Raw genomic sequence first — 186,857 nt, 5'->3', positions numbered from 1 at the left:
TCGCGGATCTGGCTGTCTGCTTTCTTCGAATTATGACCGAAAACGATCCTGTGCCGGGATCAGAAAAGATCGATTGGTCGCTCGGGCTCGGGGCTTCCGGCCGAGTCATTCGCGCGGTGCAGGGGCGCGTCGCCTTTAACCCCAAGATGCACGTCCCATCGACTGCGAAAAGGCGGGCTTTGCAGACAGGCGGTGACGGCTGCCGCCCCTCCAGTCAATAATGTGCTTCTTTTCACATGGAGATACTCACCGAAAGATACATTGATCAAATCATATTGTTCGATTTTGGGGTCGAAAGGGGAATCGCCAACATATGCACGTCGCAATAAGGAGAATTGGACGAGATGCAATTCATTGGGATAAATTGCACATAACGCAATGACTCGATGAATTGTAGGTTGAGGGGCAACAAAGGCATTGCGAACATCTGTCGTCTTGTCTGTGATTTAACCATAGCTGGTACACGAAAAGGCAATTGGTGATCGTCGGGCCGGGCTAGCGTTATTCCTCCGCGGTTTGGAGATGGTGCGTCCGCTCCCGAATGTGCCCAGCGTCGCGATACAAGCGGCGTGAGTTGGATGTCCAAGAGAGGGCTTGCAGTGCACCAACGTGCATATCTCGACGAGTGTTGGTGTTGCCGGAACCGTGGTCGACCAGGCAGGGAGAACTCAGATGTACACTCATATCCTCGTGAGCACGGATGGCTCCGACGTCGCCAGGAAGGGCGTTGAGCAGGGGATAGCCCTGGCGAAAGCCTTGGCTGCCAAGGCGACAGTTGTCACGGTCACGGAGCCAATGCTGATTGACTATGGAACCGGATTTACCTCCGGGTCTATTCCTTCGCAGGAGGAGGTTGATAGTTTTGAGGCCGCGAGCAAGGAATTCGCAGGGCAAGTCCTCGATCAAGTCAGGGAGGCAGCCGACCGGATGGGGGTTTCCGCAGAATTTCTACATGTCCCGGATACCTACCCGGCCAAGGCGATTATCGACACCGCCAAGTCACGAGGCTGCGACCTGATTGTGATGGCTTCCCATGGCCGTCGTGGCATCAGAAAGCTTTTGCTGGGAAGCCAGACGTCGGAGGTTCTCGCGGATGGAAGTGTGCCTGTATTGGTCGTGCGGTAGCCAAACGAAACCGGAGAAGCGCCGGCTTCCTCTGCGCTCAAGCTTCCGGAGAGACGGTGTCCTGTGACGAGGATGTCTCCACGCGTCGGCCTCGGCATTTAGAGGTGCCGCGCAATGGCATTCATGATTGCCGCAGGCTAGACAACGATAACGCGCGCGCCGTTGCGCACCGTTCCGAAGAGTTCAAAAATATGCTCGTTCAACATCCTGATGCAGCCGGATGATGCAGCTTTTCCAATGGTCCACGGCTCATTGGTCCCATGAATGCGATACAGCGTGTCCTGGCCATTGCGATACAGATACAGCGCCCGGGCGCCGAGAGGATTGTTTGGGCCTCCCGGAACGCGCTGCGGCAAGCTCGGATTACGGCGTCGCATGTTGGCGGTGGGGGTCCAGGTCGGCCATTGGGCTCTTCGTTCAACGATGGCTTCTCCACCCCATCGCTGTCCATCCCGACCGACAGCGATGCCGAAGCGGATCGCCCTGCCTGCGTCTTCGACATAGTACAGGAAGCGCTCCTGCTTGTTGATTAGGATTGTTCCGGCGGTTTCCCTACCCAAGTAAGGCACTGTTTGCCGACGGAATTGCCGGGGGATGCGCGTCTTGTCTACGAGAGGGATGTCAAAAGGCTTATCTGGAATTCTCCCGATATACCAACTCTTTTGGGAAGCTTCCGCATGCCCGGACAGCGCCAGAAATGATATTCCCCCAACGATCACGGATCGTCTGCTCAAAGAATTCACCAAATGAACCTCCGAAATTTTAATGGCTTCTTGGCTGGTATTTTATGAGCTTCGATGAGCCTGCGCTATCGGGACCAACACTTCTGACATCGGCCTCTCCGCTGAGGGTGCAATCTCTTATGTCATACGAGCGCCTCGTCAGACTGCGTGGTGTTCCCGGCGGGCAGTTCGAACCGGCGCCCAATCTCCAGCTTCGCCAAGGAATGGGTTCACTCTTGTCTTCGACAAGATTACCTCAGCCGAAGACTCCAATCACGTAGTCGAAAGCTGATGGCTGAGAAGGCAATTGTTGGCCAGGAGGCTGTTCAGAGAAGGTTTGCCGTTGTTCGACCGCTCCGCCAACGGAGGGTGCTTGAGGCCCAGCCAGCCCGCCTCCCGCGCCTCTTTGGGCGAGATTCCGAACTCGCGCCTGAATGTCCGGCTATATGTCGAGGGATCCATGAAGCCCCACTCCTCCGCAATGCTCGAAATCGGGCGTCCATCCGCGATGTTTCCGAGCGCGTCCCTCGTTTTCAGCAGCCGCTGTCGCCGGATATAGTGCGAGATTCCTCCGGCTGGTTCGAAAATCCGATAAAGTCGAGAGCGTGAAATGCCGAGGTCTTGCGAGAGCTTTCCCGGTGTCAGATTCCGGTCGGCCAGATTGGCTATTATGATTTTGTTCGCGCGGGCCATGATGACCGCGTCGATCGGCTCCTGTGCTTCGAAAAAGTGATCCCGGGACGGGGAAATGCACGCGGCAAGCAGGCTGGTGGTCGCCGATGCGACATACGGGACGTCGCTTTCCGTGCGATGGGGGAAGGAATGATAGAGCAGCAGAACATAGTCGGCGACGAATGCGGCCATCTCGGGCCGGATATCGAGCGTGAAGGGTTGCGAGAAGGCGAAATCCCGCGGAAGGAATAGCGCAAGGACACCGTCATCCTCACCCTGGTCTTCATGGGGTGCACCCAGGCATTGCCAGCGCAGCTGTCCCATTCTTGGCGTGCCGCCGCCCGCGGGGATTGTCTGGGGCACCGAAAGAGCCCAGTGGTCGAACACCGGACTCTTTCTGCTGCGCCACCGCCGACGGTACCCCATCCCGGGATATTCGATGAAAGCCAGCACGAGGCTCTCCAACCGCCACGCCCGCTCGCGCGCAGAGAACGAGCCGAACTCGTCTCGCAGCAATTCGACGTCGGCTATATTTGAGTGCCAACTCCGGAAAAGGTCGAATTGCTCGGGCGGTGGCGCCTGCGAGGTATCAACGTCTACGACGCATCTTAGAGGTTCTGGGGTCCCGATCGTTTCGCTTTCGCTGACAATTGATGGCTTGTCTTGCATTGAGGCAAACTCATTGCTTGAAAGAGGGTGACGGCAACCCCACGGAATTCTCGATCAAGAGACCAGACGTATCGGGCTCATCCCCGGCGGATGTAGCCGCGGCGAGATCGAGGTTATGGGACTTGAAATCCTGACACCCGCACCTGCTTGGGTGGTATAGAACCAGTCGACAAGAACATCTCGCCCAGCCAGCAGAATCGATGATGTGCGGATGTCGGCAGCGTGTATGGCAACTGCTCCAGCGATCGGCTCGCCAAGAGTATCGCTTCGTACTGTTACCTCCATCACAAGCTCCTATCGAGCTAGCAGATCAACAATGAACGATGTGCTTTTCGCAAGGAGACGGTCCTGACAATTAAAAATCCAGAGTGGAGTTATCGAAAATCGTGATGCTAATGACGAGGACACGGCCGAGCTTAAACGGTCATCGATTTTTGAAAAATATGCGAGGAATCCATAATATGGGTTTGACGTATATTTCTTGTAGCTTGTGGGATGATCTCCAGGCGCCCCGACCTCTGCCAGGAATCCGTCACTGTCTTGAAGAAAGGGACAATCCCAATGAATTGTTGATCAGAAGGTTGCTCAGGATGCCAGCATCCGCGAGGGGCTCATCCACAGTCAGCCAGGTCGAATGCTTGACGCCCTGCCACCCGAGTTCGCGCGCTTCCCTTGGAGAGATGCCGAACTCTGTTTTGAACATCCGGCTGTAGGTAGACGGATCTTGGAAGCCCCATACTTCGGCAATGCTGGAGATCGTTCGCCTGTCCGAACTGTCCGCTAGAGCGTCGCGCGTTTTCAGCAGCCGCTTGCGCCGCACATAGTTGGACACACCGCCCACCGGCTCGAAAATCCGGTAGAGACGGGAGCGTGAGACACCGACCGCACGGCAGAGTTTGTTGGGCGTCAAGTCGGGATCGCTCAACCTCTCTGCGATACGCTTGGCAATCCGAGCGGCAGACACCGCGTTCACAGGCCCTTGCGCCTCTGCCAGATGATCTTTTGTCGGCATAAGAGCAGCCGCGGAAATGTTGGCAGTCGCGGTGACGATATGGGGCAGATCCGCTTCTCTCAAATGAGGAAGTGAGCGGTGCAGCAGAACGGCGTAGTGCGCAAGAAAATCCAGTGCCTCGTCGCTGGCTTCGATTTTCGATGATCTGGTTGCCGGCCATGTGCGGGGCAGAAACAGTGTGATGAACAGATCATCGTTGCTCACTCCAACATCGGGCAAGGCCAGACACCTCATGCGGGGCCGACGAGATATCATCTCGCCGGCAGCAGACTGCGAGAACGGCACGGACAGCATCCAGTGATCCAACAGGGACCGTCTGCGATGTTCCCATTGTATCTCGTAGCCGGAGCCTGGGATTTCGATGGAACTCAACGCCAGATCGCCCAACTGCCATACCTGATGACGAGCCGGGAACACGGCGTGCTCGGCCCGAAGAAGCTGTATTTCGGCAACCCCAGCAAACCATGATCGATAGAAATCAAACTGTTCGGCTGGGGGTGCCGACAAGCTATTTACGTCGATGGCGCATCTTAGAGGCTCATCCGCAAAAGGGTCGGTGGGAATGCCGGCAGCGGTTACTCTCGCGTCCATAACAAACTCCTGTCGTACATGAGACGCCGAAGTATAGGCAGCTCAAGAGGTCGGCAGGCCGTTTCCCGCAAGGAAACCGACAATAAAACACACCCTCAACCTGCCGCCGCGGATGAGATTGATTTTGAGGCAATCTTAAGCCGGAGATGCTCCCCTAGAGTGGGCTAGGAATCCCAAACGTAGACAATGCGTTTATTTCTCGTGGAAGCTGGGACAGCGTTTTCGCATCGTATTTACCCTTGCGACTATGGCCATTCTCATCGGCGCCGAGCGCGCCATGTGGAGTGACCTTGCGTTTCTCTTGCTTGCGACCAACCGGTCGGAAGGTTTGTTGCGGCCCCACTGAGGTCGCGCCATCAGAATCTCCTGACGGCCAACCAATTTCTATCCACTTTCCGACGGAGTGCCCGAAAGCTCTCGGATTGGGGTGGTTCAGCAGGCAACTAGGCCGAATGCGGGCTGCACATAGCTGTGATGAGGCCCTACGCGTAGGTGTGTGGTTGGCTTTAGGATTCGCCGACCGCGGGGGATCCGGCATTTCTGCCGACTGCCTCCGTCCACAGGAGCCGACGGCTTCATCGTCTTCCATCCTGATCAAAATGCCTGGGGCACCGCGTTAACCAGCCTCGGATCGGCAGGTTTGAGCATCCCATCAGTCTGGTGCTGCGTGTCTCCAGAAGCGCCGACGCGCCTCACTGGGGGAGCATCCGAAGATTGACGTATAGGCTCCAGCGAAACGGCCCAGGTGCCAGAAACCAAAGCTCATGGCGATGTCGGTGATCGAGAGGCGATCGCCCTGCGTCAGGATAAGGCCGTGCGCGGCCCGAAGCCGCCGCTCCCGCTCGTAAGCTCGAGGGCTGACTCCCAGACGTTCCTGAAAGGCGCGCTCCAACATTCGCTCGCCAATGCCCAGTACCTCGCAGACTGCACTGACGGAAACAGGGCTATGAGGCCTTGCCTCCAGAATGGCCAGGGTGGCATCAACGATATCGCGCCGATCGCTGGAGCCGAAGGTGCGGGGGGATGGTTGCTCCGTGAGGGAAAGCACCCGCGCGAGCGCGGCGCCCGCTTCGCTCGCCGCAACGGCCAGGCCGGCACTTAGGTCATAGCCACGCTGTGCTGCAGCTTCCGCGAACCCGACGGTTCGCAGCAGCCTCTGCTGAAGCTCCAGCTCGGCTCCTGCCGTGAGGCGTTGCTCATGTATCCCTGGCATCAGCGCGGTCCTCTGGCCCAGGTGGGAGGCTGATGCCGTGCGCAGAGACTCGAGCGCGGACCCACGCAGACCGATCCGCATGAGGCGATAGCTTCCTGGCATCTCCAGCTTGAATTCTGTTCCCGGGCCGATGATCCGCAACTGCGGTACTTCACTCCGTTGTCCGTTGAAGGTCGTGCCTTCGCCCCAGAGGAACACCGCCGTCAACGCATCGTCATTGATCGCCCCGGACATGGCGATGCCACCCTTGTCCCGTAAATCGAGGACGAACGCGTCGCCATAGTCTATCGTTGCAAGGCTCGATGCATGGCGCTGCTCGCCAATCTGCTGGATATGGAATTCCGCGTCGGGATCGGACTCGCGGGTGCGCGCGACCACGGAATTATACTGGCGGGCGTACCAGTTAGGAGCCTCCAACAACGAGGGCCTCTCCAAGTCTTTTGTCCGGACTGGAGTTGGACGCGATCGCTTTCGTCCAACTCGATAAGTCAAGCAACCGAGTCCGGCTTGTTTCTGCGGGCGATCTTTATAATCAGAAGAATGATTCCGATAGCAAAGAGAAGACAGCCAACCATGATGCTCGATGGAGAGCCATAGCGATAGCCCGATGCAAAAATGAGAAAGCCTATGAGCAAGAGGCCGATAGCTATCAATTTGTTTGCCAACAAGGCCTTGGTGTTTCCTTCCATTGTAGCAGCTCCTTAAAATTTGACGTTTCGAGGTGGTGTCGAGGGTCTTTCTGGCTTTCGCTCTATTCGGTCTTTTCTTCCGGCTCCCAGGAAGCCGACTGAACATTCGAGTCGAGCGCGAGGTGAGCGACGACGCGTTCGACTGATTGCGCATCATCACGGTTGCTGAACAACGTTGCTTCTATTCTCATGGCGTCGCCCTCATTGATGGGATGGCTGTTAAGGGAGCGTAGGCGGAGGAGGTTTGTATTGATGGTCTGAAGCAGAATCGATCTGAGCAAATAAACATTATCTCGTGAGCATACGATCTCTATAGTGTACGTGTATTCGATGGCAGGTTGTTCCTGAGAGTGCCTTCGAAAGAATCTTGAGAAATTAGGAAGAAGCGAATTGAGTATAATAATGAGCATTGCGGTTTCCGCGGCCAGCAGCAGAAAGCCAAAGCCTACGAAGACCCCGACAGAGCCAGTGCTCCAGATCGTCGCGGACGTACTCAACCCTCTTATGTTGGAACCGTCCCTGATGATCAGGCCGGCGCCAAGGAAGCCAATGCCGGTTACGACCTGAGCCCCCATTCTAAGATCGAGACCTGAGCCAAGAGCGCCCGGCAGCGAGGAGTATGCCGCCGCGCCCAGTGCGACCAGCGCGTGCGTCACAAGTCCTGTATATTGTTGCCGGTACTGGCGTTCCGCACCGATCAGCGCGCCGAGCAGCAACGCAAGCACAAGCTTCAGCAGGATTGATTGAGTTATCGCGACTTCAGCTTCCAAATGTTCATTCCGTCTGATTCAAAATGCAGGGGCTTTCATCACATGGCGCCGAGCTCGGACGCCGGCTGCTGGGACACGGATTGCCGGGATGCCGACCGCTTCAGGATTGTGAGCGGCAGATGGAGAACGAGGGAGGCGTTATCGAAGATGATCTGCCGGGTCTCTTCGGCTTTGTCTTCGACCGGCATATCTTCGTTCACGATGAGACGGCGCAGCAGGGGCCCGGACCTCAACAGCTTCATCAGTGTTTCCGACGTTGCAAAGCCGCTGTGGCCGCCGCCGTCCACGTCGGAAATGTCGATAACCTGAATGTCCTTTTTCTGGAGGAGCGGGATATCGAAGCCACTGCCGACTCGTGGCTGGCCACCTGCAATGCGCCGCGACAGGCTCAAGGCGCGATCTCGCCGAGAGACAACGATCGTGAAGGGGTGCGGCAGTTGGGGTATGTCCCTGACTTGGCTGCTGAAGACATCTGGATCGATATCGGGCGCGGCAAGCAAGACGCCGCGGATTCTTGAGGTAACCGCCGCCTTACCTTGCAATACAAGGGTGCGAAGCGCCTCCATTACGACATACGCGCCCATGGAATGGCCGACGATGAAAACACCGCTAGCGTTCGATCGAGCTGCGATTTCGATCGTTTCGGCCAAGCCGTCCCGCGCCTGGAGAGCGCTATCGCGATCGAAAAGATAGGCGCCGATAGATCCCGCCGACGCCCAGGAGAAATGAACCGGAACCGAGGAGATGCGGTAGTCGTGGACGACTTGGGCATTACGAAACAGGCCTTCGGCAAAATTGTTGTTGTAGCCGTGCACGAAGATAAACACCTCGCGCTCCGAAGGCGGACGCTTCGCCAGCATCCCGTTCAACCGACCTGCGAAGGATGCTCTGTTCTCGAAGCGGACAAGATCACGAGCGGAAAAATGGCGCTTCGGATCGGGTGATGTCGATGACGTCTCGACGACGCCCGGCCAGTGTGTGGCCGGCACGACGACAGTCAACTGCGAAAAACTCAACGTCGGGGAACGATCCCGCGAATAGGGCGGTTCGGAGGTGGGGAACCTTGTGCGCGTGGTGGCGATCAGGAAGGAAATAGCCGACATTTCGTTGCTAATTTGTACAGGCGAGGCAAGGCCCGTCACGGCTCTTGGACCGGCGCAGCTTTGCACCAGCAATGCCAGCGAGATAACCAACACAAATCGTCCTGCGGGGTTCTGCATGCTGCTGGCCGCGCCGGCTTATCTTCGTAAACTCACCAGCCTTTGGCCATCCTTGTCCAACAGTTGCACTCGTCCTGTCTGTGGGGCTTCAAAGCGACGGACGGACCCGAGTGCCTCCAGAAGATTGCGCTCTTGATCCATGAGGGGCTGATCGCAGATCATCCTGGACGAGCCGGTTTCCGAGATCGTCAGCGCTTCTCCGGTCAAGGCGAAGCCGCCAAAGAACCGATTGCACGAACCATTCCCATGGATGCGTCCATCCGGCTCGAAGGCAAGGGTGGGTTTCGAACCCGCGACCGTGGTTTCTTCTCGAATCTCGTCCACGAGCCAATCTCCGTGAAGGAGGTCGCCCGGCTCTCCGGCGCAGCCTTCAAATTTCCGGTCGCCAAGGATGACGGTCGCGGTTTGGGGGTATGGCATTCCGCTCATGGTATCGACGCATATTTTGGCAGCGATGGTCAGCGCGAGTTGCCGGCCGTCTACCGTCGCCAGATAGGTGTCGGCGTCGCCTTGCCTTGTGGGACGCGGAGCCGGCTGAGCTGTGAAGGTCTCGCCCCCTAAGGCGTTAAAGCTGAGCGCGGTGTCCGAGATGCTGATTTGCCAGCCGGGTTCGTTGCCGCGTGCAGCCAACGAGGCAGCCTCCGCATTGCTCGTTGCGGTGGCGTACAGCGACAACACCGCGAGCAAAGCGGCCAACGCCAAGGATGAGCAGGACTTTGGACTCACGGTTGCAGCCTCCAGACGATGCGTCACTGAATTCGAAGGCCGCCCGGAAACCGGCCTCTGGGGGCAACTTCGCCAAATATTGCGCCGAATGTACCTACATCCGGTCTTCAGTCCATCGTCGCGTTTCGGAGAAGGAGTCCGTTCGGCGAAAAAATGGACGCAAAGCCAAGAATTGAGATTCCAAGAATATAAATGGTTGCCGCGGGCCATTTCGACCGCCCTTTGGCGAGGACGAACCTCAATGTGATGGTTCGATCGTATCGAGGCGTTCCGTACGATCTCCCCGACGCCGGGACGACAGATACTCGGTTGCTTTCTGGACGACAAAATAGACGGAGGGGATGATCAACAGGCCAATAGTCGTAGCCGCGGCCATGCCCCCGAAAATTGTGACGCCAACAGCCCGCCGCGCGCCCGCACCGGCACCAGTCGACACGACAAGAGGAATGATCCCGAGGATGAAGGAAACCGCGGTCATCATGACGGCCCGGAAGCGCTGCTCGGCCCCGATCCGCGCCGCCTTCATTATGCTTAGTCCCTCATCGCGCCGCTCCTTGGCGAATTCCACGATCAGGATGGCATTCTTCGCCGCCAGCCCGATCAGCAGCACGATGGCGATCTGCACGTAGAGGCTGTTCTGCAACCCGAAGACCTTCAATGCCGCTATGGCGCCGAAGAGAGCCGCTCCGAGCGAAAGGATGACGATCAACGGAAGCGACCAGCTCTCGTATTGGGCGACAAGGAAGAGATAGGCAAAGAGGAACGCCAGCGCAAAGACCAGCCCCTCCTGGCCACTGCCGCGGCGCTCTTGAAACGACAGGCCTGACCACTCGAAGCCATAGCCATTCGGCAACAGCTGGGCCACTGTCTTCTCCATCGCGTCCATGGCGCCGCCGCTGCTGCTTCCAGGTGCGGTAATGGCGTTTATGGGAGCGGCGACCGAGAGATTGTAACGCTGGATGGCGAATGGCGACAGGATCGTCGTCAACGACGCCAGATTGTTCAAGGGCACCATGGTGCCGTTCCGGCTACGCACATGCAGGTTCAAGATGTCTTCCGCATGGGCACGGAAATCGGCATCGGCCTGCAGATTGACCTGGAACACGCGGCCATTGAGCGTAAAATCATTTACGTAGCGCGATCCGAAGGCCGCGCCGATGGTGGAATAGACGTCCGACACGCTTACCCCAAGCGCTTCGGCGCGCGTTCTGTCGACGTCGACATAGACCTGCGGGACATTGGCGCTGAAGGTGGTGGCGGCCCCGCCGAGCTCCGGCAGATGATTGAAGGCGCCAAGCAGGGCGCCGACGACCTGCGCGATCTCTTGTGGCGGCTGTCCTTCAAGCGCTTGCAGGCGGAAGTCCAGGCCACCGACCGAGCCGATGCCGGCAATCGCCGGCGGCGCGAACACGGCGACGTTCGCGCCCGGAATTTGGGAGAACTTCATCCGCAGCGCCTGCAGGATGCCGGCGAGCTGCAGTTCGCTGGACCTGCGCTCGTCCCAGGGCTTCAGCGCCGCGACCGCCATTGCGCCGCTCGGCGAACTCGTCGACTGAAGGATGCTGAACCCCGCAACCGTGATGACGTCTTGCACGCCTCCGGTGTCGGTCAGAATCTTGCGCACGTCCTCCACGATGGCTTTCGTGCGGTCGAGCGAAGCGGCATTGGGCAACTGGATGTCGACGAACAGCGCGCCTTGGTCCTCGTCGGGCAGGAAAGTCGACGGTAGCCCGGTGAAGATCAGATAGGCGGCGGCAAAACAGGCAAGCAATCCCGCCACCGGCACGTACCAATGCCGCACCAGAAACCCGACGAGGCGTCCATAGCCGTCGCGCGTCTTGTTCATGAATGCCGTGAACCAGGCCAGCGGGCCACGCTTGAAATGGCCCACATCGCGCCGCAAAAGCAGTGCGGCCAGCGCCGGGCTTAGAGTCAATCCGACAAAGGAGGAAATCACCAGCGCCGAAGACAGCGTCACGGCGAACTGCCGGTAGAGCTGGCCGCCTATGCCGCCGAGAAACGCAGTCGGCGTCACCACGGCAAGCAGCACCAAGGTCGTGGAAATGATCGGCCCAGTGATCTGGTGCATCGCCTTGCGCGTGGCGTCGGCGACCGCGATGTCAGGGGTATCCTCCAGCACATGCTTGACGTTCTCCACGACAAGGATGGCATCGTCCACCACCAGGCCGATCGCCAGCACCAGCGCCAAAAGAGAAATCATGTTCAGCGAATAGCCGGCGGCAAACAGCACCGCCAAGGCGCCGAGCATGGAAACCGGGATGGCAAGCGCCGAGATGAACATGGCGCGCCAATCCTGCAGGAAGACGTAGGTGACTGCGAGAACGATCAGGAACGCCTCAAGCAGGGTTCTGGCCGTCAGCGAGATGCTGGCATTCACGAAGCGGGTCGCGTCGTAGACGATGTGATACTGCATGCCTTTGGGAAAGCGTGACGAGAGGCGCTCCAGTTCGGCGCGGACCGACGCCGCGGTCTGGATGGCGTTGGCGCCGGGCGACTGGTTGATCTGCATCATCGCCGAGGCGTGTCCGGCGAAGCTGGCGCTCGAAGCATAGCTTAGCGCGCCAAGCTCGAGCCGCGCGATATCGCGCAGGTAGACCTTGGCCCCCGCCGAGCCCGTGCGCACGACGATGTCCCCGAATTCCTCGACGCTTCTCAGCCGCCCCTGCGCGACCAGAGTGTATTGCAGCTCCGAGCCCTGCGCCTGCGGGGGGGCGCCGGCCTGTCCGAGCGTCGCCTGGATGTTTTGCCGCTGGATGGCGGCCGAGACATCGTCGGGCGTCAGGCTAAGCGCGTCCATGCGCTGCGGGTTGAGCCACACCCTCATCGAGTATTCCGAAGCCCCGGCGACCGAAGCCTCGCCGACGCCCCGCACGCGCGATATCGTGTCGGCGACGGTCGTGGTGATGAAATTAGTGATCGCCAGCGCATCGAGGCTGTCGTCCGGCGAATAGAAAGCGATGCCGAGGATAAAATCCGGCGAGCGGGCACGCACGGAGACACCTTGCTGCGCGACCGCTGCCGGCAGGCGCGAGATCGCCAGCTGAGCGCGGTTCTGCACGTTGATCTGTGCTGTCTCGGGATCGGTTCCGACCTCGAAGGTCACCGATAGCGTGTATTGGCCGGCATTGGAGCTGGTGGACGACATGTACATCATGTGGTCCACGCCATTGATGGCCGTCTCCAGCGGGCCGCCCACCACGTCGGCGATGACTTCCGCGCTTGCTCCCGGATAGGAGGCCGACACCGTCACCGTTGGAGGGGTGATCTGCGGATACTGCTGTATGGGAAGGGAAAACACCGCGATCCCGCCGGCGATCGAAATGATGATCGAGACGACGATCGCGAGCCGGGTGCGGCTGATGAAGAGGTCCGAGATCATTGCGTACCCTCCGCTTCGCGGGGGGTGACCTGCTGACCATCGGAAACGCGTTGCAGGCCCTCGACGACGATCGTTTCGCCGCCTTCCAATCCGCTCGTCGCCGCCCAGCGATTGTCGATGCGCGCACCGGTCGTGATCGCCTGCCTGGTCACGGTATTGTTGTCGTTGAGCACGAAGACGAACTTGCCCTGGCGGTCCTGAAGAACGGACGCCATCGGCACCATCGGCAATTTCCGGGCTTCTTCGTCGACGATTGTTAGCCGGACGAACTGGCCAGGCGCCAAAATGTGGTCGGGGTTGGGGAACAGCGCGCGGACAGCGACGGTACCGGTCTGCTGATTGACCTCGTTGTCGATGAACTGCACCCGCCCCGGCAAAGCAAATTGTGTGCCGTTGGCGAGAGACAGACTCAGGTGGAATTTGTTCGCATCGATCTTCTGGCCACCGGCAAGTTTCTGCCTGATGTCGACCAAAGTGCTGTCAGCGATCGAGAATGCGACGCGGATAGGATCGAGTTGTACGATGCGCGCCAATGATCCGGAGCCGGGCCCCACGAGATTACCGCGCGTCGCCAGGGAGCGGCCGATGGTGCCATTGATGGGAGACCTGATCTGAGCATAGGAAAGATTGAGTTCGGCCGTATTGAGGGCTGCATTGGCGCTTTGAACATCCGCCGCGGCGACATCGAATGCAGCCTGCGCGTCATCCAACGTGGCCTGAGAAATAGTCCTGCGGCTGAGCAGGTCCCTGGCGCGTGAGAGGCTTTGTCGCGCGGCGTTGCGGGTGGCTTCGGTCCTGGCCACCTGCGCCTGTGCGGACATTACCGCCGCCGACAGTTGATCCGGCTCGATTTCGAAAAGCAGATCGCCCTCCTTCACGTGCTGGCCTTCGGAGAACCTGATCTCCTTGAGCAGGCCGGACGCGCGCGCCTGAATGTCGACCGCATCGATCGCCTCGACCTGCGCGTTGTATGTCAGCGGCGCGTTTGCCGGACCGGACTGGACCTTCTGCACGACCACTGGCACCGTCGCCGCGGTCTGCGCACGTGCCGCTCCCGCGAAGCCGCCCACGCTGACTAGCAATGCGGCCGCCACGACCCTGGCTCGAAAGTCAAAATTGCTTTTCATCATCGTCGGATCCTGCTCTCAAGACAAAATCTTCGTCCTGCGCACGCTCAGGGCAATGACGAGATACGCCAGTCCAGCAATCATCATGGAAAATCCGGCCACCAAGCCAGTCGGCATCTCTCTGACGATCGGCCACTTCAGCAGTATGGAGAAAGCAGCGAATATGGCCACGATTCCGGAAACGGCGAACCAATACCAGCCGCCGATTTTCCTGACTTCAGCGGCGATGATTAATTGAAGAACACCGTGGACAAATAGTACAAACGCTATGAACAGTGATATTGCGGCCGATGCTTTGATAGGATTGAAGTAAATCATGATGCCGCCGATGAGCTCGAAGAAGCCGGTCAGTTCCTGCCACACGAAGCCCACCCAACTTTTGATCCAGAGCGATTGGATGACCTTGATGACGCCGACTGCCATCAGGGCCACGGCGAACACGACGTTGGATGCGAAATTGGAAACGCTGGGAACTGCGACTGAAAACACGCCGCCCGCAAGCAGGAGGAGCCCAAAGAGCAGAAACCTGCGCCACTTGCCCTGCTCGATTTCGGCCCGTTCATATGGCGTTGCAGGTGGGTGATCCGATTTTTCTGGCATGTCCCCGTTCCATGCAGGTTCTAAATATCGATCTCGCACCCTGCGGGCAGAGAAGAGAGCCGAGAGCGCTCAATGGAAAGTATCAGGAAGAAGTCTGCCGGACGGAGCGTCAGGAGCCTGTCTGGTTGCCTCGCGGCGAGATTTCCCGATGACGACGACTGCCTAGTCGAGATTTTCTCGCGGCCTTGCTTCGTCAGGACCATGAGGCCGTGTCGGATTAACTGATTGCTGGGAAGTGAAGGCGGCATACGGTTTTCCGCTGACTCTCAAAGGGTGCTCTTGTGAAGCCGGCCGTCCTTCATGATGACGACGAAGTTCTTATTTGGATCCTCGATCAGCCGGATGTCGTCGAGCGGGTTGCCGTCCACGACTAAGAGGTCCGCGAAAGCTCCTTCTTCGATGACGCCGAGCTTGCCCGGATAAGGGTTGCGCAGATTGGAGAGTGCGAGCAGTTCGGCATTGCCGGAGGTGGCCATCTGCAGGACTTCGGCGTTCTTGTACCAGTTGGCCAAATGCGTGAGCATCATGCTCTGGCGCGGACCCAACGCAGGCGAGAACAGCACGTCGGAACCCCAGGCCGTCTTGATGCCATGTTTGCGAGCAAAGGCATATATCCTCGGCGTCCCTGAGAAAAGCTCCTGGGCGCGGTCGGCGCTAGGTCCCGTCAGCGGGCCGGTGTCCTCCGCCGTCAGGAAGGGCTGGGTGCTTAGCCATGTGCCCTTCTCGGCGATCATCGCCGCCGTGTCCTCGTCCATCAGATGCGCGTGCTCGATCGACTGCACCCCAGCTGCCAGCGCGCGTCGTATCGCGCGAGACGTATAGGCGTGCACGGTAACGTAGGTGCTCCAATCCTGTGCCACCTCGACGCCTGCCCGCAGCTCTTCTTCGCTGAAGGTGACGATGTCCAGCGGACTGCGGGGCGATGATACGCCACCGCCGCCCACCAACTTTATCTGTGACGCGCCTTGGAGAAGCTGCTCCCGGATCCGCATCTTCAGGTCGCCGATATCGTCGACGATGGCCGCTCCCCCCAGGAGTTCACCTTTGCTGAGCTTGCCGCCGTCGCGCGGAATCTCGCTTGGCAGGCGAAGATCGGCGTGGCCCCCGGAGGTCGTGATCATCGCGCCGGAGGGATAGATGCGCGGGCCAGGGATCAGCCCGGTGTCGATAGCCTGCTTGAAGGAGAAGGAGGGACCTCCCAGATCGCGTATGGTGGTGAAGCCGCGACTGAGCGTGCGATCCGCCTCGGCGGTGGACGCTGCGAAGATAATCCCCGGGTCGCCGTTAAGCAGGATGTTGACCGGGACCGCCGCGAAGATCGCATGCCAATGCGCGTCGATGAGCCCTGGCATGAGGACGCCATTGCGGCATTTGATGACGGTGGCGTCCTCCGGGGGAGGGGCGTTCGTCATATCGATTCCGGAAATCCTGCCGCCCTCCACCAGGATTTGCGCTCCGTCCTTCACCGTACCCGACTTGCCGTCGAATAGCCGGACTTCGCGAAACAGGATCTTGGAAGGGGGCGCGGCCGTCTGCGCGAAGGACGGCTTTGTCAGCACCCCGGCGATGGCGGCAGCCCCGAAACCGGAGAGAAAACTACGCCTGGAAAAGGCCTCCAGACGACGAGAGACTCGTTGAAGATCGGGATTGAGACAACCGCAACCAGAACTGTGAACGAGGTGACCGTACTTCGAGCCTAGCCGCAGCATGTCTTTTGCTTTCGGTTGAGCGACACTGACACCTGCCGGACGGCGCTTCGTGTCGCGGTTCTTGTCATTTCAGGTCCCGTTACTCGACCAACACATCGCCGCCGACAGGATTGGCGCTGTCAAAGATGAGGAATACGATCGGAGTCCCCGATTCCGCTGTTGCATCGGTCCGCCTGGCGCCGACTTCGCCGCCGAGAGGCACGGAGTATTCCGCGACGATTTCCCCGAAGGTGTTCCTTTGGACTGCAACTTTCTGTCCGGGCCGAACGGTCTCATTGAGTTCGACCAACAATTCGATGAAACCGCCATGCGTCGCGGTGACGGGAAACATGCCGTCCGCGACGAAAACGCTCGAATCCTTGCTGGTTCTGCCGATAGGGCCTGAAATTATTCCGTGGTGCTTGATGACGTTCATCGTTCCTTCGACGAACAGGGCGATCATGTCGTGATCGAAGATCCGCGGCTTGCCGATCTCGGGCGTGAAGGCGGGAATGCCGGCATCGATGAGGGCATTGGCGAGAAGACCTCGCTCGCCAAAGTTGTCGAAAATCTGATCGACCGGATAGAGTTCCGCCATCGCCCGCACTTCGGGGAGATCCATGCGTGCAAGGTGGAACGCCGTCGCGTCCATGCCCGTGGCGGCTGTATGAAAATCGATCCCGTAGTCGAGGTTTGACCGCAGAAGCCGGTTGAATATCAGGCCGGCGTGGCGCGTCGGCGCGTCGGGAGCGTCCTCGTTGCCAGGGAACAACCGATTGATGTCGATCAGGTCGATCCCGCGCCCCGAATTCGGCCATCTCCGTTCCATGCCTTCCATTGCGGGGCGCGAAATGTCGAGTACCGCCATCACCGATCCCGACATCGCGGCCGGATCGAGCTCACGCATTACGGATTGCACGGTTTGAATGGGGCTCATTTCATCGCCATGCACGCCGCTCATCAGCCCCAGTCGTTTGCCTGGGGCTGCCCCCTTGGCGACCATCACCGAGACGTACCAGTGCTGGCCCGTCGGCATCTGTACGCCCTGGAAATAAAAGCTGTGCTTGCCTGGTTCCAGATCCGAGATGTCAAGCGAACTGATGACCTTCTTTCCGTCGATGACATCGCCGGTATAGACGGTCCCCGACGTCCCTGCGGGAGACGCGTTTGCAGGTGCCGAGCCCGTTTGCGCCTGCGCCGGCCCGGCCATGAGCGCAGCGGCAGCGCCGATGGTAGCGACCGATGCGATCATGAAGTCGCGACGTCCGAGGCCCTCGCTGGTTTCATGCGCCATGGCTGTGTGGTCCCTGCCGATGAGGATCATGCTGCAGATCTCGCGGTGACGCCTGCGAGGGCGGCTAGATCGTCCTTACCGATTCCCGTTGTGCGCGTGGTATCCGGGCATTAGTCCCACAAGACATTTCAGGGAGTACAGCCTCCAACAAGAAAAATGGACTGGTGGTCTATGATTGGGATGCCTTGCATACTGAGTTGAGAGCCACCACAACCGGTGTGATAAGCCTCGGATATCACGCAGCCACCTCCACAACTTCCGTCGGGTACAATTAAGCCCAGTTCGCGAATTCCTGGTGGATACCTCAAATGGGCCGGATGGCATGTTAACGATTGATTAACATGCTTCTATGCTGGTAGTAGACAGGGTATTACATCCACCTTCAACATTGCTTGCCGGAGTTGTATATATTAGAATGAACTAATGTTCTTGCAATAACCCGTGTTGCACCAACAAAGACGGATAGTTGCTATGGATGCTATGGTTCATGCCGCCGGGCTATCTGGAGGAGCAGGTGCCGAGAAGTCCCTGCAATGCGCCGTCGACATCGATACCTCCACGGCACCACCTGCTAAGCAATTCGACCTGTTTCGAACCTGGTATCAAGGCGTTGCCGACACTGAACTTATGCAAGAACGGAGCCATTCATTTCCAGCACATGAAACAGTGTGGGATCTGGGAACGTTGGCTGTCATGTTCCTCGAATTGCCTGGCAGTGGCTACCGCTGTCGCTGGCGGCATTTGAAAAACCCTTCGGTGGACAATTGGTATTTGAGCCTGCCCTTGTCCAAGGGCAGGCTTCCTGGAAGTTGGCAGGTCGTGAGAACGACCCTGCAATCTTTTGCAGAGCCCTACGAATGCGTGATGGAGAACGACGCCCTCCTTGCCGTTTTCCTGCCACGCGACCTGCCTTTCATCCAATCGTCCAGGATTGAAATACGTGAGGAGTCGAAAAGACTCCTGGCAGACTACATGCTTCTGCTGCACCGTTCCTTTTCCGATCTGAGGGCCGTGGATGTGTCGCACATTGCCACTGCCACCACCAATCTGCTGGCTGCGTGCGTGTCGCCATCACATGACCGCATCACCGAGGCGAAGCGTGTGATCGACGCCGTGATCGCCGAGCGCGCTGCCAAAATCATTGCACAAAGTTTGAATGATCAGTCCTTGGCATCCGACAGGCTTTGCCGCGAACTCGGTGTGTCCCGCTCTCGCCTCTACCGGATATTCGAACCGGCCGGAGGTGTTTCGAATTATATTCGCCACAAACGCCTGCTCAAGACACGCGATATACTTTCCGACAGCTTGGATGGGCGCCCGATCTCCGCCATTGCCGGGGATTGGGGCTTCACGGATCCATCGGCGTATAGCCGGATGTTCAGGAAGGAATTCGGCATTACGCCAAAGGAGGCACGCGTGGAAGGCTGGCAAGGCGCCCAGGCCACGAGCTCGCAGCAGATCAGCCAGCCTGACAGCAGGGCGCACACGCTGAGTGGTCTTCTGCTGCGAAACAGCTTTGGGCCCTAGACTGCGATGGCGCCGGCAAGGATGCCGTAGATTGCCGCGACCGCGCCAAGTGCGGCGACGACGAACATCCCCATCTCGGCGGGAGTAAACACCCTCTGCCCCCGCTCCTTCCGAGCCATGACGAAGAGGATCGTGCCCGGTCCGTAGATGACGGCCGAGAGCAGCAGGTGCTTGGCGCTGGCGGCGTAGATGAGACCGGCCGTATAGATCAATGCTATCGCCGCCCTTGCGAAGTCGACACGCCGCGCTACGGGGTCGTTCTCGTAGCTCTCGCCGCCCCATGCGAGCTTGACCCCGTAAGCGGCGACAAGAAGATATGGGATGAGGATCATGGAACTGGTCAGCTCGAGAGCGAGCCTGAAGGCCTGTTGAGCAAAGAGCGTCAGGACCAGAAAAACCTGCACAACCGTATTGGTCAGCCAGAGCGCCCGCGACGGCACGCCATGCTTGTTTCTATACGCAAGAAAACGCGGCATGGTCTGGTGATGTGATGCGGTGAACAGGATTTCAGCGGCCAGCAGCACCCAGGACAGATAGGCACCGGCAACGGAGATCAGCAGGCCGAAGCTGACGAACTTGGCGCCCCATGGCCCGACCACCGCTTCCAATACGCCGGCCATGGAGGGATTGCGCAGCGCTGTCAGTTCAGGACGAAGCATGATCCCGTAGGAGGGAATGGTGACCAGCACAAGCAGACAGAGCACGCCGAGAAAACCAAGGAGCGTCGCGACCCCGACATCCCCGCGGTTGCGTGCGTAACGCGAATAGACGCTCGCGCCTTCGATTCCGACAAAGACGAATACGGTCACCAACATGGTCCCGCGAACCTGGCTCGCGATGCTGCCAACGCTGACTTCTTCCCCGCCCCAGAAATTGGCCGTGAAGACATCGGCGCTGAAGCCGTAGATAACGAAGATGATAAAGAGAAAGATCGGAATGATCTTGGCGTAAGTGACAATGGTGTTGATCGCCGCCGCTTCCTTGACGCCCCGCAGGATCAGCGAATGTACGATCCACAGAAGCATCGAGGAAATGACGATCGCCGTGATGGTATTGCCATCGCCGAACACAGGAAAGAAAAGCCCCAGCGTCGACTTTATCAGCACGAAATAGGAAACGTTGCCGAGAACGGCGGCAGACCAGTAACCGAGGGCCGAGAGGAAGCCGAGATAGTTGCCAAAGCCGGCCTTGGCATAGGCATACACGCCCGCATCGAGGTCCGGCTTGCGAACCGACAAGGTCTGGAAGACGAAGGCCAACATCAGCATTCCGACGCCAGCGATGGCCCAAGCGATCATGGCCCCGAACGGACCGGTCTCGCGACCAAAAGCCTGCGGCAAAGAGAAGATGCCCGCGCCGACCATCGAACCGACGACCATAGCCGTCAGGGTCCATATCGAGAATTTTTGCTGAACGGTCGAGTTCATTGAATTTGGATCAACAATTCCTTGGCGGACGGCGGTCCAGCGGCCTCATTGTTACGCCTGCAACCTATCTCGAATCTGGCGCCCACGTGATTGGCATAAAATCCCACTAGTATACCTGACGTCCAAAACCTTTGCCTTGGCTCGTTTAACCGGTTGCCGATATTCGCATTTACTGCTTCTGATCAGACATAACCTTGCTGGACCGAGACGTGTCGGCGAGGCGTCTGATCGCGAACTCTGGTTCGCGCAGCCAGGAGAGCGGTTTATGACTTCAAACGAAAATCAGAAGCTTTCGCTGTTTGCGCTGACCAGCATGGTTGTGGGATCGATGGTCGGCGCGGGCATCTTCAATCTGCCTGGCCGGTTCGCGACTGCGACAGGTCCGTTCGGCGCAATCATTGCCTGGGCAATTGCGGGAACCGGCATGTACATGCTGGCGCGGGTGTTCCAGGCGTTGGCCGAGAAGAGGCCAGACATCGACTCAGGCGTCTTCGCCTATGCCAAGGCCGGCTTCGGCAACTACATGGGCTTCCTGTCCGCCTTCGGCTACTGGCTCGGTAGTTGCCTGGGCAACGTCTTCTATTGGGTGCTCATCGGCTCGACGCTGGGGCGGTTCTTTCCCGGGATCTTTGGGGACGGCAGCAGCGCCATCGCCATCATCGTCTCGTTGATCGGCATCTGGGCTTTCCACTTCATGATCCTGCGCGGCGTCGAGCAGGCGACCTTCATCAATACTGTCGTGACGATTGCCAAGATCGTGCCGATCCTGGTCTTCATCCTGCTCCTGATCTTCTTCTTTCATTTCGGGCAGTTCCGCGAGAATTTCTTCGGCGGCTTGGACATGCCGCCGAAGTCCCTGATCGCCCAGGTGCGCGACACAATGCTGATCACGGTCTTCGTCTTCCTCGGCATCGAGGGCGCCAGCGTCTATTCCCGCTTTGCCAAGGTGCGTTCCGACGTCGGTACGGCGACGATTCTCGGTTTCGTCGGCGTCACAGGCCTGATGGTAGCGGTCACGCTGCTGCCCTACGCGGCTCTGCCGCAATCGGCTGTCGCCGGTGTCCAGCAGCCGTCGATGGCCGGCGTTCTCGAAGCGGTCGTCGGTCACTGGGGTGCGGTCTTCATCTCGATCGGCGTTCTGATCTCGGTGCTCGGCGCCTATCTCGCCTGGTCCCTAATCTGCGCCGAGGTGCTGTTCGCGGCGGCGAAGTCGGAGGACATGCCAAGGCTCTTCGCAGCGCAGAATGGCAACAAGGTTCCCGCTAACGCACTCTGGCTCACCAACATCGTCGTGTCGCTCTTCGTGATCTCCACCTACTGGTCGCGGGACGCGTTCAACTTCATGCTCGACATGACGAGCGTCACCGCGTTGCTGCCCTACCTGCTCGTGGCTGGCTACGGCATCCTGCTCGCTCGTAGCGGCGTTGGCTATGAAAAGACGCCGGATCAGCGCGGCCGCGACCAGATCTTCGCCTGGATCGCGGTGATTTACACGGTCTTCATGTTCGCCGCCGCCGGGCTCAAATACGTGCTGCTTGTTGCCGTCCTCTTCGCGCCCGGAACTATCCTCTACGTCTGGGCGCGGCGCGAGCAGAAATTGCAGCTGTTCACGCTCGCCGAACTCGTCGTGTTCGCCGCCACGCTCATCGCTGGCCTGATCGGAGCCTACGGGCTGCTGACGGGCTCCATCGCACCTTGAACAGAAAGAAGGAAGGTCATGACAAACAATACTTCATTCGGCGTTCATTCAGAGGTTGGTCAGTTGCGCAAGGTCATGGTGTGCGCTCCCGGCCGCGCCCACCAGCGGCTGACACCCAGCAATTGTGACGCACTCCTCTTCGACGACGTGCTCTGGGTAGACAATGCCAAGCGCGATCATTTCGACTTCATGACCAAGATGCGCGACAGGGGCGTCGAGGTGGTCGAGATGCACAATCTGCTCGCCGAGACGGTCGCCATTCCGGAAGCCAAGAAGTGGATCCTCGACCAGCAGATCGTACCGAACCAGGTCGGCCTCGGCCTCATCGACGAGGTCCGCTCCTATCTCGACGGCCTCTCTAATCGCGACCTCGCTGAAACACTGATCGGCGGGCTGTCGACCTTCGAATTCCCGGAAAGCATCGGCGGCGAACAACTGGCGCTGATCCGTGACGCGGCCGGCGTCAACGAATATCTGCTGCCGCCTTTGCCCAACACGCTCTACACCCGGGACACCACCTGCTGGATCTATGGCGGCGTGACGCTGAACGCCCTTTATTGGCCTGCGCGCCACGAGGAGACCATCCTCACCACGTCGATATACAAGTTCCACCCGGACTTCGCCGGCAAGGTCAATGTCTGGTGGGGTGACCCGACCAGGGATTGGGGGCTTGCCACATTCGAGGGTGGGGACGTGATGCCTATCGGCAAGGGCAATGTGCTTATCGGCATGAGCGAGCGCACTTCGCGCCAGGCTATCAGCCAAGTGGCGGCGGCCCTGTTTGAGAAAGGAGTTGCCGAACGTGTGATCGTCGCCGCAATGCCTAAGCTGCGCGCGGCGATGCATCTCGACACGGTATTCACGTTTGCCGATCGCGACTGCGTGCTGATGTATCCGGACATCGTCAACGGCATTGACGCATTCTCCTATCGCCCTGACGGCAAGGGGGGCGTCGAACTCCACAAGGACAAAGGCAGTTTCATTGAGACGGTGCGTGACTCGCTTGGTCTCAAGAAGATGCGCGTCGTTGAAACCGGCGGCAACGACTACATGCGCGAGCGCACCCAGTGGGACAGCGGCGCCAACTTGGTTTGCGCCTCGCCTGGTGTCGTCTTTGCCTACGATCGCAACACGTACACAAATACGCTGCTGCGCAAGGAAGGCATAGAAGTCATCACTATCTCAGGCGCGGAGCTCGGCCGTGGCCGAGGCGGGGGTCATTGCATGACATGTCCCATCATTCGTGATGCGGTCGACTATTGATAGCAATCCGGCCAGGCTCGGTACAGGCGGCCGGTCGGCCCCCAAATAGTCTGAAGGCCATGCCTGTCGGACGGCCTCCAGCACATAAAGACCGTCTACCCCAGAATTGCTCATAGAGCGTTGGAGTCGCTCCCAATCCTTTAGGAACAATCGGCACATTGTTTGGACGGAATGCTCGTTGTTGGCGAGCGGATGTAAATGTACCCAGGAGATGAAATCATGAGAAGTATTATATTTGTTTCTGCTTTGGCTCTGATGGCTGCGGGTTGTACTGCCACGGAACAGCGAACAGCAGGCACGGCGCTGGCAGGAGCCGGAACGGGTGCGGTCATCGGCGGCCTTGCAAACGGCAGTCGAGGTGCCCTTGTAGGCGCGGCGGTCGGTGGCGGCACAGGGGCTGTGGTCGGCGCTGCCACGGCACCGCGCGCGCATCATCGCGAATGCTGGGTTCGTGATCGCTGGGGTCACACGGTTCGCGATCGTCAGGGTCGACCCATCACAAAACGGTGCTAGGCGCGATGCGTAAGATCAGCTTTATTCAGCACGAATCGAGCTGGTTAAGCGATATCGATGAACATTGGTCTGGGCGCTGAGCAAGCTTCCGGACCAATTTCGGAGTTGTCTGTAACGTCATCCAGCCGGCCGGGAACAGACTATACCATGGCGAAGCGAACGCTCTTTGCGCCTACGTATATTCTGGCGGTTATCGCCGTCATATGGGCGCTGCAGGCCGCTGCCTCAATTTTCGCGCCAGTCGTGTGCGCTCTTTTCCTCATCGCGCTGGTGTGGCCATTGCAGCGCAACCTGCAGCGGCTTCTTCCAAAGCTGATCGCACTGGCGATAGTCGTCTGTGTCGTCGTCCTGGCATTCTTCGCCTTTGCATCGATCGCCAGTTGGGGTTTTGGCCGCATTGGCCGATCGGTCCTCGCCGACAGCGCCCGCTTTCAAGGACTCTACAGTCAACTCGCCGAGTGGTTGGAAGGGCACGGTGTCGTGATGGCCGGCGCCTGGGCCGAGCATTTCAATGTCGGCTGGTTCGTGCGGATAGCTCAAGGCGTGACCGCAAGGCTGAATACCGTGATCTCGTTCTGGATCGTTGTCGTCGTTTACGTGCTTCTGGGTCTTCTCGACGCTGAAGCGGCGGCTCGCAATGCTCGTGTAGCGCTGAGCGCCCAGGCGGCGGCCGCACTGATCAATGGCAGCAGTCAGACAGCATCGAAATGGCGACGTTACATGCTGGTTCGGACATTGATGAGCCTTGCGACCGGTTCGATGGTGTGCGCGCTTTCGGCGGCTTTCGGACTGCGGTTTGCCGCCGAGTGGGGCGTTATCGCCTTCACCTTGAACTATATTCCGTTTATCGGGCCGTTCGTCGCGACATTCTTGCCGACGCTTTACGCGCTCGCGCAGTTCGGATCGCCACAGGCCGCCGTCTCGATTTTTGCCGGCCTCAACATCATTCAGTTCGTCATCGGCAGCTACATAGAACCGCGGGTTGCCGGTTACGTGTTGGCGATGTCGCCTTTTGTGGTGCTGTTTTCGGTCTTCTTCTGGTCGTTTCTTTGGGGTGTGTTCGGCGCGTTCATAGGTGTGCCCATCACCATCGCGCTGGTTACTTTTTGCTCGCAATCGCCGGCGACCCTTTGGATCGCTCAGTTGCTTGGGTCCGCCGATCGGCGGAACGCGTGATTGCCGCCAGGAAATTCGATTGGCCGGGCCCCTAGCGACGTCCGGATCCCGCGCCCCGGACGAGGCCGATGATACAAACCGACAGGATGCCGCCAAGAAGGCCGGCAATGCCGACGCCAATCAGCACGCCGGGCGTGAGGGTGCCGACACCACGAGCGGTGGCATCGACAGCATTTTCGACGTTGCCGAGGAAGTTTGCCAAGGCGGGAATCCGACCGGCCAGCCCTGTCAGGGTCAGTCCTCCCACGACGCCAGCCGCCGCGACAGATTTCCAACCCAGCGCAGCCATGCGCCAAAACCAAGTCGTAGCGAAAGCTCCGCCCGCGCCGCAGATGGCTTCAATCAAAAGCAGGGCCGCTGTCTCAAGGCCGGACATGCTTGCATCGCCCACTTACTATCGGGCCATCCATCGCCCTTGCCGACCAGCAGAGTTCCGATTCCGGGATGTTCCGTGACCGCGGTCAGGCGGTCGCGGCCGCGCCTTGGCCGGCCATCGCCGAAGCGCGTTGAAGCGCATCGCGCAGAACCTGCTCCTTCGTCTCATCCAGCGACGTCTTAAGCACCACGCCGCCAAAGGCCTGGATCTCCTTGAGCACCTTGTCCGCTGTCATCTCGTGCGCGAGCACGAACAGGGCAGCGTCCCCAGGCTGGATGCTGGCTGACAGATCGCGCATGAACGCATCGTTGATACCCACGTCCGTCAAAGCGCCGCCAAGGGCTCCGGAGGTGGCGCCGACCGCAAGTCCGATCAACGGATTCAGGAAGAGAACACCGATAAGCAAGCCCCAGAAGCTACCGGATACAGCGCCTGCCGCCGTCGTATTCACAAGTTGATTGAGCTTTATCGCACCCGCCTCGGTCTTGGTGGCAATAACCGCGTCGCCAAGTTTAATAACGTATTCCTTTTGAAGTCCTATGAGCCGTTGACGTACCTCTTCAGCCTTGGCCTCGTTTGGATAGACGATGACGATCAGATCGGACATGGGACCCTCCTAGGCTAAGACTTTCCAAGGGCACGTAATACACATCCTAGAAGGTGAAAGATTGAGCCGGAAATCCGAATAGTGTGCAGCACGTCTCATTTTGCTTGCCTGTCCGACTGGCAAGCCTGCGGTCTCGACATTGGTTGTCGGCCGCTTCGTCCGTTGCGCTCGGCTTTGTCGCGACGAATTCTCGTCCGGAGCCGCCCGAACTTCTCCTATGTGATCAGAGGCGCGCTGCTGGTCTCGAGGGGTGGCTGATCCCGATCATGCGGCATCGTGCGCATCGACGGGCCGTTCGCGACGTCCAGGACAAAATGAAACCCTACGCAAAAAGCTTGCCGCGCTTGGGAACCGTCGCGGCAGGACAGGAGCCAATGCCGCAAAGCGGGTAACGGTCACGGTGAAAATGGTTGGATCATCGGGTCGTATCCGTTGGCCGAAAGCCTGTAACGAGCCAGCCCAGGCCGTGAAGAACTAGGTCGATACCCATGAACGCCCCAATCACCCAAACCCCGGTCGATGGCCATCCGATGAGTATCAAGAAGCCAGCCGCGAGACCGAACAGGCCGGAAACAAGCATCATCCATCGGTCGGTGGACAGGTAGCGCAGGCTCAAAGACATTCTTCCGAGCCCAGATATCACGAGCACGACACCGAGCACCCATGTGAGGATGATAGATCCCAGCACCGGCAAGCTGATGAGCAGGCAGCCAAAAACGACGTACAGGATGCCGAGCATCGTCTGCCAGAGAAAACCACGCCACCCGCCGGCCCAGATGGCGAGGGCGATCTCGACAAAGCCGGCGCATACGATCGCAATTCCCAGGACAAGCGCGCTGATGGTCGTGGCCAGCGCCAGATCGCCCAACACGAAGATCCCTGCCAGGATAAAGACGATTCCGATCGCCGAGTTCGTCCACGCAGATCGTCTGGGTTGCTGGGTCTCGGACAACTGCGTCATTCCCTTGCCTCTCTGAGTCATCTACGAATGCGGTGGAAATCCACCACGCGGCCAGTACGGGCATTCAGCACTATTTCGAAAGTGCTGCCGCCAATGCGACGCGCGTGATAAACAAAATTGCGTCCCCGGCAGTCCACGCGACGCACGTCCCTGAAGCCTCTGCTCTGAATCAATCGCTGGCCTTGAGCGCAAGTAATCGCGCGGCCGTTGTTAAGGTTTGATCCGATATTTATATTTACGGTCACAGCTCCCGCTGGGGACACAGCGGCAAGAGGAATACCAAAGCCGAGTGCGGCACTTAACAGGGCAGCTAGTGCATATCTCCGCATATCTTTCGTCCTCTTTGGTGAATTAAGCCGACATCACGCGCATGCGAACACGTTGTCAATAATTCTGCATGGTGGCTCGGATATTTGGAGACACAATGCCTAGTTTCTGGATTCTTTGCATTTTATGCACTGCCGTCAGAGCGCGTGCGTTTTCGGTATTATTGTCGAAGCGCATCTCTTGGGATTAAAGCGTGTCGCGTCGAAACAGATTCAGGCGACTCGCTTTAAGTCTTTGTTTTGATGCATATCGTTGTCCCAGAACCGCTGCGCACTTCTGGGCGACATGCATTAACCGCTGGTTTGACGGATGGAGATTGTCATGGGTGCCATTGTTCCTGCCGCCGGCCGCGCCGAGGCACCAGGCGTCCAGAAACACTGCAATGCACGAGGAGCCGACGCGTATCTGGATCTCGAAAGCTGCGATGAAGTGCGCGACCGAACTGGACAGTCTTCATCAGTTTTCCTGAGGTGGGAGGCTCAACCGCCGGCGCATAGAGATGGCACAGCTCGGCCAACACCCCAGGACAGGCGTCCCTGTATGATGGTCAGCGTCCACTGACCGTTCGAATACGTCGTTCCTTCCGGTCCCTTGGAGGGCAGATCGACCTCGGCCGCGTCGTTGACGGATACAGAAGCGCGACCCCCGAGGAGACGCACTGCCAGACGCGTGCCGTCCTGGCACTCGTAGTGACTGACCGGGTAGGGATTGCCCACGCCGATCGACGTGCCAAACGCGGAATGCTTGAAGCTTACAATCATGATGGCGCTGATTGCCGCGATCGATAGATTTTTTAGCACAATAGTCCTCCCAACTGGCGCATCGACGTGGATGAAAACAGAGAACCATGTCTTCCCTGCGGACCTGCGACTTTCGGACCGAGATTCGTCGCATCGACCAGAACGCCGGACATGTATCAATTGATCGGCAAACGCCTTCGCGGAGATGCTCTTTGAACAGGCGGGATACTTCCGCTGGCTCACGCCAATGGCCCCGCCGGCCTTTGCCAGGCTCGCTTTTGCTCCCGTCCAAGCTTGTATTCAGCCGTTTCAACAAATCCCAGTAGGCTTCCTAGCACCAGCGAGCCCAGAGCGCACTCAGAAGGGCGAGATGCACTGCCGGCGTGGGCCATTGTAGGGCTGCCAGCTATTGTCCGAGACCCGGTAGGAGCGGTACCGCTGCGAGCACCAGTTCACATGGTTGTTCCAAGCGCTGTGATTGTGCTGGCGGGCAGCCGAGATCGCCATCCCGCCGAGCAGCATTCCGCCAATGAGGCCCGCGGCGACGGCGCCGCTATTGTTCCTCGAATGCCGGTGATGGCGTGGCGGACGCGAGGGCCGATAATGGGGCGGCCTGTGGTGCGGTGGCCGTACTCCATGTCCCGGTCGATGGCGGGAAGGCCTCCTTAGGTCGATGTTCGTGACCGTATCGGAAACCGACGGCCTTAGCGCTCCGACGGGCATTGCCCAGGTGGGGGCTGCCATGCTTGCGATGATCGCAGCGACGATGATGCGCCTCATATGCTTCTCCGTGGACTTCATCCCGCCGTGCGACCTGCTGCTGCGGATGGCATCAAAGCCAAGTAATTTAAGGCAGTACCTGGTTTTCTTGGAATATGCGGTGAATCCCAAACGTGGATCGAGCGTTTATTTCTTGCTTGCGGTATGAATGAGGCTAGTCGAACAGCATGTCTTTCCGCCAATGACGCCCGTCGCGACAGGCGCCACCAGTGTTGCTCGAATGCCGGTGGCGATGCGGGACGGAGGGCCAGTGGTATGGTAGCGGTGCGCCGGTCTTTAGCGAGCTAGCGACAGACCCTCTCGACGCCTCGCTTGGACGATAATCACCTCCTGGGGAGGCTCTCACCCTGCGGAAAATCACCGCCCGGAGCGGCCTCTTGGCGTCCCGGCGACAAAGGCGCGCCCAATGCCATGCGCGCTACCTTCAAATGGCCTGCCATGCAATCAACACATAGAGAACTCGCGATGAAATTCGATCTGAAATCGCCGCCCGGCAAGCCCCGGCCCAATGTCGCGTAAACTCCGAATAAATCGGAAGGCACATTCACTTTTTCTAGTGTCGATTTAGATTGTCGTGACATCGTAAATCCACCGAATTCGATGTCACAGAATTGAATAATAATCGAACGTGCAAGTTACAAATTTGCAATATTAGTGAAAATAACTATACATATCGTCTTTATAAATACTATGGAATGAAAATGACAAAACTTTCATGATATGGCAATGATGCCGTAATGTAGGTTCTTCTAACCATCATGGCCAAGGATGCTCAGTGCATCTCACTCAAAAGGATGGAACCCCATGAATATTGTCCCCAATTCGCATTCCGGAACTCGTCGGCGCCTGGCGGCGGCTGTAGTGTCGCTGAGCGCTGTAGGCGCTGTAGGCGTCGGAGCTGTTGTTTCCGGCACTGCCCCCGTGCTGGCCGACGCGGTGCATGTCCAGGCGCCGCAGATGCCGAGCTTCGCCGATGTCGTCGAGCAGGTTTCGCCGGCGGTCGTCAGCGTCAAGGTCAAGTCCACGGTCCAGCCGGTCGCCGACGACGGTTCCGACGATCAGGATGGTTTCGAGAACCTGCCCGACAACCGGCAGCAGGGCGGCTTCAAACATGGTGACGGCAAGCCGCGCCCGGTGGCACAGGGTTCAGGCTTCTTCATCTCGGAGGACGGATATCTCGTCACCAACAATCACGTCGTCTCGGAAGGCTCGTCCTTCACCATCGTCACCAGTGACGGTAAGGAACTCGACGCCAAGCTGGTCGGCACCGATCCGCGGACGGACCTGGCTGTGCTGAAGGTCGATGGCGGCGGCAAGTTCACCTATGTCGACTTCGCCGACGACTCCAAGATCCGCATCGGTGATTGGGTGGTGGCAGTCGGCAACCCGTTCGGCCTCGGCGGCACCGTCACTTCCGGCATTGTATCCGCTCGGGGCCGCGATATCGGCGCCGGCCCCTATGACGACTTCATCCAGATCGATGCTCCGGTCAATCATGGCAATTCGGGGGGCCCGACTTTCAATCTCAATGGCCAGGTGATCGGTATCAACACAGCCATCTTCTCGCCGTCGGGCGGCAGTGTCGGCATTGGTTTCGACATCCCGGCCTCGACCGCCAAGCAGGTCGTGGAAGACCTGATGAAGGAAGGCTCCATCAAGCGAGGTTGGCTCGGCGTCCAGATCCAGCCGGTCACCGCTGAAATTGCTGAATCCCTTGGTCTGAAATCCGACAAGGGCACACTGGTCTCGAACGCCCAGGACGCTGGTCCCGGCAACAAGGCAGGCATTGCCGCCGGTGACGTCATCACCCAGGTCGACGGCAAGGATGTCGCCTCGCCGAAGGAACTCGCCCGCACGATCGGCGCCTATGCGCCGGGAAAATCGGTCGATCTTACCGTATTTCGTGACGGCAAAAGCCGGACGATCAAGGTCGATCTCGGCACACTGCCGTCCAGCGACAAGCGGGCCTCCGGCGATGACGGCAAGCAGGTCGCGCCTGCCAAGGCCGACGCATTGGCCGATCTTGGCCTGACCATCACCAAGTCAGACGATGGCAAAGGACTGGTCGTCACCGATGTGGATCCCAACAGCGATGCGGCCGATCGTGGCATCCAGCCGGGCGATGTCATCACCGCCGTCAGTTCGGCCAAGGTGAACACCACTGATGACGTCTCCAAGGCCATGGCCGAGGCAGCCAAGGCTGGCCGCAAGGCCGTACTGATGCAGATCACCCGCGACGACTCGAGCCGGTTCGTCGCGCTGCCCGTGGGCAAGGCCTGACAGAAGGCGGCCTGGAGCCTGTTGGTTTCGGGGCGCCCGCCCCAAATGCCGCCGCGATAGCCGCGGAACATCCAGCAATTTCCCGCGGCGATGTCTGCCGCCAAGCCGCTGCGGGAACAAGGAGCCGAGCACGTCAGTCCGTCGTCGTGCCTCGCTCCTGGCGGCAGCGGGCTCCCTTACGCCCGCTGCCGTTTTCCGCCATTTACATCAGTGGCAAATCGACTGCGGCGTGAACCTAAACAGATGTCGGGGCTCGCGGTGTTTCTTCTGCTCACCATGTTCGTCAGCACGCCCACGCTCGGCACGGGCCGCACGACGAGACTCCAGGGAGTGGTCCATCTCGGCATACTCGCCATGTTCCTGCTGATTTCGGCCGTGCCCTGAAGCCCCAGCTAGCCGCCTCTGTCGGCCTGTGCTGCAACCTTGCTGGCAAGATGGGTTTTGAGGGCGGCGAGGTCCTGTCGCGACCAGTCCTTCACGCCCAACACCGCACTCCAGGCTTCCACATAGTCCTGCGGCGCGTAGACATGGCCGTAGCCGATCGGCGTGGTTGTCGCCACGGCCATATCGAGACCGAGCTGCAGCATGGTCACCACCGGGTACCAGCTCAGTTGCGGCGAGACGTCCGGCCCGCGCGGCGCCTTCATCCAATCCGGCTGCCGGTAGGCGTCGCGATAATCGAAGAATACGATCGGGTCGCTGGCATATTGCAGGTAGACGATCCTCAGCGGGCCCCAGGGCGTGTCGGGCGCCACCGCCGGGCCGCTTTGGTTCATGAACCGGACCAGGCTGCTATTGCGGAAGATCGGCAGCCACTGCGGCGAGCCGTTGTTGCGCGTATCGCTCACCGAGCGCCAGATGCGGCTTTCGAAGGGCGGGCCGCTCCAGAGTGCGCCGCTGATCGGGTCGCTGAATATCTCGAACAGCCCGGCCGATCTTTCGGAGTTCATGGCGCCAAGGCTGAGCCCGTGCAGGTAAAGCCTCGGCCGCCACTGCTTCGGCAGGGTGGTCCAGTAGCCGTAGATTTCGAGGAACAGCGCCCGGGCCGTCTCGGCGCCGTATTCCGGCTGCGCCAGCAGCGACAGCGGACTGCTCAGATAGGAATATTGCGCGGCGACGCTGGCGACATCGCCGCGGCACAGATATTCGAGCGCATCCATCGAGGCCGGATCGATCCATCCGGTCCCGGTCGGCGTGATGACCACAAGCGTGGATTTGCTGAAGCCGCCCGCCCGCTTCAGCTCCTCCAGCGCGAGTTTCGCGCGGGCTTGCGCACTGTTCGCCGCTCCCAGCCCGACATAGACCCGGACCGGCTGTTGCGCCGGCCGGCCGGTGAAGGTCCCTATCTCGGCGGCGGCGGGACCGTCCGCGATGAACTCGCGGCCGGCGCGGCCGAGCTCGTCCCACCTGACCAGCGAGGCGGGGCTTCCGGTCCTGGAGGGTTCGCTCGGCTGCTGGCGCTCCGGTTCCATGAGTGCGTCGAACTTGGCGAACGAGGAATCGAGCGCGCCGAAGATCGCGCGGATCGCAACGTCGCTCACCAGCAACCAGATGAGCAGCACGGCGACAGCGGCGCCGGCGACATTCGCCAGGCGCCGGGGTATGTAGCGTCTCAGTGCCCCGGCGATGGCGCGCACCAGCCAAGCGACAAGGCGCGCCAGCGCGAGCACGACGATGAAGGTGCAAATGGCCAGGGCGCAGACATTGAGGGGATGAGCGCCATCGACAGCCGGCATGCCCATCACCGCGCGGATGGAGTTCTGCCACGCGCCGGATCGCCACAGTGCCACAACGGCAAGGCCGAGGCACGGGACCAGGATGATCGCCTTGGACAGCAAACGCGGCCGTGGCGGCAGTTCCGGAATCTCGAGATATTTCCACAGCCACCGCAAGGCGACGCCAAGGCTGTAGCCGATGGCGAAGCACGCGCCCGCCAGTACGCCTTGCGTCAGGTCGGTGCGGGGAACGAGCGTCGGCGTCAGGGCGGCCGCGAAGAATAGCATGCCGAGGGCCATGCCGACACCGGAGAGCGATCGCCAGATACTAAGGAAACGAGTAGTTGTCACTTGGGTGTTACGCCTCGAGTTGGACCGCAGGATAACGTTGGCCTATGGTTTTTATATCTTCGGAGACGCGCGTCCGCTATTGGCCTCCTAACCAGTCGGGCTCATGCCCTGGGTCAACATGCATCGACCCCTTTGCGGGACAAGACAGAGATACCACGCGTAGTAAAAAACTAGTGCTCCCCCGGTTCCTTAGGTTCGCCAGATCATACCAGAGAATATGAAGGAAACGGGTTGCCGAACCGTCCGCTAACGTCTTGACTTCCAGTAGAAGACGTCGACCCTCCGGGCCGACCATTGTCGTTATCCGCCATTAGGCTACGAAGCGGTTCGCCAAGGCGATTCGAGGCGATGGTCTAGACACTCGCCGATCGCATCGTCTGCGGATGGCAGCTTTGCGCCTCCAACCCGCCGTTTAGCTCCAAACCGCGTGAGCTAGGAAGCAGACGTTGGACTAGCCCGGCCAAAGGCCCTGAAGCCATGTGGCACCGCAGCGCCGGCAATATTCGTGAACCGAGTGCTACGTTTACCCAGCGCGCTGCTTGAGTTCAGGAAAATCTGGTCTCTGCGCCAACCTTGGCCTCAGGAACATCCCCATCTACCGCTGCCTTCTCCGCCACCAGTCAAGTATCCGCAGGCTGTGTGCGCCAGTCATACTCTTGCCGGAACCCAAGGATGTCGCGCAGCTTCCGATTTGAGATCGGTCCCTCGAATACATCCATGGCGCGTGTGACTGGTATGTTGGGTGCGTGCTTGCTGAGAAATTCCGCCGTCGGCATCTCGGCTACGATGTTGTCGTTGACTGCGTTGAATATCTGGAACCCCAAGCCGTCCTTCTCGATGCACAGATCGATGATCTGGCCAAGATCGCGCACGTCCATGTAGGTCCAGCCGTCGCGCCGCCGTTTCGAGGCGTCGGCCAGGAATTCCGGGAAGAGGCCATAGTCCCGCGGTTCGACGACTCCGCCGATCCGCAGGGCATAGACGTCGGCTCCAGTACGGGAGGCGAAAGAGCGCGCAATCTTCTCCCCCAGCACTTTGGAGAGACCATAGCTGTCGGTCGGATCGACGTCATAGTCCTCGTCCACCGGAAACGATGTGAAATCGCGGTCGCCTTCGGCAAAGCACACACCGTACACCGTTTCGCTGGAAGCAGTGACGATCTTGCGGATGCCAAGCTTGGTGGCGGCTTCGATCACATTGTAGGTCGACTGCACATTGGCGGCGAACATGGCGTTATCCGGTCGCAGGAATATCCGCGGGATCGCCGCGAAATGGACCACTGCGTCGACCGGGCCGCGGCTCCTTCCGCCGAAGTATTCGTTGAACCCGAAATGCAGCGTCAGTGCATTGTAGGTCTCGCCAGCGTCCGCAAGATTGGTGATGACGGTGTCGACGCCCTGCACATCGAGCGGCGTCAGGTCGAGATTCAGAACCTGATGCCCGCGCTCGAGCAGGTAGGGTATGACGTGACGGCCGATCTTGCCACTGCCGCCGGTGAAGATGATCCGCTTGCCCATGGCTTCCTCACAACGGATTTGTTTGATCGGGCAGTTCAATCCGCCCGGCCCGGTCGTCAGCTATTCAAAGATGCCGAAGCCTGGCACGGCGTGCTTGCGGACGCCTTCCATGTCGAGCTCGACGCCGATGCCGGGCACGTCAGGCACCACGATGTGGCCGTCCTCGACGATCGACTTCGCGCCGTCCGGAAGGCGCACGTAACTGTCCCACGCCTCCCGCTCTTCAAGCGCGTGCCACTCTAGAACGAGGAAGTTCGGAACGCTGGCGCAGACATGGCATGTCGCCATCGTGCCCAGCGGCGTCGACACCAGATGCGGCGCGAACGGCACATAGTACATCTCGGCGAGATTCGCGATCTTGCGGCTTTCCGCAAGGCCGCCGCATTTCGGCACGTCAGGCATGATGACGTCGGCGCCATAGTTCTGGAACAGTTCGCGGAAGCCCCAGCGCAGGTAGAGATTTTCGCCGACGCAGATCGGCGTCTTGGTCCGCATGCGGATCTGCTTCAGGGCCTCGACATTTTCCGCCGGGATCGGCTCTTCCAGCCAGAGAAGGTTGAACCGTTCCATCTCGGCCGCTATGCGGCTGGCGCTGAGCACGTCGTAGCGCGCGTGCAGGTCGATGCAGAGATCGACGTCGGGGCCGATCGCATCGCGGACCGCTGCAACACGTTCGACCATGAAGCGCAACTCGGCGCCGTTGATGGTATGGTTCACCGCGTCGAACTTCGCCGGGTGGCGCAGATTGTCGATGTCGAATTTCAGCGCCGTGAAGCCTTCCGCCACCATGCGGCGCGCGCGTGCCGCGCATCCCTGCGGCGATCCCGATTCCTCATCGCCATCGCCGCAATCTGCATAGAGTCTTATCCGGTCGCGGAACTTGCCGCCGAACAAGCGATAAAGCGGCTGCCCGGCGGCTTTCGCCGCCACGTCCCAGAGCGCCATCTCCAGCCCGGTCAGCGCGATGAGAAAGACGCCGGCTTGCGCACCGGAAAACACATGGTCACGGCGAATCTTGTCCCAGCAATATTCGACATTGCGCGGATCCTGGCCGATCAGTTCCGACTTCAGTTCCGAAATCAGCCCGACGATTGCGGCGGCGCCTGCATCGGGATTTGCCTCGCCATAACCGGAGATGCCGGCGTCCGTATCGATGCGGATCAGGGTCGCCTTGCCGTGATAGGCGACGACCGCTGTCCTGATGTCCGTGATCTTCATCGAAACCTCCTCCCCGTGATGGCGCGCGGCGCCTACAAATGCATATGGTCAGTTAGGTCAACTTGTCCAATAAGCATACAAGATGAGAAGATGGAACGTAAACCCCCTTTGAACGATTTTGCGCAAGTACACCTTGCAACGGAAGGTATCATTGAATCATTTGGGAAATTCGTGGCTCCGCGCCAAGCGCCATAAATCCGCCGGGACCTACTTGTTAGACGAGTATATAAGCGTATAAATTGGACATCAGCAGGGTGATAGCCCTGCCTGCCAATCAGGAGGAACAGGATGCAACAGCGACAGTTGGGATCGTCGCCGGTCAGGGTATCGGAGATCGGTCTAGGCACTTGGGGTATGTCCGGCGCCTTTTGGGGCGCGGCCGACGACGAGGAATCGATCCGGGTGATCCGACGCGCCGCGGAGCTTGGCATAACGCTGATCGACACGGCCGAAGCCTATGGACATGGCCATGCCGAGGAGATCGTCGGCAAGGCACTGGCCGGCCGTCGCGACAAGGCTGTTATCGCGACCAAGGTTGCGCCCAATCACCTCGAACCCGCCGCGATTGAGGCGGCGCTCGACGGATCGCTGAAGCGGATGCAGACGGACTATGTCGATGTCTATTTTGTCCACTGGCCGAACTCGGATTTTCCGATCGGCCCGACCATGGAGATGATGGAGCGGCTGCGGTCGTCCGGGCGTATCAAGGCAGTCGGCGTCTCGAATTTCAGCACCGCCGACATGGACAGCGCCCGTCAGCATGGCGTCATCGACGTGCTCCAGCCGCCCTACAACATGCTGTGGCGCGAGGTTGAGGCTGAGACGCTGCCCTATTGCCGCAAGCACAATATCGGCGTGATGCCCTATAGCGGTCTCGCCCAGGGATTGCTTACAGGGCTGTTGTCGCCGGACACCAAATTCGTCGAAGGCGATGAGCGCCGCACCACCGTTCTGTTCCAGCCGGGCACCTACGAGCGCGCGGTTGACGCCGTCGACGCCCTGAAGCCGATTGCGGCGCCCTACGGCAAGACGGTTCCGCAGCTTGCGATCCAGTGGCTTACCAGCAGGCCGGGCGTGAGTTCGCCGCTGGTCGGCGCGCGCACGGTCAAGGAACTCGAGGAAAATGCTGAGAGCACAGGCTGGGCGATTTCCGACGCGGACATCGCTGCCATCGACAAGATTACCGGACCGGTATGGGCGGAAATCAAAGACAAGGGCGACATGTTCGGTTTTCGCGCGCGCCAGCGCCAGGAACAGCAAGCAAAAAGCGCCTGATATCGGCCGCGTCCTCCCGGCGCGCAGCGGCGCGGCTAGCCCGATTGCTGGCTGCGCCGCTCGGGAGCATCGGCTGGCGATTTCTTATGGGGGCAGGCCAACGGCCGTGGTGATCTTCAGGTGCCGGCGCATCGCCTCTTCCGCCCGTTTTGCATCACGCGCCACGAGCGCCTCGTAGATCGCTCTGTGCATCTCAGTCGCCGAGGGCAGGGCATGAGGCACCTGGTTGCTGATGCGCCTGCTTGCCATCTGCCACCATCGGGAGGAGTACATGAAGCGGTCGAGGATTCTATTCTTGGCTGCCCGGCAAATCTCCATGTGGAAATCCAGATCGAGTTTCAGATAGGCGTCCGCATTGTCTTCGCTGGCCGACATCGCTGCCAGCAGAGTGCCAAGACGCTCGAGGTTCTCTTTGGTCATATGCTTGGCCGCGATGGCGGTGATGGCCGGTTCGATGATTATCCGCGTTGCGTGTGCTTCCGCCAAGATCTCGCGGGTCTGCTCGGGCGGCAGCCAGTCGATAAGCAATGGACTGAGATAGTCCCATTCGTCTGCGGGACGCAGCACCACGCGTCGTCCCTGCGCGATCTCGATCATGTCGAGAGACGCCAGGATCTTGAGCGCTTCCCGTGCCACCGCGCGCGAAACCCCGAACTCCTGAAGGATCTGCTGCTCCGACGGTCCCTGGCCGCCGGCGACGCCGCTGCTGGCGATGCGGCGCGCGAGCACGCCGGCCACCTGCTTGGGCAAAGTTTGAAGCTTGACCTCCATGGCATCCATCATTAACATCCACTTGTCTGATAAGCTTATAGGCTGATAGCTAGATATGCAGTCAACTTATCTCATGGTGCTCAGTAGCCTATAACTCGGCCTGCGGGAAGGGAGGATCGAACGGTGGAGCTCGTCCAATCCCGACTCCCGCTGTCCGAAATCAGGACCGATACGCCTTCGCGAACGCCCAGGCGCCTTGGAACAAACGTGCCTAATCGCCCGGCCGGCTCGCAAGCGTCGTTCGGGACGTAATCCAGGCAGTCTCGCTGCGGGAGGAGCAAGCCGCCGCGGATTTGCCGGAAAGGTTGAAGTTATCGGCCGACCCTTGGATGGGCCGACCAATCAAACCAAGGAGGAGATTATGATGTCCGCAAACCTATCGAGACGCAAATTCCTGGCCGCGAGCGCGGCAGTGACGGCCGGCTCGCTAGCCGCGCCATGGATCGCCAGGGCAGACGCGAACGAGATCACCGCACTGCTGATCACCGGCGGCCCGCTCTATCCCAAATACTGGGAAAAGATCATTCAGGATTTCACCGCCAAGACCGGTATCAAGGTTCGCTACGACTTGCTGGAATTCACCCCGCTGACCGCGAAGGTGGTCACGTTGAGCGCAGCGCGATCGAGCCAATACGATGTCTATAGCACCCATACGGCGCAGATCGATTCCTACTTCAACCATTTTGCGCCGCTGAACAGCTATTTCAGCGACAGCGAACTCGCGGAATTCTACCCGGTCGCTGTCAAGTATCTGCGCGATCCCAAGACCGGAAATCTGGCGGCCATTCCGCGCAACATGGATTCGCGCGTCCAGTACTACCGCAGCGATATCTATCAGGAAAAAGGCCTGAAGCCGGCTGAGACCTGGGAGGAGCTCGTCGACGTCGGGCTGAAACTGACCGGCAATGGCCATTATGGGCTGGTCGTGCCGGGGCAGGGCGATCCAGCACAACGCACCTTCAGCGATCTGCTCTGGCAAGCCGGCGGCGATTGGGTGGACCAGGCCAACAAGCCGGCCTTCAATTCCGAAGCCGGCATCAAGGCCCTGACCTTCTATCGCGATCTCATCCAGAAGCACAAAATCGTGCCACCCGATGCGGTCGGCTATCAGTGGAACGAGAATTCGACCGAATTCTCGTCCGGCACGGTCTATGCGAATTTCGATTGGCCGGGCGCCTTCGCGACCCTATCGAATCCGGAGACCTCACGTGTCGTCGGCAAGTGGTCGACTGCGCCCTACGTCAAGGACAAGGCCGCGATTTCATGCGCCATTTCGCATGCCATGGCGCTCAACGGACAATCCGGACGCAAGGACGCCGCCGTCGAATTCATCAAGTATACGGTCGGTCCGGAGGCGCAGCGGTTGCAGTTCGACCAATTCACCAACTTTCCCAGCAGCCAGGCGATCGCCAAGGAAGTGATATCAGCGGCAAAGGGGCCTCAGGCCGTGTGGCTGCAGCAGCTCGAGACGACGATAGCCAACGGCAAGGAATGGCCGAAGCTAGCCGGCTTCTCGAAAGTCTGCACGCTGATGTTTTCGGCCATCGAACAGGCCTTGACCGACCAGGTCTCTCCCGCGGACTCGCTCAACCAGGCGGCGACGGAGGCTGAGGAGATCATGCGTCGGGCCGGAGCTTACGATTGACGATGCCGTCCGTCGCGCAGCATACAGTGTCGAGGCGTCGGCGACGTTCGCCGCTGCCCTACACCTGGCAGAGAGGATACCTTCTGGCCAGCCCGGCGCTCCTCGTCATGCTGGCCATCCTGCTCTATCCGCTCGGATACTCTTTCACCATGAGTTTCTTCCGCTGGGATCTGAGCGGTTCGGCGCCCTTCATCGGGATGGCAAATTACACCGACGAACTCTTCGGCCGCCAGTTCAACCAGGCACTGCGAAATCAGACCATATTCAGCATCATTTCGATCACGATTGAAGTGGTGGCTGGAATGGCGATCGCCGTGCTCGTCAATGGCAAATTGCGCGGCATGCGGCTCGCGCGCACCTTGCTCCTGGTGCCTCCGATGATCGCGCCCGCAGTGGTGGGCCTGAATTTCCGGTGGCTGTTCAACACCCAGTACGGCCTGGTCGACGCGCTGTTGCGCATGTTCAACCTGCCCGACATTCCATGGCTCAACCATCCGACCTGGGCGCTCGTCTCGGTGATCGTCGCCGATGTCTGGCAGAACACGCCGTTGATGGTGCTACTGTTCCTTGCCGGCCTGCAGTCCTTGCCGCAGGAACCGCTCGAGGCGGCCACCGTGGACGGCGCCACGCCATGGCAGCGCTTCTGGCATATCGTGCTGCCGCTGATGCGTCCGATCATCATGATCGCCCTGATGCTTCGCATCATCGACACGTTCCGGACCTTCGACGTCGTCTGGCTGATGACGCAGGGCGGGCCGGGCGGCGCCACCAACCTGCTCACCGTCTATTCCTACCTGCTGGCGTTTCAGGCGGTGGATTTCGGACATGCGGCGGCCGTCTCCTACATTGCTTTGGGGATGTCGCTGTTCGTGCTCGGGCTCCTCTACGGAATACCGTGGCTGATTGCGAAACGGAGAGCGATATGAGCGAAGCCGCAATCGTTAGCGCACGTCCCAGGCCAAAGCGCCGGCGCCGTCGATTTACGGTGGGAACCGCCGGCCAGTATATGGCGCTGGCCCTGACCGTCGCGTTCACCGTCTTTCCGCTGGTATGGCTGTTCCTAACGTCGATCCGCAGTTCGGCCGACATCTTCTCGGTGCCGGTGCACATCATTCCCGAGACCGCGACGCTAACACAATACGTCTCCGTTTTCGCGGAGTACGACACGATGGACTATGTCTGGAACACCGTCATCGTCTCGACGGCGACGGTCATCCTCGTCCATCTGCTGGCCATTCCTTGCGCCTATGCCTTGTCGCGTTTCAGGATGCCGGGCGCCATGCTGATTTTCGGGCTGCTTTTGATCATGCGCATGATCCCGGTCATAGCGCTTGCCATTCCGCTCTTTGCCGTGTTTGCCGCCATGGGCATTCTCGACACCATCTGGGCGCTGATCCTGAGCCATACGGCGGCCAAACTGCCTGTCGCCATCTGGCTGCTTCTGGGCTTCATCCAGGACGTGCCGAAAGAGATCGAGGAGGCTGCCCAGTCGGACGGCGCCGGCACGGTGCGCACGCTGGTCCAGATCGTGACGCCGCTGATTGCTCCTGGTATTGGCGCCAGCGCGGTCATCACCTTCCTCTTCACCTGGAACGACCTGCTGCTTGCCCTGACCCTGACCTCAAGCAAGGCCGCGCAGACTCTGCCGGTCGGGCTCACCAACTTCGTCTCGCAATTCGGCATCGACTGGGGCGCGATGTCGGCAGCCGGCGTCCTGATGGTCATCCCGACCCTGGTGTTTGTCTGGTTTGCCCAGGGGCTGCTGGTCAAGGGTCTCACCACCGGTGCCGTCCGCGGCTGAATGGCGGACATGCACCCAGAACGCTCGACGGCTTCGACGACGGGATACGCAACTGAGTGACGATCGGTGGGGTCAGGGACCTCGCCGCGCAATCGGAGGATACGGAATGGCAGCTGATCAGATACCGGCGATATCGGACATTTCGCGGCCGCCGAGACAATTGGTCGATGCGCTTGCGGCGATCGGCTCGGCGACGCTGGCCAGCGAACTCTACCACAAGATGGGCATTCGCGACCCGCAGATACGGGGCCCGCGTCCATTGAGGCTGGGCCGCACAGCGGCGGGGCCTGCTCTCACGCTCCAGTGCATGCCGAAGCGCGAGGATCTCTACAACGAGACCGAATATGAGGAGCCGGAGCGGCAGTTACACCGTCACGTGCTCTATCCCACGCAGCCGGGCGACATGGTGGTGGTCGATGCGCGCGGCGATCTGGGAAGCGGCATCTTCGGCGAGATGATGCTGACCTATTTCGCCGGGCGCGGCGGGGCCGGCGTGGTTGTCGACGGCTGCATCCGCGATTCCGCCCAGGCGGCGGCTTTGGACATCGGCATCTGGGTGAGGGACGTCACGCCGAATTTCCACGCCCAAACCAACATCGTGCCGTTCGCCGTCAACGTTCCCATCGCCTGCTCGAACGTGCTGGTCATCCCTGGCGATATCATCGTCGCCGACGATGACGGCGTGGTCGTCGTGCCGGTCGCCCTTGCTCCAAAATTGGTCGAGCTCGCCGGCGCGCATATTGAGTGGGAAGAGTTTTCGCGCTCGCGCCTGGCGCAAGGGGGAGACCTGCGGAAATACTATCCGTTGAGCCCCGAGGGCGAGGCCGAATACCGAGCATGGCGGCATGCTCAACAAAAATGAGTGGTGCCGGACGGGAGGACAATAGGTGTCTGCAATTGAGATAGAACAGCTCGGCAAGAGCTTCGGCGCCGTGGAAGTTTTGCGCGATGTCAATATCGAGATCGCCAGCGGCGAGTTCGTGGTGCTGGTCGGTCCGTCAGGCTGCGGCAAGTCAACGCTGCTACGCATGATCGCCGGGCTGGAAGAGCAGACGACCGGCGAGATCCGCATCGGCGGGCGTGTCGTCGACGAGATGCCGGCCAAGTCGCGCGACATAGCCATGGTCTTCCAGAGCTACGCGCTCTATCCGCATATGAGCGTGGCCGACAATATGAGCTTCGCGCTTCGACTGGCGAAGGTCCCTAGGGAAGAGATTGTCTCGAGGGTCAAGGCGGCGGCCGAAATCCTTGGCCTGCAGGATCTGCTTGGCCGCATGCCGCGGCAGTTGTCCGGCGGCCAGCGCCAACGTGTCGCCATGGGCCGCGCCATCGTGCGCGATCCAGCCGCTTTCCTGTTTGATGAGCCGCTCAGCAACCTCGATGCCAAGTTGCGTGTCAAGATGCGCGCCGAAATCAAGAAGCTTCACCAACGGCTCGGCCGAACAAGCATCTATGTCACGCATGACCAGACCGAGGCGATGACGCTCGCCGACCGCATCGTGGTGTTGAACAAAGGCCGGATCGAACAGATCGGCAGCCCCTCCGAGCTCTACGAGAACCCAGCCAATCTGTTCGTCGCAAGCTTTATCGGCTCGCCGGAAATGAACCTGATCGAGGGCCGCATCGACAACGGCGCATTTGTCGCCGATCAGGGCTTGCGCTTACCCTTGCCGGCGGATGCTCGGATGGGCGACAGAGATGGGGTAGTCTACGGGATTCGTCCGCAGCACATTTCGGTTGGTGGCAACCACTCTCAGGCGAGGGTGCAAGTGGTCGAACCGACCGGTGAGGCCCAGGAGCTTACATTAAGTGCAGGTGGAGTGGACCTCGTGGCCGAGGTGCGGGATCAGCCGCCCTTCAAACTTGATCAAGAGGTTGGGTTGGAGATCATCGTATCCAAGGTGCATCTGTTCGATGCTCGTAGTGGCACCAGGATTGCTTAGGGCGCGCTGACGGGCGAAAAAGCAGCCCATTCCATCGCGAAACCACCGGTGATCGCCGTTTACCCATCGGCCGTCACGGCAATCGCCCGCGGCGCTCCGGCATGACCAGGGATCTCGGCACCACGCGTTGTTAGGCCACAGAGGAACGGACCGCATCAGACATAGTGCGGGCGTCGTCCTCGTTGCACCCCGGGCCATTCCGTGCTCCGTTAGCGCAGCGCCGCCGTTGCGGGCACCAAGCTTGCCGGACCGGCCATATCGTCCACACCGTTCGAGGCAATCATATGACCCAGAATATGGAAACCGATCCCTTCAACGTCTCCATGCGCAAGTTCCTGAAGCAGGTCGGCGTGACTTCGCAGCAGGCAATCGAGAAAGCCGTCGCGGAGAAGGGCCTGAAAGGACAGGGCCGACTGACCGTGAGGGCCGTCATCACCTCGGGGCCGGCAGGCTTGCGCCATGTCGTCGAGGGCGAGATCGATCTTGGATGAGAGCTGCGGCTTGATCGGGGTCGGCGGCTATTTGAAGAACCGTATCTGCCCGGCCGGCGATGGATCGTATCCGCAAAGCTCGGCGGCGCGGCTGGCGAAGATTTCCTGCCGCAGGAAACGCAGGAGCGCCTGGATCGGTTGCTGGAAGTAGGTCCGCTGCCGCATCAGGAGATCGAAACTTTCCCAGGCCAATGGAACGAAATCGAGGCCAGCGGCGCGGGCGGCCGCGCGCGTGGCAATTCCGCAATCGGCCCTGCCAATGCGCACGGCAGCCGCGAGATCGGGTCCGGTCAGGCAGGGCGGCTCCAACCGGTTGACGTCGTCTTGTTTCGCGCCGGAGTCCGCCAGCAATTGCGTGAGCAGCATGTCCGCGCCTGCGCCGCGTTGACGAACCGCGATGCGTGCGCCGGTCGCAAGGACGTCGGTCAGGTTGTTGAGCGATTTTGGATTGCCTGGCGCGAGCAGCAGGCCTTGCTCGCGGCGGGCGAATCCGACCAGCACCGCATCGTAAAGCCGCGGTCTGGTCGCAATCGCGGCGACATTCGGGTCCGGGTCGGGGCTGTGGAAATGGATCGCGGCGACAGACACCTCGCCGCGCAGCAGGCGTGTCACGCCGGCTTCCGTGCCTTCCGTCAGAAAGGCCAGGCCGGAGCCTGATTGGCGGAGAGCCCATTCGAGCAGGTCGTCCTGGCTGCCACCGACGATCGGCGGCGGCTCGGATTGCGTCATTCCTGCGGGCCGGACCAACCCCGACATGACCCAACGGTCGAGTTCATGCCGTGGAAACAGCCACTTGCCCGCCACCTTGCTGCACGGGACACGCTCCTCCGCAATCAGCTCATAAAGCTTGCGCTCACCAATGCGCAGATAGTCGGCGGCTTCGGACGTCGTCAGCAAATCCATCCTGCATTGATATGCATATTCCTGTTCAGGTTCAAGGATTTGACAGTGACGGAGGAGTTGCAGGACATTGACACGGGACAGGACTGCGAGGAGCAATGTCGGAAGGGCTGGGCACATGGCAACTGATCGCGAGCGGCGACGCCACGCTGTTTGCCATCGTGCGCCTGTCGCTCGCCGTGAGCCTTTCGGCTGTCGCGATCGCCATGGTCGCAGGCCTGCCGCTGGGCGCAATTATCGCGCTGGCACGTTTTCCCGGTCGTTCGGCGATCGTCGTGCTGCTGAACGGTTTCATGGGCCTGCCGCCGGTGGTGGTCGGGCTGACGGTCTATCTGCTGCTATCGCGATCCGGGCCGCTGGGTGAATTCGGCCTCTTGTTCACACCCGCCGCGATGGTCATCGCGCAGGCGCTATTGGTGCTGCCCATCATTGCCGCTCTGACTCGCCAAACGGTCGAGGATCTGTGGCGCGAGTACCGTGAGGAACTGACTGCGATGCAGGTCGGGCCGGCGGGCTTGGTCGCCACGCTTTTGTGGGACGGCCGCTTCAGCCTCGTCACGGCTCTGCTCGCGGGTTTCGGCAGGGCGGCGGCCGAGGTCGGCACCGTGATGATCGTCGGCGGCAACATTGATGGCTTCACCCGCACCATGACGACGGCAATCGCACTTGAAACCTCGAAGGGAAACCTGCCGCTCGCCATGGGGCTCGGCCTGATGCTGATTTTCCTCATCTTGCTGATCAACGCCGCCGCCTGGGGCGTGCGAGTTTGGTCCGAGCAACGGGCTGGCTAGGGATGCGGGCTGCTCAGAGCGATCTTCCACTTGTCCTCGATGACGTGTCGCTGGTCGCCGGTGCGACGACCATCCTGGACCGGGTGAACCTGACGATCGGGCCGCGCGCGCCGACTCTGGTCGTCGGCCCGAACGGGTCGGGCAAAACCTCCCTGCTGCGGCTCTGCATGGGGCTTGTTGCACCTTCTGCTGGAACCCTGACTTGGGGGGGACGAACGTTTTCCCCGCCGACACGGCGTGCAATCCTGTTCCAGAAGCCGGTGATGCTGCGTCGCTCGGCGGCCGCGAATGTCGCCTATGCACTGGCTCAAGCGGGCTGTCCGCGCCGGCTCCGGGCCCCGCGCGTGGAGGAACTGCTCGAGCGCGTCGGTCTTCTCGATCTCGCGACACGTCCGGCACGGCATCTCTCCGGTGGCGAGCAGCAGCGGCTGGCCCTCGCCCGCGCCCTGGCGCGCCAGCCGGAAATCCTGCTGCTCGACGAGCCGACAGCCAGCCTCGATCCGGCGGCGACGCGTTTTGTCGAGCAGATCATCATCACGGCTGCCCAATCGGGCACGAAGATCATCATGGCGTCGCACCATCTCGGTCAAGTGCGCAGAATCGCGGGAGACGTCGTTTTTCTGCTCCGAGGGCGCGTTTGCGAGCATGCCGACGCCGACGACTTCCTTGACCGCCCCGCGACCCCGCAAGCCGCTGCCTTCGTGCGCGGCGAGCTCGTGCTTTGATCAACTGGACCGAGATTGAGATGCTGACCCGCCGAATATTCTCTGCGCTTGTGGTGCTTCTGATGCTAGCAGGCGGCGCGCCTGCCCAGGACCAGTCGATCGTCCTGGCGTCGACGACCTCGACCCAGGATTCCGGCCTGTTCGATCACATCCTGCCGCTGTTCGAGAAGAAAACCGGCATCGGCGTGAAGATTGTCGCTCAGGGCACCGGTCAGGCGCTCGACACCGGTCGGCGCGGCGATGCCGACGTGGTCTTCGTCCATGCCAAGGCGCAGGAGGAGAAGTTCATCGAGGAAGGCTTCGGGGTGAAGCGCTTCGACGTGATGTACAACGACTTCGTCCTCGTTGGCCCCAAGAGCGACCCGGCGGGCGTCAGCGGGACCAAGGACATCGCAGCCGCGCTGATTGCCATCAAAGCCAAGAAGGCGGCCTTCGTGTCGCGTGGTGACAGGTCCGGCACCCATTCGGCCGAATTGGGTCTGTGGAAGACGGCCGGCATCGACATCGAGGCGGCCAGGGGCCCATGGTACAAGGAGATCGGGCAGGGCATGGGGGCGGCGCTCAACGCCGCGGCAGCCATGAACGCCTATACGCTTTCCGATCGTGGCACCTGGCTGTCGTTCAAGAATCGTGGCGAGTTGGACATCGCCGTCGAGGGCGACAAGCGGCTGTTCAATCAGTATGGCGTGATGCTGGTGAATCCTCATAAGCATCCAAGCGTCAAAGTGGAGGCCGGCCAGCGCTTCATCGATTGGCTGATTTCTCCGGAAGGCCAGAAGGCGATCGGAGAGTACAAGATCGACGGCCAGCAGCTCTTCTTCCCGAACGCGCAGCGCGGGCGTTCCTGAAGCTGGTTGCAAACAGGCTCGCGTCTGCTTCAATATCGCGCCATGACGAGAACGTTTTCTTCGACGGGCCCGCTGACTCTCCTGGAAGCGGCGCTCGACGCGCTGCTCCATGGTGTAATGCCCGTCACCCCCCGCTTGGTGCCGCTTGAACAAGCCTTGGGCTATGTCGCTGCCGGGATGCCGCCTGTCGTGCCGGCTCAGCCTGTGCGAGATATCGCTGCCATTGACGGCTGGGCGTGTCGCGCCCTCGACCTCGTGGGGGCATCAGCCTATTCGCCCTTAGTTTTGCCGGTCGCGCCGATCTGGGTCGAGACGGGTGAGGCCATGCCTGAAGATCGCGACTGTGTGCTGCAGGCCGGCCTCGTCGATTGCAGTGGACCGATGATCCAAGCAGCAGCTGAAGCCGTGCCCGGTCATGGTGTGCGCCGGGCGGGCGAGGATATGGCGGCGGCCCGCCCGCCAATGCTTGAGGGAAAGGCGATCGGCGTCGCCGACCTGCTGGTCGCCCGCAAAGTGGGGCTGAGCCAGCTTGCCATACGGAGCCCGCGCGTGCGCGTGATCGATGTCGCTGCCGACAGCCACGAGACATTCTCCATGCGGCTCGTGGTCGAGAGCCTGAGTGCCTCGGGCGTTTCGATCGTCGGTATAGAGACCGTAGAGCGCGACGCGGCATCGATCATTGTCGCTCTTGATGGCGAGGCCTGCGATTTTCTGCTCCTGATCGGCGGTACTGGTGACGGCCACGCCGACGTGACCGCCGAGGCTCTGGCGCGGCGCGGGGTGTTGATTGGGCACGGCATTGCCTTACGGCCCGGAGGGACAACGGCAATAGGCCGGCTCGGCAAGACACCGGTGGTCGCATTGGCCGGATCGCCGCACCAAGCCTTCGCCGGGTTCCTTGCGCTTGTCCAGCCAGTCCTGGACCGCCTGTCGGGCAGATCTGAACGGTCCGGCATCATCTTGCCGCTCTCGCGGAAAATCTCATCCGCGGTCGGACTTTACGAGCTCGTTCTGCTCGGGAAGGAACGGGAGATGTGGACGCCGCTCGCCGTCGGCGACTTTTCGCTGGACGCCATGCGGCTTGCCGACGCCTGGCTTGCGGTCCCGGGCGATAGCGAAGGGTATGCCGCCGGCACGCCCGTCTCCGCCTTTCCGCTCCGCAACTTTTGATCGAGTGAGCCGCTATGACGAATTCTCCATCATCGGCCGGGCAGAACAGCGGGCAGGAGCAGTTCCTGACGATATTGTCGCGCGAAGCTGCGCTGGCGCGCTTCGAGGCAGCGCTGTTTCCCCGCTCGTTGCCGACCGAGACGCGGACGCTGGCCGACGCGCTCGGGCTGGTTCTTGCCGAAGACGTGGCGGCGCCGGTCGACGTGCCGCCCTTCGACCGCTCCAATGTCGATGGCTTCGCGGTACGTGCCGCCGATCTGGCTGCCGCCTCTGAAACCCGTCCCGTTCGGCTTGAGCTGAATGCGGAAGCGATTGCCTGCGGCACGGTTCCGCAACTCCCCGTTCTGACCGGAACCGCCACGCCCATCGCAACCGGCGGGCCGCTGCCGCGTGGCGCGGACGCCATCGTCATGGTGGAGCATACGCATCCGGTGGGGTTGAGTGCCATCGAGGTGGGGCGCGGCATCTCGCCCGGCCAGTTTGTCTCCAATGCAGGATCCGACATGGCGCGAGGAGAGGTCGTGCTGCGCACCGGAACGCAAATCGGCTCGCGCGAAATCGGCATGCTCGCCGCGTGCGGAATCGCACAAGTGGCCGTGGCGCGCAGGCCACGCGTGGCCGTGCTCTCCACTGGCGATGAACTCGTTCAGCCGGGCGAGCTGCTGCGGGCGGCCGGCATCTATGATGCCAACGGACCGATTATCGCTGCGGCGGTCACTGAAAATGGCGGCGAAGCGCATTTTATCGGCGCCTTCCCGGACGACGAGGCAACACTTGAGACGGCTATGCGCGAGGCGCTCGCCGCCCACGACGTAATGATCCTGTCGGGCGGCACGTCCAAAGGAGCAGGGGATATCACGCATCGCATTATCGGCCGACTGGGCAAACCCGGCATCATCGCCCACGGCGTGGCGCTGAAGCCCGGAAAGCCGCTTTGCCTGGCGGTGTGCGGGGGCAAGCCGGTCATCGTCCTGCCGGGATTTCCGACCTCGGCCATGTTCACCTTCCATGACATGGTGGTACCCGCCCTGCGGCGCATGGCGGGGCTGCCGCCGCGCGTCGATGCTCAGGTCACCGCAAGCCTTCCGTTGCGGGTTCCTTCAGAACTCGGACGGACCGAATTCGCGATGGTCTCCCTTGTGCAAGGGCAGGGAGGATTGACGGCCTATCCGACTGGTAAGGGCTCGGGAGCGATAACATCCTTTACGCAGGCGGATGGCTTCATGCGCATCGAGGCCCTGGCCGATCACGTGCCTGCCGGTGCCGACGTAGCGGTGACGCTGTTCACGCCGCGGGTCCGCGTTCCCGACCTCGTCGTCATCGGCAGTCATTGCGTCGGCCTCGATCTGGTCGTTGGCGAACTTTCGCGTCGCGGGATTTCGGTGCGCTCGCTTTCTGTGGGAAGCCTGGGCGGTCTTGCGGCGGCCAAGCGCGGCGAGTGCGATCTCGCTCCCATCCATCTCTTCGACCCGAAGACGCGGAACTACAACGCGCCCTTCCTCGGTGACGGTCTCGAACTCGTGCCAGGCTGGCGCCGCATGCAAGGTTTGGTGTTCCGCCGAGGGGACGAGCGCTTCGAGGGCCTCGGCGCGGAGGACGCGGTCCGTGCCGCGCTCGCCGATCCCGATTGCATGATGGTCAACCGCAACCAAGGCTCGGGAACGCGTATCCTGATCGACCAACTCCTCGGCGCGGAACGCCCGGACGGCTACTGGAACCAGCCGCGCACACACAATGCCGTGGCCGCGGCGGTAGCGCAGAAGCGCGCTGACTGGGGCGTCACCATCGCGCCGGTCGCGCGTGCGGCCGGGCTCGGTCTTATCCCGTTGACCGAAGAGCACTACGACTTCGCGCTGGTTTGCGCGCGAAAGGATCGGCCCGCGGTGCACGCGTTCCTCGAAGTCCTCCAGGCCGACGAGGTGCATTCGGCGCTGGAGCGCGCGGGGTTCAGCCGGCCGGGTTAGCGGCAAGCAACGCGGCCAGCCGCTCGGCTTCGGCGAGGTCATCGACTGTGTTGGCGTTGAAGAACGGGTCCACCGGCTCTACCGGCCAGGATACGGTGGCAAGGCCGTAGCGACTGGTCCACCGGTCGATCTTGCGCAGGCCCTCGTTGGTCAACGCATGCCGCAATTCGTCCCGCAGGGCGACTTTCCAGAGCCCGATGACCGGATGCGTCTGACCGCCGGACGCCGCCACCGCCAAATCCGCCCCCTCGGTCATGCGCGCCCGCTGGAGGCGTGCAACGAGGTCGCGCGGCAGGAAAGGACAATCACCGGCGGCGCTGACCACCCACTCGACGTCGGGCCTGTTGTCCGCCGTCCAATCGAGCGCGGCGAGCATGCCGGCGAGCGGCCCAGGATAATCCTCGATCGTGTCGGCAACGACTGGCAGGCCAAAACGGGCAAAGCGAACGGGGTCGCCATTGGCATTAAGCACGAGCCCGTCGCATTGAGGTCCTAGCCGTTCGATGACATGCTCGAGCATCGTGCGTCCGCCGATCACGCGCGTCGGCTTGTCCCCGCCGCCCATGCGCCGACCCAGACCGCCGGCGAGCACGACGCCCAGCGTCATGGGCCGCTCAGTCGTCATGCTCGGCACCCTTGCGGCGGTGGCGCGGCGCTTCCTCATCGACCGAAGCGATATCCTGGTCGAAGACGATCCGCTCCTGGCCCGAAAGTGCGGTGAAGCGCTTGCCGCGCGCCCGGCCGACCAGCGTCAGCCCCACTTGGCGGGCCAGCGCCACACCCCAGGCGGTGAAGCCGGAACGCGAAACCAGGATGGGAATGCCCATCCGAACCGTCTTGATCGTCATCTCGGAGGTCAGCCGCCCGGTCGTGTACATGATCTTATCCCCCGGATCGATGGCGTGGCGGTACATCCAGCCGGCGATCTTGTCGACAGCGTTATGGCGGCCGACGTCTTCCATATAGCAGATTGGCGTGCCCTCTCTGCAAAGGACGCAGCCATGGATCGCGCCTGCCTCCAGATAGAGCGACGGCATGGTGTTGATTTTGTGCGTCAGCTCGTAGAGCCAGGAGGTGCGAAGCTCAGCGGGCGGGAGCGTGATGTCTTCGATCGCCTCCAGCACGTCGCCGAAGGCAGTGCCTTGGGCGCAACCCGAAGTCTGCGTTCGCTTTCTGAGCTTCTGCTCGTAGTCGGTGTTGCGCTCGGTGCGAACGACCACGACCTGGAGGTCCTCGTCATACTCGACGTCCGTCACCACATCGGTGGGCAGAAGCATGTTCTGGTTCAGCAGATAGCCGAGCGCAAGATATTCAGGATAGTCGTTGACCGTCATCATCGTGACGATCTCCTGAGCGTTGAGATAGAGCGTCAGGGCACGTTCGATCGGTACGCGGACCTCTACCGCCGCGCCTGTATGGTCGATGCCCGCAACCAGCTCCGTCAGCCGTTGGTCTTGCGGATCGGGTGTGATGATGGCGTGTTCCGGTTGGCGTAGCATCAAAGGCATGGCAGTCTCCTGACGTCGTATTCTGGCTCGCGCCTGCGCTAGCTTGCCGTATCTTACAGGCTGTTCAACCGAAGCTGATTAAAAAAAGCCGGATTGATGCGATTACGAAGAAGCCGACACGCTCGTAGAGTGGGAATATAAATGGCGCAAATCTCGGATGACTGCTTCGCTTTCGGCGGACAGATGCGGCCCATCGACGAGACTGCCGCGCTGATCGCCTCGAAACTCAGCGCCGTACAGGAGGTCGAGACGGTCCCGCTCTTGCTGGCGGATGGGCGCGTCCTGGCAAAAAAGATGGTGGCATCGCTGCCGCTGCCGCCCTTCACGAATTCCGCGGTCGACGGCTACGCCGTGCGAGGGGCAGATCTGCCGCAGACCGTCGAGACGGCATTCGCCGTTGCCGGGAGGGTTCAGGCCGGCATGGCGGCGAATGAACCTGTGCGGCCGGGCCAGACGGTACGCATCTTCACTGGCGCTCCAATGCCCGACGGGGTCGACACGGTGTTCATGCAGGAAGACGTGAGCATCGACGGCTCCGGCAGGATCCTTCTCCCGCCCGGCCTGAAAAAGGGTGCCAATGTGCGCCCTGCGGGTGAAGATGTCGCATTGGGCGAGACCGTCCTCCCGGCGGGCCATCGGATGCGGCCGCAAGATATCGCGCTCGCCGCCGCATTGGGGTTCACGGAACTCCAGGTTAGGCGCAGGATACGCGTCGCAGTGTTCTCGACCGGAGACGAAATCGTCGCGCCGGGAGACATGCGCGGACAGGCGCAGCTTTTCGACTCCAACCGTTTCATGCTGACGGCGATGCTCGCTCGACTCTGCTGCGACATCACCGATCTCGGTATCCTCGTGGACGATAGTAGCCTGATCGCTGAAAAGCTGAGCGAAGCGGCATTGAGCCATGACCTGATCCTGACTTCGGGCGGTGTGTCGACGGGCGAGGCAGATTGCGTGAAGGCCGCCGTCGAGAGTGCCGGAACCCTGGTGTTCTGGCGCGTCGCGATCAAGCCGGGCCGGCCGGTCGCCATGGGGGTGATCGATGGAACCCCGCTGATCGGACTTCCTGGCAATCCGGTGGCGAGCTTCGTCACCTTCGCGCATATTGCCCGCCCGGCAATCCTCGCCCTTGCGGGAGCCCTCCAGCAACCGCCGCCCCCGATCGCTATGCGGGCCGCCTTTTCCTATAGCAAAAAGCAGGGACGGCGGGAGTATGTGCGAGCAAGCGTACGCGCGGCCGCGGATGGATGCTACGAAGCGACGAAGTTTCCCAGGGAAGGCGCAGGACTGTTATCATCCCTGGTCGCGACCGACGGTCTCGTCGAGTTGGGAGAGGAGATAGTCCGTGTCGAGCCAGGTCACACGGTCCAGTTCCTCCCCTATTCCAGTCTTATGTGAGCGCCGTCGGATCGCGTCCTCGAAACGAGAGCCGCAACCCAGGCTCGATTGACGCGGCCAGGTCCCGTCGGGCATCATGCCGACCATGATAACCACGACGAAGTTGGATCTGACCGGGCTTAAGTGCCCTTTGCCAGCACTGAAGACTCGTAAGGCGCTGAAAGCCTTGAAGCCAGGCGAGCGGCTCGAGGTTCACTGCACGGACCCGCTGGCGGTCATCGATATCCCCAATCTGCTCAACGAGATGGGCGAGCAACTTGAAGCGACGGAACGCGACGGCGATCGCGTCGTGTTCATGATCGAAAAGACGCAGCCCGCGACGATGTGACGAGTTGCACCCCGTCGGCGGCGGCCCCAAGATTTGCGAGGCAATGCTTGCGCTGGTCGTGCAGGGGACATGTCGTGCCTCATAGTCGACATCCTGGTCCGCGGGGTATCGTTAAGAGGTAAGGGCGTTTCACTCGGGGAGGTGAGCACATGACGATCCAGGAACGACGGCCGCGTGATCGCGGACCAAAGGGCAGGCCGCTGGATGACGCCGCGCTCGCCGAGGTGCAGGCGCTCCTGGGCGCGCGCCAGCGACGGCGCGACTTGCTGATCGAATTCCTTCATCTGATCCAGGACCGATATGGCTGCCTGTCGGCGCGGCATTTGCGGGCGCTGGCGCAAGATATGCGCTTGTCGCAGGCCGAGGTCTACGAGGTGGCGACCTTCTACGACCATTTCGACGTTGTGAAGGAAGGCGAGATGCCGCCTGCGCCGTTGACAATCCGCGTGTGCGATTCAGTGAGTTGCATGCTGGCGGGCGCCGACACGCTCCTGGCTGAATTGCAAGCGGGCGCCGATCCAGCGGCGATCAGGGTCATGCGCGCGCCCTGCATGGGCCGTTGCGCTGGCGCGCCTGCCGCGCGTATCGGTGATCGCGAGGTCGACCAGGCAACCGCCGAGGGCCTGAGGCGCATGGCCGCGGCAGCGGAGACCGGTGTGAACGTGCCCGATTATGTCGGGCTGGAGGCGTATCGGCAGGCGGGCGGCTACCAGCTTTTGCAGCGGGTACGGATTGGGGCGCTGACCACGGACGAGCTCATCGCCACCGTGGGCGATGCGGGCTTGAGGGGTCTGGGCGGTGCGGGTTTTCCCGCTGGCAAGAAGTGGCAGTTCGTGCGCTCCTATCCGGGCCCGCGTCTGATGTCGATCAATGGCGACGAGGGTGAGCCCGGCACCTTCAAGGACCGCATCTATCTCGAGCGAGATCCGCACCGTGCCTTTGAGGGTGCATTGATCGCGGCGCACGCCGTCGAGGCGGAACGGATCTATCTTTACATGCGTGACGAATACCCTGCGGTGCTCGCCATTCTTCGTCAGGAGATCGCCGCGCTCGAGGCCACCGGCATCGTCAAGCCGGGCTTCATCGAGCTCCGCCGCGGCGCTGGCGCGTATATCTGCGGCGAGGAGAGTGCGATGCTGGAAAGCATCGAGGGCAAGCGCGGCATGCCGCGCCACCGCCCCCCCTACATCGCCGAGGTCGGCCTGTTCGGACGACCGACCCTCAACCATAATGTCGAGACGCTCTGGTGGATCCGCGACATCGTCGAAAAGGGCGCGCAATGGTTCGCTGCGCAGGGCAGGCCCGGCCACCCCGGCATCCGCTCATGGTCCGTATCCGGCCGGGTGAAAAATCCCGGCGTCAAGCTGGCGCCGGCCGGCGTCACGGTGCGCGAATTGATCGACGACTATTGCGGCGGCATGGCGGACGGTCATGAGTTCAAGGCCTATTTGCCGGGCGGCGCCTCAGGCGGCATCCTGCCAGCAGCACTGGGGGACATTCCGCTCGATTTCGGCGGCGATCTGGCCAAGCAGGGCGCCTTCGTCGGCTCCCATGCTATAGTCGTGTTCTCGCAGGCCGACAATATAAAGCAGGTCACGCTCAACCTCATGAAATTCTTCAAACATGAGAGCTGCGGGAAGTGCACGCCTTGTCGCGAGGGAACCGAAAAGTTGGTGGCCATCTTGCAGGAACAGGGCCCGATGCCGGAAGACAAGATTCGCGACCTCGAAGCGGTGATGCGCGATTCGTCGATCTGCGGCCTGGGCCAGGCGGCGCCCAACCCGATCAATCATCTGCTGACGCATTTCCGGAGTGACCTCTGATGGCCGAGAGCGTGGTATTCACCCTCGATGGGCAAACCGTGAGCGCCGCCCCCGGCGAGACTATCTGGGATATCGCCAAGCGCCAGGAAACAAAGATTCCGCACCTGTGCCATGTCGACATGCCGGGCTATCGTCCCGACGGCAATTGCCGCGCCTGCATGGTCGACATCGAAGGCGAGCGCGTGCTGGCTGCCTCCTGCGTTCGCCAGCCTTCCGCCGGCATGGTCGTGAAAACCGATACCGAACGCGCCCGCAAATCGCGCGAGATGGTATTCGAGCTCCTCGCAAGCAACATGCGACCGGCGAGCGACGGTCCAGACAACCAGTCGGCATTCTGGCAATGGGCCGGTTCGATGGGGATTTCGGGCAGCCGATACCGTTCCAAGTTCACCGAGGAGGGGCTAGCGCCAGAATTCGACATCACCAATCCGGCGATTGCCGTCAATCTCGACGCGTGCATCACCTGCGGCGCTTGCGTGCGCGCCTGCCGCGAGGTGCAGGTCAACGACGTGATCGGCATGGCCGAGCGCGGCAATCACTCGATTCCTGTCTTCGACATGCACGATCCGATGGGCCTGTCGACCTGCGTCACCTGTGGCGAATGCGTCCAGGCTTGCCCGACTGGTGCGCTCTACGAGAAATCGCTGATGGACGAGACCGGCAAGACGCGTGTCGTCCAGGCGTTCGACAAGGTCGTCGATACGGTTTGCCCGTTTTGCGGCGTTGGCTGCCAGACGCAGGTCGCTGTCAAGGACAATAAAATCGTCCAGGTTGACGGCCGTAACGGTCCGGCGAACGAGAACCGGCTCTGCGTCAAGGGGCGCTTTGGCTTCGACTATGTGATGTCGCCCGAACGGCTGACGAAGCCGCTGATCCGTCGCGACGACGCGCCGAAGGCCGGCGACATTGATCTGCGCAGTGTCGACCCGCTGACAGTGTTCCGCGAGGCCAGCTGGGAAGAGGCGCTGGAGCGCGCTGCCAGCGGGCTGAAACGCATCCGCGACCAGCATGGTGGCAAGGCGCTGGCTGGCTTCGGCTCGGCAAAGGGGTCGAATGAGGAGGCCTATCTCTTCCAGAAATTCGTCCGGCAGGGTTTCGGCACCAACAATATCGACCACTGCACCCGGCTCTGCCACGCCTCTTCCGTGGCCGCTCTGATGGAGGGCGTCGGCTCTGGCGCGGTCTCGGCGCCTTTCATGGACGCCATGAAGGCCGAATGCGTGATCATCATCGGGGCGCGGCCGGCGACAAACCATCCAGTGGCCGCCACCTATTTCAAGCAAGCGGCAAAGCGCGGCACCAAGCTGATCGTGATGGATCCGCGCGGCCAGGAACTGATGCGCCACGCCAGCTATGCGCTGCGCTTCAAGCCGGGCAGCGACGTGGCGATGCTCAACGCGCTGCTGCACGTCATCATAGAAGAGAGGCTCTATGACGAGCAGTACATCCAGGCCAATGTCTCCGGCTTCGAGGCATTGAAGGCCAAGGTGAAGGATTTTTCGCCCGAGGCGATGGCTCCCGTCTGCGGCATCGAGGCCGGTGTACTGCGCGAGGTGGCGCGCACCTATGCCAAGGCGGAGCGCTCGATGATTTTTTGGGGCATGGGCATTTCGCAGCACACCCACGGCACGGACAATTCGCGCTGCCTGATCGCGCTGGCGCTGATCACGGGGCATGTCGGGCGCGCCGGCACAGGCCTGCATCCGCTGCGCGGCCAGAACAATGTCCAGGGCGCCTCGGACGCGGGCCTCATCCCGATGTATTTCCCCGACTACAAATCGGTGGAGAATGCCGATATCCGCGGCCAGTACGAGAATTTCTGGGGCCAGACGCTCGACCCCAAACGCGGCTTGACCGTCGTCGAGATCGTCGACGCGATCCATGACGGCGAGATCCGGGGCATGTACATCATGGGCGAGAACCCGGCCATGTCCGATCCGGACCAGAGCCATGCGCGCGCCGCACTCGCCAAGCTAGAGCATCTGGTTGTTCAGGACATCTTCCTGACCGAAACAGCGTGGCATGCCGACGTGGTGCTCCCTGCCTCCGCGCATGCTGAGAAGCTCGGCACTTACACCAATACCAATCGGCAGGTGCAGATCGGCCGGCCGGCCGTCAACCTGCCGGGCGAGGCGCGGCAGGATCTCGATCTCATCATCGAGCTTGCCAGACGCATGGGGCTGGACTGGAACTACGGGCACGTTTCGGACGTCTTCGGCGAAATGGCGCAAGTAATGCCGTCGCTGAAGCACATTTCCTGGGAGCGCATCGAACGCGAGGAGTCCGTCGTCTATCCTGCCGATGGTCCTGATGTTCCTGGCAACGAGATCGTCTTCACCACCGGGTTTCCGACCGCGGATGGCCGCGGGCGCATCGTGCCCGCCGACCTCCTGCCTCCCGACGAGGTGCCCGACGACGAATATCCTCTGGTGCTAACCACCGGGCGCCTGCTGGAGCACTGGCACACGGGCGCCATGACACGCCGCGCCGGGGTGCTCAACGCGATCGAGCCCTACGGCATTGCTGCAATGAATCCCTACGAGATCAAGCGCCGCGGCCTGGCGCAGGGAGACGTGATCAACGTGGAGACGCGGCGCGGCATTGTCGAAGCCATTCTGCGGGCCGATCGAGAGGTCGCCGATGGCATGGTGTTCATGCCGTTCTGCTTTAATGAGAGCCCGGCCAACATGCTTACCAATCCTATGCTCGATCCTTACGGCAAGATCCCCGAGTTCAAATATTGTGCCGCGCGGATCGTGGCGGCATCGAGATCGGTCGAAGCTGCCGAATGACGTTTGGAACCTGCCCGCGGAGGTAGTGTTGGGAGACGGCTGACTTGAGGAAGTCCATTGCTCGACGGCCGCCGGAATAGTCGGGCAGGCCGTCGCGAAGGCTCGCGACAGGTGGGAGGGGCGCTATCGCCGGCCAGATGTCAGCCATAGTTGTGCGGAACGCCCTCAACTCGGCGTTCTTCTCGCGAGGTTTGATTTGGCTGAAGGCGACGCGAAATGCCATCACCGGCCGACCAGCAGCAGCCTTCTGACGAGTGCTGCTGTTAGAGTGTTTCGTTAGGATAGACGCCCCAAAGGCGGGTTTGCCTGACGAAACCTGCCAGCGACTTGACCGCGACCCTGCACCATTGCCCGTCGCAGCGCACCAGTTCGACAATTACTTCCGGCGCCAGCCAGGCGGTGACGAGGCTGGAAACCGAAGGCTTCCGGCGCAGCGCGATCTTGTCCTTGCTCCATGGGGCGGTTACAGCGGTCCTTCGCCCCGAAAGAAGCGGACCGAAGACCCAGCCGGATGTTCCCTGCCAATCTCGCACGCGCCGCCAGTTTCCATATTCCTGGTAGATTTCAAGCGGAATCCTGGGCCGGACATAAACCCATTCGACGTCATATTGGGTGCCCGGTCCGACCCGCATATTCACAGGAGAACTCTTCAACGACGCGAAGCGGGGCAAGGCAATCCCGTTGACAGCAGCTTGAGGGCCGGCCTTTGTGACAGTTGCAACACATAGTGCAGCGATGAGGCAACAACGAAGGACGCTACCCGTGACGAAAAAGCCGCAACCGGTGTCTTGATAAGTCGACGAGACGACGTTGCTCCGAGGCGCACAACCGCGGCGTCTCACAGCGAAGCCCCATGCGAAGGATTGAAGAGGGCTCGAGGACATCTTTCGATATTGCCGCGTGGTCCTGGTGAGACAACGTCGGGAGAGGCGAGTTGCAGCGTTCGCATGGGCGTTCGATCCCACCTACCGAGTGAGCGCGTAGCAATCGATTTTTTTGAGCGCCAGTCGCCCGCAAGCGCGCCACGCTTCCGACTTGTTATCGAAGCCGGCATATCGGGCGCGGTAGTACACATCGCCATCTTTTTCGAAGGCCTCGGTAAAAGCAGAAGTGTTCGAAAGCAGTTTTGGCGCTTTGCGAGCCGCCAGTGAAAGGATTTCACGAGCTGCGGCCTTGCTTGGCATCGATCCAATCTGGATGATCCATTGACCTCTTGGGTGGAAGCGGTGCTGATCGGATCGATGGCATCGGCAGACAAGGCCTGCTCCCTGGACACATCGCCCATCGCCTCAGCGGCGAAAGCGGCTCGGGAATCGGCCACCCGGGCTGGCTTCCACGTCGGAGTGGGCACCGATGCGTTCGAAGCCGCGGAGGCGACCAATGCGCTTTCTCCGCCACGATCGATCCTGAACCGGTCCGGACCGTTGGAAGCCTTAGCCAGACAGCGGCTGATGAGACGCTTCATGCGTGCATCTCGGCTCCTGACCGTATGTCCGCCCATCACCACCGCGACGATGCTGCGGCCCTGCGCCTCGACGGAAGAAACCAGGTTGAAGCCCGAGGCATTCGTGTATCCCGTTTTGATCCCATCCACGCCCTTCACCCGGCCGAGCAGATGGTTGTGATTGCCGAAGCGCCGACCTTTGTATTTGAAGGATCGGGTGTTGAAGTAGGAATAATAGCCAGGGTGATGATCCCTGAGCGCCAGGCCAAGGCGTGCCATGTCGCGCGCCGTGGTCTTCTGGGCTGTGTCGGGCAGTCCGTTAGCGTTCCTGAACGTGGTGGAGGTCATTCCCAACTGTCGTGCTTTTTGCGTCATGAGACGTGCAAAGCCGACCTCCGACCCGCCGAGGAACTCGCCAATGGCCGTCGCGGCATCGTTGGCGGACTTCGTTACCAGGGCCAATATGACCTGTTCGACGGTGATCGTTTGACCCTGCTTCAGTCCGAGTTTGGAGGGAGCCTCGTTGGCGGCATTGGCCGACACCGGTATCGCCGTGCCTTTCGAGATCCTGCCGCTCTCGAGCGCGTCGAAGATGAGGTAGAGCGTCATCATCTTGGTGAGAGACGCTGGATAGCGCGGAGCGTCCGCATGATCTCTGTAGAGGGGTCTTGCCTGTCTTGGCATCGATGACAATGCCTGAAAATCTGGAATTGGCCTGCACGGCGGAAGCAGAGGCGGCGCAAAACACGATGACGACCGAGATCCTCAAGGCGAATTTCAACAATGACGCCGGCAAGGCGACAAGCTTCTCCAATATCAGATACATCCGCCCGCCCGTCGCCGCTCCGTGTAAAATGTGGCCGGGCGAGCCGGCCATCGGATCACGAAGCTAGGCAGGCACCGTTACCAATTGGTTATCGCATTCTTAACGAGAGGCCTCAAATTGTCTCGGCTCTATCCCTCGATTCCGCACCAGATAAGGTCGGCCGCCGTGACGGTTCGCGGAACGCCGCACGGCTCGAGGCGCGCATCGATTGCGGCGCCGACTACCAGGATGCTTCCGCGGAAGACAAGCCGATCTTGCTAGAAGATTCTATTCTACATCCTCAGGTCCGTACCCTAAGCGCTTGCTCCAGCCTGTCGGCGATTTGTGTGACGATATAGGCAATCACCATGTAGATCACGACGGCAATTACGAAGGCTTCGAGATAGTAGAAATTCAACGCGGCGGTCAGCTGTGACTGCGCGAAGATATCGACAACCTCGATGGCGAATCCGAGTGAAAGCGCCTTCATGATAACCATCATCGAGGTTGTCAGATCGGGAATTGCTGTCAGGGCGACCTGGGGAAATAGCACCCGTCGAAACAATTGGCCCCTTGTATAGCCAAGCGAATAGGCTGCGTCTGCCTGACCGGTGTCAAAGGCGTTGAGGGCTCCCTTGATAATCTCGGCCTGGAACGCCGCGACACAGCCGGTCACCGCAATGACAAGGATAACCCAATTGGGCGTTTGGTGGGCGTTGAAGTCTATGCCAACCAATGAAAACAGAAACTGAAGCGCGGGGGGAAGACCGAAATAGGCGAGGAAGATCACGATCACCATCGGAACGCCCTTGAAGACGACCTTGTAGGCCATGACGAGCTCTCGCAGTGCGGGAATCCGTCTATATTCCACGAGCGCAAACAGGCTGCCGACCATCGTCGAGAGCACGAAGATCGTGAGGGCCATTGCAAGCGTTACGGGTACGGCGCCCAGAATTTCCCGCGAGTCTTGGAGCAGGATATCGGTCTCAAACATGGTCAAATACCCTTGTTAGGTCACACGCTCGCGATCAGTGTGTTCTTGATCTGAGCAGGTGACGTAGCCTCTGGTGCCTGCATCGGGGAACGAAGCTCGAAGAAGCGGACGATGAGCCATGCGATCAGGCACATCACCGAATAGATGACCGCCAGCACGAGATAGGTTTCGAACTGGTACTGATTATAGTCGCGCTCCATGATCAAATGCGCGGTCGCCATGACATCCGCCGCCCCGATGTACATCACCAGCGCAACGTTATGGATCAGGTAGATGACGGAGTTCCCGTAGCCCGGCAATGCGAAGTGCACTGCTTGTGGCCCGATGACCCGCGTGATTTTCTGGCGAAAGGTATATCCAAGACTGTCTGCCGCATCATGCTGGCCACGATCGACGGCCAGATATGCAGGTCGCAGGACTTCTGACAGGTAGCCGCCGTGATAAAAGCTCAATGCCACCATCGCAGCGATCGTCGGCGAGAAAAAATCTTCGGAGCCGAACAGGATTACCAGCAAGGGAAGCCCGTAAAACGCAACGAACAATTGGAGGACGACGGGAACACTCCGGGCATAGGATACGTAGAGATCCGCCAGGTGACTGATCACTGGCACCCTGCGGACCCGGAGTGTTGTCGCAAGGAGAGCTAGGCAGAACCCAGCAATGAGGGCCGTAAAAGTGATGGCCAGCGTCAGCGGCAACGCCGAGAGCAACTCGGGAATCATAGCAGAAACGTCCACTTGGAACACTCCTTCTTGCAGTTCTGCCTCAACGCCGGCTGTCCAGATGCAGCTGAGGACGCCTTGTTACTTCATGTATTTCACGATGTCCTCGCCGAACCACTTCTGCGAGAGCTTGTCGATCGTGCCGTCGTCCTTCAGTTCCTTGAGCACCTTGTTGACCTCCTCGGCCAGGATCTTGTTTTCCGCTGACCGGTGAATCAGCATGTACGTGTTGTTGCTGTAGACCGGATCGGATGCGACGATATCGAGCTTCTTGTTGTCGATGACCGCCTGCTCACCGAGGTTAGACGGTAGAACCAATGCGTCGAACTTGCCGTTCTGAACTTCATCCAGGCGGTTCGGGTAGGGGATCCCGGCGCTCGATGCCGTGACGTCGAGCTTATATTGCGGATTCTCTTTCTGCCAGTTCATGATGAACTTGTAGGTTCCGCCACCTGCCGTGGTCGGAACGATCCTCTTGCCGACCAGGTCCTTCATTTCCTTTATGCCGCTGTCTTTCTTGCTGTAGATTTTCATCAGACTGGCGCCCATCGGGTTCTCTGGAATGATGAATTGCTTCTCTCGCTCGGGCGACTTGTAGTAGCCACCTACGGCGATGTCGTACTTCCCGGTGGCAAGGCCGGTTTCCTGGGCGATGTCAGAGACACCTTCCATTTCGAACTTGTACTGCGGCAGCTTCGCATTGATCGCCCTCAGAAGATCGGGCTCATAGCCTTGCGGTTCGACGCCGATCGCGCCCCAGGCCAGCGGCTTGGACTCGGCAGACGTCGCGATCTTGACCGTCCGGACGGCCTGACCATAGCTGATCCCAGCGGTTGCGAGGGCAATTGCGATGCCACCAGCGACGGCCAGGACATAGCGGCGGGAAAAACCGGATGTGATTGCAGACATTTCTTGGGTTCCCTACTTGTTGAGCTATTGAAAAGCGAGTTCTGACTGCAGGAATTGAGCCAGTCGTGGACTGGAAGGCGCGTCGAAGATTTCAGCCGGACTGCCGTCGGCGGCAACCACGCCACGGTCCATAAAGACGATCCGGTTCGAGATGTTCTTTGCGAATTGCATCTCGTGGGTCACAAGCAGCGACGTGATCCCTGACGACGTGACATCCTTGATCACCTTCAAAACTTCACCGACAAGTTCAGGGTCCAGCGATGACGTAGGCTCATCGAAGAGGATGACGTCAGGACGCACCGCCAGCGCGCGTGCGATGCCGGTGCGCTGGAGCTGGCCGCCCGAGAGCTGGGATGGATAGCTGTCTCGCTTCGACGAGAGACCGACCCGATCGAGCTCTCTGAGCGCGATTTCCTGCGCCTCTTCCCTGGATTTGCGCTGCACCACAACGAGCGGATCCATCACGTTCTGGAGGACCGTCATGTTCTTGAAGACGTTGAACTGCTGAAAGACCATCGCGGTCCTCAACCGGATCGCCTGGACAGCGGCCTTGTCGGCACGCTGGTAATCCATCCGAATCTGATCGAACGCGATGGTTCCTGACGACGGCTTGGCCAGATAGTTGATGCATTTCAGCAGCGTGGTCTTGCCGGTGCCGCTGGGGCCGATGATCGACACCACGTCACCCCGCTTTACCGAGAGATTGACGCCGTTCAGGACCTGCGTGCTTCCGTAAGACAGCTTTATATCTTTGAGTTCAAGCATTGCTGGTTGCCCTTCGGAAAGTGTGGGACGGACTGGCTTGACCGTATGCGACGTCATCACTCGCTCTCCGCATGGCCCAGGACATGCATCAGCCGGTTTGCCCAGCCGAAGATCGCTATGGCGTGGACGAGGTCGATGATCTCGGCATCATTCATGCCGACTGATCGCAGCGAGGCGACGTCGTCTGCCGTCGCTTCCGACGGCGCCGCCGACAGGCGGCGGGCAAAGTTGTAGATTGCCGCATCGCGCGACCCGAGCTTTTCAGGTTTGTCGAGATACAGCGCCGTGACCACTTCATCGCTCTTGGTCAGCTCTGCATGCCGGCGGGCGTGAACAACGGCACAGAATTTGCAGCCATTGACGATCGAGGCACCCAATGCGCCAAGCTCGCGGTCGGGACGGGCAAGCCCGCCCTCGACGTACATGATCGCGTTGAACAACACCGTGCGGGCAAGATAGCTCTCGGGATCATGCACAAGGGTGCGCACATATTCCGAAACTTTCTTGGCCGACGGCGTAACCTTCATCGCTTCGAGCTGTTCCGGCGTTGCCTCCGATAGCTCGACCGGTGCGATATAGGGATGCCAATTCAGCGGCTTCAGGCGCACCGAGGAAATCATGCCCGCCTCATCAATCGCAAGCCGGTTGCGACCCGGGTCTGGAAGTTGATGAAGGCAATCAATTCGGAGAGCGCAACGATCTGGGGATTGTTCAATCCGGCTTGGGCGAGCAGAGCAATGTGGCTCGCCTCCGCCTTTTTCGGCGTCAGGGTGATCAGGTCAACATGTCGGGCGATGGTCGCCAGAGGTTCATTCAAATCCGTTTCCCCCCGGGCCAAGGACAGAAGCTGCTCCGTGGGACCAAGCTGAGCCAGTTGCACCTCATATTCGGCCATCAGGACGGGATCGGCGTTCAGAGCTGCCATGCGACGGGCCAGAGCGACCCGCAAATTCGGCGCCAGCCCCTGGTCGTTTGCCGGCTGCAGGACGGAGAGGCGACATTCCTCGGCCCCTCGCACGAATTCGGGCCGAAACCGCCGTGCAGCAAAAAGGGCATCGTCCGGTGAAAGACCTGCAGCCTTGTCCATTGCGTCGATCACAGTGCGGCCTCCTTATGCAACAAGGGTGTTGAATCGACCCATTCGTCGCCCAGAAGTTCCGGGGTGTCATAGGCGATCAGATTGGCGAAGTGGGTTTCGACGTCTTCGGCGAACAGCGACGCGGCAATGCCGCGGACCAGACGGTCGGCACCGGCGCTGACGGCCGGGATATCGCCGGAGACCTTACCATGGGTCAGCATGGCGGCGTCGTTGAAGCAGTGGACATGCGCCAGCATCGGGCAGGAACCGGGGACGCGCTCGCGGAATTCGAAGGCGGGGCCGAGATCCGGTGCCTCCAACATGCCTGCGCGCGGCGGCCCCATGTCCGGCGTATATCGACCATCCGACCAGGTGCGAATGTGTGGGGCGAGGGCAGCGAATTCCGGGCGACCACTGAAGTCATTTGAAAAGCCGGTCGCAGCGATCATGAAATCGTAGCGCATCGGCCCTTGCGTAGTTCCGACCAGAAGGCCTCCGGCATCTTCCTTCACCGCGACCACACCACAGTCGAGAAAGAAGCGGGCATTCGCATGACGAGACACGCGAAGCGTCGATGAACGCGGCGGCGGCGTCTGGGTCGAGGCGGTGTAGTCGAAGAATCTCCACTTCCAGGAATCGGGCAAATGATACATGCCGAGGATGACACCCTGGCTGCCGATCCCGGTCAGCTTGTTGATCCGCGGCATTTCCTTGCGCCGGATCAACATGTCGACTGAACCGGCGCCCGCCTCGAGCGCCGTCGCGGCATTGTCCATCGAAGAGGCGCCGGCGCCGATAACCGCAACACGCTTGCCCTTCAGTGCATCAAAATCGATGTCGTCGGCAGAATGGGCCCAATAGGAGCGATCGATGCCCCTGAGGAAATCGGGCACGGCAAAACCGCCGAGACCGGACCGACCGGTGGCTAGAACGAGACGACGGGTGAGAACCCGGCCGGTTTCCGCGCCCTCGACATCGATCGCAATCAGATCGCCAACGGCTGCAACGCCTGTCATGCGCACGCTGTTGCGTACTGGCAGACCAAGCACGTTCCGGTACCAGACCAGGTAGTCCATCCACTGGCCCTTGGGGATTTTGTCCAGCGACCGCCATGCCTCGACGCCCCATTGTGCCGTGAACCAGGCGCGGAATGTCAGTTGCGGCAGACCGAGCGACGGACCGTGCAGCGTTTTCGGCGACCGGAGCGTTTGCATGCGGGCAAACGTTATCCATGGCCCTTCGAAGCCGGCCGGAGCCGCGTCATAGGCGACGACATTGGTTATCCCCGTCAGCACCAGCTTTGCGGTGGCAGCAAGTCCGCACATGCCGGCGCCGATCACAACGACGTCACGGACCGGCACGCCATCGCGCGAACGTGCGGGAACCCATGGCTTGGCAGGCAGTTCGAGAAAATCGAGGTCCTGAGCAAGTTGTGCTTCAAGCGCGGCTAGACCTCTCGGGGGGAGCGAACTGGGCGTGTGCTTCATATTCCCGTTCCGTGATTTGTGCCGGAGGCAGGATCGGTCACCAATTGGCCGGCCAGGGTCGGATCGAGTTTCTTGAAGCCAACGATCGACCGTTCAGCCACCGCCTCGACCGCATCCACCAACGCCTGCGCGACTGGACGAAGGGGGCGTTTTTCGCCAGCCACAACACCCCAATAAAAGAGGACGGTTACATCGATCGGGCGAATGACGACCCCAGGCAGGCCCACGCCATAGGCGGTGAGGGGGTCGATGACAGCCACAACACCAGTCCGGCGTACGATCTGCAACGCGCCATAGGCGGTATTCGTGCGGATTACTGGCCCGGTGTCGATGCCCCTGGCCGCCAACGCCTTGGAGACATGCAGCTGGAAACGCAGCGGGTTGAGCAACGTGGCGACGCGGCGGCCGGCAAAAGCGGAAAGCGGTATGACATCTAGTTCGGCCAGCGGATCATCCTCCCGCACGGCAGCAACATCAGGCGCCGAATAGAGCCGCAGGACATCCAGACCGGGCGTATCGAGCGGCAGGCTTGAAAACCCGACCTCGGCACGTCCGCTACGCACTTCCTGAGCGACGGTCGAGGGAAGAAACTGCCCGAGATGCGTCTCGTGCGGAAGCTCGGCACCTTGGAGTTCAGCCAAGGCCGTAGGGATCAAGCCGGTGCCGATCGCGGAGGTGGTGACGATCTGCAGGATTCGCCCTCTGCCGGCGGCGATCATCTTGGCCCGCGCTGCGAGTTCGGTGAAAGACATCAGCAGGCGTCGTGCTTCCTCCTCGAACGCGACTCCTTCTTCAGACAACTGCACCCGTCGACCGATCCGATGCAGCAATTCGAAGCCAAGTTCGGCCTCAAGCTCCTGAATGGTGCGCGTCACCGCAGGCTGGGAACGTCCGAGCATGTCAGCCGCCCTGGTGATGCTGCCGCTGGCAGCAACCGCAAGGAAGGTCTGAAGGTCCCGGGTTTCCATGTTTCTCCTACATGCGTAATCCGTATGATTGACATCGTCTCATTCGTTTTTGATATATGTCAAGCGGAAACGAATGTTCGTTACGGGCTTTGTGCATATGCCGGCTTCAGCGCCAGAATCCGGATCGGAGGCGGACAGGGACGTCAGACGCGGCTCCAGCTTGCGAAACCTGCTGAAGAAAAAATTCAGGTGACGGCGGCAAGGATTCTCGAACCACAAAGCCTGCGGAGGAATGTTATGCGCGTGAGTATTCTGGGCGCCGGAGCAATTGCTTATGGCCTTGCCGCCTATTTGGCAGGATCGGGGCATTCGCCAACGCTTTGGTCACCGTCGGGACAGCGCACAAGGGCGTTGGCTACCGGCGAATTGTTGAAAGCGACGGGGGATATCGCGGCGACGGTACCCGTGCGCATCGCCAAGGATTGCAAGGATGCCATCGCCAACGCGGACGTGGTGGTGATTGCACTTCCGGCTTACGGCCACAGGATGGTGATGGATGCTGCCGCCCCCCATCTGATCGATGGAATTCCGGTCATCATCAGTTCGCATTGTTCGTTCGGGGCACTGTATCTCTCCAGGCGGTTGGCGGAGCGCAAGGTCAGCTTGCCGATCGTCCTTTGGGGCACAACACTGTTGACCGGGCGGCAACTCGGGCCAACCGAGGTCCATGTCACCACCATTCGCCAGAAGCTTGACGTCGCGACGCTGCCTTTCAAAGCTCAGGATGAAGGATACGGATTTTGCACGAGCCTATTTGGTGATCGTTTCGTCAAGCGCGACGGCATGCTTGCGATCGCGCTCAGCAACCTCAATCCGCAAAACCACTTGGGAATTGCCCTCCTCAACCTGACACGCATGGAAAAAGCCGAGCAATGGAGCCAGGGGGGAAACGTCACCCCTGCCGCTGGCCGCCTTATCGAGGCTCTGGATGCCGAACGGCTAGCCATCGCGGCCCATTTCGGTATCGCGGTTCGCACCGTCCAGGAGCATTTTTCATTGTCGTTCCATGTTCCGAAGGGAACCGTTTCGGAGATGAACCAGGAGATGGATCGTCAAGGCCGTGGCGGCTTTGGTCCGACAACAATCGAAAGCCGCTACATTCTCGAGGATGTTCCGTTCGGACTGCTGCCGACCGTATTGTTGGGTAAGATCACCGAGAAACCGGCGACGCTCCACGAGTCTGGAGTTTCGATATTATCGGCGGCTTACGGTCGCGATCTCAGGGGAGATAACGATATTCTTCCTGCGCTCGGCCTCGAGGGAATAGCAAAGGCGGATCTTGAAAACCTTTGCCGCACGGGGTTTTGAGTGCGCCCGCAGTCGATGCGGCATGATCACATTTAGGGGCACCGCGCTACGTCATCGCGTCGGTGCATTTTAACAGTGGTGCGCAGCGTCAGGGCGATGTCGCTGGCGCCGCGATCGCCAGAACCAGCCATGCAACCGTCGAAAGTAGCGTTCGGGACGCTGCGGGGAATCGAGCATCCCGAATTGACAATATCCCCTCCGGGGGGATAGCACTTCAGAATGAAAGAGCGTCCCCACATTCACGAGACCCATCCCGACATCGTCAAACGGCTGAAGCGGGCCGACGGTCATCTGAGGGGCGTTATTGAGATGATCGAAGCAGGCCGGCCTTGCCTTGACATTGCCCAGCAGCTTCATGCGGTCGAAAGGGCTGTTTCCCAGGCCAAGAAGACGCTCATCCAGGATCACCTAAACCACTGCCTGGAAGATGTCGTGGGGCCGCTGCCGCGTGAGCAGCGCCGCTCGATCGATGAATTCAAGGACATCACCAAATACTTGTGAGACACGCTCCATGATGGACGGCATTCGCGGCTGGTTCGGCTTCGGCCCGGCAGCTCAAGGCTTCGGCGGGCATGGCCATGACCATGGCGAGGGCGGACACGGCCACACGCATGGCGTGGTCGATCCCACAATCGCGACGACCACACGCGGCATCTGGGCGATCAAATGGTCGTTCGTGCTGCTAGCCCTCACAGCGGTGCTGCAACTGGTCATCGTATTCCTCTCGGGCAGCGTGGCGCTGCTTGCCGACACCATCCACAATGTCGGCGACACGGTCACCGCCATCCCGCTGTGGATCGCCTTCATGCTGGCGCGGCGCAAGCCCAGCAAGACCTTCACCTACGGCCTTGGCCGGGTCGAGGACCTGGCCGGCATCATCATCGTCCTGATTATCCTCTTCAGTGCCATCGTCGCCGGCTATGAGGCGATCGACAGGTTGATCCATCCCCAAGCCATCAGCTTCCTCGGCTGGGTTGCCGCCGCCGGCCTCGTCGGTTTCCTGGGCAATGAGGCTGTCGCGGTATTCCGCATCCGCGTCGGCCGCGAGATAAACAGCGCGGCCCTGATCGCCGACGGCTATCACGCCCGCACCGATGGCTTCACCAGCCTTGCGGTGGTGCTTGGCGCGGCCGGCGTCTGGCTAGGCTTCCCGCTCGCGGACCCGATCATCGGCCTTTTGATCACTGTGGCTATCCTCGCCATCGTCTGGCAGTCCTCAAAGGCGGTGCTGACACGCATGCTGGATGGCGTCGAGCCGGGCATCGTCGAGGAAATCCATCATGCGGCTGAACATGTGAGGGGCATCCAACGGGTCGCCCAGGTGCGGGCGCGCTGGATCGGCCACAGGCTGCATGCGGATATCGCCATCAAGGTGGCCGAGACAGCGAGCGCAAAGGATGTGGTCGGCATCGCGGAGGCTTTGAGAGGGGAGCTGTTCGACCACCTGCCGGCGCTCTCGGAGGCGAACATCCGTCTGGAAGGCGAAGGCGGATCCGTGGCGGGCGGTTCGGCCCACGCCGATCATGCGCCGGAGCCTTTCAAGGTCGTCAGCGACCTGGCAACGGGAACGCTCGAAATCGTCGATACGCCCGCTGGCGAGCGCTTGCGTCTCACCATCGACAGCCATGCCGACGATCTGGGGGCGACCGTGATCATCGACCGGTCCGAAGGTCCCGAGACGCTTTCGCTCGGGCCTGTCGCCGGCAATCACCACCGCCGTGAAAGCAGCGTCGCCCCCGCCGAGCCGCACGAGTTCGAGGCGAGGCTGATCCTGACCTCTAAGGGCAAGCAACAGGTCCTGCCGTTCAAGATGGTTGAGCCGGAAGGCCACCAACACTAGGACGGGGCAGACTTGCGCGACTTGACGCGTTCGCTCAATCGGTGTCGCGTGACGCGGGTCGATGACAGATCTCGCCGCTCACGCAGCTCTGTTCTTCTCAGCAAGGTCCGCCCCCGCTGGAGGTTGCCACAGGTTGGCCAAGTCCGAGCTCATTTAGGGTTGCGCCGCACAACGGTGCAGGAGCAGCACTGCCGGTTTGGCCAGCTAGGCTATTCGCAGACAGCGATCAAAGCCGCGCCTTGGTGCTCCGGGGTGTCGCCAACAACAGGCTGGTCTCGCTGCCGGTGATGCCGGGGATCAGGCGGATGCGCCGCAGCACGGCGTCGAATTCGGTCAGTGTCTGTGTCCCCAGTTCTATCACCAGGTCCCAGCGGCCGTTGGTGGTATGGATCGTCGAAACCTCCGAGAAGCCGCCAAGAGCGCGGATCACACGATCGGCGGCATGCCCTTCGATTTCCACCATCATGATGCCGCGTACACGCTGGTCGACGGCATCGGCTCGCAGGATGACGGTATAACCGATGATCGCACCGGCTTTTTCAAGGCGCTCTATGCGAGACCTGACCGTTGCCCGCGAGACGCTGACATCCATGGCAAGGTCCGAGATGCTGCGCCGCGCGTCATGCCGCAAAAGCGTGATGAGCTGTTCGTCAAGCTGATCCATGGCTCAGAATGCAATCAAATCATTCCATTTTGATAGCCCATTTCGACAAATTTGCCAATTTGATATGTTCATCCTGCCAGTTATCCGCGCTCCAATGAGGCCTAGAAAACGCGCGGGGAAATACGGATGCATTGTACGATCGTCGGGGCACCGATCCAGGTCGGCTCGGGCCGGATGGGTTGCGAGATGGGGCCTAGTGCGCTGCGTACCGCAGGCCTGGCGGCAGCGCTCACTGAACTCGGGCATACGCTGGCCGACCTTGGCACCGTCGCCTCTGCCGATCTGCGCCCGATCAGCCACGGCAATGCCGCCTTGAAGGCGCTGCCGGAAATCGTCGCATGGACGGCGGCGATTACCGAGGCGGCCTATGCAGCCAGCGCCGGCGCCATGCCGATCTTCCTTGGTGGCGACCACAGCATTTCCGCCGGCACGCTGGCCGGTATCGCCCGCCGGGCGGCGGAAGCCGGCCGCCCGCTGTTCGTGCTGTGGCTCGACGCACATCCTGATTTTCACACGCTCGACACCACGACCAGCGGGAATTTGCATGGCGTGCCGCTGGCTTATGCCAGCGGGCAACCCGGCTTCGAAGGCTACTTCCCCAGCCTGGCGGCTTGCGTGGATCCGGCCCGTATCTGCACACTGGGCATCCGCAGCGTCGATCCGGCGGAGCGCGAAGCGCTACGTAAGGCGGGCGTCACCGTGCACGACATGCGCATGATTGACGAATACGGCATGGCCCCGCTGCTTCGCGCCTTTCTCGAGCGGGTCAGTGCCGAAAACGGCATGCTGCATGTCAGCCTCGATGTCGATTTTCTCGACCCTTCGATCGCGCCTGCCGTGGGCACCACCGTGCCGGGCGGCGCCACCTTCCGCGAGGCTCATCTGGTGATGGAGATGTTGCACGACAGCCGTCTCGTCACCAGCCTCGACCTGGTCGAGCTCAATCCCGCACTCGACGAACGCAACCGCACCGCAACCCTTCTCGTGGACCTGACCGCGAGCCTGATGGGCCGGCGGATCATGGACCGTCCCACACGGAGTTATTGAACTGTGACCCCCCATCTCAACATCGTGCCCTTCGTCAGCGTCGATCACATGATGAAGCTGGTTCTTGCCGTCGGCATCGATCGCTTTCTCATCGATCTCGCTGCCTATATCGAAGAGGATTTCCGACGCTGGGAATTGTTCGACAAGACCCCGCGCATCGCTTCGCACAGCATCGACGGCGTCATCGAACTGATGCCTACGAGCGACGGACAGCTCTACGGCTTCAAGTATGTCAACGGTCATCCAAAAAACACGCGCGACGGGCGCCAGACCGTGACGGCGTTCGGCGTGATGGCCGATGTCGGCAATGGCTATCCGATGCTGCTTTCGGAAATGACCATCCTGACCGCGTTGCGCACGGCGGCGACGTCGGCCGTCGCGGCCAAATACCTTGCTCCCAATGCGGCGGACTGCATGGCAATCATCGGCAATGGCGCCCAGTCGGAATTCCAGGCCATCGCCTTCAAGGCCCTGCTCGGCATCGACAGGCTTCGCCTCTATGACATCGATCGGTCGGCATCCTTGAAGTGCGCGAAAAACCTTGCGGGGTTCGGTTTCGACATCGCGATCTGCGCTTCGGCGCAGGAGGCGGTGGAAGGGGCTCACATCATCACGACGGTCACCGCCGACAAACGCTCCGCGACCATCCTGACGGACAACATGGTCGGATCGGGCGTGCACATAAATGCCGTCGGCGGCGATTGCCCCGGCAAGACGGAATTGCATCGCGATATTCTGCTGCGCTCCGACATATTCGTCGAATACCCGCCGCAGTCGCGCATCGAGGGTGAAGTCCAGCAACTCGAGCCGGACCATCCCGTGACGGAGTTGTGGCAAGTGATGACCGGCAAGGCCGCCGGCCGCCGGGATGCCAGCCAGATCACCTTGTTCGATTCCGTCGGCTTTGCGATCGAGGACTTTTCCGCGCTGCGCTACGTCCGCGACCAGCTTCAGCGCACCGGCCTCTACGAGGAGCTCGATCTGCTGGCGGACCCGGATGAGCCACGCGACCTCTTCGGCATGCTGCTGCGCGCCGACAAGGCCGCCCAGATCACGGCCGTATCCGGCTGAGTTTTCGCAGAAAGCCTGCTGCAAAATGCCCGCCCGAGGGCGGAATGTAATCTGCATGGGATCGGAGGGCGGGAGCTGCGCAACGCGCGGCGGCTGAATATCCCTGGCTAAAGTCGCCGACGCCAATGGCCTCAGACGGAAACCAGGTTTGTCAGCAGGGTTGCCGCCTCGGTGCCGGCCAAGCCCAGGTCGCGAACGCTGCTCATGTGATTGGTTGCAGGAAGGGTGGTCTGCGAGACCTGTAGTCCCTGCTCCTTCAGATGCCGCGCAAACACCTCGGCCTGCCTGTGGAATGGCGGCGTTTCGTCGACGCCGACAGCGATCTCGACCGACACTGACGGATCGAAACGGCGGGTGAGCGGCGAGAACCTGGCTGCATCCTCGTCCGTGATCGCGATCTCGGCGGCAAGGAAGGAGGTCTGAAGCGGCTTCAGGTCGTAGAGCCCGCCAAGTAGCAACGCGCCTTTGATTGTCGATGTCCGGCCGTCGTCATTGAAAAGCATCGTCGCAAGTTGGGCGCCGGCTGAATGTCCGCTCACGGTCAGGCGCTCGGTATCGCCGCCGTGATCGCCGATATGGTCGAGCACCCAGCTTTTGGCGCGCCGCACCTGGTCGACGATCGTGGCCATCCTCACAGCCGGCATCAGCGCATAATCGACGATGACCGCGATTGCGCCGGCGCGCGTCACCGTCTCGGCGACATAGGAATAGTCGCGCTTGGAGAACATGCGCCAGTAGCCGCCATGGATGAACATATGGACCGGCAGGCGGTCGCGCTTGCCCTCCGGAAAGAACAGGTCGATGGTCTCGGTGGCATCCGCTCCATAGGCGATATCGGCAACCATCGGCATGGTTGCCCGCACCTCCGTGCTGCGACGAACGATCTCGGCGACGATGTCGTCGAACTCGGCGACGTGATCGCGGATGCGGAAAGGATCATTCTGCATGGGGTGCCCGTTCACATGGTCACGGCGATGTACTTCGCCTCCATGAACTCGGCAATGCCGTGCTTCTGTCCGCCTTCGCGGCCAAGGCCGCTCTGCTTGACGCCGCCGAAAGGTGCCGCCGGATCCGACATCAGGCCGCGATTGAGCGCGACCATGCCCGTTTCGATCTTCGATGCCACGTGCATGCCCCTGGCCAGATCACGCGTGTAGATGTAGGCGGCAAGGCCGTATTCCGTGTCGTTGGCGCGCGCGATGACTTCGTCCTCGTTCTCGAAGCGGCTGATCGGGGCCACCGGACCGAATATCTCCTCCTGCGCCATCTCGGCATTCGCGGGCACGTCCCGAAGGACGGTCGGCGGATAGAAATAGCCCTTGTCGTCGGCGACCGCGCCGCCGCACAGGATCCTGGCCCCACGGGCGACCGCGTCCTTGACCAGCCGATCGATCTTCTCGACGGCCTTCCTGGTAATCATCGGACCGCATTCGGTGTCCGGGTCGGTGCCTGAACCGAGCTTGAGCGCGGCCATGCGTTGGCGCAGACCTTCGGCAAACGCGTCATGGATGCCGGCCTGCGCGTAGATGCGGTTGGCTGCCGTGCAGGCCTCGCCGGCGTTTCGCATCTTGGCGACCATCGCGCCGTCGAGGGCCGCGTCCAGGTCGGCGTCATCGAAGACGATGAACGGGGCGTTGCCGCCGAGTTCCATCGAGCATGAGATGACGTGCTTGGCGGCTTCGGCCAGCAGAACACGACCCACGCCGGTCGAACCGGTGAAGGATAGCTTCCGGACACGCGGGTCGGCGAGCATGGCGGAGGTCACTGGTCCGGGGTTCGAAGTGGTGAGCACATTGACGACGCCGGGAGGCACACCCGCCTCCTCGTACAGCGCGGCGAGCGCGTAGGCGGTCAGGGGCGTCTCGCTGGCGGGCTTCAGAATGACGGTGCAGCCGGCGGCCAGCGCCGGCGCGATCTTGCGTGTCGCCATGGCGGCGGGGAAATTCCAGGGCGTTATGAGCACGCAGATGCCGATCGGATGATAATCGACGACGATCCGGTTGGCGCCTGACGGCGCCAGGCCGAACTCGCCGCTGATGCGCACCGCTTCCTCGGCATTCCAGCGGAAGAATTCAGCCGCATAGGCGACCTCGCCGCGCGCGTCGCGCAGCGCCTTGCCGTTCTCCAGCGAGATCAGCGCCGCCAGCGTATCGGACCGTTCGACCATCAATTCGAAACAACGCCGCAGGATTTCCGAACGCTTGCGCGGCGCGGTTGCGCGCCAGCTTGCAGCCGCCTTCGCAGCCGCCTCGACGGCAGCGGCGGCATCGGCAATCGTGGCGTCCGGGACAGCCGCAATCACGGCCTCCGTGGAAGGATCGATCACCTCAATGAGGCGACCGTCGGAAGACGGTCGCCAGTGTCCGTCGATATAGAGGCCGTGCGAGAATGTGGTGTAGTCGAACATGTCCGGATCTTCGTTGAGTTGCCCTTGGGGTACGTTCATCTCATCACCTCTGGTCAGACTGAGCTTGCGGCCATGTCGCCGTCATAGGCAGCCCTCACCAGCCGCCGCATCGCGGCGATGTCGAAAGGACGAGGGTTGTTCTTGATCAGCCGATCGATGCCGAGCGCCTGCTCGGCGGTCCAGTCGATCTTGTCGTGTGGAAGACCCAGATCGGCCAGCGTGCGGGTGATGCCGATCGCCGCGAACAGCCGGGCCACCTCATCGATGGTGGCGCGCGCGGTCGCCTCGGCGCTCTTTGTCTCCGTCACCCCCAGAGCGGCGCCGACCGCCGCGATTTCGTCGGTCGCGGCGGGCAGGTTGTAGCTCATCACGTAGGGAAGCATCGTCGCCACGCCCAATCCGTGCGGCGTATGGGTAAGCGCGCCGACGGGATATTGCACGGCGTGGGCAGCCGCCGTTCCGGCCGTGCCGAAAGCGCAGCCGGCCGCCAGCGCTCCCATCATGACATCGGCGCGTGCGTCTTCGTCCGAGCCGTCCCGGTAAGCCTTTTCGAGACTGCGGCCCAGGAGTTGGATGGCCAGCAGCGCGAAATGATCGGTCAGCGCGCTCTTGCCGACAAAGACATGCCGCTGCGGCAAGTGCGGATCGGAGCCGCGTTTGGCGGACGTGAAGGCTTCGATCGCGTGGGTGAGCGCGTCGGCTCCGGCGATTGCCGTGAGGGAGGGCGGGCATGTCGCGGTGAGTTCCGGATCGCAGAGCGCGACCGCGGCAATGAGATGGGGACTGGAAATGCCGACCTTCAGTGTTCGCTCCGGATCGGAGATCACCGCTACCGGCGTCACTTCCGAACCGGTGCCGGCGGTGGTCGGGACCGCGATTACCGGAAGCGTGGGGCCGGGCACCTTGAACTCCCCGTAGTAGTCCTGAAGCGACCCGCCGTGACTGATCAGCAGCGCGGCGCTTTTGGCCATGTCCAGGCAACTGCCGCCACCGATCCCGATCACCATGTCCGGCTTGAAGTCCTTCGCATGGGCGGCACAGACGGCAACGCTGTCACGAGGGACATCCGGGAGGATGCGATCGTACACGAGCGTTTCGATCGAGCCAGCTCTCAGTGCCGCGCTGATCTGCGCGAACATTGGCGTCCCGGCGAAACGCTCATCCGTGCAGATGAATGCGCGCCGGCCATATCTGGCGGCAATATCAGGCAGCGCGTGGCGCTGGCCTTTGCCGAAAAGAATCTCATGCGGCAACCGGGCTGCTGCAAATAGCGTCATGAAGTGTGTCCTTCGAATATGGATTGGGGAGCGGGGGATCGGAGATCACCGCTTGCCCAGCGTGCGTGGCGTGGTTCGGGCAAGGCACGGGCCAGAGCCGTCGTCGAGTTTTCCTGCCTCACGAAATATCCTCTATAAAATCGTATAGGATATAGGATTGAATTGCGCGGAGCATCGTGTTAGAGGTCGCCCCTGTCAAGAGGCAAAACATGCAGAATCCAGACCTTACCGTCGACAATGACGCTCGGTTGACAGGCCGCATTCAGCGCGCCAACAGCCTGTCGGGCGACGTCTACGAGGCGATCTTCCAGCAGCTGATGTCGCTGAAAATAGCTCCGGGATCGCGGATCACCGTCGACAACCTTGTCAAGGAGTTCAACGTCTCGCATACGCCGATCCGCGAAGCTCTTGGGCGGCTGGAAGGCGAGGGCCTGGTGGTGAAAACCCATCTGATCGGGTACCGGGCCGCGCCCCAGATCACACGGCGCCGTTTCGACGAACTCTATGAACTGCGCCTGCTGCTCGAACCCGCAGCCGCCGCCAAGGCAGCCGCTGCGCTCGATGAAGCCCGGCTGATGATTTTGCAGGAGGCGGCTGGCGTGATGGCCAGGCGGGTGGGCAAGGACGAACGCCTGCGTTATTCGAACTTCGCCCGCCAGGATGCCATCTTCCACGACAAGGTCATGGAGTTCGCGCAGAACGAGCTCATCCGCGAAACGCTGAACCACCAGCACACCCACTTCCACATTTTCCGCCTGATGTATCACTCGCGGGTCACCGAGGAGGCGCTCGACGAGCACGAAGCCATCCTCGCCGCTTTCGCGGCCAGCGATCCGGTTGCCGCCGAAAAGGCCATGCGCGTGCACATAGAGAATTCGCGGGACAGGCTCCTGCCTGCATTCGAGTAGGCCGCGATGCCAGTTGCCACTCGCATCGACGGAAGCGTCACCGCTTTGCCGCCGGAGCCCACACCGGCTGTGGCTCCGGTGCTACGCGCGGAAGGGCTTTGCAAACAATACGGCCCGGTGACCGTGTTGTCGGACATCACGCTGGATATTTTCCCTGGCGAGATCCATGCCGTCATCGGCGAGAATGGCGCCGGCAAGTCGACGTTCATGCGCTTGCTTTCCGGTTACATCGAGCCAACCGCCGGCAGCCTGTCCATGGCCGGTGACCGCGTGAGTTTCAGGACACCTCACCAGGCGCAGGCGGCCGGCATCGCGCTGGTACATCAGGAAATCCTCCTGGCCGAAGCGCTCACGGTGACTGACAATCTCTTTCTCGGCCGCGAGCTCTCCAGGCGCGGAATCGTCGATGATGGCGCCATGCGCCGCATAGCGGCCGCGAAACTGGCCGAGATCGGTTGCGAGGTGTCGCCGACCGCGCTGGTCCGAGACATTTCGCTGGCGGATCGCCAGCTCGTGCAAATCGCCCGCGCGTTGCTCGACGACCACAGGGTCGTCATCTTCGACGAGCCAACAGCGGTGCTGACCGGTGGGGAGGTCGAGCGTTTGCTCGCCATCATCTTCGGGCTCAGGGCGCGGGGCATCGCGGTTCTCTACATCAGCCATCGCCTCGACGAGGTGCAGCGGCTGGCGGACAAGGTCACGGTCCTGCGCGACGGCAAGATGATCGGCACCTATCCCGGCCATGCGTTGAGCCAGGCTGACATGGCGCAGCTTATGGTCGGGCGCGAACTCGCCGCGCTTTATCCTCACAAGCGCGAGGTCCAGACGAGCCGGCCCATGCTGACCGTCAGAAACGCGACTGTTCCAGGTTATGCACGGGACGTGTCCTTTACCGTTCACAAAGGCGAGATTCTTGGCTTCGCCGGCATGATCGGGGCGGGGCGAACCGAGTTGTTCGAAGGCATTGTGGGGCTTAGGCCGGCGACGGCTACGATCGAGCTCAACGGTTCGCCGATACAGATACGTTCACAGCGCGAGGCCATAGAGGCGGGCATCGGCTATCTGACGGAAGATCGCAAGGGCAAGGGCCTGCTTTTGCAGGAGCGGCTGGCGCCGAACCTGACCCTCTCGTCGCTTGGCCTTCTGCATCCGGGACTTCTGGTTCTGCGCGGCCGCGAATCCGAGGCGCTCGCGCGGGCCGTCTCCAGCTACGACATCCGGGTGAAGAGCCACAACGCCAGGGCAGGGCAGCTTTCGGGCGGAAACCAGCAGAAACTTCTGCTGGCCAAGGTGCTCCTGACCAATCCTTCGGTCGTGATCATCGATGAGCCGACGCGCGGGATCGACATCGCCAACAAGGCGCAGATCTACGCCTTCATCCAGGAACTCGTGGGCCAAGGCAAAGCCTGCATCGTCATCTCGTCGGAGATGCAGGAACTGGTCGGCATCTGCGACCGCGTCCTGGTCATGCGCGAAGGCAAGATCAGCGGCGAGGTCTCGGGCGAAACGATGATCGAAAGCAACATCGCGCTGCTGGCGACCAGTGACAAAGGCCATGGCACGGCCCAAGGAGGAAGACAGTGACGGCGCTTACCCATTCCATGTCTGCCCGAAGCGACAGGCAGCACCATTTCTCGTGGACGGATGCCGGCCCTTTCCTCGCATTGTTCGCACTGCTGGTGGCGGGATTCCTCATCAATCCGGATTTTCTTTCCGCGACAAACCTAGGCAACGTGATCACGCGCAGCGCTTATGTCGCCATCATAGCCGTCGGCGCCACATTCGTGATCTCATCAGGCGGGCTCGACCTTTCGGTCGGCTCGATGGTCGCCTTCATCGCCGGCGTCACGATCATGTTCATGAACATGATGGCCCCCAGCCTCGGCCTTTGGGCCATCCCGGCAGGCATGGTGATAGCAGTCGTCGCGGGGCTTCTATGCGGCCTCGCGAACGGTCTCATCGTCACGGTCGGAAGGATCGAGCCGTTCATCGCCACGCTCGGCACAATGGGTATCTTCCGCGCACTGATCACCTATATGACCGACGGCGGCACGATCCCGATCGATCGCTCGCTGCGGGACGCGTACCGGCCGGTCTATTTCGGCGCCGTCGCGGGCATTCCGGTGCCGATCCTTTTGTCGGCGCTCGTTGCGGTGGTCGGCGCATTTGTCCTCTACAAGACCAAATATGGCCGCAAATGCGCGGCGGTGGGCGCGAACGAGGACGTCGCCCGCTATTCGGGCATCTCGGTCGTCAAGACGCGCACCATTGCCTATGTCATCCAGGGTGCATGCGTGGCGGTCGCCGCCATCTGTTACGTGCCTCGTCTGGGAGCCGCCACCCCGACCACCGGACAGCTTTGGGAGCTGCAGGTGATAACGGCCGTTGTCATTGGCGGAACGGCGCTGCGGGGCGGCAAGGGCCGCATCTGGGGCACCATCGCCGGTGCGGTGATCCTGGAGCTGATCGCCAACCTGATGGTGTTGTCGGATTTCGTTTCCGAATACCTCGTCGCCGCGGTGCAGGGCGTCATCATCATCATCGCCATGCTCGTGCAAAGATTTTCGAAATAGCTCGTCTTCGGACCGGACGGGCGCCTGTTGTGTGGTCCATATCTCTGGGAGGTATTTATGTTTAGCAGGAAATGGGTTGCCGTTGCGGCAGTCGGCGCACTGATGGTGGCCGGCCAGGCGCTTGCAGCCGACAAGAAGGTGGTCGCGGTGTCGATCCCGGCGGCGGATCATGGCTGGACGGCCGGCATCGTCTATCACGCGCAGGCCGCCGCAAAGGAAATCAACGCGGCCTTCCCGGATGTCGAAGTCGTCGTGAAGACGTCGCCCTCGGCGGCCGACCAGGTAAGCGCGCTGGAGGATCTGTCGGCCAGCCGCAAGCTGGATGCGCTGGTGATCCTGCCCTACACCTCCGAGGAACTGACCCAGCCGGTGAAAGCCATCAAGGAGATGGGTACGTTCATCACCGTCGTCGACAGGGGATTGACCGACCCTTCCATTCAGGACCTGTATCTTGCCGGCGACAACATCGCGGTTGGCACCAATACGGCGAAGTTCATGATCGACAAACTGGGCGGCAAAGGTGACGTCGTCGTGCTGCGCGGCATTCCCACCGTCATCGACGACGAGCGCATCAAGGGCTTCGAGGATACCATCAAGGGCACCGGCCTGAAGGTGCTCGACATGCAGTATGCCCACTGGAACAGCGACGAGGCCTTCAAGCTCATGCAGGATTACCTGGCCAAGCACCCGCACATCGATGCGGTCTGGGCCAATGACGACGACATGCTTCTCGGTGTGCTCGAGGCCGTCAAGCAGTCCGGCCGAACCGATATCAAGCTAGCGCTCGGCGGCAACGGCATGAAGGACATCGTGAAGAAGGTGATAGACGGGGATGCGATGACACCGGTCGAGACGCCGTATCCGCCGGCGATGATCAAGACCGCTATCTACATGACCGTGGCCAACTTGATCGGTCAGGCTCCGGTTCGCGGTGCCGTCAAACTCGACGCCCCGCTCATAACCCAGGCCAACGCCAAGGAATATTACTTCCCCGACTCCCCGTTCTGAGGCCCGCATCCGAATGAGGCAAGGCGCGTGATGCGCCTTGCATGCCAACAACAGAGAGGAAGAGCTATGCCAGGCAAGAAGATATTGATGCTGACCGGTGAGTTCACCGAGGAATACGAGATTTTCGTTTACCAGCAAGCGATGGAAGCCGTTGGTCACACGGTCCATGTCGTCTGCCCCGACAAGAATGCGGGCGACCTGATCAAGACCTCGCTGCACGATTTCGAAGGGGACCAGACCTACACCGAAAAGCTCGGGCACTACGCGCTGATCAACAAGACGTTCTCGGATGCGGAAAAGCAGCTCGACCAGTACCACGCGGTCTACTGCGCGGGCGGACGCGGACCGGAATACATCCGCACCGACAAGCGGGTGCAGACGATCGTTCGACACTTTCACGAGACCAAGAAGCCGATCTTCACGATCTGCCATGGCGTGCAGATCCTGATTGCGGTCGACGGCGTCGTGCGCGGCAAGAAGGTCGGGGCGCTGGGCGCCTGCGAGCCGGAAGTCACTCTCGCGGGCGGTACCTATATCGACCTCTCGCCGACGGAAGCCTATGTCGATGGTACGATGGTGTCGGCCAAGGGATGGACGGCGCTGGCCGCCTTCATCCGTGAGTGCCTGAAAGTGCTCGGCACGGAAATCCGCCACAACTGAGCCGCTAACCAAGGCGGAGGCCGGCGCGCTGCCGTGGCGTGTCGGCCTCCACCAGTGATGCCGAGACCTTCGCCGATGCGGACGACTGTATCGAGCGTCGTGCAAAAGGTATGCGCGCGGTGAGTCCTGCCGGTTTAGCGGCCGACAGGATCGCCGGACAGGTCCAGCTTTTTCCTTACGCAATCGCGAGCGGAAAAACGTTACGCACTTTTCCTGGGGTTGCTTTAACGCGCGGCGGCAATCCAGTCGGCAAGGCTGCGGGCGAAGCTTCGCGGCACGATCAGGTCGCAGCTGCTCTCGCCCGTTCGCAGATAGAGCGCCGGCACGTGATGGACGGACGTCTGTACGGCACGGCCGGGAGCCGAAGCGGCGGACGACCAGTCGACCGGCATGCAGGCAGAGAGAATGTCCTGAAGACGCGCACCCTCCATCCTGAATCGCACCCGGCCTTCGCCGAGCAGAACCGAGCAGCCCAATTCAGGATCGATCGCAATGGCCGGCGGTTCCGCACCTGTCTCGACGATCAGCCAAAGACGGCGGGGCGCGATCCTGACGATGAGGGCGCCAGCATGCCGAACCGTCTCGCCGACGTCGGCAGGAAGCGTCGCGCCCAAGGCCTGCGAGACGCTCGTTTCGAATCTTGTCAGCGTTTCTTCCCAGCCCTCGATCTGAACGATCGGGCAATCGGAGGCCCACAGGTTGAAGTCCTTCGACAGCACAGGTTCAACCATGCATGCGCTCTCCCTTGGGATCGAGGAAGACGGAGGGCACGACGCGGGCGCGAACCGTCTCTGTCCGCATCGGGTAGACCGCGGTGATCTCGTCTCCTTCGGCCGGGGCATTGCCGGCGAACAGCGCCAGTCCGACATAGTGGCCGAGTTCCGGGCTGAAGGTGACCGACGTGATCCGGCCGCGCCCGTGGCCGGTGACGGCATCGCCAGGCAGGAACAATATGGCGCCTCCGCGCAGCCGCTTGCCGTCCTCGATGCATTCCAGCCCGATGAGGCGCTGGCGGTCGGGCGCCTGAAACGCCGGGCGGCGTCGGAGGACGTCGCCGACGAATCCGCTGCGTTTGCCAACCATGCGGCCGAGGCCGAGATCGTCGAGCGTGGTGCGGCCATCGATCTCGGGCCCGGCGACATGGCCCTTTTCGACGCGCAGCGCACCAAGCGCCTCGACGCCATAGGGCTTGAGGCCGAACGGCGCGCCTGCTTCGATGAGACGGCTCCAGGCCTGTTTGCCGGCGCTGGCGCCGACATAGATCTCGTAGGCGCGCTCGCCGGAATAGCTGAGGCGGATAACGCGCAGGGCCCGTCCGTCGAACCCGGCTTCGATGACGCCCATATGCGGCAGCGTCTCGTTGGAGACATCGAGCGCGGGAAAGGCGGCGGCAAGGACATCGCGGCTTGCCGGCCCGGCGACCGACATCGCCGCCCACTCGTCGCTTACCGAAGAGACCGCGACACGCAAATCCGGCCAGGCGGTGTCGAGCAGGAATTCCAGCCGCGACAGGACATCGGCGGCCCTAGCGGTAGAGGTGGTCATGAAGAAGCGATTTTGCGACAAGCGCGTGGTGGTGCCGTCGTCGAAGACGACGCCGTCGTCGCGCAGCATGACGCCGTAGCGCGCGCGGCCAACCGGAAGCTTGGCGAAACCGTTGGCGTAGACACGGTCGAGGAATATGGCCGCGTCCGGCCCCTGCACGTCGATCTTGCCGAGGGTGGAAATGTCCATCAGCCCGGCGCCGCCGCGCACGATCCGCATCTCCGCGACATAGGCTTCATTCACGTCGCGTCCGGCATCGCGATAGAAATACGGACGCATCCAGAGACCGACCTCGAGCATCTCGGCACCGTTTGCCAGGTGCCAGTCGTGCATCGGCGTGCGACGGACCGGCTTGAAGTGATGACCGACGGCGCGACCGGCCAGCGCGCCGATCGCGACCGCCGCGTAGGGTGGGCGAAAGGTCGTGGTTCCGGTTTGCGCAATCGTTGCCCGGCGCAGCGCCGCCATGGCCGAAAGTGCTGCGAAATTGCTGGTTTTGCCCTGGTCGGTCCCCATGCCGAGCGTGGTGTAGCGCTTCAGGTGTTCGACGGATTCATAGCCCTCGCGATGGGCGAGCTCGATGTCCTTGGTGGTCACATCCATCTGGAGATCGACGAAGGCCTTGCCGCGCCCAGCGGAAGAGATCGCACGAAAAGGAGCGGCCGGGGCCTCTTCGAGATCGAGTTCATGCGGCGCCGGCATGGCCGCCGGTTTTCCACAGAAGCATGCCGCTTCGATGCCGGCGCGGTGGCCGTCCTCGATCGCGTCGGCGGTCGAGAAGCGCCCCATTACCGCGCCGGCGCCGAACTGGCCTGCCGGAAAGCCGCCCGGAACGAAGCCGTCGATGTCGTCGCGATAGACGGGCCTGACGCCAAGATGCGAGGTGAGATGCACCGTCGGCGACCAGCCGTCGGAGACGCAGACGAAATCGCAGGCGATTTCCGATTTGGCGCTCGGGCCGGCAAGCCGTACGGCCTTCACCGCATGGCTGCCGCGCAGATCGGCGATCCGGGTTCCGGAGCGGATCTCTACGTTCAGGCGTCCGGCTTCCGCCGCCAGACCGGCGGGCGGAGCGCCGCGCTGATCCGCGACCGTCACCTGCGCGCCGGCGGCGGCGAGGTCGAAAGCAGCGCGATAGGCACCGTCGTTCATCGTGGCCACGAGGATATTCTTCCCCGGCAGCACGGCGAAGCGGTTGAGATAGGTCCGGGCGGCGGACGCCAGCATGATGCCTGGCCGGTCGTTGTTGGAGAACACCAGCGGCCGTTCGATAGCACCGGCCGCAAAGATGATCGAGCCGGCGCGAAGCACGGTGAAAACCTGCCGCGCAGCGCCTTGCGCGACCTGGCCGTCATGCCGCTCGATCAGCCCCAGCGTGTTGCCGTCATAGGTGCCGAAGGCCATCGTCTTGCGCATCAGGGTGACGTTGGGCTGGCCTGCAAGCTCCGCCTCGATCTTTGTCAGCCAGGCTGCCGCCTTGCCATCGGTGCGCTCGGCAAGAAGTTGGCCACCGAGCAGAAAGTCCTGTTCGACGAGGACGACCCTGGCGCCGCTGGCTGCCGCGGCGCGCGCCGCCGACAGGCCGGCAGGGCCGCCGCCGACGACTGCAACATCGGCAAATGCATGCCGGGTCTCGTAACGGTCGGGATCGGGTTCGGTGCCGGCCCGGCCCAATCCCGCGGCTTTACGGATGAAATGCTCGTAGAACATCCAGGCGCGGCGGGTCGGACCCATGAAGGTCTTGTAGTAGAAGCCGGCAGAAAGAAGGGGCGCAAACAGGCCGTTGACGCTCTGCACGTCGAAGGCAAGGGACGGCCAGCGATTCTGGCTTTCGGCAGTCATACCTTCAGCCAGTTCCAGTGTCGTGGCCGGAAGGTTCGGTTCGCGCCGTCCACCGCTTCCGAGCGTAACCAGCGCGTTGGGTTCTTCCGGGCCGGCCGAGAAGATGCCGCGCGGCCGATGGTATTTGAAGCTGCGGCCTGTCAGCATGAGCCGATTGGCAAGCAGCGCGGAAGCAAGCGTATCGCCTCGATAGCCGCCCAACTCGCGGCCGTCGAATGTGAAGCGGAGCGGCTGCGTGCGGTCGATGCGGCCGCCGGCGGCCAGACGATTTCCAATCATTTTCATGCTGGCATTTTCCTGGCGAAGCCGACCGATGCGATAGCGTGGTTCCTCGTGTCGCGCTCGATGACCAGCCATTGCCGGCAGCCGGTCACGTGCTGCCAGAATTCACGGTGCGGTCCCGCCGGGTTCTTGCGCACGTAGACATAGCGATACCACGCCTCCGGATCGGGATCGTCATGCGCCGGACGCACCGCGGAAGCGTCGCCGCCATAGCGGAACTCGTCATGGTCGCGCAGGCCGCAGCATGGGCAGTCGATGCGAAGCATTTCTCTCGTTCTCTATTGCAGCCAGGCCGAGGGGCCGGCGCCGGCTTCGTCGAGCGTGTGGCCGGTCCGGAAACGGTCGAGCGCGTAGGCGGCGGTCAGCGGATGCGGCTTGCCGGTGGCCAGCATATGGGCAAAGCACCAGCCGGAGGCCGGCGTCGCCTTGAAGCCGCCATAGCACCAGCCGCCATTGAGATAGAGCCCTTCTATCGGGGTCGGGCAGATGATCGGACTGGCGTCCGGCGTCATGTCCATGACGCCGCCCCAATGGCGCAGCAGCCTGACACGCGAGATGCAGGGCATCAGGGCTATCGCCGCCTCCGCCACTTCGCCCACGACGCCGAGATTGCCGCGCTGGGCGTAGGAATTGTAGCCGTCGAGATTGCCACCGAACACCAGCCCGCCCTTGTCCGACTGGCTGACATAGAAATGGTCTGCGCCATAAGCGACGACGTGATCTACCAGCGGCTTGAGCGGCTCGGTGACGAAAGCCTGGAGCACGTGGCTTTCGATCGGCAGTTCCAGGCCGGCCCTGGCGGCGAGGAGCGAAGTATGGCCTGCGACGGCGAGGCCGACCTTGCCGGCGCCGATGCGGCCCTTGCTGGTCTCGACACCGACGATCCTTTCGCCGTCGCGGACAAAGCCGGTCACCTCGCAATTCTGGATGATGTCGACCCCGTGGCCGTCGGCAGCGCGCGCATAGCCCCAGGCGACGGCATCATGGCGGGCGGTGCCTGCGCGGCCTTGCAAGATCGCACCATGGATCGGAAATCGCGCGGTTTCGGAGAAATCGAGATAGGGTACCAGCCGGCGCACAGCGTCGCGGTCGAGTATGTCGGCGTCGATGCCGTTCAGACGCATGATGTTGGCGCGATGGCTGAATGTGTCGAGTTGATCGGCCGAATGGGCAGTGACGATCTGGCCGCGCTGCGAAAACATCACGTTGAAGTTCAGCGCCCGCGACAAGCCTTCCCACAGCTTGACCGAGAATTCGTAGAACTGGGTGTTGCCGTCAAGCAGGTAGTTGGAGCGGATGACGGTGGTGTTGCGGCCGACATTGCCGCCGCCGACATAGCCCTTTTCCAGAACGGCGACATTGCGGATGCCGTGGTTCTCGGCGAGGTAGAAAGCCGTCGCAAGGCCATGCCCGCCGCCACCGACGACGATCACGTCATAGGCGGGCTTCGGCTCGGCCGCGCGCCAGGCGCGCCGCCAGTTCTTCTGGCCGGAAAGGGCATTGCGGAAAATCGAAAACGCCGAATAGCGCGCCATGTTCATGGTCTAGCGGACGATCGGGCCGGCCGGGGTGCGGGTCAGCACTTCGGCCCCCGCATCGGTCAGCAGCACGGTGTTGGAGATGAAATGGTCGCCGCGGCCGGTGCCCATCAGCCAGGACAGGATGTGGAAGCTCATCCCGGTCTCGATTTCGAGATCGGAATCGTGCCTGAGGCCCGTCACCGAATTGCCGCCGGTCCATGAGGGCGGCTGGCCGATGCCGACGAGATAGCCGCAATGATGGCGGCGATAATGCGACAGGCCGGCCTCGTCGGCGACGCCTTGCCAGGCGGCGTAGACATCGCGCGCCCTGGCACCTGGCTCGAGCGCCCTGACGACGGCCTCGAATGCCTTGGCCGTGACCTCGGCCATGGCGGCATCTTCGTCCTTGATGTTGCCGATGCGGATCAGCCGGCCAAGCGGCGCGTGATAGCGCGAGACACAGCCCGACAGTTCGACGAAGACCGGCTCGCCGCTGCGATAGATGCCGTCGCCCCAGGTCGTGTGCTCCTCGCCGAGCCGGGCGGCGGGCCGGATGAACGGGCCGAAGCCCGGCGCGTGGCCGCCGGCGCGCACCATCGCCGCCACGCATTGGGCGGCAACCTCCTGCTCGGCGGCGCCGTCGGAGATGGCAGCGATGGCGGCACCTGCCGCAGCATCCGTGACCTTGGCGGCGCGGCGCATCAGCACCTGTTCCTCGGCGCTCTTCACCAACCGCATCTTGTCGACCAGTCCCGAGACGTCGCTCCACTTGGCGTCGGCCTGCGCCTCAAGCTTCAGGGCGAGGCCGTGGCTGAGGCCGGACGTCCAGTTTTCGATGCCGATCCGTTTGCCGGCCAGGCCGAGTTCGGAAATGACGCGCGCGGCGAGGTCGGCCGCGGTCTCGCTGTCGGAGTGACCGCGGAATTCTGCTGCCTTCACCTGATTCTCGATCGTCACCTTCTCCATCGACCGGGTGACCAGGATAGGACGCCGGTCGAGCGTGACGATCAGGAGGTGCGGCGCGAAATAACCCCAATGGTCGAGGCCGGTGAGGTAGAAAACAGTCTCCGGCGAGGCGAAGACGGCGGCGTCGAGCTTGCGCTCTGCCAATGCCGTGCGAACTTTCGACAAGCGGCCGGCGATCTCGGCTTCGGAAAAGGGATTGCGGTCCATTGAGGTGTCCTTGAGTTGCCGGTCCTGGGCTGATGGTCAGTCGATGAAGATGGGATCGCGGGTCACGTCGCAGAGCCGCTCGCCGCCGCCTTCGCTGGCGCTGGGATCCTGGCAGATGATTGAGATCGAAGCCGGCCTTTGCCATGCGTTGCTTCACGTCGGCCAGGCGCCGCGCGTATTCCGCCTTGGTGGGCCCGCCCGACGCGTCCAAAGCCGTTTTCCTTCCTGCCCTCATCCAAAGGCGGTTCGTATCGCATCGAGAAAGCACACCTTAATTGTGCACAACTTGCGCATCACAAAGCCGCACAATCAAGCCCAATGGCGATTTTTCCAGATTCGTACAGTGCGTCTTGCGATATGTCCAGATGAGTTGTATACGTCTTAGTGCGCTTGACGCGATGGTGGAGAAACATCGTTCGAGCCCGATAATTATCGAAGAAGAAAAGGGGAAAGCATGTTCACGTCACAGATATCCCGCCGCGCGCTCGTGAAGGCCGCCGCCTGTCTTGCGCTCGCCGCGACCGCATTCACGTCACTGCCGGCCCATGCCGAAACGACGCTCGAACGCGCCAAGAAGGACGGCTATATCCGCGTCGGCTTCGCCAATGAGGCGCCGTTCGGTTTCGCCACGCCTGACGGCAAATTGACCGGCGAAGCGCCGGAAGTCGCCAAGGCGGTGCTCGCCAAGATGGGCATTGCGCAGGTCGACGGCGTGCTGACCGAATTCGGCTCGCTCATTCCGGGTCTCAAGGCCGGCCGCTTCGACATCATCGCCGCCGGCATGTTCATCAATCCCAAGCGCTGCGCCGAGATCAATTTTTCCGAACCGTCCTATGGCATCGGCCAGGCCATGCTGGTCGCGAAGGGCAATCCGAAAGGCGTGAAGGACTATTCGAGCATCAAGGACAATCCCGATCTCAAGCTCGCCGTGATGGCGGGCGCCGTCGAGGGGGGATATGCGAAGGACGCCGGCGTTGCCCAAGGACAAGTCGTTTCCTTGCCCGACCAATCCAGCCTGGTCGCGGCGGTCCAGTCTGGCCGTGCCGATGCTGCCGCGCTAACCGCGCTCTCGATCGCCGACATGGCCAAGAAGGCCGATGGCGTCGAATCGACCAAGCCCTTCGGTGAAGTTGCCGGCAAGTCGGTGAAGGGCCATGGCGGCTTCGGCTTCCGCAAGGAGGACACCGATCTGCAGGAAGCGTTCAACGCCGAACTGAAGAAGTTCCTCGGTACGCCGGAGCATATCGCGCTGGTCGAGCCGCTCGGCTTCGGCAAGGACTATCTGCCGAACAAGACGACTGCAGAGCTCTGCAAGGGCGAATAAATTCCCAACTGCTGGGCGGCGTGAAAACGCCGCCCTCTTTTTTCCTCGGAGAAGCAGATGGGTATCCGCACGCTCGTTGCCATGCTGGTCGTTTCGCTGGCCGTGATCGCGGTGCTGGCGACGCAGGAAACATACAGGCTGTTCCTACCGGGACTATTGCAGGGTGCCGTCCTGACGATCGAGATCGCCGTCCTCGGCAGCCTGCTGGCGGTCGTGATGGGGGTGCTCGCCGCGCTGGCGCGCATGTATGGTCCAGCGCCCCTCAGATGGCTGGCGACGGTCTATGTCGAAATCTTTCGCGGCACCTCGGCGCTGGTGCAATTGTTCTGGCTGTTTTTCGTGCTGCCGCAATTCGGGGTCACGCTCGACGCGTTTCCCGTCGCGGTGCTGGCGCTTGGCTTGAATGTCGGCGCCTATGGATCCGAATGCGTGCGCGGCGCAATCCAGTCGGTCGCGCGCGGCCAATGGGAGGCGGGAACGGCGCTCAACATGAGCCGCGCGCAAATGCTGCGCCGGATCATCCTGCCCCAAGCCTTCGTAGCCATGATCCCGCCCTGGGGCAATCTGTTCATCGAGCTTTTGAAATCGACGGCGCTGGTTTCGCTGATCACGCTCACGGACCTCGCCTTCAAGGCGCAGCAGATGAACCAGAACACCTTCAAGACCATTCCTATCTTCACGCTGGTGCTTTTGATGTATCTCGCCATGTCGCTCACCGTTTCTATCGGCATGCGGCTTCTCGAAAGGCGGGCCTCGCTCGGTCTGGCGCGGGGGAGGGCGGCGTGATCTGGGATTGGAGTTTTGCCGCCGAGATCCTGCCGGTGCTCGCACGCGCCGCCGTCGTCTCGATCGAGGCGACGCTGCTCGGCTTCGTCATCGCGGCTTTGCTCGGGCTGGTCCTCGCGGTAATCCGTATCGCGGTGCCCTGGACCGGCTGGACGATCTCGGTGCTGGTCGAACTGATCCGCTCGACGCCGCTGCTCATCCAGATCTTCTTCCTCTATTTCGTCTTTCCGAAATTCGGCGTCGTGCTCGACGCATTCACGGCCGGCGTTCTGGCCATCGGCATTCACTACGCCGCCTATTGCTCGGAAGTCTACCGCGCGGGCTTCGACAACATCCATCGCGGCCAGTGGGAAGCCTCGATCGCACTCAACCTCTCCTCCTGGACGACCTTTCGCGACATCATCATCCCGCAGGCGATACCGCCGATCGTGCCGGCGCTCGGCAACTATCTCGTCGCGCTGTTCAAGGAGACGCCGCTGCTGTCGGCCATCGCCGTGCTGGAACTCATGCAGACGGCCAAGATCATCGGCTCCGAAACTTTCCGCTACACCGAACCGATCACGCTGGTCGGCCTGTTCTTCCTGGCCATGAGCCTGGTTTCGGCCGCGCTCATCCGTGCCCTCGAACGCCTGCTCAACCGAAGGACCGCGCGATGACCGAACAACCGATGGTTCGTTTCGACAATGTCTCGAAGCGTTACGGCGCGCTCACCGTGCTCGACGGGCTGAACCTCGAAATCGCGCGCGGCGAGAAGGTTTCCGTCATCGGACCGTCCGGTTCCGGCAAGACCACGGTCTTGCGCATGCTGATGACGCTGGAGACGATCAACGACGGCGTCATCTGGGTCGAAGGCGAGCCACTGACCCATATGAAGCAAGGCGGAAAGCTGGTGCCCGCCAATCTCGCCCACATCCGCCGCATCCGGGCGAAGATCGGCATGGTGTTCCAGTCTTTCAACCTGTTTCCACACATGACGGCGATGGCCAATTGCATCGAGGCGCCGATGACAGTGCTTGGCATGAAGCGGGCCGATGCCGAAGCACGGGCGGCCGAGCTTCTCGACATGGTCGGGCTGTCGCAGAAGAAGGATCATTACCCTTCACAGCTTTCCGGCGGCCAGCAACAGCGCGTCGCCATTGCCAGGGCGCTGGCGATGCGGCCCAAGATAATGCTGTTCGACGAGGTGACGTCCGCGCTCGATCCGGAACTTGTCGGCGAAGTGCTGCAAGTGATAAGGCAAATCGGCCGCGAGCATGATCTGACGATGCTCATGGTCACCCACCAGATGGGCTTCGCCAAGGAATTTTCCGATCGCGTCTGCTTCTTCTACCAGGGTAAAATTTGCGAGCAGGGGCCGCCAGCAGAGCTTTTCGGCGCACCCAAGAATGAGCGGACGCGGCAGTTCCTGCACGCGGTCCTGGAGGCTGGATGACGCTTGATACGGATGCCTCGGCCAAGACAGTGCCGCCTTCGCGTCCGCTTTCGGCGCGCGAACGGTTCGAACGCATCTACCTGATCCTGCGCGACCGTATCTGCCTTCTCGATTATCCGCCGGGGAGCCGGCTCTCCGAGGAAGAACTCGCCCAGGAATTCGAGATCAGCCGCACACCGGTCCGACGCGTGCTGGCGCGGCTCGAGGCCGAAGGGCTTGTGCAATCGATCCACGGCGTCGGTACGATCGTTACCGACGTCGACATCGAGGAGTTGCAGCAGGTCTATCATCTGCGACTGGAACTCGCGCTGCTTGTCGGCAAGCTTTCGCCAATTCCCCGAACGGCGGTCGACCTCGATCGCATCCGAGCGCTCATCGCGCGCTGCGATTCCGATATGCTCAACCCGGATCAGCGTGCCTTTCTGCAGCTGAACATGGACTTCTTCACTGAACTATCCGGCATGACCGGGAACCAGCCCCTGCGCGAAATAAGCGAAAGACTGTATTTTCAGGTTGCGCGCGTAGTCCTCAAGATGATGCCGCAACTCGGCCTTGTGGAGGAGTTCACGGCCTTCCGGCGCGAAATGGAGGAAGTGCTGGCCGCGGCGGAAATCGGGGATTGGGAATCGATCGGGCACATCAGGCGAGCCCATATCTCGATGAGCTTTCGGCGCATGGTGCGCCATGCCGGCCGACATGATGAATTTGACGGCAAGACCTGACGGTCGTCCTTTGGCACGGTGACGCAGCTTGTCATCCCGGCGCCGAGAAGCGCTGCTGCTCCGTCCTCTTTATTTAGGGTGCCGCTGTTCAGCCACGGCGTCAGGCACCACCACCAGCTTGCCGACGAAATCCTTGGCGATGAAATCGGCTTGGGCGCGGTGGAAATCGGAAAGCCTGTAGACGCCGCCGACCAGCGGCCGGATCTTGCCTTCCTCGATATAGCGCACGATACGGCGGAAATCCGCACGTGTGCCCTGGCTCGAGCCGTGGAGCTGGAGTTGCTTGAGATACATGGTCCTGAGATCGAGCTGGACGACCGGGCCGGCGATCGCGCCTGCGGTGGTGTAGCGGCCCTCGGGCCTCAGGATGCGCAACAGATCGTTGAAGATCGCGCCGCCGACAAGGTCGGCCACGACGTCGATGGGCTGGCCGCCGGTCGCCTTGGCCACGGCTTGTGGCAGGTCGGCCACGCCACGGGTGATCACGGCTTCGGCGCCGATGTCGAGCACTGCCTGCTCCTTGCCCTTGCCGACGACGGCATAGGGAATGGCTCCGCGCGCCCGCGCCAATTGCACGATGCCGGAGCCGACGCCGCCCGAGGCGCCGGTGACCAGCACGCGTTCGCCGGCCTTGAGCCCTGCACGTTCCAGCATCTGCTCGCCGGTGAGATAGGCGCAGCAGAAGGTGGCGAGTTCGACATCGCTCAAGTCAGTGTCGACGACATGGGCGTTCTCGGCCGGGACAGCCTGGTATTCGGCGTAACCGCCGTCGCGGCCGTGGCCCATATAGTCGATGTCGGCGAGCGAATCGTCGTCGCGATTGTAGATCGAGAAATCGACCATCACCCGCTCGCCGATGCGATCCGGCGAGACGCCTGCGCCAACGGCGGCGATGGTGCCGACCGTGTCGGTGCCCTGGATGCGGGGGAAGGTCAGCGTGTTGCCCTGACGCCGCCATGTCGACACGGCCCCTGCGTCCTCCTCCGTGCCATAGGCGCCCTGGCGAACCCAGACGTCGGTGTTGTTCATGCCGCAGGCGCTGACCTTGACCAGCACTTCGCCGGCGGCGGGCACAGGCACTTTCACGTCGGTGCGGTAGACGAGCTTTTCCGGGCCGCCGTGGCCGGTAAGCTGCACGGCCGCCATGGTGGCGGGGAGGGTGGGATGAGAGGTCATCGCGTTCACTTCCGAATACTTGTAGGTGGCGCTGCCCCTCACCTTTACCCTCTCTCCGTGAACGACGAGAAGGTGCCGGCAGGCGGATGAGGGGCAGCGCCGATCTCGGCAATTAGAGATTGGCGAACACGCTCTTCACGGCATCGGCGGTCTTGGCCACCACGGTGTCAGCCTCCTCGCGCGTCAGGCAAAGCGGCGGGGCGAAGCCCAAAATGTCGCCCTGCGGCATGGCGCGGCCGATGACCCCGCTTGCGGCGAGGGTCGTGGCGATCTGCGGTCCGATCTTCTGCGCCGGATCGAAGAACACACGGTCGTCCTTGTCGGCGACGAACTCGACCGCCGCCAGCATGCCGTCGCCGCGCACCTCGCCGACGTTTTTGTGGCCGCCGACGGCCTTGGTCAATTCGGCGCGGAAATAGGCGCCGGTCTCGCCGGCATTCCTCACCAGATCCATCTCATCGATCAGTTCGAGGTTGGCCACACCCGCGGCGACGCAGATCGGATGCGCCGAATAGGTCCAGCCGTGCCCCAGCGAGCCGAGCTTGTCGGAGCCCTGCACCAGAACCTGCCACATCTTGTCGGCGACGATGACGCCCGACAGCGGCGCGTAGGCGGAGGTCAGGCCCTTGGCAATGGTGATCAGGTCCGGCTTGATGCCGTAATGGTCGGAGCCGAACATGGTGCCCAGCCGGCCGAAGCCCGTCACCACTTCGTCGGCGACCAGGAGCACGTCGTACTTCTTCAGCACCGCCTGGATTTTCTCCCAGTAGCCGGCGGGCGGCGGCACGATGCCGCCAGTGCCGAGGATCGGCTCGCCGATGAAGGCGGCGACGGTCTCGGGGCCTTCGGCCAGGATCATCTCTTCCAGCTTGTCGGCGCAATGCTGCGAGAACTGCTCCTCGCTCATCGAGCGGTCGGCGCGGCGGAAATAGTAGGGCGCCTCTGTGTGCAGGATCGGCGCGCGCGGCAAGTCGAAGGCATTGTGGAAAAGATCGAGCCCGGTCAGCGATCCCGTCATGATGCCGGAGCCGTGATAGCCGCGCCAGCGCGAGATGATCTTCTTCTTCTCCGGGCGGCCAAGCACGTTGTTGTAGTACCAGATCAGCTTGATGTTGGTTTCGTTGGCATCCGAACCGGAGAGGCCGAAATAGACCCTCGACATGCCCTTCGGCGCACGGTCGATGATCATCTTCGACAGCGTGATCGAGGCCTCGGTGCCGTGGCCGACATAGGCGTGGTAATAGGCGAGGTTCGTGGCCTGGGCGGCGATGGCGTCAGCGATCTTCTGGCGGCCATAGCCGACATTGACGCAGTAGAGGCCGGCGAAGGCATCGATACTTTTTCTGCCGTTGCTGTCCCAGACGGTGACGCCTTCACCGCCGGCCATGATGCGCGTCGGCGATTCACCGCGCGCGTGGGTGCCCATATGCGTCGAGGGATGGAAGAAGTGATCACGATCCCAGGCGGCGAGTTCGTTGGACTGGTCGAGCATTCTTTTGACTCCTTGAGGAACGTGGACGCGGCTTAAGCGACGTCCAGGCAAAGATATTTGAGATCGGTGAAAGCTTCGAGCCCCTGACGCGAACCCTCGCGGCCAATGCCGGACTGCTTGACGCCGCCGAACGGGATCGGCGCACCGGTGATCTTGACGCGGTTGATGGCGACCATGCCGTAGTCCAGCGCCCTGCCCAGGCGCTGCTGGCGGGCGCCGTTCTCGGTCACGACATAGGCGACCAGACCATATTCGGAGGCGTTGGCGCGCGCGGTCACCTCGTCCTCGCTGTCGAACGGCGTCACGGCTGCGACCGGACCAAACGTTTCTTCGCGCATGATCAGTGCCTCGTCAGATACGTCAGCCAGCAGCGTCGGCTGGTAAAACAACGGGCCGGCCTGGTGCCTTCTGCCGCCGGCGAGGCAGCGGGCGCCATGGGCGAGCGCGTCGGTGACCTGCTCCTCGACCTTCTTGACGGCGCGCTCATGCATCAGCGGGCCGATGTCGCTTTCGTCGGCAAGGCCATTGCCGGTCCGCAGCGCCTCGATGCGCTTGGCGAAGGCGGCGCAGAAACGATCGTAGATCGGCCGCTGGACATAGATGCGGTTGGCCGCGAGGCAGTCCTGGCCGGACGTGGCGAATTTGGCGTCGACGGCGATGCGCACGGCCTTGTCGAGATCGGCGTCGGCAAAGACGATCAGCGGCGCGTGGCCGCCAAGCTCCATAACCAGCCGCTTCATCGTCGGCGCGCTCTGGGCCGCGATCAGCCTGCCGATCTCGGTCGAACCGGTGAAGCTCATGGCGCGCACGCGCGGGTCCTCGCACATTCGCCCGACTATGATCGACGCCTTGCCAGTGACGACGTTGAAGACGCCGGCGGGCAGGCCGGCGCGCTCGCCGAGTTCGGCCAGCGCCAGCGCCGAGAGCGGCGTTTCCGAAGAGGGGTGCGCGACGATGGTGCAACCGGCGGCAAGGGCCGCAGCCGCCTTGCGGGTCAGCATGGCGGACGGGAAGTTCCACGGCGTCACGACGCCGACGACGCCGAGCGGCTCGCGCCGCACCGTCATTTCCGCCTTCGCCAGATGGCTGGTTACGCTTTCGGCGTTGAGGCGCTTTGCTTCCTCGGCATACCATTCGACGAAAGAGGCGGCATAATCGATCTCACCGAGCGATTCCTTCAAGGGCTTGCCCTGTTCCAGCGTCATCAGCAGAGCGAGATCGTCTTTCGCGGCTATGATGAGGTCGAACCATTTGCGCAGGATTTTCGAGCGCTCCTGCGGCAACAGCGCCCGCCAGGCAGGGAAAGCGCGCGCCGCCGCGTCGATCGCACTTGCCGTCTGGCGGCCATCGAGCGCGGCGACAAAGGCCACCGTGGCGCCGGTCGCCGGGTCGGTGACCTCGAAGCTCTCCGCCGCCTCGCTTGCCGTCCAGTGCCCGTCGACATAGGCAAGCTCGCGCAGCAGCCGGCGGTCGGCGAGGCGGTCGAGCGCCTCATGGCGGTGCGAACGGGCAAAGTGCGCGGACATCATCGATTGCTCCCGATTGGGGTGATGCCGCAAGACTAGGGGCGTCGGCGCGAAGGATGAGGCTGTTTAGGTGCAGCTATATAGAGAGATTCTCTCTATTCGGCTGGGGAGCAGGACGATCTGTCTAGCCGCAGGGGTGGGGCGGGTGCTTTCGCGCATTCTCCGAGCGTACGGTGCCAGATGAACGCTGGTTTCGATCTCAGGACTGCACCGGCAACAGATCGGCAAGCGGTAGCACGGTCTCGTCCTTCACCGTCTTGATGACGATGTAGGTGAAGTAACGATCGATGCCGATTTCGCGTTCGAGCAAGGCATCGACCAGCCGCTGATAGGTATCGATATCGCGCGCCATCACCTTCAGAACGTAGTCGACGCCGCCGCCCACCGACCAGCAGGCTACAATCTCAGGTATGTCGCGGATGACACGCTCGAAGCGGTCGAAATCGGCCTGGCGATGGCTGGCCAGCGTCACCTCCATCAGCACGGTGGCGACGGGTGCGACGACGCGCATAGCAATCGAGGCATGATAGCCGGAGACGATGCCGGCCTTTTCCAGCTTGCGCAGCCGCATCCAGCACGGCGTCGGTGACAGGCCGACCTTGTCGGCCAGCGCCAGCTTGGTGATGCGCCCGTCACGCTGGATCGCGTCGAGGATTCTGAGGTCGATCGGGTCGAGTTTCGCGGCGGCCATCTGTATCCACTTTTTGGTCCCGCCGTACCATGACGGCGCATTATTTCGATTGTCAATTGCACTGATTTCGATCTCTAATAAGTCATGACATTATGGCAACCTGATCCCGCGCTCATCCGGCGGCCCGCCTACCAGTCGCTGGCCGACCAGTTCGCACGCGCCATTCATGATGGGCGGCTCGCCAACGGCGCGCGGCTGCCGACGCATCGCCGGCTGGCCGACGAGTTGAAACTATCGGTGCAGACGGTCAGTCGCGCCTATGAGGAACTGATTCGCCGCGGCCTGATCTCGGGCGAGATCGGCCGCGGCAGCTTCGTCCAGACGCAGCGGCGCGAGCCTGAGCCGCCCTATCTGCCGGAGCGGCTGGGCGAAGTGATCGATCTCTCGATCCTGAAGCCGGTCTGCGAGCCGATGCATCTGGAGCGGCTGAAGCAGGCGCTGGGCTGGCTGGCCGACAACCTGCCGTCGAGTTCGGCGCTGTCGTTCCGGCCCAACATGGTGTTTCCCCGTCACCGCGCCGTGGCGGTCGAGTGGCTGAAGCTGTGCGGTCTCGATGCCTCGCCGCAGAATATCAGCCTGACCAATGGCGCTACCGCCGGCATGACGGTGGCGCTGATGAGCGTGGCGCCGCCCGGCTCGACCGTCGCCACCGAGGCGATCGGCCACCATACGCTGGTGCCGCTCGCCCGCTATCTCGGCTTCAACCTCGAAGGCCTGCCGATAGACGGCAATGGCCTTATCCCGGAAGCGCTGGACGAGGCCTGCCGGATCTCCGACATCCGCGCCGTGTTCGTGCAGCCTTCGGTGATCAACCCGACGGCGACGCTGATGGATGCGGCGCGGCGCGAGCAGATTGCGGCGGTTGCGCGCAGGCACGACATAGCCATCATCGAGAACGATGTGTTGGGGCCGCTGGTCGAGGACCGGCCGCCGCCGGTCGCCGCCTTCGCGCCTGAACGCACGCTCTACGTCACGTCCTTCACCAAGATCGTGGTGCCGGGCCTGCGCATCGGCTATCTCGCCGCCCCCGACCGCTATGTCGCCGCGGTCGCCAACCGGCATCTGGTTTCCAACTGGATGGCGACGCCGCTGGTGGCGGAGATCGCCACCAAATGGGTGACCGACGGCACCGCGATGGAACTGGTGCGCTGGCAGCGCACAGCATTGCGGCGACGCCAGGACATCGTCGCCGAGGTGCTGGCCGGCGTCGACTATCGCACCCGGCGCGACGGACTGCATGTCTGGTTGCAGCTGCCCGCCGACCGTGCCGAGGAGAGCTTCGTCGCCCAGGCGCGCCTGCAAGGCGTGGCGATCGCGCCCGGCGCCTCCTTCCGCATCTCGCAAGCGCCCTGGCAACCGGCGGTGCGCATCTCGCTGGGCTCGACCACCGAGGGGGAACTGCGCGCCGGCCTCGGCGTTGTCACCAAGCTGCTGCTTGGCGACCCCGAGCATCTGCTGCTCGCAATCTAGCGAGATGTGCCGCTATCCAGACGATGCCGACCGCCAAAGGCGTCCCCGGTGCTGTCATTTTCGGTTCGACTTGATTTCGATCTCGGCACATTGCTAGGCACTGAATGTCCAAGAATTGTGCGGGATCAGAATAATTGTCATGATATTATTTTCCCAATTGACATGATTTGGCGGGTTCCGCATCGTTAAGGGCATAGGCTTCTCCAGCACGGGAAATTCGTTTGTCCGCATCCGCGCCTATCATCAAGGTCGATGGCATTTCGAAAAGCTTCGGCACTTTCAAGGTGCTGGACGGCCTGTCCATGCAGGTCATGCCCGGCGAGAAGCTGGCGCTGATTGGCCCGTCCGGCTCGGGCAAGACGACGATCCTGCGCATCCTGATGACGCTGGAGCGCATCGATGGCGGCCACATCCAGATCGACGGCGAGCATCTTTATCACATGGAGCGAAACGGCCAGCTGCTGGCTGCCGACGAGCGGCATCTGGCCAGGATGCGCCAGAAGATCGGCATGGTCTTCCAGCTGTTCAATCTGTTCCCGCACAAATGCGTCATCGACAATGTCACGCTGGCGCCGATGCTGACCAAGGGCGCGCCGCGCGCTGCCGCCGAGAAGCGGGCGATGGAATTGCTCGACATGGTCGGCATGGCCGACAAGGCCAAGGCCATGCCGGCACAGCTTTCGGGCGGCCAGAAGCAGCGCGTCGCGATTGCCCGCGCGCTGGCACTGTCGCCCCGGATCATGCTGTTCGACGAGGTCACCTCGGCGCTCGATCCCGAACTGGTCGAGGAGGTGCTCAACGTGATGCGCAAGCTCGCGGCCGAAACCGACATGACGATGCTGCTCGTCACCCATGAAATGGGCTTTGCCCACGACTTCGCCGACCGGGTGCTGTTCTTCGACCGCGGCCGCATCGTCGAGGAGGGCAAACCCGATGAGATTTTCCGCCATCCCAAACAGGAGCGCACGCAAGGTTTCCTGAAGAAGATCATCGCGGCCGGACATCGCGTCTGACCGCCATGCCAGAGGCGGCGACACCGTCCGCAAGGGCGGCATTGCCGTCCTGAAATGACTGCAACCAAGAACACAAACATGGAGTTGGGAACAATGAAAAAACTTGGCATTCTGGCCGGCGTCGCCGGTCTTGCGCTGACCGCGGTGCTCGCGGCCTCGAACATCGGATCGGCCGACGACAGCAAGCTCGAGCAGCTGAAGGCGCAAGGCTTCGCCCGCCTCGCCATCGCCAACGAGCCGCCCTACACGGCGGTCGCCGCCGACGGCAAGGTTTCGGGCGCCGCGCCCGACGTGGCGCGGGAAATCTTCAAGCGGCTGGGCGTCGCCGACGTCGCCGCCTCGATCTCGGAATATGGTGCCATGATCCCCGGCCTGCAGGCCGGCCGCTTCGACGTCGTCACCGCCGGCCTGTTCATGAAGCCGGAGCGTTGTGCGGCGGTTGCCTATTCCGAGCCGGTGCTGTGCGACGCCGAGGCGATGCTGGTGAAGAAGGGCAATCCGAAGGGCTTCAAGAGCTATGAGGATGTCGCCAAGGACACCTCCGCTACCATCGGCGCGCCCGGCGGCGGCACTGAGGAGAAGCTCGCGCTCAACGCCGGCGTGCCGCGTGACCGCGTCATCGTCGTGCCCGACGGCCAGAGCGGGCTGAAGATGGTGCAGGACGGCCGCATCGACGCCTATTCGCTCCCCGTCCTGTCGATCAACGATCTGATGAAGAAGGCCAATGACCCGAGCCTCGAAGTCATAGCACCCGTGCAGGGCGCGCCCGTCTATTGCGACGGCGCCGCTTTCAAGAAGGGTGACGAGGCGCTGCGCGACGCCTTCGACGTCGAGCTCGCCAAGATGAAGAAGTCGGGCGAGTTCGCCAAGATCATCGAGCCCTACGGCTTCTCGGCGGCGGCGGCGATGTCGACGACGCGCGACAAGCTCTGCGCGGCGAAATAAGCGCTTTTCCCTTCTCCCCGTCCACGGAGAGAAGGTGGCTGAAGGGCCGGATGAGGGGCAGCGCGCGTTTTTGCGAGCTTGGAGCCGCGCCTCATCCGCCTGCCCGTCCTTCGCGGCAGCTGCGCTGCAGCTAAGGAGGGTGAACCGGCAACTTCTCCCCGTGAGAGAGGAGAAGTTGCTAAAACCAAACGTTGGAAGCCTCTGATACATGACCCAATGGTCCGGCTATCTCGGCCTGATATTGCAGGGAGCGCTTGTCACCATCGAGCTGACGCTGATGGGGTCGGTGCTGGCCCTCGTGATGGCCTTCCTGGCCGGCATGGGGCGGCTGTCGCGCTTCTTCGCGTTGCGGGCGCTCGCCACCGCCTATATCGAATTCTTCCGCGGCACATCGATTTTCGTACAGCTGTTCTGGGCCTATTTCGTGTTGCCCCTGGCGGGCGTCGAGCTCACTCCGCTGCAAGCCGGCGTGCTGGCGCTGGGCCTCAATGTCGGCGCCTATGCGGCGGAAGTGGTACGCGGTGCCATCCAGTCGGTCGGCGCCGAGCAATACGAGGCCTGCACGGCTCTCAATCTCGGCCGCTGGCAAGGCATGCGCCATGTCATCCTGCCGCAGGCGCTTCTTGTGATGCTGCCGACCTTCGGCAACAACGCCATCGAACTGCTCAAGGCGACATCCGTCGTCTCCCTGATTTCGCTCGCCGATCTCACCTTCCAGGCGCAGGTGGTGCGCTCGCAGACCGGCAGCACGCTGATGCCGTTCACCACCATCCTGGTGATCTATTTCGCGCTCGCGCTCGTCATCTCCTGGGGCGTGCGGTCGCTGGAGCGGCGCATGGCGCGCGGCCTCGACGGAGTGCGCGTCTGATGGATTGGGCCCTGTAATGGATTGGGACTGGGATTTCGTCCGGCAGATCCTGCCGACGCTGATCGAGGGGGTGAAGATCACCATCCTGGCGACGGTGCTCGGCTCGGTGCTGGCGGCAATCGTCGGGCTGGGCATCGCACTGGCCCGCCGCTCGCCGAACAAGATGATGTCGCGCACGGTCGGCTGGGCGGCCGAATTCATCCGCGGCACGCCGCTGCTGGTGCAGCTCTACTTCATTTTCTACGTGCTGCCCGATTTCGGCATCCTGCTGCCGCCGCTGGTGGCCGGCGTCATCGGTCTTGGGCTGCACTACGGCACCTATACGGCGGAGGTCTATCGCGCCGGCATCGAGAACGTGCCGCGCGGCCAGTGGGAGGCGGCCAAAGCCTGCAATCTCAGCGCTCGCCAGACCTGGACCCACATCGTCATACCGCAGGCAATCCCGCCGATGATCCCGGCGCTGGCCAATTATTTCATCGCCATGTTCAAGGAGACGCCGCTGCTGTCGGCGATCACCGTGCTGGAGCTGATGAACCAGGCCAAGAGCGTCGCCAACACCTATTACCGCTATGTCGAGCCGATGACGCTGGTCGGCGCCTTCTTCCTGATCATCAGCCTTTTCTCGGTTATGCTGCTGCGCTGGCTGGAACATCGCTACGGCAAGATCGAAAGGTAGTTCCCATGAAGCCGCTTCCCGAAATCAGGCTGATGCCGACAAGGCCCGCACTCGAGGTGCGCCCGTTGGAAAAGCGCGTCGGCCTGATCATCCTGGCCACCGACCACACCAGCGAGCCGGACTTCCGTCGCATGGTGGCGAGTGAGAGGATCGGCATCTATGTCGCCCGCATCCCCTATGAGAATCCGACCACACCTCAGAATCTGCGCAAGATGCAGCCCGAACTGACGGCTGGCGCGGCGCTGATCCTGCCGGACGAACCGCTCGATGCCATCTGCTACTCCTGCACGTCGGCCTCCGTGGTGATCGGCGATGCCGAGATCGAGGCGGCGATCCAGGCGGCCAAGCCTGGCGTGCCCGTGGTCACGCCGCCGATGGCGGGCGTGCGCGGACTGAGGGCTCTGGGCGCGAAGAGGATCAGTATTCTCACCCCCTACACCGTCGAGACGAGCCGGCCGATGGCGGCCTATTTCGCCGAACGCGGCTTCGAGATCGCCAGCTTCACCTGTCTCGGCTTCGAGGATGACCGCGAGATGGCGCGCATTGCGCCGGCAGCCCTCGTCGATCTGGCGCGCGAGGCGACTGACCCGCAGGCCGAGGCGTTGTTCGTGTCCTGCACGGCGCTGCGCTCGGCGCTGGCGGTTGCCGCGATGGAACAGGCTATCGGCCGCCCGGTCGTCACCAGCAACCAGGCGAGCGCGTGGAATTGCCTGCGACTGTGTGGCGATGATGTGCCGCGTCCGGAGTTCGGGCGGCTGACGACCTTGCCGCTTGGACAGTAAGGTCATGTCCTGCATGCACGAGCGACCCATGACGCACGCCGTCGCCCTTTCAGACATCCGCGCCGCGCGCCAACGCATCACCAGCAAGGTCGAGCCGACACCGGTCGTGCCATCCGAGAGCCTGTCGGAGCGGCTCGGCCTTCCCGTTCACCTCAAGCTGGAGCACCGCCAGATCACGGGCAGCTTTAAGCTGCGTGGCGCCTCGAACGCCATTGCTTCGCTCAATGCCGAGCAGCGGGCACGCGGTGTTGTCGCGGCTTCGACCGGCAATCACGGCCGCGCACTCGCCCATGCCGCCAGGCTCGAAGGCATGCGCGCGGTTGTCTGCATGTCGCGGCTGGTGCCTCGGAACAAGCTCGATGCCATCCGCTGCCTCGGCGCGGAAATCCGCATTGTCGGCGACAGCCAGGACGACGCGCAGCAGGAGGTCGAGCGGCTGGTGGCGCAAGAGGGTCTCGTGATGCTGCCACCCTTCGACCATCCCGACATCATCGCCGGGCAGGGCACGCTCGGGCTGGAGATCATGGAGCAGGTTCCTGACGCCGCTCTGGTGCTGGTGCAGCTCTCCGGCGGCGGGTTGGCCTCCGGGATTGCCGCAGCGGTCAAGGGCGTCAGGCCGAGCACAAAGGTCGTCGGCATCTCGATGGCGCGCGGCGCGGCGATGAAAGCCAGCCTCGATGCGGGGCGCCCGGTGCAGGTGGAGGAGCTGCCGACGCTGGCGGATTCGCTCGGCGGCGGCATTGGCCTCGACAACCGGCTGACCTTTTCCATGTGCCGAGACCTGCTCGACGACGTCGTGCTGCTTTCCGAAGACGAGATCGCCGCCGGCATCCGCCATGCCTATGAACAGGAGCGCGAGATCGTCGAGGGCGCCGGCGCGGTCGGTATCGCTGCGCTGCTTGCCGGCAAGGTGAAGCCAAACGGACCGGTGGTCGTTCTGCTTTCCGGTCGTAATATCGATATGAGCCTGCACAGAAAGATCGTTTGCGGCGAAGTAGTTGCGGAGCGCGCCTGATGAACCGGATGACCATCCTTACCGAGAAAGAACTACGCGAGATCGTAGCTCTCGATCTCGACGCCGTCGCTTGCGTCGAAAACGCCTTCCGGGCGCTCGCTACCCTGCCGGTGGCGATGCCGCCGATCCTGCGGCTCGACATCCCCGAGCATCGCGGCGAGGTCGACGTGAAGACCGCCTATGTGCCTGGCATCGATGGCTTCGCCATCAAGATCAGCCCCGGCTTCTTCGACAATCCCAAGCTCGGCCTGCCCAGCGTCAACGGCATGATGGTGCTGCTGTCGGCAAAAACCGGTCTGGTCGAGGCGTTGCTGCTCGACAATGGCTATCTCACCGACGTCCGCACCGCAGCCGCCGGGGCGGTCGCCGCAAAACACCTGTCGCGGCCGGACTCATCCATTGCCGCCATCTTCGGCGCCGGCGTGCAGGCCGGATTGCAGCTTGAGGCGCTGCGCCTGGTGCGGCCGATCGAAGAAGCCCGCATCTGGGCGCGCGACGCGGCCAAGGCGCAAGCCGCGGCCGGCGCCTTGAGCGAAAAACTGGGCATCGTGGTGCGCGCAGAACCGGATGCGGCCAAGGCGGTCGCCGGCGCCGACATCATCGTCACCACCACGCCCTCGACAGAACCATTGATCAAGGCCGGCTTCGTCTCGGCCGGCCAGCACATCACCGCCATGGGCTCGGACGCCGAGCACAAGAACGAGATCGCACCGGCAATCCTGCGCATGGCCGATCTCTATGTCGCCGACAGCGCAAGGCAGACGCGCCGGCTCGGTGAATTGCACCATGCCATCTCCGCCGGCGTGATGGCGGCGGACGCGGAGGTGGCCGAACTCGGCCAGATCATCGCCGGCGAACGGCATGGCCGGCGCGCGGCGGACGACATCACCATCGCCGACCTGACCGGCACCGGCGTGCAGGACACCGCGATCGCCACGCTAGCCCGTGACCGGGCCCGGGTTGCGAAAGCCGGAACCATTTTTGAAAGTTGATGCTGGCCGCAAGAGCATGATCCGGAAAAGTGGAAACCGGTTTTCCGAGGAGATCATGCTCAAACAAAATTACCTGGAGCCAGGTTCAACGGAAGTTGAAGCGGGTTCCAGGGCCCAACAAACGAGGACCAACAAAATGCAACCGAACTTGAAATTCTCGCGAAGCGAGTATGCGGATCGCCTCGCCAAGACGCGGAAAGCCATGGCGGTGAAAGGCGTCGATCTGCTTATTGTCAGCGACCCCTCCAACATGGCCTGGCTCACCGGCTATGACGGCTGGTCCTTCTACGTGCATCAGGCCGTCATCGTGCCGCCGTCGGGCGAGCCGGTCTGGTATGGCCGCGGCCAGGACGCCAACGGCGCCAAGCGCACCGCCTATCTCGCGCATGACAACATCGTCGGCTATGCCGATCACTATGTGCAGTCGACCGAGCGCCATCCGATGGATTTCCTGTCGAGCGTGCTTGCCGATCGCGGCTGGGGCAAGCTGACCGTCGGCGTCGAGATGGACAATTACTGGTTCTCGGCCGCCGCTTTCGCCTCTTTGCAGAAGCACCTGCCCAATGCCCGTTTCGTCGACGCCACCGCGCTGGTCAATTGGCAGCGCGCGGTGAAGAGCCCGACCGAGATCGACTTTATGCGCAAGGCCGCCCGCATCGTCGAGGCGATGCACCAGCGCATCGTCGACAAGATAGAGGTCGGCATGCGCAAATGCGATCTCGTCGCCGAGATCTATGATGCCGGCACGCGTGGCGTCGACGGCATCGGCGGCGACTATCCAGCGATCGTGCCGCTGCTGCCGTCGGGCGCCGACGCCTCGGCGCCGCACCTGACCTGGGACGACAAGCCGATGAAGTCGGGCGAGGGCACGTTCTTCGAAATCGCCGGGTGCTACAACAGGTATCATTGCCCGCTGTCGCGAACAGTGTTCCTCGGCAAGCCAACACAGGAATTCCTCGATGCGGAGAAGGCGACGCTCGAAGGCATGGACGCGGGGCTCGCGGCAGCCAAGCCCGGCAACACGTGCGAAGACATCGCCAACGCCTTCTTCGCGGTGTTGAAGAAATATGGCATCGTCAAGGACAACCGCACCGGCTACCCGATCGGCCTTTCCTATCCGCCGGACTGGGGCGAACGCACGATGAGCCTGCGCCCCGGAGATCGCACCGAGCTGAAGCCCGGCATGACCTTCCATTTCATGACCGGCCTGTGGCTGGAGACGATGGGGCTGGAAATCACCGAATCCATCCTGATCACCGAGACGGGCGTCGAGTGCCTGGCCAATGTGCCGCGCAAGCTGGTGGTGAAGAATTGAAACCGATGTCCGACCTTCGTCCGTCGCCGGTCTCGCCCTCGGTCGATTTCGATCGCGACGGCGCACAGCACGGTTTCCTGCGCCTGCCCTACAGCCGCGACGATTCGGCGTGGGGCTCGGTGATGATCCCGATCTGCGTCCTGCGCAACGGCAAGGGGCCGACGGCCCTGCTGACCGGCGGCAATCATGGCGACGAATATGAAGGGCCGCTGGCGCTCTATGATCTGGCGCGCACGCTCGATCCCGCCCAAGTCAGCGGCACGGTTATCATCGTGCCGGCGATGAACTATCCGGCCTTCCGCGCCGGCACGCGCACCTCGCCGATCGACAAGGGCAACATGAACCGCAGCTTTCCAGGCCGGCCAGACGGTACGGTGACGGAAAAGATCGCCGATTATTTCCAGCGGGAGCTGCTTCCCCGCGCGGATATCGTGTTCGACTTCCATTCCGGCGGCAAGACGCTGGACTTCGTGCCGTTCTGCGCCGCCCATACGCTGCCGAACAAGGCCCTGGAGCAGAGGGCCTTCGCGGCGGTCGAAGCCTTCGCGGCGCCGTTCTCGATGCGCATGATCGAAATCGATGCCGTCGGCATGTACGATACCGCCGCCGAGGACATGGGCAAGGTGTTCGTCACCACCGAGCTCGGCGGTGGAGGCACGTCGAGAGCCGAGACGGTGCGGATCGCCCGGCGCGGCATGCTCAACGTGCTGAGGCATGCCGGCATCGTTGCCGGTGCGGTCGAAAAGACGCCAACCCAATGGCTCGACATGCCGTCCGGCGATTGCTTTGCCTTCGCGGAGGAAGACGGCATGGTCGAGACGATGGTCGATCTCGGCGAGCCTGTCGAGAAGGGCGCGGTGCTGGCGCGCATCCATTCCACCGGCCGAACCGGCATCGCCCCCCAGGAGATCCGGGCAAAAATGTCGGGCATGTTGGCGGCGCGGCATTTCCCCGGCCTGGTCAAGGCCGGGGACTGCGTCTCGGTGGTTGCCGCATTGGTCGACTAACGGAAGGGTCGGCCTGCACGGCGGGCAGGATTGGACCTATCTCGCATTCTTCCACCCTGGATCCAGATAGCGGCCGGCGAGCCAGCCCGGCCGCGCTCACGGCTCCGGCCGGCGCGTCGCGGCGGCACGTGCCTTGCCATCGCCTCAGACATCCAAAGCCACCGTCATCGAAGAGGCGCCGGCGCGACGACTTGTTCCGGCGCGAACTCGGGTATCAAAGAGTATGACTTTGCTGCCATACTCGCGATAAAGAGGGTGTCGGAATGCAACAAAAATGGGATTTCTGGATCGACCGCGGCGGCACGTTCACCGATGTCATCGGCCGTGATCCCGAGGGCGGCCTGCATCCGCGCAAGCTTCTGTCCGAAAATCCCGAGGCCTATGCCGACGCGGCCATCCAGGGCATTCGCGACCTTCTCGGCCTGCGCCCCGGCGAGCCTATACCCGCCGGGCTGATAGGCGACGTAAAGATGGGCACAACGGTCGCCACCAATGCGCTGCTGGAGCGCAAGGGCGACCGCGTGCTTTTGCTCATCACCAAGGGATTTCGCGATGCGCTGAGGATCGCCTATCAGGCGCGGCCCGACATCTTCGCCAAGGAGATCGTCCTCCCCGAACAGCTCTACGAGCGCGTCATCGAGGTCAACGAGCGCGTGCTTGCCGACGGCTGCGTCGAACGGCTGCTCGACATCGCTGCCTGTCGCCCGGCGATCGAACAGGCAAAGGCGGACGGCATTGATGCGGTCGCCATTGTCTTCATGCACGCCTGGAAATATCCCGATCACGAAAAGGCCGTCGCAAAGGTCTGCCGCAAGCTCGGTTTCGGCCAGGTTTCGGTCAGCCACGAGGTGTCGCCGCTGATCAAGCTGGTCGGCCGCGGGGACACCACCGTGGTCGACGCCTATCTGTCTCCGATCCTGTCGAGATATGTGCAAAGGGTAGGCCAGGAACTCGGCGTTCTCTCCCCCCTCGAGGGAGAGATGTCAGCGAAGCCGGCAGAGGGGATCGCCGCAGAAGGCACCACCAAGACGTCGAACCCCGTCGATCCGACCCGACCCGGCGGCTTCGCCGCCACCCTCCCCTCGAGGGGAAGGGAAAATCCCCGCCTGATGTTCATGATGTCTTCTGGCGGGCTGACCGCCGCGGACCTGTTCCAGGGCAAGGATGCGCTGCTGTCTGGCCCGGCCGGCGGGGTCGTCGGCATGGTCGAGACGGCAAAGATCGCCGGCTTCGAAAAGGTGATCGGTTTCGACATGGGGGGCACCTCCACCGATGTCGCCCATTATGACGGCGAATATGAGCGCGCCTTCGATACCGAGGTCGCAGGCGTGCGCGTGCGCGCGCCGATGATGCGCATCCACACCGTGGCGGCCGGCGGCGGCTCGGTCCTGCACTACGAAGCAGGCCGCTTTCGCACCGGCCCGGACTCCGCCGGCGCCAATCCAGGCCCCGCCGCCTACAGGCGCGGCGGCCCGCTCGCCGTCACCGACGCCAACGTCATGCTCGGCAAGCTGCAGCCGGATTTTTTCCCGACCATCTTCGGCCCCGGCCAGAACGAGCCGCTCGATGTGGACACCGTTCGCCAGAAATTCACCGCGCTCGCCGCCGAAATCGGCGACGGCCGCTCGGCCGAAGCGGTCGCCGAAGGTTTCGTCACCATCGCGGTCGAAAACATGGCGAACGCCATCAAAAAGATCTCGGTGCAGCGCGGCTACGATGTCACCGAATATCTCCTGAACTGTTTTGGCGGCGCAGGCGGCCAGCACGCCTGCCTGGTCGCCGACGCACTCGGCATGGAGGCGGTGCTGATCCATCCGTTTTCCGGCCTGCTGTCGGCCTACGGCATCGGCCTGTCTTCGGTCTTTGCCTCACGCCAGCAGGCCTTGCTTGCACCGCTGGCGGAAGAATCCAGACGGGCAATCGAAGGCCTGATCGCGGCCTTGCAAACCGCCGTTGTCGCGGAACTCGCCGCACAAGGCATCGCCGAGGACGCGGTGATCGCCAGACCGGCGCTGCAGATCCGTTATGACGGCACCGACACCGCACTTCCGGTGCATTTCGACCATGGCTCGATGTTGCGGGCGAGGGCCGATTTCGAGGCCGCTCACAAGGCGCAATTCGGTTTCGTCTATGAGGACAAGCCGATGATCGTCGAAGCGGTGAGCGTCGAGGGGATGGAGGCGGGCGGCGAGCTGAATGCCGAAGCCTATGCGCCGGCGGGGCAGCCATCAAAAGCCAGGGCCGAGGAGGTCCGGCGGATCTATACGGAAGGAAAATGGCACGAAGCCGACGTCTGTCGGCGCGAGGCCTTGCGGCCGTCCGATCGGGTCGCCGGCCCCGCACTAATCATCGAGCCCAACCAGACGATCGTCGTCGAGCCGGGCTGGCAGGCCGAGATCACGGCCAGGAACCACGTGCTGATGCGGCGCACCAGCAAGAAACGCCGGCAGGCAGCACTTGGCACCGAGGCCGATCCGGTGATGCTGGAAGTGTTCAACAATTTGTTCATGTCGATCGCCGAGCAGATGGGCGTGACGCTGCAGAACACCGCCTATTCCGTCAACATCAAGGAAAGGCTGGATTTCTCCTGCGCCGTTTTCGACCGGAACGGCGCGCTGGTCGCCAATGCGCCGCATATGCCGGTGCATCTGGGCTCGATGGACCGCTCGGTCGAGACCATCATCCGGCTGAATTCCGGCGACATTCATCCCGGCGACGTCTTTGCCCTCAATGCCCCCTATAATGGCGGCACGCATCTGCCCGATATCACGGTGGTAACGCCGGTTTTCGAGGAAGAGCGGCCGATTTCCCCCACAAGAGGGGAGATTAGCCAATCGCCCAAGATCCTCTTCTGGGTGGCCTCGCGCGGCCACCACGCAGACATCGGCGGCACCGCGCCGGGCTCGATGACGCCACTTGCCACCACGGTCGACGAGGAAGGCGTGCTGTTCGACAATTTCCGTATCGTCGATCGCGGAAAGTTCCGCGAGAATGAGCTGCAGACGCTGCTCACCGATCACCGCTATCCGGCCCGCAATCCGCACCAGAATATCGCCGATCTCAAGGCGCAACTCGCTGCCAACGAAAAGGGCGTGGCGGAGCTGCGCAAGATGGTGGCGCATTTCGGGCTCGATGTCGTGGAGGCCTATATGGGCCATGTGCAGGACAATGCGGCCGAGAGCGTGCGGCGCGTGATCGAGCGGCTGCCGGATACATCGGCCTATGAATATCCCACCGACACCGGCCAGGTGATCAAGGTGAAGATATCGGTCGACCGGCAAAAGCGCGAGGCGACGGTCAATTTCACCGGCACGTCGCCGGTGATGAAGAACAATTTCAACGCGCCAGAGCCTGTCGCCCGGGCCGCGGTGCTCTATGCCTTCCGCGTCATGGTCGAGGACATGATCCCGATGAATGCCGGTTGCCTGAGGCCGATCAACATCATCATCCCGGACGGCTCGATGCTGAAACCCGCCTATCCCGCCGCCGTCGTCGCGGGCAACGTCGAGACCTCGCAGCACGTCACCAACGCGCTGTTCGGCGCCATGGGCGCCATGGCCAATGCGCAAGGCACCATGAACAATTTGACCTTCGGCAACAGCAAGTACCAGTATTACGAGACGATCTGTTCCGGTTCGCCCGCCGGCGAGATGAATTCCGGCCGCGGCTTTGCCGGCACGTCGGGCGTTCACACCCATATGACCAATTCGCGCCTTACCGATCCGGAAATACTGGAGCTGCGGTTTCCGGTGATGCTGGAGGATTTCCACATCCGCGAAGGCTCCGGCGGCAAGGGCAGGTGGAATGCCGGCGACGGCACGAAGCGCACCATCCGTTTCCTGGAGAAGATGGAATGCGCCATCCTGTCCTCGCATCGCAACCGGCCGCCGCAAGGGCTTGACGGCGGTGGCGATGGCGAGGCCGGCTCGACCAAGGTGCGCCGCAAGGACGGCAAGGTCGAGGTGCTGAAAGCCTGCGACCAGACGGTGCTTCAGGCCGGCGACGCCGTCATCGTGACGACGCCGACGCCCGGAGCGTTTGGAAGGCCGGAGCCAGGGCCGTCCAACGTTTGATAGAATCGCGGAACCGCTCTATCCATTTTTTGGAATCCGGATTTCCCTTGCCTTTCACACCGGGCCTTCGCCATGCCAAGCAAATCCCCATTGAAGACACTGGCGCCCGATGGACTCGGGCCGACCGTCACCGTCGGCGAGATCCTGGTGGAGATCATGGCCACAAGCCGTGGCAATGGCTTTCTCGAGCCCATCGAGCTGACCGGACCTTATCCGAGCGGGGCGCCGGCGATCTTCATCGACCAATGCGCCAGGCTTGGCGGGCGGGCCGGCATCATCGCCTGCGTCGGCGACGATGATTTCGGCAGGATCAATGTCGAGCGCCTGCGCCGGGACGGTGCGGATGTCACGGCCATCGCCGTCAGCCCCGACTATCCGACGGGCAGCGCCTTCGTGCGCTACCGCGAGGACGGTTCGCGCGACTTCGTCTACAATATCGGCAAATCGGCCGCGGCGCGGGTCGGCTTGACCCCTGAGGCCAGGGCGCTGCTGGCGCGTTCGGGCCATTTGCACGTCATGGGCACCGCACTCAGCATTCCCGTCATTTGGGAGGTGCTCGACCATGCCATCGATGTGGTCAAGGGACGTGGCGGAAGCATCTCGCTCGATCCCAATCTTCGCAAGGAACTGCTCGGCCATGGCCAGACGCGCGAGCGCTTCGCACGGCTTCTCGACATTGCGGATCTGATCCTGCCGTCGGGTGAAGAACTCCACACCGCTTCGGGCAACGACAATGAAGCCGACGCGCTCGCCTCGCTGTTTGCCCGCGGCGCCGGCGAGGTCGTCGTCAAGCGGGGCGCGTTGGGCGCGTCCCTGTTCGGCGCCGACGGCAGCCGCGTCGAGTCGCCCGGCTTCCTGGTCGAGGAGATCGATCCGACCGGCGCGGGCGACTGTTTTGGCGGCGCCTACATCGCCTGCCGCAGGCTCGGCATGCCTGCCGTGACCGCCCTCGATTACGCGAATGCGGCAGGCGCGCGCAACGTCACGCGGCAAGGCCCGATGGAAGGAGCCGGCACGCGTGCCGAACTCGATCTGTTCATTGCCAACACGCCAAGGCGACGCCCGTGACCGATCCATTGCTGAAACTTGCAAATTCCCGGCGTCAAGGCGCGGCGGAAGGCATCACCTCCGTCTGCTCGTCCCATCCAGTCGTGATCCGGGCCGCAGTGCGCGACGCCGCGTTGTTCTCCCGGCCGCTGCTGATCGAGGCGACCTGCAACCAGGTCAACCAGTTCGGCGGCTATACCGGCATGCAGCCCGCCGACTTCGTCGCGGCGGTGACCGCTATTGCCGGCTCCGAAGGCCTTGCGCCCGAGCGGGTCATCTTCGGCGGGGATCATCTCGGTCCCAATCCATGGCGAAGGGAAGATGCCGGCGCGGCCATGGCGAAGGCCGAGGACATGGTGTCCGCCTATGTCCGGGCCGGTTTCCGCAAGATCCATCTCGATGCCTCCATGGGATGCGCGGGCGAGCCGGCGGCGCTGGATGACGCTACGATTGCCAGGCGCGCCGCCCGCCTGGCGCGCAAGGCCGAGGACGCCGCCAGCGGGACCGACCGGCCACTCTACGTGATCGGCACCGAGGTTCCGCCGCCGGGCGGAGCGGATCATCTCATCGGCGAAATCAGCCCCACAAGCCTGTCCGCGGTCCAGCACACACTGGCGGTGCATCGGCAGATCTTCCACGAGAACGGCCTCGCAGACGCCTTCTCGCGGGTCATCGCCGTGGTGGTGCAGCCGGGCGTGGAGTTCGGCAACGAGAACGTGGTCTTCTACGATCGCGCCAAGGCGCTGCATCTGCGCGAATTGCTCGACCAGGAAGCGGGCCTGGTCTACGAAGCCCATTCCACCGACTATCAGACGCAAGCGGCCCTACGCGAACTGGTCGAGGACGGCTTTGCCATCCTCAAGGTGGGGCCGCAGCTGACTTTCGAACTGCGCGAAGCGCTCTATGGGCTGGACCTGATCGCCTCCGACCTGTTGCCCGACTACGGCGCGCGCCCGCTTTATCAGACCATGGAAGCGCTGATGACGGCCGATGCCAAGGACTGGCACAGCCACTACCACGGCTCTGCGGCGCAACAGCGCGTGCAGCGGCATTATTCGCTGTCGGACCGCATACGTTACTACTGGAACCATCAGAAGGCGATGGAAGCTGTCCAGCGATTGACAGCCGCCCTGTCGGGGCTGGCCGTGCCGGTGACGCTGTTCCATCAGCATCTGCCCGCGCTTGACCGCTTTGCCGGGCAGCCGCTCGATCCGGAGGCGGTGTTGGTGGCCGCGGTTCAGCAGGCGCTGGAGGGCTACCGCTTCGCCTCCAGCGGTTGAGCGGCCGATAGCCAGGGGACGCAGTTCGGTCATTTCGACGACTTGTCGGCTTACTTGCTTGAGGTGTGCCTGCACCGGAGTAATAGTCGCGACGGAATGGCGAGGAGGAGGATATGACGCTGAACTTCGACCCAAGGGCGAAGGCCGCGACGCTCTACCATGGTGAATTCCGGCCGATGTTCATCGGCGGCAAATGGGTCGCTGCGCAGTCCGGACAGGAGATGCAGGCGCTCAACCCGGCGACGGGGCAGGTGTTGGCGACGGTGCCGCGCGGAGGCGCCGCCGACATCGACGCGGCGGTGGCGGCTGCGCGCACCGCTTTCGAAGGTCCGTGGTCCGGATTTTCGCCTTACGAACGGCAGTGCGTGCTGCTCAGGATCGCCGATCTCTTCGAGAAGAACTGGGAAGAGCTCTGCGTCTCCGACACGCTCGACATGGGGCTGCCGATCACGCGCACGCTCGCCAACCGGCGCCGGGTCATCGGCATGCTGCGCTTCTATGCCGGGATGGCGACCGCGCTGCATGGCGAATCAATCGACAATTCGATCCCGGGCGAGATCGTCAGCTTCACCCGGCGCGAGCCGGTGGGCGTGGTCGGCGCCATCATTCCCTGGAACGCGCCGACCGCCGCGTCGATCTGGAAGATCGCGCCGGCGCTGGCGACTGGCTGCACGATCGTGCTGAAACCTTCCGAGGATGCATCGCTGACGCCGCTTTTGATCGCGCGGCTGATGCAGGAAGCGGGCGTTCCCGACGGCGTCGTCAACATCGTCACCGGAACCGGGGCCGAAGCCGGCGCGCGGCTCGCCGAACATCCCGACGTCAACAAGATCGTCTTCACCGGCTCGACGCTCACCGGCCAGGCGATCGCCCGGGCGGGTGTTGCCAATCTAAAGCGCGTTTCATTAGAACTCGGCGGCAAGTCGCCGCTCATCGTGTGCCGCGACGCCGATATCGACAAGGCCGTTCCGATCGCGGCGATGGCTGTCTTCGTGCATTCGGGCCAGGTCTGCATCGCCGGTTCGCGGCTGTTCGTGGCGCGCGAAATCCATGACGAGTTCGTGCGCCGGCTCGCTGACTTCGCCGGCAGGCTGCGCATCGGCCACGGCATCGAAGCCGAAACCGAAATGGGGCCGCTCATCAATGCGAGGCAGGCCGGCAAGGTTGAGGGTTACATCAAGGCGGGCAGCGAGGAGGGCGCGGAACTGGTCGCCGGCGGATCGCGCCTGACCGGCGGTCTCTATGACGGCGGCAATTTCATCGCCCCAACCGTCTTCGGCGCAGTGTCCGACACGATGACCATAGCGCGCGAAGAGATCTTCGGGCCGGTTATCTCGGCAATGCCCTTCGATACGCTTGACGAAGCCGTCGCCCGCGCCAATACGACGCCCTATGGGCTGGCCGCCGGCATCTTCACCACCCATCTCGGCACGGCGCACAAGCTCGCTCGCCGGGTCAAGGCGGGTTCCGTCTGGGTCAACATGTACCACGCCATCGACCCCGCCGTGCCGTTCGGCGGCATGAAAATGTCGGGCTACGGCCGCGAGGGCGGCATCGAACATCTGCACGAGTATCTGGAGACCAAGTCGGTATGGATCCAGACCGACTAAGGCCTTTGTCGGTTGTCAGGCGAGCCGGCCTGCGCCGCCGGTTCCCAGGCTGCCGCTCATGCACGCCGGCTGCAAATCAACCGGCGCCCGTTCTCAGGAACTTTTCTTTATCCGGCGATTTTTGGATATAAGATGAAATCCGGTTGGCCAGGAAGGTATTGTCGATGACGACGAAACGCTTCGCGATCTGCGCTCTCGCCCTTGTGATGGGCTGCGGCATCGCCTCTTCGGCGTCCGCCGGGGCCAGGCACCGCCACCACCAGGGCGAACCCGAACGCTATGTTCCCGCTGACGGCGATATTATCGACATACTGTTCGGCGGCCCGCGCTACTATGACCGGCAGCTTGTCACGACGGCCGCCGGCGCCTGTTCCTACCACCGGGTGGGGCCGGATGCGAATGCGCTGAACAAGATCAACGATCACCATTGCGGAAAATAGCGGGCCGACCGCTCCGCAAGCAGGCTCATGACGCTTCCCATCCGGGAAAGCGGTCCGGCCGCAGCCATGTCTGGGCTGGGCTGCCATTGCCGGAAAACACGGCGTCAACCAGCCAGCGCGCGGTGGCGGGGGCGGCATGCATGCCGATGGAACCCATGCCGCCATGCACGAACAGGCCCTCGACGGCCGTCCTGCCAGCGACCGGCAAGCCATCGGACAGCATCGGGCGGTTGCCGGGATAGACGTTCCTGACCTGCGGCGCGCCGAGGCCCGGCAGCATGCGCAGCGTGCGGCTGGCGATCCGGCTCGCCATGTCGGTGTTGCGGACGAGATCGCGGAAGGCCGGCTGGACGGAGGCGCCAAGCCTGGCATCGCCGCCGCCCATGGGGTTGAGGCAGATGGCTTCCACCGCCGGCTGGTCGTCGCGCTGCGCGGCGACATCGGCAAGGCCGTCGAGCCTCATGCGCCGGCCGAGCTCTTCCTGATCCGGCCAGGTCAATTCCTCGACGATCCAGGGCAGCTCGAAGTCGAGTTTTCCCAACTGGATCAACCAGCCGCGGCCGGCGGTGAAGGGCAGGCCGGGCAGCGGTCCGTCGCCGACGGTGCGGCGCAGAAGGTCCGACATCCACAATCCGTTGGCGATGAAGACGAGATCGGCGGGAACGATCCCCTGGTCGGTCAAGATACCCTGGACCTTGCCGCCCCTGGAGAAGATCTGGGCGACGCGCAGGCCAGTACGGATCGTCGCGCCGGCCTCACGGGCGGCGTGGGCGAAGGCATGTGTCGCGCCCATGGGTTCCAGCGTCCATGCACGGCCGACGGAATAGGCGCCTGCCACGTTGAAGCCGACACGCGGGTGGTCGCGCGCCAGTTCCTTGCCCGTGATCTTTTCCATCGCCACGCCGGCTTCCCTGTAGCGGTCGGCCACGGCGGCAGTCGCCTCGAAACTCGCCTCGTCTTCGGAAATCAGCAGATGTGCGATGGCGGCGAATTCGAAGGGAACGGGTCCGTCGGCAAGCTCGGCATAGATCGCGACGCTGGCGTCCAGCAGTTCGACGACCTCTTTCTGCGGGCCGGTGAGCAAGGTGCCGGTGTTTCGTCCTGAGGACTCGGCGGCGATCATGCTCTGCTCGAGGATCGTCGTCTTGAGACCGTGGCGGGCCAGTTCATAGGCGAGCGTGCAGCCGGCGATGCCGCCGCCGATGACCACGGCATCCATTGGTGTCTGGACGCGAGTCGAGTTGAAGGACATGGAGCGCAGCCTCCTCCCAATGAAAGCATCTCGTATACTCGTATACGAGATGCTTTTCAAGTATGCCGCCCACGACTGCCGCAAGTGCCGCCCCGATATCGTCTTCGGTCCGAGCCGGGCGCAGGCCAGTCGGCGATTTCCTCAGCAAAGGCGGGTAGCCTATTCAACGACTTGCGGCTGAATCCGCAAGTTCGGCACGAATCTCCGCACCATGTTCGTCGCGTGCCGGACTTTTCGCCGGTGCCTTTGCCGTCCGTTTGGAAAAACGGGGGGCGGAGGCAGCTTGGAGGGCGCCATTCTCGACCAACCAGGAGCCGCGTGCGGCCATGTGCGGATGCAGCGCCGCCTCATGCGGGCTGAGCACAGGCCCGACGCAGGCATCCGTTCCTTCGAACAATTTCATCCACTCGTCTCGGGATTTTTCGGCAAAGATCGCTTCCAGCCGGCTGCCGAGCTCAGGCCAGAGGCCGCGGTCGAACTGAGCGGCGAACTGCGGATCGCCGCCCAGACCAAGCCTGTCGAGGAACAGCGCATAGAATTTCGGCTCGACGCACTGGACGCTGATGAAGCCGCCATCAGACGTGCGGTAGACGCGGCACCAATGCGGTCCGTCCAGAAGACTCCGGCCACGCTCGGCGGCAAGCCCGCCGGATGGTGCGAGCGACATCAACAGGTTCATCATATGGGCCGAGCCGTCGACGATCGCCGCGTCGACGACCGTGCCTTCACCACCGGCGCGGGCGTTCATGATGGCGGCCAGCATGCCGATCACCAGATAGAGCGCGCCGCCGCCTATGTCGCCGACCAGCGTCGGCGGCGCCATTGGCGGCTCGCCCGGCAGGGAAGCATACCAGAGTGCGCCCGACACGCCGGTATAGTTCATGTCGTGGCCGGCGGTGCGGGCGAGCGGGCCTTCCTGCCCCCAGCCGGTCATGCGGCCATAGGCCAGGCGAGGGTTGGCGGCCAGACACACATCTGGACCAAGCCCGAGACGCTCCATCACGCCCGGCCGGAAGCCCTCGATCAGGCCGTCGGCGGTGGCGATCAGGCGCATCAGCACGGCAACGTCCTCGGCATCCCTGAGGTCGAGCGCGATAGAGCGCTTGCCGCGATCGAGCAGCGAGCGCTCGGGAAGGCCCGGCACGGATGCATGCTTGCGGTGGACGACGATCACGTCGGCGCCGAGATCGGCGAGCAGCATGCCGGCAAAGGGCGCCGGCCCCAACGCCTCGATCTCGACGATGCGGATTCCCCTGAGCATCCCACCCTCCACGGCATTCAAACTTTCGGTAAGGCACACTTTTGCTGTCACGCAGGGGCGACGGTGTGTAACCCTGCTCTTTTGGCATTGAAGCACGTGTCGCCGGTATATACGTCAGGGCCATGAAAAAAATCGGTTTCCTGTCATTCGGGCACTGGACGCCCTCGTCGCAATCGCAGGTGCGCTCGGCGTCGGACGCGCTGTTGCAATCCATTGATCTCGCCGTCGCGGCCGAGCAACTCGGCGCTGACGGCGCGTATTTCCGCGTCCACCATTTTGCCCGACAGCTCGCCTCGCCATTTCCGCTGCTGGCGGCGGTCGGCGCCAAGACCAGCCACATCGAGATCGGCACGGCGGTCATCGACATGCGCTACGAGAATCCGCTCTACATGGCGGAGGACGCGGGTGCCGCCGACATCATCGCAGGCGGGCGCCTGCAGCTCGGCATCAGCCGGGGCTCGCCCGAACAGGTGATCGATGGCTGGCGCTATTTCGGCTACGCGCCGCAGGAAGGCAAAAGCGACGCCGACATGGCGCGGCATCACGCCGAGGTCTTCCTCGACACGCTGCGCGGCGAGGGCTTCGCCCAGCCCAATCCGCGGCCGATGTTCCCCAATCCCCCCGGGCTGTTGCGGCTCGAACCGCATTCGGAGGGCCTGCGCGAGCGCATCTGGTGGGGTGCCGCCACCAACGCCACTTCGGAGTGGGCGGCGAAGCTGGGCATGAATTTGCAGAGCTCGACCCTCAAATTCGACGAAAGCGGCAAGCCCTTCCATATCCAGCAGGCCGAGCAGATCCGGATCTATCGCGAGGCCTGGAAGGCGGCCGGCCATGAACGCGAACCGCGCGTCTCGGTCAGCCGCAGCATTTTCGCGCTGGTCGACGACCGGGACCGCGCCTATTTCGGGCGCGGCAATGAGGGCCGCGACCAGATCGGCTTCATCGAGGAGAACACGCGGGCAATCTTCGGGCGCAGCTATGCCGCCGAACCGGACGTGCTGATCAAGGAGTTGGCCGAGGACGAGGCGATCGCCGAGGCCGACACGCTGCTGCTCACCGTGCCCAACCAACTCGGCGTCGACTACAACGCCCATGTCATCGAGGCGATCCTGACCCATGTCGCGCCGGCGCTGGGTTGGCGCTGACAGCCGAGCCGTGTAACCATCGCTGCTGCGGACAGTTCAGGAGGTTCACTGCATGGCAAAGAAGGCCTTGATTGCCTGGGGTGGGTGGGAAGGCCATACGCCCCAGCGCAGCGCCACTGTGGTGCGCGACATGCTGGAGCGCAATGGATACACGGTCACGCTCGGCGAGGGCACGGGGATGTTTGCCGATCCGGAGCTGAACTCATTCGATCTCATCGTGCCCGTCATCACCATGTCGAAGATCGAAAAGTCCGAGCTGCAGAATCTGATGCGCGCGGTTCGACAGGGAACGGGACTCGGCGGTTTCCACGGCACGATGGGCGACAGTTTCCGCAACGAGCCGGACTATCAGTTCATGACCGGCGGCCAATGGGTCGCGCATCCCGGCGACATCATCGACTATCGCGTGGTCATCACCAAACCGGACGATCCGATCACGAGAGGCATTAGCGACTTCGCCTACCGGTCGGAGCAGTACTACATGCATGTCGACCCGAGCAACGAGGTGCTGGCGACGACCACCTTCACCGACGAGCATTTCCCGGGCATCGGCGGCGTCGACATGCCGGTTGTCTGGAAGCGAAGATATGGCGCAGGCAAGGTCTTCTACAGTTCGCTCGGACACACGGCGGATGAGTTCGCGATGCCGGAAATGGCTGTCATCGTCGAGCGTGGTTTGCTCTGGGCCGCGCGGGGGTAGCTGCCCACTGAAACCGCGACAGCCTACCAATCGGCGACGCGATCGCCGCCTGTGAATTGCGCGCTCTTGCCGGTGTATTCGAACAGTTCGATCTTCACGCCGTCGGGGTCGCGCAGCCAAGCCTGATAGGTGTCGTCGCAGGCGAGTTTTTTCGCGGTGACCTCCACGCCCCTGGACGCGATATGCGTGATCGCGGCGTCGATATCCTCCACCTCCAGGCAGAAATGGTTGATCTGGTTCGTCTCGCTGAACCGCGCACCCTCTTTGTGAAAAACCTCGATATGGCTGCGGCCGCCGCAATTAAGGTAGAAACCGAAAATCTTTCCGTCGCGCAGGAAATTGAACTGGATATCAATGCCCAGGACATCCTCGTAGAAGCGCCGTGTCTCGTCCAGATCATTGGCGAAGATGCAGACATGGGCGAGTTGTTTGACCTTGATCATGGCTGGCTCCTCATAATTTCGCAGGTTCACATAGCCCGGCGCGAAATTGGCCCGCGTGGGCTCATCGTCATTCAATCCCGCCGGTGACCACATAGGCGCCCGCGCTGCGTCCATCCCGCAGCCGCATCACCGCCGTGACGATCGAGCCGTAGGGGCCGCGCCAGACGCTGTGGATCCGTTGATGCTCCGCGGCCGGGACAAACGCCCGGCCGGTCAAACGCGCGCCGGCTCGCCGCATCGCTACGGCCTCTCCGTTGACATGCACCTTGATGCAAGCGTGCTCCGTCTCGGTTGCGTCGACGGGGAGGTCGAGCGTGATGACGATCTCGTCCTGATCGCCGCTGTCGCGCGTCTCGGCCGCAAGCTTGATTGCGAGCGCGGGCGCCTCGCCATTGCCGGCTTGAGTGGGCCGGCGCGAAAACACGTCATCGGCCAGTTCGGGCGTGCGCGGCGGGCGTGTGCGGCGCCGCGTGGAGCGCTCGTAATCGCCGGCCATGCGCAACAGCCTTTCATCGTCATAGGCCTTGCCGGCGAAGGTCAGGCCGACCGGCATGCCGATGTCGGCCATGGTGCCCATCGGCACGGTAACGGTCGGGATGCCGAAATGCCGCCACACCAGATTGCCGTTGGCGACCCAGGTGCCGTTGCACCAGGCAAGCGCCGCGGAGGCCTCAGTGATGTCGGCATCGGCGGGCCCGACATCGGCGACGGCAGGCAGCACGACGGCATCAAGCCTGTTCGCGTCCAGCCAGTCCTCGAAATCGAGCCGCCGCGTCGCTTCCAGCCCTTTCAGCCCGTCCTCCATCGTCGGAATGGCCCGGAACGGCGTGACGCCTGATTTCGCGCGCTCGACATACTGTGCCAAGTCGAAACCGCCTTCATAACGGTCGGGCAGCGTGCCCGGTGGCTGCGGAAAGATTTTCGGGCCGTCGACCGAAACGAGATCGGGAATGTTCAGATCATCGTTCGCGCGCAAAAAATCATCCCAGGCTGAGATGCAGAGGTCCCAGATCTCGCGATCGGCGAAGTCCGGCGGCACCAGAGCGCGGTCGACCATGGTGCGCGCGCCGGGGCGATCGCGCTCGTAGTTGGAGACGACAGGAAAATCGACCTCCATCACCTCGGCTCCAAGCCGTCTCAGGTCCGCCGCCGCTTGCTCCCAGAGATCAAGCACGGAGGCGCGGGTTTCGATCCGCCGGTCGGCGCCGCTGTCGCGGCCGATATACATTCTGGGTACGCCAAGCCGCATGCCTTTCAGCGACCCCGCTAGCGCCAGATCGGTATAGCGCGGCGGTCGGATTTCGGAACTCTTCGGCAGCGCGATCCAGGGCTGCGCGCGCCAGAAATCGCCCCGCGTCTCGGGATCGTCGGCGACGATCACATCCAGCAATTCGAGCATGTCGGGCACGCTGCGCGTGTGCGGCACGACGACATCCATGGTCGGCACCAGGGGCCAGTTGCCGCGCACCGAAATGACACCGCGCGACGGCGTGTAGGCTACCAGCGCGTTATTGGTGGCCGGCGCACGGCCGGACGACCAGGTCTCCTCCCCAAGCCCGAAGGCGCAGAAGCTCGCCGCCGTAGCGGTGCCAGAGCCGTTCGAGGAGCCGGACGCGAAGGCGGCGGTCAGGTAATCGGCATTGTAAGGGCTTTCGGCGCGGCCATAGACGCCGCGCTGCATGCCGCCATTGGCCATGGGCGGCATGTTGGTGAGGCCGATCAGCACCGCGCCGCCGGCGCGCAGCCGGGCGACGGTGAAGGCGTCCTCGTTGGCGATAAGATGCTCGAAGGCCGGAGAGCCGGCGGCAACAGTCAAGCCAGACACCTTGTAGCTGTCCTTGGCGGTGTAGGGAATGCCATCGAGCGGGCCGAGCGTCTTGCCCTGGCTGCGGCGCCGGTCCGAAGCCGCGGCGTCCTCGAACATATCAGGATTGAGAACCGGCACCGCATTGAGGCTGATGCCGTGCCGGTCGAAATGCGCGATGCGCCTGAGATAAGCACCGACAAGTTCGACGCTGGTGACAAGGCCCTCCTCAAGCGCGCTCCGCAACTGTTCGATCGTCGCTTCGACGATGTGAAAGCTGGCATCCGTCATCTTCTAGCCCCTGGCGGTCGTTTCCAGGCATGGATGAGCGAGGCCGCCGGCTTCGGCAAGGGCCAATCGCGATTGACGGTGGTCCTGGCGGGTCGGGCGCGGTGCCGCGATTGCATATCCCGGTTGGCAAAAAGCGGCTGACCGATGCAACCTCTAATAGAGACGGCGCGTCAGGTGCCCTCTGGAATGGCGAGGTCCGGATCCGGCAACGAGGAGTTGCGCCTCTGGTGTCGTCCTTGGGCAACTATTCGCCAAATAGTGAATATCCGTCCCTCAAGGCGACTTGCAAGCTTAAGCTGAAGCTCGCAGAAGTTGCGGCAGAAGCATGCATTGAAGAAAACTCATGCCGCCGCTCCAGCATGAAAGGGGGGACCAGAATGCCCTGATCCGCGCTGCCATAGGGCGGCTGCTCTCCGAAAAAACCGGGGTTGCCGCCCTTTCAATGAAGGAAAGCATCGAGGAATTGCTGGAGCGAACCGGCGAGACGGTGACCGAGGACAGCCTGCAGGACCTGCTGCTCGAGATGGCCGAGGTCCGTGGAATGACGGTCGTTCTCGACGTTTAGCGAGCCATGCCACCACAGCCCGGGCGTGGCGTGCCGGCTCGCCCCGATCGGCCATCCGGCCTATTTCACCCCAGCAAGTTGCGCGCCGTGCGCATGAAGATCTTCGACCCGATCGGGATCAAGTCGTCGGGGAAATCATAGTCGGGATTGTGCAGGGCAGGGTGGCGCTCGCCGGCGCCGAGGAAGAACATGGCCGACGTCGCGCTGTGGCCGAGCAAGCCGAAATCCTCCGAGGCGCGCATCGGCAGGGCTTCTTGCGTGTGCGCGACGCCCTCTTCGTCGAGGGCGCGTTGGAGATGCTCCACCGCGTCCGGCGCGTTGACGCTGGCGACGAAGATCTCGTGGTAGTCCCAGCTTGCGGACAGGCGATGCTGGCCCGCGATCTTCGTGACCAGCGCTTCCGCGGCGGCGCACAGATCCGCCATGCGCTCGTCGCGCCTGGTGCGTAGCGTCGCCCAGACCTCGGCGTGGGCGGGCGCGATGCCGAACACGGCTTCGCCCATCTCGGCGTGGGTCACGGTGACCATGCCGAAATCGTCGTCGGCGAAAGTTCCGCGCCCGAGCGCGGGCAGGGCAGGCATCAACGCGCTGATCGCCGGCATCGGCGAAATTCCGGTCTCGGGCATGGAGGAATGCGCGGTCTTGCCCTCCAGCACGATGCGCATGCCGCGCGAGGCACAGTTGACCACGCCGGGCTTGAGCCGCACCTCGCCGAACGGCACGCCGGGCAGATTGTGCAGCGAAAAGGCGAAATCGGGCGCGATCTCGCCGAAACGGGGGTCGGCGACGACACCGGCGGCGCCATTGCCGGTTTCTTCCGCCGGCTGGAACATCAGCACGACGCGACCGCTTGCAGGCCGCTCGCGCCCGAGCTGGCGTCCGAGCGCCGCCAGGATCGCGGTGTGTCCGTCATGGCCGCACATATGCGACTTGCCTGGCACGCGCGAGGCATGCGGCACGCCGGACAGTTCTTCGATGGGCAGCGCATCGAGTTCCGAACGAAACAGGACGGTTGGTCCGTTTTTGCCGCTGTCGTAGACGGCCGCGACACCATGCCCGCCCAGTCCGGTCAGCATCTTGTCGGGACCCGTATCGGCGAGGAAGTCGACGACGGCTTTTGCCGTCTTTTCCTCCTCGTTCGAGATTTCCGGCTGCTGGTGCAGCTTGCGCCGCCATTCGGTCAGCTCGACGATGTCCCGGTTGGTGAGAGTCATGATTTTGGCCTCCGCTGTATCGCTCACGACGCGCCCGATCGACCGGGCGCGTCGGAAGGATAGCTAGCGGCAAATGGCTGAAACCGCCACCTCCTGGCCTATTGATTTATCTCGGGCTCGACGAGCTTTGCCAGGTTCCGCAGCGACTCCTGCCAGCCGAGATAGCAGGCCTCGACCGGGATGACGTCGGGAATGCCGGCCTGGGTGATGTCGATCTCGGTGCCGACAGATACTTTTTTCAGGGTGACGGTCACCTGGATCTCGCCCGGCAGATTGGGGTCGTCGAACCTGTCGGTGTAGCGCAGGCGCTCACCGGGAACGAGTTCGAGATACTCGCCGCCGAAGGCATGGCTGTCGCCGGTGGTGAAGTTGCGGAACGACATCTTGAACGTGCCGCCCACCTTGCCCTCGAAGTGATGAACCGTGCAGGTGAAGCCGTTCGGCGGCAGCCACTTCGCCAGCGCGTCGGCCTCGACGAAGGCGCGATAGACTTTTTCCGGGCTGGTGGTGAGAACACGGTGCAAACGTACGGTGTCGGGCATATCATATCCTTTCATAATGCCTGTTCGATGCCCCAAGGACGAGCGGGGCCCGGCCAGTCCGACACCGGCTCCTGGAATTTTTTCAGAGCCTCGGCCGCGGCCTGCGCGACTGGCCTACGCCAGTTCAGCCCGCTTTGGGACTCGATTTTGCGGCGGCTGGCCCAATCGTCGAAAATGACGAACCGGATAGCCATTATGAGGAGACTGTTTATAACGGTCGCTGAAATCGCTGTGACCAAGGGGAGACGATGCGCTACATACGTCCACTTTCAATCGAAGATGCCGTTGGCCAGTTGGCCGGATCGGCCGGAACGGCGGCCATTCTCGCCGGAGGCAGCGACCTGCTGGTGAGGATGAAGGGCGGCTTCATCGAACCCGAACTGATCGTCGACATCAAGGCGATCGCGGCCTTGAGCGAAATCAGGGAAACGGCCGACGGCTTCAGCATCGGTGCGGCGGTGCCCTGCGCGGTGCTGGGAGAGAACGCGGCCCTGAAGAAGGCCTGGCCCGGCGTCGTCGAGGCGGCCAAGCTGATCGGCTCGAAGCAGGTGCAGGGACGCTGCACCATCGTTGGCAATCTGTGCAACGCCTCGCCGGCGGCCGACAGCGTGCCGGCGCTGGTGGCGGCCGGCGCCAGGGCGGTGATCGTCGGGCCCGCGGGCCGGCGCACCATTGCGGTGGAGGCGGTGCCGACCGGACCGGGCAAGACGTCGCTCGCCAAGGGCGAGATCATCGAGGCGATTCTGCTCGACAGCCAAGCGCCGCGCTCGGGCGACGCGTATCTCAGGTTCATTCCCCGCACCGAGATGGATATCGCGGTGGTCAGCGCCGGCGTGAACCTGACGCTCGACGAGCAAGGTGTCGTCAAGGCGGCCCGCGTGGCGCTGGGCGCCGCCGCGCCCACGGTGCTTCTGGTGCAGGAGGCCGCCGAGGCCCTCATCGGCAGGACGCTGGACGAAGCCGCCCTCGAGCGGCTCGCCAAGGTCTGCTCCGGGGCCTGTCGGCCCATCGACGACAAGCGGGGCACGATCGAGTTCAGACGGAAAGTCGCGGGCGTGCTGGCCAGGCGGGCCGCCACGTCAGCCTACAAGCGTGCAGGAGGCAAGTGATGGCCGGTGTAGCAGTTTCAACCACGATCAACGGCGACAGCGTCGAGTATCTCTGCCAGCCCGACGAGACGCTGCTCGACGTGCTGCGCGACCGGCTCGGGCTGACCGGCGCCAAGGAAGGCTGCGGCACCGGCGATTGCGGCGCCTGCAGCATCATCCTCGACGACCGGCTGGTGTGCTCGTGCCTGGTGCTGGGCGCGGAGGCGCAAGGGCGCCGCGTGGAGACCGTCGAGGGCATGGCGCATGGCGAGCGGTTGCATCCGCTCCAGCAGAAGTTCCTCGAGCACGCCGCGCTGCAATGCGGCGTCTGCACGCCGGGCTTCCTGATCGCGGCGAAGGATCTTTTGGCCAAGAACCCCGACCCGACCGAGGAGGAGATCCGCTTCGGCCTCGCCGGGAATCTCTGCCGCTGCACCGGCTATGACAAGATCGTGCGCGCCGTCCAGGACGCGGCAAGCGTGATGAAGGGAGCCTGACGATGAATTTCGATCCGCGTTTTTCCAATCGCAATTTCGCTTCGGTCGGCACGCGTCCCATCCGTCCCGACGGCGTCGACAAGGTGACCGGCCGCGCCCGCTACGGCGCCGACTTCAACATGGCCGGCCAGTTGGTCGGGCGTGTGCTGCGCAGCCCGCACGCGCACGCCAAAATCAGGAAGATCGACACTTCGAAGGCGGAAAAGCTCGCCGGCGTGAAGGCGGTGATCACCGCGGCCGACCTGCCGGACCTCACCGACGGCGATGCCGCCATGTACGACATCCTCGACAATTGCATGGCGCGCACCAAGGCGCTCTATGACGGCCATGCGGTGGCCGCTGTCGCCGCGATCGACGCCCGCACCGCCAGGCAGGCGCTGAAGCTGATCGAGGTCGACTACGAGGTGCTGCCGCATGTCACCGATGTCGACGAGGCGATGCAGCACCATGCGCCGCTGATCAACGACGCCGTCTTCACCGAGGGGCTGGAGGAAAAGCCGGTCAAGCCGTCCAACGTCACCAAGCGCAGCCAGTTCGGCCATGGCGACGTCCATCAGGGCTTTGGCCAGGCCGACTTCATCGTCGAGCGCTCCTTCAAGACCGAGCAGACGCACCAGGGCTATATCGAGCCGCATGCCTGCGTGGCCAATGTCAGCTCCGACGGCACGGCGGACCTGTGGGTCTGCACTCAAGGCCATTTCGTCTACCGCCAGCACTGCGCCCAGCTGCTGGGCATGGAGGCCTCGAAGCTGCGCGTCACCTCCTCCGAGATCGGCGGCGGCTTCGGCGGCAAGACCCATGTCTGGGCCGAGCCGGTGGCGCTCGCTCTGTCGCGCAAGGCCGGCCGGCCGGTGAAGCTGGTGATGACCCGCGACGAGGTGTTCCGCGCCTCGGGCCCGACCAGCGCCACCTCGATCGACGTCAAGATCGGCGCCCGCAAGGACGGCACGATCACCGCCGCGGAAGCGACGCTGCGCTACACCAGCGGCCCCTATGCCGGCACCTGGGCCGAGATCGGCGCCATGACGGCGTTCGCCTGCTACCGGCTGGAGAACGTCAAGACCGTCGGCTTCGAAGTGCTGGTCAACCGGCCGAAGACCGCGGCTTACCGCGCGCCGTCGGCGCCGATGGCGGCCTTCGCGGTGGAAAGCGCCGTCGACGAGCTCGCCAAGGAGATCGGCATGGACCCGGTCGACTTCCGCATCAGGAACGCGGCGCAGGAAGGCACGCGATCGTCCTACGGCCCGGTCTATGGCCCGATCGGCATCGGCCCGACGCTGGAGGCGGTGAAGAACCATGCCCACATGAAGGCGCCGCTGGGTAAGAACCAGGGGCGCGGCATGGCCTGCGGCTTCTGGTTCAATTTCGGCGGTCAGACCTGCACCGACCTCAACATCGGCATGGACGGCTCGGTCTCGCTTGCCGTCGGAACCGTTGACGTGGGCGGTTCGCGCGCCTCTCTGTCGCTGGTGGCGGCGGAGGAGCTCGGCATCGATTATTCGCAGGTCAAGGCCGTCGTCGCCGACACCTCCAGTCTCGGCTACAACGACATGACGGACGGCAGCCGCGGCACCTTCTCCTCCTCCATGGCGACCATCTCGGCCGCCCGCAACGCCATCAAGGTGCTGCGCGAGCGCGCCGCGCAGATGTGGGACATTTCCGTCGACGACGTGGTCTGGGAACAGGGCCATGCGGTGGCCAAGGGCGAGAAGCACGGCAATCTCGGCAAGCTGTCGCTGAAGGAGATCGCGGCGCAATCTGGCAAGACCGGCGGGCCGATCGCCGGCCATAGCGAACTCGTTGCGGACGGCGCCGGCGTCTCCTTCGCCACCCATATATGCGACATCGAGGTCGACCCCGACACCGGCTCGACCAGGGTGATCCGCTATACCGTGGTGCAGGATGCCGGCAAGGCGGTGCACCCGACCTATGTCGAGGGCCAGTACCAGGGCGGTGCCGCGCAAGGCATCGGCTGGGCGCTCAACGAGGAGTATATTTACGGCAAGGACGGGCGGCTGCAGAACGCCGGCTTCCTCGACTACCGCATCCCGGTCTGCTCCGACCTGCCGATGATCGACACGCAGATCCTGGAAATTCCCAACCCCAACCACCCCTATGGCGTGCGCGGCGTCGGCGAAACCTCGATCGTGCCGCCGCTGGCGGCGATCGCCAATGCGGTCTCGAACGCCGCCGGCGTGCGCATGACCCACATCCCGATGTCGCCGCCGCGCATCCTGGCGGCGATCGAGGCGGAACGGGAAGGCTGATGGTCCAAGTGACGCTCTGGGGGGCGCTTGCCGCGACCGCCGGAGGCCAGAGCAAGGTCGAGGTCGAGGCCAAGGACATCAGGGAGCTGTTCAGGAAACTGGCTGAACAGTATCCCGGCCTCGAGCCGTTGATCGATAGGGGGATCGCGGTGGCGATCGACGGGGTGATTTATCGGGATACGTGGGGGAAGAAGCTGCCGCCGGGGGCGGAGATTTTTTTGTTGCCGCGGTTGGCTGGGGGGTGAGGAGAAAAAGATCCGCAGCCTCGATGTCAGCGAGCTGGCCGGGGCGCAGAGTTGGGGACGGCGCCAAATCAGCACTTGTCCTCTGCGATGTCCGCTTCTAACCCACAGTCGGGATTGCTACCCAGTCGTCACCACCTGGGCCACTTGTCACTGCTGGATTTCCGGGAAGCGGGCTCCTGTCGGTTGCCGGCATCTTCCCACAAACTGCTTGGTCTCGCGGGCTGGCTTCAGCCCTTTTTAGCATAGCCTGCAGTGGCGATCGACCGGACGAGCTATCGGCATACATGGTCACGCTACACCTGGACGCGGCTACGAGGCTTTACAGCCACCCGGCTGAGAATCTCGTCATAGATCGCCGGATTATCCTCCATCGTGACTGTGACAGCCAAACCATAGGAAATGGCGTCATCGAGAGCAGGACCCTGATCCTTCTCTCTCTGGATTTGGAACGAGATTGAACTGCCTGCAGCTAGGTGCCCGAATGCTTGGCCAGACCACCGGCGATGGATTAAGGTTCCAGCCTCGGTTTGCGTCCACGGTGGTTCGACGGCTGGTGCTACGCCCACTGCGCTTTTCACATTATCCGAAAGTGGGATTACTCGGAGCTTGGACGCCCTGTAGGATTGATGGCCTGGTCGCGTTGGCGAGAACCACGCAAGTGTTGCCCTGACAGCCCGAAGCGCAGCGGTTCCACTAAAGTCGTTAGGCACTGGTAATCGATACTCGACTGCTCCCTGGGGCAATAGACGGCCAGCCGCCCATAGCGTTGCCCGATCAGCGGCGCAACTCAACGCGTCGGGTGGCCATACGAACCCGTAACCGAGATGACGGGACACCTCTCTACGCATTTGGTTCCAGTTCACCTGAACTGGAAACTTTGTTGCGATGATGAACTCGTCAGAGGTGTTCCACGTCGCGGGATGGGCAAGAAGGGCTTTAAGCAGCACGGCCTTTTGCGAGTTGGGCAAAGCCGTGAACGTATCGCCATACTCTCGCTCAAGGACCTCATAGATCAAATGAGCAGTGTGGGTTGCGTATGCAGCTGAGGCGCTCGATCCAAGTGTCCACGCGCTATAGTCTTGAGCTTGGCCCGGAAGGCTCGGTGCAGCGACACGAATGCCGCCGAAGCGTGTACCTCGTGCGTTAGGACTTACATTCACGGGCTGATTGGCGGGAGCCAAAATGAGATGCTCGCGCCCTCCCGGAAACAGTACATCGGGCTTAACTGCGCTCTTGTGCCCATGCCCCAGCGCTGATGACACGTTCGGCATATCGCACTCAGGAAACCCGATGTAGCGCCCGTTTGGCAACGGCAGCGCATCGAGGCTGTCTCGGTGCCATGCTCCAACCGACAAAGCGTTCACACTCTCAGCGGGTGCGAGCAAACGCCGATCTGCCTTCACCCCGTCCAGAGCTCGAAGCAACGCAGACCTGCGTGAAGCGTCGGTCGATGCACGGAAATTGTCAGCATGCTGATAGTCGTGAAGCTGTAACGACCTCCCAACATTCCCGCTCGAGATAATGAACAAGACACCATATCTAAATGAAAGGTAATCAATCGCCCGCGCCCACGCTGAAACTCGACCACTGTACTGCTTATTTGGATCGCCAAGCGATAAGTTCACGACCACGATTTGATCGTGGCCCTCTTCCCGCATGGTCCTGACCGCCTCAACCATAAGATCGATCACCAGTCGGTCATCGACGAAGCGCTCCCGCGAGTTACCCAATGGGTCCGGCGCTGGCCCATACATAACGGCGCGGAAGTACAGTTTTCGGCCTATAGGCTGGGAGACGACATTACGATCACCATGAACAACGATAGAGGCCATAGCAGTACCATGGACCCGAGGCCCAACTGCTAAAGCCTCAAGATCCTGCGGATCGGAAACGCTCAGCCAATTGGCAATCCAAGGGTGAGATTGCAGGGGAACAGCGTCGAAAATTGCCACAACAGGCTGCTCATTCAGCTCCGGCTGCTCAAAAGCATCGGCCTGTTCTCCTTCACCCGGCTCGATAGTCGTGCTGCTGCTCTGGGGCATGATGGACAGTACTGGATCCAGTCCGGCCAAGCTGTTGTCTTGCAGCGCCGCAATTCGAGCTACCTCATCACGGGGTAGATCGATTAGGAGCGCGTGATAGTCGAAGTCTACGTGTCTGGCCTCACTCACAACTTCACCGCCAGCTTCCGCAATGGCGGTTCGGACAGTCGCAACTGCCATTTGAGCGGTCTCAGTCGCCCGCCTAAAGACTAACTCGCATTCCAATCTAATCAGTTCGCCGGGCAAGGCTGCTTCGGCAGCGTCCGCAAGCAGAGACTGATCGATGGGTCGGACTCGATCTCGGGGACCCCACGGTCGGATGTCTCTCAGACGCAAAAACAGCTGCCTCCACGGAGCAAACCCGTAGGGTAAAACTGCCCCGCGCTGCCAAATTTGCCAAAGTGAAACTATCTGGCGCAACGCGGCGAGATCCGGCACCAATAGATAGACCTGCGGGTCTTCATCTAGCTCGTCGGGGTCGAGAAGGTCCTCACCCGCAAACGTCAGGCCTTCGATCTTGCCAACAGCCTTCACGAAATCGGTTACGGAACCCGTGACTTCAAAAACAAGTAGACGCTCGGGAGCAAGACCGTCGGGCTGACCTTGGACGGGCTGCGGCGCACCGTCTAAGAAGTCCCGCAGGCGTTGGAACTTCGGTCCTAGCCGCTCACCTTGCGCATCTGCCTCGATTGTGCGCGACGGCTTAGCGTTTCCGTGACCCGGTTGCCTGACGCTTTCCTCTGGATTGTCGAGCTTGAGGATCGGCTTTGTTGGATCGGCCTGCACTTGTTGTTTGCCCCACCCGTTCCGACCAGTGCTGTGTCTCCTGTCGGATTATTGTTTCCAGTGACCTCGATCCAGCAGATAAAATGTGTCCGCGCCGGACTGTCTGGCAGAACTCCACTATCTCAGCAAAGCTCGCCGGTTCAAGTTGTTTAGCCAACGCCTCAGGCGAAATTGACAGCTTTTCGTCCCAGGTATCGAAGTATCTGGCGATCAGAACTGCGACCTGTCGCCAGTCGGGCTGCGGAACATGTAGTCGCATTTGAAATCTGCGCCAAACCGCGCTGTCCAATAATGCATGGTGATTAGTGGCAGCTACAGCGACGACGTAGCTCGGAAGCTGATCAATCTGCATTAGAAGAAAAGACACGACGCGCTTGATTTCACCGGTCTCGTGGGTATCGCCTCTTTCTTTGCCGATGGCGTCGAACTCGTCAAAAAACAGTACGCAGGCCGTTGTCCTGACGTAATCAAACAGCTTGCGTAGTCTTGTGTTTGTTTCGCCGAGATATGACCCGACCAATGCATCGTATCTGACAGTGAACAATGGAAGGGCGAGAGCTTCGGCGATAGCCTCAGCAACCGAGGTCTTTCCGTTGCCGGGAGGACCAGAGAGGAGCATTGTGTGACGTGGCTGTACGCCGTGCGACCTCAGAAGGTCCGCTCTGCTCTGCTCCTCAACTAAGTTTCGCACCTGTTGGGTGACAGGGAGCGGCAAGATGAGTTCAGATAGTTGACGCTGCGGAATGGTCTCGAGAATGATGTCGCGACCGGGCGCGAGGGGCTGCCGGGCTTCCAATTTACCAACGGCAGGGACCGAGTTTATTACACGCTGAAGGCGGTCGGCCAGAATGTTGTGCTGCTTGGATTTTTCCTCGGCAACCAACGCTTCCACTGACGCACGCAGGGTTGCCTGATCGCCCTCAGCGCCTGCCCGGACAATGGAAAGTAGTAGGTCGCTTCGCGCCATCAGCTCAACTTTCGGCCGTACTGAGCCTCTCAAAAATTGGTAAACGAAGCCCTGCATAACATGGCGTTCGTCCTGCCGGTCGCAACGCGAATTGGAACGCAAACTCCGGAAAGAGGACTGGTGCCGACAGCCTAAGGGGATTTGCGCCGGATTGCCATGCGATATTTCGTCAAACTCACAGCTCCTGACACGACGGCTTTTTGACACGCGAGGAAGCAGTCTTTCCGCTCCCGGCCAAATCAGACAGTTGTCTTCAGCTAAGTCGGGTCACTATCAGACTTAATTTATTCAACCACCACTCGTTCGTCCCTACACCCCCAGCGTCGGCTCCGTATTCACCTCCAGCGCCTCCTCCGCCTCGTCCTCCTCGCCAAGCACCTCGCCATGCACGCCCAGCGCCCGCCCGATCCAGATTGGGTCGACCAAGTGGTCGCGTTTGGGGTTGGTCGTGTTGGGGTGGATGAGGATGCTCAGGCCGCCATGGTTCAGCATCAGCCAGGGAACCAGCGTAGCGAAAATTTCTGTGGCGAAGGAGATTTGGTACATGGCCTGCTGATGCGGGCCGACCGGATCGTCGCGCCAGTTGCCCAGGCGCACGCGGAAGCGTTCGCCGATGCGCTGGCGCAGCCATTCGGCGTGCTGTCGCTGCGCCTCTCCGTCATAGTAGATGTGGGCGTGATAGCTGGCGATCTCGGCGAGCGGCCTCGGCTGCCCGGCCGGCGTTGAACTGGCTTTGCTCATTCCGGTGCTCCCTTCGCCTGTTGCCTGGCGAAACTCTAACCGAAGCACGGACGCCTTGTCTGTAGCCGTGATCAGCCGGCGCGTTTCCAGCCGGCGATGACAAGGCCCGGTCCGACCTTCTCGTTGGCCACAGGTCCGCCGCATGGCGGTGGATGCCCAGGCCGTGCGAGTTGGCGGTCCAGACTGCGGTCGCTTGCAGCGCCTACAACGCCATGCCGCATTCAGATGTCTGCTTTTGGGTAAGCGCAATCAACGTCGTGCGGCCGGCTTGCAGCGCATCTTGTCCATCCGGCCGTCAACTGACGAGGGCAATGACCGGCGCTAGCTGCATTTAGCTTCGCAGCCATTGCGTGATCCCCCTCGGTGCGCTTCTATCCGTGCCGGGCCATCGGGGGTAATCATTTGTCTGCCAGGAACCAAACGTCGACCGGTCACGAAGCGAGCGAGGCCGGTTGGCTCGACCTTCATTTCGAATCGTCGCGCCCCGAATATGAGGCGGCCTTGCTCGACGCCGGCATTCGCCCGGGCTGGCGCGTGCTCGATGCCGGTTGCGGCAGCGGCGGCTTCCTGCCGCTCATCTCCAGCGCCGTCGGCCCCTCCGGCTTCATCGCCGCACTCGACCTCGCGCCCGAAAACATCGCCCGGGTCGCGGCGCTCGCGGGCACGTTGTCCGAGCCGCAGGAAATCGCCACGTATGTCGGCAGCATCCTGTCGCTGCCCTTCGCCGACGCCTCGTTCGATTGCGTCTGGTCCGGCAATGTCATGCAGTATCTGACGCCGGCCGAGTTCGAGCTTGCCGTCGGCGAGGCCAGGCGCGTGCTGAAGCCGGGCGGCATCTTCGCCGTCAAGGATTTCGATTCGACCATCCTGCAGATCCTGCCCATGGACCGGGCGCTGCTGGCGCGCTTCATGGCGGCCAGGCTCCAGGGTTTCCGCGACCGGGGCGTGCTCGGCACCGATTGCGGTTCGACGCTTCCGGCGCGCCTGCGCCAGGCTGGCCTGGAGGTCGTCAGCCGCAAGGGCTGGCTGGTCGAGCGCTGGGCGCCCGCGCCTCGCTTCACGCGCGACTATGTTGCCGACCTGCTGGCCTATTTTGCCAGCGTCGCGCCGAGCTATGCCCTGCCTGATGCCGACCAGGCCTATTGGCAGGACCTGAAGCAGCGGCCGGATCGCCTGCTCGACGATCCGGACTTCTGCTACCGCGAGTTCTTCGTCATGGCGGTTTGCCAGACATAGCGCTCCGCCGCGACGGCCGAAGCCGCGGCGCTGCGCAAGGCCCCAGGCAAACCCGGTTCCGAGAACGAGACTGAGCCAAGCCGCATTCGCCAGCTCTCCACTCAAATGGCCGGCTTTCGAGCGAATTTCTTCGCGAACCGTTAATTCGGCCGTGCTGTTAATAAGCATCTGCTAATGAACTGGTTCGCGCGGGGGTACGCAATGACCAAGAATCTCGGCAATGCACGCTATGTGCCGCCAAAGGAACAGCAAGGCTCGGCCCTCGGCAAGGTCGCGCCGGCCTTGTTTCCGCTGGCCGTGGTGGCGCTGGGCTATGTGATCGGCAGGCAGTTCTTCGGCCTATAGGCTCGGCCATCAGGCACCGGTTTCGGCCGCGGCTTCGGGCCTTGCTTCGGCGCGGATGCGGTCGCTTGCCACGAGCACGACCGGGCAGGGGACGGCGGCCAGCACCGCCATGGCGGTGTCGCCGAAGAACAGTTCCTCGCCCGGCCGCTGCGTGACGCCCATCACCACCATCGCCGCCCCCTTGGCCACTTCCCTGGCGATCGCCTTGTCGGGGGTGGCGCGGGCGCGGATGGCGGTATCGACGGCAACGCCGTAGCGGTCGGCGAGATCGACGACGTCCTTGAGCACCGCCTCCTCGCGGCGGTGCGAAACGGTGCCTTGCCGGGCGCCTTTGCGCGCCTGCGAGACATAAAGCACCTTGACCCGCGCCCGGTGCGGCCTTGCCAGCGCCAGGGCGAAATCGGCGGCGCGGCGCGACACTTCCGTGCCGTTGACGGGCACCAGGATGGTGGTGCCCGCGCGCAGCACCGGCATCTTGCCCCCGGCGCCGGCACCGTTCAGCACCAGGCAGAGCGGACCGTCGAAGCCGCTCGTCATGTCGTTGAGCGCCTCGGTGAACGATCCCTTCTCGGTCAGCATGGCCTCCAGCCCGACCAGCAGCAGGCCATAGCCCTTGCGCGCCTCCTCGGCGATCGTCCGCGCGGTCGCTTCGCGTTCGCTGCGGGCGGTGAGATGCACCTTCTCGACCGGCGTGTCCTCGGCCTTGCTGACCGCTTTGGCGCTTCTGGCGGCGCCCTTCTTGACCTCCTTCAAGGCACGCTCCGGGCCCTTGTCGCGGGCCGGGCCGGCAAGCCTGCCGTCCTTGAGGTGGAGAAGCGTGGTCGGCATGCCGCTGCCGCCGCCGACCAGGCCTGCGAGATAGGCGGTGAACTTGCCGACGGGGCTGTCGTCGACCAGCAGCAGCAGCCGCTCCAGCTTGGAGACGAAGCCGCGCTCGTCGAGCAGCTCGCGGTCGACGCGCTGCTTCTCGGCGTCTTCGACGGGCAGCCGGCCGAGCGCCCAGCGCAGCATGGGCGGCATGGCGAGCGTGGTGATGACAGCCATGGTGACGATCATGGTGAACAGATTGTGGGACAGGATGTTCATCGACAGGCCGATCGAGGCGACGATCACTTCGGTCGAGCCGCGCGCGTTCATGGCGCTGCCGACGGCGGTCGCCTCCTTCAGCGTCATGCCGGCGAAGCGGCCGCCGATGAAGGCGCCTCCGAACTTGCCGATGCTGGCGATGAGCACCAGCGCCAGCGTCAGCAGCGCCAGCGTCGGGTCGGCGAGCACGGTGAGGTCGGCCGAAAGCCCGGCCATGCCGAAGAAGATCGGCATGAAGAGCGCCGTGATGACGCCGCGCAACTGGCTCTCGATGTGGCTGGACAGGATCGGCGATTCGCCGACCAATATGCCGGCGACGAAGGCGCCGAGCACGGTATGGACGCCGATCAGGTTGGTGATCAGCGCCATCACGCCCATGATGATCAGGATGACCGATATGACGGCATATTCGCTGCGGAAACTATCGTTGCTCCAGCGGATCAGCGTAAACACCAGCCGGCGGCCGATGGTGAAGGAGAACACCATGAACAGCGCCACTTCGGCCACCGTGACCACCAGCGGCACGATTTGGAGGCTGCCGTTGGTGGCGATGCCGAAGGTGACGGCGATGATCAGCCAGCCGATCGTGTCCTCGATGATGGCCGAGGAGATGATGACCTGGCCGAGATTGCGGCGCATGAAGTTCATCTCGCGCACCACCATGGCGACGATCTTGACCGAGGAGATCGACAGGGCCGTGCCCAGGAAAAGCCCGGCGACGACGCGCTCGCCGGGGTCGGGCAGCAGCGTGCCGGGCAGGAACTGCGCCAGCGCGAAACCGCAGGCAAAGGGCACGACGACGCCGGTGACCGAGATCGAAAAACACGCCGCGCCCACCCGGCGCACCAGGCGCAGATCCGTCTCCATGCCGGTGAGCAGCAGGAGCAGCAGGACGCCGAGCTGGGAGACCGCCTCGATCATGCTCTTCTGCGCGGGGTCGGTCGAGAAGATCAGCTGCTGCGCGCCGGGCCAGAGCCAGCCGAACAGCGAAGGCCCCAGCAGGATGCCGCCGATCAGCTGGCCCATGATCGCCGGCTGGCCGTAGCGCTGGAAGATTTCGCCCAGGCCACGGCCGACCAGAAGCAGAAGCACGATCTCGGCGACGAAAACGCCCTCCGCCGAGCCGCCCATGCCCGCTGCGGGGCTGCTTGCCTGGGCGGCCCAGGCCGGGCCTGCTAAGGCAAGGACGGCGGAAGGGATGAGAATGGCAGGAAGAAATCTCGTTTGCGGCCAGTGCCTAGTCATCCAACCCCTCAACGCGGATCAAGTCCGCTGCGCATAAACGTGCAATGCCGCGCAAGGTTGCGGCGGGTCGGGCCAATCTGTTCGGGCCAATCTGTCGGGGTAAGTGCCGACATAGGAGACAGCGCTCTTCTCCCCGTCGCTATACGGGGAGGAGGTGCCGGCAGACGGATGAGGGCAGCGCCGACATGGGAAAAATACAGGATCCAGATGCTATTTGCCGAAAGCTTGGCGCCGCCCCTCATTGTCCTGCCGGACATTTCTCCCCGTATAGTGACGGGGAGAAAGGCCCATACCGGCTGGACGCCGCCCGCGGATTGCTTCGCCAATTGTCGGCGTAGCGGCCGCGATCGGCGATCTAGCCCGACTTCTTGGCGCCCTCCGGCAAAGCACCCTCAGGCGGCGGCTCCGGGCCGAAGACGCTGCGGCCGCCGAGCAGGTGCGACTGGTCGAACTCGCCGGCGACGATCTCCTTCAGGCTCGGGCCGGTGACGTAGCGCTCCAGTCGCCGCGCCTGGCCGTCGAGCCGCTGCAAGGCGGCTAACTCCTCCTCGCGGCCGAGCTTGGCCTTGGCGACCGCCGATTTCATGACGGCGATGGTCTCATCATAGACCTTCAGCGGCACCGGGAAGGGATGCCGGTCCTTGCCGCCATGCGCCAGCGAGAAGCGCGCGGGGTCGGAAAAGCGGCACGGGGCGCCATGCACCACCTCCGCCACCATCGCCAGCGCCCGCACGGTGCGGGCGCCGACGCCCGGAACCAGCAGCAATTCGGGAAAGTCCGTCGGGCCGCTCTCGATGGCGGCGGAGATGTTGCCGTGCAGCCGGCGCATGACGATGTCGCTTTCGCGCACGTCATGGTGCGCCGGCATGACCAGATTGGGCAGCATTGGTTGTGCACTGTCGCGCTTTGCTTCAGTCGCCGCAGGCTCGATGGCGGCGAATTCGTGCACGATCCGGTCGGGACCGAGCTGGCGCAGAAGATCGAGCTGGCCGCTGCGCGAGGCCTCGGCGCGATGGTCGGTGAGGTTGACGATCTCGCCCTGCCGCTCGCCCTCGATGGCCGCGTGCGGCTGGTCGACGAAACTCTTCAACCCTTCCGACAACCAGTGGTAACGGCGCGCCTGCCTTCTGTCGCCGTTCATGCCTTGCTGGACGACCACCCAGCGGCTGTCGTCGGTGACGATGAAGCCGTGCAGATAGAGGTCGAAACCGTCCTGCACGGCGGCGCTGTCGACCTTGGCGACCAGGCGGCTGGCCGTGGCAAGGGCCGCGCCGTCGAAGCCCACGCGTTCGCCGATCATCTCCAGCTCATGCGGCGTCTTGCGCGAATGAGCGCCGCGTCCGCCGCAGACATGGATGCCGAGCTCGCCCGACAGCGGCGTCAGCCCGCGCTTCAGCGCGCCGATGACGCTGGTGGTGATTCCGGACGAATGCCAGTCCATGCCCATCACCGCACCGAAGGACTGGAACCAGAAGGGATGCGCCAGCCGGCGCAGCAGCTCGTCGCGGCCATAATGGTGGACGATCGCCTGGCACAGCACCGCGCCGAGCCGCGTCATGCGGTCGCCCAGCCATTTCGGGACCCGTCCGCCATGCAGCGGCAGGTCGGCGCTGCCGCTTCGCTGCGTCACTTGTTTCGATGCTCCGTGGCCGGCCGCCCGAGGACCGGATCTGTCCCTCTAGATGGCATCCATGCGGCTATTTTCCAAGCCGGCACGCAGGCGCTCATTCGCGGTTTGATTCAGGATGGCGCCTCACCCGGTTGTTCGCAAAGCGTTTTTGTCCATCGCGGACTAGACATGCACGTCTCCGAAGGAGAGTTCGCCGTTGTCGTCGGGCGTCAGTGAGGCGACGGCCAGCAGGCCGGCAAAGAGGATGGCGACCAGCGTGACGATGACCAGGCCGGGCACGGGACCCAGGGCGGCGGCGCTGACGGCCTCGCGCAATGTGCCGACGAAACCCACCGGCGCGGCCCGATCGAGCAGGCTCGGCGTCGATAGTTTGAGGATCCAGGCGAGCAGCAGGATCAGCATCATATGGATGTAGTTGCGGCGCAAACGGCGCGCCAGCGCCACCCGCTGCGAGACCAGAAATTTCGGCGTGCGCAGGCTTTCGCCGACGATCAGCAGCCAGTCCGAGGCGAAGTCCGGCTGCGGCGAGAATATCTGCGCGAAATAGTGGCGCTCGAACTGGCGCACGCGGGCGCGGTAGACGTCAAAGAAGCGGTAACGCCGTGCCTCGATCCACAGCAACAGCAGCACCAGCAGCATGGCGAACAGCAGCACGCCGTGATGGGCACTGGCCGTCGACAGCGACACCGACAGCATCGCGGCCACGACGGTGATCGCCCAATTGCTGGTCCTGTCGATACGGTCGCGCCATCCCGCCATGCGGGCAATCTCGGCGCGATGGAAATGCGACATCACGGTGACCATTTCGCCAGGCGTAAGTGTCCTGCCGACGGGCGTTGCCGGCGCATCGTTCATAGTTCCCTCCCAACCCTATGGAACGCCTCGAACGCGATCTCGTTCCGCCGACGGCGGCTCGCGCCAACCCAGGCGGACTTTCGGCCAATTCTATCGCGACGGTGGTGCGCCGAGTCTTTTCAAACGCTTGGGCAGGTCCGCTCAGCTTCTGAGTCCGGGTCCGAGTGGCTCTGGCTCTTGAGAATCCCTTTGCCTTGGGCAACATGACGAACATGAACAAGCCGATTTCCACCGCATCGCCGCGCAAGGCGGCGATGGCGCTGACGGAGGCGCTGGTCGCCCGCACCTTGCGCGCGGTCGAGGATGCCGGGCCGACGCCGGGCATGGTCTACATGACCGACGCCGACTATGCGCGTTTCAGCGACGAAATCCTGGCCGATGCGCCGGCCGGGCCGCTGAAACTGTTCGCCTATGGCTCGCTGCTGTGGAAGCCGGCGGGCGAGGTGAGGGGCGGCGAGCGCGCGGTGGCGACCGGCTGGCACCGCTCCTTCTGCTTCACCGTGCAGCGGTTTCGCGGCACGATCGAGCAGCCCGGCCTGATGATGGCGCTCGACCGTGGTGGCCAATGCCAGGGCATGGTGTTCGAGATCGCGGAGCCGGTTGCCGACAATCTCGAGGCGCTGCTGCGCCGCGAGATGACCATCCTGCCCGCCGTCAACGTGCCGCGCTGGCTGCGGGTCAGGACCGAGGGCGGCATGTGCCGCGCGCTCGGCTTCGTCGTCGATCCCGCCAATACGCGCTATGTCGGCAGGCTGGACAAACCGGCGATCGCGGCGACGCTGGCCCGGGCCGCCGGCCATTGGGGCTCGGGCGCGCAATATCTGTTCGAGACCATCCGCCACCTCGACGCCTGCGGCATTCGCGATCGCAACCTGTGGCAGTTGCAGGCATTGGTGGCCGAGGAGATCAACCGCGTCCACGCCACGGCTTAGCGATCGGCGTCCCAGCGCAACGCGATCCGGAAGTTCCAGACGCTTTCCCGCCCCTCCAAATCTTCCGCTTGACGAATACATATCCCGACGGTTATACGTCCATCAATAGCCAACGGGTTATCGATTAAATGCCGGATGCTCATGATGCGCTCTTCAGGACGCTCGCCGACCCGACGCGGCGCGCCATCTTCGAACGGCTGTGCCGCCAGGGAGAGCAGACGGTGGGAGCGCTGACGATCCAGTCGGGGGTCTCGCAGCCGGCCGTGTCGAAGCATCTGGGCGTGCTGAAGCAGGCCGGGCTGGTGCGCGACCGCCATGAAGGCCGCCAGACGCATTACAGCGCGCAGCTCGGCGCGCTGGCGCCGCTGATGGACTGGACGCGTGAGATGGCCGGGTTCTGGGAAAGCCGGTTCGACGATCTCGAGGATCTGCTCAAAAGGATGGACCAGTGAACGACAGTGCCGCCGAGACCCGCACTGTCGTCGTCGAGCGGCAGATTTCGCATCCGCCGGAAAAACTCTGGCGCGCACTGACGCAACCGCATCTGATTGAGGAGTGGCTGATGAAGAACGATTTAAATCCGGTCGTGGGCCATCGCTTCAACCTCAGCACCGCCTGGGGCGGCGTGCTGGATTGCGAGGTGCTTGCCGTCGAGCCGCACAAGACGCTGTCCTACACGTGGAACCTCGCGCACCAGGACCCGGCCTTCGATCTCAGGAGCGTGGTGACCTTCACGCTCACCCCGACGCCTGCCGGGACCCATCTGCGCATGGAGCAGTCCGGTTTCCGGCCCGAGCAGAGGCGGGCCTACGGCGGCGCCAAGATGGGATGGCCGAAATTCCTGGAGAAGCTGGAAGAGCTCCTGGCACGGACGGACTGAGGTCGGTCGGCACGGTCATAGCAAGACTGTTCGAGGGCAGCCCGGAGCAAACGAACCTATGGAGGATATGCGATGAAGATCAAATTGACCCGCGTCTATGTGGACGACCAGGAGAAGGCACTTGCCTTCTACACCGACGTGTTGGGCTTCACCAAGAAGGCCGATTTCAGCAACGGTCCGTTTCGCTGGCTGACCGTGGCTTCGCCGGACGAGCCTGAGGGAACCGAGCTGCAGCTTGCGCTGAACGACAACCCGGCGAACAAGGCCTACCAGCAGGCCTTGTTCAAGCAGGGCCAGCCGGCGCTGATGCTCTTCACCGACGACATCAAGGCCGATCACGAGCGCATCAAGGCGCGGGGCGCGGCCTTCGCCATGGCGCCGACCGAAGTGACCGGCTCGACCATAGCGCAGCTCAACGACAGCTGCGGCAACCTCATCCAGATCACGCAGCTGGCGCGCTGGTAAGCGGCGTTTCGTTCATTTTCCAGGAGGAGATAGCATGGATTGGAACAAATGGGTCCGGCAAACGCATCGCTGGCTGTCGATCATTTTCACGGGGACCGTCCTCGCCAACTTCGTCGCCATGGGCTTGGGGCAGCCGCCCGCCTGGGTGGTCTATTCGCCGCTGCTGCCGCTGTTCCTGCTGCTGTTCAGCGGCCTCTACATGTTCGTGCTGCCATACGCCGCCAAGCGGCTTGACGGGCGGCAGCGCGCGAGCCAGTAAGGACGGGATGGATGGCGAAGAGGCAGGGGCAATCAGCCAAAGGCGCCGCCAGGCCTGCAACCGCCGGTCCGGTCCTGCTTTCTGGCGGCAATCCGCAGATCGCCAAGGGCGAAGGCAACGCGCCCGTCCAGGCCTATATCGCGGCCATGCCGGGCTGGAAGAGCGAGGCCGGCGGCCGCCTCGACGCGCTCATCGAGCGTGCCGTGCCTGATGTGCGCAAGGCCGTCAAATGGAACTCGCCCTTCTATGGCGTGGAAGGCGAGGGCTGGTTCCCTCAGCTTTCATTGCTTCACGAAATACATAAAGGTAGCCTTCTTCCGCGGCATGTCGCTGGACCCGGTGCCGCCTGGCCAGTCCAAAAGCAAGGACACGCGTTACCTTGACATTCATGAGGACGACCAGTTCGACGAGGCCCAGTTCACCGAGTGGGTGAAACAGGCGAGCCGATTGCCCGGCGAACGGATGTGAGATTTGTACGCCGGGCCCGGATTTGCCGCCCGCGACAGAGCGCCTATGATCGGGCGGACGGGGCGGTGACCGCCCTCAAGCCTGAAGGAGAACGGACATGACGAAGAGCGGGTCGCCAGAAGGCAGGTCTCCTTCGCAGCTCATAGACGGCAGGATCGAGGAACTCGGCGACTGGCGGGGCGAGATGCTGAGCCGGCTGCGCGGCCTGATCCGGCAGGCCGACCCCGAGATCGTGGAGGAGTGGAAATGGCGCGGGGTCCCGGTGTGGGAGCATGCCGGAATGATCTGCACCGGCGAGACCTACAAGAACGTCGTCAAGCTGACCTTCGCCAAGGGTGCGGCGCTGCCCGATCCGTCGCGCCTGTTCAACTCCAGCCTGGAAGGAAACACCAGGCGCGCCATCGATTTCCAAGAGGGCGAGGAGGTCGACGAGGAAGCGTTCAAGGCGCTTATCCACGCCGCCGTCGCTCTGAACAAGTCAAAGGCCCGGCGATAGGCTCCGTGTGACTGGCACCGAAGACGCGGCGGGCAGAACGAAGCCTGTGGCGCTCCTTCGCGCCCTTCTGGCCTCATCCGTCCCTCAGCCACACCAGCATCTCGCCGGGCTCGCGGTTGTCCCAGGCGAAATAGGGGATGGCGGTCAGCCGCGTCTGTCTGGCAGCGGGCGGGTCGGTGCGGTAAAGCCCGTTTTGCCAGCCCTCATCGGTGTCGGCCAGCGCTGTGGTCGAAAGCGCCACCACGCCGCCCAGCAGGTCCGGCTCGTCATGCGCCTCGATGCTTGCGGTGCGCGGCAATGCGATGCGGTGCAGGCTGCCGTCATTGTCGGTCGCCTCGACGCAGTAGATCAGCGGGCCACGCGACAGCGCGACGCGGCCGGCGTCCTGGCGCACCTGCGGGTTGGCGTAGAGCCGTTCGATCGGCATTTCGAGATCGAGGCGGACGCTATCGCCCTTCTTCCATGTGCGCCGGATCGCCGCGTAGCCATCGCTGGTGACGTCCTCGAGCTTCACCGTCTCGCCATTGACCTTGAGCGCCGCGCCAGCGCTCCATGCCGGCACGCGCAGATGCAGGGTGAACGCGACCGGCGCCTGCGGCTCGATGGTGATGGCGACCGCGCCGTCCCAGGGGTAGCGGCTCGCCTGCGTCAGTGCCACCGGCACGCCCGCTATGTCGAAACGAGCGGTGGAATCGCCATAGAGATGGACGGCAAGCGCGTCGTCCGCCAGGCTGTAGAAATAGCTGCCGATGGAGGCCACCATGCGCCCGATATTGGGCGGGCAGCACGGGCAGCGGTGCCATTTCCATCTGTTGTGCCGGCCCCGGCTTTCCAGCGGGTTTTCGTAGAAGAACAGCGAGCCGTCGAGCGACAGGCCCGAGATCGAGCCGTTGTAGAGCGCCCGCTCCATGATATCGGCGTAGCGGGCGTTCGGCCCCATGCCGAGCATGCGGCTGGCCCAGAACACCAGGCCGACGGCGGCACAGGTCTCGGCGTAGGCGCTCTCATTGGGCAGGTCGAAATCGCTGGTAAAGCCCTCATTGTGCGCCGACGGCCCGAGCCCGCCGGTGATGTAGAGGTTCTTGCTGGTGAGATCGTCCCACAGCCGGTCGAGCGCCACCCGCAAGCTGTCGTCGCCATATTCGGTGGCGATGTCGGCCATGCCGGAATAGAGATACATCGCCCTGACCGCATGACCGACGACCTTGTCCTGCTCGCGCACCGGAATGTGCGACTGGCTGTATTCATAGGTCTTGAAATGATAGGCCTTGGGATCGGTGCCGCGGGCGCGCGCCTCCTCGTCGAAATAATGCGGTTGCTGGCCGCGCTGGTCGATGAAGTATTTCGCCAGCTCCATGTATCTGTTCTCGCCAGTCACCCGCGCCAGCTTCACCAGCGCCAGCTCGATCTCCTCATGGCCGCAATAGCCCTTCTTCTTGCCCGGCTCGGGCCCGAGCACCGAGGCGATATGGTCGGCATAGCGGCACATGACGTCGAGCAGCTTGCGCTTGCCGGTCGCCTGGTAATAGGCGACGGCGCCCTCGATCAGGTGGCCGGCGCAATAGAGCTCGTGGCAATCGCGCAGATTGGTCCAGCGCAGGCCGGGCTGGATGCGCTGGTACCAGCTCGAGAGATAGCCGTCCGGCTGCTGCAGCTTTTCGTAGAGGTCGATGACGGCGTCGATCTTCTTCTCCAGCTCCGGGTTCTTGGCGCGGTAGAGCGAATAGGCCGCCGTCTCGATCGTCTTGCCCCAGTCGGAGTCCCAGAACATCTGCGTCGTCACCGTCGAGCCGGTGAAGCCGGGGGAAGCCGCCTCGTCGGGCGAAGGGGAATGGAACGGGATGACGACGCCGGGCGAGGGCCGGTCCGGATCGATCTGCTCCAGCATGCCCGCCTCGACGCAGCGGTCGTAGAGGATATTGGCGGTGCGCGCGGCGACGGCATCGGCACGGTCGCCCCAGAAGCCGTGCACGTCGACCTGCGGCACCGGTAGCGGCCGGAAGGCGAGTTTGGGCCTGGAGGCGCTGGCAGGCCTGGCAGAAGACGATGCGGTCATGAACTTACTCCATTCGATCGATCACTTGACGGCCCCGGCCATCAGGCCGCGGATGTAGAAGCGCTGCAAAGCCAGGAACAGGATCAGGCACGGCACCATCATCACGGTGACGCCCGCCTGCACCGCGCCCCAGTCGATGGCGCCGAAGCGGCCGGACTGGAGTGCGGTCATCATCACCGGCAGCGTGAACTTGGACTGGTCGGTCATCAGCACCAAAGCGGCGAGAAACTCGTTCCAGGCGCCGAGAAAGGCGAACAGCGCGATGGTGACGACGCCCGGCCAGACCAGCGGCAGCATCACCTTCAACAGCATGGTGGCGTTTCCGGCGCCGTCCATGCGCGCGGCCTCCTCGATCTCGCGCGGCACCGCGTCGAAGGCGTTGCGCATCATGAAGATCGAGAACGGCAGTTGCAGCGTCACATAGACGCCGACCAGCCCGGTCAGCGTGTTGTGCAGGCCAAGCTTGGTGAGCACCAGGAAGATCGGCGTCAGGATCGACTGGAACGGGATCATGATCGTCGACAGGATGAGGACGAAGAACAGGTCCTTGAGCGGAAATCGGAAACGCGAGAAACCGTAGCCGGCGAGCACGGAGACGACGACCGAGACCAGCACCGTCATGACAGAGACGTAGATGCTGTTCTGCGCCGAGACCCAGAGCCCGTCGCCGAAGGTGTTGAGCGTGGCGTAGTTCTCCAGCGAGAAGCCTGTCGTCGGCCAGGGCGGCAGCGGCGGCTGGCGCGCCTCCTGCGCCGGCTTGAAGGCCGACAGCGCGGCCCACACGATCGGCGCCACGAACAGCACCGAGGCGACGATGCCGGTGGAGTGCCTGACGACGCTGGCGGCGAGCTTGCCTTGAGCGGACATTGCCTGCGCCATCAGTCGAGGCCCTCGGGCTTCCTCAGCAGCCAGAGCTGCACGAGGCTGAGCGCCACCAGGATCACCAGCAGCACCATGGAGAGCGCCGCGCCATAGCCGAGCTTGAACGACACGAAGGACTGGTTGAAAATCCAGTACACCGCCGTCAGCGTCTGGTTGCGCGGGCCGCCGCGCAGGATGATGTAGAACTGGTCGAAGGCGAGGACCGAGCCGGCCACCGACAGGATCAGGGCCAGCGCCAGGGTGCGGCGCATCAGCGGCAAGGTAATGGCCCGGAATCTTGCGAACGGGCCGGCGCCGTCGATGACGGCCGCTTCCTGCAAATCCTGCGGGATCGATTGCAGGCCGGTCATCAGGATGATCATGGTGAAGCCGGCGACCTTCCACACCACCATCGCGATGATCGACCAGAAGGCCGGCTGGAAGGTGGCCAGAAGGTTGAATTTCCTGTCGATCAGGCCGAGGTTGTAGGCGGCCGGGCTGAACAGGCCGGAATCGACGTTGAGCAGCCATGACCAGAGCAGGCTCGCCGAGGCGAAACCGACCACCGCCGGCATGAAGAAGGCGGTGCGATAGAGATTGGTCAGCGGGCGCGGCCGCTCGATGAAGATGGCCAGCGGGAAGGCGACGGCGAAGATCGCGATGGTGACGATCACAGTGTAGTAGCCGGTGAATTTCAGTGCGTTCCAGAACCTGGTGTCGCGCAGGATCGCGGCATAGTTGTCGAGGCCGATGAAGGAGTGCCCGCCCATCAGCGGCCAGTTGTGCAGCGACATCCACGCCGTCATGCCGAGCGGGATGACGAAGAACACCATGACCAGCGCCACGGCCGGCGCGACGTAGATGAGACCGATCCATTGCCGTCGCCCGGCGCCGACGAGTTTTCGGGCGCGGGGCGGGGCGGTGGTTGCTGTGATGGTGGTCATGGCTGGCCCGCTTTTCCTTCTCCCCTTGTGGGGTGAGCGGCCGGTTCGCCGGAGGCGAATTCATCGTGCCAGTGGCACGATGAAAGGCCGGCGAACACCGGGACGCTGCGAAGCAGCGGGGACCCGGCAGAGTGGATCGGCCACCACCCGGCCCTTCGCAGGCTCAGGGCGTTCGAAGCTCGAAAAGCCAAGCAGTTGGCTTTTCGTCCGCTGCGCGGACCGCTCCTCACCCCACAAGGGGAGAAGGGGAGGCGAAGTGCGCTAGGTCCCAAGCTGTCGATGCTAGTGAGTCTTCTCAACGCGATAGCCCTGTATCTGAACCAAACAATATCCGGCCACCCGCTCAGGGAGACAGGCGGGCGGCCGGCAGGCGCCTATTTCTGCGGCGCCTGGTCGATGATCGACTGCATAGTCTCCTGCGCATTGGCGATGGCGCCGTCGACGTCGTCGCCGAAGAACACCTCGTTGACCATCTGCGTCCACGGGCCGTTGGCGGAGTTGATCAGGTCGTTGAAGACCACCGAATAGGGCGTCTTGCCCTTGGCCATGGCCTCGGCTGCGACCTGGTAGCGCGGGTCGAGGTCCTTCAGCGCGTCCTTGGCGATGTCGCCGCGCACCGGCAGGCTGCCATATTTGGCCAGGATCGTCTGGCCTTCCAGCGAATAGGCGAAGTCGAGGAACTCCTTCACCACATCGATCTTCGTGGTGCCCTTGGTGACGACGAAATTATCGCCGCCGGCAAAGGACGACCAGCCGCCATCCTTGCCCGGCAGGAAGGTGATGCCGTAGTCGATATCGGGATACTGGGTGTTGAGCGCGCCGATGGCGAAGGCACCCGACGGCGAGATGCCGATGTTGCCGCCGGCGAAGGCGGCGAAGAAATTGGCGCCGGTGTCGGTCTGGGCGCCTTCCGGCACCAGGCCCTTCTTGACCATCGAACGATAGAGATCGATGGCGCCGCGTAGCTGCGGGCTGTCCAGCGTCGCCTTGGAGCCGTCCTGCGAGAGGATGTCGCCGCCCGAGGCCCAGACCAGCGGCGTGAAGGTGAAGATGTTGCAGCCGCCGCAATTGCCGGAGAAGTAGAAGCCCTTGATGTTGCCGCCGAGCGCGTTGACTTTTTCGGCGTCGGCTTCGATCTCGGCCCAATTGGCTGGGCCCTTTTCGGGGTCGAGGCCGGCCTGCTTGAACAGCTTCTTGTTCCAGATCAGCACCGAGGCGTCGGCGGAGAAGGGCAGGCCGTAGATGCGGTCCTTGTAGGTGCCGGTCTTCACATGAGCCGGCGACAGGCTGGCGAAATAGGGGAGCGACTTGGCCCAGTCGGTGATGTCCTCCAACTGGCCGGCGGCAGCAAAGGAGGGCGTGTAGATCAGGTCGAGCGATAGCGCGTCGGGCGCCGTGCCGCCGGCGGCGGCAGCACCGTATTTCGGAATGATCTCGGCGTTGGGGATGATGTCGAGCTTGATCTGGTTGGTGTGGCCCTTGTTGTAGGCATCGACGATGCGCGGCATGAAGTTCGAGCCGTCGGCGCGCACCCAGATGTTGGCGGTCTCGGCGGCGGCAAATTGCAGCCCGCAGCCGAATACGGCGGCCGTCAAGGCCAGCCTGGCAATCAAAGTCCTCATATTCTCCTCCTCCACGTTTTGGCCGCGACGCGCGGCTTGCCGCCGATTGCGGCGTTTGGTTCTTCAGCCGTCCGGCAGGCGGCCGCAGGACTGACGCACCACCAGCCGGCACGGCAGTTTCCGGATGCCTGGCGCGGCGGGCTTGCCGCCGACCAGGGAAAGCAAGGTCAGCCCCGCTTCGCGGCCGAGCGCAGCCAGGTTCATGTCGACCGAGGTCAGCGGCGGGCGCGTCGCTTCGGCCACGATCTCCCAATTGTCGAAACCGATGACGCCGACATCGCCGGGCACGTCGAGACCGCGTTCGCGCAAGGCATCGATGACGCCGCGCGCGATCTGGTCGTTGCCGCAGAAGACGGCGTCCGGTCTTTCGCTTGCGTCGTCGGCCGCGCCGTCGAACAGCCTCGCCACGGCTTCGTGTCCCCAGGCCTCCGACCACGAGCCGAGCAGCGGCTCGGTGACCGACAGGCCGTTCTCGGTCAGAACATCGCGATAGGCCTGCGCCCTGGCGTGCACCACGGCAAAGCTCGCCGGTCCCGAGACATGGGCGATGCGACTGCGGCCGAGCCGACAGAAATGCTCCACTGCCAGCCGCGCGCCGCCAGCGTCGTCGGAGACGAAGGCGACGGCGTCGGGATCGGGCTGGGTGAAGGCATAGATCACCGGAATGCGCAGATTGGACAGATCGACCGGCAGAAGACGGTCGATGCGCTTGCCGGTGGCGATGATGCCGTCGACGCGCTTGTCGAGCATGGCCTCGACATGGAGCTGGCCGAGACGCGGATCCTCCTCGACATTGCACAGGAACACCGAAACGCCGGCGTCGACCAGCGCGTCGGAAATGCCCGACATCAGCGGCAGCGAGAAGCGGCCATAGGTATCGTTGGTGAGCAGGCCAACGGTGAAGGAGCGTCGCCGCAGCAGGCTCTGTGCCAGGCTGTTGGGCCGGAAGCCGAGGCGCTGCGCGGTCTCGCGGATGCGCTCGCGGGTCTCGGCGGTCATGCGGCCCTGGTCGTTGAGCGCCTTCGAGGCGGTGGCAACGCTGACGCCAGCCTCGGCTGCCACGTCACGCAAGGTGACGGGCTTGGGAAAGGCTGGCTGATCGTCCAATGCCATTGCGGCGAAAATCCCGATTGGGAAAAGGTTTTCTCTTACAGGCCGGAATGACCCGGCCAATGGCCGAGCCCGCTCGGAAATGTTTGGAAAAACCTTTTCTCAACCCAAACTAGGCCAGATCCAGAGGCTGTTCAAGAGGAAAAGTGGCTGGTCCTCCGGTGGTGCGAAGTGGCCGCCGGAGGGCGGGCTCACGGTGTCGGCGCCCGGCGAGTTCATCAGGCGAATTCCTGATCGGCAGCCGTCAGTGCTGCCCACGGCGCGAGCCGGCCAAAGCAGCAATCGGCGACATGTCTACAAACGACTCTTCGGTCTTAACGCTTGCGCAAATATTATCGGTTAGTTCGCTAGTCATGGCCTCGTGGCGGAGCGGCTACGCTGGAGACGGCAAATCTCTGAAGCCTCGGTTCGATCCCGAGGCGAGGCCTCCAAAAAATCATATGACGTAGAGCCTGCGTCGGACCATCAAGGGCGATGGGTCTTGCCAGCTTGCATTTGCGACCTGGGCCGGACAGGTCCTCGTCTTCGTTGTGACGCTGATGTGCCGGCAAGAAGACTGCTACCCAGCCGACTTGCGCGCTTTCAGCATCTGACGATCGGGGTCACGTGGCATGCGGCCGGCGTTAAAGCAGCCTATTTGCATTTGGCATGCAGGGCACTCGCCAAAAGAGTGCTATGGAAGGGCAAGAGCTTGCCCGCTCCGACTTTCCCCGACATTCGAGGCCATTTTCGTGCGTGAACCGTCGCTGTTGCCCGTCTTTGGAAAACTTGGCGCCAAGGGACCCCGTGCCGTTACGGTGGAACCGGTCCCGTCGGCAGGTATCGCCCCGCGGCTGCGGGAGGCGCTGGCCGCCCATGGCGGCATGGTGTTGAAGCTGTCGGTCGTCGCCTGGACGATATCGGTCCTGGGCATGGTCTTCTTCATGTTGCAGGGCTGAGGCAAATGGCCAACCGCTACGCACTGCGCATGGACTTGCCCCAAAGCTGGGCCATCATCGACGTCTTCACCGGCCAGCCCGTCGTCGTCAGGCAAAGGGCGATGGTCGGCATGAGCCCGCGCGACGCCAACGCCATGGTCGATCAGATGAATGTCCGGGACGTCAAGCGCCGGGAGAAGGCGGAGCGTAAATCCTGATCCAGCGCCGTCCGCCTGTCGTCTCAGCGGAAGTCGTCGGCCGTCAGCACATACATGCTCTTGCGCGTGCGGTCATAGGCCTTTGACGCTACGTCCCGGATGACACTGCTCTCGGTGTCAAAGGTGGCGAGATAGCCGGCTTCATTGGCTGCCGTCGCCGGCTGCATCCTCGTCATGGCATCGGCGGCGACCGAGAAGGAAATCTGGAACATGCCGTCATAGCCGACGAACCGGATGCGCTTGCCGGCCTCGTCGTAGCTGCGGCTGCGGTTGGGGAAGGTCAGGCTCATGATTTTGCCTCCGTCGTTTTCTTCACCGCGCGTTTCTTCTTCGGCGTCGGGTTCAGGGCCTCGGCCACGCGGTCGGCTTCTTCCTTGGCCAGCCGCAATTGCCTCAGCCTTGCCGTCTTGATCTCCCTGGCCCTCGCTTCGGACATATATTCGGCTGTTGCCTTGTTGCGCTCCGCCGTCTTCTTCTGCTTGTCGACAAAGCGCGCTTCAGCTTTTTCCATGATCGTCTGGTTGCCGTCGGCCATCGAGGAAATCTCCCTTGCGTCTGAAATCGTGAAAATGAACTTGTCCGATAAATAGGTACTCTGCCGGGAAAATTCAAATTTTTGAAATATTTGGTCGTTTTTCCGACCCGATGAAACCGGGCGCCGAAATAATACTATGATTATTCAATATCCGCTCGGAATAAATTTTGGCACTCCTATCTATCGAGTGCCAAAGAGCCTATAGAAGGGGGCGGCCGCCTATGCCGGCCCCAGAAAGAAGTTCTCATGAAATTTCGGCCACTCCACGACCGCGTCGTCATCCGGCGCGCCGAAGGCGATATCAAATCCAAGGGCGGCATCATCATTCCCGACAATGCCAAGGAAAAGCCGCAGGAAGGCGAAGTGATCGCGGTTGGTCCCGGCGCCCGCGACGAAAACGGCGCACTTGTTCCGCTCGACGTCAAGGCCGGCGACTTGATCCTGTTCGGCAAATGGTCGGGCACGGAGGTCAAGATCGACGGCGAGGATCTTCTGATCATGAAGGAAGCCGACATCATGGGCGTTATCGAAAAGAGCATCGAAGCCAAGAAGGCCGCCTGACTGAAGCGCCGCGCCTCTGCGCGGTGACGGCTCCACTCCAAATGCGAACTGGATAAAATCATGTCTGCCAAGGAAATCAAATTCTCCACCGATGCGCGCGACCGTATGCTGCGCGGCGTCGAGATCCTCACCAATGCGGTCAAGGTCACGCTCGGCCCCAAGGGCCGCAACGTCATCATCGACAAGGCCTATGGGGCGCCGCGCATCACCAAGGACGGCGTCACCGTCGCCAAGGAAATCGAGCTTGCCGACAAGTTCGAGAACATGGGCGCGCAGATGGTGCGCGAAGTGGCCTCGAAGACCAACGACCTCGCCGGCGACGGCACCACCACTGCCACGGTGCTGGCCGCCTCGATCCTGCGCGAAGGCGCCAAGCTGGTTGCCGCCGGCATGAACCCGATGGACCTCAAGCGCGGCATCGACCAGGCCGTCGCGGCCGTCGTCGTGGAAATCAAGGCGAAGGCCAAGAAGGTCAAGTCGTCGGCCGAGATCGCGCAGGTCGGCACAATCGCCGCCAATGGCGATGCCAGCGTCGGCGAGATGATCGCCAAGGCGATGGACAAGGTCGGAAATGACGGCGTCATCACCGTCGAGGAAGCCAAGACCGCCAACACCGAGCTCGACGTCGTCGAAGGCATGCAGTTCGACCGCGGCTATCTCTCGCCCTATTTCGTCACCAATGCCGACAAGATGCGCGCGGAGCTGGAAGACCCCTATATTCTCATCCACGAGAAGAAGCTCGGCAATCTGCAGGCAATGCTGCCGATCCTCGAAGCGGTGGTGCAGAGCGGCAGGCCGCTGCTGATCATCTCCGAGGACGTCGAAGGCGAGGCTCTGGCGACGCTGGTCGTCAACAAGCTGCGCGGCGGCCTCAAGGTCGCGGCCGTCAAGGCGCCGGGCTTCGGCGACCGCCGCAAGGCGATGCTGGAAGACATCGCGGTGCTCACATCCGGCCAGATGATCTCCGAGGATCTCGGCATCAAGCTGGAGAACGTCACCATCGAGATGCTCGGTCGCGCCAAGCGCGTGCTGATCGAAAAGGACACCACCACGATCATCGACGGCGCCGGCACCAAGGCGACCATCCAGGCGCGCGTCGCCCAGATCAAGGGCCAGATCGAGGAAACCACCTCCGACTATGACAAGGAGAAGCTGCAGGAGCGGCTGGCCAAGCTCTCCGGCGGCGTTGCCGTCATCCGCGTCGGCGGCGCCACCGAGTCGGAAGTCAAGGAAAAGAAGGATCGCATCGACGACGCGCTGAACGCCACGCGCGCGGCGGTCGAGGAAGGCATCGTGCCAGGCGGCGGCGTGGCTCTGCTGCGTGCCAGGACGGCGCTTGCCGGCCTGGGCGGCGCCAACGCCGATGTCACCGCCGGCATCTCGATCGTGCTCAGGGCACTCGAAGCGCCGCTCCGCCAGATCGCCGAGAATTCGGGCGTTGAAGGCTCTGTTGTCGTCGGCAAGCTCTCCGACAGCAAGGACCACAACCAGGGTTTCGATGCCCAGAACGAGGCGTATGTCGACATGATCAAGGCGGGCATCGTCGATCCGGCGAAAGTGGTGCGCACCGCGTTGCAAGATGCCGGCTCGATCGCCGCGCTTTTGATCACCGCCGAAGCGATGATCTCGGACATTCCGGCCAAGGATGCCGCGCCTGCGGGCAGCGGTGGCGGCATGGGCGGCTACTAGGATTCGACCGGCTCGCGAAGATGGTTTCATAAAAGCCGTCTTTCAGGCCTGATCCGTATCTCGCCGAACCGGCCTTTGCCGCAGGCGAGACGACTATCGCCGGGGGATTCTCCCCCGGCGCGCAGGCCTCTGGCCCAGGAGATCGATCCATGATCGTGTTCGTGCAGAAGCCACAGACGGTCGTCACGACCGAAACGACAGAGGAAAGCCGCTTCGACCGCATCCGCAGGATTGCCGCCGACAAGCACAAGAAATCCGAGCCCGATCCGGCAACGCCACAAAAGGGCGAACCCAAGCGTCCGATGTAATAGCGGCGCCGCCGCCGCTACATTCCGCTCAACCTCAGCACCACATCGCGCGTCAGCGGCGCAAGTTCGACGGAATTGGTCGAGCCGGGCTCCAGCCAGATGATCTCCTCGATCTCGGCGGCGGCTATCGGCTGGCCGTCGATGGAGAGCGCGAACAATTCCGCCTCGACCGTGCTGTCCGGCTCGTTGGCGGCCGTGGCCGAGAACAGGCCGAGCCAGGAGGTGGTGGCGGGGTCGATCACCAATCCGAGTTCCTCGCGCAGTTCGCGCATCAGGGTGTCGAGCGGGGCCTCGCGCGGCTCGATCTTGCCGCCGGGCTGCATGAAGGCGCTGGTGCCGCGCTTGCGCACCAAAAGCAGCCGGCCCGACGCATCCGCGATGACGCCGGCAGCGATCCTGATCTTGCGGCTTTCGTGGCGGGTAGGATTCACGGTAGACTGTTCCGGTGGTCGTTTGGTGCAGAGCGCCTGCGGAAAACGGAACCGCGATTCTCAGTTCGGAGACAAGCCATGTTCGCAGCCAAGGCCATCGACACTTCGGACAAGGCCGCGTTCTACCGCGATCTTGCCGCGCAACTGAAGGCGCTGCTCGAGGGCGAGGGCGACTCGATCGCCAATGCCGCCAACACCGCGGCGCTGATCTTCCAGATGGTGCCCGATCTCAACTGGGCGGGCTTCTATTTCCTGGCCTCGGACGAGGAATTGGTGCTGGGTCCGTTCCAGGGCAAGCCGGCCTGCGTGCGCATCGCCGTAGGCAAGGGCGTATGCGGCACGGCGGTCGAACTCGGCACCTCGATGCTTATCAAGGACGTGCACGATTTCCCCGGCCACATCGCCTGCGACGCCGATTCGCGTTCGGAACTGGTCGTGCTTCTCGAAGACGATGAAGGCGTCTTCGGCGTGCTCGATCTCGACAGCCCGCTGCCCGGCCGCTTCGACAAGGCGGACCAGGCCGGCATCGAAACGCTGGCCGCGATCTATGTCGCGGCCAGTTCGTTCGAGGATTAGGCGCTTTCCTGCCGGACAGAAGGGGGCGCCGTAGAGCGCTACCTTTGGGGCCTAGGCCAACTTCACCAGCATCAGACTGAAGCCGCCGATGAATAGGAAGGCGGAGAAGGCGAGCGCCAGCGGGCGCAGGCCGCGCGAGCGCAGCTGCGAGATATCGGCCTGCAGGCCCATGGCGGCCAGCCCCATGGTCAGCATGATGGTGGTGGCGAGCGCCATCGCCGATTTCACTTCGGCGGGTATCGTGACAAGGCTGTTCAGAGCCACGACGGCGACGAAGGCGGCGACGAACCATGGCATGGGCGGGCGCGCCGCCTGCTGGTCGCTGCTGCTCTTGCGGCGCGCCATCAGGCCCAGCGCGATGACCATCGGCGCCAGCATGGCGACGCGGGTGAGCTTGGCGACGGTGGCGATCTCGCCCGATTGGGTGCCGTTCTGGAAGCCGGCGCCGATGACCTGCGCCACCTCATGGATCGAGGCGCCCGCCCACAGGCCGAAAGCATGCTGGTCGAGGCCGAGCAGCGGCGCCAGCAGCGGGAAGCCGAGCATGGCGACGGTGCCGAACAAGGTGATCGAGGCGACGGCGTAGGTGACGTCCTCGTCGCGCGCGTCGGTGACGATGTTGGTGGCCACGATTGCCGAGGCACCGCAGATCGAGGTGCCGGCGGCGATCAGCTGCGCCAGTTTCGCGTCGACGCCGATCAGCCGGCCGAGCGTGATGGTGAAGACGAAGGTGGCGCCAAGGGTGGCTGCCACGATGCCGACACCGCCGGCGCCGATCGACACCACCTGGCCGAGCGTCAGCTGGAAACCGAGCAGCACTATGGCGAAGCGCAGCAGCCGGCGCTGCGAAAACGCGATGCCGGCCTTGGCGTGCCCCGGCGTGCCGAGCACGTTGGAGTAGATCATGCCGGCGACGACGGCTATTATCATCGGGCTGAACAGGGCAAAGCCGGAGACGTTGCGAGCCGAGAAGGCCACCGCAGTGATCATCGCGACCAATATCATACCGGGCACGGGTCCGGCCTTGGTCGAGTCGAGCGCCTTGCGGCGCTGCGCGGGTTCGGCGGAAATCAGGCTTTTTGGAATATCGTTCGCAATGTGGGATAAGGAAGACAACGTCATGCTCCAGGCGACTTCGCCCGGGGAATGCCATTCCCCGACTAATCTTTCCAATGAATTATTTTCGTTAGAATGATCGATTTTCCAGGACGGTTTTCCGGCTTACGTGACCAAAATGCGGTCGTCGGCCAAGGGCCGATACGGCATGCCTCCATTCAGGGTTGGTGAGGCAGCGCGGTAAAGAGGCTGGGGCACCGCCAGAAGGTGGCTTGGCGTCGGCTTGACGGGCCACTCATGCTGCGCCAGCTTGGCGCCATGTTCGTTCTTCCCCGCGCCAATGTCATGCGACGCCGAACCTGTACACTGCGAGGCGGCATGATTGCGCGACGACGAGGAGTGGCCCGTTAATTCCGGTTCGTTCTTCCCAGCCCCGCCCGCGCAACCGTCGGCGGGCTGTTCATGTCTGGAGCCCTCGATGAGCATCAATCCTTCCATCCAGTTCCGGCAGGCCGGGCCGGCGGACGCCGCAGCCATCCGGGACATCGTGCGCTTGGCCTATGCCAAATGGGTGCCGCTGATCGGCCGCGAACCGCTGCCCATGCGCGCCGACTACGACATAGCGGTTGCAGAGCATGAGTTCGACCTTGCGACCGACCAGGGCGAAATCGTCGGCGCGATCGAAACCATGCCAGCCGACGATCATGTCTGGATCGAGAATGTCTGCGTGGCACCGCATGCGCAGGGAAGGGGGATCGGCCGGCTGTTGCTGGAGCGGGCTGAACGCAAGGCGGCCGAAGCGGGCCGCAACGAACTTCGCCTGCTGACCAATGGCGCCTTCGCGGCCAATGTGTCGCTTTACAAGAGGCACGGCTATAGGATCGACCGGGAGGAGCCGTTCATGAACGGTACGACTGTCTATATGAGCAAGAGGCTCGCTGGATAGACCGCAATCGGAGTTCGACAATGGCTGCCAAAATCAGGCTGAAGCAACTGCCCGGGCTGTACGCGATTTCGCGGCTCGAGCCTGGAGCGAGCGTTCCCGGTTGGGCGGACGGGCCAGGCTTCGTCAGCATCACCAGAACCGAGGATGAACTTTCGATCGTCTGTCTGCAGGATCGCGTTCCAGATGGCGTCAAGCGGGATGACGAGTGGGTCGCCTTCAAGCTCCAAGGACCTTTCGCTTTCGATGAAACCGGCATCGTGTTGTCGATCATCAGGCCACTGTCGGAAAACGAGCTGGGCATTTTCGTGGTGTCGACTTTCGACGGCGATCACCTGCTGGTGAAAGCCGCCGATCGGGTCGCGGCGACACGGCTTCTGGGCGAAGCCGGGCATACTCTGCTTTAACTCGTTCTATTCCAGCTATCGCCCGCCCGGCTGGTTCAACCGCTCGCGGCTCGCTCACCAGTTCGGGGTTGCGTTTGACACCGCCATTCGCGCATCGTTATTTCTAACCAGATATCACGCCGGACGGCTGTGCGGCGCCCCTCAGGAGAAATCATGTCACACAATCTGCAGTTCTACATCGATGGCGCGTGGGTCGATCCTGTCGTGCCCAACACGATCGATGTCATCGATCCGTCGAACGAAGATAGCTTCGCGCAGATTTCGCTTGGTTCCAAGGCCGACGTCGACAAGGCGGTGGTCGCCGCGAAGCGGGCCTTCGGCACATTCGGCTTCACCTCGGTCGAGGAACGGCTCGACATCCTCAACCGCGTCATCGAGGTCTACAAGAAGCGCAGCCAGGACCTTGCGCTCGCCGTGTCACGCGAGATGGGCGCGCCGCGCCGGATGGCGCTCGACAGCCAGGTCGGCATCGGGCTCGCGCATCTGGCCAAGATGGCGGAAGTGCTGAAGAGCTTCCAGTTCCGGCAGGTCAAGGGCTCCTCGCTGATCGTCAAGGAGCCGATCGGCGTCGTCGGCCTGATCACGCCATGGAACTGGCCGCTGAACCAGATCACCTGCAAGGTGGGTCCGGCGCTTGCCGCCGGTTGCACCATGGTGCTGAAGCCATGCGAGATCGCGCCGCTCGACGCCATCATCTTCGCCGAGATCTTCGACGAGGCCGGCGTGCCGAAGGGCGTGTTCAACCTCGTCAATGGCGACGGCCCCGGCGTCGGCCAGGCGCTGTCCAGCCATCCCGATATCGACATGATGTCGTTCACCGGCTCCACCCGGGCCGGCATATTGGTGGCCAAGGCCGCCGCCGACACCGTCAAGCGCGTGCACCAGGAACTTGGCGGCAAGTCGGCCAACATCCTGTTCCCGGATGTCGACCTCGCCACCGCCGTGACCAAGGGCGTCGCCGGCTGCTTCAGCAACAGCGGCCAGTCCTGCAACGCGCCAACCCGTATGTTCGTGCCACGCGACCGTCATGACGAGGCGACTTCCTACGCCAAGGCGGCGGCGGAAAAGTTCGTGGTCGGCCCGGCCGACGCTCCCGGCACCAAGCTCGGCCCTGTCGTCAGCCAGGCCCAGTTCGACAAGATCCAGGACATGATCCAGAGCGGCATCGACGAGGGCGCCACGCTGGTCACGGGCGGCCCCGGCCGTCCGGCCGAACTCAACCGTGGCTACTATGTCAGGCCGACCGTGTTCGCCGATGTCACCCACGACATGCGCATCGCGCGCGAGGAGATTTTCGGGCCGGTGCTGGCCATCATGCCCTACGACACGGTCGAGCAGGCGGTCGAGCAGGCCAACGACACCGTCTACGGCCTTGCCTCCTATATCCAGGCCAAGGATATCCAGAAGGCGCGCGACGTCGCGGCGCGCATGCGCTCCGGCAACGTCTACATCAACTATCCCCAATGGGACGCCGGCCTGCCCTTCGGCGGCTACAAGCAATCCGGCAACGGCCGCGAATACGCCGAATACGGGCTGGAGGATTTTCTGGAGATCAAGGGTATCGCGGGGTATGAGGCGGCGGAGTAGGCGGACAAGAGCCGCCCTCACAGAACGTGGGTTCCTCGGCCCCGCAAAGCGGGGGAGAGGTGGCGGCGAAGCGGTCGGAGAGGGGGCTGCGGCGCTGGAAGGTTTTCACGGCATATCCACGCCGCGCCATTCCCCCGCTCCGTCTCGGCTTCGCCGAGCCACCTCTCCCCCACCTTTGTGGGGGCGAGGAACCCTGGTCTGTTATGCCGCGCCACCTTTTTAGGTGGCCGCTCTGGTCCTGTTTCCTTGCCAATTGGCAAATACATACTATATGTCTGCCAATAGCGGGAGCAGAAAATGCAGCTTCAGTCCATCGTCACCACGCCGGCCGCGGTCGGCAGCGCCATCTCGGATGAAGAGGCGGGCGCCCTGGCGCGCACCACGGTCAATCTGTTCAAGGCGTGGGGCCTCACCGACCTCGAGGCCTGCATCCTGCTCGGCGGCATGTCGGCGCGCACCTGGGCGCGCTGGAAGGAAGGCGGCATCGGCCGGATCGACCGTGACCTGCGCACCCGCATGGCGCATCTGATGGGCATCCACAAGGGTTTGCGCTATCTCTTCACCGAGCCGGCGCGCGGCTATGCCTGGATCCGCAAGCCCAATGCCACGTTCGGCGGCCAATCGGCGCTCGACCTGATGCTGCGCGGCGAAATCTCCGACCTTGCCGCGATGCGCGAATGGCTCGACGCGGAGCGTGGTGGATGGTGAGTGGGCTCGCGGTCCGGCGCCGCGTCCACTGGCCCCAGACCTTCCGCATCATCCGCTCCATCCATCCGCCTATCGACCTCTTCGAGGACATTGCCGACCCGCGCGATTGGGAAGCGCTGGCCGCCGTCGAGGAGAAGACCAATCCGCGCATCCGGCTGGAACTCGGCGACCTCGGCAAGGTTCCTGCCGAAAGGCGGGTGTCCGGACCCGGCGCAAGTTTCGTGATGGCGCCCTTCGTGCATTGCTCGACCTTGCGGCCCGGGCGGTTTTCCGATGGCAGCTACGGCATCTACTATGCCGGCGACAGCGAGGAGGTGGCGCTGGCCGAAACCATCCACCACCACCAGAATTTTATGCGCGCCACCAAGGAGGAGCCGGGCTGGACCGCGGATTTCCGCGTGCTGATCGGCAGCGTCGATCGCGACCTCGATGACGTCAACGCGGTGCCCGGCGCGCTCGACCCGGACGACTACACCGCCTCGCAGGCCGAAGGCCGCGCCTTGCGTGCGGCCGGCAGCGACGGGCTGGTGTGGAACAGCGTGCGCATGCCAAGCGGGCAGTGCATCGGCATCTTCTGGCCGGATGCACTCACCGTTCCCGTCCAGGGGAGGCACTACAGCTACCACTGGGACGGCCGCCGCGTGGATTTCGTGCGCCAGCACGATACCGGCAAGGTGCTGGCGGTCACTTGAAGGCGGCGGCGCCGGTCAGTGCCGCAGGATCTTGCTCAGGAAGGCGCGGCTGCGATCGGTCCTGGGGTGCGAGAAGAACTCGTCGGGCGTGCCGCTTTCGACGATGGCGCCGGCATCCATGAACACCACGCGCTGGGCGACCTTGCGGGCAAAGCCCATCTCATGCGTCACCACCATCATGGTCATGCCTTCCTCGGCAACCGCGACCATGACGTCGAGCACTTCCGAAATCATCTCGGGGTCGAGCGCGGATGTCGGCTCGTCGAACAGCATGATCTTGGGGCGCATGCCGAGACAGCGGGCGATCGCCACGCGCTGCTGCTGTCCGCCTGAAAGCTGCGCAGGATAGGCGTTGACCTTGTCGGCAAGCCCAACCTTGGCCAGCAGTTCGCGGCCGGCCTGCTCGGCCTCGGCGCGCGGGATCTTGCGGACATGGATCGGCGCCAGCGTGACGTTTTCGAGCGCGGTCTTGTGCGGGTAGAGGTTGAAGGACTGGAAGACGAAGCCGATCTCGGTGCGCAGCTTCGTCATGTTGGTGGCGGGGTCGCCGAGCCGCTGGCCGTCGACGACAAGGTCGCCGTCCTTGATCGTCTCCAGCCCGTTGATGCAGCGGATAAGCGTGCTCTTGCCCGACCCGCTCGGGCCGCAGACGACGACCACTTCGCGCGGCTCGACGCTGAGCGTGATGTCCCTCAGCACGTTGAGCGGGCCGAACCATTTGTTGACGCCGCGAAAATCGATCATGCCCGTTTTGGTCATGTGGTCAGAACCTTTGGGTTCGATGTCATATCTGCACCTCGCCATGGGCGGCACCCATGCGCCGTTCGAGCCGGCGGGCGAGCATGATCAGCGGATAGCAGACGATGAAATAGCCGACGCCGACGAGGAAGAACACCAGCAGGCCGTTCGGCACGCGCTGCACCACCAGCCAGCCGACGCGGGTGAGGTCGGTCAGGCCGATCGCCGACACGACCGAAGAATCCTTGATCAGCAGCACATATTGCCCGACCAGCGGCGGCAGCACGATGCGCATCGCCTGCGGTAGCACCACCTGGCGCATGCGCTGCCAGCGCGACAGGCCGGACGCCAGTGCCGCCTCGACCTGGCCCGTCGGAACCGAACGGATGCCGGCGGCGACGATCTCGCAGATGAAGCAGGCGGCGAGGTTGGTCAGCGCGATGATGCCGGCGGTGAAGGCGTCGAGCTCGATGCCCAGCTCCGGCAAGATGAAGAAGATCAGGAATATCTGCACCAGGAACGGGGTGCCCCGGATGAGGTCTACCCAGGCACCGATCACGCCGGCGATCAACCGGTTGCCGCCAGTCCGCAAGATGCCGAGGCCGAAGCCGAGCAGGGTGCCCAGCACCAGGCTGATCAGCGACAGCACCACGGTCATGCCGAGGCCGCGCAGCGCCAGCGGATAGCTGCCCGCAAGGCTTTGCAACTGTTGCCAGATCATATGCGCGCTCCCGCCGAGCCGAGCCAGCGGCCGGAGAGAACCGCCAGCCCTTTGAGGCCGTAATAGAGCAGGAGGTAGAAGGCGGCGATGGTGAGAAATCCTTCCGCCGGCATGAAACGGTCGGAGGCGAGCAACTGACCGGCGCGCGTCAGCTCGGCAACCGAGATCAGCGACAGGAGCGCCGAATCCTTGACCAGCACGATCGCTTGTCCCAGCAGCGGCGGGATCGTCACCTTGAACGCCTGCGGCAAGACCACCAGGCGCATGCGCTGGACATAGGTCATGCCCGAAGCAACACTGGCCTCAACCTGGCCGCGCGGGATCGACAGGATGCCGGCGCGAATGATTTCAGCGACATAGGCGCCGCTGTTCAGTGACAACGCGAGGATGCCGACGACGAGTTCGGGCAGCACGAAACCGAGGCGCGGCAGGCCGAAATAGAGAAAATAGAGCTGCGCCAGCAAGGGCGTGGCGCGTACGGCGTCGATATAGGCCTTGGCCGGCACCCGAAACAGCCAGCCGCGCTGCAGGTTCATCGCGCACAACAGGATGCCGACCGCGAGCGCGCCGAAAAAGGACAGCGCCGACAGCCACACGGTCGTGACCAGGCCCTGCCCGAACAGGGGCAGGTATTCGACGATGGTGCGGAAGCTGAAATTCTCGAGCATGGCCGTGAATGGTGGGTAGGGAATAGTGAGTAGTGAGTAGTGAGTAGGCAGGCGGATCCGGAATTCCCTATCCACTACTCACTAATTCGCTACTCACTAATCCCTAATCCCTAATCAGTGATCTTTCTTCCAGTCTTCCGAATTGACCCAGTAGTCGAGGTTCTTCTGCAGGCGGCCGTCGATGGTGACCTGGTTGAGGAACAGGTTCATCCAGATCAGGAGATCCGGCTCGTCATAGCGGGTGGCGAAGGCAAGCGGCTCCTTCGAGAGGAGGTCCGGCATGATTGTGAAGGTCCCGGCCGGATAAGCCGTCGACTGGCCCTTGACCGCCGAGACGTCGTTGACGCCGCAATCGGCCTGGCCGTTGTTGACGGCGTCGAGCAGCAGCGGACCGCCGCCCTTGTAGCTCTTGATGTCGGCATCGGGGAAGGCTGCCTTGGCTTCCTTCTCGCCGGTGGCGCCGAGCAGCACGGCGATCTTGGTGCCCTTGGCCTTGCAGTCGTCGGCGGTCTTGAACTTGCCGTCGGCCTTGGTGAAGACGGTGCTGCCCGTATACATGTAAGGCGTGGTGAAGGCGACCTTCATGCCGCGTGCCAGCGTCGGCGTCATGTCGGCGACCAGAAGGTCGGCCTTGCCCGAAAGCAGCGCCGGGATCAGGCCGTCCCAGTCGAAGTCGAGGAAGGTGATCTTGACGCCCATTTCCTTGGCCATCAGTTCGGCCAGTTCCACCGAGCTGCCGGTGCGTTCGCCATTGGCGCCGACCAGCGAGAAGGGCGGTCCCTGTGTCTGCACGGCGACACGCAGTTCGCCGCGCTTGGTGATGTCGTCGAGCGATCCGGCACTGGCGGCGGCGGTGAGGCCGGCCAGTGCGAGGCCGGCGATGAAAAGCTTGGCAATGTTCATTGGTTTCATTGGGCATTCCTCCTTTTGTCGTCTTGTTGTCCACCCTACAGGGTGCTTTTTGAGCGGCGGCGCCGTTGCCGGCGGCGGCCACCGTTCGAAAATCCGTCTCCTTAGTGCCGGGCCGCCGTTTCGGCGACCGCGATGCCGCGGCTGGCCAACGCGTCGAAGAAAGGCGCGTCCGGCACATGCAGCAGCGGGTTGAGCAGGCCGAGGCCCCCGAGAACCGCTATCCTCATGCCGGCTCCTTGCGAATGCTGTCGTCGGACCAGCAGCCTTCCGGCAGGCTGACCCATTTGTTGCAGGACGCCATGACGACGAAGGTCTCGCTGCGCACGACCTCGCCCGGCTCGCCGGCGCCCGGGATCAACTCGCTGGTGACGCGGTAGAGATCGGCGACGTCGCCGGCCACCGTCACGTCGACGATGATGTCGAAGCGCCCGGTGACGACCGAGGCCGAGTTGACGAAGGGCAGTTCGGAAATGCGCTGCGCCAGCTCGCGGGCGCGGCCGCGCCCTTGCGCGTTGATGCCGACGATGGCCGAGATCAGTTCGGGCCGCTCCGTCAGGTTCAAGAGCCCCACGATCTTGAGCAGGTTGCGGTCGAGCAGGTTGCGCAGCCGCGTGCGCACCGTCGGCACCGAGATCGCCAGAATCTCGGCGAGGCGGTTGATGCCCGGCTGTGCGTCCTGCGACAGCTGTTTGACCAGCCGCCGATCGGTCAGATCGAGATGTTCCCGCAAGTCCCCCGTCTTTCATAAAACGAAAAAAGCTAGGCGATTTTTTTGCCTATGTGCAAACAAGCTATTTCATGGACTCCTTAAAGGCAAGGCATGATTCCACGCGAATTCAGCATGTGGGCGGCGGCTTCACACCAGTGCGGCGACCAGCAGCTTGGCCTGCGGCGTCAACGTGTCGAAGCGGCGGGCGCAGAGATTGAGCTGGCGGGTTCCCCAGTCGTCCGTCAGCCGCAGGCTACGCAGGCTGGGCGCCGAGCGGCGCACGATGCTTTCCGGCACGATGGCGACGCCCGCGCCCTGGGCCACCAGCCTGCAGACATTGTCGAGGCTGGGCACGCGGATGCGAAAATGCAGATGACCGCCAAGGCGCGCGGCCTGGCGGGAGATGTGCTCCTGCAAGGGATGGCCGGCGCTCAGGCCGACAAAGGTTTCACCGAGAATGTCGGCGAGGCCGGTCGCGCGGCCTTCGAGGCCGGGGCGGTTGCGCGCGGCGATCACCACCAGCCGGTCAACGAAGAACGGTTTCTGCTCGAGATGGGAAAGGCCGGCCCAGGTCGCGGCAATGCCAAGATCGGCGGCGCCGCTCGCCACCGCCTCGGCGATCTCGTGGCTGGGGCGCTCATCGAGGTCTATGTCGATGCCGGGATGCGCGACCAGAAAGGCCGGCAGCCTGTCGCGCAGAAGTTCGCTGGTGGCGGCCGTGTTGGCGAGCAGGCGGACCCGCGCGCGCAGGCCCGTGGCATAGGCGCCGAGCTCGCCGGCCATCGCCTCGATCTGGTTCTGCACCGCGCGCGCGTGGTGCAGCAGTGCCTGGCCGGCGGCGGTCGGCACCACGCCGCGCCGGCGGCGCTCCAGAAGCGGCGCGCCGAGCCTGTCCTCCATGCCCTTGATGCGGGCGCTGGCCGAGGCCAGCGCGAGGCCCGCGAGCTCGGCGCCATGGGTGATGCTGCCGCGCTCGGCGACCAGCAGGAACAGCCGGAGATCGACGAGGTCGAAGCGCATCTTTTTCCTCCCGCAAGACAGCCCGGGCGATGGCCGCTATCACGCGATCGATGGCGCAGCGGGCCGACCGGCTTGCGGCGCCAGCCTTCGCCTCAGCCGAAGGCTGGCGCCGCGATTTCCACATTGTGGGTGACGGCGAATTTCGTCAAACAGTTTCGGTGGAGGTCCAGGATGAGAAAACCAGCATCGAACCGGCAAGGGCTCGGCATCGCTGAAAGCGCGGCGATGCTGCTGGCGGTTGCCGTCGCCCTTCTGGCCGTGGCGCGCTCGGATTCCGGCATGCCAGGATGCGCCATGACATCTGCCCCTGTCAGCAGCGCCGCCGCCGGACCGGCGGGGCCGGCAGCGGGGATCGAGGCTGCCGACATGCTGCTCCATGATTGAGCCGCTGCCGGACACGCCATCATGCTGAGCGCCGCCGCCGTCGCCTGGATCTGCGCCGTCTTCCTTGCCGCCGGCTTCGTCAAGGGCGTGGTCGGGATGGGCCTGCCGACGGTGGCGATGGGCCTGCTGGCGGTGACCATGGCGCCGGCCGAAGCGGCCACGCTTCTGCTGATCCCGTCGCTGGTTACCAACCTGTGGCAATTGTCCACCGGTCCTTCGTTCGGCGGGCTCGTCAGGCGGCTATGGACGATGATGGCCGGCGTGGTGATCGGCACCGTTACCGGCGCCGGCGTGCTCACCGGCGCGCATACGGCGGCCGCGTCCGGCGCGCTCGGCGTGGCACTGGTGCTCTATGCCGTTCTCGGCCTCGCAAAGGCCGGCTTCTCAACGCCGCCACGCCAGGAGGCCTTGCTATCGCCGCTGGTCGGGGTGGCGACCGGTCTGGTCACGGGCGCCACCGGCGTCTTCGTCATTCCGGCGGTGCCCTACCTGCAATCGCTGCGGCTGGGCAGGGAAGAGCTGATCCAGGCGCTCGGCCTGTCCTTCACCGTGTCGACGGCGGCGCTGGCCATCGGGCTGTTCAGGGCCGGCGCCCTGGCCTCGCCGACGGCCGGGCTGGCGGGTTCGATTGCGGCGCTGGCGCCTGCGCTCGCCGGCATGGCTGTCGGCCAGGCGCTGCGCCGGCGCATGAGCGTCGAGACTTTTCGCAAAGTGTTCTTCGCCGGGCTCTTGGCGCTGGGATTTTATCTGGTGGCCGAGGCGGCGTTCTGAGTGCCGCTTGCAGAGCGCCGACTGGCCGGACCCGGCCTACCGCACCACCAGGACCGGGATTTCGCTGTAGGATACGACTTCCGCCGTCTGGCTTCCCAGAAGCAGCCTGCCCAATCCGCGGCGGCCGTGCGAGGCCATGACAATCAGGTCGCAGCGTTCGGTCTGCGACAGCTCCAGGATCGCCTCGGCGGGCCTTCTGTCCTCGATGTGCACGACCTTGGCCGACACGCCCAGCCCCTCGGCGGAAGCCTTGCATTTGTCGAGCACCTCCTTGCCGTATTTGCGGGCTTCTTCCTGATAGGCGGCCAGCTCATCGCCCGCGGCGTAGCCGGCCATGGCGCCGCCCCAGGCGAAGATCGGGAATTGTTCCGAGACGGTGACGAAGGTCACGGCGGCGCCGAGGCCCTTTGCCAGCCCGAGGCCGTGGGCAACGCCCTTGTCGGCCAGTTCCGACCCGTCGGTGGCGATGAGCAGATGTTTGTACATGATGATCGTGACCTATCGTGCTTGGTGAACTATGGACCACACATAGTTATGCCCGGCGCCCAGTCATTGTGCCAATGCGGCGGGGATCAGGGCCAGGGAATGTGGTGGGCATTTCATGGACCGCACCCAAACGTTCCACCCCGGACTTTCGCGCCAGCTGGATTCCCCTTCGCCGCATCGTCCTCTAAGGTGCGGCAACTTCGAAAGGCCCGTCATGAGCAGTGCGTTTCCTCAAATCCATCTGGTCCGACATGGCGAGACGGCGTGGAGCCTGTCGGGCCAGCACACCGGCCGCACCGACATGCCGCTGACGGCAGCCGGCGAGGCGGCCGCGCGGGGTGTGGCGGATCGGCTGAAAGGCCTGCCGTTTTCGGCCGTGTGGTCGAGCCCCTCGCAACGCGCCTACAACACCAGCGTGCTTGCCGGATTCGGGGCGCAAAGCGTCAAGATGGACGACCTGCAGGAATGGGACTACGGCGCCTATGAGGGGCGTACCACCAGGGAAATCCTGGCCGAACGGCCGGGCTGGAACGTCTTTCGCGACGGCTGCCCGCAAGGCGAAACGGCGGCCGATGTGGGCGCCCGCTCCGACAGGATCATCGATCGCCTGCGCGAGGCCAACGCCGACACGCTGATCTTTTCCAGCGCGCACTTCCTGCGCGTGCTCACCGCCCGCTGGCTCGGCTTGCCGCCGCAGGACGGCGCGCTGTTCGTGCTCGACACGGCCAGCATCAGCGTGCTCGGCTACGAGCATGACCTCGGCGAGCCGGTGGTGCGCAAGTGGAACGGGAAGTAGGCGGCCTAGCTGTCGAACTTCCGGATCGCCTCGGCGGTTACCGGCGTGAAGAAATTCACCAGATTGTAGTCGGGGTCGCGGAACAGCAGCGAGCGGTTGCCCCAAGGCATGGTGGTAGGCTCCTGGACAATTGCGCCCTTGATGGTTTCCGCCAGCCTGGCAAATTCTGCATCGACGTCGCCGACTCGGAATTCGATGATGGCCGTGCGGTTGTCGGCTGGGCGGGCGATGTCGCTGCCGAACAGCATCAGGGTGCGCGTGCTGCCGATCGCCAGCGTGCAGGCCGGCGTCGCCAGTTCGGCGAAATCCTCCGTGTACATCGTCACCGGCATGCCGGTGATCTCGCCATAGAAGCGCACGAGGCGCTGGACATCGGACGTGATGATGCGGACAGAGACGAAATTCATCGCATTGGCTCCCTGATCGTCGAAGCCGCGGCTGGGCTCCCGGCCTTCTATATGCCGGGGCTCCTGACAGCTTTCCGTCAGGAGACGGAAGTGCCGGCGCGATTTTCAGATATGCCGAACGACAGTGCCAACCCTGCGCCTATTCACCCCGCCAGCAGCGCCAATTCATCGGGCGTCAAATGCCTCGCCATACCCTTGGCGAGATCGCCGAGCGGCAAGCGGCCAATGGCCACGCGGATCAGGCGCTTGACCTCGATGCCGTGGGCGGCGAGCAGGCGCCGGATGTGGCGATTACGGCCCTCGTCGAGCACGATCTCCAGCCAGGCGGTGCGGCCGCCGCTGCGCAGCAGCTCGATCGAGTTGGCGCTCAAGGTCTCGCCGTCGATACGCGCGCCGGCGCGCAACGCTTCCAGCACCGCCGCGTCGGGCACCGTGGCGATCTGAACATGATAGGTCTTGGGCAGGTGCGAGGCCGGGTCCATCAGCCGGTTGGCGAAGCGCGTGTCGTTGGTCATCAGCAGCAGGCCTTCGCTCGCCTTGTCCAGCCGGCCGACCGGCGAGACGAAAGGCAGGTCAAGCCCTTCAAGACAGGCATAGACGGTGTCGCGCTCGAGCGGGTCGTCGCGGGTCGTGACCAGCCCGCGCGGCTTGTTAAGCATGAGATAGACCTTGCGCTCGGCAACGATTTTTTCGCCGTCGACGGCGATGCGGTCGCGATTCATATCGACGCGCAGGGAAGCATCGCGCGCGACCTTGCCACCGACGCGCACGCGGCCCTCGGCGATCAGCCGCTCGGCCTGCGTGCGCGAGCACAGGCCGAGCTTCGACAGCGCGCGGTTGAGGCTGACGCCGAGTCGTGGTGGTCGTGGAGCCATGCTGCTTCGGATCGATCCGTTGTACCGGACCAGATGCCATGGCCGGCGACGGCTGCGCAAGCCGCCGCCGAGGTCGGGATCTTGCCGGACAGCGGTGCCGCCCGACAAGCGCTAGTCGCGCCGGCTTAGGCTGCTTGCTCGGTCTCGCCCGCGATCCCGTTCAGCACGGAAAGCGCGTCGGCTGGCAGCTCCAGCTCCGCCGCCGCCATGTTTTGCCTGAGATGCGCAATGGACGAGGTGCCGGGGATGAGCAGGATGTTGGGCGCGCGACGCAGGAGCCAGGCGAGCGCCACCTGCATGGGCGTGGCGCCGAGTTTTTGCGCGACATCGGCCAGCGTGCTGGATTGCAGCGGCGTGAAGCCGCCGAGCGGGAAGAACGGCACATAGGCGATGCCGGCCGCGGCAAGCTCGTCGATCAGTGCGTCATCCTCGCGATGCGCGATGTTGTACTGGTTCTGCACGCAAACAATGTCGACGATGCCGCGCCCCTGCGCGATCTGGGTTGATGTGACATTGCTCAAGCCGATATGGCGCACCAGACCCTGTCGCTGCAGTTCGGCGAGCGTATTCAGTTGAGGTTCGAGCGAGCCTTCGGCCGGGCCGTGTATGCCGTGCATGGAGCGCAGGTTGACGACCTCGATCGTGTCCAGTCCCAGATTGCGGAGATTGTCGTGCACGGCCTGCGTCAGTTCCTGCGGCGACATTGCGGGAATCCACGATGCATCGGCGCCGCGCCGGGCACTGACCTTGGTGACGATGGTGAGGTTGGCGGGGTAGGGGTGCAGCGCCTCACGGATGATCAGGTTGGTGACGTGCGGACCGTAGAAATCGCTGGTGTCGATATGGTCGATGCCGCTCGCCACCGCCTCGCGCAGCACGGCGAGTGCACCGTCATGGTCTTTCGGCGGGCCGAACACGCCGGGTCCGGCCAGTTGCATGGCGCCGTAGCCCATGCGCTTCACGGTGCGGTCGCCGAGCTTGAAGGTTCCGGCCTTGCTGATGTCAGTCATGGTCTCAATCTCCTTTGGATCGGCCAGATATAGACAATGCACGCTTGCGCGATAATATGGTGCAATCGGCACAGGCTGTGCGGAAAGGCGAACAATGGCAGATGTGGGCGACCTCCAGGCATTCATGGCGGTGGCGCGCGCCGGCGGCTTTCGCGAGGCGGCCAGGATCAGCGGCGTCAGCGCCTCCAGCCTCAGCGAAACGGTGCGGCGGCTGGAGGCGGGGCTCGGCGTGCGGCTCCTCAACCGCACCACGCGCAGCGTCGCTCCGACCGAGGCCGGCGCGCGACTGCTGGAGCGGCTGGGCCCCGCGCTCGGCGAGGTCGAGGCAGCGCTCGATGTCGTCAACGGCTTTCGCGGCCGCCCGGCCGGCACGCTGCGGCTCAACGTGCCTGTCGTGGCGGCGAAACTGGTTCTGCCGCGCCTTCTGCCGCCCTTCCTTGCCGCCTATCCCGACATAAGACTGGAGGTGACCGCCGAGGACAGTTTCGTCGACATACTGGCGAGCGGCTGCGATGCCGGCATCCGCTATGACGAGCGGCTGGAGCAGGACATGATCGCCGTACCGATCGGCCCGCGCCGGCAGCGCTTCGCCACCGCTGCCGCAACGGCCTATCTCGACCGGCGTGGCCGGCCCGACCATCCGCGCGACCTGCTCGATCACGCCTGCCTGCGCGGCCGCTTCGCCAGCGGCCTGACGCCGCCCTGGGAGTTCGAGCGCGACGGCGAGATAGTGAGCGTCGAGCCGACCGGGCCGCTGCTGGTCAGCACCGGCACGGCTATGGCGCTTGCGCTCGATGTGGCGGTTGCCGGCGGCGGCATCGTCTCGCTGTTCGAGGACTGGCTGCACCCCTATTTCGACGATGGCCGGCTCGAGCCGGTACTGGAGCCCTGGTGGCAGGAGTTTTCCGGCCCGTTCCTCTATTACCCGGGCCGCCGGCTCATCCCGGCGCCGCTGCGGGCATTCATCGACTTTGTCGGCGGGATGCGGTGGTAAGGCGCCCCGATGACGGTTTCATGGGACGCATGGTAGGACGCAACCCGCTGCGCATTTCTGGAATGTTCCAGGAACGAGCAGGGATCATCGCGGCGGGTCCAATGACACTTTGGCGCGCTTCGCCAGCTCGCGAATCCGCTCCGCGACCGCGCTGTCGACCGGATTGTAGACGGTCAGGCTCAGATCCGGGCGGCCGTCGACCGCGAATCCCGAATATTCCAGCTCGATGTCGCCGAGCACCGGGTGCTTCAGCCGCTTGGTTCCGTCGCCATGGCTGAGCACGTCGTTCTCGCGCCACAGGGCGGCGAATTCGGGGCTGGCGCTGCACAGTTCGTCGACGAGTTCGCGTACCTCGGACACCGCGCCGGCGCGTGCCGCGTCGGCGCGGAAGGCGCCCACCACGAAACGGGCGAGGCTTTCCCAGTCGTGCTGCTTTTCGCGGATGGCCGGGCTGCGGAACATGAAGCGCAAAATGTTGCGCTGGTCGGTGGGCAGGGCGCTGTAATCGGTCAGCACGACCTGGGCGGCGCGGTTCCAGGCAACGACATCCCAGGTGGCGGTCCTGACCAAGGCGGGGCTCGCTTCAAGCGTGTCGAGGAGGCGCTGCAGCCGGGGGCTGATGCCTTCCGCACCGATATAGCGGACCTCGGGCGGGCGGCCGAGCCCGAGCATGAAAAGATGCTCGCGCTCGGCCTCGGTCAGCATCAGCCCCTTGGCGATGCGGTTCAGCACATCGGCCGAAGGCGCGCCGCCACGGCCCTGCTCCAGCCATGTGTACCAGGTCGGGCTGATGTTGGCGCGCTGGGCCACCTCCTCCCGGCGCAGCCCCGGCGTGCGCCGGCGCCCTGAAAATCCGAACGAGGCCGGATCGAGCCGGGTGCGCCGGTCTCTCAGAAACGCCGCGAGCGAACCGGCGGAATTGGTGGGCATCCTGTTAGCCATTATACCACGATAAGATCACTACTTTAATGGAATAATAGACCGGCGATACTGCGCAGGCAATCGTGCAGGAGAATCGCATGCGTATCTTTTTGACCGGCGCGACCGGTTTCATCGGCTCGGCGCTCGTGGCTGAGCTCATCAAGGCGGGCCATCAGGTGGTCGGCGTCACCCGCTCCGAAGCGGGGGCCGAAGCACTGACGGCGGCGGGCGCCGAAGTGCATCGGGGAACGCTCGAGGATCCCGAGGGCCTGCGCGACGGCGCGGCAAAGGCGGAAGCGGTGATCCACACGGCGTTCGACCATGATTTTTCGCGGTTTGCCGAGAATTGCGAGAAGGATAGCCGTGTCATCGCGGCACTCGGCCAGGCATTGGCCGGATCCGACCGGCCGCTGGTGATCACTTCCGGCGTCGGCGTGGGCAGCCCCGGACATGGCGAGCTTGCCAGCGAGGACGTCTTCAACGCCAGCCATCGCAATCCGCGCATCGCCTCGGAGCTCGCCGGCAATGCCTTGCTGGAAGCCGGCGTCAACGTCTCGGTGGTGCGGCTGCCGCAGGTTCACAACCCGGTCAAGCAAGGGCTCATCACGCCGCTCATCGAAATCGTGCGCCAGAAAGGCGTTTCGGCCTATGTCGGCGAGGGCCGCAACCGCTATGCGGCGGGCCATCTCCTGGACGCGGCGCGCCTCTACCGGCTGGCGGTGGAAAAGCGGCAGCCCGGCGCGCGCTATAACGCGGTCGGCGAGGAAGGCGTCGAAGTGCGCGCGATCGCCGAGGTGATCGGGCGGGGCCTCAACGTGCCGGTCGTTTCGATCGCTCCGGAACAGGCGGCGGAGCATTTCGGCTGGATGGCGATGTTCGCCCCGATGGATCTACCGGCCTCCAGCGCGCTGACCCAGGCGCGGCTCGGCTGGCATCCGACCGGCCCGACGCTGATCGCCGATCTCGAGGCCATGCGGTACGACGTATGATGCGCCGATAAAGCGTCGTCAGCCGACGGCGTAGCGCAAATGGACGAGCCCGTGGGCGAGGGCTTCGCAGCTTTTGAGCGACAGTTGCATCTTGCCCGCGAGGCCGGATTCGCCGAATCCGACGAAACCCTGGTTCGCCGCCCGCCCGTCAAGGGCGGGAGCGACGAGAAGGCTGAGCTCATCGACAAGGCCGGCCGCGAAGAAGGAACCGTTGATGCCGGCGCCGCCCTCAAGCAGCAGCCGGCGAATGGCGAATTCGCGGTTCAGAACTTCGAGCATCCGGCCGAGATCCATGTCGGCCGTCTCCGCCACGATATAGGACACGCCGTCGGCGGCGAGCTCGGCCAGGTGGCTGTCGGCGACATCGTGCCCAAGCAGCACCACGACATGGTCGCCGCCAATGTCGGGTTTGGAAAAGTGGAGCTTGCCCGATGGATCGAGCGCCACCGCGTAGCTTCCCGTACTGGTTTGCGCGACATGATAGGGTCGGTCGACCTTGCCCGCATCGGCCGGCGGGTGCGCGCCGGCCTTGCTCATCTCGGCCATAGTGACGCGGCCGACGATCCAGCCGTCGCCCGCAAAATCATTATGGATATGCTCGTAGAGGCTCGACCATTCGGCCCGGGTTCCGTCCGGGCTGGCCGTGTAGCGGCTCGGGTGGAGACTGCCGTCCAGCGACGCGATCATATGGCAGATGATGTGCGGTTTCATGCGGGTGTCTCCAGGGAATGGGCTCAGGCGCGGTTCAAACTAGGGCCAGCGCCGGAGAATGGAAGCTGGGCACCCGGCTCATCCAAATTCCGACCATTGCCGACTGGGCCTGTTATATCGATGTTGCACAAATGGTTGAGCCTGGGCTAGCATCCGTTTGCTGGTGCCGACGGGAGGCAGTTTTTGCAACGGCGATCAGCTGGAGCGGCATGCGTTAGCAAACGCAAGGAGGATGCTCCAACACTTTGAACCGACGCATGATCCTTCCTGAAACCGTCCCGGTTTCCGGGGCCGTGCGTTCTTGTGGAGGAGGATCCCATGAACAGACGTGAATTCCTGATGACGTCCGTGGCCGCGGGCGCGATGGTGCTTGCCGCGCCCTCGGTATTTGCGCAGGACAAGCTCACCATTCTCGGCTCGGTGCCCAGTCTCGGCTTTCCGTTCTTCGTGCACATGCTGAACGAGATCAAGGCGGAAGCCGCCACGCAAGGCGTCAACCTGACCGAGAGCGATGGCCAGAACTCGGCCACCAAGCAGACCGCCGACATCGAGGCGGCCCTGGTGCAGAAGGTCAACGCCATCGTGATCTCGCCGCTCGACGTCAACGCGCTGGCGCCGGCCATCGAGGAAGCGGTCAAGGCCGGCGTTCCCGTGGTGACGATCGACCGCCGCGTCGACGGCGTCGAGGGCATCCTCGCCCATGTCGGCGCCGACAACGTCAAGGGCGGCGAGGCGGAAGCGCAGGCCGTGGTGGCGGCGTTCCCCAACGGCGCGAAACTGTTCCACCTCCAGGGCCAACCCGGCGCCGGGCCGGCGATCGACCGCAACAAGGGCGTGCACAATGTGCTCGATCCCTTGAAGGACAAGTACCAGATCGTCTTCGAGCAGACCGCCAATTTCGCCCGCGCCGAGGCGCTGTCGGTGACGGAAGCTGGCCTTGCCGCCAACGGCAAGCCGGACGCGATCGTCTGCGCCAATGACGACATGGCGCTGGGCGCCATGGAGGCTTGTGCCGCGCGCAACTTCACCGACGTCAAGATCTACGGCTTCGACGCGCTGCCGGAAGCGCTGGTCGCGGTGCGCGACGGGAAGCTCGCCGGCACGGTCGAACAGTTCCCCGGCCAGCAGTCGCGCACCGCCGTGCAGATCGCCGTCGCTTACGCCAGGGACAAGACGGAGCCGAAGGAGAAGCTGGTGCTGTTGACGCCGATCGTCATCGGCAAGGACAATCTCGACAAGGCCGAGAGGTTGAACGAGACGAAGTGAGCTTGCATGGAGAGGTCGGCGGGGCAGCACCCCCTCTGGCCTGCCGGCCATCTCCCCCGCAAGGGGGAGATCGGCAGTGTCGATGTCCGCATTCTCATTGCGGCGTTGAAAATTGGCGAATGCGGAACAGACAGCCAATCTCCCCCCTTGCGGGGGAGATGTCCGGCAGGACAGAGGGGGGTGTTCACGCGCCGACGGGTCCGGAAACTGCATCGAGGGAAGCACCCATTCCATGGCTGAAGCCGCACCCGTCCTGCTCGCCGTCGAGGGCGTCACCAAGCGTTTCGCCGGCGTCACCGCGCTGAACGATGTCTCGCTCGACGTCAGGCCCGGCGAAATCCTCGGCCTGCTCGGCGAAAACGGCGCCGGCAAATCGACGCTGCTGAAAATCCTGTCGGGCGTCATACCGCCTTCCAGCGGCCATATCATTTTCGACGGCGCCGACTACCGGCCGTCGAGCCCGCAGGATGCCAAGCGGCTCGGTATCGTCACCATCTACCAGGAGCTCAGCCTGATCCCGACGCTGACGGTGGCGGAGAACATCTTCATCGGCCGCGCCCCGGCCGGTCCGCTCGGCCTCGTCTCCTGGCGCAAGATGGAGCAGGACTCCCGCACCATCATCGCCCGCGTCGGCCTCACGATCGATCCGATGACGCCGGTCTCGGCGCTTTCGGTGGCCGAGCAGCAGCTCGTCGAGATTGCACGGGCGCTGTCGCTGAAGAGCCGGCTGATCATCATGGACGAGCCGACATCAGCGCTGACCGAGACAGAGGTGCAGCGGCTGCTGTCGATCATGGACAGGCTGCGCAAGGACCATGTCGCCATCATGTTCGTCACCCATCGGCTGGAGGAGGCCGCCGCCATCTGCGACCGCATGACGGTGCTCCGGGACGGCAGGTTGGCCGGCAATCTCGACCGCGAAGGCGGGCCGATCCGATTGCCGCGCATCATCGAGAAAATGGTCGGCCGCGCGGCGTCCGAGCTCTATGCGCGGCCGGCGCAGCGCACGGTGGCCGGCGACGTCGTGCTGTCGGTGCGCGGGTTGCGCACGGTGCGCGATCCCGAAGCGCCGCACGCCATCGTGCTCGACGGCGTCGATATCGACCTCAAGGCCGGCGAGATCCTGGGTGTCGCCGGCCTCGTCGGCTCGGGTCGCACGGAGCTGGCGCGCGCCATCTTCGGCGCCGACCGGATCGCGGGCGGCACGATCACGCTCGACGGCAGGCCCATCGCGCCGGCCTCGCCGGCGGATGCCATAGCGCTCGGCATCGGCCTTGTGCCTGAGGATCGCAAGCATCAGGCGATCTTCGCCGCGCTCGGCATCCTGCCGAATTTCTCCGTCGCCTCGCTCGGGCGGTTCAGCAATGGCTTCGGCTTCATGGCCGAGCGGCGCGAGCGCGATGCGCTGGCGGGGTTCCGGAAAATGCTGTCGATCCGCATGGCGTCGGCCGAGCAGGCGATCGAGGGCCTGTCGGGCGGCAACCAGCAGAAGGTGATCCTGGCGCGCTGGCTGGCGCGCGACCCCAAGGTGCTGATCGTCGACGAGCCGACGCGCGGCGTCGATGTCGGCGCCAAGGCCGAGGTGCACCAGATCCTGGTGCAATTGGCAGCGCGCGGCATAGCGGTGATGATGATTTCGTCCGAGCTGCCCGAAGTGCTGGCTGTGTCGGACCGGATCGTGACCATGCGCAAGGGACGCATCACCGGGCAGATGCCGGGCATCGAGGCAAGCGAGGAAAAACTGATGGAACTGATGGCGCTCGACCAGCCGGGAGCGGTTGAGGAGGAGGCACGATGAGCGTGGCCGAGGAGCAGAGCCGGCGTGGCGGCATCAGCATTGCGCGGCTCTTGATGAATTTCGGGCCGCTGCTGTTCCTGGCGGCGCTGGTGGTCGTCTTCACCGTGCTGAAGCCGAGCTTCATCGATCCGATCAATCTGTTCAACATCACCCGCCAGATATCGATCACCGGGTTGATCGCGCTCGGCATGACCTTCGTCATCCTTACCGCCGGCATCGATCTCTCGGTCGGCTCGCTGCTCGCCTTCTGCGGCATGGTGGCGGCCGTGGTTGCCAAGGGCGGTACTGCCAACACGCTGTCGCTGTCGACGTCGGGAACGCAGGGCTATGGCTGGTTCGCGGCGCTGCTAGCCGCCGTGGTGGTGGGGGCGGTGGCCGGCGGTGTTCAGGGCTTTGCCATCACCAGGCTGAAAGTGCCGCCCTTCGTCGTCACGCTTGGCGGGCTCACCGTGTTTCGCGGCCTGACGCTGACCATCTCCAATGGCGGCCCGATCTCGGGCTTCGACGCTTCTATGCGGTGGTTCGGCACCGGGCTGATCGGCCCCGTGCCGGTGCCGGCGATCATCTTCGCGGCGGCCGCCATCCTGTGCCACATCGTGCTACGCTACACGCGCTATGGACGCGCCGTCTACGCCGTCGGCGGCAATGCCGAGGCCGCACGGCTGTCGGGCTTGCGCGTCGACCGCATCCTGGTCTCGGTCTATGTGATCGTCGGCTTCTTCGCCGGGCTCGCCGCCTTCGTGCTGTCGGCCAGGCTGAATTCGTCCGAAGCGGTGGCCGGCATCGGCTACGAGCTGACGGTCATTTCGGCCGTCGTCATCGGCGGTACCTCGCTGTTCGGCGGCATCGGCTCGGTGGGCGGCACCGTGGTGGGCGCCGCCCTGATCGGCGTGCTACAGAACGGGCTCCAGTTCAACAACGTCTCGTCGTACACGCAAAGCATCGTCATCGGCCTAATCCTGATCCTGGCGGTGGCGTTCGATCGCTGGCTGAAGTCGCGGGTGAGGCGCTAATTCCTTCTCCCTTGTCGTCGGAGAAGGGGAAATCGCCGCTCTGGCAGGAGAGCTCGCCACCTTTCTTGCAAAACAACCCCCCTTTGCTAGAAGGATTTCGGGCGGGTGGCATTCTGAGAGAACCTCATGTTTGCCGATATCATCAGACCGATCAGCTTGAGTTTTTCGCTGCTGCGGCGGTTCTGGCCGCAGCTCGTCGTGCTGGTGCTGGCCGGTGTTCTGGCCGGCGATCTCTTGCTGCAACTGGCGGCCAAGGTGGCGCTCGCAAATCATTTCGCCGGGCTCGCCATGCTGACGCTGGTGGCACTGGCGCAACTGGTGGTGACGGTGGCGATGTTCCATGTGCTGCGTCCCGGCTTGCCCCATGTGCTGGCCGCGCAGCGTGGCGCGGAAAAGGCCACGGTCGCCGAGGGGCAGGGAACCGCGGACCGGCGCGGTTCGCGGCTGGTGCGCATGATCACCATCGCGCTGTTGCCCTTCTTCGCCTATTACGCGGCCTGGGGGTTCCTCGGCGACATCGTGCGGCAATATTCGCGCGAAACGCTCGACCAGGCCGGCTTCGGCCAGAGCGCCAATGTTCTGGACGTGCTGGATTCGCGCTGGCTGCTGGTCTCGGTGGCGGTGTCCTGGCTGGTGCGCCGGCTGGCCAAGTTCATGCAGGCGAAAACGGGCGCCGCCTCGTTCTGGCAGATCGTGGTGGTGATCTGCGAGACCAACTGGATCTTCGTCGGCCTCTACGTCATCAGCCGCTGGAAGGACAGCGCGCTGCAATGGCTGATGAGCCGCAATTTCTGGTCGGTTCTGCAGGCGTCGGCCGACGGGCTGGCGAGCCCGGTGCCGGCGGCGACGGCCGCGCCGATGGTGCCGGTCGAGATCACCTCGATCGCGCCCTCGACGATCGCCGTCAACCTGTTCTTCTACATGCTCTTGCCGCTGATCTGGCTGGTGATGGCGGCGCTGATCTATGGCTATGATGTGCGCGACGATACGGCACTGATGCGCGTGCACGGCCGGCTGGAACGCGTCGGCAAGCGCTATGCCGGCCTGCCGAAATTCCTGCGCGATTTCGTCGAGCATTTCGTCGCCGGCTACCGCTCGCGCTATCTGCCGATCGCCAATGGCGTGCGGCTGACGGTGAGTTCCAGCCTCGTATTGCTGTGTACGCTGATCGTCGGCTATCGCCTGCTCGACTGGGGCGCGGCCTGGCTGTGGCTCGGCGCGACGCGGCTGATCGGCCCGCACGAGCTCGACGTCTGGCAGATCCTGTCGCATGGCGTGACGCTGTTGTTCGGCAGCCCGTTCCAGGATTCCTCCACCGGCATCCTGGTCGAGCCGCTGCGCATCTGCTTCCTCGCCGCGGTGCTGGAGACGGCGTTCTCGCTTTCGAAGGGGGGCGGTCGTTCCCGGTAGCGACGGGAATGACCGTAGCGTATCCTTGTCGCGCCTTGCCATGTACGTGTGATGGGGCGAAAGTGCGATCTTTCCTGGTCTCGTAAACAGACCGCCTGTTTGCATTCGCAAGATCGAAGAGAATGCCATGACTTACTTCTTCCGCCGTCGAAGTGAGGCAATGACCTTCGGCCTGCCTGTTGTCTGCTGCGCGCTGGCGTTGATATTGCAATCGAACATAGAGCCGATCGAAGATCGGACGGCGATTGTGGTGATCGTTGCCGGCATATCGATCATCCTTACCTTGGCAACCGTCTTTGCCGTGGTGCGACATGCGGAGGCGATAGCCCGACGTGTTGGGCAGCCGTACGGCACCCTGGTCCTTACCTTGGCCGTAACGACGATCGAAGTGTCGATCATCGTCTCGATGATGCGACATGGCGCCAACAATCCGACCCTGGCGCGAGAATCCGTGTTCTCCACGGTCATGATCGTTTGCACCGGCATCGTGGGGCTGTGCCTGACACTTGGCGGGTGGCGGCACCGCCACCAGGACATCCGAAGGCAAGGCACAAGTTCCTTTCTTTCGGTGCTGACCGCGATCACGGTGCTGACGATGGTGCTGCCGAACTATACGCTTGCCACCAGCCCCGGGACATTTTCTCCCACGCAACTGGCCTTCGTCGCGCTGCTGTCGCTCTTGCTCTACGGCAGTTTCGTTTTCGCCCAGAGCTACAGCCAGAAAGAGGACTTCCTGGAGGTGCAGGTCCGTGAAAGCGCTCCGGAAAGCCATTCTCCGCAGGTCCACGGCGTGCCAACGCATTTCGTCTTCCTGCTTCTGGGACTGGTCGGGATCGTCCTGCTGACGGAACGGGTCGCGGCTGGCGTTGAAGATGGCCTTACCTACCTGCAGATCCCGCAATCGGATGCGATCGTCGGCGCGATGATTGCGTTTGTCGTGCTGCTCCCCGAGGCGATCTCCGCCATCAAGGCATCGTGGGGGAATGAGCTCCAGCGCGCATTGAACGTCGCTTTGGGCTCGGCGTGCGCGACCATCGGACTGACGATCCCGGCAGTGGCGGCGGCCAGCCTCATCACCGGAAAGTCGCTCAACCTCGGTCTCGGTCCGAGCGACGTGATTTTGCTGGTTCTGGCCCTTGCGGTGAGTGTCGTAAGTTTCAGTACCGGACGCACGACGGTTCTCACCGGACTTGCTCACCTCGTCGTCTTTGTTGCCTACGTCCTGTTGATCGCCGTGCCGTGACTCCGGACTGCCGGCGCTGTCGCTACTTCGGCGGCCGTTGAAACCGCAGGTACCACGGCCGCCCGCTTCCCAGCCCAATGGCGGGACGGATGGTCTTGATGGCATCCTCCGGCACGATGAAGGTGTCGCCGATGGTGATGACGTCGCCTGTCTTGGCGCCGGAGAAGATCGCCGAGGTGCAGTTCATCACGCCGTCCGGCAGTCTGACGCCCGAAATCATGTCGGGGAGCCAGCGGCGGCCGGCGGCATCGGTCAGCATCAGCCTGCAGCCCAGCCATTGCTTCTGCAAGTCGGGATCGCCGACGGTGACGGAGAAGGTGGCGATGACGGCGAAGGCCTGATCGGGCAAGCGGCCGGCCTTGCCGCCGCGCAGGTCCGCCAGCTTCCAGTCGCTGCCGCCGAAGTGCGCGGACTGGCCAAACTCGACATCCCTGGCGATGAGGTCTTCGCCGCCCAGCCATTCGCGCAAGCTGTCATGGCTGGTTTCTGCCAGCGCCAGCGGCAGCAGGATGACAAGCGCCGCCAGGCTGCGCCTGCGCCATTTTTTCTCGACCTGCCGCTCGGCGGCCGGCCCCATGTCGGTCGCGACGGCGCTCATGGCTTGCCCTGCGGTGTCTGGCCCGGAGAAGTCTGGCCCGGTGGTGCATCCAGATCGTATTGCGGCAGGATGCCGGCCGGTTGTCCATCGGCGCCGGCAGACAACCCGTCGAAGCTGATGCGGGCCTGCGCGTCGAGCGCGCCGAATTGGCGTTCCGAGACCAGCAGCCTGGCGCCGCCGATCTGGTCGGGCGGTACTTCGAAGACGAACAGGCCGCGTTTTTGCAAGCCGGGATCGACGCCGTGCGGCGGCATGTCCTGGCGATAGCCCAGCCGCTCCGTCTGGCGGTAGCGCAGACCGGTCGGACCTTGCCAGGTGCCGTCCGCGACCGTGATGGAGGCGTCGGTCGCGGTGAGGCTGGTCGTCACCACCGCCCACACGCCGCTCGTCGTCAAAAGCTTTTGCTGCCCGAACTGGTTGGTCTTCAGCGCGCGGGCAAAGACAACCTCGTCAAGCCGCACGTCGAAGCTGCGTGCCCGCACCGTGTCGTGCATGGCGCCGTCGACCGGGATGGGCGCGGTGAGGTCGGCATAATGCGGCTTGGAAAGCTGCATACCGTAGCTCAGCGCCACGGTGGCGGCGAGAATCGCGAGATTGCCGAGGACCCGCATCTTCATGAGCCGGCTCCCGGCGTGTCCGTTGCCGGCATATCGGCGAGCGGCAAGGTCACGGTGCCGAGACGGTAGGGATTGTACCAGCCGGGCGTGCCGTAGAGATTGTCGCGCGGCTTGAAGATCTCCGCGGTGACGCCGAAGGCGAGCGTCGGCGGCACGGCGGCGTCGCCGGCCAGCGGCCAGACATAGGCCAGGCGCTCGGTCATGCCGGGGTGCAGTTCCGGCGCCAGGGTCGAATCGCGTATCAGGGCGATCATCGGCATCGAGTCCGGCAGGGTGATTCCCTCCGGCTTGAAGACAGCGAAGTAGGCCTTGTTGGATTCGGCCGTGCGGTTGGTCATGTCGGCCTCCAGCACCAGTGCCTTCTGGCCCGGTTTCAGCGGCACGCCATGGATGTCGGCATGGCTGACGTAGGCACGCACCGGTTTGATGCGCCAGCGGCCGGCATCGATGGCGGCATCGGACGGCAGTTGCGGCGGAGGGTGAGCGGGCAGGGCGCCAAAGGCGCCCATGAGGCCGGCCGCCAACAGCGCGGCGATGGTTCCCGCGCCTGCCGTCATCCAGGCCTGGACTCTTGAACGGGCAGTCTTGAACATTCCCTGATATGCACGTCGAACGATCAGCCACCCGCAGGCAATCTAGGAAGAAAACGCGCGGATGGGAACCCGCAAATGGCGGCATTGCCCAGCTCTTCTCGTGGCTGCGTCTCTCTCGTGGCGCAGTGTGGTCGCCGACGGCTTAGCGAGCCCGCCTATGCCGCCTGCAAGGCCCAAATGCGGTGGCCGTAGCGGCGGAAGAAGCGCGCCAGCAGGCGTTGTTGCCTCGCCCTGGCGAGGTCCGCCAGGCGCCGTTCCTGGCGCCAGCGCGGCATGTTGCGCCAGAAGGAGATGAAGCGGGCGGCGTCCTCGATGGCTTCTTGTGCCGATAGCGCCGGGCCGATCGCCGCCAGGAAAAGCGCTTCCGATTGTTTCAGCGCGTCGACGACCACCTTGCGCCTGAAATGGCCGAGGCGCGCCTGGCGGATGCCGTGTTCGCGGATTCTCGCGAAGGCCTCGATGAGAGCGTGACTGTCGCCGCCATAGCCGCAGGCATGAGCGAAATCGGCGGCAAGGGCGTCCATCGTCTCTCCCGGGGTGCTGCACGCGCGCCGACTCGGCTTTGCAAGCCATATAGAAGCATAACTCAAAAATTGGCGAAAGAGAAACTTTTGCGGAGCCCTGAAAGATGCGACTCGACTCTCGTTTCAAAACACAGGAATATGCGAACAAACAAGGAACAAAAAGGCGAGCCGCGATGGCATTGACGGGCAAGGGATCAGTGATTGCGGATGTCGTTTCGATATCGGTCGAATGCGCCGATTGCGGCCGCAACAGGTGGTGGAAGCCCGATCAGCTGCGGCGCTTCGGCGTGACTGGCAATACGCCGCTGGCAGCGCTTTCGGGCCGGCTGGTCTGCTCGGCCTGCCGCGCCGACGGGCTGCCGGGCACGGCGATCCAGATCCGGGCGGCGTTTATCAACGAGCGCCAGCGCGTGCGCAGCGAGGCGCTGATGCTGAGCGAGCGCGAGATGCCGCTGGAGGGATCGGGGCGGGCGTGAGGTGGCATCGACGCTGGGTTTTGCCTGCTCTCCTTGTGGGAGGAAGAATTGCCCCGTCGCCCTCAATAGCCCAGCAATTCCTTCAACGGAATGACCCGCCAGACCTGCTTGATGGCGTAGCGGTTGAAGGTCAACGTCTTCGGCGGATTGTACTGTTCGACCACCAGTTCGGCGGCGGTGCGCTTGACCAATTTCTTGATGAAGGCCTTGCCGTTGCGTTCGTTCTCTTCCGGGAAGGTTTCGATCACCACGTGATCGCCCGGGACGGCATCGCGGCCGCCGCAATAGATCAGGTCTCCGGGCTCGTAACGGGGTACCATGGAATCCGAGAGAACATGCAGCGCGAACACCTTGGCCAGGTTGCGGATGCCGGGTGGGCGCTGGACGTAGCCGGCGGGCTCGCCGTTGAAGGTGAAATCGCCGTCGTCGCCGCCAACGGCGGCGCCCAGCACCTGGATGTCCATCGGCCCGGCGGGGGGCGGCCCGGCGTCGGTGACGATCTCGGCGTCGTTGACCGGTCCGGCATCGTCGAGGAAAACCACCTCGCCCTTGCCGAGCGCGACCGGGTCGACACGCAGAAAGGCGGCAGTCTTCAGGAGGTTTTCCGTCTTGGGCAGGTTGCGACCGGTTTCCCAATTGCCGACGGCGGCGACGTCGGTGTCGTTGTGCTCGGCGATGTGGCGCATGACCAGGCCGCGCTGCTTGCGCGCCTGGCGGATTGCCGCCCCGACCTTGATCGACAGTTGCGTTTTCACCATGGCGCCCATGTGACCAACAAGCGCTGCTTTCGTCCATGAAAGAATGGCTTGCATAAGTTTTTGAGTTATGCTTATATCCGTTCATGCAAAAGCTCAACCCCTTCCGAGTCGAAAGCGCCCTCAGGCCAGCTTCACGCGAGCCGGCCAGCGCTCATTCCCTTTCGCCCCGGCTGTCCTCCTCCCCGGCCAGGGCGAAGCGTGAGGCTGATTGCCCCGATGCATCAGCCGCACGTCCGGTCCGCCCGTCACCGGCGGCCGGAACGGCCGGAGCCGCCGCTCCCCGCGGCTCCGGCCCCCAATTCAGCGCGGTGCGGATCCGCTCCCTGATCCGCACCGAGGACGGCACCGTGATCCTGCTCGACAGGCTGACGGGCAGGGCGGTTTCCGCACCCGACCGGGTGACGGCAGAGGCGCGGCTGGCGCGCCTCGCCGCGCTGGACGGCCGGCCGGGCTGAGGCCGCCAATCCAACGGCCGACAGGCCGGATCGAACCCGACAATGCCCACCGCCTGCGGCGGGCCGACACTCGCCGGCCGCGTCGCGCGCTGCCGCGGCCGCGCAATGGACGGAGACCAGGACATGGCACTTTACGGCGACAAGGAATTGCAGGCGATCGCCGGCTGGCTGACGGACGGACTTTCCGCCTCGCGCATCGCGGCTCGGTTCAGCGCGTCGCGAGGCAGCCCGGTGTCGCGCGACGCCATCATTGGCATCGTTCACCGCAACGCCATGCTGAGTTCTATCGGCTTTGCCAACAGCAAGCGGATCGCGGCAGCCGAGAGGGCGAATGACAAAGCCGCGGACCGCGCCGCCAAGGCCGGACACAAGCGCGTGCCGAAGGGTGAAGGTGCGGAACGCCTCGCAGCGCGCGAGGCCGGCGTGCTGATCGCGGACGGGCAAGCCTACCGCCTCGAGGTACCGGTGCCGCACCGAAGCCCGATCGGCCGCCAGCCGCATGGCGTGGCAATGCGCTTCGTCGACTGCCTGTTCGGCCGCTGCCGCGCTCCGCTTGACCTGACGCTGGAGCAAAATCCGGAAAACGACGCGCCCGGAGGCCGGCCGGGCGTCCACATGCTGTGCTGCGGCATGCGCACAAGGGCGATGAAAAGCTACTGCACCTATCACCAGGCGCGCTTCCACCGGCGTGTCTGCGAGGCGGGGTGAGCTTCTTTCCCCCGTTCTCGGGAGACGATGCCGGCAGGAGGCAACGCCGGTCAGGATTGGGAACACAAGCATGAATTCGGGAGATTGGGTCAGATGCAAGGTATCGAAACGGTGGCGCCGCCCCTCATTGCCCTGCCGGGCATTTCTCCCCGTAAAACGGGGAGAAAGAGACTAGCTGCAACGCTGGCTTTTCTTCTGCAATGGTGGCGATCTGGCGGGAACGGCGGCCACGCAACGCTTTTATTTTGGCAGATCGTGGCCCTGCTTTGGCATCCGCACGCTCATTGCATCAGGCATCGCTGGCCGGCCGTCATCGCCGGCCAATATGCGGGTAACCCGCGCGAAGCCGGTGAACGCTTTCATCGCGTCGGCGTGCGAAATCTGCGCCGCGATGGCCGCACTGCACGCGTTGAGCGCACTGCGGTAGACGTGACCACGCCGTTCAACCGGCCAGCGCTGCAGGAAGTCGGCTGCCTCAACGACGCTGTCGATCACCTGGACATGCCCGTCCAGGCATACTTTGAGCGGAGATCCTGTTTTCATGGTACCCACGGCGGTTACCTTGGCGTTGTGCGCGGCTCGGAAGCCAGCCCCTATCAACGTGCAAGGCGGCGGCGCGGTTGCATCACGTTTTCAGCCGCCTCACGGGCCCGCGGCGGCGTCGAGCCATTCATGGGCGCGGCTACGCGGCTTTGCCACCAGCAGCCCCTGCTGCCCGGCCGCCTTGGTGAAAGCCTCGAAGGCGACGCGCTGGCGGCAGCTCCCGTCGATGGCGAGCCTGACCAGCCTTGCCGCATCCAGATAGGCGGTGGCCGTCTTGTCAGGCCATTGCCGGCGAAGCGCGGTCGCCGCCTGGGCGATGGAGCCCACCAGCATGGTCTTGTTGTCGCAGAAGCGCAAGGTCACCGGCATGAAGGCGGTCATGGGCATACCTCCTGTTGGTTTGGTGCGGCACAACGCCCAGCCTCGCCGCTGGTTCCGGCGCACGCAGCCAATTTCGCCAGGGATTGCTGCCCCGCCAGCCAGCACCTCAATCCACTCCCCACAAGGACGCAGCCATGAGCAAGAAAGCCGCCAGATCAGCCAAACCGCAGACGCCGAAGCTGCCGAAGGGCGAGGCCGAGCAGGTGCGCATCCGCCGCGAGGTCGGCCATGATTTCGCGTTGCGGGA

At 63.1% G+C, this 186,857-nt stretch carries 187 protein-coding genes and 3 pseudogenes (1 of these 190 running past the window's edge); 98 read left to right on the top strand and 92 right to left on the bottom strand.

Annotated features, from left to right (window positions below):
- Both FJ426_RS31595 and FJ426_RS09680 read left to right on the top strand, forming a co-directional pair.
- Positions 1-221: hypothetical protein (locus FJ426_RS31595; protein ID WP_210242328.1), on the top strand; the 221-nt coding region annotated here is incomplete at its 5' end.
- A 451-nt stretch (positions 222-672) separates the two neighbouring features.
- On the top strand, positions 673-1,125 hold the full coding sequence (locus FJ426_RS09680) for a universal stress protein (protein ID WP_140499425.1): 453 nt from the start codon (positions 673-675) through the stop codon (positions 1,123-1,125).
- A 137-nt stretch (positions 1,126-1,262) separates the two neighbouring features.
- Here the strand turns inward: FJ426_RS09680 and FJ426_RS32015 are convergent, their stop codons facing one another.
- The 13 genes from FJ426_RS32015 to FJ426_RS09615 all read right to left on the bottom strand — a co-directional run bounded on the left by FJ426_RS32015 (position 1,263) and on the right by FJ426_RS09615 (position 17,518).
- Positions 1,263-1,868 (bottom strand): L,D-transpeptidase, encoded by a 606-nt coding sequence (locus FJ426_RS32015; protein ID WP_140521310.1) that lies wholly within the window; start codon positions 1,866-1,868, stop codon positions 1,263-1,265.
- Positions 1,869-2,120: 252 nt separating this feature from the next.
- Positions 2,121-3,188, bottom strand: coding sequence for a helix-turn-helix domain-containing protein (locus tag FJ426_RS09670; RefSeq protein WP_140521311.1), 1,068 nt, complete (start codon positions 3,186-3,188; stop codon positions 2,121-2,123).
- A 532-nt stretch (positions 3,189-3,720) separates the two neighbouring features.
- The gene (locus FJ426_RS09665) at positions 3,721-4,791 is read right to left on the bottom strand and encodes an AraC family transcriptional regulator (protein ID WP_140499421.1); all 1,071 of its coding nucleotides are present in this window, start codon (positions 4,789-4,791) and stop codon (positions 3,721-3,723) included.
- A 652-nt stretch (positions 4,792-5,443) separates the two neighbouring features.
- Complete coding sequence (locus FJ426_RS09660) at positions 5,444-6,382, bottom strand: AraC family transcriptional regulator (protein ID WP_140559921.1); 939 nt, start codon at positions 6,380-6,382, stop codon at positions 5,444-5,446.
- Between the two features lie 110 nt (positions 6,383-6,492).
- The gene (locus FJ426_RS09655) at positions 6,493-6,693 is read right to left on the bottom strand and encodes a hypothetical protein (protein ID WP_140499417.1); all 201 of its coding nucleotides are present in this window, start codon (positions 6,691-6,693) and stop codon (positions 6,493-6,495) included.
- Between the two features lie 62 nt (positions 6,694-6,755).
- Entirely contained in the window at positions 6,756-7,463 is a 708-nt protein-coding gene (locus FJ426_RS09650) for an MgtC/SapB family protein (RefSeq protein ID WP_181172734.1), read from the bottom strand.
- Between the two features lie 38 nt (positions 7,464-7,501).
- The gene (locus FJ426_RS09645) at positions 7,502-8,683 is read right to left on the bottom strand and encodes an alpha/beta fold hydrolase (RefSeq protein ID WP_140559920.1); all 1,182 of its coding nucleotides are present in this window, start codon (positions 8,681-8,683) and stop codon (positions 7,502-7,504) included.
- Between the two features lie 18 nt (positions 8,684-8,701).
- Positions 8,702-9,409 (bottom strand): META domain-containing protein, encoded by a 708-nt coding sequence (locus FJ426_RS09640; protein ID WP_181172733.1) that lies wholly within the window; start codon positions 9,407-9,409, stop codon positions 8,702-8,704.
- 238 nt (positions 9,410-9,647) lie between these two features.
- Positions 9,648-12,809, bottom strand: a complete 3,162-nt coding sequence (locus FJ426_RS09635) for an efflux RND transporter permease subunit (protein ID WP_140559918.1) — start codon at positions 12,807-12,809, stop codon at positions 9,648-9,650.
- On the bottom strand, positions 12,806-13,939 hold the full coding sequence (locus tag FJ426_RS09630) for an efflux RND transporter periplasmic adaptor subunit (protein WP_140556215.1): 1,134 nt from the start codon (positions 13,937-13,939) through the stop codon (positions 12,806-12,808). The genes FJ426_RS09635 and FJ426_RS09630 overlap by 4 nt, the downstream gene beginning before the upstream one ends.
- A gap of 15 nt (positions 13,940-13,954) precedes the next feature.
- The gene (locus FJ426_RS09625; protein WP_140559917.1) at positions 13,955-14,536 is read right to left on the bottom strand and encodes an HdeD family acid-resistance protein; all 582 of its coding nucleotides are present in this window, start codon (positions 14,534-14,536) and stop codon (positions 13,955-13,957) included.
- A gap of 266 nt (positions 14,537-14,802) precedes the next feature.
- Positions 14,803-16,245: an amidohydrolase family protein gene (locus FJ426_RS09620; RefSeq protein ID WP_140499405.1), complete on the bottom strand. Its 1,443-nt coding sequence runs from the start codon at positions 16,243-16,245 to the stop codon at positions 14,803-14,805.
- Between the two features lie 79 nt (positions 16,246-16,324).
- The gene (locus tag FJ426_RS09615; protein ID WP_140559962.1) at positions 16,325-17,518 is read right to left on the bottom strand and encodes a succinylglutamate desuccinylase/aspartoacylase family protein; all 1,194 of its coding nucleotides are present in this window, start codon (positions 17,516-17,518) and stop codon (positions 16,325-16,327) included.
- A gap of 471 nt (positions 17,519-17,989) precedes the next feature.
- Between FJ426_RS09615 and FJ426_RS09610 the strand changes: the two genes are divergently transcribed.
- Positions 17,990-19,045, top strand: a complete 1,056-nt coding sequence (locus FJ426_RS09610) for a helix-turn-helix domain-containing protein (RefSeq protein WP_140499403.1) — start codon at positions 17,990-17,992, stop codon at positions 19,043-19,045.
- Here FJ426_RS09610 and FJ426_RS09605 read toward each other — a convergent pair.
- The gene (locus tag FJ426_RS09605) at positions 19,042-20,472 is read right to left on the bottom strand and encodes a basic amino acid/polyamine antiporter (protein WP_140499401.1); all 1,431 of its coding nucleotides are present in this window, start codon (positions 20,470-20,472) and stop codon (positions 19,042-19,044) included. The genes FJ426_RS09610 and FJ426_RS09605 overlap by 4 nt on opposite strands.
- A gap of 265 nt (positions 20,473-20,737) precedes the next feature.
- Between FJ426_RS09605 and FJ426_RS09600 the strand changes: the two genes are divergently transcribed.
- The 4 genes from FJ426_RS09600 (at position 20,738) to FJ426_RS09585 (ending at position 25,123) form a co-directional block, all read left to right on the top strand.
- Positions 20,738-22,171, top strand: coding sequence for a basic amino acid/polyamine antiporter (locus tag FJ426_RS09600; RefSeq protein WP_140825186.1), 1,434 nt, complete (start codon positions 20,738-20,740; stop codon positions 22,169-22,171).
- Between the two features lie 18 nt (positions 22,172-22,189).
- Positions 22,190-23,434 (top strand): arginine deiminase, encoded by a 1,245-nt coding sequence (locus tag FJ426_RS09595; protein ID WP_140559915.1) that lies wholly within the window; start codon positions 22,190-22,192, stop codon positions 23,432-23,434.
- Positions 23,435-23,632: 198 nt separating this feature from the next.
- Positions 23,633-23,947, top strand: a complete 315-nt coding sequence (locus FJ426_RS32160; protein ID WP_348640490.1) for a YMGG-like glycine zipper-containing protein — start codon at positions 23,633-23,635, stop codon at positions 23,945-23,947.
- A gap of 147 nt (positions 23,948-24,094) precedes the next feature.
- Positions 24,095-25,123, top strand: a complete 1,029-nt coding sequence (locus FJ426_RS09585) for an AI-2E family transporter (RefSeq protein ID WP_140499465.1) — start codon at positions 24,095-24,097, stop codon at positions 25,121-25,123.
- A 31-nt stretch (positions 25,124-25,154) separates the two neighbouring features.
- Here the strand turns inward: FJ426_RS09585 and FJ426_RS09580 are convergent, their stop codons facing one another.
- The 5 genes from FJ426_RS09580 to FJ426_RS31775 form a co-directional block, all read right to left on the bottom strand.
- Positions 25,155-25,499, bottom strand: a complete 345-nt coding sequence (locus FJ426_RS09580; RefSeq protein ID WP_140499394.1) for a hypothetical protein — start codon at positions 25,497-25,499, stop codon at positions 25,155-25,157.
- An 85-nt stretch (positions 25,500-25,584) separates the two neighbouring features.
- Complete coding sequence (locus tag FJ426_RS09575) at positions 25,585-26,106, bottom strand: DUF1269 domain-containing protein (RefSeq protein WP_140499392.1); 522 nt, start codon at positions 26,104-26,106, stop codon at positions 25,585-25,587.
- 415 nt (positions 26,107-26,521) lie between these two features.
- A complete protein-coding gene (locus FJ426_RS09570; protein ID WP_181167676.1) occupies positions 26,522-27,067 on the bottom strand; it encodes a DUF308 domain-containing protein in 546 nt (181 codons plus the stop codon).
- An 806-nt stretch (positions 27,068-27,873) separates the two neighbouring features.
- Positions 27,874-28,194: a hypothetical protein gene (locus tag FJ426_RS09560; RefSeq protein WP_246675526.1), complete on the bottom strand. Its 321-nt coding sequence runs from the start codon at positions 28,192-28,194 to the stop codon at positions 27,874-27,876.
- 297 nt (positions 28,195-28,491) lie between these two features.
- A complete protein-coding gene (locus tag FJ426_RS31775) occupies positions 28,492-28,641 on the bottom strand; it encodes a BA14K family protein (protein ID WP_224618859.1) in 150 nt (49 codons plus the stop codon).
- 166 nt (positions 28,642-28,807) lie between these two features.
- Here FJ426_RS31775 and FJ426_RS31770 point away from each other — a divergent pair, with 166 nt between their 5' ends.
- The 3 genes and pseudogenes from FJ426_RS31770 to FJ426_RS09545 form a co-directional block, all read left to right on the top strand.
- Positions 28,808-29,062, top strand: a complete 255-nt coding sequence (locus FJ426_RS31770; protein ID WP_224618816.1) for a hypothetical protein — start codon at positions 28,808-28,810, stop codon at positions 29,060-29,062.
- A gap of 656 nt (positions 29,063-29,718) precedes the next feature.
- Positions 29,719-31,194 (top strand): Do family serine endopeptidase, encoded by a 1,476-nt coding sequence (locus tag FJ426_RS09550; RefSeq protein WP_140521321.1) that lies wholly within the window; start codon positions 29,719-29,721, stop codon positions 31,192-31,194.
- Positions 31,195-31,452: 258 nt separating this feature from the next.
- Positions 31,453-31,578: pseudogene (locus FJ426_RS09545) on the top strand (ionic transporter y4hA); the annotation flags it as partial.
- A gap of 8 nt (positions 31,579-31,586) precedes the next feature.
- On the opposite strand, the gene FJ426_RS09540 reads toward FJ426_RS09545, so the two are convergent.
- The 3 genes from FJ426_RS09540 to FJ426_RS09530 all read right to left on the bottom strand — a co-directional run bounded on the left by FJ426_RS09540 (position 31,587) and on the right by FJ426_RS09530 (position 35,995).
- Positions 31,587-33,209 carry an alpha/beta-hydrolase family protein gene (locus tag FJ426_RS09540; RefSeq protein ID WP_140517423.1) on the bottom strand — a complete coding sequence of 541 codons (1,623 nt, stop codon included), beginning with the start codon at positions 33,207-33,209 and terminating at the stop codon, positions 31,587-31,589.
- Positions 33,210-33,880: 671 nt separating this feature from the next.
- Complete coding sequence (locus FJ426_RS09535; protein WP_140559914.1) at positions 33,881-34,777, bottom strand: NAD(P)-dependent oxidoreductase; 897 nt, start codon at positions 34,775-34,777, stop codon at positions 33,881-33,883.
- Positions 34,778-34,837: 60 nt separating this feature from the next.
- Positions 34,838-35,995, bottom strand: coding sequence for a mandelate racemase/muconate lactonizing enzyme family protein (locus FJ426_RS09530; protein WP_140521323.1), 1,158 nt, complete (start codon positions 35,993-35,995; stop codon positions 34,838-34,840).
- Between the two features lie 288 nt (positions 35,996-36,283).
- Here FJ426_RS09530 and FJ426_RS09525 point away from each other — a divergent pair, with 288 nt between their 5' ends.
- A complete protein-coding gene (locus FJ426_RS09525; RefSeq protein ID WP_140559913.1) occupies positions 36,284-37,270 on the top strand; it encodes an aldo/keto reductase in 987 nt (328 codons plus the stop codon).
- 84 nt (positions 37,271-37,354) lie between these two features.
- On the opposite strand, the gene FJ426_RS09520 is transcribed toward FJ426_RS09525, so the two are convergent.
- A complete protein-coding gene (locus FJ426_RS09520) occupies positions 37,355-38,050 on the bottom strand; it encodes an FCD domain-containing protein (RefSeq protein ID WP_224680586.1) in 696 nt (231 codons plus the stop codon).
- Between the two features lie 355 nt (positions 38,051-38,405).
- Between FJ426_RS09520 and FJ426_RS09515 the strand changes: the two genes are divergently transcribed.
- From FJ426_RS09515 to FJ426_RS09490, 6 genes are all read left to right on the top strand, one after another.
- Positions 38,406-39,686, top strand: a complete 1,281-nt coding sequence (locus FJ426_RS09515) for a sugar ABC transporter substrate-binding protein (protein ID WP_181172732.1) — start codon at positions 38,406-38,408, stop codon at positions 39,684-39,686.
- A gap of 2 nt (positions 39,687-39,688) precedes the next feature.
- On the top strand, positions 39,689-40,612 hold the full coding sequence (locus tag FJ426_RS09510; protein ID WP_224618856.1) for a sugar ABC transporter permease: 924 nt from the start codon (positions 39,689-39,691) through the stop codon (positions 40,610-40,612).
- The gene (locus FJ426_RS09505; protein WP_140825185.1) at positions 40,609-41,487 is read left to right on the top strand and encodes a carbohydrate ABC transporter permease; all 879 of its coding nucleotides are present in this window, start codon (positions 40,609-40,611) and stop codon (positions 41,485-41,487) included. The genes FJ426_RS09510 and FJ426_RS09505 overlap by 4 nt, the downstream gene beginning before the upstream one ends.
- A gap of 106 nt (positions 41,488-41,593) precedes the next feature.
- Entirely contained in the window at positions 41,594-42,349 is a 756-nt protein-coding gene (locus tag FJ426_RS09500) for a ribonuclease activity regulator RraA (protein WP_140521326.1), read from the top strand.
- 25 nt (positions 42,350-42,374) lie between these two features.
- Positions 42,375-43,430 (top strand): sn-glycerol-3-phosphate ABC transporter ATP-binding protein UgpC, encoded by a 1,056-nt coding sequence (gene ugpC / locus FJ426_RS09495; RefSeq protein ID WP_140559909.1) that lies wholly within the window; start codon positions 42,375-42,377, stop codon positions 43,428-43,430.
- A 284-nt stretch (positions 43,431-43,714) separates the two neighbouring features.
- Complete coding sequence (locus tag FJ426_RS09490; RefSeq protein WP_140559908.1) at positions 43,715-43,921, top strand: DUF6494 family protein; 207 nt, start codon at positions 43,715-43,717, stop codon at positions 43,919-43,921.
- Between the two features lie 27 nt (positions 43,922-43,948).
- On the opposite strand, the gene FJ426_RS09485 is transcribed toward FJ426_RS09490, so the two are convergent.
- Entirely contained in the window at positions 43,949-44,824 is an 876-nt protein-coding gene (locus FJ426_RS09485) for a helix-turn-helix transcriptional regulator (RefSeq protein ID WP_140517421.1), read from the bottom strand.
- A 95-nt stretch (positions 44,825-44,919) separates the two neighbouring features.
- Between FJ426_RS09485 and FJ426_RS09480 the strand changes: the two genes are divergently transcribed.
- The 5 genes from FJ426_RS09480 (at position 44,920) to FJ426_RS09460 (ending at position 50,319) form a co-directional block, all read left to right on the top strand.
- Positions 44,920-45,612, top strand: a complete 693-nt coding sequence (locus FJ426_RS09480; RefSeq protein ID WP_140499362.1) for an ABC transporter permease — start codon at positions 44,920-44,922, stop codon at positions 45,610-45,612.
- A gap of 2 nt (positions 45,613-45,614) precedes the next feature.
- Complete coding sequence (locus tag FJ426_RS09475; RefSeq protein ID WP_140521330.1) at positions 45,615-46,337, top strand: ATP-binding cassette domain-containing protein; 723 nt, start codon at positions 45,615-45,617, stop codon at positions 46,335-46,337.
- Positions 46,338-46,399: 62 nt separating this feature from the next.
- Positions 46,400-47,185, top strand: a complete 786-nt coding sequence (locus tag FJ426_RS09470; protein WP_246675529.1) for an extracellular solute-binding protein — start codon at positions 46,400-46,402, stop codon at positions 47,183-47,185.
- Positions 47,186-47,227: 42 nt separating this feature from the next.
- Complete coding sequence (locus FJ426_RS09465) at positions 47,228-48,355, top strand: molybdopterin-binding protein (RefSeq protein ID WP_140559960.1); 1,128 nt, start codon at positions 47,228-47,230, stop codon at positions 48,353-48,355.
- A gap of 14 nt (positions 48,356-48,369) precedes the next feature.
- Positions 48,370-50,319, top strand: a complete 1,950-nt coding sequence (locus FJ426_RS09460; protein ID WP_140559907.1) for a molybdopterin biosynthesis protein — start codon at positions 48,370-48,372, stop codon at positions 50,317-50,319.
- On the opposite strand, the gene mobA is transcribed toward FJ426_RS09460, so the two are convergent.
- Positions 50,303-50,944, bottom strand: coding sequence for a molybdenum cofactor guanylyltransferase MobA (gene mobA / locus FJ426_RS09455; protein ID WP_181176934.1), 642 nt, complete (start codon positions 50,942-50,944; stop codon positions 50,303-50,305). The genes FJ426_RS09460 and mobA overlap by 17 nt on opposite strands.
- A complete protein-coding gene (locus FJ426_RS09450) occupies positions 50,934-51,818 on the bottom strand; it encodes a formate dehydrogenase accessory sulfurtransferase FdhD (RefSeq protein ID WP_140559959.1) in 885 nt (294 codons plus the stop codon). Before FJ426_RS09450 ends, mobA begins: the two co-directional genes overlap by 11 nt.
- Before the next feature lie 150 nt (positions 51,819-51,968).
- Between FJ426_RS09450 and glp the strand changes: the two genes are divergently transcribed.
- The 4 genes from glp (at position 51,969) to fdhF (ending at position 58,168) form a co-directional block, all read left to right on the top strand.
- On the top strand, positions 51,969-53,225 hold the full coding sequence (gene glp, locus FJ426_RS09445) for a gephyrin-like molybdotransferase Glp (RefSeq protein ID WP_140559906.1): 1,257 nt from the start codon (positions 51,969-51,971) through the stop codon (positions 53,223-53,225).
- A gap of 85 nt (positions 53,226-53,310) precedes the next feature.
- Entirely contained in the window at positions 53,311-53,553 is a 243-nt protein-coding gene (locus tag FJ426_RS09440) for a sulfurtransferase TusA family protein (RefSeq protein WP_140559958.1), read from the top strand.
- 149 nt (positions 53,554-53,702) lie between these two features.
- The gene (locus FJ426_RS09435) at positions 53,703-55,376 is read left to right on the top strand and encodes an NAD(P)H-dependent oxidoreductase subunit E (protein WP_140559905.1); all 1,674 of its coding nucleotides are present in this window, start codon (positions 53,703-53,705) and stop codon (positions 55,374-55,376) included.
- Positions 55,376-58,168, top strand: a complete 2,793-nt coding sequence (gene fdhF, locus FJ426_RS09430) for a formate dehydrogenase subunit alpha (protein ID WP_140559904.1) — start codon at positions 55,376-55,378, stop codon at positions 58,166-58,168. The genes FJ426_RS09435 and fdhF overlap by 1 nt, the downstream gene beginning before the upstream one ends.
- 263 nt (positions 58,169-58,431) lie before the next feature.
- Here the strand turns inward: fdhF and FJ426_RS31765 are convergent, their stop codons facing one another.
- From FJ426_RS31765 to FJ426_RS31755, 3 genes and pseudogenes are all read right to left on the bottom strand, one after another.
- Complete coding sequence (locus FJ426_RS31765) at positions 58,432-58,806, bottom strand: SH3 domain-containing protein (protein WP_281405485.1); 375 nt, start codon at positions 58,804-58,806, stop codon at positions 58,432-58,434.
- A 327-nt stretch (positions 58,807-59,133) separates the two neighbouring features.
- Positions 59,134-59,352, bottom strand: coding sequence for an SPOR domain-containing protein (locus FJ426_RS31760; protein WP_246675528.1), 219 nt, complete (start codon positions 59,350-59,352; stop codon positions 59,134-59,136).
- 365 nt (positions 59,353-59,717) lie between these two features.
- A pseudogene (locus tag FJ426_RS31755) lies at positions 59,718-60,221 on the bottom strand (D-alanyl-D-alanine carboxypeptidase family protein); the annotation flags it as partial.
- A gap of 83 nt (positions 60,222-60,304) precedes the next feature.
- Between FJ426_RS31755 and FJ426_RS31750 the strand changes: the two are divergent.
- Positions 60,305-60,505, top strand: a complete 201-nt coding sequence (locus FJ426_RS31750; RefSeq protein WP_246675525.1) for a hypothetical protein — start codon at positions 60,305-60,307, stop codon at positions 60,503-60,505.
- Positions 60,506-60,718: 213 nt separating this feature from the next.
- On the opposite strand, the gene FJ426_RS09415 is transcribed toward FJ426_RS31750, so the two are convergent.
- The 8 genes from FJ426_RS09415 to FJ426_RS09380 all read right to left on the bottom strand — a co-directional run bounded on the left by FJ426_RS09415 (position 60,719) and on the right by FJ426_RS09380 (position 67,340).
- Positions 60,719-61,411 carry an amino acid ABC transporter permease gene (locus FJ426_RS09415; protein ID WP_140559903.1) on the bottom strand — a complete coding sequence of 231 codons (693 nt, stop codon included), beginning with the start codon at positions 61,409-61,411 and terminating at the stop codon, positions 60,719-60,721.
- A gap of 20 nt (positions 61,412-61,431) precedes the next feature.
- Positions 61,432-62,148 (bottom strand): amino acid ABC transporter permease, encoded by a 717-nt coding sequence (locus FJ426_RS09410; protein ID WP_140559902.1) that lies wholly within the window; start codon positions 62,146-62,148, stop codon positions 61,432-61,434.
- A 66-nt stretch (positions 62,149-62,214) separates the two neighbouring features.
- Complete coding sequence (locus tag FJ426_RS09405; protein WP_140559901.1) at positions 62,215-63,042, bottom strand: transporter substrate-binding domain-containing protein; 828 nt, start codon at positions 63,040-63,042, stop codon at positions 62,215-62,217.
- Between the two features lie 24 nt (positions 63,043-63,066).
- A complete protein-coding gene (locus tag FJ426_RS09400) occupies positions 63,067-63,807 on the bottom strand; it encodes an amino acid ABC transporter ATP-binding protein (protein WP_140559957.1) in 741 nt (246 codons plus the stop codon).
- 56 nt (positions 63,808-63,863) lie between these two features.
- Positions 63,864-64,427, bottom strand: coding sequence for a peroxidase-related enzyme (locus tag FJ426_RS09395; protein ID WP_140559900.1), 564 nt, complete (start codon positions 64,425-64,427; stop codon positions 63,864-63,866).
- Positions 64,424-64,906 (bottom strand): hypothetical protein, encoded by a 483-nt coding sequence (locus FJ426_RS09390; RefSeq protein WP_140499332.1) that lies wholly within the window; start codon positions 64,904-64,906, stop codon positions 64,424-64,426. Before FJ426_RS09390 ends, FJ426_RS09395 begins: the two co-directional genes overlap by 4 nt.
- Positions 64,903-66,372, bottom strand: coding sequence for an NAD(P)/FAD-dependent oxidoreductase (locus tag FJ426_RS09385; protein ID WP_140559899.1), 1,470 nt, complete (start codon positions 66,370-66,372; stop codon positions 64,903-64,905). Before FJ426_RS09385 ends, FJ426_RS09390 begins: the two co-directional genes overlap by 4 nt.
- Positions 66,369-67,340 carry a LysR family transcriptional regulator gene (locus tag FJ426_RS09380; RefSeq protein WP_140559898.1) on the bottom strand — a complete coding sequence of 324 codons (972 nt, stop codon included), beginning with the start codon at positions 67,338-67,340 and terminating at the stop codon, positions 66,369-66,371. Before FJ426_RS09380 ends, FJ426_RS09385 begins: the two co-directional genes overlap by 4 nt.
- Positions 67,341-67,577: 237 nt before the next feature.
- On the opposite strand from FJ426_RS09380, the gene FJ426_RS09375 reads away from it, so the two are divergent.
- The 3 genes from FJ426_RS09375 to FJ426_RS09365 all read left to right on the top strand — a co-directional run bounded on the left by FJ426_RS09375 (position 67,578) and on the right by FJ426_RS09365 (position 70,488).
- Positions 67,578-68,648 carry an NAD/NADP-dependent octopine/nopaline dehydrogenase family protein gene (locus FJ426_RS09375; RefSeq protein WP_140559956.1) on the top strand — a complete coding sequence of 357 codons (1,071 nt, stop codon included), beginning with the start codon at positions 67,578-67,580 and terminating at the stop codon, positions 68,646-68,648.
- Between the two features lie 219 nt (positions 68,649-68,867).
- Complete coding sequence (locus FJ426_RS09370) at positions 68,868-69,149, top strand: metal-sensing transcriptional repressor (RefSeq protein ID WP_140499324.1); 282 nt, start codon at positions 68,868-68,870, stop codon at positions 69,147-69,149.
- Positions 69,150-69,159: 10 nt separating this feature from the next.
- Positions 69,160-70,488, top strand: a complete 1,329-nt coding sequence (locus FJ426_RS09365; protein ID WP_140559897.1) for a cation diffusion facilitator family transporter — start codon at positions 69,160-69,162, stop codon at positions 70,486-70,488.
- 226 nt (positions 70,489-70,714) lie between these two features.
- Here FJ426_RS09365 and FJ426_RS09360 read toward each other — a convergent pair whose 3' ends face one another.
- The gene (locus tag FJ426_RS09360; protein ID WP_140499320.1) at positions 70,715-71,152 is read right to left on the bottom strand and encodes an Lrp/AsnC family transcriptional regulator; all 438 of its coding nucleotides are present in this window, start codon (positions 71,150-71,152) and stop codon (positions 70,715-70,717) included.
- Between the two features lie 126 nt (positions 71,153-71,278).
- Between FJ426_RS09360 and rocF the strand changes: the two genes are divergently transcribed.
- Both rocF and FJ426_RS09350 read left to right on the top strand, forming a co-directional pair.
- A complete protein-coding gene (rocF, locus tag FJ426_RS09355; protein ID WP_140559896.1) occupies positions 71,279-72,199 on the top strand; it encodes an arginase in 921 nt (306 codons plus the stop codon).
- A 3-nt stretch (positions 72,200-72,202) separates the two neighbouring features.
- Positions 72,203-73,270: an ornithine cyclodeaminase gene (locus tag FJ426_RS09350; protein WP_140559895.1), complete on the top strand. Its 1,068-nt coding sequence runs from the start codon at positions 72,203-72,205 to the stop codon at positions 73,268-73,270.
- 131 nt (positions 73,271-73,401) lie between these two features.
- Here FJ426_RS09350 and FJ426_RS09345 read toward each other — a convergent pair whose 3' ends face one another.
- From FJ426_RS09345 to FJ426_RS09335, 3 genes are read right to left on the bottom strand one after another with little or no spacing between them, the layout of a single operon-like run.
- Positions 73,402-74,217 (bottom strand): alpha/beta hydrolase, encoded by an 816-nt coding sequence (locus tag FJ426_RS09345; RefSeq protein ID WP_140559894.1) that lies wholly within the window; start codon positions 74,215-74,217, stop codon positions 73,402-73,404.
- 11 nt (positions 74,218-74,228) lie between these two features.
- A complete protein-coding gene (locus FJ426_RS09340) occupies positions 74,229-75,716 on the bottom strand; it encodes an NAD-dependent succinate-semialdehyde dehydrogenase (RefSeq protein ID WP_140559893.1) in 1,488 nt (495 codons plus the stop codon).
- Positions 75,717-75,730: 14 nt separating this feature from the next.
- Positions 75,731-76,954, bottom strand: a complete 1,224-nt coding sequence (locus FJ426_RS09335) for an iron-containing alcohol dehydrogenase (protein WP_140559892.1) — start codon at positions 76,952-76,954, stop codon at positions 75,731-75,733.
- Between the two features lie 209 nt (positions 76,955-77,163).
- Here FJ426_RS09335 and FJ426_RS09330 point away from each other — a divergent pair, with 209 nt between their 5' ends.
- The 5 genes from FJ426_RS09330 (at position 77,164) to FJ426_RS09310 (ending at position 82,103) form a co-directional block, all read left to right on the top strand.
- Positions 77,164-77,862: a GntR family transcriptional regulator gene (locus tag FJ426_RS09330; protein WP_140499296.1), complete on the top strand. Its 699-nt coding sequence runs from the start codon at positions 77,164-77,166 to the stop codon at positions 77,860-77,862.
- 6 nt (positions 77,863-77,868) lie between these two features.
- Positions 77,869-79,446: a sugar ABC transporter ATP-binding protein gene (locus tag FJ426_RS09325; RefSeq protein WP_140559891.1), complete on the top strand. Its 1,578-nt coding sequence runs from the start codon at positions 77,869-77,871 to the stop codon at positions 79,444-79,446.
- Between the two features lie 17 nt (positions 79,447-79,463).
- Positions 79,464-80,435 (top strand): ABC transporter permease, encoded by a 972-nt coding sequence (locus FJ426_RS09320; protein WP_140499447.1) that lies wholly within the window; start codon positions 79,464-79,466, stop codon positions 80,433-80,435.
- A gap of 57 nt (positions 80,436-80,492) precedes the next feature.
- Positions 80,493-81,443 carry a substrate-binding domain-containing protein gene (locus FJ426_RS09315; RefSeq protein ID WP_140499292.1) on the top strand — a complete coding sequence of 317 codons (951 nt, stop codon included), beginning with the start codon at positions 80,493-80,495 and terminating at the stop codon, positions 81,441-81,443.
- 66 nt (positions 81,444-81,509) lie between these two features.
- Complete coding sequence (locus tag FJ426_RS09310) at positions 81,510-82,103, top strand: DJ-1/PfpI family protein (RefSeq protein ID WP_140499290.1); 594 nt, start codon at positions 81,510-81,512, stop codon at positions 82,101-82,103.
- 224 nt (positions 82,104-82,327) lie between these two features.
- Here FJ426_RS09310 and FJ426_RS09305 read toward each other — a convergent pair whose 3' ends face one another.
- From FJ426_RS09305 to FJ426_RS09285, 5 genes are read right to left on the bottom strand one after another with little or no spacing between them, the layout of a single operon-like run.
- Entirely contained in the window at positions 82,328-82,834 is a 507-nt protein-coding gene (locus tag FJ426_RS09305; RefSeq protein ID WP_224519039.1) for a sarcosine oxidase subunit gamma family protein, read from the bottom strand.
- Positions 82,827-85,775: a sarcosine oxidase subunit alpha family protein gene (locus FJ426_RS09300; RefSeq protein ID WP_348642461.1), complete on the bottom strand. Its 2,949-nt coding sequence runs from the start codon at positions 85,773-85,775 to the stop codon at positions 82,827-82,829. Before FJ426_RS09300 ends, FJ426_RS09305 begins: the two co-directional genes overlap by 8 nt.
- A complete protein-coding gene (locus tag FJ426_RS09295; protein WP_140499288.1) occupies positions 85,772-86,038 on the bottom strand; it encodes a sarcosine oxidase subunit delta in 267 nt (88 codons plus the stop codon). Before FJ426_RS09295 ends, FJ426_RS09300 begins: the two co-directional genes overlap by 4 nt.
- 12 nt (positions 86,039-86,050) lie before the next feature.
- Complete coding sequence (locus tag FJ426_RS09290) at positions 86,051-87,307, bottom strand: sarcosine oxidase subunit beta family protein (RefSeq protein WP_140517363.1); 1,257 nt, start codon at positions 87,305-87,307, stop codon at positions 86,051-86,053.
- Between the two features lie 9 nt (positions 87,308-87,316).
- Positions 87,317-88,465: a Xaa-Pro peptidase family protein gene (locus FJ426_RS09285; protein WP_140499284.1), complete on the bottom strand. Its 1,149-nt coding sequence runs from the start codon at positions 88,463-88,465 to the stop codon at positions 87,317-87,319.
- 454 nt (positions 88,466-88,919) lie between these two features.
- On the opposite strand from FJ426_RS09285, the gene ehuB (FJ426_RS09280) reads away from it, so the two are divergent.
- The 5 genes from ehuB (FJ426_RS09280) to FJ426_RS09260 are packed head-to-tail and all read left to right on the top strand — an operon-like array spanning position 88,920 to position 92,729.
- Positions 88,920-89,789: an ectoine/hydroxyectoine ABC transporter substrate-binding protein EhuB gene (gene ehuB, locus FJ426_RS09280; RefSeq protein WP_140499283.1), complete on the top strand. Its 870-nt coding sequence runs from the start codon at positions 88,920-88,922 to the stop codon at positions 89,787-89,789.
- 57 nt (positions 89,790-89,846) lie between these two features.
- Positions 89,847-90,575 carry an ectoine/hydroxyectoine ABC transporter permease subunit EhuC gene (gene ehuC, locus FJ426_RS09275; protein ID WP_140499282.1) on the top strand — a complete coding sequence of 243 codons (729 nt, stop codon included), beginning with the start codon at positions 89,847-89,849 and terminating at the stop codon, positions 90,573-90,575.
- Positions 90,572-91,231: an ectoine/hydroxyectoine ABC transporter permease subunit EhuD gene (gene ehuD / locus FJ426_RS09270; protein WP_140499281.1), complete on the top strand. Its 660-nt coding sequence runs from the start codon at positions 90,572-90,574 to the stop codon at positions 91,229-91,231. The genes ehuC (FJ426_RS09275) and ehuD (FJ426_RS09270) overlap by 4 nt, the downstream gene beginning before the upstream one ends.
- Positions 91,228-92,007, top strand: coding sequence for an ectoine/hydroxyectoine ABC transporter ATP-binding protein EhuA (gene ehuA / locus FJ426_RS09265; protein WP_140499280.1), 780 nt, complete (start codon positions 91,228-91,230; stop codon positions 92,005-92,007). The genes ehuD (FJ426_RS09270) and ehuA (FJ426_RS09265) overlap by 4 nt, the downstream gene beginning before the upstream one ends.
- Complete coding sequence (locus FJ426_RS09260) at positions 92,004-92,729, top strand: GntR family transcriptional regulator (protein WP_140517353.1); 726 nt, start codon at positions 92,004-92,006, stop codon at positions 92,727-92,729. The genes ehuA (FJ426_RS09265) and FJ426_RS09260 overlap by 4 nt, the downstream gene beginning before the upstream one ends.
- Positions 92,730-92,798: 69 nt before the next feature.
- Here FJ426_RS09260 and FJ426_RS09255 read toward each other — a convergent pair whose 3' ends face one another.
- The 4 genes from FJ426_RS09255 to FJ426_RS09240 all read right to left on the bottom strand — a co-directional run bounded on the left by FJ426_RS09255 (position 92,799) and on the right by FJ426_RS09240 (position 97,614).
- Entirely contained in the window at positions 92,799-93,914 is a 1,116-nt protein-coding gene (locus tag FJ426_RS09255) for an alcohol dehydrogenase family protein (RefSeq protein WP_140559953.1), read from the bottom strand.
- Positions 93,915-94,017: 103 nt separating this feature from the next.
- Entirely contained in the window at positions 94,018-95,397 is a 1,380-nt protein-coding gene (locus tag FJ426_RS09250; protein ID WP_140499277.1) for an aspartate aminotransferase family protein, read from the bottom strand.
- A gap of 32 nt (positions 95,398-95,429) precedes the next feature.
- A complete protein-coding gene (locus tag FJ426_RS09245) occupies positions 95,430-96,923 on the bottom strand; it encodes an NAD-dependent succinate-semialdehyde dehydrogenase (protein ID WP_140521583.1) in 1,494 nt (497 codons plus the stop codon).
- Positions 96,924-97,122: 199 nt separating this feature from the next.
- A complete protein-coding gene (locus tag FJ426_RS09240; protein WP_140517347.1) occupies positions 97,123-97,614 on the bottom strand; it encodes an Lrp/AsnC family transcriptional regulator in 492 nt (163 codons plus the stop codon).
- 84 nt (positions 97,615-97,698) lie between these two features.
- Between FJ426_RS09240 and FJ426_RS09235 the strand changes: the two genes are divergently transcribed.
- From FJ426_RS09235 to FJ426_RS09165, 15 genes are all read left to right on the top strand, one after another.
- Entirely contained in the window at positions 97,699-99,084 is a 1,386-nt protein-coding gene (locus FJ426_RS09235; protein ID WP_140499275.1) for a PLP-dependent aminotransferase family protein, read from the top strand.
- 221 nt (positions 99,085-99,305) lie between these two features.
- Entirely contained in the window at positions 99,306-100,097 is a 792-nt protein-coding gene (gene ehuA / locus FJ426_RS09230) for an ectoine/hydroxyectoine ABC transporter ATP-binding protein EhuA (protein WP_140825183.1), read from the top strand.
- Between the two features lie 93 nt (positions 100,098-100,190).
- Positions 100,191-101,042, top strand: a complete 852-nt coding sequence (gene ehuB / locus FJ426_RS09225) for an ectoine/hydroxyectoine ABC transporter substrate-binding protein EhuB (protein ID WP_140499273.1) — start codon at positions 100,191-100,193, stop codon at positions 101,040-101,042.
- A gap of 208 nt (positions 101,043-101,250) precedes the next feature.
- Positions 101,251-101,910, top strand: a complete 660-nt coding sequence (gene ehuC / locus FJ426_RS09220) for an ectoine/hydroxyectoine ABC transporter permease subunit EhuC (protein WP_140499272.1) — start codon at positions 101,251-101,253, stop codon at positions 101,908-101,910.
- Positions 101,911-101,926: 16 nt separating this feature from the next.
- Entirely contained in the window at positions 101,927-102,586 is a 660-nt protein-coding gene (gene ehuD, locus FJ426_RS09215) for an ectoine/hydroxyectoine ABC transporter permease subunit EhuD (protein WP_140521357.1), read from the top strand.
- Positions 102,587-102,591: 5 nt separating this feature from the next.
- Positions 102,592-103,368 (top strand): ectoine utilization protein EutA, encoded by a 777-nt coding sequence (eutA, locus tag FJ426_RS09210; RefSeq protein ID WP_140825182.1) that lies wholly within the window; start codon positions 102,592-102,594, stop codon positions 103,366-103,368.
- A 28-nt stretch (positions 103,369-103,396) separates the two neighbouring features.
- Positions 103,397-104,383, top strand: a complete 987-nt coding sequence (gene eutB / locus FJ426_RS09205) for a hydroxyectoine utilization dehydratase EutB (RefSeq protein ID WP_140521359.1) — start codon at positions 103,397-103,399, stop codon at positions 104,381-104,383.
- On the top strand, positions 104,383-105,375 hold the full coding sequence (eutC, locus tag FJ426_RS09200; RefSeq protein ID WP_140825181.1) for an ectoine utilization protein EutC: 993 nt from the start codon (positions 104,383-104,385) through the stop codon (positions 105,373-105,375). Before eutB ends, eutC begins: the two co-directional genes overlap by 1 nt.
- A 136-nt stretch (positions 105,376-105,511) precedes the next feature.
- On the top strand, positions 105,512-106,690 hold the full coding sequence (gene doeA / locus FJ426_RS09195) for an ectoine hydrolase DoeA (RefSeq protein WP_140556274.1): 1,179 nt from the start codon (positions 105,512-105,514) through the stop codon (positions 106,688-106,690).
- Between the two features lie 5 nt (positions 106,691-106,695).
- Positions 106,696-107,697 (top strand): N(2)-acetyl-L-2,4-diaminobutanoate deacetylase DoeB, encoded by a 1,002-nt coding sequence (gene doeB / locus FJ426_RS09190; RefSeq protein ID WP_140499259.1) that lies wholly within the window; start codon positions 106,696-106,698, stop codon positions 107,695-107,697.
- A gap of 263 nt (positions 107,698-107,960) precedes the next feature.
- The gene (locus FJ426_RS09185) at positions 107,961-111,770 is read left to right on the top strand and encodes a hydantoinase B/oxoprolinase family protein (RefSeq protein WP_140825180.1); all 3,810 of its coding nucleotides are present in this window, start codon (positions 107,961-107,963) and stop codon (positions 111,768-111,770) included.
- A gap of 72 nt (positions 111,771-111,842) precedes the next feature.
- Positions 111,843-112,838 carry a sugar kinase gene (locus FJ426_RS09180; RefSeq protein WP_140559887.1) on the top strand — a complete coding sequence of 332 codons (996 nt, stop codon included), beginning with the start codon at positions 111,843-111,845 and terminating at the stop codon, positions 112,836-112,838.
- On the top strand, positions 112,835-114,097 hold the full coding sequence (locus tag FJ426_RS09175) for a D-tagatose-bisphosphate aldolase, class II, non-catalytic subunit (RefSeq protein WP_140559886.1): 1,263 nt from the start codon (positions 112,835-112,837) through the stop codon (positions 114,095-114,097). The genes FJ426_RS09180 and FJ426_RS09175 overlap by 4 nt, the downstream gene beginning before the upstream one ends.
- A gap of 113 nt (positions 114,098-114,210) precedes the next feature.
- Positions 114,211-115,707, top strand: coding sequence for an aldehyde dehydrogenase family protein (locus FJ426_RS09170; RefSeq protein WP_140559885.1), 1,497 nt, complete (start codon positions 114,211-114,213; stop codon positions 115,705-115,707).
- Positions 115,708-115,871: 164 nt separating this feature from the next.
- Positions 115,872-116,147, top strand: coding sequence for a hypothetical protein (locus FJ426_RS09165; RefSeq protein ID WP_140559884.1), 276 nt, complete (start codon positions 115,872-115,874; stop codon positions 116,145-116,147).
- A gap of 25 nt (positions 116,148-116,172) precedes the next feature.
- On the opposite strand, the gene FJ426_RS09160 is transcribed toward FJ426_RS09165, so the two are convergent.
- A complete protein-coding gene (locus FJ426_RS09160) occupies positions 116,173-117,399 on the bottom strand; it encodes an FAD-dependent oxidoreductase (RefSeq protein ID WP_140559883.1) in 1,227 nt (408 codons plus the stop codon).
- A 163-nt stretch (positions 117,400-117,562) separates the two neighbouring features.
- Complete coding sequence (locus tag FJ426_RS09155) at positions 117,563-118,660, bottom strand: CaiB/BaiF CoA-transferase family protein (protein ID WP_140663533.1); 1,098 nt, start codon at positions 118,658-118,660, stop codon at positions 117,563-117,565.
- Positions 118,661-118,782: 122 nt separating this feature from the next.
- On the opposite strand from FJ426_RS09155, the gene FJ426_RS09150 reads away from it, so the two are divergent.
- Together FJ426_RS09150 and FJ426_RS09145 are read left to right on the top strand one after the other, a co-directional pair.
- On the top strand, positions 118,783-119,805 hold the full coding sequence (locus FJ426_RS09150; protein ID WP_140517317.1) for an LLM class flavin-dependent oxidoreductase: 1,023 nt from the start codon (positions 118,783-118,785) through the stop codon (positions 119,803-119,805).
- A 52-nt stretch (positions 119,806-119,857) separates the two neighbouring features.
- Positions 119,858-120,505, top strand: coding sequence for a ThuA domain-containing protein (locus FJ426_RS09145; RefSeq protein ID WP_140663535.1), 648 nt, complete (start codon positions 119,858-119,860; stop codon positions 120,503-120,505).
- A gap of 23 nt (positions 120,506-120,528) precedes the next feature.
- Here FJ426_RS09145 and FJ426_RS09140 read toward each other — a convergent pair whose 3' ends face one another.
- Complete coding sequence (locus FJ426_RS09140; protein ID WP_140499242.1) at positions 120,529-120,948, bottom strand: VOC family protein; 420 nt, start codon at positions 120,946-120,948, stop codon at positions 120,529-120,531.
- 67 nt (positions 120,949-121,015) lie between these two features.
- On the bottom strand, positions 121,016-123,043 hold the full coding sequence (locus FJ426_RS09135) for an amidase (RefSeq protein ID WP_140825179.1): 2,028 nt from the start codon (positions 123,041-123,043) through the stop codon (positions 121,016-121,018).
- 343 nt (positions 123,044-123,386) lie between these two features.
- Between FJ426_RS09135 and FJ426_RS09130 the strand changes: the two genes are divergently transcribed.
- The gene (locus FJ426_RS09130; protein ID WP_140663540.1) at positions 123,387-123,608 is read left to right on the top strand and encodes a hypothetical protein; all 222 of its coding nucleotides are present in this window, start codon (positions 123,387-123,389) and stop codon (positions 123,606-123,608) included.
- Positions 123,609-123,673: 65 nt separating this feature from the next.
- On the opposite strand, the gene FJ426_RS09125 is transcribed toward FJ426_RS09130, so the two are convergent.
- Together FJ426_RS09125 and FJ426_RS09120 are read right to left on the bottom strand one after the other, a co-directional pair.
- A complete protein-coding gene (locus FJ426_RS09125; protein ID WP_140825178.1) occupies positions 123,674-124,822 on the bottom strand; it encodes an amidohydrolase in 1,149 nt (382 codons plus the stop codon).
- Positions 124,823-124,920: 98 nt separating this feature from the next.
- The gene (locus FJ426_RS09120; RefSeq protein ID WP_140825177.1) at positions 124,921-125,364 is read right to left on the bottom strand and encodes an SRPBCC family protein; all 444 of its coding nucleotides are present in this window, start codon (positions 125,362-125,364) and stop codon (positions 124,921-124,923) included.
- Between the two features lie 248 nt (positions 125,365-125,612).
- Here FJ426_RS09120 and FJ426_RS09115 point away from each other — a divergent pair, with 248 nt between their 5' ends.
- From FJ426_RS09115 to FJ426_RS09100, 4 genes are read left to right on the top strand one after another with little or no spacing between them, the layout of a single operon-like run.
- Positions 125,613-126,473, top strand: coding sequence for a xanthine dehydrogenase family protein subunit M (locus FJ426_RS09115; protein ID WP_140582646.1), 861 nt, complete (start codon positions 125,613-125,615; stop codon positions 126,471-126,473).
- Entirely contained in the window at positions 126,473-126,949 is a 477-nt protein-coding gene (locus tag FJ426_RS09110; RefSeq protein WP_140521372.1) for a (2Fe-2S)-binding protein, read from the top strand. The genes FJ426_RS09115 and FJ426_RS09110 overlap by 1 nt, the downstream gene beginning before the upstream one ends.
- Before the next feature lie 2 nt (positions 126,950-126,951).
- Entirely contained in the window at positions 126,952-129,216 is a 2,265-nt protein-coding gene (locus FJ426_RS09105; RefSeq protein ID WP_140825176.1) for a xanthine dehydrogenase family protein molybdopterin-binding subunit, read from the top strand.
- Positions 129,216-129,461, top strand: coding sequence for a MoaD/ThiS family protein (locus FJ426_RS09100; RefSeq protein ID WP_140552045.1), 246 nt, complete (start codon positions 129,216-129,218; stop codon positions 129,459-129,461). The genes FJ426_RS09105 and FJ426_RS09100 overlap by 1 nt, the downstream gene beginning before the upstream one ends.
- A 293-nt stretch (positions 129,462-129,754) precedes the next feature.
- On the opposite strand, the gene FJ426_RS09095 is transcribed toward FJ426_RS09100, so the two are convergent.
- The 3 genes from FJ426_RS09095 to FJ426_RS09085 form a co-directional block, all read right to left on the bottom strand.
- Positions 129,755-132,289 (bottom strand): S8 family peptidase, encoded by a 2,535-nt coding sequence (locus FJ426_RS09095; RefSeq protein ID WP_140559874.1) that lies wholly within the window; start codon positions 132,287-132,289, stop codon positions 129,755-129,757.
- Positions 132,207-133,313: an ATP-binding protein gene (locus tag FJ426_RS09090; RefSeq protein WP_224519037.1), complete on the bottom strand. Its 1,107-nt coding sequence runs from the start codon at positions 133,311-133,313 to the stop codon at positions 132,207-132,209. The genes FJ426_RS09095 and FJ426_RS09090 overlap by 83 nt, the downstream gene beginning before the upstream one ends.
- Positions 133,314-133,565: 252 nt before the next feature.
- Positions 133,566-133,997: a DOPA 4,5-dioxygenase family protein gene (locus FJ426_RS09085; protein ID WP_140559873.1), complete on the bottom strand. Its 432-nt coding sequence runs from the start codon at positions 133,995-133,997 to the stop codon at positions 133,566-133,568.
- Positions 133,998-134,399: 402 nt separating this feature from the next.
- Here FJ426_RS09085 and FJ426_RS09080 point away from each other — a divergent pair, with 402 nt between their 5' ends.
- Together FJ426_RS09080 and FJ426_RS31315 are read left to right on the top strand one after the other, a co-directional pair.
- Positions 134,400-135,233 (top strand): methyltransferase domain-containing protein, encoded by an 834-nt coding sequence (locus tag FJ426_RS09080; RefSeq protein WP_246675524.1) that lies wholly within the window; start codon positions 134,400-134,402, stop codon positions 135,231-135,233.
- A gap of 201 nt (positions 135,234-135,434) precedes the next feature.
- Positions 135,435-135,578 (top strand): hypothetical protein, encoded by a 144-nt coding sequence (locus tag FJ426_RS31315; protein ID WP_181168574.1) that lies wholly within the window; start codon positions 135,435-135,437, stop codon positions 135,576-135,578.
- A 9-nt stretch (positions 135,579-135,587) separates the two neighbouring features.
- On the opposite strand, the gene FJ426_RS09075 is transcribed toward FJ426_RS31315, so the two are convergent.
- The 3 genes from FJ426_RS09075 to FJ426_RS09065 form a co-directional block, all read right to left on the bottom strand.
- Positions 135,588-137,795, bottom strand: coding sequence for a cation:proton antiporter (locus FJ426_RS09075; RefSeq protein ID WP_246675523.1), 2,208 nt, complete (start codon positions 137,793-137,795; stop codon positions 135,588-135,590).
- Positions 137,796-138,264: 469 nt separating this feature from the next.
- Positions 138,265-139,539 (bottom strand): DUF763 domain-containing protein, encoded by a 1,275-nt coding sequence (locus tag FJ426_RS09070; protein ID WP_140825174.1) that lies wholly within the window; start codon positions 139,537-139,539, stop codon positions 138,265-138,267.
- Between the two features lie 162 nt (positions 139,540-139,701).
- The gene (locus tag FJ426_RS09065) at positions 139,702-140,394 is read right to left on the bottom strand and encodes a DUF2270 domain-containing protein (protein ID WP_140556314.1); all 693 of its coding nucleotides are present in this window, start codon (positions 140,392-140,394) and stop codon (positions 139,702-139,704) included.
- Positions 140,395-140,606: 212 nt separating this feature from the next.
- Here FJ426_RS09065 and FJ426_RS09060 point away from each other — a divergent pair, with 212 nt between their 5' ends.
- The 7 genes and pseudogenes from FJ426_RS09060 to FJ426_RS09030 all read left to right on the top strand — a co-directional run bounded on the left by FJ426_RS09060 (position 140,607) and on the right by FJ426_RS09030 (position 143,894).
- Positions 140,607-141,326, top strand: a complete 720-nt coding sequence (locus tag FJ426_RS09060; RefSeq protein WP_140825173.1) for a gamma-glutamylcyclotransferase — start codon at positions 140,607-140,609, stop codon at positions 141,324-141,326.
- Between the two features lie 128 nt (positions 141,327-141,454).
- Positions 141,455-141,778, top strand: a complete 324-nt coding sequence (locus FJ426_RS09055; RefSeq protein WP_140499215.1) for a metalloregulator ArsR/SmtB family transcription factor — start codon at positions 141,455-141,457, stop codon at positions 141,776-141,778.
- Positions 141,775-142,206 carry an SRPBCC domain-containing protein gene (locus FJ426_RS09050; RefSeq protein ID WP_140516269.1) on the top strand — a complete coding sequence of 144 codons (432 nt, stop codon included), beginning with the start codon at positions 141,775-141,777 and terminating at the stop codon, positions 142,204-142,206. Before FJ426_RS09055 ends, FJ426_RS09050 begins: the two co-directional genes overlap by 4 nt.
- A 72-nt stretch (positions 142,207-142,278) precedes the next feature.
- Complete coding sequence (locus FJ426_RS09045) at positions 142,279-142,671, top strand: VOC family protein (protein WP_140622832.1); 393 nt, start codon at positions 142,279-142,281, stop codon at positions 142,669-142,671.
- Between the two features lie 34 nt (positions 142,672-142,705).
- The gene (locus FJ426_RS09040) at positions 142,706-142,930 is read left to right on the top strand and encodes a hypothetical protein (RefSeq protein WP_140516265.1); all 225 of its coding nucleotides are present in this window, start codon (positions 142,706-142,708) and stop codon (positions 142,928-142,930) included.
- An 11-nt stretch (positions 142,931-142,941) separates the two neighbouring features.
- Positions 142,942-143,398, top strand: a pseudogene (locus FJ426_RS09035) (DUF1801 domain-containing protein).
- A gap of 97 nt (positions 143,399-143,495) precedes the next feature.
- On the top strand, positions 143,496-143,894 hold the full coding sequence (locus FJ426_RS09030) for a DUF1801 domain-containing protein (RefSeq protein ID WP_140499206.1): 399 nt from the start codon (positions 143,496-143,498) through the stop codon (positions 143,892-143,894).
- A gap of 73 nt (positions 143,895-143,967) precedes the next feature.
- On the opposite strand, the gene FJ426_RS09025 is transcribed toward FJ426_RS09030, so the two are convergent.
- From FJ426_RS09025 to FJ426_RS09005, 5 genes are all read right to left on the bottom strand, one after another.
- Positions 143,968-145,950, bottom strand: a complete 1,983-nt coding sequence (locus FJ426_RS09025) for a glycoside hydrolase family 127 protein (RefSeq protein ID WP_140825172.1) — start codon at positions 145,948-145,950, stop codon at positions 143,968-143,970.
- Positions 145,951-145,971: 21 nt separating this feature from the next.
- Positions 145,972-146,829 (bottom strand): carbohydrate ABC transporter permease, encoded by an 858-nt coding sequence (locus tag FJ426_RS09020; RefSeq protein ID WP_140521386.1) that lies wholly within the window; start codon positions 146,827-146,829, stop codon positions 145,972-145,974.
- A complete protein-coding gene (locus FJ426_RS09015; protein ID WP_140521387.1) occupies positions 146,829-147,755 on the bottom strand; it encodes a sugar ABC transporter permease in 927 nt (308 codons plus the stop codon). The genes FJ426_RS09020 and FJ426_RS09015 overlap by 1 nt, the downstream gene beginning before the upstream one ends.
- Positions 147,756-148,129: 374 nt before the next feature.
- On the bottom strand, positions 148,130-149,377 hold the full coding sequence (locus tag FJ426_RS09010; RefSeq protein WP_140559863.1) for a sugar ABC transporter substrate-binding protein: 1,248 nt from the start codon (positions 149,375-149,377) through the stop codon (positions 148,130-148,132).
- Between the two features lie 63 nt (positions 149,378-149,440).
- A complete protein-coding gene (locus tag FJ426_RS09005; RefSeq protein WP_140559862.1) occupies positions 149,441-150,490 on the bottom strand; it encodes a LacI family DNA-binding transcriptional regulator in 1,050 nt (349 codons plus the stop codon).
- 728 nt (positions 150,491-151,218) lie between these two features.
- Here FJ426_RS09005 and FJ426_RS09000 point away from each other — a divergent pair.
- Positions 151,219-151,425 (top strand): hypothetical protein, encoded by a 207-nt coding sequence (locus FJ426_RS09000; RefSeq protein WP_140521390.1) that lies wholly within the window; start codon positions 151,219-151,221, stop codon positions 151,423-151,425.
- Between the two features lie 5 nt (positions 151,426-151,430).
- A complete protein-coding gene (locus FJ426_RS08995; RefSeq protein ID WP_140521391.1) occupies positions 151,431-151,622 on the top strand; it encodes a hypothetical protein in 192 nt (63 codons plus the stop codon).
- A 23-nt stretch (positions 151,623-151,645) separates the two neighbouring features.
- Here FJ426_RS08995 and FJ426_RS08990 read toward each other — a convergent pair whose 3' ends face one another.
- Together FJ426_RS08990 and FJ426_RS08985 are read right to left on the bottom strand one after the other, a co-directional pair.
- On the bottom strand, positions 151,646-151,912 hold the full coding sequence (locus tag FJ426_RS08990) for a DUF1488 domain-containing protein (protein ID WP_140499190.1): 267 nt from the start codon (positions 151,910-151,912) through the stop codon (positions 151,646-151,648).
- A complete protein-coding gene (locus tag FJ426_RS08985) occupies positions 151,909-152,157 on the bottom strand; it encodes a hypothetical protein (RefSeq protein WP_140499188.1) in 249 nt (82 codons plus the stop codon). The genes FJ426_RS08990 and FJ426_RS08985 overlap by 4 nt, the downstream gene beginning before the upstream one ends.
- A gap of 246 nt (positions 152,158-152,403) precedes the next feature.
- On the opposite strand from FJ426_RS08985, the gene FJ426_RS08980 reads away from it, so the two are divergent.
- The 3 genes from FJ426_RS08980 to FJ426_RS31310 all read left to right on the top strand — a co-directional run bounded on the left by FJ426_RS08980 (position 152,404) and on the right by FJ426_RS31310 (position 154,715).
- Positions 152,404-152,718: a co-chaperone GroES gene (locus tag FJ426_RS08980; RefSeq protein ID WP_140499186.1), complete on the top strand. Its 315-nt coding sequence runs from the start codon at positions 152,404-152,406 to the stop codon at positions 152,716-152,718.
- Between the two features lie 60 nt (positions 152,719-152,778).
- Positions 152,779-154,407: a chaperonin GroEL gene (gene groL, locus FJ426_RS08975; RefSeq protein WP_140516244.1), complete on the top strand. Its 1,629-nt coding sequence runs from the start codon at positions 152,779-152,781 to the stop codon at positions 154,405-154,407.
- Between the two features lie 149 nt (positions 154,408-154,556).
- Positions 154,557-154,715: a hypothetical protein gene (locus FJ426_RS31310; protein ID WP_181167670.1), complete on the top strand. Its 159-nt coding sequence runs from the start codon at positions 154,557-154,559 to the stop codon at positions 154,713-154,715.
- Positions 154,716-154,732: 17 nt separating this feature from the next.
- On the opposite strand, the gene FJ426_RS08970 is transcribed toward FJ426_RS31310, so the two are convergent.
- Positions 154,733-155,146: an NUDIX domain-containing protein gene (locus tag FJ426_RS08970; RefSeq protein ID WP_140559861.1), complete on the bottom strand. Its 414-nt coding sequence runs from the start codon at positions 155,144-155,146 to the stop codon at positions 154,733-154,735.
- Positions 155,147-155,224: 78 nt separating this feature from the next.
- Between FJ426_RS08970 and FJ426_RS08965 the strand changes: the two genes are divergently transcribed.
- A complete protein-coding gene (locus tag FJ426_RS08965; protein WP_140499180.1) occupies positions 155,225-155,722 on the top strand; it encodes a GAF domain-containing protein in 498 nt (165 codons plus the stop codon).
- Positions 155,723-155,773: 51 nt separating this feature from the next.
- Here FJ426_RS08965 and FJ426_RS08960 read toward each other — a convergent pair whose 3' ends face one another.
- Both FJ426_RS08960 and FJ426_RS08955 read right to left on the bottom strand, forming a co-directional pair.
- The gene (locus tag FJ426_RS08960) at positions 155,774-156,838 is read right to left on the bottom strand and encodes a YeiH family protein (RefSeq protein WP_140559860.1); all 1,065 of its coding nucleotides are present in this window, start codon (positions 156,836-156,838) and stop codon (positions 155,774-155,776) included.
- Positions 156,839-156,943: 105 nt separating this feature from the next.
- Complete coding sequence (locus FJ426_RS08955; RefSeq protein WP_140559859.1) at positions 156,944-157,264, bottom strand: hypothetical protein; 321 nt, start codon at positions 157,262-157,264, stop codon at positions 156,944-156,946.
- Between FJ426_RS08955 and FJ426_RS08950 the strand changes: the two genes are divergently transcribed.
- From FJ426_RS08950 to FJ426_RS08930, 5 genes are all read left to right on the top strand, one after another.
- Positions 157,257-157,724 carry a GNAT family N-acetyltransferase gene (locus FJ426_RS08950; protein ID WP_140499176.1) on the top strand — a complete coding sequence of 156 codons (468 nt, stop codon included), beginning with the start codon at positions 157,257-157,259 and terminating at the stop codon, positions 157,722-157,724. The genes FJ426_RS08955 and FJ426_RS08950 overlap by 8 nt on opposite strands.
- A gap of 20 nt (positions 157,725-157,744) precedes the next feature.
- Positions 157,745-158,128, top strand: a complete 384-nt coding sequence (locus tag FJ426_RS08945; RefSeq protein ID WP_140499174.1) for an ACT domain-containing protein — start codon at positions 157,745-157,747, stop codon at positions 158,126-158,128.
- 153 nt (positions 158,129-158,281) lie between these two features.
- Entirely contained in the window at positions 158,282-159,715 is a 1,434-nt protein-coding gene (locus FJ426_RS08940) for an aldehyde dehydrogenase family protein (RefSeq protein ID WP_140825171.1), read from the top strand.
- 297 nt (positions 159,716-160,012) lie between these two features.
- Positions 160,013-160,423 carry an MbcA/ParS/Xre antitoxin family protein gene (locus FJ426_RS08935; protein WP_140559857.1) on the top strand — a complete coding sequence of 137 codons (411 nt, stop codon included), beginning with the start codon at positions 160,013-160,015 and terminating at the stop codon, positions 160,421-160,423.
- Positions 160,417-161,115 (top strand): RES family NAD+ phosphorylase, encoded by a 699-nt coding sequence (locus tag FJ426_RS08930; RefSeq protein WP_140559856.1) that lies wholly within the window; start codon positions 160,417-160,419, stop codon positions 161,113-161,115. The genes FJ426_RS08935 and FJ426_RS08930 overlap by 7 nt, the downstream gene beginning before the upstream one ends.
- Before the next feature lie 15 nt (positions 161,116-161,130).
- On the opposite strand, the gene FJ426_RS08925 is transcribed toward FJ426_RS08930, so the two are convergent.
- From FJ426_RS08925 to FJ426_RS08900, 7 genes are all read right to left on the bottom strand, one after another.
- Positions 161,131-161,874: an amino acid ABC transporter ATP-binding protein gene (locus FJ426_RS08925; protein WP_140499166.1), complete on the bottom strand. Its 744-nt coding sequence runs from the start codon at positions 161,872-161,874 to the stop codon at positions 161,131-161,133.
- A gap of 25 nt (positions 161,875-161,899) precedes the next feature.
- Positions 161,900-162,574: an amino acid ABC transporter permease gene (locus FJ426_RS08920; protein ID WP_140499164.1), complete on the bottom strand. Its 675-nt coding sequence runs from the start codon at positions 162,572-162,574 to the stop codon at positions 161,900-161,902.
- Positions 162,571-163,242: an amino acid ABC transporter permease gene (locus tag FJ426_RS08915; RefSeq protein WP_140521400.1), complete on the bottom strand. Its 672-nt coding sequence runs from the start codon at positions 163,240-163,242 to the stop codon at positions 162,571-162,573. The genes FJ426_RS08920 and FJ426_RS08915 overlap by 4 nt, the downstream gene beginning before the upstream one ends.
- Positions 163,243-163,356: 114 nt before the next feature.
- Entirely contained in the window at positions 163,357-164,145 is a 789-nt protein-coding gene (locus tag FJ426_RS08910) for an ABC transporter substrate-binding protein (RefSeq protein ID WP_140516312.1), read from the bottom strand.
- Positions 164,146-164,255: 110 nt separating this feature from the next.
- Positions 164,256-164,381 (bottom strand): hypothetical protein, encoded by a 126-nt coding sequence (locus FJ426_RS32010; RefSeq protein WP_263486469.1) that lies wholly within the window; start codon positions 164,379-164,381, stop codon positions 164,256-164,258.
- The gene (locus FJ426_RS08905; RefSeq protein ID WP_140499160.1) at positions 164,378-164,884 is read right to left on the bottom strand and encodes an Lrp/AsnC family transcriptional regulator; all 507 of its coding nucleotides are present in this window, start codon (positions 164,882-164,884) and stop codon (positions 164,378-164,380) included. The genes FJ426_RS32010 and FJ426_RS08905 overlap by 4 nt, the downstream gene beginning before the upstream one ends.
- Positions 164,885-165,010: 126 nt before the next feature.
- Positions 165,011-165,883, bottom strand: coding sequence for a LysR substrate-binding domain-containing protein (locus tag FJ426_RS08900; RefSeq protein ID WP_140559855.1), 873 nt, complete (start codon positions 165,881-165,883; stop codon positions 165,011-165,013).
- Between the two features lie 171 nt (positions 165,884-166,054).
- Between FJ426_RS08900 and FJ426_RS08895 the strand changes: the two genes are divergently transcribed.
- Positions 166,055-166,267, top strand: coding sequence for a hypothetical protein (locus FJ426_RS08895; RefSeq protein ID WP_140516223.1), 213 nt, complete (start codon positions 166,055-166,057; stop codon positions 166,265-166,267).
- 21 nt (positions 166,268-166,288) lie between these two features.
- Positions 166,289-167,038 carry a sulfite exporter TauE/SafE family protein gene (locus FJ426_RS08890; protein ID WP_140559854.1) on the top strand — a complete coding sequence of 250 codons (750 nt, stop codon included), beginning with the start codon at positions 166,289-166,291 and terminating at the stop codon, positions 167,036-167,038.
- Between the two features lie 36 nt (positions 167,039-167,074).
- Here the strand turns inward: FJ426_RS08890 and FJ426_RS08885 are convergent, their stop codons facing one another.
- Complete coding sequence (locus tag FJ426_RS08885) at positions 167,075-167,524, bottom strand: universal stress protein (protein WP_140499152.1); 450 nt, start codon at positions 167,522-167,524, stop codon at positions 167,075-167,077.
- Positions 167,525-167,738: 214 nt separating this feature from the next.
- Here FJ426_RS08885 and FJ426_RS08880 point away from each other — a divergent pair, with 214 nt between their 5' ends.
- The gene (locus tag FJ426_RS08880) at positions 167,739-168,320 is read left to right on the top strand and encodes a histidine phosphatase family protein (RefSeq protein WP_140559853.1); all 582 of its coding nucleotides are present in this window, start codon (positions 167,739-167,741) and stop codon (positions 168,318-168,320) included.
- Positions 168,321-168,325: 5 nt separating this feature from the next.
- Here the strand turns inward: FJ426_RS08880 and FJ426_RS08875 are convergent, their stop codons facing one another.
- The 3 genes from FJ426_RS08875 to FJ426_RS08865 all read right to left on the bottom strand — a co-directional run bounded on the left by FJ426_RS08875 (position 168,326) and on the right by FJ426_RS08865 (position 170,612).
- Positions 168,326-168,727 carry a VOC family protein gene (locus FJ426_RS08875; protein ID WP_140559852.1) on the bottom strand — a complete coding sequence of 134 codons (402 nt, stop codon included), beginning with the start codon at positions 168,725-168,727 and terminating at the stop codon, positions 168,326-168,328.
- A 143-nt stretch (positions 168,728-168,870) separates the two neighbouring features.
- Positions 168,871-169,602: a pseudouridine synthase gene (locus FJ426_RS08870; protein ID WP_140559851.1), complete on the bottom strand. Its 732-nt coding sequence runs from the start codon at positions 169,600-169,602 to the stop codon at positions 168,871-168,873.
- Between the two features lie 125 nt (positions 169,603-169,727).
- Positions 169,728-170,612 (bottom strand): aldo/keto reductase family oxidoreductase, encoded by an 885-nt coding sequence (locus FJ426_RS08865; protein ID WP_140559850.1) that lies wholly within the window; start codon positions 170,610-170,612, stop codon positions 169,728-169,730.
- 94 nt (positions 170,613-170,706) lie between these two features.
- Here FJ426_RS08865 and FJ426_RS08860 point away from each other — a divergent pair, with 94 nt between their 5' ends.
- Entirely contained in the window at positions 170,707-171,606 is a 900-nt protein-coding gene (locus tag FJ426_RS08860) for a LysR family transcriptional regulator (RefSeq protein WP_140559849.1), read from the top strand.
- Positions 171,607-171,690: 84 nt separating this feature from the next.
- On the opposite strand, the gene FJ426_RS08855 is transcribed toward FJ426_RS08860, so the two are convergent.
- Positions 171,691-172,536 carry a helix-turn-helix transcriptional regulator gene (locus FJ426_RS08855; RefSeq protein WP_181172731.1) on the bottom strand — a complete coding sequence of 282 codons (846 nt, stop codon included), beginning with the start codon at positions 172,534-172,536 and terminating at the stop codon, positions 171,691-171,693.
- 89 nt (positions 172,537-172,625) lie between these two features.
- On the opposite strand from FJ426_RS08855, the gene FJ426_RS08850 reads away from it, so the two are divergent.
- Positions 172,626-173,516, top strand: a complete 891-nt coding sequence (locus tag FJ426_RS08850) for an SDR family oxidoreductase (protein ID WP_140559847.1) — start codon at positions 172,626-172,628, stop codon at positions 173,514-173,516.
- Positions 173,517-173,534: 18 nt separating this feature from the next.
- Here FJ426_RS08850 and FJ426_RS08845 read toward each other — a convergent pair whose 3' ends face one another.
- On the bottom strand, positions 173,535-174,227 hold the full coding sequence (locus FJ426_RS08845) for a RibD family protein (protein ID WP_140559846.1): 693 nt from the start codon (positions 174,225-174,227) through the stop codon (positions 173,535-173,537).
- A gap of 318 nt (positions 174,228-174,545) precedes the next feature.
- Between FJ426_RS08845 and FJ426_RS08840 the strand changes: the two genes are divergently transcribed.
- From FJ426_RS08840 to FJ426_RS08815, 5 genes are all read left to right on the top strand, one after another.
- On the top strand, positions 174,546-175,493 hold the full coding sequence (locus tag FJ426_RS08840; protein ID WP_140559845.1) for a substrate-binding domain-containing protein: 948 nt from the start codon (positions 174,546-174,548) through the stop codon (positions 175,491-175,493).
- Between the two features lie 232 nt (positions 175,494-175,725).
- Positions 175,726-177,291: a sugar ABC transporter ATP-binding protein gene (locus tag FJ426_RS08830; protein ID WP_140559844.1), complete on the top strand. Its 1,566-nt coding sequence runs from the start codon at positions 175,726-175,728 to the stop codon at positions 177,289-177,291.
- On the top strand, positions 177,288-178,304 hold the full coding sequence (locus FJ426_RS08825; RefSeq protein ID WP_140516199.1) for an ABC transporter permease: 1,017 nt from the start codon (positions 177,288-177,290) through the stop codon (positions 178,302-178,304). Before FJ426_RS08830 ends, FJ426_RS08825 begins: the two co-directional genes overlap by 4 nt.
- Positions 178,305-178,430: 126 nt before the next feature.
- A complete protein-coding gene (locus tag FJ426_RS08820; protein ID WP_140825170.1) occupies positions 178,431-179,714 on the top strand; it encodes a hypothetical protein in 1,284 nt (427 codons plus the stop codon).
- A gap of 127 nt (positions 179,715-179,841) precedes the next feature.
- Entirely contained in the window at positions 179,842-180,957 is a 1,116-nt protein-coding gene (locus FJ426_RS08815) for an ionic transporter (protein WP_140516195.1), read from the top strand.
- A 22-nt stretch (positions 180,958-180,979) separates the two neighbouring features.
- Here the strand turns inward: FJ426_RS08815 and FJ426_RS08810 are convergent, their stop codons facing one another.
- The 4 genes from FJ426_RS08810 to FJ426_RS08795 form a co-directional block, all read right to left on the bottom strand.
- Positions 180,980-181,555, bottom strand: a complete 576-nt coding sequence (locus FJ426_RS08810; protein ID WP_140516193.1) for a hypothetical protein — start codon at positions 181,553-181,555, stop codon at positions 180,980-180,982.
- Positions 181,552-182,172, bottom strand: coding sequence for a hypothetical protein (locus FJ426_RS08805; RefSeq protein WP_140556356.1), 621 nt, complete (start codon positions 182,170-182,172; stop codon positions 181,552-181,554). The genes FJ426_RS08810 and FJ426_RS08805 overlap by 4 nt, the downstream gene beginning before the upstream one ends.
- On the bottom strand, positions 182,169-182,765 hold the full coding sequence (locus FJ426_RS08800) for a hypothetical protein (protein WP_140499124.1): 597 nt from the start codon (positions 182,763-182,765) through the stop codon (positions 182,169-182,171). The genes FJ426_RS08805 and FJ426_RS08800 overlap by 4 nt, the downstream gene beginning before the upstream one ends.
- Positions 182,766-182,920: 155 nt before the next feature.
- Entirely contained in the window at positions 182,921-183,289 is a 369-nt protein-coding gene (locus FJ426_RS08795; RefSeq protein WP_140516189.1) for a hypothetical protein, read from the bottom strand.
- A 173-nt stretch (positions 183,290-183,462) separates the two neighbouring features.
- Between FJ426_RS08795 and FJ426_RS08790 the strand changes: the two genes are divergently transcribed.
- Positions 183,463-183,765 carry a hypothetical protein gene (locus FJ426_RS08790; RefSeq protein WP_140556357.1) on the top strand — a complete coding sequence of 101 codons (303 nt, stop codon included), beginning with the start codon at positions 183,463-183,465 and terminating at the stop codon, positions 183,763-183,765.
- A gap of 62 nt (positions 183,766-183,827) precedes the next feature.
- Here FJ426_RS08790 and FJ426_RS08785 read toward each other — a convergent pair whose 3' ends face one another.
- Positions 183,828-184,532, bottom strand: coding sequence for a helix-turn-helix transcriptional regulator (locus tag FJ426_RS08785; protein WP_140499435.1), 705 nt, complete (start codon positions 184,530-184,532; stop codon positions 183,828-183,830).
- Positions 184,533-184,831: 299 nt separating this feature from the next.
- Here FJ426_RS08785 and FJ426_RS31745 point away from each other — a divergent pair, with 299 nt between their 5' ends.
- Entirely contained in the window at positions 184,832-184,978 is a 147-nt protein-coding gene (locus FJ426_RS31745) for a hypothetical protein (protein ID WP_246675522.1), read from the top strand.
- Between the two features lie 123 nt (positions 184,979-185,101).
- Positions 185,102-185,686: a GcrA cell cycle regulator gene (locus FJ426_RS08775; protein WP_140671053.1), complete on the top strand. Its 585-nt coding sequence runs from the start codon at positions 185,102-185,104 to the stop codon at positions 185,684-185,686.
- Positions 185,687-185,926: 240 nt separating this feature from the next.
- Here the strand turns inward: FJ426_RS08775 and FJ426_RS08770 are convergent, their stop codons facing one another.
- Entirely contained in the window at positions 185,927-186,229 is a 303-nt protein-coding gene (locus FJ426_RS08770; protein WP_181175333.1) for a DUF982 domain-containing protein, read from the bottom strand.
- A gap of 99 nt (positions 186,230-186,328) precedes the next feature.
- Positions 186,329-186,610, bottom strand: a complete 282-nt coding sequence (locus FJ426_RS08765) for a DUF982 domain-containing protein (RefSeq protein WP_140499114.1) — start codon at positions 186,608-186,610, stop codon at positions 186,329-186,331.
- Positions 186,611-186,744: 134 nt separating this feature from the next.
- Here FJ426_RS08765 and FJ426_RS08760 point away from each other — a divergent pair, with 134 nt between their 5' ends.
- Positions 186,745-186,857: the 5' portion of a DUF6456 domain-containing protein gene (locus FJ426_RS08760; RefSeq protein WP_140521422.1), read on the top strand. The gene runs 484 nt beyond the window's last position; the window shows 113 of its 597 coding nt (coding positions 1-113); the start codon lies at positions 186,745-186,747; its stop codon lies beyond the right edge, outside the window.

This window comes from Mesorhizobium sp. B2-6-4 (assembly GCF_006441495.1).
GTDB lineage: Bacteria > Pseudomonadota > Alphaproteobacteria > Rhizobiales > Rhizobiaceae > Mesorhizobium.
The sequence above is the reverse complement of the archived record's forward strand: the minus strand, read 5'-3'. Positions and strand labels throughout refer to the sequence as shown.

Bases quoted from the DNA above. Each gene is read 5' to 3' on its own strand.
- FJ426_RS09680 (WP_140499425.1), top strand. From the start codon at position 673: ATGTACACTCATATCCTCGTGAGCACGGATGGCTCCGACGTCGCCAGG.
- FJ426_RS09670 (WP_140521311.1), bottom strand. From the start codon at position 3,188: ATGCAAGACAAGCCATCAATTGTCAGCGAAAGCGAAACGATCGGGACC.
- FJ426_RS09665 (WP_140499421.1), bottom strand. From the start codon at position 4,791: ATGGACGCGAGAGTAACCGCTGCCGGCATTCCCACCGACCCTTTTGCG.
- FJ426_RS09655 (WP_140499417.1), bottom strand. From the start codon at position 6,693: ATGGAAGGAAACACCAAGGCCTTGTTGGCAAACAAATTGATAGCTATC.
- FJ426_RS09645 (WP_140559920.1), bottom strand. From the start codon at position 8,683: ATGCAGAACCCCGCAGGACGATTTGTGTTGGTTATCTCGCTGGCATTG.
- FJ426_RS09635 (WP_140559918.1), bottom strand. From the start codon at position 12,809: ATGATCTCGGACCTCTTCATCAGCCGCACCCGGCTCGCGATCGTCGTC.
- FJ426_RS09630 (WP_140556215.1), bottom strand. From the start codon at position 13,939: ATGATGAAAAGCAATTTTGACTTTCGAGCCAGGGTCGTGGCGGCCGCA.
- FJ426_RS09625 (WP_140559917.1), bottom strand. From the start codon at position 14,536: ATGCCAGAAAAATCGGATCACCCACCTGCAACGCCATATGAACGGGCC.
- FJ426_RS09620 (WP_140499405.1), bottom strand. From the start codon at position 16,245: ATGCTGCGGCTAGGCTCGAAGTACGGTCACCTCGTTCACAGTTCTGGT.
- FJ426_RS09615 (WP_140559962.1), bottom strand. From the start codon at position 17,518: ATGGCGCATGAAACCAGCGAGGGCCTCGGACGTCGCGACTTCATGATC.
- FJ426_RS09610 (WP_140499403.1), top strand. From the start codon at position 17,990: ATGGATGCTATGGTTCATGCCGCCGGGCTATCTGGAGGAGCAGGTGCC.
- FJ426_RS09605 (WP_140499401.1), bottom strand. From the start codon at position 20,472: ATGAACTCGACCGTTCAGCAAAAATTCTCGATATGGACCCTGACGGCT.
- FJ426_RS09600 (WP_140825186.1), top strand. From the start codon at position 20,738: ATGACTTCAAACGAAAATCAGAAGCTTTCGCTGTTTGCGCTGACCAGC.
- FJ426_RS09595 (WP_140559915.1), top strand. From the start codon at position 22,190: ATGACAAACAATACTTCATTCGGCGTTCATTCAGAGGTTGGTCAGTTG.
- FJ426_RS32160 (WP_348640490.1), top strand. From the start codon at position 23,633: ATGTACCCAGGAGATGAAATCATGAGAAGTATTATATTTGTTTCTGCT.
- FJ426_RS09585 (WP_140499465.1), top strand. From the start codon at position 24,095: ATGGCGAAGCGAACGCTCTTTGCGCCTACGTATATTCTGGCGGTTATC.
- FJ426_RS09580 (WP_140499394.1), bottom strand. From the start codon at position 25,499: ATGTCCGGCCTTGAGACAGCGGCCCTGCTTTTGATTGAAGCCATCTGC.
- FJ426_RS09575 (WP_140499392.1), bottom strand. From the start codon at position 26,106: ATGTCCGATCTGATCGTCATCGTCTATCCAAACGAGGCCAAGGCTGAA.
- FJ426_RS09570 (WP_181167676.1), bottom strand. From the start codon at position 27,067: ATGACGCAGTTGTCCGAGACCCAGCAACCCAGACGATCTGCGTGGACG.
- FJ426_RS31775 (WP_224618859.1), bottom strand. From the start codon at position 28,641: ATGGCGATCTCGGCTGCCCGCCAGCACAATCACAGCGCTTGGAACAAC.
- FJ426_RS31770 (WP_224618816.1), top strand. From the start codon at position 28,808: ATGTTCGTGACCGTATCGGAAACCGACGGCCTTAGCGCTCCGACGGGC.
- FJ426_RS09550 (WP_140521321.1), top strand. From the start codon at position 29,719: ATGAATATTGTCCCCAATTCGCATTCCGGAACTCGTCGGCGCCTGGCG.
- FJ426_RS09540 (WP_140517423.1), bottom strand. From the start codon at position 33,209: ATGGCCCTCGGCATGCTATTCTTCGCGGCCGCCCTGACGCCGACGCTC.
- FJ426_RS09535 (WP_140559914.1), bottom strand. From the start codon at position 34,777: ATGGGCAAGCGGATCATCTTCACCGGCGGCAGTGGCAAGATCGGCCGT.
- FJ426_RS09530 (WP_140521323.1), bottom strand. From the start codon at position 35,995: ATGAAGATCACGGACATCAGGACAGCGGTCGTCGCCTATCACGGCAAG.
- FJ426_RS09525 (WP_140559913.1), top strand. From the start codon at position 36,284: ATGCAACAGCGACAGTTGGGATCGTCGCCGGTCAGGGTATCGGAGATC.
- FJ426_RS09520 (WP_224680586.1), bottom strand. From the start codon at position 38,050: ATGGATGCCATGGAGGTCAAGCTTCAAACTTTGCCCAAGCAGGTGGCC.
- FJ426_RS09515 (WP_181172732.1), top strand. From the start codon at position 38,406: ATGTCCGCAAACCTATCGAGACGCAAATTCCTGGCCGCGAGCGCGGCA.
- FJ426_RS09510 (WP_224618856.1), top strand. From the start codon at position 39,689: ATGCCGTCCGTCGCGCAGCATACAGTGTCGAGGCGTCGGCGACGTTCG.
- FJ426_RS09505 (WP_140825185.1), top strand. From the start codon at position 40,609: ATGAGCGAAGCCGCAATCGTTAGCGCACGTCCCAGGCCAAAGCGCCGG.
- FJ426_RS09500 (WP_140521326.1), top strand. From the start codon at position 41,594: ATGGCAGCTGATCAGATACCGGCGATATCGGACATTTCGCGGCCGCCG.
- FJ426_RS09490 (WP_140559908.1), top strand. From the start codon at position 43,715: ATGACCCAGAATATGGAAACCGATCCCTTCAACGTCTCCATGCGCAAG.
- FJ426_RS09485 (WP_140517421.1), bottom strand. From the start codon at position 44,824: ATGGATTTGCTGACGACGTCCGAAGCCGCCGACTATCTGCGCATTGGT.
- FJ426_RS09480 (WP_140499362.1), top strand. From the start codon at position 44,920: ATGTCGGAAGGGCTGGGCACATGGCAACTGATCGCGAGCGGCGACGCC.
- FJ426_RS09475 (WP_140521330.1), top strand. From the start codon at position 45,615: ATGCGGGCTGCTCAGAGCGATCTTCCACTTGTCCTCGATGACGTGTCG.
- FJ426_RS09470 (WP_246675529.1), top strand. From the start codon at position 46,400: ATGCTAGCAGGCGGCGCGCCTGCCCAGGACCAGTCGATCGTCCTGGCG.
- FJ426_RS09465 (WP_140559960.1), top strand. From the start codon at position 47,228: ATGACGAGAACGTTTTCTTCGACGGGCCCGCTGACTCTCCTGGAAGCG.
- FJ426_RS09460 (WP_140559907.1), top strand. From the start codon at position 48,370: ATGACGAATTCTCCATCATCGGCCGGGCAGAACAGCGGGCAGGAGCAG.
- mobA (WP_181176934.1), bottom strand. From the start codon at position 50,944: ATGACGACTGAGCGGCCCATGACGCTGGGCGTCGTGCTCGCCGGCGGT.
- FJ426_RS09450 (WP_140559959.1), bottom strand. From the start codon at position 51,818: ATGCTACGCCAACCGGAACACGCCATCATCACACCCGATCCGCAAGAC.
- glp (WP_140559906.1), top strand. From the start codon at position 51,969: ATGGCGCAAATCTCGGATGACTGCTTCGCTTTCGGCGGACAGATGCGG.
- FJ426_RS09440 (WP_140559958.1), top strand. From the start codon at position 53,311: ATGATAACCACGACGAAGTTGGATCTGACCGGGCTTAAGTGCCCTTTG.
- FJ426_RS09435 (WP_140559905.1), top strand. From the start codon at position 53,703: ATGACGATCCAGGAACGACGGCCGCGTGATCGCGGACCAAAGGGCAGG.
- fdhF (WP_140559904.1), top strand. From the start codon at position 55,376: ATGGCCGAGAGCGTGGTATTCACCCTCGATGGGCAAACCGTGAGCGCC.
- FJ426_RS31760 (WP_246675528.1), bottom strand. From the start codon at position 59,352: ATGCCAAGCAAGGCCGCAGCTCGTGAAATCCTTTCACTGGCGGCTCGC.
- FJ426_RS31750 (WP_246675525.1), top strand. From the start codon at position 60,305: ATGCCTGAAAATCTGGAATTGGCCTGCACGGCGGAAGCAGAGGCGGCG.
- FJ426_RS09415 (WP_140559903.1), bottom strand. From the start codon at position 61,411: ATGTTTGAGACCGATATCCTGCTCCAAGACTCGCGGGAAATTCTGGGC.
- FJ426_RS09405 (WP_140559901.1), bottom strand. From the start codon at position 63,042: ATGTCTGCAATCACATCCGGTTTTTCCCGCCGCTATGTCCTGGCCGTC.
- FJ426_RS09400 (WP_140559957.1), bottom strand. From the start codon at position 63,807: ATGCTTGAACTCAAAGATATAAAGCTGTCTTACGGAAGCACGCAGGTC.
- FJ426_RS09395 (WP_140559900.1), bottom strand. From the start codon at position 64,427: ATGATTTCCTCGGTGCGCCTGAAGCCGCTGAATTGGCATCCCTATATC.
- FJ426_RS09385 (WP_140559899.1), bottom strand. From the start codon at position 66,372: ATGAAGCACACGCCCAGTTCGCTCCCCCCGAGAGGTCTAGCCGCGCTT.
- FJ426_RS09380 (WP_140559898.1), bottom strand. From the start codon at position 67,340: ATGGAAACCCGGGACCTTCAGACCTTCCTTGCGGTTGCTGCCAGCGGC.
- FJ426_RS09375 (WP_140559956.1), top strand. From the start codon at position 67,578: ATGCGCGTGAGTATTCTGGGCGCCGGAGCAATTGCTTATGGCCTTGCC.
- FJ426_RS09370 (WP_140499324.1), top strand. From the start codon at position 68,868: ATGAAAGAGCGTCCCCACATTCACGAGACCCATCCCGACATCGTCAAA.
- FJ426_RS09365 (WP_140559897.1), top strand. From the start codon at position 69,160: ATGATGGACGGCATTCGCGGCTGGTTCGGCTTCGGCCCGGCAGCTCAA.
- FJ426_RS09360 (WP_140499320.1), bottom strand. From the start codon at position 71,152: ATGGATCAGCTTGACGAACAGCTCATCACGCTTTTGCGGCATGACGCG.
- rocF (WP_140559896.1), top strand. From the start codon at position 71,279: ATGCATTGTACGATCGTCGGGGCACCGATCCAGGTCGGCTCGGGCCGG.
- FJ426_RS09345 (WP_140559894.1), bottom strand. From the start codon at position 74,217: ATGCAGAATGATCCTTTCCGCATCCGCGATCACGTCGCCGAGTTCGAC.
- FJ426_RS09340 (WP_140559893.1), bottom strand. From the start codon at position 75,716: ATGAACGTACCCCAAGGGCAACTCAACGAAGATCCGGACATGTTCGAC.
- FJ426_RS09335 (WP_140559892.1), bottom strand. From the start codon at position 76,954: ATGACGCTATTTGCAGCAGCCCGGTTGCCGCATGAGATTCTTTTCGGC.
- FJ426_RS09330 (WP_140499296.1), top strand. From the start codon at position 77,164: ATGCAGAATCCAGACCTTACCGTCGACAATGACGCTCGGTTGACAGGC.
- FJ426_RS09325 (WP_140559891.1), top strand. From the start codon at position 77,869: ATGCCAGTTGCCACTCGCATCGACGGAAGCGTCACCGCTTTGCCGCCG.
- FJ426_RS09320 (WP_140499447.1), top strand. From the start codon at position 79,464: ATGTCTGCCCGAAGCGACAGGCAGCACCATTTCTCGTGGACGGATGCC.
- FJ426_RS09315 (WP_140499292.1), top strand. From the start codon at position 80,493: ATGTTTAGCAGGAAATGGGTTGCCGTTGCGGCAGTCGGCGCACTGATG.
- FJ426_RS09310 (WP_140499290.1), top strand. From the start codon at position 81,510: ATGCCAGGCAAGAAGATATTGATGCTGACCGGTGAGTTCACCGAGGAA.
- FJ426_RS09305 (WP_224519039.1), bottom strand. From the start codon at position 82,834: ATGGTTGAACCTGTGCTGTCGAAGGACTTCAACCTGTGGGCCTCCGAT.
- FJ426_RS09300 (WP_348642461.1), bottom strand. From the start codon at position 85,775: ATGAAAATGATTGGAAATCGTCTGGCCGCCGGCGGCCGCATCGACCGC.
- FJ426_RS09295 (WP_140499288.1), bottom strand. From the start codon at position 86,038: ATGCTTCGCATCGACTGCCCATGCTGCGGCCTGCGCGACCATGACGAG.
- FJ426_RS09290 (WP_140517363.1), bottom strand. From the start codon at position 87,307: ATGGCGCGCTATTCGGCGTTTTCGATTTTCCGCAATGCCCTTTCCGGC.
- FJ426_RS09285 (WP_140499284.1), bottom strand. From the start codon at position 88,465: ATGGACCGCAATCCCTTTTCCGAAGCCGAGATCGCCGGCCGCTTGTCG.
- ehuB (WP_140499283.1), top strand. From the start codon at position 88,920: ATGTTCACGTCACAGATATCCCGCCGCGCGCTCGTGAAGGCCGCCGCC.
- ehuC (WP_140499282.1), top strand. From the start codon at position 89,847: ATGGGTATCCGCACGCTCGTTGCCATGCTGGTCGTTTCGCTGGCCGTG.
- ehuA (WP_140499280.1), top strand. From the start codon at position 91,228: ATGACCGAACAACCGATGGTTCGTTTCGACAATGTCTCGAAGCGTTAC.
- FJ426_RS09260 (WP_140517353.1), top strand. From the start codon at position 92,004: ATGACGCTTGATACGGATGCCTCGGCCAAGACAGTGCCGCCTTCGCGT.
- FJ426_RS09250 (WP_140499277.1), bottom strand. From the start codon at position 95,397: ATGCTCGACCAGTCCAACGAACTCGCCGCCTGGGATCGTGATCACTTC.
- FJ426_RS09245 (WP_140521583.1), bottom strand. From the start codon at position 96,923: ATGTCCGCGCACTTTGCCCGTTCGCACCGCCATGAGGCGCTCGACCGC.
- FJ426_RS09240 (WP_140517347.1), bottom strand. From the start codon at position 97,614: ATGGCCGCCGCGAAACTCGACCCGATCGACCTCAGAATCCTCGACGCG.
- FJ426_RS09235 (WP_140499275.1), top strand. From the start codon at position 97,699: ATGACATTATGGCAACCTGATCCCGCGCTCATCCGGCGGCCCGCCTAC.
- ehuB (WP_140499273.1), top strand. From the start codon at position 100,191: ATGAAAAAACTTGGCATTCTGGCCGGCGTCGCCGGTCTTGCGCTGACC.
- ehuC (WP_140499272.1), top strand. From the start codon at position 101,251: ATGACCCAATGGTCCGGCTATCTCGGCCTGATATTGCAGGGAGCGCTT.
- ehuD (WP_140521357.1), top strand. From the start codon at position 101,927: ATGGATTGGGACTGGGATTTCGTCCGGCAGATCCTGCCGACGCTGATC.
- eutA (WP_140825182.1), top strand. From the start codon at position 102,592: ATGAAGCCGCTTCCCGAAATCAGGCTGATGCCGACAAGGCCCGCACTC.
- eutB (WP_140521359.1), top strand. From the start codon at position 103,397: ATGACGCACGCCGTCGCCCTTTCAGACATCCGCGCCGCGCGCCAACGC.
- eutC (WP_140825181.1), top strand. From the start codon at position 104,383: ATGAACCGGATGACCATCCTTACCGAGAAAGAACTACGCGAGATCGTA.
- doeA (WP_140556274.1), top strand. From the start codon at position 105,512: ATGCAACCGAACTTGAAATTCTCGCGAAGCGAGTATGCGGATCGCCTC.
- doeB (WP_140499259.1), top strand. From the start codon at position 106,696: ATGTCCGACCTTCGTCCGTCGCCGGTCTCGCCCTCGGTCGATTTCGAT.
- FJ426_RS09185 (WP_140825180.1), top strand. From the start codon at position 107,961: ATGCAACAAAAATGGGATTTCTGGATCGACCGCGGCGGCACGTTCACC.
- FJ426_RS09180 (WP_140559887.1), top strand. From the start codon at position 111,843: ATGCCAAGCAAATCCCCATTGAAGACACTGGCGCCCGATGGACTCGGG.
- FJ426_RS09170 (WP_140559885.1), top strand. From the start codon at position 114,211: ATGACGCTGAACTTCGACCCAAGGGCGAAGGCCGCGACGCTCTACCAT.
- FJ426_RS09165 (WP_140559884.1), top strand. From the start codon at position 115,872: ATGACGACGAAACGCTTCGCGATCTGCGCTCTCGCCCTTGTGATGGGC.
- FJ426_RS09160 (WP_140559883.1), bottom strand. From the start codon at position 117,399: ATGTCCTTCAACTCGACTCGCGTCCAGACACCAATGGATGCCGTGGTC.
- FJ426_RS09155 (WP_140663533.1), bottom strand. From the start codon at position 118,660: ATGCTCAGGGGAATCCGCATCGTCGAGATCGAGGCGTTGGGGCCGGCG.
- FJ426_RS09150 (WP_140517317.1), top strand. From the start codon at position 118,783: ATGAAAAAAATCGGTTTCCTGTCATTCGGGCACTGGACGCCCTCGTCG.
- FJ426_RS09145 (WP_140663535.1), top strand. From the start codon at position 119,858: ATGGCAAAGAAGGCCTTGATTGCCTGGGGTGGGTGGGAAGGCCATACG.
- FJ426_RS09140 (WP_140499242.1), bottom strand. From the start codon at position 120,948: ATGATCAAGGTCAAACAACTCGCCCATGTCTGCATCTTCGCCAATGAT.
- FJ426_RS09135 (WP_140825179.1), bottom strand. From the start codon at position 123,043: ATGACGGATGCCAGCTTTCACATCGTCGAAGCGACGATCGAACAGTTG.
- FJ426_RS09130 (WP_140663540.1), top strand. From the start codon at position 123,387: ATGCCGCCGCTCCAGCATGAAAGGGGGGACCAGAATGCCCTGATCCGC.
- FJ426_RS09125 (WP_140825178.1), bottom strand. From the start codon at position 124,822: ATGACTCTCACCAACCGGGACATCGTCGAGCTGACCGAATGGCGGCGC.
- FJ426_RS09120 (WP_140825177.1), bottom strand. From the start codon at position 125,364: ATGCCCGACACCGTACGTTTGCACCGTGTTCTCACCACCAGCCCGGAA.
- FJ426_RS09115 (WP_140582646.1), top strand. From the start codon at position 125,613: ATGCGCTACATACGTCCACTTTCAATCGAAGATGCCGTTGGCCAGTTG.
- FJ426_RS09110 (WP_140521372.1), top strand. From the start codon at position 126,473: ATGGCCGGTGTAGCAGTTTCAACCACGATCAACGGCGACAGCGTCGAG.
- FJ426_RS09105 (WP_140825176.1), top strand. From the start codon at position 126,952: ATGAATTTCGATCCGCGTTTTTCCAATCGCAATTTCGCTTCGGTCGGC.
- FJ426_RS09100 (WP_140552045.1), top strand. From the start codon at position 129,216: ATGGTCCAAGTGACGCTCTGGGGGGCGCTTGCCGCGACCGCCGGAGGC.
- FJ426_RS09090 (WP_224519037.1), bottom strand. From the start codon at position 133,313: ATGCAGGGCTTCGTTTACCAATTTTTGAGAGGCTCAGTACGGCCGAAA.
- FJ426_RS09085 (WP_140559873.1), bottom strand. From the start codon at position 133,997: ATGAGCAAAGCCAGTTCAACGCCGGCCGGGCAGCCGAGGCCGCTCGCC.
- FJ426_RS31315 (WP_181168574.1), top strand. From the start codon at position 135,435: ATGACCAAGAATCTCGGCAATGCACGCTATGTGCCGCCAAAGGAACAG.
- FJ426_RS09075 (WP_246675523.1), bottom strand. From the start codon at position 137,795: ATGGGCGGCTCGGCGGAGGGCGTTTTCGTCGCCGAGATCGTGCTTCTG.
- FJ426_RS09065 (WP_140556314.1), bottom strand. From the start codon at position 140,394: ATGAACGATGCGCCGGCAACGCCCGTCGGCAGGACACTTACGCCTGGC.
- FJ426_RS09060 (WP_140825173.1), top strand. From the start codon at position 140,607: ATGAACAAGCCGATTTCCACCGCATCGCCGCGCAAGGCGGCGATGGCG.
- FJ426_RS09055 (WP_140499215.1), top strand. From the start codon at position 141,455: ATGCCGGATGCTCATGATGCGCTCTTCAGGACGCTCGCCGACCCGACG.
- FJ426_RS09045 (WP_140622832.1), top strand. From the start codon at position 142,279: ATGAAGATCAAATTGACCCGCGTCTATGTGGACGACCAGGAGAAGGCA.
- FJ426_RS09040 (WP_140516265.1), top strand. From the start codon at position 142,706: ATGGATTGGAACAAATGGGTCCGGCAAACGCATCGCTGGCTGTCGATC.
- FJ426_RS09030 (WP_140499206.1), top strand. From the start codon at position 143,496: ATGACGAAGAGCGGGTCGCCAGAAGGCAGGTCTCCTTCGCAGCTCATA.
- FJ426_RS09025 (WP_140825172.1), bottom strand. From the start codon at position 145,950: ATGACCGCATCGTCTTCTGCCAGGCCTGCCAGCGCCTCCAGGCCCAAA.
- FJ426_RS09020 (WP_140521386.1), bottom strand. From the start codon at position 146,829: ATGGCGCAGGCAATGTCCGCTCAAGGCAAGCTCGCCGCCAGCGTCGTC.
- FJ426_RS09015 (WP_140521387.1), bottom strand. From the start codon at position 147,755: ATGACCACCATCACAGCAACCACCGCCCCGCCCCGCGCCCGAAAACTC.
- FJ426_RS09010 (WP_140559863.1), bottom strand. From the start codon at position 149,377: ATGAGGACTTTGATTGCCAGGCTGGCCTTGACGGCCGCCGTATTCGGC.
- FJ426_RS09005 (WP_140559862.1), bottom strand. From the start codon at position 150,490: ATGGCATTGGACGATCAGCCAGCCTTTCCCAAGCCCGTCACCTTGCGT.
- FJ426_RS08995 (WP_140521391.1), top strand. From the start codon at position 151,431: ATGGCCAACCGCTACGCACTGCGCATGGACTTGCCCCAAAGCTGGGCC.
- FJ426_RS08990 (WP_140499190.1), bottom strand. From the start codon at position 151,912: ATGAGCCTGACCTTCCCCAACCGCAGCCGCAGCTACGACGAGGCCGGC.
- FJ426_RS08985 (WP_140499188.1), bottom strand. From the start codon at position 152,157: ATGGCCGACGGCAACCAGACGATCATGGAAAAAGCTGAAGCGCGCTTT.
- FJ426_RS08980 (WP_140499186.1), top strand. From the start codon at position 152,404: ATGAAATTTCGGCCACTCCACGACCGCGTCGTCATCCGGCGCGCCGAA.
- groL (WP_140516244.1), top strand. From the start codon at position 152,779: ATGTCTGCCAAGGAAATCAAATTCTCCACCGATGCGCGCGACCGTATG.
- FJ426_RS31310 (WP_181167670.1), top strand. From the start codon at position 154,557: ATGATCGTGTTCGTGCAGAAGCCACAGACGGTCGTCACGACCGAAACG.
- FJ426_RS08965 (WP_140499180.1), top strand. From the start codon at position 155,225: ATGTTCGCAGCCAAGGCCATCGACACTTCGGACAAGGCCGCGTTCTAC.
- FJ426_RS08950 (WP_140499176.1), top strand. From the start codon at position 157,257: ATGAGCATCAATCCTTCCATCCAGTTCCGGCAGGCCGGGCCGGCGGAC.
- FJ426_RS08955 (WP_140559859.1), bottom strand. From the start codon at position 157,264: ATGCTCATCGAGGGCTCCAGACATGAACAGCCCGCCGACGGTTGCGCG.
- FJ426_RS08945 (WP_140499174.1), top strand. From the start codon at position 157,745: ATGGCTGCCAAAATCAGGCTGAAGCAACTGCCCGGGCTGTACGCGATT.
- FJ426_RS08940 (WP_140825171.1), top strand. From the start codon at position 158,282: ATGTCACACAATCTGCAGTTCTACATCGATGGCGCGTGGGTCGATCCT.
- FJ426_RS08935 (WP_140559857.1), top strand. From the start codon at position 160,013: ATGCAGCTTCAGTCCATCGTCACCACGCCGGCCGCGGTCGGCAGCGCC.
- FJ426_RS08930 (WP_140559856.1), top strand. From the start codon at position 160,417: ATGGTGAGTGGGCTCGCGGTCCGGCGCCGCGTCCACTGGCCCCAGACC.
- FJ426_RS08925 (WP_140499166.1), bottom strand. From the start codon at position 161,874: ATGACCAAAACGGGCATGATCGATTTTCGCGGCGTCAACAAATGGTTC.
- FJ426_RS08920 (WP_140499164.1), bottom strand. From the start codon at position 162,574: ATGATCTGGCAACAGTTGCAAAGCCTTGCGGGCAGCTATCCGCTGGCG.
- FJ426_RS08915 (WP_140521400.1), bottom strand. From the start codon at position 163,242: ATGCTCGAGAATTTCAGCTTCCGCACCATCGTCGAATACCTGCCCCTG.
- FJ426_RS08910 (WP_140516312.1), bottom strand. From the start codon at position 164,145: ATGAACATTGCCAAGCTTTTCATCGCCGGCCTCGCACTGGCCGGCCTC.
- FJ426_RS32010 (WP_263486469.1), bottom strand. From the start codon at position 164,381: ATGAGGATAGCGGTTCTCGGGGGCCTCGGCCTGCTCAACCCGCTGCTG.
- FJ426_RS08900 (WP_140559855.1), bottom strand. From the start codon at position 165,883: ATGCGCTTCGACCTCGTCGATCTCCGGCTGTTCCTGCTGGTCGCCGAG.
- FJ426_RS08895 (WP_140516223.1), top strand. From the start codon at position 166,055: ATGAGAAAACCAGCATCGAACCGGCAAGGGCTCGGCATCGCTGAAAGC.
- FJ426_RS08890 (WP_140559854.1), top strand. From the start codon at position 166,289: ATGCTGAGCGCCGCCGCCGTCGCCTGGATCTGCGCCGTCTTCCTTGCC.
- FJ426_RS08885 (WP_140499152.1), bottom strand. From the start codon at position 167,524: ATGTACAAACATCTGCTCATCGCCACCGACGGGTCGGAACTGGCCGAC.
- FJ426_RS08880 (WP_140559853.1), top strand. From the start codon at position 167,739: ATGAGCAGTGCGTTTCCTCAAATCCATCTGGTCCGACATGGCGAGACG.
- FJ426_RS08875 (WP_140559852.1), bottom strand. From the start codon at position 168,727: ATGAATTTCGTCTCTGTCCGCATCATCACGTCCGATGTCCAGCGCCTC.
- FJ426_RS08870 (WP_140559851.1), bottom strand. From the start codon at position 169,602: ATGGCTCCACGACCACCACGACTCGGCGTCAGCCTCAACCGCGCGCTG.
- FJ426_RS08865 (WP_140559850.1), bottom strand. From the start codon at position 170,612: ATGACTGACATCAGCAAGGCCGGAACCTTCAAGCTCGGCGACCGCACC.
- FJ426_RS08860 (WP_140559849.1), top strand. From the start codon at position 170,707: ATGGCAGATGTGGGCGACCTCCAGGCATTCATGGCGGTGGCGCGCGCC.
- FJ426_RS08855 (WP_181172731.1), bottom strand. From the start codon at position 172,536: ATGCCCACCAATTCCGCCGGTTCGCTCGCGGCGTTTCTGAGAGACCGG.
- FJ426_RS08850 (WP_140559847.1), top strand. From the start codon at position 172,626: ATGCGTATCTTTTTGACCGGCGCGACCGGTTTCATCGGCTCGGCGCTC.
- FJ426_RS08845 (WP_140559846.1), bottom strand. From the start codon at position 174,227: ATGAAACCGCACATCATCTGCCATATGATCGCGTCGCTGGACGGCAGT.
- FJ426_RS08840 (WP_140559845.1), top strand. From the start codon at position 174,546: ATGAACAGACGTGAATTCCTGATGACGTCCGTGGCCGCGGGCGCGATG.
- FJ426_RS08830 (WP_140559844.1), top strand. From the start codon at position 175,726: ATGGCTGAAGCCGCACCCGTCCTGCTCGCCGTCGAGGGCGTCACCAAG.
- FJ426_RS08825 (WP_140516199.1), top strand. From the start codon at position 177,288: ATGAGCGTGGCCGAGGAGCAGAGCCGGCGTGGCGGCATCAGCATTGCG.
- FJ426_RS08820 (WP_140825170.1), top strand. From the start codon at position 178,431: ATGTTTGCCGATATCATCAGACCGATCAGCTTGAGTTTTTCGCTGCTG.
- FJ426_RS08815 (WP_140516195.1), top strand. From the start codon at position 179,842: ATGACTTACTTCTTCCGCCGTCGAAGTGAGGCAATGACCTTCGGCCTG.
- FJ426_RS08810 (WP_140516193.1), bottom strand. From the start codon at position 181,555: ATGAGCGCCGTCGCGACCGACATGGGGCCGGCCGCCGAGCGGCAGGTC.
- FJ426_RS08805 (WP_140556356.1), bottom strand. From the start codon at position 182,172: ATGAAGATGCGGGTCCTCGGCAATCTCGCGATTCTCGCCGCCACCGTG.
- FJ426_RS08800 (WP_140499124.1), bottom strand. From the start codon at position 182,765: ATGTTCAAGACTGCCCGTTCAAGAGTCCAGGCCTGGATGACGGCAGGC.
- FJ426_RS08795 (WP_140516189.1), bottom strand. From the start codon at position 183,289: ATGGACGCCCTTGCCGCCGATTTCGCTCATGCCTGCGGCTATGGCGGC.
- FJ426_RS08790 (WP_140556357.1), top strand. From the start codon at position 183,463: ATGGCATTGACGGGCAAGGGATCAGTGATTGCGGATGTCGTTTCGATA.
- FJ426_RS08785 (WP_140499435.1), bottom strand. From the start codon at position 184,532: ATGGGCGCCATGGTGAAAACGCAACTGTCGATCAAGGTCGGGGCGGCA.
- FJ426_RS08775 (WP_140671053.1), top strand. From the start codon at position 185,102: ATGGCACTTTACGGCGACAAGGAATTGCAGGCGATCGCCGGCTGGCTG.
- FJ426_RS08770 (WP_181175333.1), bottom strand. From the start codon at position 186,229: ATGAAAACAGGATCTCCGCTCAAAGTATGCCTGGACGGGCATGTCCAG.
- FJ426_RS08765 (WP_140499114.1), bottom strand. From the start codon at position 186,610: ATGACCGCCTTCATGCCGGTGACCTTGCGCTTCTGCGACAACAAGACC.